General features: G+C 42.4%; 220 protein-coding genes, 1 tRNA gene and 27 pseudogenes (2 of these 248 only partly in view). 32 read left to right on the top strand and 216 right to left on the bottom strand.

The features are described from left to right. The 22 genes and pseudogenes from DXA18_RS01510 to DXA18_RS01405 all read right to left on the bottom strand — a co-directional run. Positions 1–1,240: pseudogene (locus DXA18_RS01510) on the bottom strand (DNA topoisomerase 3) (it extends 841 nt beyond the left edge of the window). 57 nt (positions 1,241–1,297) lie between these two features. Beyond that, on the bottom strand, positions 1,298–1,957 hold the full coding sequence (locus tag DXA18_RS01505) for a CD1107 family mobile element protein (protein WP_118382358.1): 660 nt from the start codon (positions 1,955–1,957) through the stop codon (positions 1,298–1,300). Further along, positions 1,941–2,237, bottom strand: a complete 297-nt coding sequence (locus tag DXA18_RS01500; protein WP_118382357.1) for a DUF4315 family protein — start codon at positions 2,235–2,237, stop codon at positions 1,941–1,943. Before DXA18_RS01500 ends, DXA18_RS01505 begins: the two co-directional genes overlap by 17 nt. A 20-nt stretch (positions 2,238–2,257) precedes the next feature. Then, positions 2,258–4,681 carry a C40 family peptidase gene (locus tag DXA18_RS01495; protein ID WP_118382356.1) on the bottom strand — a complete coding sequence of 808 codons (2,424 nt, stop codon included), beginning with the start codon at positions 4,679–4,681 and terminating at the stop codon, positions 2,258–2,260. 6 nt (positions 4,682–4,687) lie between these two features. After that, positions 4,688–5,083, bottom strand: coding sequence for a conjugal transfer protein TraE (locus tag DXA18_RS01490; RefSeq protein ID WP_118382355.1), 396 nt, complete (start codon positions 5,081–5,083; stop codon positions 4,688–4,690). Between the two features lie 294 nt (positions 5,084–5,377). Beyond that, positions 5,378–8,104, bottom strand: a pseudogene (locus DXA18_RS17250) (VirB4-like conjugal transfer ATPase, CD1110 family); the annotation flags it as partial. Next, positions 8,085–8,462, bottom strand: a complete 378-nt coding sequence (locus tag DXA18_RS01480; protein ID WP_004611665.1) for a PrgI family protein — start codon at positions 8,460–8,462, stop codon at positions 8,085–8,087. The pseudogene DXA18_RS17250 and the gene DXA18_RS01480, both read right to left, overlap by 20 nt. Positions 8,463–8,491: 29 nt before the next feature. After that, entirely contained in the window at positions 8,492–9,100 is a 609-nt protein-coding gene (locus tag DXA18_RS01475) for an MT-A70 family methyltransferase (RefSeq protein WP_118382354.1), read from the bottom strand. A gap of 13 nt (positions 9,101–9,113) precedes the next feature. After that, positions 9,114–9,986 (bottom strand): VirB6/TrbL-like conjugal transfer protein, CD1112 family, encoded by an 873-nt coding sequence (locus DXA18_RS01470; protein WP_101879806.1) that lies wholly within the window; start codon positions 9,984–9,986, stop codon positions 9,114–9,116. A gap of 22 nt (positions 9,987–10,008) precedes the next feature. Further along, a pseudogene (locus DXA18_RS01465) lies at positions 10,009–10,104 on the bottom strand (Maff2 family mobile element protein); the annotation flags it as partial. Positions 10,105–10,253: 149 nt separating this feature from the next. Continuing rightward, positions 10,254–12,140, bottom strand: a complete 1,887-nt coding sequence (ltrA, locus tag DXA18_RS01460) for a group II intron reverse transcriptase/maturase (protein WP_118382353.1) — start codon at positions 12,138–12,140, stop codon at positions 10,254–10,256. A gap of 718 nt (positions 12,141–12,858) precedes the next feature. Further along, positions 12,859–12,990 carry a Maff2 family mobile element protein gene (locus tag DXA18_RS01455; RefSeq protein ID WP_004611659.1) on the bottom strand — a complete coding sequence of 44 codons (132 nt, stop codon included), beginning with the start codon at positions 12,988–12,990 and terminating at the stop codon, positions 12,859–12,861. Between the two features lie 276 nt (positions 12,991–13,266). Then, positions 13,267–13,536 (bottom strand): annotated as a pseudogene (locus DXA18_RS01450) (VirD4-like conjugal transfer protein, CD1115 family); the annotation flags it as partial. Between the two features lie 245 nt (positions 13,537–13,781). Continuing rightward, positions 13,782–15,875 carry a hypothetical protein gene (locus DXA18_RS01445; RefSeq protein ID WP_004612781.1) on the bottom strand — a complete coding sequence of 698 codons (2,094 nt, stop codon included), beginning with the start codon at positions 15,873–15,875 and terminating at the stop codon, positions 13,782–13,784. Positions 15,876–15,939: 64 nt separating this feature from the next. Continuing rightward, positions 15,940–16,320, bottom strand: a complete 381-nt coding sequence (locus DXA18_RS01440) for a hypothetical protein (RefSeq protein WP_004612782.1) — start codon at positions 16,318–16,320, stop codon at positions 15,940–15,942. 225 nt (positions 16,321–16,545) lie between these two features. Continuing rightward, positions 16,546–18,197, bottom strand: a pseudogene (locus tag DXA18_RS17245) (recombinase family protein). A gap of 71 nt (positions 18,198–18,268) precedes the next feature. Continuing rightward, positions 18,269–18,436, bottom strand: coding sequence for a hypothetical protein (locus DXA18_RS15745; protein ID WP_004612784.1), 168 nt, complete (start codon positions 18,434–18,436; stop codon positions 18,269–18,271). A gap of 266 nt (positions 18,437–18,702) precedes the next feature. Next, positions 18,703–20,060, bottom strand: a pseudogene (locus tag DXA18_RS01430) (VapE domain-containing protein). Further along, complete coding sequence (locus DXA18_RS01425) at positions 20,020–20,706, bottom strand: CHC2 zinc finger domain-containing protein (RefSeq protein ID WP_004612786.1); 687 nt, start codon at positions 20,704–20,706, stop codon at positions 20,020–20,022. The pseudogene DXA18_RS01430 and the gene DXA18_RS01425 overlap by 41 nt, the downstream one beginning before the upstream one ends. Before the next feature lie 15 nt (positions 20,707–20,721). Beyond that, positions 20,722–21,965 (bottom strand): annotated as a pseudogene (locus tag DXA18_RS01420) (serine/arginine repetitive matrix protein 2). A gap of 425 nt (positions 21,966–22,390) precedes the next feature. Then, positions 22,391–22,695: pseudogene (locus tag DXA18_RS01410) on the bottom strand (molecular chaperone). Then, on the bottom strand, positions 22,679–22,972 hold the full coding sequence (locus DXA18_RS01405) for a hypothetical protein (RefSeq protein WP_002594258.1): 294 nt from the start codon (positions 22,970–22,972) through the stop codon (positions 22,679–22,681). The pseudogene DXA18_RS01410 and the gene DXA18_RS01405 overlap by 17 nt, the downstream one beginning before the upstream one ends. 341 nt (positions 22,973–23,313) lie before the next feature. Between DXA18_RS01405 and DXA18_RS01400 the strand changes: the two genes are divergently transcribed. Further along, a complete protein-coding gene (locus DXA18_RS01400; protein ID WP_002594259.1) occupies positions 23,314–24,162 on the top strand; it encodes a helix-turn-helix domain-containing protein in 849 nt (282 codons plus the stop codon). 50 nt (positions 24,163–24,212) lie between these two features. Here DXA18_RS01400 and DXA18_RS01395 read toward each other — a convergent pair. From DXA18_RS01395 to DXA18_RS01250, 29 genes and pseudogenes are all read right to left on the bottom strand, one after another. Beyond that, positions 24,213–24,595: pseudogene (locus DXA18_RS01395) on the bottom strand (TnpV protein). Between the two features lie 95 nt (positions 24,596–24,690). Further along, a pseudogene (locus tag DXA18_RS01390) lies at positions 24,691–25,272 on the bottom strand (VirD4-like conjugal transfer protein, CD1115 family); the annotation flags it as partial. Between the two features lie 41 nt (positions 25,273–25,313). Continuing rightward, positions 25,314–25,472, bottom strand: coding sequence for a transposon-encoded TnpW family protein (locus DXA18_RS01385; RefSeq protein ID WP_081018971.1), 159 nt, complete (start codon positions 25,470–25,472; stop codon positions 25,314–25,316). A 142-nt stretch (positions 25,473–25,614) separates the two neighbouring features. Next, entirely contained in the window at positions 25,615–27,486 is a 1,872-nt protein-coding gene (locus DXA18_RS01380) for an AAA family ATPase (RefSeq protein WP_118257623.1), read from the bottom strand. An 11-nt stretch (positions 27,487–27,497) separates the two neighbouring features. After that, complete coding sequence (locus DXA18_RS01375; protein WP_006875985.1) at positions 27,498–27,800, bottom strand: hypothetical protein; 303 nt, start codon at positions 27,798–27,800, stop codon at positions 27,498–27,500. Continuing rightward, positions 27,797–29,293, bottom strand: a complete 1,497-nt coding sequence (mobQ, locus tag DXA18_RS01370) for a MobQ family relaxase (RefSeq protein WP_055060300.1) — start codon at positions 29,291–29,293, stop codon at positions 27,797–27,799. The genes DXA18_RS01375 and mobQ overlap by 4 nt, the downstream gene beginning before the upstream one ends. After that, positions 29,259–29,618 carry a DUF3847 domain-containing protein gene (locus tag DXA18_RS01365; RefSeq protein ID WP_002593329.1) on the bottom strand — a complete coding sequence of 120 codons (360 nt, stop codon included), beginning with the start codon at positions 29,616–29,618 and terminating at the stop codon, positions 29,259–29,261. The genes mobQ and DXA18_RS01365 overlap by 35 nt, the downstream gene beginning before the upstream one ends. Positions 29,619–30,000: 382 nt before the next feature. Then, positions 30,001–30,608 (bottom strand): annotated as a pseudogene (locus DXA18_RS01355) (ATP-binding cassette domain-containing protein). Next, a complete protein-coding gene (locus DXA18_RS01350; protein ID WP_118257624.1) occupies positions 30,605–32,569 on the bottom strand; it encodes a DUF1430 domain-containing protein in 1,965 nt (654 codons plus the stop codon). Before DXA18_RS01350 ends, DXA18_RS01355 begins: the two are co-directional and overlap by 4 nt. A gap of 215 nt (positions 32,570–32,784) precedes the next feature. Next, on the bottom strand, positions 32,785–33,129 hold the full coding sequence (locus DXA18_RS01340; RefSeq protein WP_002593326.1) for a TnpV protein: 345 nt from the start codon (positions 33,127–33,129) through the stop codon (positions 32,785–32,787). Further along, positions 33,126–36,146: a DUF4368 domain-containing protein gene (locus DXA18_RS01335; protein WP_442873201.1), complete on the bottom strand. Its 3,021-nt coding sequence runs from the start codon at positions 36,144–36,146 to the stop codon at positions 33,126–33,128. The genes DXA18_RS01340 and DXA18_RS01335 overlap by 4 nt, the downstream gene beginning before the upstream one ends. A 50-nt stretch (positions 36,147–36,196) precedes the next feature. Further along, positions 36,197–36,715, bottom strand: coding sequence for a PcfB family protein (locus tag DXA18_RS01330; RefSeq protein WP_118382349.1), 519 nt, complete (start codon positions 36,713–36,715; stop codon positions 36,197–36,199). A 245-nt stretch (positions 36,716–36,960) separates the two neighbouring features. Beyond that, the gene (locus DXA18_RS15740) at positions 36,961–37,107 is read right to left on the bottom strand and encodes a hypothetical protein (RefSeq protein WP_199665526.1); all 147 of its coding nucleotides are present in this window, start codon (positions 37,105–37,107) and stop codon (positions 36,961–36,963) included. Between the two features lie 74 nt (positions 37,108–37,181). After that, positions 37,182–43,101: pseudogene (locus DXA18_RS17240) on the bottom strand (SpaA isopeptide-forming pilin-related protein). Positions 43,102–43,719: 618 nt separating this feature from the next. Then, positions 43,720–44,163 (bottom strand): RNA polymerase sigma factor, encoded by a 444-nt coding sequence (locus tag DXA18_RS01310; protein WP_118382346.1) that lies wholly within the window; start codon positions 44,161–44,163, stop codon positions 43,720–43,722. A 16-nt stretch (positions 44,164–44,179) separates the two neighbouring features. Continuing rightward, the gene (locus tag DXA18_RS01305; protein ID WP_009461705.1) at positions 44,180–44,797 is read right to left on the bottom strand and encodes a sigma-70 family RNA polymerase sigma factor; all 618 of its coding nucleotides are present in this window, start codon (positions 44,795–44,797) and stop codon (positions 44,180–44,182) included. Positions 44,798–44,975: 178 nt separating this feature from the next. Then, on the bottom strand, positions 44,976–45,269 hold the full coding sequence (locus DXA18_RS01300; protein WP_243006994.1) for a hypothetical protein: 294 nt from the start codon (positions 45,267–45,269) through the stop codon (positions 44,976–44,978). A 4-nt stretch (positions 45,270–45,273) separates the two neighbouring features. Then, positions 45,274–45,417, bottom strand: a pseudogene (locus tag DXA18_RS17235) (helix-turn-helix domain-containing protein); the annotation flags it as partial. 74 nt (positions 45,418–45,491) lie between these two features. Then, complete coding sequence (locus DXA18_RS01295) at positions 45,492–45,815, bottom strand: DUF6050 family protein (protein WP_009461707.1); 324 nt, start codon at positions 45,813–45,815, stop codon at positions 45,492–45,494. Further along, positions 45,812–47,053: a DUF6017 domain-containing protein gene (locus tag DXA18_RS01290; protein WP_118382344.1), complete on the bottom strand. Its 1,242-nt coding sequence runs from the start codon at positions 47,051–47,053 to the stop codon at positions 45,812–45,814. The genes DXA18_RS01295 and DXA18_RS01290 overlap by 4 nt, the downstream gene beginning before the upstream one ends. Continuing rightward, positions 47,034–47,939, bottom strand: a complete 906-nt coding sequence (locus DXA18_RS01285; protein WP_118382343.1) for a ParB/RepB/Spo0J family partition protein — start codon at positions 47,937–47,939, stop codon at positions 47,034–47,036. The genes DXA18_RS01290 and DXA18_RS01285 overlap by 20 nt, the downstream gene beginning before the upstream one ends. After that, positions 47,929–48,714 carry a ParA family protein gene (locus DXA18_RS01280; RefSeq protein WP_118382342.1) on the bottom strand — a complete coding sequence of 262 codons (786 nt, stop codon included), beginning with the start codon at positions 48,712–48,714 and terminating at the stop codon, positions 47,929–47,931. The genes DXA18_RS01285 and DXA18_RS01280 overlap by 11 nt, the downstream gene beginning before the upstream one ends. Positions 48,715–48,716: 2 nt before the next feature. Then, a complete protein-coding gene (locus DXA18_RS15735; protein WP_004611644.1) occupies positions 48,717–48,890 on the bottom strand; it encodes a hypothetical protein in 174 nt (57 codons plus the stop codon). A 12-nt stretch (positions 48,891–48,902) separates the two neighbouring features. Next, a pseudogene (locus tag DXA18_RS01275) lies at positions 48,903–49,246 on the bottom strand (DUF6075 family protein). Positions 49,247–49,626: 380 nt separating this feature from the next. After that, complete coding sequence (gene tsf, locus DXA18_RS01270; RefSeq protein WP_118382341.1) at positions 49,627–50,553, bottom strand: translation elongation factor Ts; 927 nt, start codon at positions 50,551–50,553, stop codon at positions 49,627–49,629. A gap of 30 nt (positions 50,554–50,583) precedes the next feature. Next, entirely contained in the window at positions 50,584–51,318 is a 735-nt protein-coding gene (gene rpsB, locus DXA18_RS01265; protein WP_147590763.1) for a 30S ribosomal protein S2, read from the bottom strand. A 222-nt stretch (positions 51,319–51,540) separates the two neighbouring features. Beyond that, on the bottom strand, positions 51,541–52,152 hold the full coding sequence (locus DXA18_RS01260; protein WP_158567069.1) for a C40 family peptidase: 612 nt from the start codon (positions 52,150–52,152) through the stop codon (positions 51,541–51,543). Beyond that, entirely contained in the window at positions 52,125–52,715 is a 591-nt protein-coding gene (locus DXA18_RS01255) for a coiled-coil domain-containing protein (RefSeq protein WP_118382338.1), read from the bottom strand. The genes DXA18_RS01260 and DXA18_RS01255 overlap by 28 nt, the downstream gene beginning before the upstream one ends. A 123-nt stretch (positions 52,716–52,838) precedes the next feature. Further along, a complete protein-coding gene (locus DXA18_RS01250) occupies positions 52,839–53,771 on the bottom strand; it encodes a CPBP family intramembrane glutamic endopeptidase (RefSeq protein ID WP_118382337.1) in 933 nt (310 codons plus the stop codon). Between the two features lie 172 nt (positions 53,772–53,943). Here DXA18_RS01250 and DXA18_RS01245 point away from each other — a divergent pair, with 172 nt between their 5' ends. Further along, a complete protein-coding gene (locus tag DXA18_RS01245) occupies positions 53,944–54,435 on the top strand; it encodes a prolyl-tRNA synthetase associated domain-containing protein (protein ID WP_118382336.1) in 492 nt (163 codons plus the stop codon). Here DXA18_RS01245 and DXA18_RS01240 read toward each other — a convergent pair. Both DXA18_RS01240 and argS read right to left on the bottom strand, forming a co-directional pair. Beyond that, entirely contained in the window at positions 54,419–55,570 is a 1,152-nt protein-coding gene (locus DXA18_RS01240; RefSeq protein WP_243006988.1) for an alanyl-tRNA editing protein, read from the bottom strand. The two genes, DXA18_RS01245 and DXA18_RS01240, sit on opposite strands and share 17 nt — an antisense overlap. 17 nt (positions 55,571–55,587) lie before the next feature. Next, a complete protein-coding gene (argS, locus tag DXA18_RS01235) occupies positions 55,588–57,354 on the bottom strand; it encodes an arginine--tRNA ligase (protein WP_118382334.1) in 1,767 nt (588 codons plus the stop codon). A gap of 118 nt (positions 57,355–57,472) precedes the next feature. On the opposite strand from argS, the gene DXA18_RS01230 reads away from it, so the two are divergent. Further along, positions 57,473–57,544: transfer RNA gene (locus tag DXA18_RS01230), tRNA-Arg, on the top strand. Between the two features lie 42 nt (positions 57,545–57,586). On the opposite strand, the gene DXA18_RS01225 is transcribed toward DXA18_RS01230, so the two are convergent. The 16 genes and pseudogenes from DXA18_RS01225 to DXA18_RS01150 all read right to left on the bottom strand — a co-directional run bounded on the left by DXA18_RS01225 (position 57,587) and on the right by DXA18_RS01150 (position 75,708). After that, positions 57,587–58,477 (bottom strand): DUF5688 family protein, encoded by an 891-nt coding sequence (locus tag DXA18_RS01225; RefSeq protein WP_118382333.1) that lies wholly within the window; start codon positions 58,475–58,477, stop codon positions 57,587–57,589. A gap of 175 nt (positions 58,478–58,652) precedes the next feature. Beyond that, positions 58,653–59,219 carry an elongation factor P gene (gene efp / locus DXA18_RS01220; RefSeq protein WP_118382332.1) on the bottom strand — a complete coding sequence of 189 codons (567 nt, stop codon included), beginning with the start codon at positions 59,217–59,219 and terminating at the stop codon, positions 58,653–58,655. 70 nt (positions 59,220–59,289) lie between these two features. Then, positions 59,290–59,808: a YqeG family HAD IIIA-type phosphatase gene (locus DXA18_RS01215; RefSeq protein WP_118382331.1), complete on the bottom strand. Its 519-nt coding sequence runs from the start codon at positions 59,806–59,808 to the stop codon at positions 59,290–59,292. Positions 59,809–59,810: 2 nt separating this feature from the next. Beyond that, positions 59,811–60,593 (bottom strand): shikimate kinase, encoded by a 783-nt coding sequence (locus DXA18_RS01210; RefSeq protein ID WP_118382330.1) that lies wholly within the window; start codon positions 60,591–60,593, stop codon positions 59,811–59,813. A 52-nt stretch (positions 60,594–60,645) separates the two neighbouring features. Next, a pseudogene (locus tag DXA18_RS01205) lies at positions 60,646–63,242 on the bottom strand (cation-translocating P-type ATPase). 297 nt (positions 63,243–63,539) lie between these two features. Further along, complete coding sequence (locus DXA18_RS01200) at positions 63,540–64,238, bottom strand: peptidoglycan recognition protein family protein (RefSeq protein ID WP_118382329.1); 699 nt, start codon at positions 64,236–64,238, stop codon at positions 63,540–63,542. 111 nt (positions 64,239–64,349) lie between these two features. Then, positions 64,350–65,375, bottom strand: a complete 1,026-nt coding sequence (locus tag DXA18_RS01195) for an aldose epimerase family protein (protein ID WP_118382328.1) — start codon at positions 65,373–65,375, stop codon at positions 64,350–64,352. 70 nt (positions 65,376–65,445) lie between these two features. Then, positions 65,446–66,899: pseudogene (gene guaB, locus DXA18_RS01190) on the bottom strand (IMP dehydrogenase). Positions 66,900–67,000: 101 nt separating this feature from the next. Next, positions 67,001–67,492, bottom strand: a complete 492-nt coding sequence (locus DXA18_RS01185; RefSeq protein WP_118382327.1) for a DUF6106 family protein — start codon at positions 67,490–67,492, stop codon at positions 67,001–67,003. Between the two features lie 131 nt (positions 67,493–67,623). Continuing rightward, complete coding sequence (gene groL / locus DXA18_RS01180; RefSeq protein WP_118382326.1) at positions 67,624–69,246, bottom strand: chaperonin GroEL; 1,623 nt, start codon at positions 69,244–69,246, stop codon at positions 67,624–67,626. 13 nt (positions 69,247–69,259) lie between these two features. After that, the gene (locus tag DXA18_RS01175) at positions 69,260–69,544 is read right to left on the bottom strand and encodes a co-chaperone GroES (RefSeq protein ID WP_118382325.1); all 285 of its coding nucleotides are present in this window, start codon (positions 69,542–69,544) and stop codon (positions 69,260–69,262) included. Positions 69,545–69,660: 116 nt separating this feature from the next. Continuing rightward, on the bottom strand, positions 69,661–69,966 hold the full coding sequence (locus DXA18_RS01170; protein WP_118382324.1) for a hypothetical protein: 306 nt from the start codon (positions 69,964–69,966) through the stop codon (positions 69,661–69,663). 61 nt (positions 69,967–70,027) lie between these two features. Next, positions 70,028–70,810, bottom strand: coding sequence for a GTP-sensing pleiotropic transcriptional regulator CodY (gene codY, locus DXA18_RS01165; RefSeq protein WP_118382323.1), 783 nt, complete (start codon positions 70,808–70,810; stop codon positions 70,028–70,030). A 122-nt stretch (positions 70,811–70,932) separates the two neighbouring features. Next, on the bottom strand, positions 70,933–73,008 hold the full coding sequence (topA, locus tag DXA18_RS01160) for a type I DNA topoisomerase (RefSeq protein ID WP_118382322.1): 2,076 nt from the start codon (positions 73,006–73,008) through the stop codon (positions 70,933–70,935). A gap of 40 nt (positions 73,009–73,048) precedes the next feature. Continuing rightward, a complete protein-coding gene (dprA, locus tag DXA18_RS01155) occupies positions 73,049–74,167 on the bottom strand; it encodes a DNA-processing protein DprA (RefSeq protein WP_118382387.1) in 1,119 nt (372 codons plus the stop codon). Further along, positions 74,164–75,708, bottom strand: a complete 1,545-nt coding sequence (locus DXA18_RS01150) for a YifB family Mg chelatase-like AAA ATPase (RefSeq protein ID WP_334294364.1) — start codon at positions 75,706–75,708, stop codon at positions 74,164–74,166. Before DXA18_RS01150 ends, dprA begins: the two co-directional genes overlap by 4 nt. Before the next feature lie 415 nt (positions 75,709–76,123). On the opposite strand from DXA18_RS01150, the gene sigK reads away from it, so the two are divergent. Further along, positions 76,124–76,741 carry an RNA polymerase sporulation sigma factor SigK gene (gene sigK, locus DXA18_RS01145; protein WP_118382320.1) on the top strand — a complete coding sequence of 206 codons (618 nt, stop codon included), beginning with the start codon at positions 76,124–76,126 and terminating at the stop codon, positions 76,739–76,741. Between the two features lie 19 nt (positions 76,742–76,760). On the opposite strand, the pseudogene DXA18_RS17230 reads toward sigK, so the two are convergent. The 8 genes and pseudogenes from DXA18_RS17230 to mtaB all read right to left on the bottom strand — a co-directional run bounded on the left by DXA18_RS17230 (position 76,761) and on the right by mtaB (position 83,172). Next, positions 76,761–77,986 (bottom strand): annotated as a pseudogene (locus tag DXA18_RS17230) (peptidase U32 family protein). Between the two features lie 31 nt (positions 77,987–78,017). Then, positions 78,018–78,674, bottom strand: coding sequence for an O-methyltransferase (locus DXA18_RS01135; RefSeq protein ID WP_118382319.1), 657 nt, complete (start codon positions 78,672–78,674; stop codon positions 78,018–78,020). Positions 78,675–78,676: 2 nt separating this feature from the next. After that, positions 78,677–80,344: a ribonuclease J gene (locus DXA18_RS01130; RefSeq protein WP_118382318.1), complete on the bottom strand. Its 1,668-nt coding sequence runs from the start codon at positions 80,342–80,344 to the stop codon at positions 78,677–78,679. Between the two features lie 21 nt (positions 80,345–80,365). Beyond that, entirely contained in the window at positions 80,366–80,830 is a 465-nt protein-coding gene (locus DXA18_RS01125; protein ID WP_118382317.1) for a Fur family transcriptional regulator, read from the bottom strand. 6 nt (positions 80,831–80,836) lie between these two features. After that, positions 80,837–81,097 (bottom strand): DUF1292 domain-containing protein, encoded by a 261-nt coding sequence (locus DXA18_RS01120; RefSeq protein ID WP_118382316.1) that lies wholly within the window; start codon positions 81,095–81,097, stop codon positions 80,837–80,839. 38 nt (positions 81,098–81,135) lie between these two features. Then, the gene (gene ruvX, locus DXA18_RS01115) at positions 81,136–81,555 is read right to left on the bottom strand and encodes a Holliday junction resolvase RuvX (protein WP_118382315.1); all 420 of its coding nucleotides are present in this window, start codon (positions 81,553–81,555) and stop codon (positions 81,136–81,138) included. Positions 81,556–81,558: 3 nt separating this feature from the next. Beyond that, on the bottom strand, positions 81,559–81,825 hold the full coding sequence (locus DXA18_RS01110) for an IreB family regulatory phosphoprotein (protein WP_118382314.1): 267 nt from the start codon (positions 81,823–81,825) through the stop codon (positions 81,559–81,561). A 57-nt stretch (positions 81,826–81,882) separates the two neighbouring features. Further along, complete coding sequence (gene mtaB / locus DXA18_RS01105) at positions 81,883–83,172, bottom strand: tRNA (N(6)-L-threonylcarbamoyladenosine(37)-C(2))-methylthiotransferase MtaB (RefSeq protein ID WP_118382313.1); 1,290 nt, start codon at positions 83,170–83,172, stop codon at positions 81,883–81,885. A gap of 123 nt (positions 83,173–83,295) precedes the next feature. Here mtaB and DXA18_RS01100 point away from each other — a divergent pair, with 123 nt between their 5' ends. Continuing rightward, positions 83,296–83,532, top strand: coding sequence for an HPr family phosphocarrier protein (locus DXA18_RS01100; RefSeq protein WP_118382312.1), 237 nt, complete (start codon positions 83,296–83,298; stop codon positions 83,530–83,532). 102 nt (positions 83,533–83,634) lie between these two features. Here the strand turns inward: DXA18_RS01100 and thiI are convergent, their stop codons facing one another. The 8 genes from thiI to DXA18_RS01060 form a co-directional block, all read right to left on the bottom strand. Next, positions 83,635–84,822, bottom strand: a complete 1,188-nt coding sequence (thiI, locus tag DXA18_RS01095; protein ID WP_118382311.1) for a tRNA uracil 4-sulfurtransferase ThiI — start codon at positions 84,820–84,822, stop codon at positions 83,635–83,637. Positions 84,823–84,837: 15 nt separating this feature from the next. Continuing rightward, positions 84,838–85,995: a cysteine desulfurase family protein gene (locus DXA18_RS01090; RefSeq protein WP_118382310.1), complete on the bottom strand. Its 1,158-nt coding sequence runs from the start codon at positions 85,993–85,995 to the stop codon at positions 84,838–84,840. 43 nt (positions 85,996–86,038) lie between these two features. After that, complete coding sequence (locus tag DXA18_RS01085) at positions 86,039–86,776, bottom strand: 16S rRNA (uracil(1498)-N(3))-methyltransferase (RefSeq protein ID WP_118382309.1); 738 nt, start codon at positions 86,774–86,776, stop codon at positions 86,039–86,041. A gap of 28 nt (positions 86,777–86,804) precedes the next feature. Continuing rightward, positions 86,805–87,758, bottom strand: a complete 954-nt coding sequence (gene prmA, locus DXA18_RS01080; RefSeq protein ID WP_118382308.1) for a 50S ribosomal protein L11 methyltransferase — start codon at positions 87,756–87,758, stop codon at positions 86,805–86,807. Between the two features lie 110 nt (positions 87,759–87,868). Continuing rightward, on the bottom strand, positions 87,869–88,741 hold the full coding sequence (locus DXA18_RS01075; RefSeq protein WP_118382307.1) for a glycoside hydrolase family 25 protein: 873 nt from the start codon (positions 88,739–88,741) through the stop codon (positions 87,869–87,871). 17 nt (positions 88,742–88,758) lie between these two features. Further along, the gene (tsaA, locus tag DXA18_RS01070) at positions 88,759–89,448 is read right to left on the bottom strand and encodes a tRNA (N6-threonylcarbamoyladenosine(37)-N6)-methyltransferase TrmO (protein WP_118382306.1); all 690 of its coding nucleotides are present in this window, start codon (positions 89,446–89,448) and stop codon (positions 88,759–88,761) included. Positions 89,449–89,462: 14 nt separating this feature from the next. Beyond that, positions 89,463–90,299, bottom strand: a complete 837-nt coding sequence (locus DXA18_RS01065; RefSeq protein WP_118382305.1) for a deoxyribonuclease IV — start codon at positions 90,297–90,299, stop codon at positions 89,463–89,465. Positions 90,300–90,426: 127 nt separating this feature from the next. Then, the gene (locus tag DXA18_RS01060; RefSeq protein WP_158567068.1) at positions 90,427–91,275 is read right to left on the bottom strand and encodes a DegV family protein; all 849 of its coding nucleotides are present in this window, start codon (positions 91,273–91,275) and stop codon (positions 90,427–90,429) included. 331 nt (positions 91,276–91,606) lie between these two features. Between DXA18_RS01060 and DXA18_RS01055 the strand changes: the two genes are divergently transcribed. The 3 genes from DXA18_RS01055 to DXA18_RS01045 all read left to right on the top strand — a co-directional run bounded on the left by DXA18_RS01055 (position 91,607) and on the right by DXA18_RS01045 (position 94,789). Next, positions 91,607–92,083: a MarR family winged helix-turn-helix transcriptional regulator gene (locus DXA18_RS01055; RefSeq protein ID WP_118382303.1), complete on the top strand. Its 477-nt coding sequence runs from the start codon at positions 91,607–91,609 to the stop codon at positions 92,081–92,083. Further along, positions 92,080–93,285, top strand: a complete 1,206-nt coding sequence (locus DXA18_RS01050) for an iron-containing alcohol dehydrogenase (protein WP_118382302.1) — start codon at positions 92,080–92,082, stop codon at positions 93,283–93,285. The genes DXA18_RS01055 and DXA18_RS01050 overlap by 4 nt, the downstream gene beginning before the upstream one ends. Positions 93,286–93,385: 100 nt before the next feature. Further along, a complete protein-coding gene (locus DXA18_RS01045) occupies positions 93,386–94,789 on the top strand; it encodes a sodium-dependent transporter (protein WP_118382301.1) in 1,404 nt (467 codons plus the stop codon). Between the two features lie 68 nt (positions 94,790–94,857). Here the strand turns inward: DXA18_RS01045 and DXA18_RS01040 are convergent, their stop codons facing one another. Continuing rightward, positions 94,858–95,751: a radical SAM protein gene (locus DXA18_RS01040; protein ID WP_118382300.1), complete on the bottom strand. Its 894-nt coding sequence runs from the start codon at positions 95,749–95,751 to the stop codon at positions 94,858–94,860. Position 95,752: 1 nt separating this feature from the next. Then, positions 95,753–96,043, bottom strand: a complete 291-nt coding sequence (locus DXA18_RS01035) for a DUF3784 domain-containing protein (RefSeq protein WP_158567067.1) — start codon at positions 96,041–96,043, stop codon at positions 95,753–95,755. Positions 96,044–96,243: 200 nt separating this feature from the next. On the opposite strand from DXA18_RS01035, the gene DXA18_RS01030 reads away from it, so the two are divergent. Both DXA18_RS01030 and hydF read left to right on the top strand, forming a co-directional pair. Beyond that, entirely contained in the window at positions 96,244–97,095 is an 852-nt protein-coding gene (locus DXA18_RS01030; RefSeq protein WP_118382298.1) for a DegV family protein, read from the top strand. Positions 97,096–97,165: 70 nt separating this feature from the next. Beyond that, entirely contained in the window at positions 97,166–98,383 is a 1,218-nt protein-coding gene (hydF, locus tag DXA18_RS01025) for a [FeFe] hydrogenase H-cluster maturation GTPase HydF (RefSeq protein ID WP_118382297.1), read from the top strand. 270 nt (positions 98,384–98,653) lie between these two features. Here the strand turns inward: hydF and DXA18_RS01020 are convergent. The 13 genes and pseudogenes from DXA18_RS01020 to DXA18_RS00965 form a co-directional block, all read right to left on the bottom strand. Next, positions 98,654–100,062, bottom strand: a pseudogene (locus tag DXA18_RS01020) (DUF512 domain-containing protein). Then, positions 100,040–101,830 carry a bifunctional homocysteine S-methyltransferase/methylenetetrahydrofolate reductase gene (locus DXA18_RS01015; RefSeq protein ID WP_118382296.1) on the bottom strand — a complete coding sequence of 597 codons (1,791 nt, stop codon included), beginning with the start codon at positions 101,828–101,830 and terminating at the stop codon, positions 100,040–100,042. The pseudogene DXA18_RS01020 and the gene DXA18_RS01015 overlap by 23 nt, the downstream one beginning before the upstream one ends. A 162-nt stretch (positions 101,831–101,992) precedes the next feature. Then, a complete protein-coding gene (locus tag DXA18_RS01010; RefSeq protein WP_118382295.1) occupies positions 101,993–103,390 on the bottom strand; it encodes an alanine/glycine:cation symporter family protein in 1,398 nt (465 codons plus the stop codon). Between the two features lie 176 nt (positions 103,391–103,566). Further along, the gene (locus DXA18_RS01005; RefSeq protein WP_118382386.1) at positions 103,567–104,406 is read right to left on the bottom strand and encodes a PRD domain-containing protein; all 840 of its coding nucleotides are present in this window, start codon (positions 104,404–104,406) and stop codon (positions 103,567–103,569) included. 34 nt (positions 104,407–104,440) lie between these two features. After that, positions 104,441–106,597, bottom strand: a complete 2,157-nt coding sequence (locus DXA18_RS01000) for a PTS transporter subunit IIABC (protein WP_118382294.1) — start codon at positions 106,595–106,597, stop codon at positions 104,441–104,443. A gap of 275 nt (positions 106,598–106,872) precedes the next feature. Next, a complete protein-coding gene (locus tag DXA18_RS00995) occupies positions 106,873–107,121 on the bottom strand; it encodes a heavy-metal-associated domain-containing protein (protein ID WP_118382293.1) in 249 nt (82 codons plus the stop codon). 33 nt (positions 107,122–107,154) lie between these two features. Then, complete coding sequence (locus DXA18_RS00990) at positions 107,155–109,719, bottom strand: heavy metal translocating P-type ATPase (RefSeq protein ID WP_118382292.1); 2,565 nt, start codon at positions 109,717–109,719, stop codon at positions 107,155–107,157. 28 nt (positions 109,720–109,747) lie between these two features. Continuing rightward, entirely contained in the window at positions 109,748–110,050 is a 303-nt protein-coding gene (locus DXA18_RS00985; protein WP_118382291.1) for a metal-sensing transcriptional repressor, read from the bottom strand. 159 nt (positions 110,051–110,209) lie between these two features. Next, positions 110,210–110,722: a transaldolase family protein gene (locus DXA18_RS00980; protein ID WP_330424335.1), complete on the bottom strand. Its 513-nt coding sequence runs from the start codon at positions 110,720–110,722 to the stop codon at positions 110,210–110,212. Positions 110,723–110,763: 41 nt separating this feature from the next. Next, positions 110,764–110,892 (bottom strand): transaldolase family protein, encoded by a 129-nt coding sequence (locus DXA18_RS16425; protein ID WP_330424334.1) that lies wholly within the window; start codon positions 110,890–110,892, stop codon positions 110,764–110,766. 60 nt (positions 110,893–110,952) lie between these two features. Further along, positions 110,953–111,810, bottom strand: a complete 858-nt coding sequence (locus DXA18_RS00975) for a YitT family protein (protein ID WP_118382290.1) — start codon at positions 111,808–111,810, stop codon at positions 110,953–110,955. 96 nt (positions 111,811–111,906) lie between these two features. Next, entirely contained in the window at positions 111,907–112,869 is a 963-nt protein-coding gene (locus DXA18_RS00970) for a LysR family transcriptional regulator (RefSeq protein ID WP_118382289.1), read from the bottom strand. Further along, a complete protein-coding gene (locus tag DXA18_RS00965; RefSeq protein ID WP_118382288.1) occupies positions 112,866–114,263 on the bottom strand; it encodes an alanine/glycine:cation symporter family protein in 1,398 nt (465 codons plus the stop codon). Before DXA18_RS00965 ends, DXA18_RS00970 begins: the two co-directional genes overlap by 4 nt. Positions 114,264–114,416: 153 nt before the next feature. Here DXA18_RS00965 and trpS point away from each other — a divergent pair, with 153 nt between their 5' ends. Next, positions 114,417–115,478, top strand: coding sequence for a tryptophan--tRNA ligase (trpS, locus tag DXA18_RS00960; RefSeq protein WP_118382287.1), 1,062 nt, complete (start codon positions 114,417–114,419; stop codon positions 115,476–115,478). A gap of 64 nt (positions 115,479–115,542) precedes the next feature. Here the strand turns inward: trpS and DXA18_RS00955 are convergent, their stop codons facing one another. The 8 genes from DXA18_RS00955 to DXA18_RS00920 form a co-directional block, all read right to left on the bottom strand. Further along, positions 115,543–116,160 carry a flavodoxin family protein gene (locus DXA18_RS00955; RefSeq protein ID WP_118382286.1) on the bottom strand — a complete coding sequence of 206 codons (618 nt, stop codon included), beginning with the start codon at positions 116,158–116,160 and terminating at the stop codon, positions 115,543–115,545. Between the two features lie 32 nt (positions 116,161–116,192). Further along, on the bottom strand, positions 116,193–117,182 hold the full coding sequence (locus DXA18_RS00950; RefSeq protein WP_118382285.1) for a guanosine polyphosphate pyrophosphohydrolase: 990 nt from the start codon (positions 117,180–117,182) through the stop codon (positions 116,193–116,195). Positions 117,183–117,203: 21 nt separating this feature from the next. Then, the gene (locus DXA18_RS00945) at positions 117,204–118,523 is read right to left on the bottom strand and encodes a putative ABC transporter permease (protein ID WP_118382284.1); all 1,320 of its coding nucleotides are present in this window, start codon (positions 118,521–118,523) and stop codon (positions 117,204–117,206) included. After that, entirely contained in the window at positions 118,524–119,141 is a 618-nt protein-coding gene (locus DXA18_RS00940) for a signal peptidase I (protein ID WP_118382283.1), read from the bottom strand. Then, positions 119,138–119,458 (bottom strand): hypothetical protein, encoded by a 321-nt coding sequence (locus tag DXA18_RS00935; RefSeq protein ID WP_118382282.1) that lies wholly within the window; start codon positions 119,456–119,458, stop codon positions 119,138–119,140. Before DXA18_RS00935 ends, DXA18_RS00940 begins: the two co-directional genes overlap by 4 nt. Before the next feature lie 279 nt (positions 119,459–119,737). Continuing rightward, positions 119,738–121,765 carry a diguanylate cyclase gene (locus tag DXA18_RS00930; RefSeq protein WP_118382281.1) on the bottom strand — a complete coding sequence of 676 codons (2,028 nt, stop codon included), beginning with the start codon at positions 121,763–121,765 and terminating at the stop codon, positions 119,738–119,740. Positions 121,766–121,863: 98 nt separating this feature from the next. Beyond that, on the bottom strand, positions 121,864–122,130 hold the full coding sequence (locus DXA18_RS00925; RefSeq protein ID WP_330424333.1) for an Hpt domain-containing protein: 267 nt from the start codon (positions 122,128–122,130) through the stop codon (positions 121,864–121,866). A 150-nt stretch (positions 122,131–122,280) separates the two neighbouring features. Continuing rightward, positions 122,281–123,222 (bottom strand): DMT family transporter, encoded by a 942-nt coding sequence (locus tag DXA18_RS00920; protein ID WP_243006987.1) that lies wholly within the window; start codon positions 123,220–123,222, stop codon positions 122,281–122,283. Between the two features lie 194 nt (positions 123,223–123,416). Here DXA18_RS00920 and DXA18_RS00915 point away from each other — a divergent pair, with 194 nt between their 5' ends. After that, positions 123,417–124,391, top strand: a complete 975-nt coding sequence (locus DXA18_RS00915; protein ID WP_118382280.1) for a calcium/sodium antiporter — start codon at positions 123,417–123,419, stop codon at positions 124,389–124,391. A gap of 21 nt (positions 124,392–124,412) precedes the next feature. Here the strand turns inward: DXA18_RS00915 and DXA18_RS00910 are convergent, their stop codons facing one another. Both DXA18_RS00910 and DXA18_RS00905 read right to left on the bottom strand, forming a co-directional pair. Continuing rightward, entirely contained in the window at positions 124,413–125,459 is a 1,047-nt protein-coding gene (locus tag DXA18_RS00910) for a response regulator transcription factor (RefSeq protein ID WP_118382279.1), read from the bottom strand. A gap of 48 nt (positions 125,460–125,507) precedes the next feature. After that, the gene (locus DXA18_RS00905; RefSeq protein ID WP_118382278.1) at positions 125,508–125,930 is read right to left on the bottom strand and encodes a cupin domain-containing protein; all 423 of its coding nucleotides are present in this window, start codon (positions 125,928–125,930) and stop codon (positions 125,508–125,510) included. Between the two features lie 252 nt (positions 125,931–126,182). Between DXA18_RS00905 and DXA18_RS00900 the strand changes: the two genes are divergently transcribed. Continuing rightward, positions 126,183–126,419, top strand: coding sequence for a hypothetical protein (locus DXA18_RS00900; RefSeq protein WP_118382277.1), 237 nt, complete (start codon positions 126,183–126,185; stop codon positions 126,417–126,419). 111 nt (positions 126,420–126,530) lie between these two features. Here the strand turns inward: DXA18_RS00900 and DXA18_RS00895 are convergent, their stop codons facing one another. After that, on the bottom strand, positions 126,531–127,406 hold the full coding sequence (locus DXA18_RS00895; RefSeq protein WP_243006992.1) for an exonuclease domain-containing protein: 876 nt from the start codon (positions 127,404–127,406) through the stop codon (positions 126,531–126,533). Beyond that, positions 127,396–127,926: a DNA-deoxyinosine glycosylase gene (locus tag DXA18_RS00890; RefSeq protein WP_199665524.1), complete on the bottom strand. Its 531-nt coding sequence runs from the start codon at positions 127,924–127,926 to the stop codon at positions 127,396–127,398. Before DXA18_RS00890 ends, DXA18_RS00895 begins: the two co-directional genes overlap by 11 nt. Before the next feature lie 280 nt (positions 127,927–128,206). Between DXA18_RS00890 and DXA18_RS00885 the strand changes: the two genes are divergently transcribed. Then, complete coding sequence (locus DXA18_RS00885) at positions 128,207–128,764, top strand: biotin transporter BioY (RefSeq protein WP_118382275.1); 558 nt, start codon at positions 128,207–128,209, stop codon at positions 128,762–128,764. Between the two features lie 205 nt (positions 128,765–128,969). Here the strand turns inward: DXA18_RS00885 and DXA18_RS00880 are convergent, their stop codons facing one another. From DXA18_RS00880 to DXA18_RS17575, 7 genes and pseudogenes are all read right to left on the bottom strand, one after another. Further along, complete coding sequence (locus tag DXA18_RS00880; RefSeq protein WP_118382274.1) at positions 128,970–129,320, bottom strand: arsenate reductase family protein; 351 nt, start codon at positions 129,318–129,320, stop codon at positions 128,970–128,972. Between the two features lie 659 nt (positions 129,321–129,979). Then, a pseudogene (locus DXA18_RS00875) lies at positions 129,980–131,016 on the bottom strand (virulence RhuM family protein). 295 nt (positions 131,017–131,311) lie between these two features. Then, positions 131,312–131,659: a 5-methylcytosine restriction system specificity protein McrC gene (locus DXA18_RS15935; RefSeq protein ID WP_243006986.1), complete on the bottom strand. Its 348-nt coding sequence runs from the start codon at positions 131,657–131,659 to the stop codon at positions 131,312–131,314. Between the two features lie 472 nt (positions 131,660–132,131). Beyond that, positions 132,132–132,467 carry a DUF3784 domain-containing protein gene (locus tag DXA18_RS00860; RefSeq protein WP_118382273.1) on the bottom strand — a complete coding sequence of 112 codons (336 nt, stop codon included), beginning with the start codon at positions 132,465–132,467 and terminating at the stop codon, positions 132,132–132,134. Between the two features lie 40 nt (positions 132,468–132,507). Further along, the gene (locus tag DXA18_RS15730; RefSeq protein ID WP_199665523.1) at positions 132,508–133,269 is read right to left on the bottom strand and encodes an LEM-3-like GIY-YIG domain-containing protein; all 762 of its coding nucleotides are present in this window, start codon (positions 133,267–133,269) and stop codon (positions 132,508–132,510) included. Between the two features lie 60 nt (positions 133,270–133,329). Continuing rightward, entirely contained in the window at positions 133,330–133,554 is a 225-nt protein-coding gene (locus DXA18_RS00850) for a helix-turn-helix domain-containing protein (protein WP_048926296.1), read from the bottom strand. Positions 133,555–133,705: 151 nt separating this feature from the next. After that, a pseudogene (locus DXA18_RS17575) lies at positions 133,706–134,412 on the bottom strand (TOTE conflict system archaeo-eukaryotic primase domain-containing protein). A gap of 395 nt (positions 134,413–134,807) precedes the next feature. Between DXA18_RS17575 and DXA18_RS00840 the strand changes: the two are divergent. Beyond that, a complete protein-coding gene (locus tag DXA18_RS00840; RefSeq protein WP_028087235.1) occupies positions 134,808–134,993 on the top strand; it encodes a hypothetical protein in 186 nt (61 codons plus the stop codon). Next, positions 134,986–135,594: a GNAT family acetyltransferase gene (locus DXA18_RS00835; protein WP_118382272.1), complete on the top strand. Its 609-nt coding sequence runs from the start codon at positions 134,986–134,988 to the stop codon at positions 135,592–135,594. Before DXA18_RS00840 ends, DXA18_RS00835 begins: the two co-directional genes overlap by 8 nt. Before the next feature lie 47 nt (positions 135,595–135,641). Here DXA18_RS00835 and DXA18_RS16290 read toward each other — a convergent pair whose 3' ends face one another. Next, a complete protein-coding gene (locus DXA18_RS16290; RefSeq protein WP_278337051.1) occupies positions 135,642–135,776 on the bottom strand; it encodes a hypothetical protein in 135 nt (44 codons plus the stop codon). Between the two features lie 91 nt (positions 135,777–135,867). On the opposite strand from DXA18_RS16290, the pseudogene DXA18_RS15925 reads away from it, so the two are divergent. Beyond that, positions 135,868–137,996: pseudogene (locus DXA18_RS15925) on the top strand (nSTAND1 domain-containing NTPase); the annotation flags it as partial. A 37-nt stretch (positions 137,997–138,033) separates the two neighbouring features. Here the strand turns inward: DXA18_RS15925 and DXA18_RS00825 are convergent. The 3 genes from DXA18_RS00825 to DXA18_RS00815 are packed head-to-tail and all read right to left on the bottom strand — an operon-like array spanning position 138,034 to position 140,633. Further along, positions 138,034–138,906: an ATP-binding cassette domain-containing protein gene (locus DXA18_RS00825; RefSeq protein WP_118382271.1), complete on the bottom strand. Its 873-nt coding sequence runs from the start codon at positions 138,904–138,906 to the stop codon at positions 138,034–138,036. Between the two features lie 3 nt (positions 138,907–138,909). Further along, positions 138,910–139,566 (bottom strand): transporter, encoded by a 657-nt coding sequence (locus DXA18_RS00820; RefSeq protein ID WP_243006982.1) that lies wholly within the window; start codon positions 139,564–139,566, stop codon positions 138,910–138,912. After that, positions 139,563–140,633, bottom strand: coding sequence for an ABC transporter permease (locus DXA18_RS00815; RefSeq protein WP_118382270.1), 1,071 nt, complete (start codon positions 140,631–140,633; stop codon positions 139,563–139,565). The genes DXA18_RS00820 and DXA18_RS00815 overlap by 4 nt, the downstream gene beginning before the upstream one ends. A gap of 150 nt (positions 140,634–140,783) precedes the next feature. On the opposite strand from DXA18_RS00815, the gene DXA18_RS00810 reads away from it, so the two are divergent. Continuing rightward, positions 140,784–142,001 (top strand): IS3 family transposase, encoded by a 1,218-nt coding sequence (locus DXA18_RS00810; protein ID WP_199665522.1) that lies wholly within the window; start codon positions 140,784–140,786, stop codon positions 141,999–142,001. 108 nt (positions 142,002–142,109) lie between these two features. On the opposite strand, the gene DXA18_RS00805 is transcribed toward DXA18_RS00810, so the two are convergent. Together DXA18_RS00805 and DXA18_RS00800 are read right to left on the bottom strand one after the other, a co-directional pair. Continuing rightward, positions 142,110–143,288 carry a sensor histidine kinase gene (locus DXA18_RS00805; protein WP_118382269.1) on the bottom strand — a complete coding sequence of 393 codons (1,179 nt, stop codon included), beginning with the start codon at positions 143,286–143,288 and terminating at the stop codon, positions 142,110–142,112. Next, the gene (locus tag DXA18_RS00800; protein ID WP_014080778.1) at positions 143,276–143,950 is read right to left on the bottom strand and encodes a response regulator transcription factor; all 675 of its coding nucleotides are present in this window, start codon (positions 143,948–143,950) and stop codon (positions 143,276–143,278) included. Before DXA18_RS00800 ends, DXA18_RS00805 begins: the two co-directional genes overlap by 13 nt. A 194-nt stretch (positions 143,951–144,144) precedes the next feature. Here DXA18_RS00800 and DXA18_RS00790 point away from each other — a divergent pair. Continuing rightward, positions 144,145–144,726 (top strand): annotated as a pseudogene (locus tag DXA18_RS00790) (MobQ family relaxase); the annotation flags it as partial. Positions 144,727–144,784: 58 nt separating this feature from the next. Here the strand turns inward: DXA18_RS00790 and DXA18_RS00785 are convergent. The 18 genes and pseudogenes from DXA18_RS00785 to glgB all read right to left on the bottom strand — a co-directional run bounded on the left by DXA18_RS00785 (position 144,785) and on the right by glgB (position 167,370). Further along, positions 144,785–147,334: an ABC transporter permease gene (locus DXA18_RS00785; protein ID WP_118382268.1), complete on the bottom strand. Its 2,550-nt coding sequence runs from the start codon at positions 147,332–147,334 to the stop codon at positions 144,785–144,787. A 14-nt stretch (positions 147,335–147,348) separates the two neighbouring features. Next, the gene (locus tag DXA18_RS00780; protein ID WP_118382267.1) at positions 147,349–148,029 is read right to left on the bottom strand and encodes an ABC transporter ATP-binding protein; all 681 of its coding nucleotides are present in this window, start codon (positions 148,027–148,029) and stop codon (positions 147,349–147,351) included. Between the two features lie 108 nt (positions 148,030–148,137). Continuing rightward, the gene (locus DXA18_RS00775; RefSeq protein ID WP_118382266.1) at positions 148,138–149,046 is read right to left on the bottom strand and encodes a sensor histidine kinase; all 909 of its coding nucleotides are present in this window, start codon (positions 149,044–149,046) and stop codon (positions 148,138–148,140) included. Continuing rightward, positions 149,043–149,726 carry a response regulator transcription factor gene (locus tag DXA18_RS00770; protein WP_118382265.1) on the bottom strand — a complete coding sequence of 228 codons (684 nt, stop codon included), beginning with the start codon at positions 149,724–149,726 and terminating at the stop codon, positions 149,043–149,045. The genes DXA18_RS00775 and DXA18_RS00770 overlap by 4 nt, the downstream gene beginning before the upstream one ends. A gap of 132 nt (positions 149,727–149,858) precedes the next feature. Next, on the bottom strand, positions 149,859–150,230 hold the full coding sequence (locus DXA18_RS00765) for a TnpV protein (protein ID WP_118382264.1): 372 nt from the start codon (positions 150,228–150,230) through the stop codon (positions 149,859–149,861). 31 nt (positions 150,231–150,261) lie between these two features. Next, a pseudogene (locus DXA18_RS17225) lies at positions 150,262–150,573 on the bottom strand (23S rRNA (uracil-5-)-methyltransferase RumA); the annotation flags it as partial. 103 nt (positions 150,574–150,676) lie between these two features. Next, positions 150,677–152,260, bottom strand: coding sequence for an Eco57I restriction-modification methylase domain-containing protein (locus tag DXA18_RS00755; RefSeq protein ID WP_064787134.1), 1,584 nt, complete (start codon positions 152,258–152,260; stop codon positions 150,677–150,679). After that, on the bottom strand, positions 152,260–152,922 hold the full coding sequence (locus DXA18_RS00750) for an HNH endonuclease (protein ID WP_118382263.1): 663 nt from the start codon (positions 152,920–152,922) through the stop codon (positions 152,260–152,262). Before DXA18_RS00750 ends, DXA18_RS00755 begins: the two co-directional genes overlap by 1 nt. 11 nt (positions 152,923–152,933) lie before the next feature. Continuing rightward, positions 152,934–153,527: a hypothetical protein gene (locus tag DXA18_RS00745; RefSeq protein WP_064787136.1), complete on the bottom strand. Its 594-nt coding sequence runs from the start codon at positions 153,525–153,527 to the stop codon at positions 152,934–152,936. Further along, complete coding sequence (locus tag DXA18_RS00740) at positions 153,524–155,677, bottom strand: ATP-binding protein (RefSeq protein ID WP_118382262.1); 2,154 nt, start codon at positions 155,675–155,677, stop codon at positions 153,524–153,526. Before DXA18_RS00740 ends, DXA18_RS00745 begins: the two co-directional genes overlap by 4 nt. A 107-nt stretch (positions 155,678–155,784) precedes the next feature. Continuing rightward, on the bottom strand, positions 155,785–157,464 hold the full coding sequence (gene rlmD / locus DXA18_RS00735; protein WP_118382261.1) for a 23S rRNA (uracil(1939)-C(5))-methyltransferase RlmD: 1,680 nt from the start codon (positions 157,462–157,464) through the stop codon (positions 155,785–155,787). A 216-nt stretch (positions 157,465–157,680) separates the two neighbouring features. After that, a complete protein-coding gene (locus DXA18_RS00730) occupies positions 157,681–157,926 on the bottom strand; it encodes a DUF4366 domain-containing protein (protein WP_118382381.1) in 246 nt (81 codons plus the stop codon). 156 nt (positions 157,927–158,082) lie between these two features. Next, the gene (gene pcrA, locus DXA18_RS00725) at positions 158,083–160,314 is read right to left on the bottom strand and encodes a DNA helicase PcrA (protein ID WP_118382260.1); all 2,232 of its coding nucleotides are present in this window, start codon (positions 160,312–160,314) and stop codon (positions 158,083–158,085) included. Positions 160,315–160,335: 21 nt separating this feature from the next. Continuing rightward, positions 160,336–160,974 (bottom strand): B3/B4 domain-containing protein, encoded by a 639-nt coding sequence (locus DXA18_RS00720; RefSeq protein WP_243006980.1) that lies wholly within the window; start codon positions 160,972–160,974, stop codon positions 160,336–160,338. 196 nt (positions 160,975–161,170) lie between these two features. Beyond that, positions 161,171–163,072 (bottom strand): ABC transporter ATP-binding protein, encoded by a 1,902-nt coding sequence (locus DXA18_RS00715; RefSeq protein ID WP_199665521.1) that lies wholly within the window; start codon positions 163,070–163,072, stop codon positions 161,171–161,173. Position 163,073: 1 nt separating this feature from the next. After that, a complete protein-coding gene (locus DXA18_RS00710; protein WP_118382257.1) occupies positions 163,074–164,822 on the bottom strand; it encodes an ABC transporter ATP-binding protein in 1,749 nt (582 codons plus the stop codon). Continuing rightward, positions 164,785–165,318, bottom strand: coding sequence for a MarR family winged helix-turn-helix transcriptional regulator (locus DXA18_RS00705; protein WP_243006979.1), 534 nt, complete (start codon positions 165,316–165,318; stop codon positions 164,785–164,787). The genes DXA18_RS00710 and DXA18_RS00705 overlap by 38 nt, the downstream gene beginning before the upstream one ends. Before the next feature lie 183 nt (positions 165,319–165,501). After that, on the bottom strand, positions 165,502–167,370 hold the full coding sequence (gene glgB, locus DXA18_RS00700; RefSeq protein WP_118382379.1) for a 1,4-alpha-glucan branching protein GlgB: 1,869 nt from the start codon (positions 167,368–167,370) through the stop codon (positions 165,502–165,504). Positions 167,371–167,571: 201 nt separating this feature from the next. On the opposite strand from glgB, the gene DXA18_RS00695 reads away from it, so the two are divergent. After that, entirely contained in the window at positions 167,572–168,180 is a 609-nt protein-coding gene (locus DXA18_RS00695) for a DUF1836 domain-containing protein (protein ID WP_118382256.1), read from the top strand. Positions 168,181–168,228: 48 nt separating this feature from the next. On the opposite strand, the gene DXA18_RS00690 is transcribed toward DXA18_RS00695, so the two are convergent. After that, the gene (locus DXA18_RS00690; RefSeq protein WP_118382255.1) at positions 168,229–168,546 is read right to left on the bottom strand and encodes a YerC/YecD family TrpR-related protein; all 318 of its coding nucleotides are present in this window, start codon (positions 168,544–168,546) and stop codon (positions 168,229–168,231) included. A gap of 227 nt (positions 168,547–168,773) precedes the next feature. Here DXA18_RS00690 and DXA18_RS00685 point away from each other — a divergent pair, with 227 nt between their 5' ends. Then, positions 168,774–169,031 (top strand): hypothetical protein, encoded by a 258-nt coding sequence (locus DXA18_RS00685; protein WP_243006978.1) that lies wholly within the window; start codon positions 168,774–168,776, stop codon positions 169,029–169,031. Positions 169,032–169,069: 38 nt separating this feature from the next. On the opposite strand, the pseudogene DXA18_RS00680 reads toward DXA18_RS00685, so the two are convergent. The 47 genes and pseudogenes from DXA18_RS00680 to DXA18_RS00465 all read right to left on the bottom strand — a co-directional run. Beyond that, positions 169,070–169,876 (bottom strand): annotated as a pseudogene (locus DXA18_RS00680) (ABC transporter substrate-binding protein); the annotation flags it as partial. Positions 169,877–169,894: 18 nt separating this feature from the next. Next, positions 169,895–170,545 carry an N-acetylmuramoyl-L-alanine amidase gene (locus DXA18_RS00675; protein ID WP_118382254.1) on the bottom strand — a complete coding sequence of 217 codons (651 nt, stop codon included), beginning with the start codon at positions 170,543–170,545 and terminating at the stop codon, positions 169,895–169,897. Positions 170,546–170,584: 39 nt separating this feature from the next. Next, positions 170,585–170,848, bottom strand: coding sequence for a phage holin family protein (locus DXA18_RS00670; RefSeq protein WP_118382253.1), 264 nt, complete (start codon positions 170,846–170,848; stop codon positions 170,585–170,587). A 5-nt stretch (positions 170,849–170,853) separates the two neighbouring features. Next, positions 170,854–171,132, bottom strand: a complete 279-nt coding sequence (locus DXA18_RS00665) for a hypothetical protein (RefSeq protein WP_005342157.1) — start codon at positions 171,130–171,132, stop codon at positions 170,854–170,856. Positions 171,133–171,233: 101 nt separating this feature from the next. Then, complete coding sequence (locus DXA18_RS15720; RefSeq protein ID WP_199665520.1) at positions 171,234–171,383, bottom strand: hypothetical protein; 150 nt, start codon at positions 171,381–171,383, stop codon at positions 171,234–171,236. A gap of 2 nt (positions 171,384–171,385) precedes the next feature. Then, positions 171,386–172,030, bottom strand: coding sequence for a hypothetical protein (locus DXA18_RS00660; RefSeq protein WP_118382252.1), 645 nt, complete (start codon positions 172,028–172,030; stop codon positions 171,386–171,388). 212 nt (positions 172,031–172,242) lie between these two features. Next, complete coding sequence (locus DXA18_RS00655) at positions 172,243–173,856, bottom strand: hypothetical protein (protein ID WP_118382251.1); 1,614 nt, start codon at positions 173,854–173,856, stop codon at positions 172,243–172,245. 11 nt (positions 173,857–173,867) lie between these two features. Next, positions 173,868–174,041: a hypothetical protein gene (locus DXA18_RS00650; RefSeq protein ID WP_243006977.1), complete on the bottom strand. Its 174-nt coding sequence runs from the start codon at positions 174,039–174,041 to the stop codon at positions 173,868–173,870. A gap of 25 nt (positions 174,042–174,066) precedes the next feature. Beyond that, positions 174,067–174,513, bottom strand: a complete 447-nt coding sequence (locus tag DXA18_RS00645; protein WP_118382249.1) for a hypothetical protein — start codon at positions 174,511–174,513, stop codon at positions 174,067–174,069. A gap of 369 nt (positions 174,514–174,882) precedes the next feature. Continuing rightward, positions 174,883–175,782 carry a hypothetical protein gene (locus DXA18_RS00640; RefSeq protein ID WP_118382248.1) on the bottom strand — a complete coding sequence of 300 codons (900 nt, stop codon included), beginning with the start codon at positions 175,780–175,782 and terminating at the stop codon, positions 174,883–174,885. Further along, positions 175,782–176,777 (bottom strand): Gp37-like protein, encoded by a 996-nt coding sequence (locus tag DXA18_RS00635; RefSeq protein ID WP_118382247.1) that lies wholly within the window; start codon positions 176,775–176,777, stop codon positions 175,782–175,784. Before DXA18_RS00635 ends, DXA18_RS00640 begins: the two co-directional genes overlap by 1 nt. Beyond that, a complete protein-coding gene (locus DXA18_RS00630) occupies positions 176,753–177,613 on the bottom strand; it encodes a hypothetical protein (RefSeq protein WP_118382246.1) in 861 nt (286 codons plus the stop codon). The genes DXA18_RS00635 and DXA18_RS00630 overlap by 25 nt, the downstream gene beginning before the upstream one ends. Further along, the gene (locus tag DXA18_RS00625; RefSeq protein ID WP_118382245.1) at positions 177,606–180,002 is read right to left on the bottom strand and encodes a phage tail tape measure protein; all 2,397 of its coding nucleotides are present in this window, start codon (positions 180,000–180,002) and stop codon (positions 177,606–177,608) included. Before DXA18_RS00625 ends, DXA18_RS00630 begins: the two co-directional genes overlap by 8 nt. A 200-nt stretch (positions 180,003–180,202) precedes the next feature. Continuing rightward, on the bottom strand, positions 180,203–180,805 hold the full coding sequence (locus DXA18_RS00620; protein WP_118382244.1) for a Gp15 family bacteriophage protein: 603 nt from the start codon (positions 180,803–180,805) through the stop codon (positions 180,203–180,205). Beyond that, complete coding sequence (locus tag DXA18_RS00615; RefSeq protein WP_117649692.1) at positions 180,805–181,248, bottom strand: hypothetical protein; 444 nt, start codon at positions 181,246–181,248, stop codon at positions 180,805–180,807. The genes DXA18_RS00620 and DXA18_RS00615 overlap by 1 nt, the downstream gene beginning before the upstream one ends. 37 nt (positions 181,249–181,285) lie before the next feature. Further along, positions 181,286–181,777 carry a phage tail tube protein gene (locus tag DXA18_RS00610; protein WP_118382243.1) on the bottom strand — a complete coding sequence of 164 codons (492 nt, stop codon included), beginning with the start codon at positions 181,775–181,777 and terminating at the stop codon, positions 181,286–181,288. Positions 181,778–181,791: 14 nt separating this feature from the next. Further along, positions 181,792–182,175, bottom strand: coding sequence for a hypothetical protein (locus DXA18_RS00605; protein WP_118382242.1), 384 nt, complete (start codon positions 182,173–182,175; stop codon positions 181,792–181,794). Next, positions 182,175–182,579 carry a minor capsid protein gene (locus tag DXA18_RS00600; RefSeq protein ID WP_118382241.1) on the bottom strand — a complete coding sequence of 135 codons (405 nt, stop codon included), beginning with the start codon at positions 182,577–182,579 and terminating at the stop codon, positions 182,175–182,177. Before DXA18_RS00600 ends, DXA18_RS00605 begins: the two co-directional genes overlap by 1 nt. Next, positions 182,566–182,913 (bottom strand): putative minor capsid protein, encoded by a 348-nt coding sequence (locus tag DXA18_RS00595; protein WP_118382240.1) that lies wholly within the window; start codon positions 182,911–182,913, stop codon positions 182,566–182,568. The genes DXA18_RS00600 and DXA18_RS00595 overlap by 14 nt, the downstream gene beginning before the upstream one ends. Beyond that, the gene (locus DXA18_RS00590) at positions 182,913–183,296 is read right to left on the bottom strand and encodes a hypothetical protein (protein ID WP_118382239.1); all 384 of its coding nucleotides are present in this window, start codon (positions 183,294–183,296) and stop codon (positions 182,913–182,915) included. The genes DXA18_RS00595 and DXA18_RS00590 overlap by 1 nt, the downstream gene beginning before the upstream one ends. A 13-nt stretch (positions 183,297–183,309) precedes the next feature. Beyond that, complete coding sequence (locus tag DXA18_RS00585) at positions 183,310–184,197, bottom strand: hypothetical protein (protein ID WP_243006976.1); 888 nt, start codon at positions 184,195–184,197, stop codon at positions 183,310–183,312. 13 nt (positions 184,198–184,210) lie between these two features. Continuing rightward, positions 184,211–184,861, bottom strand: coding sequence for a hypothetical protein (locus DXA18_RS00580; RefSeq protein WP_118382238.1), 651 nt, complete (start codon positions 184,859–184,861; stop codon positions 184,211–184,213). Between the two features lie 21 nt (positions 184,862–184,882). Next, positions 184,883–185,188: a ribosomal-processing cysteine protease Prp gene (locus DXA18_RS00575; protein WP_118382237.1), complete on the bottom strand. Its 306-nt coding sequence runs from the start codon at positions 185,186–185,188 to the stop codon at positions 184,883–184,885. A 99-nt stretch (positions 185,189–185,287) separates the two neighbouring features. Further along, complete coding sequence (locus DXA18_RS00570; protein ID WP_118382236.1) at positions 185,288–185,569, bottom strand: hypothetical protein; 282 nt, start codon at positions 185,567–185,569, stop codon at positions 185,288–185,290. Continuing rightward, positions 185,520–185,984 (bottom strand): hypothetical protein, encoded by a 465-nt coding sequence (locus DXA18_RS00565; RefSeq protein ID WP_147345561.1) that lies wholly within the window; start codon positions 185,982–185,984, stop codon positions 185,520–185,522. The genes DXA18_RS00570 and DXA18_RS00565 overlap by 50 nt, the downstream gene beginning before the upstream one ends. Positions 185,985–185,995: 11 nt before the next feature. After that, positions 185,996–186,784 (bottom strand): phage minor capsid protein, encoded by a 789-nt coding sequence (locus tag DXA18_RS16285; RefSeq protein ID WP_278337053.1) that lies wholly within the window; start codon positions 186,782–186,784, stop codon positions 185,996–185,998. A gap of 20 nt (positions 186,785–186,804) precedes the next feature. After that, positions 186,805–187,257, bottom strand: a complete 453-nt coding sequence (locus DXA18_RS16280) for a phage minor capsid protein (RefSeq protein WP_118382233.1) — start codon at positions 187,255–187,257, stop codon at positions 186,805–186,807. A 10-nt stretch (positions 187,258–187,267) separates the two neighbouring features. Beyond that, positions 187,268–188,593 (bottom strand): phage portal protein, encoded by a 1,326-nt coding sequence (locus DXA18_RS00550; RefSeq protein WP_118382232.1) that lies wholly within the window; start codon positions 188,591–188,593, stop codon positions 187,268–187,270. Next, positions 188,551–188,781 carry a hypothetical protein gene (locus tag DXA18_RS15500; RefSeq protein WP_147345560.1) on the bottom strand — a complete coding sequence of 77 codons (231 nt, stop codon included), beginning with the start codon at positions 188,779–188,781 and terminating at the stop codon, positions 188,551–188,553. Before DXA18_RS15500 ends, DXA18_RS00550 begins: the two co-directional genes overlap by 43 nt. Before the next feature lie 11 nt (positions 188,782–188,792). Beyond that, a complete protein-coding gene (locus tag DXA18_RS00545) occupies positions 188,793–190,130 on the bottom strand; it encodes a PBSX family phage terminase large subunit (RefSeq protein ID WP_158567065.1) in 1,338 nt (445 codons plus the stop codon). After that, positions 190,096–190,629: a hypothetical protein gene (locus DXA18_RS00540; RefSeq protein WP_118382230.1), complete on the bottom strand. Its 534-nt coding sequence runs from the start codon at positions 190,627–190,629 to the stop codon at positions 190,096–190,098. Before DXA18_RS00540 ends, DXA18_RS00545 begins: the two co-directional genes overlap by 35 nt. Positions 190,630–190,655: 26 nt before the next feature. After that, positions 190,656–191,333 carry a hypothetical protein gene (locus DXA18_RS00535; RefSeq protein WP_147345559.1) on the bottom strand — a complete coding sequence of 226 codons (678 nt, stop codon included), beginning with the start codon at positions 191,331–191,333 and terminating at the stop codon, positions 190,656–190,658. A 130-nt stretch (positions 191,334–191,463) separates the two neighbouring features. Further along, positions 191,464–191,904 carry a hypothetical protein gene (locus DXA18_RS00530; RefSeq protein ID WP_118382228.1) on the bottom strand — a complete coding sequence of 147 codons (441 nt, stop codon included), beginning with the start codon at positions 191,902–191,904 and terminating at the stop codon, positions 191,464–191,466. Next, positions 191,855–192,115, bottom strand: a complete 261-nt coding sequence (locus DXA18_RS00525) for a hypothetical protein (RefSeq protein WP_118382227.1) — start codon at positions 192,113–192,115, stop codon at positions 191,855–191,857. Before DXA18_RS00525 ends, DXA18_RS00530 begins: the two co-directional genes overlap by 50 nt. Next, positions 192,078–192,401: a hypothetical protein gene (locus DXA18_RS00520; RefSeq protein ID WP_118382226.1), complete on the bottom strand. Its 324-nt coding sequence runs from the start codon at positions 192,399–192,401 to the stop codon at positions 192,078–192,080. The genes DXA18_RS00525 and DXA18_RS00520 overlap by 38 nt, the downstream gene beginning before the upstream one ends. Continuing rightward, positions 192,385–192,747 (bottom strand): DUF551 domain-containing protein, encoded by a 363-nt coding sequence (locus tag DXA18_RS00515; protein WP_118382225.1) that lies wholly within the window; start codon positions 192,745–192,747, stop codon positions 192,385–192,387. Before DXA18_RS00515 ends, DXA18_RS00520 begins: the two co-directional genes overlap by 17 nt. Continuing rightward, entirely contained in the window at positions 192,748–192,924 is a 177-nt protein-coding gene (locus DXA18_RS15715) for a hypothetical protein (RefSeq protein ID WP_199665519.1), read from the bottom strand. Continuing rightward, on the bottom strand, positions 192,902–193,771 hold the full coding sequence (locus DXA18_RS00510; protein ID WP_118382224.1) for a DUF4373 domain-containing protein: 870 nt from the start codon (positions 193,769–193,771) through the stop codon (positions 192,902–192,904). The genes DXA18_RS15715 and DXA18_RS00510 overlap by 23 nt, the downstream gene beginning before the upstream one ends. Before the next feature lie 14 nt (positions 193,772–193,785). Beyond that, a complete protein-coding gene (locus DXA18_RS00505) occupies positions 193,786–194,220 on the bottom strand; it encodes a RusA family crossover junction endodeoxyribonuclease (RefSeq protein WP_118382223.1) in 435 nt (144 codons plus the stop codon). Positions 194,221–194,338: 118 nt separating this feature from the next. Beyond that, positions 194,339–195,079, bottom strand: coding sequence for a hypothetical protein (locus tag DXA18_RS00500; RefSeq protein WP_118382222.1), 741 nt, complete (start codon positions 195,077–195,079; stop codon positions 194,339–194,341). Between the two features lie 15 nt (positions 195,080–195,094). Beyond that, a complete protein-coding gene (locus tag DXA18_RS00495) occupies positions 195,095–195,541 on the bottom strand; it encodes a hypothetical protein (protein ID WP_118382221.1) in 447 nt (148 codons plus the stop codon). A 16-nt stretch (positions 195,542–195,557) separates the two neighbouring features. Then, the gene (locus DXA18_RS00490; protein ID WP_118382220.1) at positions 195,558–197,117 is read right to left on the bottom strand and encodes an ATP-binding protein; all 1,560 of its coding nucleotides are present in this window, start codon (positions 197,115–197,117) and stop codon (positions 195,558–195,560) included. Beyond that, positions 197,114–197,857, bottom strand: a complete 744-nt coding sequence (locus DXA18_RS00485) for a PD-(D/E)XK nuclease-like domain-containing protein (RefSeq protein WP_118382219.1) — start codon at positions 197,855–197,857, stop codon at positions 197,114–197,116. Before DXA18_RS00485 ends, DXA18_RS00490 begins: the two co-directional genes overlap by 4 nt. Next, entirely contained in the window at positions 197,838–198,713 is an 876-nt protein-coding gene (locus DXA18_RS00480; RefSeq protein ID WP_118382218.1) for a hypothetical protein, read from the bottom strand. The genes DXA18_RS00485 and DXA18_RS00480 overlap by 20 nt, the downstream gene beginning before the upstream one ends. Continuing rightward, a complete protein-coding gene (locus tag DXA18_RS15495; protein ID WP_147345558.1) occupies positions 198,714–198,899 on the bottom strand; it encodes a hypothetical protein in 186 nt (61 codons plus the stop codon). A gap of 232 nt (positions 198,900–199,131) precedes the next feature. Continuing rightward, positions 199,132–199,335: a hypothetical protein gene (locus DXA18_RS00470; RefSeq protein WP_118382216.1), complete on the bottom strand. Its 204-nt coding sequence runs from the start codon at positions 199,333–199,335 to the stop codon at positions 199,132–199,134. Continuing rightward, complete coding sequence (locus tag DXA18_RS00465; protein WP_118382215.1) at positions 199,325–199,519, bottom strand: hypothetical protein; 195 nt, start codon at positions 199,517–199,519, stop codon at positions 199,325–199,327. Before DXA18_RS00465 ends, DXA18_RS00470 begins: the two co-directional genes overlap by 11 nt. 245 nt (positions 199,520–199,764) lie before the next feature. Between DXA18_RS00465 and DXA18_RS00460 the strand changes: the two genes are divergently transcribed. After that, positions 199,765–200,010, top strand: a complete 246-nt coding sequence (locus DXA18_RS00460) for a hypothetical protein (protein ID WP_118382214.1) — start codon at positions 199,765–199,767, stop codon at positions 200,008–200,010. Here the strand turns inward: DXA18_RS00460 and DXA18_RS15710 are convergent. The 4 genes from DXA18_RS15710 to DXA18_RS00445 all read right to left on the bottom strand — a co-directional run bounded on the left by DXA18_RS15710 (position 199,988) and on the right by DXA18_RS00445 (position 201,226). Beyond that, entirely contained in the window at positions 199,988–200,155 is a 168-nt protein-coding gene (locus DXA18_RS15710; protein ID WP_199665530.1) for a hypothetical protein, read from the bottom strand. The genes DXA18_RS00460 and DXA18_RS15710 overlap by 23 nt on opposite strands. Before the next feature lie 12 nt (positions 200,156–200,167). Continuing rightward, positions 200,168–200,377 (bottom strand): hypothetical protein, encoded by a 210-nt coding sequence (locus DXA18_RS00455; RefSeq protein WP_118382213.1) that lies wholly within the window; start codon positions 200,375–200,377, stop codon positions 200,168–200,170. Positions 200,378–200,855: 478 nt separating this feature from the next. Then, the gene (locus DXA18_RS15575; RefSeq protein WP_158567064.1) at positions 200,856–201,008 is read right to left on the bottom strand and encodes a hypothetical protein; all 153 of its coding nucleotides are present in this window, start codon (positions 201,006–201,008) and stop codon (positions 200,856–200,858) included. Positions 201,009–201,013: 5 nt separating this feature from the next. Beyond that, on the bottom strand, positions 201,014–201,226 hold the full coding sequence (locus tag DXA18_RS00445; protein WP_158567063.1) for a helix-turn-helix domain-containing protein: 213 nt from the start codon (positions 201,224–201,226) through the stop codon (positions 201,014–201,016). Between the two features lie 151 nt (positions 201,227–201,377). On the opposite strand from DXA18_RS00445, the gene DXA18_RS00440 reads away from it, so the two are divergent. From DXA18_RS00440 to DXA18_RS00415, 6 genes are all read left to right on the top strand, one after another. Next, positions 201,378–201,689, top strand: coding sequence for a helix-turn-helix domain-containing protein (locus DXA18_RS00440; RefSeq protein ID WP_118382211.1), 312 nt, complete (start codon positions 201,378–201,380; stop codon positions 201,687–201,689). A gap of 44 nt (positions 201,690–201,733) precedes the next feature. Beyond that, positions 201,734–202,198, top strand: coding sequence for an ImmA/IrrE family metallo-endopeptidase (locus DXA18_RS00435; protein ID WP_118382210.1), 465 nt, complete (start codon positions 201,734–201,736; stop codon positions 202,196–202,198). 50 nt (positions 202,199–202,248) lie between these two features. After that, positions 202,249–203,151 (top strand): hypothetical protein, encoded by a 903-nt coding sequence (locus DXA18_RS00430; protein ID WP_118382209.1) that lies wholly within the window; start codon positions 202,249–202,251, stop codon positions 203,149–203,151. Between the two features lie 13 nt (positions 203,152–203,164). Then, a complete protein-coding gene (locus DXA18_RS00425; protein ID WP_118382208.1) occupies positions 203,165–203,509 on the top strand; it encodes an STAS-like domain-containing protein in 345 nt (114 codons plus the stop codon). A gap of 153 nt (positions 203,510–203,662) precedes the next feature. Then, a complete protein-coding gene (locus tag DXA18_RS00420) occupies positions 203,663–204,061 on the top strand; it encodes a hypothetical protein (RefSeq protein WP_147345557.1) in 399 nt (132 codons plus the stop codon). 181 nt (positions 204,062–204,242) lie between these two features. Beyond that, a complete protein-coding gene (locus DXA18_RS00415; RefSeq protein WP_243006975.1) occupies positions 204,243–205,637 on the top strand; it encodes a recombinase family protein in 1,395 nt (464 codons plus the stop codon). Here DXA18_RS00415 and DXA18_RS00410 read toward each other — a convergent pair. The 3 genes from DXA18_RS00410 to DXA18_RS00400 form a co-directional block, all read right to left on the bottom strand. Next, complete coding sequence (locus tag DXA18_RS00410) at positions 205,530–205,916, bottom strand: ABC transporter substrate-binding protein (protein ID WP_118382376.1); 387 nt, start codon at positions 205,914–205,916, stop codon at positions 205,530–205,532. The genes DXA18_RS00415 and DXA18_RS00410 overlap by 108 nt on opposite strands. Positions 205,917–206,046: 130 nt before the next feature. Next, positions 206,047–206,970, bottom strand: a complete 924-nt coding sequence (locus DXA18_RS00405; RefSeq protein ID WP_118382205.1) for a SufB/SufD family protein — start codon at positions 206,968–206,970, stop codon at positions 206,047–206,049. Next, a complete protein-coding gene (locus DXA18_RS00400; protein ID WP_118382204.1) occupies positions 206,970–207,707 on the bottom strand; it encodes an ABC transporter ATP-binding protein in 738 nt (245 codons plus the stop codon). Before DXA18_RS00400 ends, DXA18_RS00405 begins: the two co-directional genes overlap by 1 nt. 148 nt (positions 207,708–207,855) lie before the next feature. On the opposite strand from DXA18_RS00400, the gene DXA18_RS00395 reads away from it, so the two are divergent. Continuing rightward, positions 207,856–208,422, top strand: coding sequence for a 5-formyltetrahydrofolate cyclo-ligase (locus DXA18_RS00395; protein ID WP_158567062.1), 567 nt, complete (start codon positions 207,856–207,858; stop codon positions 208,420–208,422). A gap of 124 nt (positions 208,423–208,546) precedes the next feature. On the opposite strand, the gene DXA18_RS00390 is transcribed toward DXA18_RS00395, so the two are convergent. Beyond that, complete coding sequence (locus tag DXA18_RS00390; protein ID WP_118382202.1) at positions 208,547–209,929, bottom strand: NCS2 family permease; 1,383 nt, start codon at positions 209,927–209,929, stop codon at positions 208,547–208,549. Positions 209,930–210,048: 119 nt separating this feature from the next. After that, positions 210,049–211,674, bottom strand: a complete 1,626-nt coding sequence (gene ptsP, locus DXA18_RS00385; protein WP_118382201.1) for a phosphoenolpyruvate--protein phosphotransferase — start codon at positions 211,672–211,674, stop codon at positions 210,049–210,051. 232 nt (positions 211,675–211,906) lie between these two features. Here ptsP and DXA18_RS00380 point away from each other — a divergent pair, with 232 nt between their 5' ends. Further along, positions 211,907–212,107, top strand: coding sequence for a cold-shock protein (locus DXA18_RS00380; protein ID WP_118382200.1), 201 nt, complete (start codon positions 211,907–211,909; stop codon positions 212,105–212,107). Positions 212,108–212,339: 232 nt separating this feature from the next. On the opposite strand, the gene DXA18_RS00375 is transcribed toward DXA18_RS00380, so the two are convergent. The 5 genes from DXA18_RS00375 to DXA18_RS00355 all read right to left on the bottom strand — a co-directional run bounded on the left by DXA18_RS00375 (position 212,340) and on the right by DXA18_RS00355 (position 217,186). After that, positions 212,340–212,783: an amino acid-binding protein gene (locus tag DXA18_RS00375; RefSeq protein ID WP_118382199.1), complete on the bottom strand. Its 444-nt coding sequence runs from the start codon at positions 212,781–212,783 to the stop codon at positions 212,340–212,342. 17 nt (positions 212,784–212,800) lie between these two features. Next, complete coding sequence (locus DXA18_RS00370) at positions 212,801–214,132, bottom strand: phenylacetate--CoA ligase family protein (protein WP_118382198.1); 1,332 nt, start codon at positions 214,130–214,132, stop codon at positions 212,801–212,803. Between the two features lie 35 nt (positions 214,133–214,167). Further along, complete coding sequence (locus tag DXA18_RS00365; protein ID WP_118382197.1) at positions 214,168–214,737, bottom strand: indolepyruvate oxidoreductase subunit beta; 570 nt, start codon at positions 214,735–214,737, stop codon at positions 214,168–214,170. Then, positions 214,737–216,491: an indolepyruvate ferredoxin oxidoreductase subunit alpha gene (gene iorA / locus DXA18_RS00360; protein WP_118382196.1), complete on the bottom strand. Its 1,755-nt coding sequence runs from the start codon at positions 216,489–216,491 to the stop codon at positions 214,737–214,739. Before iorA ends, DXA18_RS00365 begins: the two co-directional genes overlap by 1 nt. Positions 216,492–216,592: 101 nt before the next feature. After that, complete coding sequence (locus tag DXA18_RS00355) at positions 216,593–217,186, bottom strand: tRNA (mnm(5)s(2)U34)-methyltransferase (protein ID WP_278337052.1); 594 nt, start codon at positions 217,184–217,186, stop codon at positions 216,593–216,595. A 178-nt stretch (positions 217,187–217,364) separates the two neighbouring features. Here DXA18_RS00355 and DXA18_RS00350 point away from each other — a divergent pair, with 178 nt between their 5' ends. Further along, positions 217,365–218,054 carry a J domain-containing protein gene (locus DXA18_RS00350; RefSeq protein ID WP_118382194.1) on the top strand — a complete coding sequence of 230 codons (690 nt, stop codon included), beginning with the start codon at positions 217,365–217,367 and terminating at the stop codon, positions 218,052–218,054. On the opposite strand, the gene DXA18_RS00345 is transcribed toward DXA18_RS00350, so the two are convergent. The 4 genes and pseudogenes from DXA18_RS00345 to DXA18_RS00330 form a co-directional block, all read right to left on the bottom strand. Further along, entirely contained in the window at positions 218,048–218,539 is a 492-nt protein-coding gene (locus DXA18_RS00345) for a prepilin peptidase (protein WP_158567061.1), read from the bottom strand. The two genes, DXA18_RS00350 and DXA18_RS00345, sit on opposite strands and share 7 nt — an antisense overlap. 119 nt (positions 218,540–218,658) lie before the next feature. Continuing rightward, positions 218,659–219,524 (bottom strand): annotated as a pseudogene (locus DXA18_RS00340) (DMT family transporter). Positions 219,525–219,549: 25 nt separating this feature from the next. Beyond that, a pseudogene (locus tag DXA18_RS00335) lies at positions 219,550–224,105 on the bottom strand (PolC-type DNA polymerase III). 76 nt (positions 224,106–224,181) lie between these two features. Beyond that, the gene (locus tag DXA18_RS00330) at positions 224,182–224,640 is read right to left on the bottom strand and encodes a hypothetical protein (RefSeq protein WP_147345556.1); all 459 of its coding nucleotides are present in this window, start codon (positions 224,638–224,640) and stop codon (positions 224,182–224,184) included. Between the two features lie 280 nt (positions 224,641–224,920). Here DXA18_RS00330 and DXA18_RS00325 point away from each other — a divergent pair, with 280 nt between their 5' ends. Then, entirely contained in the window at positions 224,921–225,265 is a 345-nt protein-coding gene (locus DXA18_RS00325) for a helix-turn-helix domain-containing protein (RefSeq protein WP_118382191.1), read from the top strand. A 42-nt stretch (positions 225,266–225,307) separates the two neighbouring features. Here the strand turns inward: DXA18_RS00325 and DXA18_RS00320 are convergent, their stop codons facing one another. The 7 genes and pseudogenes from DXA18_RS00320 to DXA18_RS00290 form a co-directional block, all read right to left on the bottom strand. Further along, positions 225,308–226,036: a type 1 glutamine amidotransferase gene (locus DXA18_RS00320; RefSeq protein WP_118382190.1), complete on the bottom strand. Its 729-nt coding sequence runs from the start codon at positions 226,034–226,036 to the stop codon at positions 225,308–225,310. After that, complete coding sequence (locus tag DXA18_RS00315; RefSeq protein ID WP_118382189.1) at positions 226,036–227,376, bottom strand: Mur ligase family protein; 1,341 nt, start codon at positions 227,374–227,376, stop codon at positions 226,036–226,038. The genes DXA18_RS00320 and DXA18_RS00315 overlap by 1 nt, the downstream gene beginning before the upstream one ends. A gap of 132 nt (positions 227,377–227,508) precedes the next feature. Further along, positions 227,509–227,745: pseudogene (locus DXA18_RS17570) on the bottom strand (CagY family CD-EC repeat-containing protein); the annotation flags it as partial. A gap of 4 nt (positions 227,746–227,749) precedes the next feature. Next, positions 227,750–228,202, bottom strand: coding sequence for a low molecular weight protein-tyrosine-phosphatase (locus tag DXA18_RS00305; RefSeq protein ID WP_118382375.1), 453 nt, complete (start codon positions 228,200–228,202; stop codon positions 227,750–227,752). A gap of 179 nt (positions 228,203–228,381) precedes the next feature. Then, positions 228,382–229,581, bottom strand: a complete 1,200-nt coding sequence (locus DXA18_RS00300) for a site-specific integrase (RefSeq protein WP_118382188.1) — start codon at positions 229,579–229,581, stop codon at positions 228,382–228,384. A 135-nt stretch (positions 229,582–229,716) separates the two neighbouring features. Beyond that, the gene (locus tag DXA18_RS00295) at positions 229,717–229,926 is read right to left on the bottom strand and encodes a MerR family transcriptional regulator (RefSeq protein WP_004844954.1); all 210 of its coding nucleotides are present in this window, start codon (positions 229,924–229,926) and stop codon (positions 229,717–229,719) included. Next, positions 229,923–230,686, bottom strand: the 3' portion of a protein-coding gene (locus DXA18_RS00290) for an ATP-binding protein (protein WP_118382187.1). It continues 52 nt past the right edge of the window; the window shows 764 of its 816 coding nt (coding positions 53–816); the start codon falls outside the window, past its right edge — the gene reads right to left on this strand; its stop codon occupies positions 229,923–229,925. Before DXA18_RS00290 ends, DXA18_RS00295 begins: the two co-directional genes overlap by 4 nt.

The raw sequence follows: 230,686 nt of genomic DNA, 5'->3' as shown, positions 1-230,686 counted from the left end.
ACCCTCTTCCCTTTTGTTGCAAAAAGGTGATCTGCACATTCTGCTGATACTTCTGTTTCTTCAAAAATTGCCGCTTCTGAAACTGCCTGTGCTAATCTCTGTCCAATCAGATAGAAAATATCCTTCTGTTTTTTCGATAAAGCCCCTATATCCTGTTTCCATGCTTCTTTTGTTGGAAGGAGCGCATGATGATCGGAAACCTTCTGGTTATTGATGATTGCCCCTACATTCCTCCCTACCAGCTCCCTGCTACAAAAAGGAAGCATATCTGAAAGAATATCCAAAAGTTCCAGTACAGACTGTTCCATATCTTCTGTAATATATTGGCTGTCTGTTCTGGGATACGTTACCCATTTTTCTTCATACAGTTTCTGCAGCTCTGTCAATGTTTCCTGTGCCGTATATCCAAAAAATCGGTTTGCTTCTCTTTGCAGCGTAGTAAGATCATATAGCTTTGGTGGATTTGTCTTTTTCTGTTTGCGTTCCACCTTTAAAATATGAATGGGGTTTCCTTCGCACATTTTTACCAGTGTATCTGCCTCTTCTTCTTTTTTCATTTTTTCTGATGTAACAAAAAAATCAAGCACCGGAAGTTCCACCTGATAATAGGCTTCTTTCTCAAAATTTTCCACTTTCTTCTGACGTTCCACTAACATAGTAAGAGTGGGCGTCTGTACTCTTCCTACGACCATTCTCTTATAATAAGTAGTTGTAAATGCTCTGGTGGCATTCATACCAACAAGCCAGTCCGCTTTTGCTCTGCAAACAGCAGCTTCGCACAGTCTTTCATACTCTTTTCCATTTTTCAAATTGGAAAATCCATCACAAATTGCCTGTTCTTCCATAGACTGATCCATAATCTTTTCACCGGAAGGCTACTTTTCGATAAATCATACACTCTTTTAAAGATCAGTTCCCCTTCTCGACCTGCATCACAGGCATTTACGACATATTCCAAATCTTTTCGGTTTAATAATTCTTTTAATACATCAAACTGCTCTTTTTTATCTTTGGCAATCCGTAACTCCCATGCCTTTGGAAGAATTGGAAGGTCTGCAAACTCCCATTTCTTATACCTTTCATCATATACTTCCGGAGCTGCATACTCTGCCAAATGTCCCAGACACCAGCTTACGATACAGTCCTCTCCTTCCAGATAACCGTCCGCTCTTTTCTTTGCCCCTAATACTTCTGCCAATGCCTGTGCAACACTGGGCTTTTCTCCTAATACTAAAAACATATTGTTCCTCTCCTTTTCAAAAAGGACAGCCTTTTCATAAGCTGTCCCTGTTTTGTTCTATTCTTCTGTTTCTTCTGCGTCCTCTGTATCTTCATCTTCATTGATATACGGACCGTTATAAAATTCTAAATCTTCATCTTCGGCATCTGTTTCTGCCTTTTTCGGTTTTGCCACCTTAAAATAGTAATAGGCTCCAGCGCCGCCTGCCGCAAGTAAACCTATTGCAAGCAGTACACCCGTCTGATTTTCTGCCTTATCTGCTTTTTTCTCCGGCTTTTCTGCCTCCGGTTTTTTCTCTGTTTCCGGAATGACCACCGACGGGGTTTCTGTTTGCGGCTTCTTTTCTGGAACAAATTCTGCCAGATCATTTTCATCTACCATAGAAAGCATATATACATTTTCGGTAGAACTGGATCGGTCTAAAACAAGAAAAAAAGTATTCCCGTTCTTTGTCTGAACTGTCAAAAACTGCTTTGTGCTGTCATTATTCTTATCGTCCAGAATCTGCCCATTCCCCGGAACAGAAAACGGTGTTCCTTCTTCCGTCTGCCCCTCCTGTGGCGCTGGTGTCTGCTCTGGTATCGGAGTAGGCGTTTCCGTTCCCTGCCCTGGCGGTGTTCCTTCCCCTGTATATGCAAATGCTGTCGCACCGGTACTACAAACAATTCCCATACTTACGATACAAGCTGCCAGCCATTTTTTAAACTTTACTTTCACGATTTATTTCCTCCTTTGTTTCCTCTTTTTCTGAAAAATCACTTTTACGTGGATTTTCGTAATTATTCCCGGTAAACTGAAACTCTCCTTTCTGCAGTTTTTCCAAAACCTGCAAAAGCTCCCGACTCTCAAGGTTCATGGAACGGATACTCTTTAAAATTTCTGTATCTTCCAACTGTTTCTTCTGGATCAGCAGCATTTTCAAATGTTCCTGCCATTGTGTAATCTTTGTTTCTGTTTTTTCAATTTCATCTAACACTTTTTGTAACTTCTTATTCAATATCCTGCCTCCATCTCTTTTTAAGGAAGTCTGCCAAATGCCATAAAATGTTGCTGCCAGTATGGGGTACTGATATTTGCATACTGAATGGGATCACCACAGTGGATCATCACTTGATTGCCTACATAAATCCCCACATGGCTTGCTCCCGGCGTATCATACGTGCCTTGAAAGAAAATTAAATCTCCCGGCTTTGCCTGTTCCGGCGGAACATAAGCACAACAGGAACGTAACCCGTCAGCAGTCTGTCGTCCCACATTCCAGCCATTGCCACAATTATTGATTACCCATGATACAAATCCGGAACAATCAAAACTGGTGCTTGGAGATGCACCGCCCCATACATAGGGATAACCCAAATATTTTTCTGCTTCCCGGATCATATTGGCAAAGCGTTCATCCGTCAAAGCCTCCGGTGGAATTTCATACCCAAAACCGCCATTTCCTCCACCCATTGGAATGGTATTTTTATCAAAGAGATAGTCCCGATTTCCATAAGTGGTATTATAAATGTCATAGCGTTTTTCTTCATTTTCGTCCATGCGGCTGCGAAGGACAGCGTCCATGCCTTTATTTGTCAAGGTAATGTCCATACGGTTTACTTCCTGTGTTGTTGTAACTTCAATCTCATTTTTTCCATTACTGTCCGCAATAAAAGCCTCCCAAGTCTGATGTCCATGTGCAGAAGCCGCCGCATGATTATCATAATAAACATCAAACTGAACTCCATAACGGGCAAATGCTCCCGTATCTTCCACTGTATACTCCACACCATTCATGACAACCTTTGTTCCAATGGGTACAAACGGATTATTGGCATCTACTGCAATGGTATGATTTGCTTTTGGATAGACACCGCTTGCTGTCGGACCGCCTGACCAGCTTCCGCAGCAAATAGAACAGTTACAATATCCACTGGTTACAACCTTTCCAAGAGATTCTCCTACTTTTACTTTCTTTGTTTCTGTTACAACCTCTTTGGTTGCTTCTGTCGTTAAATGGTATTGCTGTTGAAAGATTTCTTCTATTTCTCCTGCCACCTGTTCATAAGTAAAGTCCCCATATAAGGCTGTAAAATAAGAAATCAGGTGATACGGATTGTGTGAAATCTCGTCCACCTGATAGCGGTATTCCTCGTAGCCCTCATGTCGGGCTTCCATACTGTTAATCTGTTGATTCAACTCTGCTTCTAATTTGGAGTAAGCAGCTTCTACGGCATAAATATCTTCATCATCACTGGCATAGGTTGTCCCTACAACTGTCGAAACAGTCCCTTGAAATACCGCACTGCAACTGGACATTCCCACACCTATCATCAGGACAAATAGAAGAATCGCAATCACAATTCCCAGAAATCCCTTATGTGTCTTAAAAAAGGAAGTTACAATGCTCTTCGCTTTTTCTAAAAAAGTCTGCGCTGTCTTTGCTGCCTCCGCAGTTGTCTTTTCTCCCTGCTGTGCTGCCTGCCTTGCTTTTTTATAGCGTTGTTTTTGCCAGAAGCGGTTTAACAGATGTTTTCTCTCCTGTGCCTGTTTCCCTGCTCTCTCTGTTTTTATATTGTCTGCAGTTCCCTGCACAGAATTAAAATGCAAAGAATTTTTTACGGATTCTTCCTCTTTATATCTTCCTTTATGATACTGTGCCTGTCGTCTTGATTTTTTTACAGCATAACGTAAGGCTTTTTCACTTAGTATTCCGGATTGCTTTGCCCCCTCTGTCGCTGCATTTTCATCTGTTTCCTGTGTTTGCAAAGAGTTTTCAATGGTACTGGCTGTTACAGAAATTCCTTTTTTTGCAATTCCCATTCCTGCACCACAAATCATGCCATTTCCCTCATCAGAAAAAGAAAGTTTCTTTTGGGAACGTGCTGTTTCTTCTTGCAATCGCTTCTTCTTTTGTTTCTTCTCCCGAACATGTTCTAAAGAGTTATCCTGAGGTTTCCTTCCCTTTTCCTCTTCTGGATTGACCGAATTTTCTCCCTCTGTTTTTCTCTTACGGGCATGTTCCTGTACCAGCTTTTTCTTACGGCTGTCCCGTTGCGAACTCTCACTCTCTAAAGATTGGTTCTTTGCTTTTCCCCGAAGATTTCCCATGCGGAGAGAATGTTCTGATAATTCTTCCTTTCCATTCTCTCCTTCCACTTTCTTCTCCGGCTCTGAAATGGTAACAGGTTCTCTGGTAAACTTTCCATCTGCGTCTTCTTCTCTGTGACCTGCAAAGTTTCTCAACGTGTTTTGTTTCTTTTTTCTTTGTCCGGCTGAAACTTCCTGCTTTTCTTTCTCTGCAGACACGGTTTCTTTATCCGTTATATGTTTTTCCAATAGTACCTTTTCAATCGGTCTATCCCGTGCCAGCCCCTTTCCTTCCTGTCTGATCTTTGTTTTTTCCTCACGTTCTATCTCCCGGACTGGCTTTTCTCTTGCCTGATATTTATGTTCCTGCATTGTGTATCACTTCCTTTTTCTCTGCTTTATCCTAAGCGCCTTTTCCTGCGTGTTTTTCCAAATCCGAGGTCTGGTTGTCATAAGCGAATATAAGCGCAGATTATGATTAAAACGGTCTTTAAAAGGAATGATGACATTTCCATAAAAAATCAGTCCTTCTCCTTCCCCGCTATTTGTCACATAGGAAAGCTGATGCGGAGAAATGTTCAGTTGCTTTGCTAAAATCTGTCTATCTCCCGCTGCCTGATTCAGCATATAAATGAAATCAGAGTTTTCAAAAATATTCTCAATTTCACGGCTGGCAAGGAGATCTTTAATGTTCTGCGTAATTCCTGTTGGTATCTGTTTGTGATTAACAGACAGTTTTTTATCTGTCCCTCCGGAGTTTTCACTCATTTTCATCGGAATGTCCTTTCATTCCCGGCATAGCATATCTTTTTGTCCTGTGTTTTTACACAAGCCGAAACGACAGCGGAGCCTCGTGGAGCCATTATATTCCCAAACATCACAGATTGGGGTTCAGGCTCTATGCGTTGCGTGTGTTTCAAATATTATTCTGAAACTTCCACTCGGATTAGGGTTGCAACCCCCTTCCCGTTTTCTTCTCCACTTATACTCTTAATTGTTTCCTTCGGCTTCAATTAAGACGGCATACACAATACTCCTTTGCAATATTTTAAGTATTGTGTTTTGTTTACCTCCCCATTTACGGAATCGCTTCCAGATTTCTACGGAATAAGCTGCAGTCTGCTCTTCTTTCAAAAGCAAATGGAACTCATCTATATAGTATCGGGTAGACTTATGGGCTACACGGTTTACGGTCACACGATTCCACACCTGATCCTGCACAATCAGCATTCCTAACTTCTTTAACTGCTTTCCCAAATCTTTAATATCAAAACATACAATGCGATTATTCAGTTCCACGTTCGTATGATGATTGAATACATTCAGGGAGCCATTGACATAAATTTCAAGCGCTGTGGCAATCCTCTGTGCCTGTACTTCTTCCTGTTTTCTCAGGCAGTCATATAAATCTCCAAGTAGCGGCATATTTTCCGGTATTGGATTTTCAAAATACTTCTGATATACCAGTGGCAGACAACGGTCTATCACTGATTTTTCCTCTGCTTCAATTCCATTTCTGGAACCCATAATCAACTCACAAAGAGATAAGATAAAATCACTCTTAAATCCAAGAGGATTGTCATCATCTGAATAATCCAGATTGATGTCCATCGGATTGATATAATCGTGACTTGTCGGGGAAATATGAATTACCTGTCCCCCCAGTGCATGTACCAACGGATAATATTCTCCCTCCGGATCTCCGATAATAATATCGTCCTGTGTTGCAAAAAACACATTGGCAATCTCTCTCTTTGCCGCAAAAGATTTTCCTGAATTATGTACCACTACGCCACAGGATAAAAGAAAATTCTGATAGCCTTCTACGGAAATGTCATAAACAGGAACCGCTTCTTCTAAATTCAGGAAACGGACTGCTTTCACTTCATGTTCCGGTATAAACTTTGCTCCTACTTTCAAGTTACAAGCTTCCACATATCCTGCCGACTGCGTAAGAAACCAGTGATCCGGAGTACAACGTACCGTTTCTCCATTTTCCAGTTCTACCTCTACCAATTCTGTAACCTCTTTCGTGCAGCGCACATCATACCCTCTGGCTTTTACAAGCTCCTGCTTCTGGAAATCAAAACTATTGACAAAAACTTCCTCTTTCTCTGCAAACAATTCTAAGAAGCTGACTTTTCTTCCATCTGGTAACAGCAGTTTTGTTTCCCCGGTAAAGCACCCCGGCGTACCAAGAATCAGACCATTTGGATTTTTCAGTTTCTTTCTGTCTACCATAATCATGTTATTGGATAACGCATTTAAGCCATAATATAGGGATTCTCCTCCCATAAATAACTCCTGCGTGGTAAAAGGCACAAAAATAGCAGTAGATGTGGTGGTCAATGCCCGTTTAATCGGAATCATATTCATTCCCAACGGAACACTGCTCATCAATCCCTGCTCCTGCATATAATCCAAACGCCGTAAAGAACAATTATATTTCTGTGCAATCCCGGCAGTCTGGAATACCGCATTATCCAATTCCTGCTTTGTTTTCGCTGTATTCAGGAAAAGAACTGTCACTAAAAACATTCTTTCATTTCTGGACTGTAAATCTTCCAACAGCCTCTTGGCTTCTCCTCCGTATGTATTTAAGTCAGAAGGTATGATGTCCATGTCATACCCTGCACGTACTGCTTTTTTCTGTTCCTCAATTTTCATACGGTTAATATCTGTCACCTTATTTTTTACCAGTTTAATGGCTTTCATCTGATCTATGGACTGGATATGAAGATTCACGATCAGGTTTCTGTTCATATCCAAAAATTCTGCCAGCATTTTATCTGTCAACTCCGGTGCTAAAATCTGAAGATAAGACGCTGCCCCTATGGTATTTCCCATCTGAAAGGTTTTCCCTTCTTTAAAAACAAAACTGGTAGGCGCTACAAAATCCTTTGTTCCCATGCCGGAACGTAATATCCTGTCATAAGAAAACTGAAATGGCACTTTCTCTTCCGGATTAAAAGTTTCATAGAGGATTTGCAGCCTTTCTTCTCCACTCAATGGATATGCAGACACACCAAGAACCTTAAAATTATTTAAAATATCGGCTTCAATACGCTCCAGTTTTGGTTTTGCCTCCCGGATATTCTCTGCTTCAATTCCAAAAGTAATATACTTTGTCCGTACCAGACCATTGTTCCCTTTTGAAAGCTGATCCCTTAACATTTGTGCATACTCCATACGCACATCATCAAAAGCATCATTCTGCGGCTGAATTTGTATTACGGATTCAAATTCCTTCATATTACTGTGATGATTGATAAAGGAAATCTGAAAATGTATGGTGCTGTCAAAATAATTTAAGAAATCACACCAGTTTTCAAAAATAGCATTCTTATCCTCATTCTGGGCAAGCTGGTAGTTAATATCATAAAAACGGATTGTTTTAGAATAATATTTTTCCTGAACCCTGCAAATTCCGTCTTTTGCCATCTCTCTGTATGGAATGGAGTTCTGTGCTGATATGTTCCGTTCCTGTTTTCTTTTCACATTGGTACATCTCACCTTTCCGGTAGAAGATTTCTTTTCTGAATAGGAATGCTTCTTTTCTGTTCTCTTATTCGGTGTAGGTTTCTTATCCTTTCTCTGCGATCCACTTTTTCTGCTTCCTTTTTTTCTCCTCTTTTCCTCACGGGCAGCTCTTTTTGCTTCCTTTTTCCTGCGGATTTTATCTGCCCTTTCCTGTTCTTTTTCTAATTTTACTGCCAGTTTTTCGGTACGCCTCATGGCTTTTTTCTCACTTCTTGTAAGTTTTACAGGTTTTCTCTTATCCATTCTGTCTACCATCAGGCTTCCCTCCTTTTTTCTTTCTCTCCGTCTGCAAATTTTCCTCCTTCTCATAAAAATTTTCTATTTCATATTTGCGGACTGCCGGACGTTGCAGTTTCACTTGAATAATATGGAACAAAATCTTTTCCAGTGGCATTCCATCTTTCTCATACATTGCAAATAAAAAAGCTGGAACCATAAGAATGACCATACCTGTTGCTGCATTACTCGTCCCAATCCAGTCTTTTGTTAAAAAATAAAACGGTAATCCCATTGCCGCCGCAATCGAAAGGCAAAGAAGCTGCCTTTTTGTCAAATTCAAGACCACTTTATTTTTTACCTTTGTCAAATCCTTTGGTACGGATACAAATGCCATCTTTTTTCCGACCAGAGTGAAAATGGCTGTCACAGGTTCAGCAAATCTCCCATCTTCTTCTCTGATGTTTCCTTTCTTTTATTTTCCTGTAATATTTCTGTTCCCAAAGAACAGGCAACTTCATTTCCCCACACGTCCCATCCCGGTGTTTCTCTACGTGCAAACAGTTCAATACGTGGCACATCTCCCATTAACTGCTCAATCCGTCTTCTTGCCTCCTCTGGTTTCTTACTATGTTCCTCAATATGGCTTACAATAACCTGATGCACACGTTTGGAATAACGTTTTGGACTTCCTTTTGTTGCAAGAATACAAATCTCTGCATTGGCTCTTGTCCAGTACCCCATACCCCAAAACAAAGAATCTGCTTTTTTATTCTGTTTGATCCACACAAATGCTACACTTTTATAGGTAAATCCCCACGCATCAATTACCTTCCATATTTCTTTTAAAAGTGGAAATGTAACCCATAAAAACAATGCACAATTTTCATCTGCCAATTCGTTTACTGGCAAATCTGCTATTTCTTCTATGCTCATGGTTGGGTAGTGGCTTTCCGCTGATCGCCCGTTTCCTTTTTTACTCCAAACCCGATATGCCCACGGAGGATCTGCATAAATCACTTGATATTTTCCCATCTTCATTCCCCCTTTAATGTGCGTTAAAAATTGATTTGCTTAAATTTGCTGTTTTCATCAGACTAAAACATAAAATTACGGTATATGCTGCCACTCCGAACAATGCAGAGTGCATGTTATCTGAAATTTCAATGGTCGCAATCAGCACTGCATAAATACCGACACACACCATCATAAAAAATCCCTGAAATCCAAGGGCAAACAGCCCACGGAAATAATTGTTTCCAATCTGTCCCCATTCCCGATTTGACATCGTGGAAAATGGAATTGGTGCAACCGAGGTGTAAAGATAAATTTCTATCATTCTTCCATATAGAATTACCGTAATTAGTACAGACATGATTTTCATACACAAACTGACCAGCATGGTTTCCAATGCCAATATCACAAGTTCCCCGATTTCCATAGATTCCATTGCTGTTTTCATCTGCTCTAGCATCGTGTCTACATTGATTGCCGTATCCGACTCAATGACACCTCCGGCAGCATTGACGATATGTTGTCCTACATCAAACACCGCCATAGTAATGTCAAATGTATGGCTGACCAGATACACAGCTACCCACATTTTGAAAAAATATTTAAAGAACATCCATGTATCAACCTCGTGCATGTTATTCTTTTCTGTAAACATGGAAATCAGTTCATAACAAAGTACAAATGTAATAATCATGCCTGCAATCGGCACAATGACAGAATCGGACAAATTCTGTATCAGGCTGAAAATACTTCCGTTCCAGCCTTGTGGTGTCTGTCCAACCTGAGCCGCAATCTCTCCGGTTTTCTCATTAACATCTGTAAACATTGTTGTCAGATTGGATTCCACCATTCCCGTCAGAAGTCCCCTCATCCACTCCTCGATTGCTTCAAAAATGCCATCGAACATGGGCGGTTCTCCTTTCGTTTACTTAAAATAATCCGCTCAAAAGAGGAATAAGCTGTGTACCAATCAAAACGACACCTCCGCCAGCCATAAGCTGTTTAATACCCTGTGATTTTGCACCCGATAGCGATAGGTAATCCTTTGAAATTATCTCCGGATTTTCCCCCGCTCCACACCGTGCATGCGACTTTCACCGCACACGGCGCTCCATCGAATTCAGCCGTCCAGGGCTTTTAAACACAACTTACACACTTCGTTACAGCATTAAATTCAAAGAATAATAGGTGGCATTTCTGCCATAGTACGGAGTTTGTTAAGCTTTTCCATTTGTTTATTGTCAAGATTTAAGGATTTCAGGTACTTCTCAATCGTAGGTTCTGAAGAAGCATGGATAAGGATATGAACCGCTTTACTGACAAGAATAAGATTTGCGTATTCATCCGAACCGCCATTGCTTACCGGCACTTTATGGTGACAGTGAATATCATGGGAGTCCATCGGAATTCCCGTCACTGCACATTTACCATACTGTGCCGCATACAAAGAAATACGGTTATCCGCATATTCAATGGTTCTGCCCTTTACAGGATTTCTCATCAGCCATAACATTGTCGCTGTGTCGATTGCAAGATTCTTATGAATCTGTTCCCGACCTTTGACCGTGTATTTATTGATGGATTTCCTTTTATGCTGGGCATTCTTCGGCTGGACATATCCCAGTGGAACCACCGGACGTCCATGAAGGAACCTCATCTGTCTGCTTGCTCCATACTTTTCTTTGATGAACCCATTTCTGAGCTGTCCCTTTTTGGATAAGTCGCCTTTCAGTCTGTTTCTGAGCTGTTTGTTGATACTAAAAGCAAGTCTGCTGAAGTCATGGGATACTTCTGTGGAAATACAATAGTATTCATGAAGTCCAGCAACTACAGAGTTGTATTTCTGAAGCTGCATGAACTGAGCATTATCATCTGACGAATGAGCCAGTTCCTTTACTTCTTCCGAAACTTTATCATGAGCCTTTTTGTATGCTTTATCGCTCATATGAGACCGAACCACATATTTCTTACCCTTTTTACGGACTTTCAGCTTGAACCCGAGAAAATCAGAATACTGTCTTTTGAGATTGACTACTTTGGATTTGTCAGGGCTGATTTCCAGCCCCAGCCTGTCCTTTAGCCATAACTCTGTTGCCTTGTATGCTCTGACAGCATCCTCATGTGATGCGCAGAAAATTTTAAAATCATCTGCGTACCGAACTGCATGCATCTCTTTTAATCTGCTCCGGCGCAGAGCCCTGTAAGCGTGGCTCTTAATCTCTGTTCCCTGCGCATTGTTCCTCGTTTTGAACTTTGTCTTTGTTGGCATCTGTTCCCACTGGGAAGCAATCCACCAATCCAGTTCATTCAATACGATATTTGCAAGCAATGGCGACAAAATACCGCCTTGCGGAGTACCCCGTGTGGGATATGTTTTTTCCCCATTTGGCAGAACAACAGGTGCTTTCAGCATCTCTTTTATAATGCATAGCAGCTTTTTGTCCCGAATTCCCAATGCCCATATCTGGCGCATCAGCTTTGTATGGCTGATATTATCAAAGAAGCCTTTAATATCGAGGTCAACCACATGGTACAGATGCTGTACCTGTATCAGCCTCATGCATTGCGCAATAGCAGTCTCAGTGGAACGGTTCGGGCGGAACCCGTTGGAGTTCTCACTGAATTTTGCTTCACATATCGGCTCCATGACCTGCAAAATACATTGCTGTACGATCCGATCCACGATAGTTGGAATTCCCAGCGGTCTGGTCCTTCCATTGGGCTTTGGTATCTCCACTCGCCTTACGGGTCGTGGATGATAATTACTGAATTGTTTCCGTATGAGACGGACGTATTCTTCCTCGCTTAACTTTGCAAGGTCGGCTATCGTCCTTTTATCCACCCCCGAAGTATCACTTCCTGTATTCTTCTTTATCGTTCTGTATGCAAGCTTGATATTTTCTTCACTCTCAATGATTTCCATCAGATGGTTGAAGGCTTTATCTTTCTTACTTTCTGCATACAGCCTGTCAAAAGTACCTTCCATGTCGTAATACTCTGAGTTGCGGATTTTTCTCTGTTTACTTTTCCTTTCTTGCTGCCCCGAAGTCAACACAGGCATCCTCTCCCTTTGGTTTGGATTTTCTTTGTCATACTCGAAGCTGTGTTTGTTGTGTTTTCATTTTCATTGCTGAATTCGACTTGTGGCTATCCCTCCACCGCTTACTTATTCACGGCTTCATAGGTACTGTGCCACTACTCTCACTGGAATAAAGAATGGTTATTGCCCTCTCGCGAAGGTATTCCCATCCACCACATCACTGGCTTGCAACCGCCTCCGTGTCCCCAGCTTTCCACGTTCCGATATTCCTATCATTGGATATCTTTAGGTTCTTCCTCTAAGCCTGTATCTGGTCATGCATAACCGCACCGCCTGTAACGATGCATGGACTTTCATAACAACCAATTTTACTCGCCCACAGATACCACCATGAAAGGTGTACTGCCTTTCGACAGCATCAACGTTTAGACTCGTACATTCGGAATTTCGTCAGTATTTTCATACATTCTCACCATGATATCCGACCCCCGGCATATAGGCAACACCATCCACCTCTGGACAGCTTTCGTGTCTGGCCTGAAAACCAGTCTTACGATTGCTCTCTGCCGACTTCACCGAGCTCTATAAACTTTTGGAGAGAGCCGTTGCATGCTCCCCGCCATTCGGAGTATTAGGGTGGCGCTTCGGGACGTTACCCCCTCATTTCACCCATCGGAATATCAGTTCTCCAAAGTTTCGGGCTACAATTGCCCTTCGACTTTGTGCGTAAGCTTTTCACTTACGAACGTGTCGCACGATTATCATTTCCATATCCTTCTAAAAGATTGATTACACCCCATACCGCCAGACCTGCTCCGATTGCCACCACAAGCGTCTGTAAAATATCTACCGCTGAGCTAAAAAAATCCATACTTCACTTGAAACAGATAAAAGTTGCTTTTGCACAAATAAAAAACTGCTGAATTTTCATCAACAGTCTGCCCTTTCCCTTTTATCCGTTTTATCCTTTCTCAAAATTTAATTGTGCTGCGGGCATATTCCCTTATGGTTCTGCCCTTATATCGTGGTGGCTGTGCTTTCTTTTTTTGAGCAGCCTCCATCTCTCTAAAAAATTTGCAATAAGCACTCCTTCCTACTTTGCGCCATCATGTCGCAAAGTTTTATTCAATAAAAAAGAGCAATATATTTATACCTGCTCCGAAATTTCTGTATCCACCTGTTTTCCCTCTACTTCAAACAATTCAAACTCCTCTTTTTTCCGGATTTCAAATTGATGCTTTAAATAGGCTTCCACATCAAAAGTATTCTTTTTATCATAATCCGATAATTCCCGGTATCTGCTATGCTTCGTAATATCAAACTTATTACTGTAAAAAGGACGCACTCCACGAAGCTGAAGAATACATTTATCTCCATCCATGACAGCCAACTCGTCCCGACTCATCAGCTCTTTGCCACAAAGTCAAGTGGTGAATTCCCAAAAGGCAAGCGGCATAAAAGAAATCCATCTTTTATATCGCTTGCCTTCTTGTTTTGTTTTGATATTATTTACGGTATTACCTTTAATTTGGGACAAAAAAAGCAGGAAACCTTTTCAGATTTCCCGCTTAGTAAAACTGTGAAGTTCTTTTAATTTAGAACGCTTGTCATACATCCTTAAATAATTCTATCTTTTATGAAATTCAATTATTCTGGACTACCTTATTCTGTTGACGGCATATGAATACCCAGAAAAACCACGCCAAAAGGACTTTCTCTATGACAAATTTCCAGTGGTTCACCATTCATAGCCATCTCATATACTTTTTCAGTAACTACAAGGTCTGTTTCTTCCCCGTTATCCATCACAATAGTCAATTTGTAATCATCATCATCTACATCTGGATCTTCTGCATGGCTATCCACAATAATAGCTGGATAATGTTGGGCTGGTCCAATAAGAGCTGCATTTACACAGTAATGAAGTCCACAAGCAATGGACAGTCCAACCACTCCCATGTACAACCCTGCGGCTACCCGATTCCGCTTCGGTGAACGAAGAACTTGCAGCACAATCAACACTATGGTGATGGAAAGTATCCGAATTAGCCATCCCCAGTTGCCATCTTCCTCCCGAAGCACCAAATCGCCCCAAATGTCACTAACTTGCCAGAAATAAGTATATCCTATTAACAAACAAATAATCAGCGGGACATGGATGTGCATGGCTCTCCACTCTGGGGTGGCGTTCTGAGGCTTGTCTCCAAAGGAGAGTACGGGAGCAAACACCAAACAAAATAAAAGAAATGGAATAGGAGCAAATGCACCAATTTTCATAACAGTAGTAAACTTTGCGTCAGCGAAAAGATATAGTGGAATAGGAATAAGAACGCCAACGGCAAACAATACAATAACAACCCACAATCCAATCCGGATACTTTTGATATGGTCATGCCAGTGGGTGTGGTACTCCTCCCGCCATTGGACGGTGTTCTCTTGCTGTTCCTCTTGTCTGGTTTGTTTTTCCATCGTAGGAGTCAATGTCGCAGCAAGATTGGTACTTTCGAGCCACTCTGCAAACCGTGGAATTCCCAACATATTGGTTTCGATAGAGGCTAATTTTTTTCCCTCACTGTTCAGTAAATGGATGGAGCGGTTGGCCGTCAGCCGTACCGAAGCCACCTGTCCCGGTGCAAATTTTCGTTTCCTGCCCCAACTGCTAATATACAAAATAGAGTTATCCTGGAACACAAACAAAGACCGGTTGCGTCCAGCCAAAAGCATCCATATGCCCAGCAGGAAGAGTAACACACCGGGAATGGCTACAAAGGCGGTGACATCTGGTGCAAAGGGTGGCGTCCCAGCCACGATGACACCCATGATGGTCAGAACAAATCCAAGCACCCAGACAATTACGCCAAGAACCGTGACTACCATCCGCTCTCGCACGATTACCACCGGCTGCTGGGTTTCTTCCCGTTCAGCGTGGCGGCACAGCAGCAGCGCCAAACCGAATCCGAGCAGGTACAGAAGCATCCCCACACCAGTCCACACGCCCACCATGTCCAGAGGCTCATTCCCGTCCGAAACAAAAATCAGCGGCAGCAGAATCAGAGAAAAAGCAATCGTAAAGCTACCACAAATAATGCAAGGCAGCTTACTGCCCTGCACAGGCAGGTCATGGGGCGGTTCCAGAGGCTTTTGAGTAGCATATTCCCTCTGAACGACCTCTAACTCCGGCGGTTGTTCCAGCACATGGGCGCAGTGAGGACATTGGGATACATACTCCATCTCACAACTATGACCTTTCCCGCCCATTGGCAAGGACTGACCGCAGGCAGGGCAGAACCAGCAGCGTTGGAAGATCTTTTTTTGCATTTGTTTTAGTATCAGGAGCGACGCTGCCGGAAGAAGGAAAATCAGCAGGAATAGCCAAGGGCTGTTCGCAGTGATTAGACCAATCATCAAAATAGTAAAGCATATAGCCATTCCCATCAGAAAGCGGCTTCCCATCTTGGCGGCCTGCCTTGTTGCAAAAATGTAGGTTTCGTTTCCCTGCTTCATACCTGCGTGCTGAATATCCAGTAAAAATGCCTCAATCAGTTCATACAGATCGTCCGTATCGTTTACATCTTCACTAGTAAATTGGTCGTACAGTTTTTCATTTACATACAGCTTTACGCCAGATCGGTTTACCTCAATCTTGCAGTAGAGCCGATTCAGAGTCAGACTGTCTCCTGAAAGTTCCAACTGATACTGAGGATATTGCGCTTTTAGACGCTCATACAATTTTTTAAGTTCGTTTTCTTGATACATAGGTAATCTCCTTCAAGTAAGGGGTTAAGATTTTAATCAGCATTTCTGCTGTTAATGTTTCTGGTTATATATAAGTTTTCATTTTGTTCAGGAAGATGTCCAGATTTTCTTCCTGTGTAGTAAATCCATAGACTTTTTTAGATATTCGGAACTTTATCATATCTCCATCTGTTAAATAGATTTTGAGAATATATTGAAGCGGAAACAGACTTTTTCGCACTTTTGTTTTCTGGATATTGCTGAAAGGGATACGGCTGCTTCCCTTTAATTTTTTCGAATCGCCTTGAAGTAGGGATACCAATAGCGCACTTTCGCTCAATCCTAAATATCCAAATGTGTAATTTCGTTTTTTTTGCAATAGTGTGCCGTAAATCGGTGCTTTTAAGGTCTCGCCTATTTCCAGCAATATGGAAAGTGCAGGAACCATCTGTTCATAAAATGTCATTTCAGTACCTCCGTTAATAAGAAAAAGACAGATACCAATAAGAAAAAGTAATTGTCAAATTGCCATATCTATATGCGAACATTATAGCATCTGTAGGGGGAGTCGTCATCATTTTTCTACTGTCTGACTAAGAATTTAATTGTAAAAAAATTGTGAATATATCTATCGCAATTTTACAAAAAGAAAAGCCTCATCCCTCGCTGATTGAGAGATGAGGCGAAATGATTATGCTGTAATCTCCGGGATTTCTCCGACAAAGTTATAGACGATTCTGACTTCCTGCACCTTCTGTCCGTCAATCTTCTTGACTTCGCCCACCAAAATTTTGCTGATGAGCCGGTTCAGCACCGCTTCATCCAGTTCTTCAATGGCTGCATAACGCCGGATTTCTTTGATAAAGGTGCGGACTTCATTTTCCTGTTCGTCAGAGTGGCGCATCATCAACAGCAGGTCTCGCAGGCGCTTCTGGTTGGCTTCCTGCTCCTGCTCCAGTGTTGCTGTCAGCTTCATAAAACGCTGCTCAGTCAAGATTCCTTTTGCCTTATCGGTATATAGGCTCAGAAACATCTCATCAATTTCACAATTCCTGCTTTCCAGTCGTTGACATTCCTTCTGTGTCTGGGAAGCGTCCAGAAGATACCGGCGCTCCATCCGGCTGCTCAGCCGCTGATAAAAAGCATCGGCATCTTTGAGCGCAGTCTTTGCCAGCTCCTGAATATCTTTCAGCACAAGATTGTATAAATCTCTGGCTTCGATCTTGTGGCTGGTACAGGCGTTCTTGCCCAGCCTGTTATAGGTCTGGCAGATATAATACGCCTTATCAATCGGTTCCCGCTGTTCGCCGGTAAAACGGTTCTTTCCGGTTCTGCCAACCTTTTCATACCGCACCTGCATGGACTTTCCGCAAGTCGCACAATAAATGATACCGTGGAACAGGTTATAAAAGGGGCAGGAGTTGCCCTTCATAATGGTTGGTCTGCGGTCAATGATTTCCTGCACCTGCTCCCATTCTTCCGGGGAGATGATTGCTTCATGGCAATCCTCGATAATTTCCCAGTCCTCACGAGGGATAATATCATAGGTGTTGGAGCGAATCCCTTTCTGATGTGTCCGGCAGACCAGATGTGCGCCTTATAAAAGGGATTCCGCAGGATATGGCTGATTCTTGCACTTCCCCATGAATAGTAATTTACATCACATTCTGTGTTACTTTTTACTCTGGTGATTGGGACTTTATCATCCATGAGCTGCTTTGCAATCCGCATACATCCCCAGCCATCCAGCGCCATATCATAGATTTTTCGGATTACCGGTGCTGTCTCAGGGTCACGGATCAAATGCCCCTTATCCTCCGGGTCACGCATCAAACCGAGGGGCGGCTGCCCACCACAAAACTTCCCCTGCCGGGAACGGGTCATACGCCCTGCCAGCACCTTTTTGGAAATATCCCGGCTGTACATATCGTTCAGGATATTCTTAAACGGCGTAATGTCCATTTCCTGACGGGTCAGGCTGTCCACTCCGTCTGTAATGGCGATATAGCGTACATTGTGTTTTGGGAAAAAGATTTCGATATAGCTGCCAGCTTCGATATAATTCCTGCCCAGTCTGGACAGGTCTTTGGTGATAACGCAGCCGATCTTTCCCGCCTCAATATCGGCAATCATGCGCTGAAAAGAAGGGCGGTTGAAATTGCGGCCTGTATAACCGTCATCCACATAATACTCATACTGGAACATTCCGTTTTTTTCGGCAAAGTCCCGGAGCATAAGTTTCTGGTTGCTGATGCTCATGCTCTCATTATCGCCGCCATCCTCCAGAGAGATACGGCAATAAAGGGCTGTGATTTTCTGATTCACTTGTTTTTTCCTGCTCATAGTGTTCTCCTTCTATGAACAGGGACACGATACCATTATAATACCATGCCCCTGTCCATGATTCAACTGCTTTACGCCGCTTTTCGTGCCATTTCCTGATGCTCTAACCATTCCTCGAAGTGTTCGCAGGTCTGACGCTCGATCAGCTGCTCAAAGGCTTCCCGCATGGTTTTGTCCCCAGAAAACTCACGAACCACTACAAACTGGACTTTTTTATTCTGCTTCTTGTTTTTCTCCATAGGCTACCTCCATAGAATAGGGGATCAGACGGTAGCTGTGGCAACGAAGTCCGGCAACGGACATCAAAAAACCTGTAAACTATCGTCTGACCCTGATTTCTTACTTTTCAAATTTTCTTGTAAAATCTCGTTGCTTTCGTTGCCGAAAACATAGATAGATCATAAAAAGCCTTTACTTGCGGGCTTTTTCTATATCAAAACCATAAATTTATCAGCAACGAACCCGGCAACCAACCGGCAACCATCCCGGCAACAGACCGTCCTTGTCAGGCGATCCACTCCTGCGGAAGTTCCAGCTGACGGCATTCTTCTTCACTCAGTTCTACAAATCCACCTTCGTTGCTGGGTAGTTCGTTGCCGGAAGTGTCCCGTTCCCAGCCTTTTGTCTGCCATATCCGGCAAACATCCGGGGATTGGAAAAAGGCTTCCAACCGGTCACGACCGTGTTCATGATCTCATTGATATTGTGGAGCTGCCACCGCTTCGGCTCATCAAAGGTATGTCCCAGCGCCTCCTTGAACAGCTGTTTTGAGCAGACCATGTTTCCGGTGTAGTGTTCCAGAAATCCCTGTATCTGTCCAGCTTCGGTGTCCTCCGGCATGAAGTCTTTCTGCACCTCCACCAGTTGACGCTGGATGGACTTGCTGAATTTCATGGAATACTTGCCGCTGTGGTAAATGCTCATAGCTTCTGCCCATACCTGCAACAGATACGCTCTGGAAGCGTCCTCGTCCTCCAAAATGTGAACCTCTGCCTTCTCCGGGTAAATCATGATTGGGAGAAAGCGCCGGTTCCCGGCTCGATCCAGCGGCAGAAAGTCCAGGGTATTCGAGGAACCACCGAACACGCACTGCCGAAGCCGGTCTTTAGGCTGAGATTCATAAGGTGTCCGGTAGGTTTCCTTCTGTCGGCTAATAAAGGAACGGATTTCTTCAATGCTCTTTGCGCTGCTGGTGGCAAGCATCTCTGACATCTCAATGATCCAGTGACCTTGTAGCTTTTGGAATACCCGGTCGTCATCCAACTTCTTCAGGTCATCAGAGAACCATTCGTCCCGGATCGCCAGCAGTCGGAAGAATGTGGACTTCCCGGCACCCTGACCGCCCACCAAACAAAGCATTTCCTCATATTTGGAACCGGGACGGAATACCCGGCGTATAGCACCCAGCAGGAAATGTTTCAGCATTTCTTCCACATAGTCACTTTCATCAGCACCAAGAAAATGGTGCAGACAGGATCGGATGCGTGGTGTACCGTCCCAGACAAGACTGTTCAGCACATCCTGAATTGGATGGTAACAATTTTCGTTTGCTACGATAGAAAGGGCAGCCGTGATCTTTTTCTCACTGGTCAGCTCATAGTTTCTCTCAAAATAGAGGAGAAGATATTTCACATCAGTATCCGTCAGAGCGCTGGTATTCCTGCGCCACCCCAAGTCCTGTACAATGTCTACCCGGTCAGTCAGGAGATTAAGCCGGATGGCATCCCGCAGGAGTGGATCGCAGCAGAACACAATCCGGCAGTTGTCAATGGTGTTGGCTGTTTTTCCCTTGTCGGTAACAGAAAGGCTCTGCCGCACCTCATCAACGCTCGGTTCCGGCGCTATGGCTTCGGCTGCGCTCATCACAGCCTGCTGGGTGGCTGGCGATAAACTCTGATATTCGCTGTTCAATTTTCCTCACCTCTTTTCCATACTCAGCAACTACAAAAGCTCGTTCTTCTATGCTGTCAGACAGAAGAAGATCCAACAGATATTCGATATATGGCTGCCTGTGCAGAGCCTCCACAAACAAAGGATTCCAGTCATCCTCCGGTTGTTTGGGCGCATATTCTTCTTTCCATCGTTCCAGCAAACGCAGGTAGTCGCACAGCACCCGAAAGCATTTCTGCTCTGCCTGCCGGTATCGCATTTCCTCGCTGATTTTTCTTTTGATTACTCTCTTTTGTGGCGGATCGTGGCCTTTGCGGTCAAAGCTGATTGAGAAGTCCTCTGCCAGCTTTAAGGCAGCTTCTTTACTGCTTAGTCCAAAAAGACGGGAAGTGAAATCAATCACATCTCCATCTGCCTGACAGGCAAAACAATGGAACCGTCTGTCCACCTTCATGCTGGGATGCCTGTCATCGTGAAACGGGCAACAAGCCATCCCGTTGCGTCCTACTGAAATTCCATAAACCAAAGCAGCCTGCCTTGTGGTAACAGACTGTTTTACTGCTTCAAATACATTCGTTTCTTCCACCTCCAAACAATGCAAAAGGCATCCGGTTTCCATAGAAAATCAGATGCCTCACAATTCCATATCCTGTTTTCTTGTTGGAGCAATCCGTCCTTCACGCTCCCAGCGCTCCCGGTTCTCCCGATCAGCGTCCAGTTTGCCTTGTGCCAGCTTCTCCTTAATGGATTTTCTGGCTTTATTTTTGATCTGCTCTTTGCCAGCCTGTTTGACCTCCGGTTTTAACAGCACCGCCTGTACCTTTTTGAGAACTTTTTCAGCAGACTGCTGTAATTTTTCTCGCACCCTACTCAGCAGAGTGTTCGCTATCTTCACAACTTCTGGCGAATTTTTGGCATTGGGCGATACCACGCTCTTTCGATATTTCTCAATTACTTCCATATCTTCAAGCTGGGTTTGTTCCCGAACCTTGTCGGTCACAACCTCCACCGCCTTGTCATAGGCTGCACCGGAAACATCTTCCAGTAAGGTTTCTACATCCTCAATTTTTAGCGTCAGTTCCTCCAGCTTTTGCTCCTGTGTCGCCAGCTGCTCCTTCTGCTTCATCAGGATATAATCCTGCTTTTCCAAATAGTCACGCCCACCATAAGACGGCTCCTGTTCCAGATGCAGCCCATGCCGTTTGGCAATGTCAAATAAGATTGTCCGACAGACTGCATCAAAAGTCTGTTTCCGGTTATTGTGCTTTCCTTTTGGCTGTTCCGGTTTAGGGAGAGGGATACCCAGTTCCTCCAACGCCTTTTCCTGCTGGGGGCACAGCTCTCCATACCGATTTTCACAGTCAAATACATGGCGCTCATGGATGTGCGGAGTCCCTTCATCCAGATGGAGCGCCCAGTCTAAAATGTGGATATGAGAACCGAAACGGTTTTCAAATTCCTCATAAAATTCACTGACAATGAGCGCTAAAGTCTCCGGCGGAACGGATTCTTCCATAGTGCCGATCTGGTAGATGCTTTCTTCTGGACAGGTCTTGTTATTTTTCAAAAGATCATCACAGTGCGATTGCGCTCAATGTGCCGGGTTTTCTCGTTCCGGGCGTTCTGAGCATTGACATGGTCGGCATAATGCTCGTAGTAATACATCCGTTCAATTTCCTCAAAGCTGAAATCCGGCTGCTCTGGGTTTTCCCGAAAGTCGTGGGTGGTAAAGCCCCGGTAACAGTCCCAGTACACATTTTGTCTGGCACGCTCAGCGTCAATGTGTTCGCTATTTTCTACATCGAACCGACGGTCATTGTGCCGGGGATTGTAAGTGCCATGCTTCCCAGATCGTCCATTGTGTCTTGTTAATTTCAAACCTTTTTCCTCCTTCCTGCAAAGATGTTCTGGGCTGGGGAGGGCGGCAAAGCCGCCAGACCTGCGAAGTTTTGCGTCAGGTAATACCCAGTACAAGTTGACGCAGGCATCAACTTTCCCTGGGCAAGGCGTTTCACCCTTGACCCGATGAGGCTGGCTGCCCTCAACCCGCCAATGGGCGTTGCCCCTTGACCCCAGCAGTGCGCTGCCGCCCCTGCACCCCGGCACAAAGGGCTGGCTGCCCTCTGTACTCCCGCACCGGCGAAGCTGGCCTTCACCGCAGAAGCGGTTTTTGCCAGTTTCACCGGCTCCGTATCCGTACATTTACACCCATAGGCGAGAAGTGGATACAGAATACGCCTGCGGAAATTGCCAATCAAAACAGCGGGTGCAGACCCGATATTTTTTCGTAAATCGCCCTCATTTTAAGCGATTTTTTCTTCTGTCTGTATGACCTGAAAGCCATGCTCTTTTGCGTACTCCCTTGCAGCTGCCAGCCGTTCTTCGCTGTACGGCGGCACCAGCCGGATCGAAAGTCGGGACTTGTCCAGTACATAGGTCACGCTACCTTCCGGCGTACTGCGTTCCAAGCGGCACAGCAGAGGGTACTTCCGGCTGAAATCCTCCAGTCTGCGTTTCAGCTGGCATTGAAGGTGTAGATACTGGCAATCGTCTCGCCCTCATTCCAGTTGATGATGGTTTCTTTTTCATATTTAGACAGCTTCCTCATACAGTTCCTCCTCATAATCGGTGTTTGCTTTCAGCGCACGCAGACTGCGTCTAATCCGGCGGTATTCGTCCATCTCCATACGCAGATGATGGTAAAAGGCTTCGTACCACCTTTCCTCTGTCTCTGTCTCAATTTTACGAGCAAGATGAAGCATCTGGCTTTTCGCCTCCGGGTCAACAGTCAATGCTGTCAGCCATTTCAGCCTTGTCACTGTGTTGTGATGGCTGGGGCAGGCGTAAGCGTAAAGTATTTTCTTTTCCTTCATATTCAGTTTCATAATGATCTACCTCCATTCATTTGATGCGGTATGTCCCGCATCGTTTATTTTTCTGTCTGCCGGTCTGTCTGCAAAATATTCCTGCCCGGATTCTCTCCCAGCGTATTGTCCTCTTTGGTGCGCTCTTATCGTGGCGTCACTTCCCCGGAGGTCATCCCCCTTGCAGTCGGTCATTCATTTTTCAAGGTTCTATGTCTCCTGACAAGAACCAGTTTACCGAAAAAAGAGGGCTTCTCCCGTATGTCCAAGACGCAGGAAAATCACACGAAAACCGCATATTTCCACGCTCTCGGAAATGTGCTATAATGGAAAACAAAAACCGTTGGCAAGGAGGTGCTTTGATGTACACAAAACTGTCGATCCCGGAACGGCTCAAAGACCTGCGGGTGGTGGATAAGCACCTGACGCTGGAACAGCTGGCAGAACAGACCGGCCTGTCTAAGTCGGCACTGGGAAAATATGAGAGCGATGACTACAAAGACATCAGCCCATTTGCGATTGCGACACTGGCAAAGTTTTACGGTGTGTCCACTGATTATCTGATGGGTGTGTCAGAAAATAAAAATCACCCAAACACGGAGCTTCAAGCTCTGCATCTGAGTGACGCTATGGTGGAACTTTTGAGCAGCGGAAAGATCAACAACCGCCTGCTTTGTGAACTGGCGACTCATCCAAATTTTTTGCGGCTGATGGTTGATATGGAAATCTTTATTGACCAGATCGCTGATATGCGAGTGAACCAGATGAATCTGATTCTGGAAGCTACCCGGCAGACCATTCTGAAAGAACACGCACCGGGAGAAAATGATCTGTATATGCGGACGCTGGAATTGGGTCAGGTACAGGAGAACGATTTTTACAGCCATATCCTTCATGATGATCTGGACAGCATTGTCCGGGATATACGGGAAGCCCATTTGAAAGACAAGACCACAGCCGACCCACAGCCAACACTGGATGAGGTCAAAGAGAATTTTGAACAGGCCATACAGATGGGAACCGACACAGAAGCTATGATCCATGAGTTCTGTGATAAAATGCAGATTCCTTTTGAAAAAATTTCATCCGAGGACTTTTCGGCTTTTCTGCGGATACTGAGCCTGTCCAAACTGCTTAAAAACCCAAACAATATGCGGGGAAAAGCCAAGTCACAGCCGTATTATATGCCAAAAAAGAAAAAGCGCAGGTAGCAAAAAGGCCATCCACTATAAAAGTGAATGGCCTCAGTTTTTCCACCTTCTCAGACGAAAATCATCTCAGACCGAATGACTTCCTCTGCCCGGTGGCGTATGCTGTTCATGTGACCGACCCATGCAAGCTGGTCTTTTGCTTTCAATTCCTCCGTGACTCCCTCTGTTTCTTTTATCTGGGCAATGATACAATCCAGACGGTTCTGTGCCTGCTCATCCAGATCGGCAAGATATGTCCACAGCTTTCCAGACAGAAGCAATTCATTGTACCGGTCGGGACAATACTCTTGCAGATATTCCCTGTGCATCCGTCCCCACCGTCCGATTGGGCGGCTTTCCTCCGGCAGCTGTAAGTCTGGAATATAGTATCTCCGACCAGAACATAGTCCAGACCGTTACTGTCATCATGGATATGCTTTTTCAATTTCTCCATAGCGACCTCCTGTTTTCGTTTTATCCGAATCCAGTTGATCGTGTCCCTGTTCATCTGTTACTCAAGGCAACTGAACTCGTCACCATGAATTATGGCATATCTTTTCCAGTCTTCTGATAATTCAATCCATAGGATCGGCTTTGTCCACGGGTATCGGAAGTATTATAAAGGTCTATGGTTTCCTTTCCTAATGTTTCTGATATTTCCTTTAAAGTACTTCCTTCTTTTCCCCCTAAAAACAACATGGTATCGCAATTCCCTAAAATGGTTTCTGCGGCATCTTTATAAATGGTCTTTAACTGACTCTGGGACTGTAAAATAATCGAAGCAGAAATTTCCCTGCTTCGTATCGTTGCAATCAGCTTATCAAATTTGGGAATTTGCCCGATATTGGCAAACTCATCTAATAACAATCTCACATGGTAAGGTAAACGTCCTCCATGTACATCATCTGCTCTGTCACACAGCAAATTAAAAAGCTGCGTATACATAATTGCCACAAGGAAATTAAATGTATCGTCCGTATCAGAAATAATAACAAACATTGCAGTTCTCTGATCTCCCAGCATATCCAATTCCAGCTCATCATAAGAAGTCAGTTCCCGCAGTTCTGCAATATCAAATGGTGCCAGCCTTGCCCCACAGGAAATCAGAATAGATTTCGCAGTCTTTCCAGAGACGAAAAGTCAAGGACTTTTTCATCAAATTCAAGAAGAAGTCACATTTTGCGAACTTCTTCACGAAGCATACGCTTGATTTTGTCCTCCATCGTCTCCTTGGCGGTCTGGCTGAAATGCACACGCACGATATAGGTTGTCTTGCCGATCTGCTTTCTCACAGTCGGGCAAGGGGTACTGTTGGTTGCGGTATTGTTCATTCAAAATCCTCCTGTAAATGAAAAATGCCCGGTGACTGTTCATCATCGGGCGGTGTCGGTATGAGGGAAGAAGGCAAGGCGGCAACATTAAGGTATCTATAAAAACCTTGCCGTCTTTGCCACGCTTGCCTTGTTCCTGTTGTTAGTTTCGGAGATAGCAGACCCATGCTGTGCCCTCTTTCTCGGTCACAAGTCTGTCCCCGATACGGCTTTTCGCCGTTCGCATGGTGCGTGAGGAAATCCCACGCTCATTGACTGCCTTTTCCAGCTCTGCGCTCGGCATACGCTTTCCGTCTGCAAGCAGTTCCAGAATGAGCATTTGCGCCTGTGCGGTCTTGCTCTCGGTCTTAGCGGTGTCCGTCCCGGTAAGAAGCTCGTCAGCGGTAATGTCATAAGCTCCTATCCACTCAAAACCTTTCTCGTCTCCCAGAGAAAATGCAAGGGACTGTCCGGGCGGCGCAAGGGAGCTTTTCTCATGGATAAGCACCCTCGTTGTGGGACTGTCCTTCAGCTTGCCAATAAACAGCAGACTGCGGACTGCCGCCGTAATGTCGATAGACCCCAATCCCCGGTAGGTGCTTTGCGTTCCTGCGGCTTTGTTGAGGTGTCCGATCAGCACGATAGCGCACCCGGTAGCCTGTGCAATGTCTCCCAGACTGCGGAAGATGGGACGGACTTCATTTGCCCGGTTCATGTCCACATCTGCGCCCAGAAACGCCTGCACCGGGTCAATGATAACCAGCCTTGCGTTGTTCTCCCTGATTGCCCTTGCTATGCGTTCATCGGCAAGGGTCAGCGGTGTGTCTCTATCGTCAATGACAAGCACTCGTTCAAGGTCTGCGTCAGCTTCCATCAGCCGGGGCTTAACGGTATCGCCCAAACCGTCCTCTGCGGTCTGGTAGATGATATTGAAAGGCTCAAGTGTCTCCATACCGGGTAAGGGCTTTCGGTTGGTGCAAGCCGCCGCAAGACGCATGGCAAAGTAGGTCTTGCCCTCGCCGGGGTTGCCCTGTATGATCGTCAGCTTTCCAAAGGGGATATACGGAAACCATAGCCAATCCACGCTCGTCAGCTCCACATCTGCCATACGGAGCATTGGGACAGGCTGGGCGGTGGGCAGCTCTCGCAGCGTGATTGTTTCGGCTATGAATTTGCGGCTGGGAATGTCCCCTTGCTGACGGAGAACATCGTTCCAGTCTTTCCTTGCCGGGACAAGGCGAATGACGGCGATCTCGCTGGGAATGTCCTGCGCCAGTCGGAAGCAGGCTTCACTTCCTGCGGTGTCGCTGTCAAGGCAGAGGAATACTTTTCGGGTGTCCTTGCGTTCAGAAAGAAAACGGTCAAGGGCTTTGCCCGAAACGCCGCCCAGGGCAAGATAATTTCTTGTCTGCCAATCCTGCGGATAAAGGCAGATGAATGATAACAGGTCTATTGGCGCTTCAAAGACAAAGAGCTGGTTGCTGTTGCCCTCATAGCGGAACGGATAGGACTTGTCAGACCCGGTAATATCCTGTCTGAATGTGTCTGCCGTTCCTCGCACATGGGCATATCTCGGTGTGCCGTTTCGGTCTCTGCCGACAAACACAACATTGTGCCGCTTTGCGTCCTCGTAAATATCCCCGGAAAGAAGAAAAGCCTCAACCAGTTTCGGGTTGAGACCTCGGCTTTCGCAAAGATATTGAATTGCTCTGTCGGCTGTTCTGTTGTGCAAGGGCAAGTGGAACGCTGTGGGCGGTGCTGTGGTGGCTTCGGCCTGTCCCTCGCCGTTTTCGCCTGTCAACATCTGGACAGCTTCGGGAAAGGACTTGCCGTAAAACTCCATGACAAAATCAATGGGATAGCCGCCCTTGCTCTGGCTGTGGCGAAACCACTTGTTTCCCCGGACGGTCAGGCTGTCATGTTCTTTCCAGCGGTATTCCCGTCCGCTTTTGATAAGCGTCTCTCCCTGTGTGCGGAGAAAATCTTCCAGACTGACGGCGTTTGCCCGGTCGATCTGTGCTTGGGTGTACTGCATGGGCGTCCTCCTTACTTCTTGAAAACAGCGCATCGTCTGCAAATGCCATGCTCACGCTCGTCCAGCGTGTAGGGGCAGTTCGCACATTCCTCGCCGTACTGTCTCATGATAACAGGCAGATAGCCCAGCTCCTGCAACATATCAATCTGGCGGTCGGTGAGGGTGGCTTCAAAGGCAAGGCATTTCCGGGTGTGTTCGTCCAGCTCGATCAGGTCGGAAAGCGGTCTGCCATCGGTCAAAGGTTCTCCGCTCAAAAGGCGTTTTGCCGTTCTGCGGATGGGGTTGTACTCGTTCTTCCAGTCGTATTTTTTCATCGTGTCATATCCTCCTTTTTCTGTCGTGTTTGGGGTCGATTTTGGAGCATTTGTTCCTCTGTACGCTCGTTAAATCGGGCGGCAGTATCTACACATGACTTGACCTTCCAAAGACGGTGTAAATCGTCTCTGACGGTCTTAAACTCGCCATAGGTGGTGTTGTGCGCCTGTTCCAGCTCGTCATACTCTTCGGTCAGCTTTTTCATATCCACCTTGCCGTCCGGGAATTCTCCGGTCAGCTTGCGTCTGGCGGCGTAGAACTGTTTCAGTTCCGTTTCATGCTCTGCCTTGTACTTGGCTCTGGGCTTCTCAAACTTGATTTTCTGCAAGCCGTCATAGACAGGCTTCAAGCTCTGGAAAGCAGCAGAGCTGTCATAGAGCCGCTTAATCGCTTTCATTCGAGCGGTCTGTTCGTCCAGCGTTTTCTTCAAGCTCTCTGTGGCAGCACTGTGTTCGCTGACACGGCGTTCCAAATCCTCAAGGGAGTAAATGCCGTTTGCCCGGAGATAATTGAAAGTCTCGTTCATCTCCTTTAGGTTGCTGACCTTGCCTTTCTGCGAATATGCCCCGGCTCTGCGGCTGGTGTAATAGGCGTTCAGCAGAGAAACAAGGTCGGGTGCCTGCGGCTTGGCAAGCTCCGCTTTTGCTTCGGCAATCCAATCAAACAGGAGAGTGATTTTCTTCTTGATGTCACGGATAACGGCATTGGTGGCTTTGATCCAGCGGTTGAACTCGCCTTTCTCGGTGCGTATGCCTTTCTTCTCCATGGCCCGGACGGTTGCGCCCTCGTGGACGGTGGGAAGAAGCTCCACGCCCTGACGCTCATAGCTCCGGTGGTCGATACGAACATCAATACCTTTTTCCGCAAACTTGGCATTGCATAGCTCCGCCCATGTCTGCCGCCAGTATTCCAGCGTTTCGGGACTGCCCCAGTCGGTAGTGGGAACGGCGTTGAACACAAACTTTCCGTCTGCGTCCCGGATACGGTTGCCGTCCTCGTCCAGCTCATACACCCGGCGTTGCTTTAGTCCCCATTTGCCGTTCTGCTCGATGGGGCGGATGGGGCAAAGCACATGAAAATGCGGGTTTGGTATGCCGCCGTCCTCCCGGTCTGGCTGGTGTACGGCGAAGTCAACCACCATGCCCCGGCTCACAAAGTTCTCCAACAAAAATTGCCTTGCAAGAGCGATGTTTTCCTCAAGGGAAAATTCATTCTGCAAGGCAATGTCAAAGCTGTATGCAAGCTGGGCGTTCTTTCCACGCTCGGCTTTTTCCACGGCGTTCCATAGGGTCTGGCGGTCTGCGTATTCGGGCGGTGCATGGGACGGCAGGAAAATGTCAGAGCAGATCACGCCGCCCTTGCGGGTGTAGTCGCTGTATTCGCCGTAATACTCGCTATACAATCGCTCCCCGGCACGGTAGGCGGCAGAAGCAATAGCGGACTGTCCTGCGCTTCGCTTAGTCTGCGTGACGCTCAGATGAAATAGTGCCATCGGCTTTCAGCTCCTTTTCTCTGTTCGCTTGGTTGGTGTGAGTAATCGCCATGTGCCGGACGGCTCGCTGGACTTCGGACAGAGAAAAGATGTGTTCCATCAGCTCTGTCATTTCGGTGCGTGTGAGATCTTTGACCTCCGGGGCAAGGCTCTCAATCGTGCCGCCCAGATTGCAAAGGCGGTGGGTGCGCTTGGTGCGTTCGCCTTTCTCCAGATACTTCTTTCTGTTCTCCAGACGCTCCAGCTTGTGCTTCTCCTGTGCAAGCTGCGTCTCAGCTCGTTCCTTTTCGGCTCGAAGCTGATCGAGGGTTTTCGGTTTTGTCATTGTGATTGACCTCCTTTTTTGATTTTTGGGATAAAAAAAGACCGTCAACTTTTCGCACATTGCGACCAGTCAACGGTCTGATTTTCGGTATTTATTTTTCCAAACTTGCTGGCGGCGAACAGCATTTCATGCTGTTTGCGGACGGCAAGTCCACAAGGGATAGACGCACAAGCGTCGCAAGGGAGTGTAGCTCCCTTGACGGAACGAAGTGACGAAACATTTTCGGTCAAGCAGTTTTTCTCTGCTGACCGGGAATGAAGCTCCGCAGGACGCACATACTCCCGATAGGAGAGTATAGAAGTGCGCCCTTTAGTTCCTAAAGGGATTTTCTTCTGACCCAAATTACATAAAATGTAGATCAAGACATTTCTAAGAGGTACTCTCAGATTTTCACAACATAAGGTTCATCTTCAATAATACCCTGATCGTGGGTAACAATGATAACCGTTTTACCTTCTTCATTGAGTTCGTGCAATAACCTCATAACAATATCTCTATTTTTCTTGTCAAGTGAGCCAGTAGGTTCATCTGCCAAAACAACAGAACATTTTTTCATCATAAGACGAGCTAAAGCAACTCTCTGTTGTTCACCACCGGAAAGCTGATAAACTTTTTTGTTAACTTCCTTTGATAACCCCACACGATTAAGAGCTTCTTTAAGTGATACTTTAGTTCGGCTTGATTTTTTAATCAAACTTAAATTTTCTTTAACTGTCTTATTTTCAAGCAGTGCAAAATTCTGAAAAAGAAACCCCACTGTATCCGCAAAAAACTGTTTTTATTTTTAAGCCGGGTAATATTCAGCCCTTCGATTATGATACTGCCGCTATCCGGCTTTTCGATACCACCAATCATATTGAGCAAAGTGCTTTTTCCACTGCCGCTATCCCCGCTGATTACTACAAAACTTCCATCCGGAATTTCCAAATTAAAGTTGGAGAAAATTATTTTCTCTCCAAATGCTTTATTTAAGCCACGAATTATAATCATAAACATCCACCTTTCAAGGACTTTGAGATATTTGTTTTTTCAACCCACATAACATTTGTGAAAATGATTGCCATTTCAATAATGGTGAGCAATGCTCCAACCAGTAAAGCAATCCCGACACTTGCGTTAGATATAAAAAGCGAAACAATGCAAATCAATATCACAACGGCTATATTTTCTAAGAGATTAACGGAAATAAATCTTTTGTGCCTTTCATAAAAGCGATAGCCCAAAACCTTTTTGAGGGAGATTTCCATCGCATTAAGTCTAAATTCCATTTTCACTTCAGATATGATGATAGCGATATCTAACAGCAATACTAATACGCAAAGAGAGCTTATAAAGCCAATCAGTTTCACGAGAAAACTATGACTATAAGTATAATCCTCCCCGACATTCGTCAGCATAAAATAGTGTGGACCAAGCTGTTCTGCATATTTTTTCGCAGCATTACGAATTGTGCTTTCATCGCATCCGTAGATCACCTCACCATTATATGTTCCTGTTTCGATATAACTTCCATTCAAAGCAACAGCCTCATTTGCCTGATAAATAACAATCGGATTTGTTGCTCTTGACAATCCGTCAATAGCCTCTTCTCTGTTCGAATTGAGATAATAAAATTGCTCTCTGCCAGAATATTCTTTATAAACAACACGCAGTTCTTCTGCATTTTGGGTAAGAGAGCCAATTTCCTCTTTTGCGATATCTTTGTATGATTCCGCATTTCTTCCCTTTGGCACGAAGACCACGATATCCTCTTTTTCATCATCTTCAGTAAGCATATCAGAAAACCCTTGTAGCATATCTCTGGCATTATGATTTACAAAAATATAATTATCCGTATCGCTTATCCGGCTGCCTATGCAGACCACCGGATTTATCGTGTTGTATTCATTTTCGTAAAGGTCATTCCAAAATTTGCTCTCTTTGGATTCCTCCTCATTTTCTTCAAAAGGAGGTTCAATCTGCATAACTCCAAAATAATAATCATTATAATGATTTTCTAAAAGAGTAGTGTTTGTAAGTAAATTACCTTGAATGCTACTGAGATTTGTAGTTATTGTAAAAATTGTCATGGCAGTAGCAAATACTTTAAGACCGTTCAGAAGATAAAACATACCTTTTTTATCTGAAGCATTGGCAAAGGCTTTTTTTACATCAAAGCGGACAAAAGCAGCATAAGGAATTACGGAAAGAACTGCTCCGGCACAATACACTGCCAAAATGAGATGATCTTCATACGCTCCCGATATAAATTGAGAAACAAGCAACTTTGCTAAGACGAATAATGCAGCATATGAAATCATATCAGCCACTACAGCTTTTAGAGCAATCACAGCAGCATTTTCGCCCAGAGAAGCTCGTACAACTACTTCCTTTTGCCTGCGTATCACCTCAATCATATTAAGTACAATCATCAATATGGCAACCAGGCCCCAAACAATGAACATCATATCAGTTTCGGTTGATTGCCAAAACTCTGGCTGCGATATAGAATATTCTTTTGCCAAATCTTGATATGTGGCAATAATGTCATCATCATCACCGATATAGCTGACCATTATTTCCTGTCCATTGCCTGTGTTTTTTGCTTCTCTAAAATCTTCAAATTCTATTACGGTGATTCCACCTATCAAAGCCGTATATGTTTTTTCCTCAATATCCATTGTGCTTTTAAGACTATCCCGAACAACGGTATCATCACCATAAATATAAAGTCTTGTCTGATAATTAGAAACTCTCTGATTAAAAGTCGAAAAAATATGAACACCATGCTTCTCAGCTGTATCTTCTGCATTGGCTAAAAATGAATCCATATCGTCATTAGTAGTTGTGTATCTGGACGATAAATAATAAGCACCATTAAAGTTCCAGAGCATATTTTGATATACTTCAGCTTGCATAACAAAAGCAAAAATAATCGTAATCAACAGCAATATATTTCTTATATGTTTCATTTAAAATTCTTAAACCTCCTTTGAATAGGTAACAGACACACGATTGCCCAAAATACTAATATGGATTTTTTCATACAACCACATTCTCTTGTTAGATTCTAATTTTCCGTTTTCTTTATTCGCATAAATTATACCATAAAACTCGTGAACAATTCTACCGCAACTTTGGACTACATGAGAAAAGTCCGAACAGTTTTCTGCCCGGACTTCCTCGCTCAATCATAAATCAATTCCACTTTCACAATCTCCTCTGCCTGTGCCTTGCAAGCGTTCATCTGCCGCACCCATTCCATTTGGTTTTCGGCTTTCAGTTGCTCGGTCACGCCGTTTTGCTCTGCCAGTGACCGCACGATCAGCTCCATGCGGTTTCGTGCTGTTTCGTCAATCTCGGCGCAATGCTCAAAGAGCTTGTCGGATAGCACCAGCTCATTGAACAGTATCGGACGGTGCATTTCCAGATACGCCTTGCGAAGTCTGCCGTAGTGTCCGAGGGGCTTGGTCTTGCGGATAATGATGTTTGGGATAAGATAATCGCCGTTCTGTGTGTAAGTGATATTCATGCTGTTTGTACTCCTTTCATCGGCTCTCTCTGCGGTAAACTGCTGACAGGGACGAACACGCCCTTTGCAATGTCCTCCGCACGAATGGCGGCTTTCTTGGCTTCGATTTCTGCCTTTTTCCGCTTCTTGATTTTGTCCTCGTATCGCTTCTGCGCTCCGCTGGCTTTCCGCTTCAAGTAGTTCTGATGAAGCCTGTCCTTGCGTTCCTCACGTTTGCGGATTTCCTCTAATTCCTCCGGGGTAAGCTCCACTTCTCCAAACGCCGGTGGAACGAATCGCCCAACAAAATTGAAGTAAATCTCGACCTCCTGTGTGGTCTGTATACTGCCTTTGCGGTCACGCTCATGCACAAGGATTTTCTCGATAAACTCATTGAGCATGGCAATGGTCAGCTTGTCGAAGTTCTCATATTTGTCGATCAGAGCGATAAAACGGTCAGCGTCCTTTTCGTGCTTCTCATAGCTCTTGACAGCCTTTTCCAGAACAGAGATTTCAGCGGTAAGCTCGGACTGTTCCTTTTCGTATTGAGCGTCCAGAGTGGCGTATCTGCTGTCGGACAGCTTGCCTAAAATGTTGTCCTCATAGATTTTGCAGAGCAGGACTTCCAGCTCGGAAACTCTCTGCTTTGCTGTGGCAAGGCGTATCCGCTGTTTCTTAACCTCTGCCGTCTGCTGGCTGGACTGCGCTTCCTGCACCACACGGACAAACTCGGCTCTGTCATGCTTCGCATAATCGGCAATGGCTTTCAGCATTTCCGAGACAAGGGACAGTACCACATCTTCGTTGATACGGTGCTGGGTCTTGCAGAGCGTTCCGCAAGGAACTTTGGTGTACTGTGAACAGGTATATTGAGAAATACGCTTGCCGTTGTTGGTACGGTGGACATACATCTTGCCGCCGCAATCGGCACAATAAAGCAAGCCTGTGAGGGGAGCTGCTTCGCCCCAGCCGTCCGGGTAGCGTCTGACATTCCCACGGATTTTCTGCACAAGGTCAAAGGTCTGCTGGTCAATGATAGCTTCATGGGTATTCTCGAAAATCGTCCATTCGTCCTCCGGGACATAATGGCTTTTCTTGTCCTTGAAGTGCTTTCGAGTCTTGAAGTTGATGGTGTGTCCCAGATATTCACGCTTTTCAAGAATGTTGCAGATGGTGGAAGAACCCCAGCCGTACACATCTTTGAAAGTCTTGTTTTTATTCACACCCTCGCCGTGCTGGGCAAGGTAAGCGGACGGAATGAGGATTTTTTCTTCTTTCAGCTTGCTGGCGATCTGATACGGACCGTAGCCCTCAATCGTCATGGCAAAGATGCGCTTGACCACATCAGCGGCTTCGGGGTCAACCAACCATTGGTCTCTGGCTTCGTTCCAGAGATAGCCGTAAATGACCGTGCCTGTGAGGTGCTTGCCGGACTTGCCTTTGGACTGGAAAGTGGAACGGATTTTACGGCTGGTGTCTCTGGCGTAATACTCGTTCATAATGTTGCGGAAAGGGGTAAAATCATCGTCACCTCTGGCACTATCCACGCCGTCATTGATGGCGATAAGTCGCACGCCACGCTGACGCAGGATTTCCATAATCTGACCGACTTTCAGATAGTCACGACCCATGCGGCTCATGTCCTTGATACACAGGTACTCCACATTCCCGGCTTCCACCTCTTTCATCATTGCCAGAAATCCGGGACGGTCAAAGCAAGTACCACTAATGCCATCGTCCGTGAAATGGACAATGTTCGTAAACCCCTGCCGTGCGGCGAACTCCTCCAACATAGCCTTTTGATTGGAAATGGAATTGCTCTCACGCTGCTGGTCATCATCTTTGCCAAAGTCATCACGGCTCAGTCGTTCGTACAGAGCTGTGATTTTCTCGTTTTTTCTCATAACTTGCGCTCCTTTCTTCGGTTTTAGGTTGTGTGTTCTAAGAGACTTCCCAACCGCTTGATTAAGAAGTCTTTTAGAGCATACAACACCGGCAGCCAGCTTATATTTCTTGTATTGTCTGACTGCAAAATGCTCTGGTTTTTCCTTTTCCAGTTCCTCAAACAGTTCATCAACTGCATTTTTAAATTCTTCATCATCTTCTCTTGCCTCAGAAGCATTGATAAATTCCAAAAGCGTGGAAAAATTCTGTTCTTCTTCCGGCGCTTCGTAATAGATATACCCAATTAAAGCACAATACAGCAATCGCTCCGCTTTTATCCAGAAATCTTCTCCTGATTTTTCCCCATCACCTTTTGTATTGGCAATGATCGTATTGACCAGTTTCAAAATATCTTTTTCACTGCGTATATAGCGAAACGGGTTATAGTGCATACTCTTTTTGAAGTTGATTGTATTTAAAACCTTAATTTTGTACGGTTCGTAGATTACTTTCCCCTTTTTATCCAGTACCGGCTTTCCATCTTTCATTTTTGGTGTCCCTTTTTGCAGCATCTTTCCACATTCCACCAAGATCGTTCCTTTCGGATCAGTCACTACATAACTGACATTTGGTGTCATCTGCATTAAATTGGGTTTCACATAAAATCTCGTCTTACCTGAACCGGAGCCACCGATAATCATGACATTTTTATTTCTGGCATACTTTGGTTTTTTCGGGCGGCTGTTCATGGTAAGTCTTTCTGTCTGTGTCAGAATAATATTGTTTTCAAATACAGAATCCATAAAAGGTGCAATATCCTTTGCTGTCCCCCAGCGGGCAGAACCATATTCCACTCCCTGACGGAACTTCTTTGCATTCTTACCTTTCACATAGACAATCCCTTTTAATAAAACTGCACCTGCAAGTCCCACTCCTATATCAGAAAATACCAGACTTGGTAACATATTTTCAAATGCCAGTGATATATACAGCACCAAAACACTCAATCGTTCCAGTAAGGAATTTCCCTGACAATACCGATAAAGCCATGCCAGTTTATTTACTGCATAAAATACAATCACATAGGGCAGATTGGTAAGAAACAGCTTCTTTTTATCTACCTCTGACAGTGTTCCACTTATATCCTGCCACAGTTTTTTCCATACTTTTGGGAATGGATTTTCTCTTTTCTGTTTTTTCTTTTTTACCGTGCAGTATCCCTCTCCTTCCTCTTTGTTTTCTGTCTTTCTCGCTGTTGTGCCTGTCGTTCTTTCACTTTGGAAAGTTTTTTCCGTATTGATATTTTTTTACTTTTCTTCATGCTCCAGCCTGTATATTCCTTAAATGCTGCGGTCATAGAATCTACATCTCTGGCTTTAAAAAACACATAATAACGGGGCGGTTCGGAAGAACGGTCTTTTTTCAGGCAATAGTCCACATTATATTTTCTGGCATACTTTTCAAAGGATTTAATATTTCCGTCTGTAATCTCAATGTTGGAAAGTTCACAGTTCTGCTTCTTGAGTTTCTCCATGCTTTGTTTTCCTTTATAAACTGCCAAATTTTTTTCTTCCTTAGATACTCCTTTCTTTTGCTTCCTCTGGGATTTCTGCTGTTCCAGCTTTGTCAAAGTTTTTAATAATGCACTTTTTAAAATCTGTGCAGAAATTTTTCCTCCACGAATACACAGGGACACAACTTTCTCATTGACTTCGTCCTGCATAGGCTGTTTCTTCCTTTCCTCATTTTTTCTTTCTCATGTCCTGTAAAATTTTCTGCAAACAGTATCCAATACAAGGAGAATGTTTTCCATAAGGGCAACCCACACATTGTCCTGCTTTTTTCGTATCTTTCTCTGACTGTTTTGGGAGAAGATAATAGCACTGTTTTCTGGTGCAGCCATTTTTTCGTCTGCTCCAAAAATAACAGTCCTCACACACCAAAGGTTTGTCCTCTGCGTATTTTCTCTTATCCGCTTTCTCCATTTTCCTGATCCTTCCTTTTCTTTTGCAACATTTCTTCCATCTGGCGATCCGCCTGACCACCTACACGGACACAACAATATAAGCCAAATGTCAAAATAACAGCAGCTCCAAAAATTATTTTTCCTACCATGTTTTCTGCTCCTTTAAAAAGAGGCAGCCACAGCTTTTCCGTGACCGCCTTTCCAGTTATGGGAAACTCCCATGTTATTTTTTCCTTTTCTTAATCCAGTAATAAGAAGAACCTGCCAGTAACACTGCCATTGCAGATAACAGCACCCACAATTCTACATGGCTGGTATCTCCTGTTTTGGGGGCATTTCCTGTCGGTTTTGATTCCTGTGGCTGTTCCACATTTTCAGAAGGCTTCCTCTCATCTTTCATCACAACCTTCTGGATTTCCCCTGTATCTTTTACTTCAAAAATAATATCTTCTGCTACCAGATACCCGTCCGGTGCAGACACTTCATGAAGCGTATACTTTCCGATTGGAAGCATCTCAATATAGTGAGGTTTCTCACCAGACGTCCAGCTTTCTACTTCATTTCCTTCCTGATCCAAAATCGTTAATTTTGCACCTGGAAGCTCTTTTCCTGAAATGTCCGTTTTAGAAATTTCGACTTTCGTAATATCATCTTTCATTTCCACTTTCTGGACTTCTCCTGTATCTTCAACAGTAAAAGAAATACTTTCCGCTGTTACATAACCATCTGCCGGAAGTGTTTCTTCCAGCACATACGTATGACCTGCCACCAATTCTTTAATAATATGTGGTTCTTTTACAGAAATCCATTCGTCAATGACCTTTCCCTGCTCATCTTTTACCTGAAGTTTTGCACCTTCTACCTCTTTTCCATCTGTCAGAGAAGTTTTCGTAAATTCTACCACTGTCGGTACATTCTCAAAAGTAAATTCATAAGATACACACGCTTCCTCACTGTTTTCTGGATCAAAAGTAAATTCTTTTCTCTCTCCGGTCATAGAAAATCCCGGTGCCGGAGCTGTTTCTTTGATATAATAAGTATATCCCACTGGTAAATCTGCCTCGAAACGCAGCATTCCCTGTGCATTTGTTGCCTGTTCCTCAATGACGGTATCTGCCTTCATGATTACGTTTCCCTGTGCATTTTTTATGTCTTCCTTGACACACAGGGCAAATACTGCACCTTGTAGCATACGGTCTGCATCTTTTTCTTTCTTCCACACAGTCACTTCTGCTTTCTGGCGTTTATTCTGCCAGTCTGCGGAATATGTAATTTCTGCTGTTTCCTGATCACGATACAACAGGTCAATTTCTCTGGCTTCCTGATCCAGTACAAATCCATGTGCTGTTTCCTTTTCCTTTACATAGTATTTTCCAAGTGGCAAACCGGAAATTCTTGCAACACCTGTATGATCTGTGGTAATCTCCGCTACCAATTCATCTTTTTTATAATAATCCTTGCTTTCCCCATCTGCCGCCGGAATATCTTCCCTCGCATACACTGCAAAAGTAACTTCTTTCAATGAGCCTGACAGGTATTCAAATACATGGGAAATCCAGCCTCCAATCTGCTCAAAGACTGATACCTTTTCTAAAAATTCACCTTTTTTGTTAATCAGAATACTTCCCGTCGGCACATCATCTTTCATTTCCACTTTCTGAATTTCCTCCGTGTCTTTCACAGTAAAGGAAACTTCCTCTGCCCTCAGATAACCATACGGGGCAGTTTCCTCTCTTAAAGTATACGTTTCTCCAACTTGTAGTCCACGAATGACATGCTCTTCCCCTTTGACCGATTTCCAACCGTCTACCATTTCCCCGTTTTTATCAAGCACCACAAGGGTTGCCCCGGAAAGCTCAACTCCTGTTGCAGTATCAACTTTAGTAATGGAAACTTTTGTCGGCTGATTTAAAAATTCTGATGTAAGTTCTACCACATCAATTTCCTGTCCCTGATAGGAAAATTCAACATCCAGTACTTGCTCCGAAGATACATAGCCCGCTGGCGCTTCCAGTTCCTTCACATAATAGTTTCCAAATGGCAGATCAAAAGAAAATGTCGCCTTTCCATCTTCCCCTGTTTCGGCTTTCCCAATCAGTGTATCCGCTTTTACCAAAGTCTGATTTCCCACCTGAATATCTTCTTTCGCATACAATCCAAAGACTGCACCTTTTATTTCTTTTTTTGTTTCTGCATCTCGCTTTACTACGGAAATTTTTGCTTTCTGACGTTCATTTTTTAACAGGACTTCCTGCTCAATTACAGGAGTGTTCTGATCTTCATATTTGAATGTCACTTTTTGCGGCTCTGGATTTTTCACAAATCCTTCGGGTGCTGTGATCTCTACCAGTTCATACGTTCCAAGTGGTAAATTTGACACACTTGCCTTTCCTTCCTGATCTGTTGTCAGGGTAGCAATCTTCGTCCCCTCTGCATACTCCAGTATCCGGTTTCCCTGCTCGTCCTTCTGAGCATCTGCAGTATAAATATCCTCTGCCGCATACAAATCAAAAACTGCACCGGAAAGATTGATTTCCTGATAAGAAAAATCTTTGTCAAAGGATTCTAAGGTTTCTCCTTTTTTTACAATCTGCAGTTCTCCTTTTACCGGGTGATTTTCATATACCACTTCAATCAGGACATCTCCCGAAACACTGTCCATCTGATACGCTGTATCAGAAGCTACCGAAACTTCATAATAATTTTCATTCAGAGTATAGCCGTCTGGTGCTGTGACTTCCTCAATACGATAATGTCCTGCGTCCAAATTCTGCGGAAGAATTAAATACCCGGTTTCATCTGTAAAATAAGACTTATGCACTACCGTTGTGGGATAGGTGGTAACCTGTTCCACATATTTTTTCTGTCCAAATCATATACCTTAAACTCTGTCCCCTTTTTCAGTACAGGCTTTTTACTTTCATCGTCCTTTTTTACGATTTTTAACTTTGCCTCAAACTCTTTATCCAGAAGAACTCTCCAGATCTGTGGTGTATCCGGCTTATGCTCCGTAATTCGGACAATAAAATCTTTTACGGGTTTATAATTGGGCGGTGTTGTTGTTTCCCTGACCACATACGTTCCATACGGAAGCGGAATACTGCAAGCATACCCTCTTTCATCTGTAAATAATTCTGTTGCTCCATTTTCGCCAATTACTACGGGAGTTGCAGAAGCAAAATCATAGCTTCCATCTTCTTTTTTCTTTAAAGAAGATTCCAAATATGCCTGAAAACCTGCTCCTTTTAAGAGTTCTGCATCTGTGTTTCCATTGTTTCCGGCTTTAATTAACTGAAATGGCTGTTTCTTTACCTGTTCCTTTACATTGCAACTTCTCTTCACAATAGCAACGGTATCACCTTCAGCATCGCATACCACATCATGCTCCGTTTCATCTAGCAGATAACCCGCCGGAGGAGTAATCTCTTTGATATAATAATTTCCTAAATACAAGTCCTTTACTTCTGCTTTGCCTGTATCATCGGTTTTTAAAGTCTCTACCTGTTCGTCCTTTTGATACAAAACTCCGGTTTTCCCATCTGGATGCACGATATTTTCACGGGCATACAGTCCATATACAGCCCCTTTTAAAGACGCATCTCCCTGTGGTGTTTTTCCAGTTTCAGCATCTTCTTTTTCCAAAACAATTTCTGCCTTTACCCTCTCATTTTGAAACGTATGAGAAAAAGAACATTGTTCTTCTCCCTCTACATACTGAAAATGAAAAGAAAACTTCTCGGTTTCATTTTTTACATACTGAGCGGGTGCCTGCAATTCTTTGATATAGTAAGTATATCCAATGGGAAGGTCTGCCTGATAACTGGCTGTTCCATTTTCTCCCGTTGTAACTTTTTCAATCAAAGTATCTTTTTCTACCAGCAGTTTTCCAGACTTTCCATAGACGTCTTCTGCCGTATATAATCCGTAAATACCACCTGCCAGTGGGTTTTCCGTGTCCTGATCCTCTTTTCTTACGGACACACTTGCTTTCTGCCTGTCATTTACAAATGTTACGGTTTCAAAAACAACTTCTTCATTCTGTCCTGCATAGGACAAGGTAACTGTCTGGCTTCTCCCTTGCATACAAAATTTTCAGGTGCTTTTACTTCTACTACTTTATAAGTACCAAGAGGAAGTTCTGAAAGTGTAACACTTCCATCTTCTCCTGTTTTTAGTCCTTTTTTCACCACAGCACCTTTTTTATAAGCAACTGTTCCATCTGCCCGGATAATCTCTTTTTCTGCATAAACATCATACACAGCACCTTCTTGTTTCTCTTTTGTATAAGAAAAGGTCACCCCTTCTTCCGTAACCTCTGCGCCTGTCAGAACTTCTCCTTCTTTGTAAACAGTTAAAGATGCAAGCTGCTCCCGATCCGTAACTTCTATCTGTACCGTCTTTCCTACTTCCAATTTCACGCCATAGGATTTTGTATCCAGCACATATCCCTGTGGTGCGGAAATTTCTTTTAAGTAAACGGTATCCTGTGTCTTTTCTATGGTAACACTGGAAGCACCTTTTTTATCCGTTGCAGGCATTTCTACAATCAAATCTGTGCAATCTTCATCACGATATACACCATATACCGCTCCTTCCATTTTCTTCTGACTGCCCTGATCTTTTTTAACAAGTTCTATTTTCGCATTTTTCAGCCACTCTACAGAAAATTCAACGTACTGTTCCTGTTCCACTCCTTCTCCAAATACAAATGCCAAATCCTGCACACTGTCATTTGTTGTCAGTTTATATGCAGAGTAATCCTTTGTAATACTTCCCTGCATGGTTGCTGTCCAAGAACCTTCCACATCTTCTGTCTGTGTAAGCGGCGCACTTAAATAAAACTTCGTTCCGCCCGAAAGTGTTACCTTTGCTCCGGCAGCGCTGTTTTTTCCAGTTGTAAGGTTATGAAATACAACTCCTTTTGGAAGCTGCATGGTAATGGACTGCAAAGAATCTGCAGTAAATGTAATATCCTCTGTCCGCTGTTCCTGCCCTTCCTGAAATGCCTTCACATGATTGTTAGAAAAAGACATGGAAACCTCTGGAATTTCCGGCTTTCCTACACAATAATTGTAGATTTCCATTGCCAAAGATTTTGCTGTTTCATTTGCTCCATAAAAGGCATCTGCACTTCCATAGGCATACGCTGCCGCTATATGCGTAAGGATAAACCGCTTTCCTTCTGAAAAATCACTATGATGTTTTGCAAAATAACTTTCTTTTCCTGCCGCTTCTGTCCCATAATAGCAGACCTTTGCCAGTGCCTGATTATCCTCAATTTTTGTAATTGTATAAGTACCTGTTCCCGGTCCCGGCAAAGACGGCTGGATACAATAAGCAGTGGCATGGACATTTCCATAAGAAATAAAATAAGGCTCTGTCACATAAGTACCTAAATCATAATCCTGATAACGATATAACGGACCTTTTGTGATTGTAACTGTCTGTGTTGCCCTTACTGCCTGATCGGAAGCATTTGCTACAAAAGTAACCGTTTCTCCTTCTTTCATCTGAAAAAGATCAATCTCCTGTTCCCCTGCCTGTGCCATCACATCGTAAAGACCTAACCCGGATTCTTCATCATAAGTATCCTGTTTCTTGCTTTCCTCAAGTGCCTGTGAAAATTCATCTTCTGTTAAAATCTGTTCCTCTTTTTGCGACGCTTCTTCTTCCTCTTCTGAATTTTTCTCCTGTTTTCCATGCTCTTTTGACGGTGACGGATTTTCTTTTTCTTTACACTCAGTAACTGTAATATTTCTAATCACATGATAATTCGGCGCCTCCCGAACCGGCTCTACAAAATATACTGCCTGATAAGTGTCCGCATGGTCTGTATGAAACTCCTGTCCCTTCTGATTCTTCGCTTCATAAAATGTCACTTTGACTTTATCAGAATGAAACTTCATGCCGGAAAAATCAGTCTTTATATCAAAGTCACTACCTTTTTCCACTTCATAATCCTGCACAGTTACAATCTCATCTTCCTGAAGCTGCGTTTTTACCTGTTCCAGCGCAGGATATTCCATTTCATAAGATTTTGGATTTGTTTCTCCTGCATACGCTGTCATCGGCTGCACAACAGAGGTTAAGATTGTAAGTGCCGAAAGTACGCCTGAGAAAATTCTTTTTACTGCTTTTTTCATACTTTTCTCTGCCTCTTTTCTATATTTTACTGATACTGTATCTTTTATTTCTTTTTTCCAACTCACTCCCTTCTCTAAATCCTGCCTGTTCTCTTTCCAAATCCGTTCCTACTCCAACTTTCCTTTCGCAGCGTTTTCTCTGATAAGGCAGGCAGAATGCCCACTCAATATCCGGTATCACTTTGGACAGGCAATTCAATTTTCAAGGTACAAAAAAGGGATTTTTTTAAGATTTGTGTTACCCCTTCACTAATCGCATATTAGAAAAGGGATTTTTTAACCATTCAGAAAAACTTTTTTATTTTCTATTCCGAAATGCCTCGTAATTTCAAGATATGTATTCTATAATAAAATAAAAAAGGAGCTATCATGGGTAAATGCCAACGATCTTGTCCCGCTTGTGGACGAAAAATGAAACAACAATTCATTGGGCTGAAACACTGTTCTTGTGGAGTAAGCTGGAAAAAAGATATTGGATACTTTGAACGTACTCCAGATATGATATTTTCTTTGAAACATCAAATAATCAACGGAAAGCGAAAAACTTTTCCTCACATAAGTTATCAATCTACTGAAAAAGAATGACTTTACGACATCTTGTCGCAAAGTCACCCTTTTTTAAAAAGCACCGCCTACAATTCCTAAATTATGTAGAATAGAACGCAGTTCTGACAAAATACGTTTTCTTCGATTATAAATAGTCTTCCGGCTACACTCCATAATTTGAGCTGCATCTTTGATTGTCACTTCTTCAAAAAATAGCAAATAAATCAAACGGGCATCTTCCTTTGCCAACCGGGCTATTCCTTCCCGTACTTTTGCTTCATACAACTTACAAAGTACCGTTTCCTCTGTATCATATTTTTCTTCTTCCAAATCTCCGTATCCATTCAGTGCCTCTAAACTACACACCCTTTGTTTCTTCTGCCTTTCCATCTGGTATCTTTCTTTTCGTCTGGACTGATACCATTCTAAGTATACTTCTCTGGTCACTTCAATCAGTGAACCGTCGGGCATTCTCAATACATAGCTTTTTCTCTCTTTTGGCTTTTTCCCTCGCATTCAGTTTTTCCTCCTCTTATACAGCCTCTTTCCATTCCATACATTTTTTACGAAGCCGTGTGACTGCTCTTGTCAGGATTTTTGATACGGCGGCATGAGAAACACCGAGTTTTTCTGCAATTTCACTTTGAGATTTCTGCTCCCAAAAATACTCGAAAACTACTTCTTTCTGCCGTTCTGTCAGTAATCCAAGTAATTCCTGTATCATTTCTTTCCTTATCGCTGTTTCCAAAACAGTTGCTTCTAAAGAACCCAAAACTCCCCATTCTTCTGAAACTGCACTATAAGAAATGCTTTTTCTCTGTTGCCTTGTTTCCAGATTTCGATTGATACGATCTTCACCCTCTAAAATTAAGCGAAGATACCAAGCCTCTTTTTCAAACCATTGCTCTGAAATTTCATTTTGTTCCATCTCATAGCGATAATTCTGACAATCCCAAATAGGAAATACCGTTGCAAGACCAGATATTTCATAAAGGGCATATCCATTTTGATAAACGGAAATTTTTACATTCGTAGCAATGCTTTTTGACACAAATATTGTGCCATGTGTTTTTAAATACTTTGCAGTTGGGTAATTTTCTTCCAGAACTGGAACCGGCATGAAATGTTTTAATTCCGCTAATGTAAGCATATTCTGACCACCTTTCAACGGGCAGCCAGAAATACCAGATTGAATGTGTGTTAAGGCAATAGAAAACAGCCCCAGACATACCCGTTTTTTTTAACGGGACTGGAACCTTCCATAGCCCTCTGTTTCTCACTTACTGGATTTCTTACGCTTAGTGTAACAGTTTCGCTTACTATTTTCCTCAACGGGTGTGTAGAACCTGACTACTCTTATCCGTAGAAATTTTTAAACGGTTTTTCTCCATACTTTCGATCAAGGCATTCATGGTATGCTTTAAAATCTCCTGCTCATTTTCCTTCAATTCCTGTACTCTGCTGGAAAATGCAGATACCCATATCTTTGTTTCATTTACCTCTGTGCTTACTCCAAGCAGCGTATTTGCATCTACCCCAAGAGCCTTTACAATTTTTGCAAATTCCCACTGACATTGCCATCTGTCCCCCTTCAATACGGCTGATCGTATTGGTACTGACACCGGATTTCTCAGCAAGAATTTCCTGTGAAAATTCCCTTTCCTTCCGACACTCCCGAATACGATTTCCTAAGATGATTAACTCCTGTGATACTGCCCGGTTCCCCAAAATAGTCCCTCCTTTCTTTTCCAAAATCTTACCTTGCGCCATGATGTCGTAAAGTTCCAAAACGCAAAAAGGCAGCCATTTTCAGGCTGCCAAACATGCTCAACTCTTATCATCTTCTACTTTATCAACTTTTTTATTGCTTTATAAAGTTGTAATACCATAAAAACAAACAATAAAAAAAGTTTCCACACTAATACAACTCCCCCTATTATGCCTCCAATCAGCATTTGAAACACCAACATGGCAATCGTGCTTCCCACATCTCTCTTTCGTGGAACAATCCATATCTGCATCTTACGGATTCCAAAAGGAATCCCTACCAGTATCCATAACTTTAAATAATCACAGTTTCCTCCTTCTACACAAAATGGATAAAAAATCACTGTCCACAATAACACCTCTGTCACAAAAATCATACGGCAAAAAATTTCCTGCCTCATTTTCCCCATCCTCCTCCGTATAAATCATGGTTTACTTCTGCCTGATAGTAATGATTGATTGTCAAAACGGAATTATAAAGTGCTGTTAAAAGATAGGACTTAATGTTCCCGACTTTCGTTGTATTTTTATTCAGGCAAAGACAGACATACTCAATATGGGCATGTGTCAATTTCATAAACTGGCTTTTTACCAGTGATACTAATTTATCTTCTCCGGCAATCCGAATTTTTCCCTGATCCGGCATTACCATAACTTCTACCATCAATTCCACCAACTCATCAACTTCTTCTCTTGCATGTGGGGTATCATTCCGGAAACACTCATACGAAATGTTTTCCCGAATTATTTCCCGGTATGTATTCCTCTGCTCAATCTCATCTATCGTTTTTTCTTTTTCCGGACAGATAAGATTTGATAGGATACTACTACTCTCTGTTTCATTATTCTCTGTCTTGTTAATATCAGTATTATTACATTGTGATTTTGGAAATTCTTGAATTGTGGTTTTCACAACTCCTGAATTGTGATTTTCATCATTCTTGAATTGTGATTTTGGACATTCCTGAATTGTGGTTTTCACAACTCTTGAATTGTGATTTTCACAATTCTGGAAGTTTTCTTCTCCAATTTCTTCATTTTCCTGCATTTTTATCTCCATATTTTCTAAAATTTCCTTCTCACCGTTCAAATATGGCTCCTTTTCCAATTCTTCTGCTCCTATGTCTATGGGTTCCCCATCTTCTGAATTGTGATTTTCATCATTCTTGAATTGTGATTTTGGACATTCCTGAATTGTGGTTTTCACAACTCCTGAATTGTGATTTTCACAATTCTGCAAATCAGGCATATCCCCATTTTCTTCGTCATTTTTCTGAACCAAGAAATTTTTCACATAAATTACATTTGGTCTGCCAAGTCCCAAACGCTTTTTTTCAATCAATCCAATCCCTTTTTCACTGTCCAATTCTTTCAACAATTTTACCGCTTTTTGTGTTCCGCAGTTTAATAATTCTGCAATTTCCTCTACAGTAAAAATAATGTATACCCGTTCTTCTTCGTCCAGCCAATGATTTTTCATGCTGAGGCTCATACGGTCTAATAATAGACCGTAGAGTACCCTTGCTTCACAAGAAAGCTCTTTAAAGCATTCTGCAGTGAACAGAATTTTAGGAACACGGTAAAAACTGTACTGCTCTGCCTCCATTCCCCTATAATAATCAAATTGTATCTTCTCCATGCTCCAATTCCTCCTCTCTGCCATTTTTCCATTCTTCCAGCAAGGTATAAATTACATTCTCTATCTCTTGTTTTGTATACGCAGGTGGAAAGTAACTGCTGATTTTCTTCGCTGAAATCGTTACTCCATTCCCGCTATTTTTCTTTTTTAATAGCAGTCCATATATGGCATTTCCGTCCAGTTTTTTCTCTTCACTAAACATCTTGATTGCTTCTGCCTGTGCTGCTGTTGGAATAATTTCACAATTTCTCATTGCCTCCAAAACAAGCTCCTGTTCTTCTCTTGTAAGATAAGACAGTTTTTCTCCTACAATCATAGGGACTTTCTTCACATCAACAAGGTCTAATAGTCCGCTGATCAAATTTGCCAGACGAATATATCTCTGAACGGTTCTTCCGCTGTCACCTGCTGTTTCTCCTACCATTTCAGCAGTATATTTTTTCCCTTTACTTCCCTGATGTTTCAACGCCTCATACTTCATTTTATAAGCGAATGCTTTTTCACTTGGCAGAATATCCTCTCTTTGGATATTGGTATCCACCATAATCACCGTCGCAGTATCATCATCTATATCCCGAATAATGACAGGCATTTCTTCTAACCCGGCAAGTTCACAGGCTCTCCACCTGCGATGTCCTGCTACTACCTCATATCCGCCATCTGGATAAGGGCGGACAATCCCCGGCATCAAAATCCCGTATTGCTTGACGCTCTCTACGGTTTCTTCCATTTTTTCATCATCCAGCACATGGAACGGGTGATTTTTAAATGGGTGCAGTAAATCAATCGGAACAGAAGTAACTACTTCACCACTTACTGGTTCTTCCTTACCAAACAGATCATCAAAAGAAGAAAGTTTTACTTTTTCTGCGCTCTTACTCCTCATGTGCAAGCACCTCCTCTGTCAGACAAACATATCCTTTTGCTACTATCCCTTTCGGATCATGCAGATAAATACTCTTTCCTTCTGCTGTTGTTTCTGCAGCCCGAACAGACAGAGGAATACAATTCTTAAAAATATGTACTCTTGTCCCGTATACCTGCCGGATTTGTTCAGCTATATCTCTTGCAAAATTTGTTCTTCGGTCAACCTTTGTAAATAAAATTCCCATGATAGAAAGCTGAGGATTTAATTTTCTGTGTACTCTCCCAATCGTTTTAATCAACTGCTGAAGTCCTTTTACCGGAAGATACGCTGCTTCTACTGGGATCAGCACATAATCTGACGCTACCAGTGCATTGATTGTGATCATTCCCAGTGACGGCATACAATCAATCAGAATATAGTCATACTCTGCCTTTACCGTATCAAGATATTGTTTTAATATCATTTCCCTGCTCATAACATTCACCAGTGCAGTTTCCAATCCTGCCAGTTCAATATTCGCTGGAATAAAGGCAATGCCTTCATCATGCCAGATAATCCCCTCATTTGGTTCAACATCTTCATCATTGATTACTTTTTCCATGATTGTTACTAAGGTAACTTCCAACTCGTCCGGCTCCTGTATCCCTAAACTTGCAGCCATACTTCCCTGTGCATCGGCTTCTATTAAAAGAACTCTTTTTCCTTCTCTTGCTAAGCCAATCCCTAAATTGACACAAGTTGTTGTCTTTCCGACTCCACCTTTTTGATTTGCGATTGCGATTACTTTACACATACTTATCTTCCGCCTTTCTTTTCTTCTATCTCTGCGTACATACGAAAATATTTTGTAGTTCCTTTATTGGAAAACAGGTCAGATACCTGCAGCACCGCTATCTGAGGGTGCTGCTCCAACTTTTCCCGAAACCATCGAATATCTGATTTTGTTCCCTGAACTCTGACTTTTAACATGCCCCTTCTCCTCTAAAAGCAATATTCCGGATAACGAATTTTTATTGCCTCCCAAAAGTATCTCGCATACCCACAGCAAAATAACTCCTCCGGTGTATATCCTGCATGCTCCTGTAATTTCGCTTCTTCACTTTCATAGTCATATACGCTCGGTGTACCGTTACAGTATAAATTAAAAGCCATACGGACAATCCTTACGCTGCCACTGGTCTGCCACCCTTCTTGAGGCATTCTGTTTTTACATATCCTGTTCTCAAATCGTAAATACAATCTATATTGACTCTTGTATCTTCACTAATCCCAAGACAATAAATCAAGGCTTTGTGATACACATCTTGGCGGCGGCATTTTTTCATATATGTTTGATAAAAGTCTTTGTGTTTCTCGTTTCTGAAGATAATTGTGTTTGTGATTTCTTTCTCTGCTCTTAACGCTGTGTTATTCATATTTTTCCCTCCTGATAGCTTTAACTTTTAGGGTGCTTTTAAATATTCCAGTAATTTGTGTAAACTTCGCTGAAGATTGTGGATATACATTTTACTCGATTTGCATGTTGTGTAATACTCAATTTGATGTGATTTTAGACGGTTTTAGACGGTCTTTAATGATATATTGCCCTTTTTCCCTTTGGCAATAAAAAAAGCCCTGAAAACCTTATAAACACTTGGAAATAGTGTGTTTACAAGGCTCTCAGAGCCTATAAAACTCTAATTAAATTTCAGATTGAAAACTTTGCTTAATTGCCCATCTGAGCTGCAACTTCAGCTGCGAAGTCTTCGTTCTTCTTCTCAAGACCTTCACCTGTCTCGAAACGAACGAACTTCTTAACTGTCAGGTTAGCACCTGTCTCTTTTGCAACTTTCTCTACATACTTAGCAACTGTAAGATCTCCGTCCTGAACGTATACCTGATCCAGCAGACAAATCTCTTTCATCTCTTTATTAAGACGTCCGATCAGCATCTTCTCGATGATGTTATCTGGCTTGTTAGCATTCTTAGGATCGTTCTTAGCCTGAGCAAGAAGAATCTCTTTCTCTTTGTCAAGGAACTCCTGAGATACTTCATCACGAGATACATACTTCGGAGACATAGCTGCAACCTGCATAGCTACGTTCTTCAGGCATGTCTTAATCTCATCGTTGACAACATCTGTATCAGCCTCTACGAGAACACCGATACGTCCGCCACCGTGAATATAAGCAACGATACATCCGTCAGACTCAAGCTTCTCGAATCTTCTGATGTTAAGGTTCTCACCGATTACAGCGATCTTCTCTGTCAGAGCATCTTTAACTGTCTTAGATGCATCCTCATTCCAAGCCTCAGCCATGAATGAATCCATATCTTTAGAATCAGAACCGATTGCCTGATTAACAACAGCCTTAACAAATCCCTGGAACTCAGCGTTCTTTGCTACGAAGTCTGTCTCAGAGTTAACTTCAACGATTGCTGCTGTCTTGTCATCACGAACTTCAGCCATAACAATACCTTCTGCTGCGATACGGCCAGCTTTTTTAACAGCCTTAGCTTCTCCGTTCTTTCTCAGAAACTCGATTGCTTCTTCCATGTTACCGTTTGTCTCATTCAGAGCCTTCTTACAGTCCATCATTCCGGCACCGGTCAGTTCTCTTAACTCTTTTACCATACTAGCTGTGATTGCCATCTTTCATTTCCTCCTGTCGCTTGATACTTATTACTCTTCAACTGCCTCTGCAGCTTCTTCTACGTTCTCTTCGTATCCTGCTTCACCCTGTCTTGCTTCGATAACAGCATCTGCCATCTTAGAAACAATCAGTTTTACAGCGCGGATAGCGTCATCGTTTCCAGGAATTACATAGTCCAGTTCTTCCGGATCACAGTTAGTATCTGCGATTCCGATAAGCGGAATACCAAGTGTGTGTGCTTCCTGAACACAGATTCTTTCTTTCTTAGGATCTACGATAAAGATAGCATCTGGGAGCTTCTTCATATCTTTGATACCGCCAAGGTTCTTCTCAAGTTTCTCCCACTCTTTCTTAAGCTGGATAACTTCTTTCTTAGGCAGTACATCGAATGTTCCGTCTTCAGACATTCTCTCGATATCTTTCAGGCGTGCGATTCTGCTCTTGATTGTCTTGAAGTTTGTAAGCATACCTCCAAGCCATCTCTCATTTACATAAAACATTCCGCAACGTTCAGCTTCTACTTTGATAGCATCCTGAGCCTGTTTCTTAGTTCCTACAAAAAGAATGTTTCCACCCTCTGCTGCGATATCAGCTACTGCTTTGTATGCATCGTCAACCATTCCTACTGATTTCTGCAGGTCGATGATGTAGATACCGTTACGCTCTGTGTAGATATACGGAGCCATTTTAGGATTCCATCTTCTTGTCTGATGTCCGAAATGAACACCTGCTTCTAAAAGTTGCTTCATTGAAATAACGCTCATGTTTCTTTCCTCCATTTGGTTTTTTACTTCCGCGCCTCTCATGTCCTATGAAACCGGTTTTTTTCGAAAACTTAGGCACCTTCACAGGTATCGTTGCGCGTGTTTTTTTGCGACCTTTGAATTTTATCATAAAAAATGCGTAAATGCAAGGTATTTTCTGCATTTACGCAACTTTTATGCAACATTCTGCATTTGTTAATTTTCACTATTCCTATATCTGTCTTACAGCACTCTTCGAACACACCTCAACGTACGATACTGGCAGTTAGAAAATTCTACAATACCTACACCTGGTGAAGAGGCATGGATAATACCGCCTGATCCGTTATATATACCAACATGACCGTAATAACACAGAAGGTCTCCCGCCTTTGCCTGCGATAACGGAATCTCTACACCACACAATGCCTGTTCGGAATCTACTCTTGGAAGTGATACTCCAAATGCTGCATAGATCTGCTGAGTGAATCCGGAACAGTCAATTCCATTCGTCAGGCTGTTACCGCCGTATACATACGGATTACCGATAAACTGCCTTGCATACGCCACTACTGCTGCTCCGTCTCTTCCCTGTGGCGGCACATAACTGCTGTTATTAGACGATGAATTGTTGGAACTATTATTTCCACTGTTGCCGGAATTATTATTGGAATTCGAATTCGAATTACCTGAATTACTATTGCTGTTCGAATTATTATTACTCTGCTGTGTATTATTCTGAGTCGTATTCGTCTGTGTATTCGGAGCAGCCGCTGCTGCCTGCGCAGCTTCTTCCTGCGCTTTCCGCTCAGCTTCCTGTCTTGCAGCTATCGCATCCTGAATACTCTGATCCAACTGTGCGATCTCAGACTGCTTATCTTCCAGTGTAGCTGTAAGAGAGCTTTCTCGCCCTCCAACTCAGTCTGCATCGTCTGCATCTGCTCATATTCATCCTGCAGATCATTCTTCATCGTCTCGACCTGCTTGGTGGTTGCCTCGTATTCACTGAGCTTATCCCTGTCATAGGAATGTACTTCTGCCACATATTCTGCTTTATTCAAAAGATCTGTAAAACTGGTGGATGAAAATAATGTCTCAAGCAGACTGCTATTCCCCTCTTCGTACATATACTTAATACGAAGCTTCATTGACTCATACTGCTCAGTCTGCTTTGCAGCAGCTTCCTCTAAATCATCTCCCGCCTTTTCAACCTCTTCCTGCTTCTTATCCAGATCAGCTTCAAGTGTATCAATTTTATCCAGAGTCTGTGTCAACTGTTCCTGAAGAGAACCAGCTTCCGTCTCTGCCTGATCTTTGTTCTTTTGCATATCTTCCAATGTAGTAGCAAAAACAGGTGACACGATCATGGAACTGATCAACAACGCGGTTAACAACGCCTGTACAATTCTATTCTTCATATCTATCCCTCTTATTCTGTTCTTATACTTAAATTACCCCTACTATACTTTTATAGCATACTACATTTTGCAGGTCATTTCAATGTATATTTCGTGTTTTGTAATACTTTTGTAACATTTTTATTAAGATATTTCTTTGTTCTCACTATATCCCGTCGGTTTTTCATCAATCTGCTTGATCTGCAAATAAATAATTGCCGCAATTGTTGCCGCTCCTACCGTAACGATACCGATCACACGAATATCTGCCATCATGCGGTCAAATATCTGATACTTCGTGGCAAAAAGTGCAAGCAGATTCGCCGTAACATGGGCAACAATCGGCGCAAGCACGGAACCGTATTTTTCACATAGCCATGCAAACATCAGTCCCATCAGGAATCCATATAACATCTGTACAAAATTGCCGTGAAAAATGCCAAACACTACTGATGTATAGATGATTGCTAGCTTCGCACCAGTATCTTCCCGCATTCTTCGGAACATCAGGCCACGAAACACCAACTCTTCAGCAATCGGTGATAAAATTGCAAGGCATACAATCTGTACTGCAAACGGCGCACTGTACATTGATGTAGCTGTAGTCTCATACGTAGCACTCAATGCACTCAGATTACCGATCAAAATCAAATTATTCAGCGCCAGGCTTGCGCCTCCTGCAAATACTACTACCAGCACGTATTTCCAAAGCGGTGCTTTCTTATTCGTTGCAACTCCATAGTATTTTTCACGGTTTCTGTCACGATGATACAGAAACAGCATCACCGGTATTACAACCAATGCTGTTGCACCACTAATGATGGTTGTGTATTTCTGCATCATATTCATTAATTTCGTAGCAAACTGCATCATAGCTGTCTGATTCTCATATGCTGCCACCACTTCCTTCGTATGTGCATTCATATACTGGTACATCACTACCACTGCCGCCGCCATACTAACAGCAATCTGAATGCCCCATTCTATAATGAAAGGGCCCCATATGCGCCAGAACCTCTGGCCATAACTGAGGCGCGGCATATGCCCCGGTCTCTGTTGATTATTCTGATTATCCATAATGTATCTCTCTTTCTAAGCTGTTCTTTTATAAATATCTTTATCAAACTCTTCTTATTCTACTTCGCATAGCACAAATGTGCAATTAAAAATTTATAAACTCTTCATTGCTTTACATTCCCTGACATCTGAAATATAATAAAATAAAACGGCAGTAAAGGAGTATACAGTTATGGAAAATCAAAAGCAACGCGTATATGACGCATTAGACAAACTTGGTATTAAATATGAAGTCGTAGAGCATGAACCTGTTCACACCATGGAGGATATGGACAGACTCGGACTACCTGAAAAAGGAACCCTCTGTAAGAATCTGTTTCTCCGCGATTCCAAAGGCAAGCGCCACTTCTTAGTGACCGCTGATGAAAAGACTAAGATTGATCTCAAAGCACTGGGTCGTACCCTTGGAGCAGGAACTTTAAGTTTTGCTTCTGAAGAACGTCTGGAAAAATATCTCGGACTAAAACAGGGCAGTGTATCTCCTTTTGGACTGATGAACGATACTGATCATGCAGTAGAATTCTTCATTGACAAGAGCCTGAGCCGTTGCAAGAGCCTCGGTATCCATCCTTTGGAGAATACAGCTACCGTATTTCTGTCATTTAAAGATCTGGACAAGTTCCTCTGGAATTTTGATGTAGATGTAATTAAAATAAAGCTTTAATTTCCATTTCGGTGCCTGTGAGGCTTCCCTGAACCATTTCCGGTTTACCACCTCCGCGAGCACCGAATTTTTCTTTCAACTTCTGATTGAGCAGTCTCACATCTTCCGTTTTGCTTCCGATTACATATCGATAGCCATCCTGATCCGTTCCACCAAATGCGCCGCACACAGATGCACCTCTTTCCAGCAACAGATTCACTATCTCTCTCAGGTCATCCCCGACAAGCTTCTCATCAAAAACGCATACCGCACCGTCACCAACCTCTACTTCTGCTGCTTTATACTGAAGCCGCTCTTTTTGCATAGATGCCAGTTCCAGTTTCAGACCACTCTGTTCTGTCTTCAGCCGTTCCACGCCTTCTGCTATCTTTTCTTCTTTCTCACACAGCAGTGCACTGATCTGTTTTACAGACTGATGTTTTCTCTGATAATCTGCAAGTGCTCTTGCTCCACTCAGCATATGAATGCGCTCTCCACCTTTATAATTTGCCATGCCGACCAGCTTGATCAGGCCAATCTGTCCAGTGTATGCCACATGCGGTGCACAGCACGCGCAGAGATCCACACCCGGGATCTCAATAATGCGCACCTGTCCCTCAATCTCAATCTTGCTGCGATAATCCAGTTCATGCAATTCTTCTTTTGCAGGATACAGCACATTTACCGGAAAATTTTGGAATATTGCCTGATTGGCTTCATTCTCAATCTCAAGAAGCTGTTCTTTTGTGATTGGTCCATTAAAGTCCATCGTACAGTAGTCGTCCGCCAGATGGAATCCCACATTGTTATATCCAAATCTGTGATGTACAATTCCTGACACAATGTGCTCACCACTATGCTGCTGCATCCGGTCAAACCGCTTCTCCCAATCCAGTTTACCATGTGCACTTTTTCCAGCTTCTATTGGTGCATCTATTATATGGAATATCACTCCATCTTTCTCTTTTGTATCTGTAACCCGGATCTCATCAAGATATCCGGTATCTCCATATTGTCCGCCGCCCTCAGGAAAAAAGGCAGTTCTGTCAAGAACCGCCTTGTATCCGTCTTTATATGGTTCACAGGACAATACTGTTGCATCAAACTCTGCCATAAAAGCATCTTCGTAAAACAATTTCACAGTATTTTCCATCATCTTCTCCTACCTTTTTCTTACATACGCTCCGGTGCTTCAAATCCCAGCACATCAATACAAGACTCCAGCACTTCCTTTGTAAGTGTTAACAGTGCAATATAACCTGCTTTCTTAGCCTCATCCTCTTCCGCAAGAATCTTGGTCTCATGATAGAAACGGTTAAATACATTGGCCAGATCATAAATGTATGCACAAATCTTGTGCGGAGCAGTCTCCATAGCGGCTGTCTTCATCACTGCATTATATTTGCCAACTTCCAGCATAAGTGCTTTTTCACAGTCTGCTGATGGAATATTGCAATGAATATCTTCCGTCACACCACCATTTTCTTTATATTTGTTCAGAATTGATTTAATACGAACGATGGTATACAGAATATACGGTCCTGTATTTCCTTCAAACGAAGTAAATCTGTCGATATCAAACACATAATCCTTGCCTGCCTGATTAGACAGATCACCATACTTCAGCGCAGCAAGTCCCACTTTCTGTGCTGCTTCTTCAGCTTCCGCTCCCTCGATGGTGCGGTTATCTGTGATCTTCTGATACATTTTCTGATTAATCTCTGCAATCAGATTCTCCAGACGCATAACTCCACCTTCTCTGGTCTTAAACGGCTTACCGTCTTTACCGTTCATCGTACCAAATCCGATAAACTTAAGCTCTGTTGAAGCTGGAACAATACCAGTCTTCTTAGCGGCACGGAATACCTGTGTAAAATGCATCTCCTGACGTTTATCAGCAAGATAGACTACGCGGTTCGGCTTGTAATCTTCTTCTCTCTGGATCAAAGTTGCAAGGTCTGTTGTTCCGTACAGTGATGCTCCGTCCGATTTCTGGATCAGACATGGTGGAATCTCTTTGGTATCAGTCTCTTCTTTGACATCGATAACCAGGGCTCCATCATCTAAGCGTGCGAATCCATCTTTCTTGAACTGCTCCAACATATCCGGAATATACTTCTGCGCATCAGACTCACCCTTCCAGAGATCAAACTCTACATTCAGTCTCTGATAATTCTTCTTAATATCGGCAACAGAAATATTAACAATATGATTCCAGAGTGCACGATATCCTCTATGTCCATTCTGAAGCAGATAGGTCGCATGAAGCGCTTCTTCACGGTAATCTTCATGTTCTTTTGCATATCCGCTGGCTGTCGGATAGATCTCTTCCAGCTCACTGATGGTAAATGGTGCTTCTTCCGGATAATCTCCTGTATAAGACTCATCATAATACGGCAGCTCAGGTTTGCGCTTTTTAAGCTCAGTAATGATCAGACCCATCTGATATCCCCAGTCACCCAGATGAATATCGCCAAGCACCTTATGTCCCATCTTACGGAACATACGCTTTACACTTTCACCAATAACTGCTGAACGCAGATGTCCTACGTGAAGCGGCTTCGCTACATTAGGTCCGCCATAATCGATCACGATCATCTCCGGATTCTCTGCCTGTTCCAGTCCAAGATCATCATCCTCAGCCATCTGATTCACGTAATCGGCCACAAATTCTTCCTTAAGATTCAGATTGATGAATCCCGGCTTAACTGCCTCTGCTTTTGCAAAGCAGTCACTGCCCTGAAGATGTGCTACCACATCTTCTGCAATCATGATTGGTGCTTTATGATAAGTCTTGGCTCCCGCCATAGCGCCGTTGCACTGATATTCACACAGATCCGGACGGTTAGAAATGGTAACTTTTGCAAGTTCTTTTCCATATCCAGCCTGTTCAAATGCTTTCGCAATTTCCAATTCAATGAGCTCTATTATCTGCTTCATTCCTTTTCCTCCATTCGTATCGTCTAACTCTTCATATCATACCCACAATATCCCCGAAAGTCAAGGTGTGCACATTTCTCCGTTGCATTTTCCGAATGAATGTGCTAATATACTAGATGTCTCTGTAGCTCAGTGGATAGAGCGCCGCCCTCCGGAGGCGGGTGCGCCAGTTCGATTCTGGTCAGAGACGGTTTACAGGTATCGCATATGCGGTACCTGTTTTATTCTACAATCACATCACACATTTTCTCACTCTGTCATAATAATACGCATGATCCGACAGATATTCCTCTGCATTTACCTGGCTTCCATTAATTTCCTGAATCACGGCATTCAGTTCTTCTTTCGGAAGTGCTCCGCTCTCTGGCAATATGATCATCTCATGAACGCTGCTCGGCAAAATATAGAAGTTCTCTTTCAGATACAACGCAAGCATCTCCAGACGTCCTGGATACAACACTGCTGCCGCTCCAAAACTTCGCATTTGATTCGTCAACACATACATGCTTTCTTCTGCTGTCAGATGATCTTCTATCTCCTCCACACCAAGCATTTCCGTAAGCAATGCACACATATTGGTCAACTCATACGGCAATAACTTTTCTGTATTAAGCATTGCATTCTGATACAGATCTTCTGTACTTGTATTCCACCACTCAAGCTGTTCTTTTTTAATCAGCATCGCTGCCTGCTGCATCTGATGTTCATCCATTTCCAGCAACAAATAAAATACGATTGCCAGATCCTTCCACGGCATATACGGAACCTCACTGAGAAGCTTTTTGTTCTTCTCACGATTGATCAGACGATATACAATTTTATTTTTCACACCGGGGAATTCATAGATCCAGTCTTCTTTCCACGAATGCTCAATGCGTACCTTCTGATAGATCTTCATGATCTGCTCCGCTAATGTATGCATATCAGTCCCATATTGATACTTTTCATAAAATTCTTCCAGATAAATGGTTGGGGATATATTGATATTCTTCTCAGACAAACGGATACCACATCTTAAATATCCGTTATTCTTCAGAGTCTTCTGGACCGATACCAGCAGATTATCACTCACAAGACTCTTTAGTTCCAGTTCCATTCCGCTCACAAACTCTTCGTATGACATACAAACTCCTTTCACCCTGTTCCAGGCAGATTGCGCCATAATCATGGACTGCATTGTTCTACGCGAAATCGACTGTATAGATTTGAACAGCCGGCGATGCCGGCAAAATATTATGGTAAACTGATTATAAAAAAGCCCTGCACAAAATGCAAGGCTTTTTTTGATTCTTTTTTAATTAGTTAGCACGTGACAGATATTCACCTGTACGAGTATCGATCTTAATTTTTTCTCCCTGATCTACGAACAGCGGTACCATAACCTGAGCTCCTGTCTCTACGATAGCCGGCTTCGTAGCTCCTGTAGCTGTGTTACCCTTAACACCCGGCTCAGATTCTGTGACCACAAGCTCTACGGTGATCGGTGGCTCGATTGCAAATGCATTACCCTGGTAGAAGCTTACTGTAACTTCTTCGTTCTCCTTAACGAACTTCATAGAATCTCCGGCTTCCTCAGCGCTGATCATAATCTGCTCATATGTCTCATTGTCCATGTAGTTATAGAACTCACCGTCGTTGTACAGGTACTGCATTTTCTTTCTCTCGATGTGAGCCTGCTCAAATGTCTCTGTAGGACGGAATGTTGTCTCTACTACACCACCGTTAATGATATCTTTCATCTTAACACGAACAAATGCTGCTCCTTTACCCGGTTTAACATGCATAAAGTCGATAACCTGACATACCTTTCCATTCACTTCAATAGTAATACCATTACGGATATCTCCTGCTGATACTTTAGCCATTACATAATCCTCCTTAAATTGCGCACTGCGCTTACGTTCTCAATCTTTTACCATTTTATAATACATATCATCATTTTTCAACCTTTTTTTCCCTAGCAAGGCTACGCTTGTAGAAAAAGAGCACAATCCTTTCAAGATATCGCTTTAAAACGATCTGTATCTCTTCCTTGGGGTTCATTGGTTTAACTAAAATGCTCGGAATACCGCTACGTTTTGCACCCCACACATCTGTAAATAACTGATCTCCAATAAATACAGTTGAAGAACGATCTGTTCCCATGATCTCCATTGCCTTAATGTAATTCTTCTTAGACGGCTTATGTGCATTATACACATAAGCTACCTGAATCTTTTCATTAAACATCTTTACACGCGGTTCCTTATTATTGGAAATCAGACAACACTGAAAACCAATCTTTTTCAATCGTTCAAACAGTTGGATTGCTCGATCATCTGCCGGTGCTCCATGCGGTACCAGCGTATTATCAATGTCGAAAATCAGACCTCTGTATCCTTTTTTATATAATTCTTCAAAATCGATTACATATGCAGAAACCATATATCGATCTGGATAAAATGCACGAAACATACTTATATCTCCGCTCTTGTCAGCTTCTGAACCAGTTCTTCACAAATTGTAAGCACATCCTTATCATCTGTATTCACTACGATATCAGCTGCTGCCTCATATTTTTCTCTGCGCTGTTCCATCAATTCAGATATACCAGCTACATTCTTACGCCCCTGCAAAACCGGACGATCATTGTTATCCTTTACACGCTCATAAATCGTTTCCGGACTCGCTGTAAGAAGAACTACCTTGCCATTCTTCTTCATTTCCTCAACATTGCGCTCGCGCATTGCTACACCACCGCCACAGGAAATAACAACATTTTTCTTATCCTGCATCTCGATCAGAAGATCTGTCTCGAGATTACGGAAATATTCTTCACCATAAGTAGCAAAAATATCCGGAATACTCATCTCTTCTCTGTCAGCGATTAACTGATCCATCTCAACGATTTCCATATCGAATACAGTGCTGAGGTAATCTGAAATTGTGGTCTTACCTGCTCCCATGAATCCAATCAGCACGATATTATAATCAAAAAGCTTTCTTGCCTGAATACGCTTACTGTTACGGCGAATACGACGGAATACATCTTCAATCTCTTCACTGTATTTGTTGCCATCCAGCTTAATCTCAAGCTGTCTTTCCTGCTTTTCTTCCTGCTTTGGCTGTATGATAGACATGCCATACTCTTCCTTGTACGCCATGATCTTTTCTATGATTGAATTTCTCTCAACCAAAGCGTCAATGATCTTATCATCGCACAATGCAAGCTGCTCTCTGTATAATTCCAAATCATTCATTGCTGCTATGTCTCCTCCTGTTATTTTCTCTTTCGTCTAAAAGCCTGAATTTTCAGTTTTTAATTATATCAATTTTGTCACTGATACGCAACAAAAACTTACTCCTTATCCATTTCAAGAGCTGAATCATCAACAGATTTGCAAACGCAAGCACGCACATCCATGTTAAACACTTTGGATTCAGTGATACTGTCTGAAACATTCCGGATAATCCCGGTACATAGATTACTGCCAGAAGCATTACACTTCCCAACACAAACGCACCTGTAAGAAATGGATTATTCCAAAATCTTTTCGTAAATATTACAGTGTGGTCAGATTTACAATTGTATCCATGTACTAGCCGTCCAAGGCACAGTGTACCGAAAGCCAATGTTTTTGCGAGGATTACATTACCTGTTCCTGTTGTATTTTCACCTAGTCCAATTGTAAATGCAATAGATGTCATCACACCAATACATAAGCCTTCTACACCGATTTTCAACAAATTCTCCCCCTCCAGCAATGAGTTGCTGCGCTTCTCCGGTTTCATTTTCATCGATGCCGGATCCTGCGGTTCCAGTCCAAGCGCGATAGCCGGAAGACTGTCCGTTAGCAGATTGATAAATAACAGGTGCACCGGAGCAAATGGTATCGGAAGTCCGGCAAGCGATGCATAAAGTACCGTCAATATAGCACCTAAATTTCCTGAAAGCAGGAATCCAATGGAATGGCGTATATTTTCAAAAATACTACGTCCACGTTCCACAGCCTTTATGATAGTAGCAAAATTATCATCCGCAAGTACAATAGCCGCCGCTTCTTTCGCCACATCTGTTCCTGTAATTCCCATTGCCACACCAACATCTGCCTGTTTAAGTGCCGGGGCATCATTCACCCCATCACCTGTCATAGCTACGATATTGCCTTTCCGCTGCCATGCTTTTACAATTCGAATCTTGTGTTCAGGTGCCACTCTGGCATAGACTGATACTCGTTCCACATATTCTTCCAGATCTTCATCTGACATTCCATCAATATCTGCGCCTTCACACACCAGATCACCTTCCTGTAAAATGCCAATTCGCTTAGCGATTGCTGCTGCTGTAATTTTATGGTCACCGGTAATCATTACCGGACGGATACCTGCTTCGATACAGGACTGTACCGCCGCTTTCGATTCTTCTCTAGGTGGATCCATCATCGCTGTCATCCCCAGGAACACCAGATTCTCTTCTTCATTCTCATCCAGATCAGAATTCGAGTCTAATATACGATACCCAAACGCCAGTACTCGCAAACCATTTTCAGCATATGTCTGATTCTGCTGTTCAATTTTTCTTCTATCTGACTCTGAAATTTTATATTCCATTCCATCACGTGCAATTTTTTTCATAAGTGGCAGCATTCTGTCAACTGCGCCCTTTACAATCATTACCCGCTCTGCACCAGTATCATGAACTGTGGTCATCATTTTACGCGTACTGTCGAATGGTCTCTCACCAATTCTCGGATTCTGCCTTCTCACAGTCTCCGCATCTATGCCTGCTTTTGCTGCCATATTAATTAAGGAAGTCTCCGTTGGATCCCCAAGTTCTTTTTCCTCTGTACAGACCGCATCATTACATAACACACTATATATCATTAATTTTTGAAATTCCGGCAGCTGTCTGGTCTTCTCATATTCTAATGACATATCTTTTCCATCTGCATAGCAGGCTTCTACCGTCATTTTATTCTGGGTAAGTGTTCCTGTTTTGTCTGAACAGATTACAGATACTCTGCCAAGACCTTCTACTGCATGAAGTTTTCGGACAATGGCATGTTCTTTTGCCATCTCGCCTGTTCCCATGGATAACACAATTGTCACAATAGAACTTAACGCTTCCGGTATCGCAGCCACTGCCAATGCTACTGCAAAAAGAAATGCGTCTGCAATCCCCTCACCACGCCATACACTGACGCCAAACAAGATGCCACAGAACACAAGAATTACTACAGACAGCTTCTTTCCAAATTCATCAAGACTTTTCTGCAACGGACTTTTTTTCTCTGCCGCTTCATCCAAAAGTCCTGCAATCTTTCCCATTTCAGTCTGCATACCGATTTCTGTCACCAGAAATGTTCCTCTTCCAGCTGTAACAAAACTTCCGGCAAATACACGATCGGTCTGATCTCCCAGTGAATTTCCAATCGCAGCTTTATCCAGAGTTTTTTCTGCCGGAAGACTTTCTCCCGTCAACATACTCTCATCAATCTTCAGATCCATGCATCTCAGAAGTCTTCGTCTGCCGGAACTCTGTCACCAGCCTCCAAAATCACCTCGTCCTCCATTGTTACTTCCGACGCTGGGATTTTGTTTACCTCACCGTCCCGAAAAACGGTTGCCTCTGGTGCAGAAAGTTCAGCAAGGCTATTAATTGACTGTTCTGCTTTGATTGTCTGTACAGTTCCCAGAATCGCATTCATTGTAATCACCACGAGAATCACGATACTGCTCTTAATATCACCCAGAAGTCCTGATATAGCTGCAGATACGATCAGAATGATTACCAGAAAATCTTTATACTGTTCCAGAAACACTCGCGGAATACTAAGTTTCTTTTTTTCTCTGATTTCGTTCATACCATACCTTTTCTGATTTTCCTGTGCTTGTTTTGATGTAAGCATAGTCTGTCTCCTTTCTCTGTCTGTCCAAAGCATGTGCATCCTCACAAAGATTTAAACACTTCTCCTGTAAACTCGCCATAATAATCGAGTAGGTACGATTCATGGCGGTTTATTGTACAAAAAAAGAGACTTTTATTGCACAACAACTGTACAATAAAGTCTCACTATTTCATTGCGATACGGATGCTCTGCATCGTACTGACGACATCGCAAACATATCTGTCATAACAACTACTGCAACAAACAGATATGTCAGTTACTCCCTTTTACATATTTTCAGTATATCCTTTGTCAGGCTTATTTGTCAAGAACGGCTTTGATATCTTTCCGAAATGTCTTCCACGCATCTTCATTTTCTACAAAATATTTTGGACAATTCTTTCCTGTCACATCATAATGTCGGATCACATCATTCTCATTCAAGTCAAATTTCAAACATAACCACGCACAGAGCTGAACCATAGAGCGATATGTCGCATCATTGAACTTTCCTGTATCATCCGGATGACAGCACTCAATCGATACCGTATCATGATTCCTGGAGTTAGACGCATACGCTACTTCCCAGGTAGGCACACACTGTACAATCTCACCATCCAGTCCTACCACAAAATTACTACTTGCTTTCGTAATATGACTGTCCTTCAGTCCTTCAAAATAATTACGGTTATCCATTGCAGTAGATCCCGGATTAGCCGTATAGTGCACCACAATTCCCGTAATCTGGTCTGTTGCAGTACCTGGTCTGGAATAAGGGTTCTCTGTAAGAAGTTCCACATCTATATCAGGCTTCACTGCTTCAATATCCTCTCCCGCATTTTCACTATAAGCTCTTTTGAATGGATTTACGCCTGTAACCCGCAGTACAACCAATGCCACGCAGAGGATGCCAAGTACTGCCATCCCCAGTTTCATATACTTTCTGAGACGGTTCTGCCTCTGTCTCGGGGTACACTGACGTTTCTTATAACTTCTCTTTCGTCTCTTAAACTTCATGTTTCTTCTCCTGTATACTCATAGTAACACATGTTTCGAAACATTTTATAAATTACTGCTTATGATTTTCTTATCTTTTACGTTCTCTACATAGCACCACAAGCTGTTATCTTATAAAAAACGATACATCGATGATGTTTTTAAAACCTCACCTTTCAAAAGCACCGGATTTGGAAATTCACTGTGATGAATGGCATCCGGATAATTCTGTGTTTCAAAACAGATGCCACTTCGCTTACCGTAGATTGCTCCCGCTTTTCCCTGCTCATCATTCAGGTAATTACCTGCATATACCTGCACTCCCGGACGATCTGTATAGACTTCCATCGTAATTCCACTCTCATTACCGGTAAGTTCTGCCGCTTTGCGAAAACCGTCACCATTAATCGTCCAATTGTGATCATATCCATTGCCATCAACCAATGCTTTATAATTTTCTTCAATATCTCGCCCAATTACCTTTTTTACACGAAAATCCATCGGAGTTCCTTCCACTGGAATGATTCTTCCAGTCGGAATGGATCCCTCGTCTGTTTCTGTATATCCATCCGCATTTACCAGAAGTTCATGTGCAAGAATCGTGCCTGACTCATGACCGTTCAAATTAAAATATGCATGATTAGTCATATTCCAGATAGTGTCAGCATCACTCTCTGCACAATAAGAGATATAGAGACCATTATCCTCTTTCAGTTCATAAGTCACTCTCACGTTCATAGCTCCCGGATATCCCTGATCTTCATCTGGGCTATGCAATTCAAAAACGACATGTCTGTCATCCGCTTCCAAGGTCTTCCAGAGGCGTTTCTGGTACACATCAGGACCGCTATGAAGATTATCATTTCCCTTGTTTTTGCTGAGATGATATACATTTCCATTCAATTCAAATTCTGCTCCACCGGTACGGTTTGCTACTCGACCTACGGTTGCGCCAATGGCTTCACCGCCAGCCTCATAGCCTGCCGCATTATCATATCCCAGCAGAACATCTCTGACTTTTCCATTGGCATCTGGGACCAATGCTGCTACCCAGGACGCACCATAATCAGACACATGCATCTCCAACCCGTTATCATTCTTCAATACATATAATGACGTACTTTTACCATCTTTTATTACTCCAAAATCCTTTTTCATACTTTTCTCCTAATATTCGTAATATTAAAGAAACGGTGGGAATATCCCACCGTTTCCTGTAATCTGATTCTTATGCATCCACGCTGTAGTTTGGTGCTTCTTTTGTAATATGAATATCATGTGGATGACTTTCTTTCAGGGATGCCGCTGAAATCTTCACGAACTGCCCGTTCTGTTTCAGTGCTTCGATGGTAGGTGCTCCGCAATATCCCATACCAGAACGCAGACCACCGAGCAACTGGAATACAGTATCTTCTACAGATCCCTTATATGCCACACGACCTTCTACACCTTCCGGTACCAGCTTTTTCGCATCTGTCTGGAAGTAACGGTCTTTGCTTCCATTCTCCATAGCTGCTATGGATCCCATACCACGATATACTTTGTACTTTCTTCCCTGATAAAGTTCGAATGTTCCAGGGCTCTCATCGCATCCGGCAAACATGCTTCCCATCATACATGCGTTGGCACCTGCTGCGATTGCCTCGTGATATCCCCTGAGAACTTGATACCTCCATCCGCAATGATCGGGATGCCATATTTATCAGCCACTTCATAGCAATTCATAATTGCTGAAATCTGTGGTACACCGATACCTGCTACGATACGTGTTGTACAGATAGAGCCAGGTCCGATACCAACCTTGACCGCATCTACGCCTGCCTTAATCAGTGCTTCAGCAGCTGCGCCTGTTGCCACATTACCGGCAATAACCTGAAGATCCGGAAACTTAGACTTAACCATATCAACAGTACGGATAACATTTGCAGAATGCCCATGTGCGGAATCCATAACCACTACATCAACCTTTGCATTCACAAGTTCCTGTGCACGCTCCAGACAATTTGCAGTAATACCGATAGCCGCTCCGCAGAGCAGACGTCCCTGATCATCCTTTGCAGAATCCGGATATTTAATCTGCTTCTCAATATCTTTAATCGTAATGAGACCTTTTAACTTAAAGTTGTCATCAACGATCGGAAGCTTCTCCTTTCTTGCCTTTGCAAGAATCTTCTTAGCTTCTTCAAGAGTAATGCCTTCTTTGGCTGTAATCAGTCCTTCAGACGTCATAGACTCTTTGATCTTCTTAGAAAAGTCTTCTTCAAATTTCAAATCACGGTTCGTAATAATACCAACTAACTTGCCATTCTCTGTGATCGGAACTCCGGAAATACGGAACTTGGCCATCAGATCATTGGCATCTGCCAATGTATGCTCTGGTGACAGATAAAATGGGTCTGTAATAACTCCATTCTCTGATCGCTTAACCTTATCTACTTCCTCTGCCTGCTCCTGAATAGACATATTCTTATGAATGATTCCGATACCGCCCTGACGTGCCATAGCAATTGCCATACGGTGTTCTGTAACTGTGTCCATACCAGCACTCATCATCGGAATATTCAGACGAATCTTCTTAGTCAGGTATGTGGACAAATCCACTTGGTTTGGAATCACCTCTGAATATGCGGGCACAAGTAACACATCATCAAATGTAATCCCTTCTCCAATAATTGTTCCCATGATTAAACCTCACTTTCTCTTTATGTGTTAACAGTCATATTACAAAAAACATGACCAATTTGTCAACTACTTTTGCAAAAAAGTACAATCTGACTGAGATTTTATTGTTTCACTACCTTTCCCGGTACCTGTGATGCAATTCCGGCTAACATCTCTTCTCCCGGCTCAAACAATACTTTCTTCATTATGCCTTCCTCGGAAAATATCATGCCATATACTGGTTCATTAGAATATCCACTGGTAAAGTCACAAACTTTTACATTAGAATATCTCTTCAATACTTCTGCTGATTCCGGAGCCAGTATCACCAGATTCACCATATTTGCCTCAAATATATTCTTTCTGTGCTCTTTGTGAAAAATCTTGTCCACGTCAAAATATCCGTTAATATACTGATATTCATATTCCACATCGCAGATCCTCATCACCAGAAGTCCAAGCAACACAAACAGCAATACTAAAGCCAGAAATATCGGACTTTGCAAACTCATCACAGCTGAAAATACAACAAGCAGAACACAGAGTGCAATCCTGGCAAAATCCTTTCCGTCTCGTTTCTTTTTAACCATTTTTTCTACAAATATGTCTGCCATTTATTTCCTCCTGTCAGGTACTCTATCACAAGACACATAGAAAATCTTGAATAATTAGTTATATTCTACCACGTTATATATAAAAAGAAAACTCCCCTAAGGGAGTTTTCCTCACACAGAATCATCCGTGATTACATCATACCCATTCCGCCAGGTGCTGCCGGCATAGCCGGAGTATCTTCTTTGATGTTAGCTACAACAGATTCTGTTGTCAGCAGTGTAGATGCTACACTTGTAGCATTCTGCAAAGCACTTCTTGTAACCTTAGCCGGATCAAGGATTCCTTCCTTAACCATATCTACATACTCTTCTTTGTATGCATCGAATCCAATACCTGGCTCCTGCTCTCTTACTTTATTAATAATAACCGCGCCTTCGAGTCCTGCATTAGCAGAAATATGGAACAAAGGTGCTTCCAGAGCTTTCAGGATAATGTTAGCTCCTGTCTTCTCATCACCAGCCAGAGTCTCAGCAAGCTTAGCAACCTTCTTAGAAGCGTGAATGTAAGCAGATCCACCACCTGCGATAATTCCTTCTTCTACTGCCGCCTTTGTAGCTGCAAGAGCATCTTCCATACGAAGCTTAGCTTCTTTCATCTCTGTTTCTGTAGCAGCTCCAACACGGATAACAGCTACGCCACCTGCAAGTTTTGCAAGTCTTTCCTGTAATTTTTCTCTGTCGAAATCAGATGTAGTCTCTTCAATCTGAGTTCTGATCTGAGCAACTCGAGCCTCAATTGCATCTTTCTCGCCCATACCATCTACAATAACTGTGCTTTCCTTTTCAACCTTAACAGACTTAGCGCGACCAAGCTGATCGATCGTAGCATCTTTCAGATCAAGTCCTAATTCTTCAGAAATCACCTGACCACCTGTCAGTGTAGCGATATCTTTCAGCATCTCTTTTCTTCTGTCACCATAACCCGGAGCCTTAACACCTACAACGCTGAATGTACCACGCAGTTTGTTAACGATCAGAGTTGTAAGAGCCTCTCCTTCGATATCTTCTGCGATGATAAGCAGTTTAGCACCAGACTGTACGATCTGCTCAAGTAATGGTAAAATATCCTGAATGTTTGTAATCTTCTTATCTGTAATCAGAATGTATGGATCATCCAGTGTAGCAATCATTTTCTCCATATCATTAGCCATGTAAGCTGAAATATATCCACGATCGAACTGCATACCTTCTACCAGGTCAAGCTCTGTATGCATTGTCTTAGACTCTTCAATTGTGATAACGCCATCGTTAGATACCTTTTCCATAGCGTCTGCAACCATCTGTCCTACTTCATCATCACAAGAAGAAACAGCTGCAACTCTCGCAATCTGCTGCTTATCTGTAACCTTGCTTGACATCTCTTTGATAGCTTCTACTGCTACATCAGTTGCTTTCTTCATACCTTTACGAAGTACGATCGGATTAGCACCTGCTGCCAGGTTCTTCATACCTTCGTTAACCATTGCCTGTGCAAGTACAGTAGCTGTAGTAGTACCGTCACCTGCTACGTCATTAGTCTTAGATGCGACTTCACGAATGAGCTGCGCACCCATGTTCTCGAATTCATCTTCCAGTTCAATATCTTTTGCGATCGTAACACCATCATTTGTAATGAGCGGCGCGCCAAAAGACTTACCAAGTACTACGTTACGTCCTTTTGGTCCTAATGTTACTCTTACTGTATCAGCCAGCTGATTCACACCAGCTTCCAGTGCCGTTCTGGCGTCATGTCCATATTTGATTTCCTTTGCCATGATTAATTCCTCCTTATTCTACAATTGCAAGAATATCGCTCTGTTTAACGATAATATATGTTTCTTCATCTACTTCTACATCTGTGCCTGCATATTTAGAATAAATAACCTTCTGTCCAGGCTCTACATGCATCTCAACTTCTTTGCCATCTATAACTCCACCAGGTCCTACTGCAATAATCTCTGCCTGCTGCGGTTTCTCTTTTGTCTGTCCCGGTAATACAATACCTGACTTTGTAGTCTCTTCTGCAACCAGCTGCTTCAACACAACTCTGTCTCCTAATGGTACTAACTTCATTTTATATTCCTCCTTCAATAAAGTTCATTTATCTGTTAGCACTCACAAAAAGAGAGTGCTAAAAACTTTCTAGATATAAAATAGCACTCTCTCTTTATTTTGTCAACACACTTTATTTAGTTTAGACTATTTTTATAAAATCCATTTTCAATCTGAAATATCAGAATATTCCCTTCATCCCCCAGATAGCGTTCCAGGACCATGCCATCGCATTCTTCTACATTCTCACCATCGGTCAGCTTGCAGTTATATACTGCATCCAGAGAAATCACATCTACCTCTTCGCCTCGGAGAAGCATCTTTAACGTCTCCTGATCTTCATTACCGAATAATACTTTACAGTAATGTATCCGATCTTCCATCACTCCGTCTTCGAGGATCATCTGCTTCATCTGGAGCTCTGCTGAGCATCCTTCACACATCTCTCTGCCGCCTCCTTTTCCAGAAACAGTAAAAGGTATCAGTTGCCCGATACCCTTATACTTATTTTTCTTTTTCAGCTTTTATACGTTCCAGTTCTGAAAATACATGATCATTCACAACTTTGATGTAAGTACCTTTCATACCTGATGAACGAGACTCGATCACGCCCGCACTTTCAAACTTACGAAGTGCATTAACGATAACTGATCTGGTAATCCCCACTCTGTCAGCAATCTTACTTGCTACCAGAATACCTTCGGTTCCATCCAATTCTTCAAAAATATGAATAATAGCTTCCAGTTCCGAGAAAGACAGTGTACTGATCGCAGACTGTACAATCTGTTCCTTTCTGCTTTCCTCTGCACTCTCCTCATTTACAGAACGGAGCATCTCCAAACCTACAACTGTAGTACCATACTCACTGAGAATAATGTCATCAATCTCATACTCTGATTCCTGTTTGTATATAAACAGGGTTCCAAGTCTCTCACCGGCAATTTCGATTGGTGTGATCAATGCCTGATAACTCTTCGCCACTTCTTCAGAAAATCCAAGAGTCTCCAGATTGACATTCTCTTTGGTAGACAGGATGCCTAGAAGTCTCTCATTCAGCATCTCGTCAATAAACGCTCCCACTTCTCCGCGAAGAAGCTCCGTGATGATACCAACACCCTTGCAACATCCGATACCAAGCACTTTGCCCTTTTTACTGATTACCAGTGCATTGGAATCCAGAATATCTGTCAATACGCGGCAGATATCATTAAAGACCACTTTACTGGAGTTATTATTGTGCAGTAATTTGTTAATCTTTCTAGTTTTATCTAGCAATTGCACGCCCATTCATATCACCTTCCTTATATTGGATATAGTAGCACACAATTGTATCAATTTCAACTATAAAGAGTTGTAATTTGTATATTTTTCTGAATTTTCGGAATTAAACTAAAGTCTACTGAAAATTACTAGTTATCACTACTTTTTTGTTCTACATAGCCGCACTGTTCATCCGCACAGACAAGCTTATTGCCTTTTTCCAGCATGTACCCTCCACACTTCGGACATTTTTTCTCAGATGGTTTCTGCCATGACATAAAATCGCATTCCGGATAACCTTCGCATCCGTAATATCGTCTGCCCTTTTTTGTCTTGCGATATACAATCTCCTTACCACATTTCGGACATGCAACACCCACCTTTTCCAGATAAGGTTTCGTATTGCGGCAGTCCGGGAATCCAGGACACGCCAAAAATTTACCGTGTGGCCCATATTTAACTACCATATTACGACCACATTCTTCACAGATTACATCCGTAACTTCATCCTCTATCTTGACGCTTTCCAGTTCCTTTTCAGCCTTCTTAACGGCTGCTTCCAGATCTGGATAGAAATTCTCGATAACAGATTTCCATTCCACTTTTCCTTCAGCCACGCAGTCCAACAGACCTTCCATATTGGCTGTGAAATTCACATCCACAATTGCCGGGAAGGACTCTTTCATAATATTATTGACCACTTCACCAATCTCTGTCATATACAGATTCTTACCTTCTTTTGCCACATATCTTCTGGCAATAATGGTAGAAATGGTTGGCGCATAGGTACTTGGGCGTCCGATACCAAGTTCTTCCAGCTTGCGCACCAGGGATGCCTCTGTATAATGTGCCGGCGGCTGTGTGAAATGCTGCTTCTTATCAAAATGATCACAAGACAGCTCTGAATCCTTATCTAATGACTTGAGCAGTACATTATTTTCAGGTTTCTCTTCTCCGGACTCTACATATACCGAACGGAATCCTTCAAACACGATCCGAGATGCAGCTACCGTAAACCGATATTTCCCTGCGCCAATCTTAACCGAAGTAGTTTCATATTTTGCTGCCTTCATGCGGCTTGCCACAAATCGTTTCCAGATCAGCTGATAAAGTCGGAACTGGTCTCTTGACAATGACTCTTTTACCATAGCAGGTGTTCTGGTAATATCTGTTGGTCGGATAGCCTCATGTGCATCCTGAATCTTCTTATCATCTTTTGCTGTTGTGCTGCCGCTTCCAACATATTCTTCTCCGTAATTCTCAGCAATATAAGACTTTGCAAGTGCATCTGCCTCTTCTGAAATACGGGTAGAATCCGTACGAAGATATGTGATCAGACCTACGGTTCCACTGCCTTTGATCGTAATACCTTCGTATAGCTGCTGCGCAATGCGCATGGTCTTCTGAGTGGCAAAGTTCAACGCATTCGAAGCTTCCTGCTGCATCGTACTTGTGGTAAACGGAACCGGTGCTTTCTTCAGACGTTCTCCCTTTTTAACATTTTCCACATAATAATCTTCATGTTCAAGCTCCGCAAGGATCTGATTCACTTCTTTTTCCGAATGAATGGTCATCTTCTCATCAGCAGTGCCATAGAACTTGGCTGTCAGCGGCTTACGCTCGCCTTTCACCTTAAGACAGGCATCAAGACTCCAGTACTCTTCCGGGATAAATGCGTTAATCTCTTCCTCACGATCGGCAATGATACGAAGTGCAACTGACTGCACACGTCCCGCACTCAAGCCCCTTTTCACCTTTGCCCACAGAAGCGGACTGATGCGGTAACCTACCACACGGTCAAGAGCACGGCGTGCCTGCTGTGCATCTACCAGATTCATATCAATCTCACGTGCATTCTTAATAGAAGACTTAACCGCATTTTTCGTAATCTCATTAAATGTAATACGATATGTCTTTTTATTCTCTAATTTCAGCGCATGCATTAGATGCCATGAAATAGCTTCTCCCTCGCGGTCCGGGTCAGTTGCGAGATATACTTTATCTGCTTTCTTTACTTCTTTACGAAGCTCTGCCAATATCTCCCCCTTACCACGGATTGTAATATACTTCGGCTCATAGTCATGCTCCACATCAATACCAAGCTGACTCTTTGGCAGGTCTCTTACATGTCCGTTTGATGCCATAACTGTATAATTGCTTCCAAGGAATTTTTTAATTGTTTTAACCTTTGTAGGCGACTCCACAATTACCAAATAATGCGCCATATTATCTATACTCCTTTAATTTCATGCGTTCAGAACGCTTTTATGCTTTTACAAAATGATTTCTGGATATCTCTCTGATATATCCTTTCATTTCCAAAGACACAAGGGCATGAACCATATCTGTTCGTTTCATCCCGCTTTCCGCCTGCAATGTATCCAGGCTCTTTGGAAACAAACCAACGGTAGCATACAACAATTTTTCTGGACTTTCAAGCACTTTTTCATTTTTCACCCGATCAGAAGGTGAATTTGTATGATTTTTTAACAATTTAAGGTCTTCCTGTTCCAGCAGGTATTTCGGGCTCAGAAGCGGAACTGCACCGTCACTGATGATCCTGTTACACCCCTTACTGAGCTCACTGGTGACCGGTCCCGGAAGTGCATAAATCGTCTTTCCCTGATCCAATGCAAATGCTGCCGTGATAAGAGATCCGCTCTTTTCTTTTGCCTCCATTACCAATATCATGTCCGCAAGCCCGCTGATCATGCGATTTCTGGCTGGAAAATATTCCCGCAGCGGTGCTGTCCCCGGTGGAAGCTCTGACAGAATGCCCCCATGCTTCTGCAGATCTATGTAAAGTCCTTTATTCTCTTTCGGATAGCATACGTCCACGCCACATCCAAGCACGCCATAAGACTCTCCCCCTGCCTCAATGGCTGCACGTTGCGAGATGCTGTCTATCCCTCTTGCCATACCGCTGATCACCTGCACTCCGGCAAGCGCCAGATTCTCTGCATGGATGATTGACAATTCTTCCCCATAAGGCGTACATCTCCTAGCACCCACGATGGCTGCTGTCGGTCTGTCTTCCGCCGGTAGTTTTCCCTTTACGTAGATCCCATAAGGCATCTTGATCAGATTTTTGAGTCTCTTCGGATACGCTTCGTCAAACCAGGTAACAAGGCGTACTCCAAGTCTCTGACCCTGTTCATAAAGTTCCTCTACATCCTGCATTCTTGCCCAGTTCTGCAAACGGTCAATCTCCTCTGCTTTCAAAAAATGGAGCTGCTTTTTCTGTCTTTCTTCTATATAATATATCCCATTATACACTTCTCTGGCACTGCCCCAGTGTTCCACCAGCGCACGCTTCTTATCGTCCGTCAATGGTCGCATTCCGGCAAGCCACCATTCATACTTATATTCTTCCGTATCTCTCATACTCTTCCCCAATACTTCTTATCCATACTTCGGTAAACAAGTGCCTCCTGCAAATGCGCTATCCCTATGCGTTCTTCTCCTTCCAAATCTGCAATTGTACGTGCTACCTTTAATACTTTATGATAGGTTCTCGCATTTAATGAAAATCTGTCATAAGCCTGCCTCATCATTCTCTTTTCTGCCCTTCCAAGTTCACAGTCTCTGATCAGACGTTCCCCGGAAAGTTCTGCATTATACACAAACTCTCCATTCTCCGCTCGATCCATCTGACGTTTTCTTGCTTTTTCAATCCTTCGTCGAATAGCTGCCGAGCTTTCTGCCAGTTCTTCCCTCTCCAGATCTTCATAAGCCACACCTTGTACCTCTGCACAGATATCCATCCTACTAAGGAACGGATAGCTGATTTTCCCCTGATACTGTCGAATCTGGGATATCGTACATGTACACTTATTCAGATCAGAAAAATATCCGCAGGGACACGGATTCATGGCTGCCACCAGCATCACATCTGCCGGATAAATGATCACGCCATGATTTCTGACAATCCGCACTTCCCGTTCCTCCAATGGCTGACGCAACACCTCAAGTACAGATCGCTTAAATTCCGCCAGCTCATCCAAAAACAGCACACCTCCACTGGCGAGTGTAAGTTCACCGGGTTTGGGCCAGGCTCCTCCCCCTAACAATGCCGCCTTTGTCACTGTCTGATTCACCTCACGAAACGGGCGTTCCATGACCAATGGCTGCTCTGACTTAATCATCCCTGCTACACTATATACTTTGGTAATCCTAAGGCTCTCTTCTCTGGTAAGAGCCGGAAATATCGTAGGAATCCTTTTGGCTATCATAGACTTGCCACTGCCCGGTGGTCCCACCATCAACAGATTATGTCTGCCGGCCACCGCGATCTCTGCAGCGCGTTTCATGCCAGACTGTCCGGAAATGTCCGCAAAATCTCCCTGTCCTGCAACCACTTCTCTCTCGAATAGTGTATCTGTCTTTTTGATACATCCAATGGTTTCACCTTGAAGCAATTGTCGAAATATCTCGCCCAGAGATTTAATACCACAGACGCACACTCCTTCCACAAGCCTTGCTTCCCGTTCATTGGCAGACGGAACAACCAGACATCTCACCTGCTGTTCCTTCGCCTTTGCAGCAATTGCAAGCACCCCAGGAATCCCCTGCACACTGCCGTCTAAGCCCAGTTCGCCCACTGCCATCACTTGTTCCAGACATTCCTGCTGTAATAAACCTGCCGCAGCTAACACCGCCAGTGCAATCGGCAGATCATACGATGTCCCACGCTTTCTCACATTGCCCGGCGACAGATTAATCACCATTCGTTTGGGTGGCAAAGCAGCACAGGCATTCTGGATTGCCGTACGGACACGTTCCTCCGCCTCCCGCACTTCTGCTCCCAGATAACCGACCATATGAAACAACGGCAGTCCGTTACTCACGTCAGCTTCTACCTGCACCGGTATGACTTCCATGCCACACATTGCCGCCGATAATACTCTACTGAAACTCAATCGCATCTCTCCTTCTATATTTTACCGTTTTTCGAGTTGTCATAATCAGTATTCGTAGTTACATTTATACTATTCTTACGTTAACTCGTCAATACGATTTTTAAGAAATGTGAAATTTCAGTAGATTTGCATAATAAATCGCCCCACGGCAACCTGGTCAGGTCACCACAGAGCGATTTATTTTATCTCGTATTTTTCTAAAATGCTTCAAATGCCGTTAATACATTTTCTAAAGAATTATACTCAAATATTCCAATTTCGCATACATAATCATCTTTCACGCAATAGATACATGTATACACGCTCCTAATAACAGCTTTCCCTTAGCAAAATATTCTACACCACTTATCTTTTTATGGAAAAGCACAAATCCTCCCATTTCCACATAAACTGTAAGTAAAAATGCGGTCAGGTGCTCACTGTGAAATCTTTTCCTCCTCCCCTAACAGCTGCCGAAGAACAGTATTATCTGCAAAAATATACCGAAGGAGACCTTGAAGCCAAGCACATCCTGATCGAGCATAATCTCCGGCTGGTTGCGCATATCGTCAAAAAGTATCAGACGCTTGGCGAAGACACCGAAGATCTTCTATCCATCGGCACAATCGGTCTGTTCAAATCTGTGGTTACCTTCAATTCCGACAAAAATGTCAGGCTTGGAACCTACGCTGCAAGGTGTATCGAAAATGAAATTCTGATGCATCTTAGAAGCAAGAAGAAATACTTTCGTGACATTTCTCTGTATGAGCCAATCGGTATCGACCGGGAAGGTAATGAAATCCGTATCTTTGATATTATCGATTCTCATACCGATGATGCTTACAAAAAAGCCGTCCTCAAGGACGATATCAAACTTCTTTATTCCAAGCTGGAATCTCAGCTTTCTCCCAGAGAACGGACAGTACTGAAAATGCGCTATGGACTCTATAATGAGGCTGAATACACCCAGCGGGAAATTGCTGCAGAGCTTGGCATCTCCCGCTCCTACGTCTCCCGTATTGAAAAAAGCGCAATAGAAAAGCTGCGGCCCTATTTCTAGGACCGCAGCGTTATCTGCGTTAGTCTTCTTTTCTTCTCAAAATGTCATACTGGTCAGCATGACCTCCCAGATCAATATACAGCACCTGCTTTGGATGTGGTGCGCTCTCCTGCTCATTGCCATCCTCGTCTATGATCTTCTTCACCGTCACTTCGATGTTATCTCCGTTTGGCTTCATCAACTCGATCGTCTCTCCTACCGAGAACTTGTTGCGCTGTTCGATGCGGTACATCCCGTCCCGCTCTCCGCCGATAATCCCCAGATACGTATACTCTCTTACATAGGTATTGCTGTCGTAAATTTGTGCTTCATCATCCGGTCTGCCAAAGTAGAATCCGGTCGTGAACTGTCTGTACGTACAATTACTGATCTGATCCAGATACCATGGCATATTCTTGCGGTAAAGTTCCGGATCTTCCAGATAATCATCAATCGCTTTGCGATAAGTTCTCGCAACAGTCGCCACATAAAGAGCTGTCTTCATACGACCTTCAATCTTAAAGCTATCGATTCCTGCATCGATCAATTCCGGAATGTGTTCGATCATGCACAAGTCCTTGGAATTGAAAATGTAGGTGCCTCGTTCATTTTCATAGACAGGCATATACTCGCCTGGTCTGGTCTCTTCCACGACTGCATATTTCCATCGGCACGGATGGGTGCAGGCTCCCTGGTTGGCATCCCTTCCGGTAAAGTAATTGCTCAGCAGGCATCTTCCGGAATAGGAAATGCACATTGCTCCATGAATAAAGCTTTCAATCTCCATCTCTTCTGGGATATTGGCACGGATCTCTTTGATCTCTGCCAGCGACAGTTCTCTGGCAGATACCACACGCTTTGCTCCCTGCTTCCACCAGACTGATAAGTGCCATAGTTCGTATTATTCGCCTGTGTACTGACATGTCGCTCAATCTCAGGGCAGATCTCCTTTGCCATCTCAAAAATTGCCGGATCGGCAATAATCAATGCATCCGGTCCTAACTCTTTCAGTTCTTTCAAATATTCCCGCACGCCTTCAAGATCCCGGTTATGTGCCAGAATATTGACCGTTACATGGACACGCACGCCATGCTCGTGTGCAAATGCGATTCCTTCTTTCATATCGTCATGGCTGAAATTCTTCGCCTTAGCACGTAGTCCAAAGACTTCTCCGCCGATATATACCGCATCAGCACCAAATATAACTGCTGTTTTTAATACTTCCAGACTGCTGGCTGGAATCAATAATTCCGGATGTCTGCTCATTTTTCTTTCCTCACTGTACTATCTGTATCTGTTACTTCTCGGACGTTCTGCGCTTTACGCTAAGTGCAATTCCATCTCCCAACGGAAGGATAGATGTCTCATAGATATCACTGTGTTTCAGCTCAAATAAATACTCCCGCATACGGCTGTGGATCGTCCGGTTTCTGCGTTCGACCGCATATCTGGACTCAATCACATCTCCGTCCTGAAGTACATTGTCAGAGACCAGCACGCCGCCCTCCGAAAGAAGTCTTGTGACCTCTGGGAGATAATGGATATACTGTCCCTTTGCCGCATCCATAAATACAAAGTCATAGGGGCCCGCAAGCCCCTTCATAACTTCCAGCGCATCCCCCTCTAACAGGGTAATGTCCGATTCTTTCCCTGCCCTCTTGAAATTCTCGCGGGCAATCGGGATTCGTTTATCATAATTCTCAATTGTAGTAATCTTACATCCTGCCGGAGCATATTCACTCATAACAAGTGCTGAAAAACCAACCGCCGTACCGACTTCCAATATGTTCATCGGATGGTTCATGGTAATCAATGTCTTCAAAAAGCTCTTGGTCTCTTTCCGGATAATCGGCACATAGGTATCCAGTGCCTCTTTTTCAATCTCCTCCAGCAGAGAATTTTCCGGCGTCTCCAGCGAATGGATATAAGTCACCATTCTTTCATCTACTATCATTTCTATACATCCATAATGATCGGAAGGATCATCGGTCTTCTCTTGGTACGCTTCCAGATAAATTCATTCATCGTATCGCGGACAACAAGCTTGATCTTGCTCCAGTCTGCATTCTTCTGACGTCCCAGATAATTGCCAAGCGCTTCTTCCAATACGTGTCTGGCGTCTTCCATCAGACCTTCTGATTCTCTTACATATACGAAACCTCTGGATACAATATCCGGGCCTGCAAGCAACTGATTGGTACCCTTTTCCAGCGTCATCACAACAATCAGGATACCATCTTCTGCCAGATGCTGACGATCACGCAGTACGATATTACCAACATCACCGACTCCAAGTCCGTCTACCAGAACCTCGCCTGTGTGTACCTTATCTACAACCTTAGCCTCTTCTTCGCTTACCTCCAGTACATCACCGGACTGCAGCATGAAGATGTTCTCCTTCGGAATGCCAAGCGACTCAGCCAGTTTGGCATTCGCCTTTCTGTGACGGTATTCACCATGGATCGGTACTGCATATTTCGGTTTTACCAGAGAGTAGATCAACTTCAGTTCTTCCTGGCAGGCATGTCCGGATACATGTGCATCCTGGAAAATGACATTCGCGCCTTTTTCTGACAGTTCGTTGATGACACGGGAAACGGATTTTTCATTACCCGGTATCGGATTGGAACTGAAGATAACTGTATCATTCGGCATAATGGTAATCTTGCGGTGAATATCCGCTGCCATTCTGGACAGTGCAGCCATAGACTCTCCCTGACTTCCCGTCGTGATCAGTACTGTCTTCTCCGGCGGGTAATTCTTAAGCTGATCGATCTCGATCAAAGTTCTGTCCGGAACCTTGAGATAGCCAAGTTCCTGTGCCGTAGCAATAATATTAACCATGCTTCGTCCTTCAACTACAACCTTACGTCCGTATTTGTAAGCAGAGTTGATGATCTGCTGCACACGGTCTACGTTAGATGCAAATGTTGCAATAATAATACGGGTATCCTTGTACTCCGCAAATAAATGATCAAAGGTATATCCCACGGTACGCTCAGACTGCGTGAAGCCCTTTCGCTCTGCATTGGTACTGTCTGACATGAGTGCCAGTACACCTTTCTTACCAATCTCAGCAAAACGCTGCAGATCAATCGCATCACCAAATACCGGTGTGTAGTCTACCTTAAAGTCTCCTGTGTGAATCACAATACCTGCCGGCGAATAGATTGCAAGTGCTGATGCATCCTGAATACTGTGGTTTGTCTTAATAAATTCAATACGAAACTGTCCCAACATGATAGACTGTCCATGCTTTACTACCTTTCTGCGGGTAGAGCGGAGCAGATTATGCTCAGCCAGCTTCTTTTCGATAATACCCATCGTAAGCTTTGTCGCATAGATTGGCAGGTTAATTTCCTTCAATACATACGACAATGCGCCAATATGGTCTTCGTGTCCATGGGTAATCACAAAGCCCTTAACTTTCTTAATGTTGTCTTTCAGATAAGTAATATCCGGGATTACCAGATCGATCCCCAGCATATCGTCCTCTGGGAATGCCAGTCCGCAATCCACAACAACAATACTGTCTCCGAATTCGAAGGCAGTGATGTTCATTCCGATCTTCTCAAGACCTCCGAGCGGAATGATTCGCAATTTTCCGTTTTTCCCTTTCTTCAAACTTTACACCTCCATGTGTTATTACATCTGATCCTGATCTTTCTTCAGACATTCTTTACACTGGCCGTAAAATTTTAATTCATGATCTAACACATGGAATCCCGTTTCTTCCTCAATCTGACGCTCCAAATCGTCCAAAAGGTCATGTCGAAACGGAAGAACCTTTCCACATATATTACATATCAGATGATGATGGTGATGCTTTAATTCCCCGTTCAGCTGGTCACCAATCTCATACCTGATACACCCATCATCCAAATTAATACGATCCACTAACTGCATATTCAGCAGCAACTGTAATGTCCGGTAGATTGTTGCAAGACCAATCTCCGGATAGTCTTCCTTTACCAGGTCATAAATGTCCTCTGCAGTCATATGAGTGTCACGATGATCCGCAAGTACTTCTAATACAAGCAACCTCTGATTAGTCACTTTTAACCCTTTTTCTTTCAGTAGTTTCTTAAACTCTTCCTGACTTATCGCCATAGCACGCTACCTTTCGATGTCTACGTCCTCCAACAACTCCTCAAATATCTTAAATACAGCGTTCATTTCCACGTCGTCTTCTACGAATTCAAACACGCAGTCCTTATCCTCTGCATCGGATGTATCCTTTAATATCGTACATTCCGCATCCCCATATTCAGAATCTGTCACCAGAATGTATGTCACTCCATTAACCTTTGTCTGTTCCAGTACATAAAATTCCAGTTCTTCTCCATTCTCATCTGATAACATCGTAATCTTTTCCATCCGACACTTCACCTCTGTTCTAATTATCTTATCGAAAATTATCCAATCGAATCCAGGTATCCCTGCAAAATAAAAACCGCGGCAATCCTATCAATATACTGCTTACGGTTCTCACGTCTTACATTATTCTCGATCAAAGTACGCTCTGCTTCCACTGTCGTGAGACGCTCGTCCCACATCACGACTTCCAGCCCTGTACGGCGCTTTACCATCTCTCCGAACGCGAGAGCCTTCTGTGCTCTCTCTCCCAGATCATTATTCATGTGCTTCGGAAGTCCGAGAACAATCCGCTCCACCTCATACTCATTGATCAGTTCTTCAATCCGCGCACAGGTTTTGCGCAGCTTATTCTCGTCCTTCCTCCAGATCGTCTCGACCGCCTGTGCCGTGATTCCAAGCGGATCGCTCATAGCTACACCGACCGTCTTCGATCCGTAATCAAGCCCCATAATTCTCATATACTATTCTTCCCATCCGAAATGCTTGATATACGTCTTCAGCATCTCTTCTACTAACTCGTCCCGCTCCATCTTCATAATCAGGCTTCTGGCTCCATTATAACTTGTGATATAAGTAGGATCTCCTGACATAATATATCCTACGATCTGATTCACAGGATTATAGCCTTTCTCGCTCAGTGCTTCATACACGATCTCAAGAATATCTTTTGCCTGAATCTGCGGACCGCTTTCTACCTGAAAAAACTGTGTGTTGGTTAAATCTTTCATATACTCACGTCCTCTCGAAATACTTCAACTTTATTCTACATGAATCCATTATAAAATTCAATCAATTATTTGCGAACGATTTTCGATTTCTACATTTATTAACTGATTTGCAAGATTTTCTTCCGTTTTTCGTCCAACTTTCACATACTCTCTCGTATGTCCGATCTGCCACGTCTCACTGTCGCGCTGAATCTCCTCTTCCATAAGGACTTCTACTGTCTGTCCGATCAGGCGGTCTTCAAATGCCTTTTTATTTACCTTGCCAAGAGCGATCAGCTGATTGCTGCGCTCAGTTTTCACAGGCTCCGGTACCTGATCCTTCATCTCGGCTGCCTTAGTGCCCTGACGTCTGGAATATTTGAAAATGTGTGTCTCATAGAAGTTCACTTTCTCCAGAAATGCCTTTGACTCCCGGAACTCTTCTTCCGTCTCACCCGGGAATCCTACGATCACATCAGTTGTAAGCGCAGGATGATCAAAAACCTCTCTCAACAGTTCGCATTTCTCATAGTATTCTTCTGCTGTATATCTGCGGTTCATCCGCTTCAAAGTTGTATTACATCCACTCTGCAAAGACAGATGGAAATGCGGACACATCTTCGGAAGTGCCGCTATCCCCTCTGCGAATTCTCTGGTAATAATACGCGGCTCCAACGAACCCAGACGAATACGCAGGATTCCTTCCACCTGATGTACGGCACGGATCAGTTCCAGCAGATTTTCCCCGGTATCAATACCATAAGAACTGAGATGGATTCCGGTCAATACGATCTCCTGATACCCATTGGACGCCAGTGTGTGCACCTCCGCAAGCACGTCCTCCATTTTACGGCTGCGCACCCGTCCTCTGGCATACGGGATAATGCAGTAAGAACAGAACTGGTTGCATCCGTCCTGTACCTTTACATTGGCTCTGGTATGTTCTGCCTGTCTGGACACACGCATTTCCTCATATTCATGGGTATGTGCAATGTCAATCAACTCTACCTGTGGTTCTTTTTCTTCTATTTTAGCAAAATGCTCATCCAGGATTGCGATGAGATCTTTCTTTTTATTATTACCGATGATAATGTCAATGCAGTCATCCGCTTTCGCGCCCTGCGCCTGCACATAACAACCCGCAGCTACGACTACTGCATTCGGATTCATTTTTCTGGCTCTGTGGAGCATCTGTCTGGATTTGCGGTCAGCCATGTTGGTAACCGTACATGTATTGATCACATACACATCTGCGCCCTCTGCAAAAGGCACGATCTCATAACCGTTCTGCTCCAGCATCTCCTGCATTGCCTCGGTTTCATAAGCATTCACCTTGCATCCAAGGTTATGAAGTGCTGCTTTTCTCATAATTAGTTTCTCCTTGACTTTTCTACTGACGCCTTTTAATATGTTTATAGAATGTCAGATGCCACAGATAAGACATATATGACATTTTTTCGACATTTCCACATACAAAAGGAGGTAACAAGAATGAAAACTGTACAGATTTCTTTCGATACAGATACTCTTGCAAAGGTGAAATCATTTGTCAATGAAGTCACCAAGTTTGATAATGAATTCGATCTGGTTTCCGGAAGATATGTCGTTGACGCTAAATCTATCATGGGTATCTTCAGTTTGGACTTAACCAAGCCGATCACACTGAACATCCACACAGATGAGAACGTGGACAAGATCCTCGACTCTCTGAAAGATTATCTCATCTAATCCATTATCATGTTGTTATAATAATATTATAATTAATAATGCCTGCGGATTGCTACATGCTTCACGCTCTCGCAACCATGGCATTTTTAAGAAGTGCGCCGTCTAAGAACGACGCACTTCTATTACTTCTACAGTATCAATTGCCGTCTGAACAAGCTCATCGATTTTCTCAGCAAGCTTCTCCTCTGACTTCTTGATAATATTGATATTCGGTTTGGTTACCGGATGTTTCGCCACAAAGATAGTGCAACAGTCCTCGAACGGCTGGATCGATGTCTCATAAGTTCCAATCTTCTCAGACACTTCTACAATCTCCTGTTTATCAAATCCGATCAGCGGACGGTATACCGGCATCGTACATACTTCATTGGTAGCCGCAAGACTCTGCATGGTCTGGCTTGCCACCTGACCGATACTCTCACCTGTGATCAGTCCCAGACATCCGCTTTCTTCTGCAAAATGCTGCGCGATCTTCATCATATAACGACGCATGATAATGGTCAGCTCATCATGTGGACACTGATCGTAAATATATAACTGAATATCCGTAAAGTTAACCACATTCAGTTTGATTGGTCCGGCATATCTTGCCACGATTGCCGCTAGGTCTACAACTTTCTGCTTTGCGCGTTCACTGGTGTACGGCGGTGCATGGAAATAAGTTGCCTCCAGACCTACGCCTCGTTTTGAGATCATATATCCTGCTACCGGACTGTCGATTCCACCAGATAACAGAAGCATTGCTTTTCCATTGGTTCCAACCGGCATTCCACCAGGTCCCGGAATGATCTGTGAATAAATATAGATCTCATTGCGCACTTCAATGTGAAGCAGTACATCTGGCTTGTGTACATCCACGCGGATCTCTGGAAATGCATCCAGCACCGCTTCTCCTGCTTTGCAGTTAATCTCCATAGAGTTCAGCGGATAACTCTTTCTGCTTCTTCTCGCTTCTACCTTAAATGTGATATTCTTGTCCGGATACATCTCATCCATGAATGCAACCACATCTTTTTTCAACTGTTCAAATCCCTGATCTGGCTTGCGCACGACCGGACAGATACCTACCAGTCCGAATACTGTCTGCAGACGTTCGATCACTTCATCACTATCGTACGCGCCTTCACAATCTACATAAATCCTTGCCTGTGACTTGTGTACTTCAAATTCTCCGTCCAGATCCTTGAGTGCGTAACGCACCTGACGCACCAACGCATCCTCAAAGAGATGACGGTTCTTACCTTTAATTCCAATTTCTCCGTATTTTAATAAAAATGTCTGAAATGTCATAGTATTTCCTTTCTCTTAATGTCTCGTATATCTTCTAAGCATCGGCACCAGTTCCTGCAGTGCCTGAAGTGTATAGTCCATCTCTTCTTCCGTCGTCATCTCTGACATACTGAAGCGGATCGTCGCATCCAGATATTCTTTCTTCGCACCAATTCCTTTCAGCACTCCGCTGATAGCAGGATGGTTTGATGCACACGCAGAGCCCGCGGATACGCAGATACCTTTGTCTTCCAGTGCATGCAGAAGCACTTCACTTCTTACGCCTGCAAATCCTACACTGATAATATGTGGTGCACTGGTCTCATCATAGAGGCCATGAACGACTGTATCAGGAAGCTTCAGTACTTCTTCTACAAAATGCGACTTTATCTGACGCATATACTCCACCTTTTCTTCCAGATGATCGTAGCACATGGATGCCGCCAGCGCCATGCCTGCGATTCCCGGGACATTGTCTGTACCGGAGCGCATATTCTTCTGCTGTCCTCCGCCGTATATAATCGGACGAATCTTCACATGCTCATCAATGTACAAGAAGCCCACACCTTTCGGGCCATGGATCTTATGACCACTGACCGAAAGCATATCGACTTTTAACTTTTTCGGATAAATGCGGTATTTTCCAAATCCCTGTACTGCATCCACATGGAACAGAATATCTTTATTATAAGCCTTTATAATACTTGCTGCTTCCTGGATCGGCTGTACAGATCCAACTTCGTTATTCACATACATAATAGATACCAGGATGGTCTCCGGACACAATGCCTCCTGCAATGCATCCAGCTTCACTCTTCCGTAAGCATCCACCGGAAGATAAGTCACACGATATCCTTCCTCCTCTTCCAGAAAACGCAGTGTATTAAGAATCGCCGGGTGTTCTATAGACGACGCAATCAGATGCTTTCCTGCTCGTTTGTTAGCTCTTGCAGCCCCAATCAGCGCCCAGTTATCACTCTCTGTTCCTCCTGAAGTAAAGAAAATCTCTTTTTGCTGTACTTTCAGAATCTTCGCTAACGTATCTTTTGCTTCTTTTATATATTGTTCCGATTCCACTCCACGGTAATGCATGGAAGATGGATTACCGAAATCTTCACACAACACTTTGCGTACAAGATCGCCAACTTCATCATACGCTTTGGTAGTACCCGAATTATCCAGATATACTTTCATGATCTGTTCCTTTCCATATAATCTTCTACTATATAAAATATGATTACTTTTCTAAATGGTACATCAGGATCGATAATGCAGTAAGCCCGGCGGTCTCTGTCCGAAGGATGCGTTTGCCAAGTGTAATCTCACTTACACCTGCCTCTTTTGCCTGCTCTACTTCCTCTTTTTCAAAACCGCCTTCCGGTCCGATAAAGATGCCTACTGACTGTCCCGGTTTCACGGATTCCATGATCTGTTTCGTCTGTTCCATACCTTCTGCCAGTTCATAAGGAATCATGACTACATCCAGCTCTTTGGATAGCATCAGTGCTTCATCGTATTTCAATAAGCCTCCGACCTTCGGTACAATACCTCTTCCTGACTGCTTCGCTGCACTTCTCGCAATCTCGCCCCAGCGCTCTACCTTTTTCGCTGCTTTCTTATCATCCAGACGTACAACACAGCGCTTCATCGCTACCGGAACGATCTTATATACACCAAGTTCTACTGCTTTCTGCACGATCAGTTCCATCTTGTCCCCCTTTGGCAGACCCTGGAACAGATAGATCTTAGACGGCAATTCCGTATCTACACTCTCCTCCTCCAGAATCGTGAGAACTGCCTGTGCATCCTCGTATTTTTCCACCTGACAGATATAATGGCGATTATTACCATCACTGATGCCAAGCTTCTCACCCGGACGCATCCGAAGCACATTCTTCATATGGTTAACGTCAGTTCCTTCTATGTAAATCTGATTTTCCTGTACCTGATCCGCTGTCACAAAAAACTGCTGCATGACTTCCTCCTGCTCTCCGCCTATATGATTAATTCTTTCTGGCGGTTACTGATACCCATTCACCCTGATGGTTTACTTCCAGTACTTCAAGACCTGCTGCCTTCACTGCTTCTACCACAGTCTCTTCCTTCTCTTCGATAATACCGCTTGTAATATAAATCCCACCAGTCTTCAGATGATTCAGGATAACCGGAGTCAGTGGAACCAATACATCTGCAAGGATATTAGCAACCACGATATCATAACGGTCATATCCAACCTGATCCTGTACCTCTTTGTCATCGATAATATTACCGATCATAACACGGTACTGGTCACGGCTGATTCCATTTACGTCCATATTCTCATGTGTCGCATCGATTGCACACGGATCCAGGTCTGTACCTGTTGAATGCTTCGCCCCAAACTTCAATGCCAGCATACCAAGAATACCACTTCCGCATCCTACATCCAGAATCTCTGTATCTTCTGTTACGTATTTTTTTATCTGACGGATGCAGAGCTGTGTCGTCTCATGCATACCTGTACCAAATGCTGTACCCGGATCGATATGAATGATCATCTTATCCTCATCCTCCGGCTGTACATCTTCCCAAGAAGGGATGATCAGTACATCATCAATGGTAAACTGATGGAAATACTGCTTCCAGTTATTTACCCAGTCTACATCTTCCGTCTGAGACTCTTCGATCTCCATACTTCCGACATTCACATAGGTACCAATCTCTTTCAGTTCCTCACGGACTGCCTGAAGCATCTTCTCCTTGTCCTCATCCTCTTCCAGATAGAAGCTGATATAAGCCACGCCGTCATCCACATCAATCTCCGGCAGGATGTCCACGAACATCTGCTCCTTCTCTCTCTGGGTAAGCGGAATCTTGTCTTCCACTTCCACACCCTGGATTCCCAGATCCATCAGACTGCTGCAGACAATATCCTCTGCTTCTGTCGTTGTTTTAATTCTAAATTTATTCCATTTCATATGCTCTTCCACCTTTTCATACATATACGCAAACTGTTTTAATAGTAACATATTCTTTACAAATGTGTAAATACACCCTGCATATATTTAGCTACATTTCATAAAATCATCTACAAAAACCAGAGGTTCATGTCCACATTTCCATCGATCCCGGGCACCTGTCCGGTCTCTGTGTACTGCCACATGGAGATTTCATACGGACACTGCGGAAGTGGTTCGTAATCTGCATACCATTTCTCGTAGTCAGTAAGCCTCGTAAGATCCAATGTAAATGCCATCCATTTCATATTAGCATAGATCATCGTCTCATAACCTGCCACTTTCACCGCATCGCAGAATGTAATACAATGATCGGTAAATGCTTTGCCGTCCAGATCATCCGTTCTTGCCGTGTCATTCTTAATCTCTTCTGTATCATATACCACCGGACCTTTGATGTCGTAATCCCGAATCCGCTCCAATACAAACTGCGCCTCTTCTTCTGCTTCCTCTTTATCAACAGCCTGTGAGAAGAAATACACACCCACATCCAGTCCCGCTGCCAGTGCACCTTCCACATGGCTCCGGAACATACTGTCCTCCACCAGTTTCCCCGCTTCTCCATATCCACGATATCCCAGGCGCACGATCACAAAATCTACGCCATAATCTTTCACCTGCTGCCAGTCCACTTCCGGTTGATACTCTGATACATCAATTCCTAATCTGGACGCTATCTCTCCATCCTCATTCAGATAGAATTTCTTGCCATCCTGATCTTCGATCCTCGTCAGATTCTGTGTGATCAGCGGAATATCCAGCAGCTCAGCTTCGTATTCATTCCCAAGCACATCCACAAATCTGTAAGTATCCGTATCTTCTTCTATCTCCACGCCCTCGACTTTTTGCTCGTTATTCTGCTCTTCTTTTGTACTACAGCCACATATCAATGCAACTGTCAACAACATTATCAGTAATATCTGCATTTCACGCTTTTTTCTCATTATTCTCCCTACACTCTCTATTGCACACTGCACACGCGCAGACATCCATCCGCTACCCGAAAACGGATCCGCATGCCTGCATAATCCATACCATAGATACGCTCCGGATCTTCCTGATAAGACGGTCTTGGATCCTGCGCAAGAATCTGCCTCAGCACTGCCCTTTGTTCTTCCGGCACGCGCATTTCCAGATCTCCGTCAAATATTACCGTTAATCCATCATTTTTGTGCTGCTCCGCAAATCCACCTGCGGCATCCACCTTACAATCCACATAAGGAAGATATGGCTTCACATCATAAATTGGTGTGCCATCCATCATATCCACCCCCTCTACAAGTAATACGCTTCCTTCTTTTTCCGTATCACAGATTTCCACCAGACGAACGCAGGACAAACCGATTGGATTTGGTCGAAACGGAGATCTTGTGGCAAATACACCCATACGAGTATTTCCTCCCAGTCTCGGTGGACGCACCGTCGCGTGCCAGTTCTTCTGCTTCACTTCCGAAAATCCCCAGAGCAGCCACAGATGACTGTAATCTTCCAGTCCACGCAGTGCCTCCTTTGAACGATATTCCGGTTCAAAAACAATCTTGCCTCTGGTCTCTGCCAGGCCGCTTTGCCTTGGCAAACCGAATTTTTCCGGAAAGTCTGTACGGATCACGGCAATCTTCTTTAAGGTCAAATCTTCTGAATATTTCTGCATAATGCTCTCCTGCTCTATCTTTCTTCTAGTCGTTTCCGTATCATGGCAATTTCTTTCTTATGACCGGCATCGTCAAACGGAGTTTCCAAGTAAAATGGCAGATCACGAAGTCTGGGATGCCTTAAGACATTCAACAATGACTCCATGCCAATCTCACCTTCTCCGATCGGTGCATGGCGATCCTTACGAGAACCAAACGGCATCATGCTATCATTCAGATGAACGGCACGTAAAAGATCCAGTCCGAGCACCTGGTCAAATTTCTCCAGCACACCTTCCAGATCATTTACAATATCATATCCGGCCGCAAATACATGACAGGTATCCAGACAGATTCCAATCTTTTCCGGATACTTTACTCCATCACGGATTGCTTTCAATTCCTCAAATGTCACACCAATCTCTGTACCTTTTCCACTCATAGTTTCCAGAAGCACGTGAATATTCTGGTCTGCCGTCACTGCCTGATCCAGTCCCCGGATAATATTCTGAATTCCGGCATCTGTACCAATCCCCGTATGGCTTCCCGGATGAAACACCAGATTCTCAATCCCCAGTTCATCCATGCGTTGAATATCCTCTCTGATTACCATACTGGCAAATTCATAAGTTTTCTCCGTTGCGCTTGCCAGATTCATAGTATATGGCGCATGGGCAAGAATTGGTCCAAAGTGATGTTCCATTCTTATACTCTGAAACTTTTCTATCTCTTCTGATGTATATGTTTTATAATTTGATCCCCTCGGATTACGACTAAAGATCTGCATGGTATTCGCTTCCATCTTCACCACATTTTCAGCAGTCTTCGCAATCCCTCCGGCAATCGACATATGTGTTCCTATTGTAAGCATTGTCTTTTCCTCCTACCTATTACAATAACATTTTTAGTATCCGGTTGCCACAAAATCATCGGAAATACAAACGAAAAAAGGAACCACAGATTTGTGATTCCTCGCAAGAATTTCTAACATTTTTCTATTATTTATTCGCAACATATACAATTCCGAATGCTCCCGGTCCGATATGGCTGCCAATCGTCGGTCCGATCTCTCTGGTCTTGATCTTACCAAAATCCAACCCATTTTTCTGCAATGTCTGGATAAATGAAATACAGTTCTTCTTGTCCGCTGAATACAGAAAATATACCGAATAATTCTCATCCGGCATATCAGCCTCGACATATTTTATAATCTGGCGGAACACATTTTTATTACCACGCTGTTTTCCGCATACTGCTACCTTTCCTTCTTCATCAATGCTTATGATTGGTTTGATACCCGCCAGTCTTCCGATACTTGCTGCTGTCTTAGAAATCCGACCGCCTTTCTGCAGATATTCCAGCGTATCCAGTCCTGCAAAAAGACGTACTCTCGCTTTTAACTCATCCAACGCTTCTGCAATCTCTTTTGCACTCTTTCCCTGATCACGCATTCTGACTGCACGGTCTACTAACAGCCGGATTCCAAGTGTGGCTGACTTGCTGTCTACAATATATACGCCATCATGCTCTGCTATATCTTTCGCGATTGTGGCACTCTGCACCGTACCACTGAGCGCACCGGAAACCAGAATTGCTACAACGTCATCTCCATTCTCTTTTGCCTCTTCAAAACAATCTGCAAACTTTGCCGGAGACGGCTGTGATGTCTTAGGAAATTCCTTTTCATTTATCAGTTTCACAAAAAATTCTTCTTTCGTAAGATCTACTCCATCGATATACTGCTCATTTCCGAATGTTACAGTCATCGGAATACAGGTAATCTGTCTCTTCTCAATTTCTTTCGCTGAAAAATCAGCCGTAGAATCTACAATAATCTGAACTGCCATAATCATCCTCTTTTCTTAATCTGTTTTTTTCTCAGTCGAGAAGACTCCCACCTTTTCAGGTGGTGAGTAATAGCAAATTTGTCTCAGTGGGAGTCCAATCTCTGACTGAGATAAACGCTCCGCGAGGATGCGCAGTGATTCTGATAGGAATATGTCAGCTTCGCTGATCAGAATCACGCGCCAAGTCTCACGGACGTTCGACTTGAATATGAATATTAATCTCATTCAAAGTTTCTCTCAAAATAGATGTTGAAATATCAACATGACTATGCTACTATAGCAGATAGTTGTTGATAAATCAACTATTTTTAATACGAAATGAGGAATTATTATGACCGATAGTTTTGAACTGCTGACCGGAGGTATAACCAGCGTCTATAAAAGCATACAGAAAATCAAGAAACTCTCCATGAGCGAAATCGGTCTGAAGGGTGTCCATGCCATGTGTATCTACTATTTATATACTACGCCGGATGGTCTGACCGCCGCAGAGCTGTGCATTCGCTGCCGGGAAGACAAGGCTGCGATTTCCCGCATTCTGTCGGAGCTGGAAAGCTTTGAAATGATCACCTACCAACAGACAGGTCCTCAGGAAGGCAGAAAATACCGGGCAAAAGCTGTACTTACTGACAAGGGACGTGCCTACGCGGGTCAGGTCTCTGAACTGATCCGCCAGGCAGTAGATGCCGGACGCAATGGGCTTACTATGGAAGAAACTAAGACATTTTACCGGGTACTCTATCACATTTCCGATAATCTGGAACAATTGATCTCTGTACTCGAAGAGAAAGGACAAGAAAACTCATGAATATATTCAAAAAGATATACTGCCGCGTATTTCAGACAGCATTCCGTCTGGCACTGCCAGTACTTCCTTATCGCAAACCGCAGATTGTAGGCAGTGTCCGGGAACTTCCGGATGTGATCCGCGGCAATCATTGCTCCTGTGTACTGATCGTTACTGACTCCTCCATTCGGAGCCTGGGACTGACCAAACGCCTGGAACATACATTAGAACGTGCCGCTATTCCATTTGTCATTTATGACGGAACCGTTGCAAATCCTACTACAATTAATGTGGCAGAAGCTCTGGAACTGTACCGCGATCATGCATGTGATGCAATCATCGGTTTCGGCGGGGGATCCAGCATGGACTGTGCCAAGGCTGTTGGCGCCTGTATCGCCCGTCCGAAAAAAACACTGGCGCAGATGAAAGGCATCTTGAAAGTACGCAAAAAACTTCCGTTGCTCATTGCCATTCCAACGACTGCCGGAACCGGAAGTGAGACAACCCTTGCCGCTGTCATCACCGATGCCGAGACGCGGCACAAATATGCGATCAACGACTTTCCATTGATTCCAAAGTATGCCGTATTAGATCCGAAAGTGACTTTAAGCCTTCCACCGTCAATTACAGCAACAACCGGAATGGATGCTCTGACTCATGCCGTGGAAGCATATATTGGGCGTTCCACTACTTATCACACCAGGCGGGATGCGTTGCACGCTGTACAACTGATCTTTGAAAATATTGATACAGTCTACGCTGATGGCAGAAACGTCAATGCACGTCGTGATATGCTTCACGCATCATTCTATGCCGGCTGTGCATTTACCAAATCCTACGTAGGCTATGTCCATGCTGTTGCCCATTCTCTGGGCGGTGAATACAATGTTCCTCATGGGCTGGCCAATGCAATAATCCTGCCAATGATACTGGAATCTTATGGTAAATGCATTCACAAAAAATTACATAAACTTGCCATTGCCGCCGGCATCGCCGACAAAAAAATGTCAGACGCTGAAGCTGCTGAACGTTTCATAAGCGCCATCAAAGATATGAAACACCGGTTTGACATTCCTGACACAATCCCGGAGATTAAACGGGAAGACATAGCTCGTCTTGCCAGGTACGCAGACAAGGAGGCCAACCCATTATACCCGGTTCCAGTGCTGATGAACGCCTCAGAACTTGAACTATTTTATGAATCATTGATGCAAATAAACTAAATTGTATTTTTTTATTGCGCAGAACCCTCTCTTCCTTTATAGTAGATAAATACGTGTATTGTATATTTATATCGCATATTAAGGAAGAGAGGGTTTATTTATGAGTAACAATTCACATCATCATAAGCGTGGCAACTTTACCGGCTCGCTGGGCTTTGTTATGGCCGCAGCCGGAAGTGCTGTAGGTCTTGGAAACATTTGGCGTTTTCCTTATCTGGCAGCTAAGAATGGAGGAGGTACCTTTATCTTCGTATACATCATTCTTGCACTGACCTTTGGTTTTACCCTGCTTATCACGGAGATTTCCATGGGACGCAAGACCAAACAGGGACCGCTTACCGCTTACGGCATGCTGAATAAAAAGTTCGCACCGACCGGATTCCTTGCATGGATGGTGCCTGTCATCATTCTGCCTTACTACTGCACCATCGGTGGGTGGGTACTCAAGTATCTGTTCGCATTCCTCACCGGAGACGGTGTAAATGCTGCAGCCGACGGCTATTTTACCGGTCATATTACCAGCCAGTGGTCACCGATCATCTGGATGATCATTTACATGGGATTGACCGCATTTGTTGTAATCAGTGGTGTTAACAAAGGTATTGAGAAATACAGCCGTATTTTGATGCCAATCCTGGTCATACTGATCATCGGTATTTCTTTCTTCTCACTGACACTGCATAACACCGATGCAGATGGTATCACACGTACCGGATTAGAAGGACTTAAGATTTATCTGATACCGAACTTTGAAGGTATGACAATCAAAGGATTTTTCCTGCTTCTGATGGATGCTATCGGACAGTTGTTCTTCTCCATCAGTGTTGCCATGGGTATCATGATCACCTACGGTTCTTATGTAAAAGACGATGTTAACCTGATGTCATCTATTAATCAGATTGAATTCTTTGATACACTGGTTGCCCTCCTTGCAGGACTGATGATTATTCCGGCAATCTACACTTTCTCCGGTATCGAAGGTATGTCGGCCGGACCGGGACTGATGTTTGTATCCCTGCCAAAGGTATTTGCTGCTATGGGTAAAGCAGGAATCGCAATCGGTATCCTGTTCTTTGTAACCGTTACCTTTGCCGCGATCACATCATCTGTATCCGTCATGGAAGCAATCGTATCCGGTCTGATGGATAAATGGAAGATTTCCCGTAATAAAAGTGTAGCCCTGTCACTGATCTACGCAATTGTCGTAGGTATCATCGTATGCCTTGGTTACAACGTATTCTACTTTGAACTTCCGCTACCGAACGGATCTGTAGCCCAGGTTCTGGATGTACTGGATTACCTCAGCAACATGATCATGATGCCGATCGTTGCAATTTCAACCTGCATTATGGTCGGATGGGTACTGGGAACGGATACTATTATCAACGAAGTTACCAAGAGCGGTGCCAAGTTCAGCCGTAAAGGACTGTACATCGTTATGGTAAAATACGTAACCCCGATTTTGCTGTTCTTCTTATTACTGCAGTCTTTGGGCATTCTGTAAAAACGATTATAATCAAAAAAGGAAGACATCACCGTTTTCACTGTGATATCTTCCTTTTTTTCATGACCTTATACACCTTCCAGCGTAAATGGCGGGATGAAGCTCTCTTCTGCCGTATCTCCTTCCTGGATATACGCACATTCCACACCCAGATCTATGGCATAATCTACAAGCGCATCGTATTCCTTTTCCGTTACTTTTCTTCCAAGTTCCGGATACCTCACAGTATCCAGAGTCTCTAACGGCGTATACTGATTCATCAGGCTCATATAGACAGAATCGCCGTACGTCTCATAGAGATACTGCACAATCCTTTTCGCCGCCTTAAGTTCTCCCGGAAGCAACAGATGGCGTACGATCACACCCTTCTGAATCTTTCCGTCCATATCAAATCTGCATGCACCGGTCTGCCGGTACATCTCACGAATTGCTTTTTTCACAGTCTCCGGATAATCCTCTGCCCTGGAATACCGCAATGCCTGCTCACTATCCCAGTATTTAAAATCCGGCAGATAAGCATCGACCCATCCATCCAGCATAGCAAGCGTCTCTTCTGACTCGTATCCTCCGGTATTGTATATAACAGGCAGATGTAATCCCTGAACTTTGGCACATTTCAATGCCTCGATAATCTGCGGTACAAAATGTGTCGGCGTCACCAGATTGATATTATTTGCCCCCTTTTGCTGCAATTCCAAAAATATCTCTGCAAGCCTTGATATAGTAATCTCTTTCCCCGTTACGCTTCTTGACAGATCATAATTCTGACAGTACACACATCTGAGATTACAACCTGTAAAAAATACTGTCCCCGATCCTTCTTCTCCGGAGATGCAGGGTTCTTCCCACATATGTAAGGCAGCTCTCGCCACACGCAGATGATTCGTCTCCCGGCAGAATCCTTTTTCTCCATTATCCCGCATCACCATGCAGTGACGCGGACACAATACACATCCACTCATATTACTTTTTACAGCACTTCTTCATATATACAACACTGGCTGCCAGAGATACGATTACAACAACCAGATAAATCACAAATCCCATCTGTGTCTTCACACGCATGCTGACAGCAGATGCTGCACCGATCACAATAAAAGCAACTCCATATCCTTTCTGTGCCTTCTTCATATCATACAGCTTATTCCGCTGAGCAGCATCCTTATCATTCAAAAGGACATCTCCTCTTCCTGTCAGCATCATAAATCCAACGATCAGACAACCGATTGTAATAATCAGATCAAATGTTTCCATACTTTTCATCCTTTCATCTCATATCTAATTCCATAATATTTTCATGATACCTAATGCGCTTTCATTTGTCAAATGATGCAATAATTACAATTAATTTGTCATTCAATTATTTTGATCATCAAATCTATTGACGTAGTATCAGTTACCACTTATAATGTTTCTAGTTTCTAAATATTACAGCTATGTGAAAGGAGATTCTCATGAATCCTATTATAATCGTCGCTGAGACCGGTTCTGACATAACACCGGAATTAGCCGCTAAATACAATATTACTTTAGTACCGATGCACGTTACCTTTGACAGCCATACTATGGATGACGGTTCTTTCCCGGTTCAGAAAATCTGTGATTATTATAAAGAAACCGGTAAGCTTCCAAGAACAAGCGGATGTTCTCCGGATGACTTCATGCTGGTATTTGATGCCATCCACACCGCGCATCCGAATGCCCAGATTCTTTATCTGGCTTATTCTGCTGTCACCACCTGTTCTTACCAAAGCGCTGTAATCGCATCTGAGGATCGGGATTATGTGACAATGTTAGATACCAAACAGGTATCCATCGGACAGGCAGCCATCGTAATCGCCATTGCCGAATTATTGCAGAAGAATCCGCACATGACTCTTTCTGAAGCTGTGTCTGCTTCAAAAGCACTCTCTGCCCGCACCAGAATGTGCTTTCTTCCAGACAACCTGGAATTTTTGAAAGCAGGCGGCCGTGTTAGTAATGCTGTCTGCCTGGGAAGCCGTATTCTACACATCCATCCATGCATTGAAATCCAGGACGGTAAACTGGTTGCTACTAAAAAGTACCGTGGCAAAATGAAAAAAATTGCCCGACAGCTGATCTTAGACTATATAGAGGATTATAACCTTGACCGCAGCATTCTGTGGTTTGTCCGTACTGTCGGTCTCTCCGATGATATACGGATAATTGCAGAAGAGACTGCAAAAGAATGTGGTTTTCAAAAGATTCAATGGCTTCAGGCGAATGGCGTTATCACAACTCATGGCGGACCAGCCGCCTTTGGATTGGCAGGATTTACAGAATAATAATTGCACATTGTTCCGAATAGGCGTAAACTGAATCTTATACATGATTTTACTCAAGGAGGATTCTTTTATGAGCTTAAATAATACGCCATCCGGCGAACGCATACATATTGGTCTGTTTGGAAGACGGAACGCCGGGAAATCCAGCATTATCAATGCAATCACCGGACAGAATCTGGCAATCGTCTCCGATATCGAAGGCACCACCACCGACCCTGTCATAAAGTCCATGGAATTACTGCCGCTTGGTCCGGTTGTTGTTATCGATACCCCAGGTCTGGATGATGTAGGTGAGCTAGGCGCACTTCGCATCCGTAAAGCATATCAGATGCTGAATAAGACGGATATTGCTCTGCTGATCATCGACAGCGGTTACGGTGTTACGGATGAAGACCTACGTATTTTAAAGCAGATTCAGAAGAAAAATATTCCTTATCTTGTTGTCTTGAACAAATGCGAACTAACAGAAGATCTTAATGCTCTGACAAATGCACTCGCTGTCTGTCAGACTGATTCTGAACATATTATTCCGGTAAGTGCTGAGAAAAGAATTCATATTCAAGAATTAAAAGACCGCATCGCCAGTCTCGCCCCGGATCAGGATTCTGACCGCAGAATCGTTGGCGACCTGATTCATCCGTCTGACTTCATCGTGCTAGTCGTGCCTGTAGATAAAGCTGCGCCGAAAGGTCGTTTGATTCTTCCACAACAACAGACTATCCGGGATATCCTAGATTCCAGAGCAATATCCATTGTTGTTCAGGATACGGAATTAAAAGATACCTTAGATTCTCTTGGACGAAAGCCTTCTCTCGTCATTACTGACAGTCAGGTATTCGGTCGCGTTGCCAAAGACACACCTCATGACATACCGATGACTTCTTTCTCCATTCTTTTCGCCAGATATAAGGGCAATCTGAAAAGTCTGGTAAATGGCGCACAGGCAATCGATACTTTGGAAGACGGTGACAAAGTCCTGATCTCTGAAGGCTGTACCCATCACAGACAATGCGGTGACATCGGTACGGAAAAGCTGCCGAACTGGCTGAAACAGCACACCGGAAAGAACCTCACTTATGAATTCACCAGCGGAACTGAATTTCCACTGGAACTTGACCAGTATAAGCTGATCATCCACTGTGGAGGCTGCATGCTAAATGAACGTGAAATGAAATATCGCATGAAATGTGCTGAGGATGCAGGCATCCCAATGACCAATTACGGAACAGCTATCGCACATATGCATGGAATACTGGAAAGAAGTCTGGAGGTATTCTCCGATCTGTAATATGATGTTGGGGTCAAAAGCCCCCAACTATGATGCCTACGGATTGTTCCGTGCTATGCACTCCCACAATCCTCCCAATTATTCGCATATCGTGGGATTTGCATCCCACTTTTAGACTCATATTGGGACGGGTCCCAAGGTCTTTCATCCACTTATGAGCGAGCTCATGTGGATTTAGACCTTTTGACCCTGGCATCATGATATTCTTTAATAACCACAAAAAGGTTCTGAACATTAACTCTCAGAACCTTTCCTTCATGCTGTACACTTTTACCTGTCATATGCATTTACATATACAAATTCTTCGTTTTCTCTCTCCATCTGATATTCTTCATCAAGAATCGCATCTACAAAGTCCTGTCCACCAGGTTCGATCGCTGTCAGATGTACTTCTAATGCTTTTTCCACCTGCTGCACCGTCATATCATCCAGGAACACTTCTTCGCCTGTACGTAACATGTTGGACGGAATCAGAAGTGTCTCACCAAGATCCACACCCTGTTCTTTATATTCCAACAGTTGTGTTACCAGATCCTGTCCCGTAATCAGACCGGATACGGTAATCGTCTCTCCAAAGAAATCATTGCGGATTGCATATACATGAACCACGAGACCCGGATATAGCTTCATCAGATGCTCTGCAAACTGACAAATCGTCGGATACGTCAGCTTACCGGTAGCAATAGTCAGCGTACGTTCCATTGGCTTTCCTTCCAGATGTTTCACCGCCTCTTCAAACTCTTCGATAAAGAGACGCATCATGCCTACACCATTTTCCAGCTGAATGTACCCGTCATACCGCTCTTCTTCCGGAAAATCACGTTCTGCGGTAATATACCATTCATCACTGGCGTGAATAAAATGAAGTCCGTATTCTTCATAGAACTTCTTCTGATAGCTCTCGATCAGGTCAATAACCGCTCCCGCCTCTTCTTTGGTATATAACTCCAATGGATATAACCCATCCCGGTATTTGGTAATACCTGCCGGAACGGCCGACACACTCCGCATAAATGGCAGATACTTTGACAGATCCTCAATACTTCTTCTCAGTTCATCCCCATCGTTAACGCCCTTACAGCATACAATCTGACCATTCATCTCCACATGTCCTTCATACAGCTGATCCAAATATTTTAATTTATCACCTGCAAACCGATTGTGAAGCATCTTACAGCGAAGTTCCGGATTGGTACTCTGCACCGATATATTGATCGGCGCAAGCTGCATATGAATAATGCGCTCTACATCTTTCTCCGACATATTGGTAAGCGTGATATAGTTTCCTTGCAGAAATGACAGTCTGGAATCGTCATCTTTAAAATACAGGGTCTCACGCATACCCGGGGGCATCTGATCGATAAAGCAGAAAATGCATTTATTACTACAAGATCTGTAATCGCTCATCAGCCCATTGTCAAACTCAATTCCCAGATCATCATCGTAATCCTTATCAATCTCCAGCAGCCATTCTTCTCCATCTGCCTTGCGGATCAGTACTTCGATATAATCATCTTTTATATAGTAACGATAATCAAATACATCTCCGATTTCCTGCTTATTAATCCGAAGCAGCACATCGCCCGGTTCAATTCCCATCTCCTCGGCAATTGAACCGGATAGACTTCTTTGATCAAATGTTCATTCTTCTTCAACTTATTCTCCTTGCTTAATCGCATTGATAATGCGGTTCACCAGTCCCACTCTATGGAATGGTGTCATCAGATAAAATCCATCTGCAGCCCCACGCAGTGCTTCTGCAATATCCAGGCAAAGCGCTACTGCTGTATCCTCCGCCTCTTCACGGCTCATTTCTGGATCATATCGGTTCAGAATCTCATCATTTACATGAATGCCCGGCATCTCATTCTTCATAAATAGTGCATTTCTGTAGCTGACTAACGGCATCAGACCACAGATAATCTTCGCACCCGTCATCTCTTTCAGCTCGATCACTCTCTGTACATCTTCCTCTGAGAATATCGGCTGTGTCAGGAAATATGCACATCCTGCTTCCATCTTTTTACGCATTCTGCCGGAAATTGCCCGGATATTATTACCCGCATAATTAAGCGCACCGCCATAATACACCGGCTGATCCGGGAATATCTCTTCATTCATGTGCTGCAGATATTCCATAAAACGGATAGAGTTTACATCAAATACACCGGTAATCTTGCCACGGTTATCCGGTCCCACCGGATCTCCCGTGATCACGAGAAAATCGCGTATACCATTCGCATGTGCACCCAATATTTCTGAGCGAAGACCAATCAGGTTGCGGTCACGCATTGCCACATGCGGCATCACAGAAATGTCTGTCAGACGCTTTGCATAAACAGCCAAAAGTGCTGCATCTGCCCTGGATCTTGCCAATGGTGAATCCGATACCGTTATCATATCCACTCCATTTTCCTTTAATGCATAAACTCCCTTACTGAATTTATCCATCTGCGCATCAAACGGCGCATCCAGTTCAACTACAAACACCTTCTCGCCACGATCTAACTTGCTGATAAAATCAGTCGGTGCTGCATTACTTACACTCTCTCCATCCGCATTTTCCTCTACAACCTCTTTTGGTTGAGGTGCCTGTCCACCAAGTACTTTTTTCAATGCAGCAATATGTTCCGGTGTAGTACCACAACATCCACCTGCAATATTAATTCCCAGTGGGATCATGCGTTCCATCTGCTTCGCATAATACTCCGGATCATCTCCATAATGCATTCTGCCGCGGAGCTCCTGCTGATATCCGGCATTCGGAAGCACACTTAACATACATTCCTTTGGAAATGTCTGCTTCTCCAAAAGTTTCCGAAGATGTGCGGCACCTACGCCACAGTTAAATCCAAAGACATCGACCGTCTCCATCTGACCCAACTTATCAATAATCTCTTTCATTCCAAATCCATACTGGGTATATCCGGATGGATTCAAAGAAAACTGAACGATCACGACGGACTCTTCACACTGACTCTTACAATATTCTGATAATGGCTGAACCCATTTTAATTCCAACATCGTCTCGAATACAAAAATGTGAATGCCTTCTGCCAGCATCGAATTTATAAGGAACTGATATTCCTTTATCGTATTCTCATCATCTTCTGTCACCGTCTGGCGGATTGGTCCGATCGATGCAGCAATTTCCACTTCACGACTGGATTCTGCTACCGCCTGTCTCGCACAGGCAATCGCTGCATGAATCGCTCTCTTGCATTCCTCCTGCTTCGGAAACATCAGATGGTTCACTGCAAAGGTATTCGTCCTGATCAGCTCTGCTCCTGCCTCAATGTATGCCTTATGTATTGCAGTAATCTCCTCCGGATGCACAAGATTCGCTTCCTCTGCCTCCAGTTCTGTACCATACTGCTGATTATAATAAGTGCCCATTGCACCATCCATCAATAAAATGTGATCTTTTATCTTGTCCAATAATCTCATAATGCTCTCCTCTTCTGTCACATTATATGTTATAATAACATACTTTCTGACTGTTCACCAGATAATTAACAATGGATTTATTCAATCATCCGATACTAAACAAAAAGCTGTGCACCATTTTTGTACACAGCTCTTTCTTAGCAAATTTTTCTAGAACCCTATTTAAGAATCTTTTCCTTCTCCTGCAAAATATTCTTTTGTCATCTTCACTACCGTACCAGACAGCAGGAATACTGCAATCAAGTTCGGGATCGCCATCAGTCCGTTAAATGTCTCTGCGATACTCCACAAAAGCCCCAACTCAACAGTAGCACCAAGAATCGCCACCAACGAATATGCCACCATAAATGGCTTGATTACCTTTGCGTCAAACAAAAACTCAATACATCTTGCCCCATACAATCCCCATCCGAGAATTGTAGAAAATGCGAAACAGCACATTGCCACTGCAGTAAAAATAGATACCCAGTTACCATATGTTGCTGTGAATCCTGCAATCGTAAGCTCCGCTCCTGCTGCTTCACCATACGGAACAGACACACCGCTACACAGGATAACTAATGCTGTCAGTGTACAGATCACGATAGTGTCTGCAAACACTTCAAAGATACCGAAAAGTCCCTGCTTTACAGGCTTCCTGGTATCTGCACAGGCGTGTGCAATGGAACCTGTACCAAGACCTGCCTCATTAGAAAAGATACCTCTGGATACACCTTTCTTCATACTTAAGAAGAAACTTCCGATCACACCACCGGTCACTGCTGATGGATGGAACGCACCTTCAAAGATTGAAGCAAATACAGCCGGGATATTCTGAAAATGAAATACAACAACGCCAAGTGCAAGCACAATATAAAGCACTGCCATAAATGGCACCAGACGCTCTGTAACCTGTCCAATCCTCTTCACCCCGCCAAGCAGGATCAAACCAACCAGAAACGTAATCGCAATACCAATAATCCAGTTCATTACAGGTACTGTATCTGTTGAAATCACATGATAATTCAAAAGTGCAGAATCAATTGCTGTCGTAATCGTATTCACCTGTGTGGCATTACCGGTTCCAAATACCGTCAGCACGCCAAATCCTGCAAACAGATACGCCAACCATCGCCAATTTTTCCCAAGTCCGTTCTTAATATAGTACATCGGGCCACCGACAAGGTCTCCCTCTGCATTGCGCTCTCTGAAATGTACTGCCAGCGTAACCTCAAAAAATTTGGTACACATACCGAGAATCGCTGATATCCACATCCAAAACACCGCTCCTGGTCCGCCGATAGCAATCGCTCCGGCTACACCTGCAATATTACCGGTACCGACCGTTGCTGCAAGTGCTGTACAAACTGCCTGAAACGGCGTCAGTGCTCCATCGGATGCCTCCTTTTTACGAAACATTCTTCCGATCGTTGTCTGAATCGCATATCCAAACTTACGAATCTGAAGAAATCCGGTACGTATACTCAAATACAGTCCCACACCAATGATACAAATCATTGCAGGAACTCCCCAGATAAAATCGTTAATCACACTGTTGACTGATTCAATTGTATGTAGCATCTTTTCAACCTCTTCCACTCTCATATAAACTATACGTTCATTTTTTTGTTATCATAATAGCATACGAAAGTAGAAAAGTAAATTTAGTCTTTTAATTAACCAGTCTGATACTTTCTTAACTTTTCATGGATAAAAGAAAAGGTCATACGCTATTGTTCACGCACAACCTTTTCTTCTCATTCATTTAATTCTTCATCCGTAAGTATTCGCTGCAGATGCATTGCCAGATATCCGATCTCTACTTTTGAGAACTGACAACGCATATCTTTTCCAAGCTTCTCACAAATCTGTGCTGCCATCTGAAACTCTTCCGGAAACTTCTGTCCCATATAATCATTCATATCCAGCTTCAGTACTTCGCCGCTCATCTGTCTCGCTACCATATAACGGACATGGTTCATCAGACGATTATACGACAGAGACATAACATTCAGCTTCTTATCCAATGCATTTTCCACATAAGACACACAGTCTCTGACCGCCTGCGCAATCTGCATTGCCTGGGATAATTCTTCTTTTTCGATTGCTGTATGGACATGAAGCGCAATATATCCCACTTCATGCTCATCCATATCAATACCCATTCTTTTCTTTAAAATCGGCACTACAGTCAGTGCCACTTTATATTCTGAATAAAACAGCAGGCGGATATCCTCTGTCAGCGGATTGCTGATCGCCTCACCGGACTGGATACGTTTCACAGCATATTCAATATGATCTGCCATAGGAAATAATATGCTTTGATCAATCTTCCCAAAGACTCTCTCAGCTTCCTGCAACACCAGGTCTGCCACTTCCAGATATTCCGGCGGAATACTTCTGGCAAGCTTACTGGCACTGCCACGCTTGGTCGTCTCCTTCAGCGAATACATCGATACTTCTTCCGGAAGCTCTATACGTTCCGTAACCTTCTTCCCAAATCCGATTCCTTTCGCCATGATCAGATATTCCTGGTGATCTTCCTCCTGGATTCCGATGATGGTATTGTGATTCAATACCTTGCTGATTCTGTACATCCGCTCTGCCCTCATTCTCTCCGGAGCTTCCTGTCTACTCGTAAATATTTACTGCAAACAGCGGTTCTCCCTTTTCAATCTCTCCTTCTTTCAACAGAGAAATCTTCTGATTGTCCGTCAGCTCCGTACACAATATCGGTGACATCACTGACGGTGCATGTTCCTTCAGATAATCCAGATCCAGGCGCATGATCGGGTCTCCTTTTTTCAGCTTCGCACCCTGCTCTGTTAATATCTCAAATCCTTTTCCTTCTAGTTTTACTGTATCAATACCCACGTGGATCAATACGCTAATACCGTTATCCATAGCATATCCTACTGCGTGCTTTGTGTCAAATATAAAAAGTACTTCTCCATCTTCCGGGGCACACACAACCGGGTCTGTCGGAAGAACTGCTGCGCCGTCTCCCATCATGCGTTCTGCAAATGCTTCGTCCGGCACTTCTGACAGATCTGCTGCCACACCTTTGATCGGGCTTCCTATTGTAATACTCTTTACAAGCTTTTTCTCATTTGTCTTCTCTTCTACAGCCTTTGTCTCTTCCTGAGTTACTTCATGAGTTGCCACATCGTCCTCATCATCATTATTACCACATCTCTCCAGATAATCTTCCAGATCAGACTTGATCAGTGTAACTTTCGGTCCGTAAATAACCTGAACACCTTCGCCCTTACGTACCACGCCAGATGCACCGCTGGCTTTCAGTGTCTCTTCATTTACCAGAGACGGATCATAAACTGTGCAGCGAAGTCTCGTGATACAGCAATCTACATCAGAGATATTCTTCTTACCGCCAAGTCCTTTACAGATCATACGTGAGATAGTATCATCTTTTTCGCCTTTTTCAGAAGCACCTGCTCCACCATTCTTGCGGGCTTCTACATCACTTCTGCGATACAGTTTCACTTCTTCATCATCATTTCTTCCCGGTGTCTTCAGATCCATCTTGCGAATCATGAATCCAAACAGGAAATAATATACTACAAAATAAACCACACCTACGATTACGATCCAGATCCAGTTGGTCTTCGCATTACCCTGTAAAATACCAAACAGGAACATATCGATCAGTCCGCCGGAGAATGTCATACCGACACCAACTTTAAAGATATGCATCAACATATAAGCAGCTCCGGCCAGTACACAGTGTACACCATACAGAGCCGGTGCCACAAAGAGGAATGTAAATTCCAGAGGTTCTGTGATACCTGTCAGCATAGATGTAAGTGCTGCAGATAATAACAGACCACCAACTGCCTTTTTGTTTTCCGGTTTTGCTGCTTTATACATTGCAAGTGCTGCTCCCGGAAGGCCAAAGATCATCAGCGGGAATTTACCGGACATGAACCTTGTCGCTGATACTGCAAATCTTGTTGTAGATGGATCTGCTAACTGAGCAAAGAAAATGTTCTGTGCTCCTTCAATAACCTTACCGCCGACTTCCATAGTTCCGCCAAGTCCTGTCTGCCAGAATGGGAGGTAGAATACGTGATGAAGTCCAAACGGAATCAGCAGACGCTCCATGAATCCATATACCCAGGTTCCCGCATAACCGGAATTAAGTACCAGATTACCAACTGCATAGATACCGCTCTGAATTACCGGCCATACAAAGAACATCACAATACCGACACCTGTATACACCAATGCAGAGATAATCGGCACGAATCTTGTACCACCAAAGAATGACAGTACCTGTGGAAGCTGGATCTTGTAATATTTGTTATGGAGAGCTGCTACTCCAAGTCCTACCAGAATACCACCGAATACGCCCATCTGCAGGGATGTTATACCGCACACATCAGTCGTTGCACCGCTGAGCATCTTATCGGCACCACCATTCAGGTTGATCATTGCACTGATAGACGCATGCATAATGAAGAATGAGATTGCTGCTGCCAATGCCGCTACTTCTTTCTCCTTCTTCGCCATACCAATTGCCACACCCATTGCAAATATGATCGGTAAATTTGCGAATACAATATTACCTGCTTCTGACATTACCTCAAAAATCGCATGGAAGACTGTTCCAGGTCCCATCAATCCAATCAGATGATAGGTCTTCAGCATGGTTTCATTCGTAAAGGAACCGCCGAATCCTAACAGAAGTCCTGCCACCGGAAGGATAGCAATCGGGAGCATAAAACTGCGCCCTACTCGTTGCAACACGCCAAAAATTTTGTCTTTCATTTCTTTCTTCTCCTCACTTTCAGATGACTGAAATCTGTGAAGGCTGCCTGACTTCCTGCATCCTGCGGATAAGTCATCTTGCTTCTTACATGCAAGCATGACGAAGCAATTCGATTTATCCACAAGGGTTCTGCATAATCACTTTTTGGTACAAAAAGAGGCACTAACCCTACACAAATTCCGTTAAAATTTATGTATAGTTAATGCCTCGTTTTCACAAGTTACATACTATCTATTTGTTAAATTACCATACATAGTCTGACTTGTCAACACATTTATCTGTGAAACAGACCTTTTTTTACATACGCTTCACTTGATACGGATACCAGTTCATATCCGGTTGGCTCGATAACTTTGCGGATTTGATCTTCCGGAAGTTCCTCTTCGCTGATGATCACGGTCTCATTCTTTGAGTGAGAAGAATTCACTTTTTTCACTTTAAATGCATTGCGGATTGCTTCATTTACGTGAGATTCGCACATACCGCATGCCATACCGTTGATCTGTAATGTTGTTTTTACCATGATGTATTCCTCCTTACCGATAGCATCCAGATACTACTGGATCGAGGTTACTTTGTAATCCTGATCTTCTACTGTTTTCTTCAATACTTCATCCTGCACATCACTGTTCAGTGTTACCACTGCTGTGCCTGCTTCGTGGCTGACTTCTGCGCTGTCTACTTCTGCCAGTGCTTCCAATACCTTCTTCACTCTTGCCTCACAGTGTCCACACATCATACCTTCGATTTTCATTGTCTTTGTCATAGTAGTTCCTTCCTTTCCTGATTCCATTTCTGATTCTTCTTGAGAATCGGTATTCATTATTGTATCTTTAATTATTGCAGACTTGATCTTTTTATCCCTTGACGCATCATGCAGCCTGCAGAAGTTCAGCCGCAGTGCATTGGATACGACGCAGAAGCTTGACAGACTCATTGCCGCCGCTCCAAACATCGGATTCAACGTCAGTCCAAAGTGTACCCATGCCCCCGCTGCCAACGGTATACCGATAATATTATAAATAAATGCCCAGAACAGATTCTCATGAATATTGCGGAGCGTTGCACGGCTCAGGCGGATTGCTGCCGCTACATCACGCAGCGAGCTCTTCATCAATACGACGTCTGCAGCATCGATTGCTACATCCGCTCCGGCACCGATTGCGATACCCATATCTGCTCTGGTAAGTGCCGGCGCATCATTGATACCGTCTCCAACCATAGCGATCTTCCCCTGCTCCTTCAGCTTACGGATCACGCTTTCCTTACCATCCGGAAGAACCCCTGCGATTACTTCATCCACACCTGCCTCCGCACCAATGGCACGGGCAGTACGCTCATTGTCTCCGGTCAGCATGACTACATGGATTCCCATGTTCTTCAGCTGACGGATTGCTTCACGGCTGTCTTTCTTAATGGTATCCGCTACAGCAATCACACCGATCAGTTTATCATCTAATGTAAATAATAACGGTGTCTTACCTTCCTGCGCCAGACGATTGCAGATCTCCTGCATTGCCTCTGAAAGACCGCTCTTCTCTTTGATAAAAGTCATGCTTCCGCCGACGATCCTCTGACCGTCAAGTACAGCTGACAGACCATTTCCCGGAAGTGCGGTAAAGTCCTGCACCTCCAATTTATCTACTGACCGCTCCTGACCGCGCTTGATCACTGCTTTTGCCAGTGGATGCTCACTCTTCTGCTCCAGTGCATACGCTACTGTCAGTAGTTCGGTCTCGGAGATACCCTCCACCGGTATCAGATCCGTCACTACCGGCTCACCTTCCGTAATCGTCCCGGTCTTATCCAGTGCAACAATCTGCATCTTACCTGTCTCTTCCAACGATACCGCTGTCTTAAAGAGAATACCGTTCTTTGCTCCCAGTCCATTGCCAACCATGATGGCCACCGGTGTAGCCAGTCCAAGCGCACATGGACAACTGATTACCAGTACAGAAATACCTCTGGCCAGCGCATATGCAAATTCTCTTCCAAGTAATAGCCACACGACTGTTGTAATACATGCAACGGTAATAACTACCGGCACAAACACACCCGATACTTTATCCGCGATCTTGGCAATCGGTGCCTTGGTCGCAGCCGCATCACTGACCATACGGATGATCTGTGACAATGTGGTATCCTCACCGACACGGGATGCCTCACAGCGGATATAACCAGACTGGTTCATCGTTGCTGCTGATACCAGATCACCTTCTGCCTTATCCACCGGAATACTTTCTCCGGTCAACGCTGCCTCATTAACTGCACTTGCGCCTTCTAGCACAATACCATCTACGGGTATATTTTCACCCGGACGAACCACGAAAATATCTCCTTTTTTCACCTGTTCGACCGGTACGGTTACTTCCTCACCATTCTGCACCAGTACTGCTGTCTTTGGTGCCAGCTTCATCAGACTCTTCAACGCATCTGTCGTCTTACCCTTAGATCTTGCTTCCAGCATCTTACCCACTGTGATCAGTGTCAGGATCATAGCTGCTGATTCAAAATAGAACTCATCCATATACTTCATCACGCCCGCCATGTCTCCATGCACTTCTGCATCCGTCATCAGGAATAACGCAAACACGCTCCACACATAAGACGCCATTGATCCGAGTGCTACCAGTGTGTCCATGTTCGGCGATCTGTGCCACAGGCTTTTAAATCCATTAACAAAAAACTTCTGGTTAATAACCATAATGATTCCTGCAAGAATCATCTGTACAAGCCCCATCGCAACATGATTCCCTTCAAACCAGGACGGCAGCGGCCAGCCCCACATCATATGTCCCATAGAGAAATACATCAGCACTGCGAGGAATCCGATCGATATGATCAGACGCCGTTTCAGCACCGGTGTCTCTCTGTCTTTTAATGCGTCTTCGTCCGCAGAAGCACTTCTGCTCTCAGCTTCTGCACCTTTCAGAGAAGCCCCGTAACCGGCTTCCGTTACCGCGGCAACAATACTGTCCGCGGATGCCGTGCCTTCTACTCCCATGGAATTAGTCAACAGACTCACGGAGCAGGATGTAACTCCCGGCACCTTCGAAACAGCCTTTTCCACACGCGTACTGCACGCCGCACAGCTCATACCCGTCACTGTATACTGTTCCATTTCTATCCTCCTGTCTTCTTTGTGCTACCTATTTCATCAGTTTTTGAATCGTGGCGATCAGTTCATCCACTACTTCATCCTTGCCATCCCGGATATCCCGTACCACACAACTGTGAATATGTGCAGCCAGAAGTTCCCTGTTGAATCCGTTCATCGCAGCGCTCACCGCCGATGACTGGATCAGGATGTCATTGCAATATGCATCATTCTCTATCATTGTCTGAAGTCCTCGTACCTGTCCTTCGATCCTCTTTAATCTGTTCAGAAGCTTTTTCTTCTGTTCCTCTGATCTGCTGGTGGTCTTGGCACGACAACATTTCTTTTCTTCCATATCAGTATTCTCCCTCGTTTATCAGCTGATTATAAGTTGTCCATCATCATTTCATGAAAGCATTACATTTTCTCCAATCAAATATACCCCTGTGGGTATATACACATGATATACCTACAGGGGGTATCTGTCAATACATTTATTGACGATTTATTCTCTTTACTGATCGCAGTCTTTCATGGTCTTACCCTCGCCGGTCAGACCTTCAAAGTCTTTTACAAATGCATCAACCGCTGCTGTGATTGCTACGTTATTGACAAATCCATCAATCACAGACGGTGCAACGGTTGCCGCTTCTATACCATATTCACACAGTTCCAACACCTGCTGTGAATTCTTAAAGCTTGCCGCCAGTATACCACAGTCCAGTCCATGAATCTCAAAAATATCCTGAATCTCCTTTGCCACGCCAACACCGTTATATCCCATATTATCGATACGATTCACATAAGGTGCTGTGTAAGATGCTCCGCTTTTTGCTGCAAGATATGCCTGCATCGCTGTGTAAATCGCAGTTCCTGTAGTACGGATGCCCTCTTTCTTAAGTGCCTTCATCGCTTTGAAGCCTTCTGGAATACAAGGAATCTTCACATATGTGTTTTGTCCCAATTCCTTTACAATACGATGTGCATCTTCGATCATGCCTTCTGCATCTTTCGCAATCACCTGCACGTGAAGATCAGCTTCCTCGCCGATAAACTCTCGGATCTCTTTTAATACGTCATATGGCTGTCTGCCTGACTTCGCCAGATCGATGGATTCGTTGTCACTCCATCAATCGGGTACAGATCATATAATCTGCGAATCTCATCAATATTTGCATCATCAATCAGTAATTTCATTTCACTCTTCCTCACTCTACCTTGTCAGTATCAACATGCTGCACAGTCAGTATAGCACAATTACGCAGTCAATCGAAACCCTTTTCCAAAAGTTTCACTGCTCTTAGTGATCATGATGAATGCAGAATCATCTGTCTGACGGATAAATCTCTGCAGGATCACTGCCTGACGGCGATCCAGCGCACATAAGATAACCTTTTTATTTTCATGAGAATAGCCGCCCTCTGCATTGTAAAGAGTGGTACTTCTGTTTAATACATTCTGAATAAAATCGCAGATTGGTTCCGGATCGGAACTGATGATCGTAAAATACTTGCACAGACGCATCTGATCCATCGTACGATCTACGAAGATTGATTTTGCCAGCAATCCACATACAGAGAATAAACCTGTACGTACATCAAATGCGATAAATGAAAGTGCTACGATTGCAACATCAGAGATCAGCAGCGCGGTTCCGATATCAATTGTCGTATATTTCTTCAGTATCATCGCAACAATATCCGTACCACCACCGGATGCATCTACGTAAAACAGCATTGCCGCTGCAACTGCCGGAAGAGCAATCGCATAGGCAAGCTCCAGCATCGGCTGATTGGTAAGCGGTGCGCTGATCGGCATCATCTTCTCCATCAGGCTCAGCACTACGGAGGACAATACAGTAGCATAAGCCGTCTTCAGTCCAAAGCTTTTGCCGAGCACCGCAAAACCAATTACCAGCAGTGCCAGATTAATCATCAGGTTAATCTGAGCTGCTGAGATTCCAAGAATCTCATTTAACACTACCGCAAGACCGGAAACTCCTCCAAACGAGAAATGATTTGGGAATTTAAATGCATAAATCCCCAAATCCATAATGATCACTGCCAGTGTTATTACTATATAATCTTTAAAAAGTTTGATTGCTTTATTACTCATAACCGTTCCACCTCTCTGGAATCCATACTTTCTCTTTCCATATACTAGAGTAATACACATTCTTTCTATTGTGAAACAGTTTTATCCTAGTCCACGCTACAACATTTTTATTGTAGATGGATCATATTGCTTTCTGACCTCTTTTTTCATAATTTGAATCAGTTCATGCATTGCCTTCGTCACGTATTTTCCCTTGCGGTATACCACGGATACTTCCATATGTGTCCATGGATATTTCAGCCTAAAAAGCTGCAGTTCTCCGAGACTGTTATCCATAAGCAGCGTATGAAGAAGTGACGTCGGATAAAATGCAACACCGATGCCCGCCGCACACATTTCACCTACCGTCTCAATATTCTCCGTCTCTACCACTGTATGCGGTTTCATATTTTCCTCTTTGAAGATCTCATCTGCAACATCTCTGGAAATGTTGCCTTCTTTATTTAACAAAAAGGACATATCTTTCAGACAGCTGATTTTACCTGTCTGGATCAGGGTATTCCGAATGTAATCTGCTTTCTCCTTTGGCAGCTTCTTGAACAGATCCTCGGAGATAGCAAGCACCACATCCTCTTCCGCCAGTTCCGTGAATACCATATCTTTAGCATCTTCTGTGCATGGTCCTACCGCCATATCAATCGTCTCATCCCGCAGTGCCTCCCACAGTTCCCTGGTATTGCCCTCCAGAATATGCACCTCAATTAACGGATACTGCTCCATGAACTCCGGTAATACTTTCGGCAGGATCAGCCGGCCTCTGGTGTGCGAAATACCGATGGTCAGCTCGCCACGCTTTTCTTCCTTAACTTCGCTGATCTCCTGCAACATTGCCTGATAGCTGTCCTCCATCTGAACCGCATATTTATAGAAGATCTCTCCCGCTGCTGTAAGCTTCATCGGAGTCTTCCGGTCAATCAGAGAGATCCCTACATCCTTCTCCAGCGAAGCAATATGATTACTCAATGCCTGCTGGCTGATAAATAACTTCTCTGCCGCCCTGGTAAAATTCAATTCTCTTGCCGCTGTAATAAAATACACCAGATTCAAATGATTGATCATAAGGATAGTTCTCCTTTTTTCTTCTTCGTCTCATAGTCTTTCAACGATGCGATCGCTTCCTTCGATAATGGGAATAACGCTATCATATTAAATATTGTCATAAGACCGATTCCCACATCGCCAAGATCCCATACAAAGGTATAGGCTGCCTGACATCCGACGAATAGCATCACCAGTGCCAAAATCTTATACAATGTCTGAGACAGCCAATTATCGCCAAACAGATAGGCCACATTGCTGCGCGCATAAAACAGAATTCCAATAAACGTTGAAAAGCTGAACAGCAACAGCATCACGGCAATAAATACAACACCGGCCTGTCCCATATGATATTCCATAGCAGACTGCAGCAGATCCATACCTGCCAGTCCGCTTACGGTCTCTTCCGGTGCCAGAAGCATCAGCATGGCTGAGCAGCTGCAGATCACCAATGTATCAATAAACACGCCCAATGCCTGTAACAATCCTTCCTTTGTCGGATGATCGATATCTGCCGCTGCTGCCGCGCAAGGTGCCGAACCGGATCCTGCTTCATTTGAAAACAGTCCACGTTTAACTCCATTCATGATCACAGCACCAAAGCCGCCCGCTGCTACCTGACGAATGCCAAATGCCTCTGCAAAGATCCGTTCAAAGATTGCCGGAAGCTGTCCCACATTTTTCAAAATGATAAATACCGTTACAAAGAAATAGCATCCAGCCATGATCGGAACTACCACATCCAGTACTTTTACCGTCGCATTCTTCCGAAGTACGATCACCGCTGACACTATAGTCAATGCAACGGCTGTCCAAAGTGTCGGAATATGAAATGCATTTTTCAATGAAGTGGATACCGAATTACCGATCACCTGACTGATCCCACACCAGCAGATCAATCCGGAAATGGCAAACAGTACGGCCAGTACAGATCGTTTCAGCTTCTTTCCCCGTACACGTTCTGCAAGAGAATGCAGAAAATATGCCGGGCCTCCCCTATAACCGCCATAAAGCGGATCTTTTTCTTTATATATCTGTGCCAACGTTGCCTCAATAAATGCGGTAGCCGAACCTACAATTGCGGTTACCCACATCCAGAATACGGCACCGGCACCTCCTGCTGACACAGCCGCTACAACACCTACCAGATTTCCCATGCCGACTCTGGTGGCTGTTGATACGATCAATGCCTGCAGTCCGGAGAGTCCATCCGATTTCTTCTCCGTGGATACGGTAATCTTAATCATATCCGGAAAAAGACGGATTGGCAGAAACCTTGTCCTTATCATAAAGAAAATTCCAGCCGGAACAAGAATCAGTACCAGCAGAGACAGCGCCACTGAATTTCCTCCGGGAAGCGGAATCTTCACCAGGTCTCCCCATAGGAAATTATATATCCAATACACTATTTTCATTATACAAACCTCTCTCTTTCACATATATATCAATACTTTACACTATTAAAGCGATAATATCAACACCAATTATTGACAACCCCAGTACAGCACAGATATAATAAGATTTAGGCATTTTAATTGTACTTTTTTTCTGAAAGGAATTTAATAATTATGAAACAGGTTATCTTAACAGGAGACCGTCCGACCGGGCGTCTCCATGTAGGACACTATGTAGGTTCACTGAAAGAACGTGTCAAGCTTCAGAACTCAGGAAAGTTCGATGAGATTTACATCATGATCGCCGACGCACAGGCTCTGACAGACAACGCTGAGCATCCGGAGAAAGTTCGCCAGAATATTCTTCAGGTTGCACTGGATTATCTGGCATGCGGTATTGATCCTGAGAAGGCTACTATTTTCATCCAGTCCATGGTTCCGGAGCTTACAGAGCTTAGTTTTTATTATATGAACCTGGTGACTGTATCCCGTGTACAGCGTAACCCTACGGTAAAGGCTGAGATCCAGCAGCGTAACTTTGAAGCCAGCATTCCGGTTGGTTTCTTCTGCTATCCAATCAGTCAGGCAGCCGATATTACTGCATTCCGTGCAACTGCTGTTCCGGTTGGTGAAGACCAGATGCCAATGATCGAGCAGTGTAAGGAAATCGTTCACAAATTCAACAGCGTATACGGTGAGACTCTGACAGATCCTAAGATCGTACTTCCGGACAATCAGGCATGTCTCCGTCTGCCAGGTATCGATGGCAAAGCCAAGATGAGCAAATCTCTCGGCAACTGCATCTATCTGTCTGACGAAGCAGATGACATCCGTAAGAAGGTCATGTCCATGTTCACAGATCCGAACCACCTTCGTGTCGAAGATCCGGGACAGGTAGAAGGCAATCCGGTATTTATCTATCTGGATGCATTCAGCCGCCCAGAGCATTTTGCAGAGTTCCTGCCAGAGTATCAGAATCTGGACGAGCTTAAGGCTCACTACTCCAGAGGTGGACTTGGTGATGTTAAAGTCAAGAAGTTCCTGAATAACGTTCTTCAGGCTGAGCTTGCTCCGATCCGTGAGCGCCGTAAGATGTGGGAGTCACGCATCGAAGATGTATATGATCTTCTGAGAGTCGGCAGTGAAAAAGCCCGCGAAACTGCAGCTTCTACACTTCATGATGTACGTCACGCTATGAAGATCGACTACTTTGATGACAGTAACTTACTGAAATAAATTCAAAAGTGCTTATAAAAGCCATCGGCATTCAATAGAATCTGCCGATGGCTTTCGTAATCTCTTACCGTATAAAATTGGTCGGTGTCTTCGGCTCTGTCTCCGGCAGTCCGAACTTCTCTTTTCCAAGTTGGATACTCTTCATCAAGAATGTCATATTCCGTGCAAGTACGCGCATGGTCTGCATTCCTTCCAGATCCCTGCTTGCCTCTCCCGGTGCTGCACCATGTACACTGTTCCAGTACTGGCTGGACGCAACCGGCATACCTGAGATGGTAAAATACTTATTCAGCTCATCGAATGTTGCTGATAATCCACCTCGTCTTGCTACTACTACGCCGGCCCCCACCTTCATGGTTTTGGCAAACCCGGTGCTGTAGAACAAACGGTCAAGAACCGCAACCAGAGATGCATTGGCAGATGCATAATACACCGGACTTCCTACAACCAGTCCGTCTGCCTCCTCAAACTTCGGTGCAATCTCATTTACCAGATCGTCATATACACATTTACCAAGCTTACGACAGGCTCCACAGGCAACGCATCCGCGAATGGCATCATTACCAATATTCACGATCTCCGCCTCGATTCCCTCCTGCTCAAATACCTTCTTCATTTCCTGCAGCGCTGTGGCTGTATTGCCCTCTTTGTGCGGGCTTCCGTTGATCATTAATACTTTCATCTATATTGCCTCCTTTATGTAATATCTATCCTCTATTCTTCTGAATCCGTCTGAAATCTGGACAAATGCTCATACGGCAGAATCAAACGTCCCCGATACAGTCCGCATCCGTCATTTACATGGCTGTTATCCGTGGCTGCAAACATATTCACATCGAGATCTTTCATTTGAAGATTCAGAAGTTTCATGCCACGTTCGTAAGCATCATCAAAATACCTGCATTCACCTTCCGGGATCGCCTCTCTTCTGGATCGGTCTTTCTCCTGAGCCTTTTCATAGAGTCTGTGATTCGCCGAACCAATCTCCGCCACATCGTCCATTTCCTTCGTCCGGAGCTGCACCTCCACATAACTTCTGGAACTGTTATCATAGAATGTAATATGCAGCGACTGGTACTCATTGACCCCATTATGAGAAATATAATCCCGGAAATAAGGACGGACCTCATCTTTTAAAAGCGGTGAAGTACTCTCCATGATTCCCTCTGCAGGCTCCGCAGTAAATCCACGTTCTTCCAGAAACTCCGGCAGAATATTGGCAATCTGATATAGATACTCTAATTCCCGTTTTTTCCTGTCTTCCTCTGAATCCGTATAACATTTCGGTAACGAAATGACAATACGATAAGCAATAAAATCCCGGAAACAACTCAGTCTGTCTTTCAGCTGAGCCACAGATGGATAACTGCCGTATTTATCATAATAATCATAGATATATTCCACAATATACCCATTAAACTTCTCTTCTGCCCGGATCAGAGATTTGATCCGTCCCCGGAAAGTAAATGCAAGAAATGGATATTCCTTCGCCATATATCGATAAAATTCCCGTATTTTCTGAGACTGCGCAGTCAGGAAATCATTATGCTCCAGCATTTCCTGGATATGAATCAGAAAATTACTGTGAACCAGATCAATCTCATTATGATTAACCTTGGCATCTTTTCTCAGATCCCTGATGTAATTATTCAATATCCGGAAAATGGTACTTCCGGAATAGAGATAATCATTCAATGTTACCATCTTATCACCTTCCGTCTTCTGTTACTCCACTTTCAGTGCATTCGGGTAAATGCGCTGAAGTCTGGCATCATCAAATCGCTCATCCATCGTCTGCTGCCAGCTGTATGTGGCTTTCACACCATGTGCTCTCTGATCACTTCGTACTAACGCCATGATCGAAACTATCATATTACAACACATAAATACAATCAATATCCAGGTCAGAATTTTACCGATTTTCATCGGTATTTTCTCAATCCAACCGGAAATAACCGGATATAAAAGTTTCAGCCACACGACTGCCGCAATGCCCCAGAAAAAGCAATACAGCAGATTGATCCTGCCGCCCAGATTGAACGGAATATCGCTGTAATCCCAGAACACCTTACCAAATACGATCTCTGAGAACACGCTACACAGATACTCATATGCTCCTCCCAAAAAAGTGCCTGCCATAAATATGTATCGATCTGATCTGTCACGATACCGGTAAAGCAGCATCGTTGCGCCCGCAATACCAAGTCCCCAGACTACACTGAACGGTCCCCAAACCACACTGCTCCTGCTCATCCAGACACCTCCGGTGATCCTGCAAAATATCGTCTCTACGATGTCTCCTAAAAATGCACCGATCAGAAACAGCCAGACAATCTTATAAAATCCGCAGCCATAAGCAAATACAGTCGAAGACATCTCATCTCGCTCTGCCTTTTCAGCCAGAATCTCCGCACGTTTACCTTCTTTCTCCGGATAAGCTCTGCGGATACGGCGGTCGATCCATCCATAGATCTTCCTCTCCAGATTAGAACTGATACCGGTAAGCCACGAGTCAACTGCTTCCCACTGTTCCATCCTGCGGCTTCGTCCTGACAGAATAATCAGCGTCGCTGCCATATCAAGTACCAGCACACCCACCAGCACCCACAGCACTATCCTACCGACTGTATATGGCAACAGATGGTAGATGTCTTCCAGCAACGGATTCCCCCAGCGCATCATAACCGCACCAAGTGCTCCCCACAATACAGATGCAGACAGACAGATATAACCGTCCAGATTCCATTTACGATTTGAATAATCCCACCATCTCTCATGGTACATTCGCTCAATCATATGACCTGCCACCCATTCAATCACGGTAGCCAGAATCATACACTCAGCAAACAGCCAGAATCCCTGCAGTTCCTGGCAGAAAACTGTTATCACCGTCAATGCCACACCGTAGATGATACAAAACGGTGCATTGACAATACCTCTGTTTGTAAATTTTCTCCGACTCAGTGCTGCCGAAGCAGTCTCCAGTATCCAGCCAAGGAAGCTGGCACTGAAAAAGAGCCAGAGAAGCTCATATCCTGTGTACATTTATTCTTTTCCTTTATTCTCTTTCTTCTCACGAATCTCCCGAATCGCTTCCCGCACTGCCTCTTCTTCCTCTTCCTTGGCAATCTTACCAGCCAGCGATACCGTGCTTACTACATTACAGATCAATATTAATGCCAGAGGCACCAGAATCATCGGGATAAATATCAACGGATTCGCAGCCAGTCTCGACAGCTTGCCGATCAATGTTGAAGAACCGACCACCTTTCCGACCAGATATCTGGAATCCGCCGGATAGGCATCGATGACATTATTGCCATCTCCTTTGGTCTCATAGATATAATGGTCATCCTCCTGCTGAATCGACACTACGCGATGTGTATTAACTGCCCCATCCAGTGCCGGGTCTGATGAATAAAATGAGATCACATCTCCTTCTTTAATCTCAGAGGGATCTGTCTTTTTCACCAGAATCATCGTATCAACACCATACGTTGGCTCCATACTTCCCGTTGTAATGCGAAGCGCCGAATATCCTGCAATATTCGGTGCTTCTCCTGGTTTCGTCAATAATACAATAATTAATACAACAACTGCCAATGCAATGACCAGTACGGAAATAAGATTCACCAGAGCAAAAAATGCTTTCTTTATCTTCATTTCTCATCATCCTCTTTGGTCTGCTTACGATCACGTCGTTCCTGAAGTGTCTGTACAATATAGCGTGACAGACTGTTTGCTTCAGCCTTGGCAATTGCCTTTTCTTTTTCTTTCTCCGCAGCCAGCATACGCTGTACAGCATCTGCCGTCTCCTGCTTCGCACGTTCAATTTCATGCTCTGCGTCTTTACAGATGGCTGCAATCTGCTGCTCTGCGTCTTTATGTATGACCGCAATCTGCTGCTCTGCATCCTTGCGCACAGTTTCAACTTCCTGTGCAGCTTCTGCCTTCACTGCCTGAATCTCAGCATCCGTCACATCCTTTGCTGCCTGTGAGCGAATATCCCTTATTGCCCTGGCTGTCTGGTCTCTTCTGTCTCTTTTCTTGCAGCAAACCTTTTCATGTTTCTCAATTGAGCATACATATTTTATTATAAAAAATTATTCTTTCATACGCAACTATTTGAAACGGTGTTTTTTGTTTTCATAACAAAAAATAGCAAAAAAACAGACAGCCGCACTGCGACTGTCTGCCATAAATAACACTATCGTCCATTGAATTAACTGATAACTTAATATGTTTTTCGAGAGACTAGATTATAAATTCTGCCCCCCCCCGAAATTCACTGACTTTTCATACAATTTTTTAATTCCCTGGCCTTCTTTATCCTTGGAATCGAACATCTCATTGCCTTCTGCGTATACAGTGTCATAGATGTCATCCTGTATATCCTTGAGGCACTCCAGAAGCAACGGATTAAATATGCCACATTCTCCATTAAAGATCATCTTCATCGCTGTCTCATGCGAGAAGCTCTTCTTGTATACACGCTTACTTACAAGTGCATCATATACATCCGCAAGTGATACCACCTGCGCCGAAATCGGAATCTCTTCCCCTTTTAGACCATCCGGATAGCCTCTTCCGTCATAACGCTCATGATGCCATCTGCACACCCGATATGCAGTCTTAACCAAAGGCTCATCCTGATACATGGTCAGTTCTTCCAAGATTGAAGCTCCGATCACAGTATGCTGCTTCATGATCTCAAATTCTTCATCTGTCAGCTTGCCACGCTTGTTCAGAATCTTATCATCAATACCGATCTTACCAATATCGTGAAGGGATGATGCCATCACGATTGTCTCGCGATCCTGCCAGGTCAGATCATACTTATCCGTCTTCTGCACAAGTCTGCTCAGGAGCATCTTAGTCAGTACGTTGATATGCTGTACATGTGCTCCGCTTTCTCCGTTACGAAACTCAACGATGTGGCTCAGAATACCGACCATGATCTGACGGTTCTGCTCCTTGTCTTTCATCTGCTCTGACAAAATGGATGTCAGACGCCTCTGCTTTGCATACAGCTTGATCGTATTATACACACGTCTGCGCACAATCATAGCATCATACGGACGTCTGATATAATCGGATACTCCCATCTCATATGCTGTTCTGATAAAGGTATTCGAATCCTCACTGGATATCATGATAACCGGAATATCATCGATAATCCCTTTACTATTCATCTTCTCCAGCACTTCAAATCCATCCATAACAGGCATCACAACATCCAGAAGAACCAGTGAGATCCGCCGGCCGTACCTGGACAGCATATCCAGTGCCTCTTCGCCATTTTCTGCCTCCAGTGTATCAAAATTGTCCTTCAGCATCTCACACAGAATGGCTCGGTTCATCTCCGAATCATCTACGACCAGGATACACTGATCAGACTTCTTCTTACCTGCAGACAGCACTGCATGCTCTGGCATCTCTATAATTCCCCATTCCGTCGAAATCGAATTCTTATGTGTCTTTGCCTGATACATATATCTATCTGCTCTTGCCGCGACGTCGCAAATCGCCTCATTCTTCGCCATGACGCCGCCGATGCTAACCGTTATCTGCTGATTATGGCTGTTCGATACTTCTGCAGATGAGATCAGTCTTCGGATCTCTCTGAGCTTTCCATCGAAGTTATCCTGAGAAATGCCAGGCATCACCAACAGAAATTCATCGCCGCCGATACGCACCAACGAATCTGTCTTACGGATCAGATTCAGGATCACAGATACCTCTGTCTTTAAAATCCGATCTCCGATATCATGTCCGTATGTATCATTCGCCAGCTTAAAATCATCCAGATCAAATATTGCAACACCGGCAGACAAGACACGTTTTTTCAAGTGCTCCTCATAATAGCGTCTGTTATATGCTCCGGTCAGCGCATCTGTGTACAAGGCTTTATAAAACACTTCTGCGTCCTGACTCTCCTGACTGTCGATTGCATTCTCTATATTGCTGTCTGAATCATCAAGAGTCTGGATCAGTTCCATAACATACGGCTTACCATCAATCTCCAGATATCTGGCAGTCACTTCATAAAGCTCTGAGCCAATATATTTAAGCTTCGTCTTCTGTCTGCGTTCTTTTATTGACATCACAGACACACAGTCTTGGCAGTACTCACCACCGCCAAGGCATGACTCACGCCAACATGCATCATCTGAATTATCCACGCACAGCTCATCTCTGCTCAGTAAACGCACTTTACTATATACTTTTGAAAGGATGTCCATCTCCATCCTTGCCTGTTCCATCGTTCTCTTGATGTCTGTCCTCATTGTCTATCCTCTGTTCTCGTTCTGCCATCTGCGAATTGCATTCTCTGTTCTCTGATATTCTCTGTCAACTGCCGCCTGAGATGCTTCACTTCCTTCGATCACGCGCCCCCGCAGATCCTCTGTAGCTGCGCACTCACTTCATACAGTGAACTAAAACCCAGATTCAGACAGACACCTTTTAATGTATGTGCGCCGCGGAATGCCGTCTCTGCATCTCCGGCTGCAATACCATCTTTTATCATCTGATAACTTTTATCATCCAAAAAGCGCAGTGTAAAACGTTCTACCAGGCTGTCACTGCCCATACGCCGAAGTACATCTTCATAATCTGCGCCCATTTCTTTGTAACATTCTTTAATATCCATTTCTTCCTCCTGTATTCCCGATAACTCAAGAAGTATGATGATAAAAGTCTAACTACCGAGAATGTGTGTAAATCTCAATTTTTATTATAGTCTATCGCAAAAGCTATCACAAGTACAACTTTCGCAATGTTCAACCAATGATCAAGCTGATCATTTTTCCGCCTTTTTAGGCAAAGATAATATCACTACAGCACCAATAATACCGACAAATCCAAGCAAATCCATCACCGAAAATGCCACACCCATAAATAATACAGATGCGATCGTTGCCGTCAACGGCTCTACAGATGCAAACAGACTCGCTCTGGATCCGCCGATCAGGCGCACTCCTTCCATGTAGAATCCGAAAGAAAGTACTGTTCCTACAATAATAACCACACCTGTACAGAGAAACGTCTGCCAGTCCCAAGTAATAAGCGGTGTGGTATTCCACGGTCTCACAAACGGAAGCAGGGCGATGCCGCTGACCAGCATACCCCATCCTACGATTGCAAACGTACTGTACTCATCCATCAGATTACCCGGAAGCAGGTTATAGAATACCGTTGCCACTGCTGACATAAGTCCGAGCACCAGGGTTGTCTTAGAAATGCTGAGTTCTGTTAGGTGTCCATGCGTTGCAAGCAGGATAATTCCGCCAAAAGCAAGAATCAGAGCCACGCGCTCTGACAGCTCCGGAAGCTTTCGATTACGGATGGACAGATATATCATGATCATAACCGGTGCCGTATATTGAAGCACTGTTGCGATGCCCGCATTGGAATCGTCCACTGCCATATAATAAGTCATCTGGCAGGTAGCAATACCGATCACGCCATACAGGATCATACGGATCGTATGGCGGGCATTCTTCCACACCCGAAAAGTATCTTTTTTCTGCTTCATATAGACAGTTGTTAACAGTATCAGTCCGGCAATGATCAGCCGGACATTAACCAGCCACTGCGCCGTCATCCCTTTATGTTCAAATGAATACTTGCCAAAGACGCCTGCAAGTCCCCAGAACACGCCGCCCATCAATGTAAGTGCTGTTCCCCGCATGGTCTCACGCCGCCTCATTTTCTCTGACATTTCTATATTAGTATTTTCCACTTTAACCCTCTCACTCTCTTTTGTAATTACACACTGCATTTATTGTAGCAAAAACGTATCTGGAATCCAACCCTCATTTTCGACGCGTTTTCATACTTTCTGTCATTGACAAGCCTTCATCCTTCTACTATAGTTAAATAAATATGCATTTTTTACATCTGCATGGATTATAGAAAAGAAAACGAGGTCATTGTATGAATCTGTTAAAAGAAATTCTTATATTAGTGATCGGCTTTGTACTGCTGATTAAAGGTGCTGATTATTTTGTGGAAGGGAGCTCTTCCGTTGCCAGACGTCTGAAAGTACCGTCTCTCATCATCGGTATGACGATCGTAGCAATGGGTACCAGTCTCCCGGAATGCGCAGTCAGCGTAACTGCTTCCCTGGCAGGCAATAACACTCTGGCTGTCAGCAATGTAGTCGGTTCTAATATATTCAATCTGATGGTTGTCTGCGGAGTCTGTACACTGTTTGCTCCACTGACTATTAAAAAGGATACATTACAGAAAGAATTCCCACTTTCCATCCTCTGTGCCATCCTGCTGATGTTTCTCGGATACTTCGGCATGACACTGGGACACGTAGAAGGTGTGATTCTCCTGATCATCTTTGTCGGATATCTCCTGTGGATGATCCAGGCTGCCAGAACTGCCCGTAAAAAGCATATAAAAGAACGTCTGATGACCGAAGAAGTGGAATTTACTGAAGATGATATTGATATTCTTCCGGTCTGGAAATGTCTGATCTTCATCGTCGGTGGTATGATCGCCATCAAATACGGCGGTGACTTTGTTGTAGATGGTGCATCTGTGATTGCAGCAGGGCTCGGTCTCAGCCAGACACTGATCGGCCTTACTATCGTAGCTACCGGAACTAGCCTTCCGGAACTTGTCACTTCCATTGTTGCAGCGCGCAAGAATGAAGTAGACATGGCACTTGGTAATGTCATCGGTTCCAACATTTTCAACATCTTATTTGTACTCGGCATCGCAGCATCCATCAGTCCGGTTGCGTTTCTGTTGGAGAATATCATCGACATTATTATCCTGGTAATCATGAGTCTGATCGTCATGGCCTTTGCATGGACTTCCCAGACGATCAAACGTAACGAAGGCATCATCATGCTGGTGCTTTATGCTGTTTATCTCGTGTACATCTGTATACGATAATAATACTTTGCTTATTCACCATTATCTGAGCATATATTCATTCAACTGACTTCTCTTGTCGATATTTAACTTCGTATACACTGTAGACAGATGTTGTTTGACTGTACGCTCGGATAACCGCATATGCTCCGCAATCTCTGCATTGCTCCATCCTCTGCTCGCCAACATGGCAATGGTGAATTCTGTTGTTGTCAGATTATCCACCACTTCTTCATTGGTATCTGAATTATGGATCCTGCGCCATCCATAACTGAACCGGTATGTAATCTCGATAATTCTCTTATAATCTTCCGGCCAGTCATCCCGCATACAGGTCTCGATCAATCCCTGCAATAACCCATGATGTTCTCCGATACCCTCAATCAGATCGTCTGGTCTGGCTGTCTCCCATGCATCCATAAAATACTTTTTAGCAAGCTCGGTTTTTCGAAGATTCATGGCATCCATAGCTCCCATCAGATCCAGATAGATCCGTGCGATCGGATAGGTCTTTGTGCTCATACTCTGACAGGCCTGTACTATTCCTAAGGACTGTCCATATTCCTGCTTCAGGTACGCTTCATGCGCCATTACGTAGCATCCCCAGAACCGCATTCCTTCCGGAAGGAAACGGATGCTCTCTGCCATGTTCGGAAGTCCGTCTGTCGGCAGATGAAGAAGCACCCTCGATGCACCGCCTATAAATGCCAGCAACGCCTTATTCGCCTGATCTGCATGTTCATACTGTGCCAGGCTCTCCTGCAGGCGGTCCAGCCCTCGCCTCGCATCACGGATATGATTAAGCGACAGATTCGCAAAGGAACAGATCAGACAGGCAGACATCCGAACCATCGCATTCTCGTGATTCAGATATGGGCTGGCATATTCTACCGCCTTCTCATGCTGTCCACTGAAATAATAATACTCCGCATATGCCATTTTCTTCACATCCGGATCTGTCAAGGACTCTATAAACTCCATACATGTTCCCGGTTCAAATGCAGTATTCATCAGAAGCATAGGAATGTATTCCTGAACTGTCATCGTCATTGGTACTGCAGTCATTTCCTCTGCTGTAACGTTCTTCATCTCGTTCCGCCCCCTTGTATATTATAATTATAACATATTTTTTCCTGCTCACCTGTGCAAATCGTCCGTTTTCGTCTGATTAACCGTCCCCTTCCGGTAATGCGGCGGTGCATAGATCACGGAAAGTTTCAGCGGTATCTTGCCAATATTAATGATATTGTGCCAGTTTCCCGATGGTACAAACACTGCATCTCCGCGGCACATGCTCTCCTGCAGATCCATACATTTTCTGCATCTGCCAACCTTCACGATCGCATTGCCCTGCTCCACTCTGATATACTGATCCATGTCTTTATGAAACTCAGGTCCTGTCTCTTCGCAGGCAGAAATACTCATTACCGTCATCTGCAGATAACATCCTGTCCATACAGCTCTCCGATAATTCCGGTTCTGTATCGTGCACTGCTCCGCATTAACTACATACGGATTCATGCCATAATCTCTCTGCTCTGCACATTTCTCACAGTTCATGCCATGCCTCACATTTTTCTTCTCAATTTAAGTATATGTATCTCACTGGAAAATGTGTCCGCGAAGGGCAAATGCTTTAAATTCTTCAATAAATTTCTTCATGTTCTCTTCCTTGTACCTTATGATAAGTTTTCCTTAATACACAGTGTATCTCACAACAGATACATTTTCAACTTCTTCATTCTGGTTGACTCATACTGATTTTTTCAGTATAATCCAATAGAACTTTACAACACACGGAGGATAATAAATATGGATTTTCGTCAGATTGCTATGATACAGAAATTAAAGTCCGATATGAATCTCTTTCGGGCTAATCATCCGAAATTTCCGATGTTCCTGAAAGCAGTATCACAGGATGCTATAGAGGAAGGTTCGATCATCGAGATCAGCGTCACTACGCCAGAAGGCAAAAAGTACTGTACCAATGTCAAGCTGAAAGCAGACGACATTGCACTGTTTGAATCACTGAAATCAATACAGCGGTAAGAAAATAGGAGGAATTTCCCGGTTAAGTGAAATTCCTCCGTTTAATCACAGTCATACTTTCTTTTTTCCTTTACTCATCTTCTCTGCCTTCCTCTCGCGCCAGAATCCCCACTACATGTGAGAAACCTGCTCTATATATTCCTCCAATGTTGGAAATGACAGATCTTCTCCCATGCACACTGCCAGCATATCATCACGCAATGCCTTTGCCTCCATTGATTCCATCTGCTCAAGCTCCTGCATAACATCCTGACTCTTTTTCAGCAGACTCACTGGGACGTTATCCCATTTTTCATGGAATCTCCTGCACCGGCAGTATAATTCCTTATCTGCGAGATATGACCGCATAGCCTCTACCATATACTTCGGGCACCCATTCATATCCATATGCCGGATCACATTTTTCAGATCAATCGCATCCGATAGTGCATCATGACATACCTCATTACCCAGTCCGCACAAATATTTCAAGTTCGCAATGCCAATACTGCGCAGTTTCAGTTTTCGGGAATAAATCACTTCGATATCCTTCATCATACGAAGCATACGATTTACGATTTTTCTGGACTTTTTTGAAATCATCTCCCGATACTCCATAAGATCTCTCTGAATCACGATCTTGTCCGGTCCCCATACGAAGATATGCTCCACTTCATGCTCGTCCAGCTTTTTACCAACTTGTTCCATCACTTTTTCATAAGATGGTGCATGACTAAGATCCTTTTCTGTAATTCCTGTAAGCTCCCGGAATTTATCATGCAATCCGCCTTCCATATGAATGTATGAATGAAATCTGTCCACTTCCTCAAAACCACTGCGACAGATTACCATTCCAACAGATACCAGTTTCGCCGGGCGACCATGCTTCTGCTGTGTTGTTAGATACTCTGTATCCAGAAATGCAACTGTTTCATTCTTTAATATATCCCATACAACCAGAGTCTCTTTGGGCTGCTCTTTTCTATATATTCTCTTTTTATGCTTCATCTTTGTCACCGCAAAGTCCTCCCAGTATATAATCTCGTATCACTTTATATGCCTCATACAATTCCTCATAATGGACACGGCAATTTGCCGGACTGGTCGATGGCAGACAGATAATCTCCCGCCCGGTCTCTTTTTGACAATACCTTTTATATAATTGCGCCGCTTTCTGCCCGGTTGCAAATATTGCCTGAATATCAGCTTCTTTTAATATCCGGTTCATATCATTCGGCTCCGGATTGCGGATACTGCTGTCGTCCGCACCATGTATCTCACAACCTGCCAGCACATCCCATACCGCAATATGATTCCGCAGTGCAAATGCAATCTTCTCTTCCTTTGTCTCTGGTAAAGCCTCTCCGCACACATCCGAAACAACTTTCCAAAAACGATTCCTCGGATGGCCATAATAGAATCCCACTTCTCTGGACTTTGGCGATGGCATGGTGCCAAGCATCAATACTTTGGAATCCTTATCATATATCGGTTGAAATTCATGTGTCACATGTTCCATTTCGTTCATTTTCTTCTGCCCTCATAGTCTTTTATCTGCCTGTTTTCTTCTCTATCTTCGACAGACTCCCATACATGGTTCCTGGTACAAGCACAATCTCTCCATCAGTAAGTTCTTTTACCTTTCTATGTATCGTAGTACGATATACAAAGCATATCGCACTGCGATATAATTATCAATAGTCTTTAGTTGTTTTTGATTGTTAACCAATCACACGTATGTGGTTGACAATCTGTTTTTCACGTGCTAAAGTAACATAAGAATAATAAAAACGAAACGGAGAATGAAAATGAATCTTAACAATACTCAGGAATTACAAAAAAATAAAACCTATGCCTTGACAGCAACCGCTCTAATGACTGCTGTCACCTGCATTCTCGCACCATTATCTGTTCCAATCGGTCCGGTGCCAATATCACTTACCAATTTTGTAATTTTCCTGTCTCTCTATTTGTTAAACTGGAAAAAAGGAACTTTAAGCCTTCTGATCTATCTGTTACTCGGACTTGCCGGTCTTCCTGTTTTCTCCGGATTTGCCGGTGGAATCGCTAAACTCGCCGGTCCGACAGGCGGATATATCATCGGCTTTATCCCAATGGCAATTGTTGCTGGTATAATCATTGACAAATTTCATCAGAGATGGATTCAGATACTTGCTATGATTATCGGAACAGCAATCTGCTATGCATTCGGAACCGTGTGGTTCTGCTTCCAGTCCGGATATACCGTAGCTGCTGCTCTTGCAGTCTGCGTCATTCCATTTATCCCGGCTGACCTGATTAAGATCGTTATTGTAACAATAATCGGACCAATGATACGGAAAAGATTAGGAACTGTAATTGAATAGTCCCCCCTTATAGAAAAGGTGGATCTGCCGAATATTCAGCAAATCCACCTTTTCTTGTTATTATCACTTTGTATTTTCATCATTCGTAATAGGCTGCTCTAGATACAACAGCCGCCAAAATAACAGCCATGCCAACTATCTTTTTCATATTTTTGCCCATTCCTTTAAAACTCCTGTGCTTTTGTTTCTATCTTTCCATTATTTCTTACTTTATTTTTTCTTCCCACTCAGCTTCTTTGAACCCCGTAACGACAAGATCATCACCCACTACCAACGGACGTTTTACCAGCATTCCATTGGTGGCTAAAAGCTTCAACTGCTCGTCCTCACTCATAGTCGGGAGCTTATCTTTCAGCTTCATCTCTTTGTAAATCATACCGCTGGTATTGAAAAACTTCTTAAGCGGCATGCCGCTCTTCTGATACCATTCTTTTAATTCTTCATATGTTGGATTCTCCTCAACAATATGACGTTCCGTATATTCAATCTCGTGACTGTCCAACCATTTCTTTGCTTTCTGGCAGGTTGAACACTTAGGATACCAAATAAATAACATATCAATTTCCTCCAATCCGTAAATCACTTTGTATTTTCATCATTCATAATCGTTGCTTTTACAGAATTATAATCAACATTCAATGTGATATCTTCACCCGGTGTAAGTATGTATACAACTATAAAACTTCCTAGATTTTTCAAGACTTTTAGAGCATTTTAAACCGAGCTTTCCGCAAGGCTTCTTTAATAATTTTAACCTTACAAAAAGCCTGGAAATACGCCACTTTTCAGCACTTAATTTTATTTTCCTGACAGCAAACAGACCGTCTCAACGTGGCTCGATAGGTCCAGATTGATGTCGGTCATCTGGAACCTATCCAGACCAATATGGCATGTACTAAAATATCTCCGTTTGTTCGCGGAAACATATCTACAAATTCTGTAGTAAAAATATCTTGATACATTCCGCTCTCCATATCACAGCCTAAACCTCGCCCGTCCACGGAAAAAGTTCAACTTTTTTATTTGTTTCTACTATTATAGTGATTCCAACATAAAAGTCAAATCTTGCGAGGAACCGCCATCGCCTCAACCTTGTCCGTTCTTCCTACAAAAACAGGTCAACAGCTATTTTTCGTCCTAACTGATAGCCAGGTTTCCATGCACTCGACCTTATCATACCTGAAAATCTAGCATTGAAAGAGAGAACCGATCCTATTACTTCTTCGCATTCTCTTCCAATTCCAGCATGTATTTATCAAAATCAGACATGAACAATCTGTCCTGAATAACACGATACTTTTCAAATTCAGTCTCCGCTTTTGCCTTTGCAATCTCTGCTGTAATCTTACCTACATCCTGAGGACCTCTCTGTCATCTGCCATCAGGAATAAATCCAGACGCTTTGCCCAATCCTCCATTGTCATCGGAATGTGACGTTCAGCACGATCCTCTGCCAGATCTAAATACGCTGAAACAATACGCTCTAATGAACGCATTTCCTGATCAGAAAGATAATTTTTTGCAACAGTCACATCACTTTTTACAATCTTGCCTTCCGGTGCTGCTGCCCATGTAGTTAATCCCATATGTGGCTTATCTGCATCGGCTCGCTCATAAATCAACTCCGCTGCTGTATGTCCATGAACCGCATAATGCATCTTGTTCTGCACCTTGGTAAAAAACTGCTTTGTCGTTTTTGCTGTGCGGTCATAATCAAGAGCTGTAGCATAGATGTCCGTTATCTTCTGATAGAATCTACGCTCAGATAAACGGATCTCACGAATCTGCTCAAGCAAACGATCAAAGTATTCTGTTGTAAGAACGGAGCCACCATTTTTCAGGCGTTCATCATCCATAACCCATCCTTTGATGGTATAGTCCTTTGCAATTTGATTAACCCATTTACGGAACTGCACCGCACGCTCAGAATTGACCTTGAATCCAACAGCAATGATCATCTCTAAGGAATAGTGATTTGTGCTATAGCTTTTTCCGTCAGCGGCAGTTATTCGAAATTTTCGAATAACTGAATCCTCCTGTAGTTCGCTATCCTCAAATATTCTCTTAATATGATAATTTATAGTGTTAATGCCGACATCGTACAATATGGCCATCATCTTTTGTGTCAGCCATATATTCTCATCCTCATAGCGCATCTCAATACTGTCCTGTTGATCGCCGACCGAGGCAACATAAGTCAGGTATTCCGCTGCACTGGAACGGATGGTTATTTCATCTTTTTTCTTTTTCAATAGGAGGTCTCCTTTTTGTTGCATCTCATTTCACAATTGAAAATCACACCAAATTTAATAACTTTAATATGCCTTTGTTAATCCAGAAAAATGTGACTCCACAATTCTATCCATTTGACTAGCAATCTCAGCAAACGGTAAATTCAAATCAAGCGTCTTAACACTTATCTGACTACCATGCATCTGATACAAATTATTTGAATGAAGAGTATGTTTATCATACTGTACCTGTGTTGTGTGACTGTAGTATTTTGCCTCAATTATGAGTACCGTATTTCCATGCAGCAAGTGAATATCACTTTGCATATTTTGCTTGCGCTTTTCCGTTTCGCAGAAGAAGCATCACTGTCGTTTTCAGGATTTGGTTTAATGTGTTGTTTTCTGACAGCTCATCAAAATCACAGGTAAGCACTCTTTCATGTGCCAGCTTGTTTTTTATTGTCCCTGGCATGTTTATTTTACCACGCATAACAGGCAGCTCTTCCTGACGACTTATGTATTCTCTGTAGAGTCCCTGCTTCGGCTGCAACCCTATGCCTTTTGCTAGGATTGCAGCCAGCAGATTATACATTTCATCAAAAGACTCCACTGCAACATCATCGTATGTCTCTTGATTCAACGTCTGAAAGGCATAAGAAAGCATGTGATAAATATTATTGATTAGAATACTTTTATCCTTTAACGCTTGTTCACCTTCATCTTTGTTGGTACTCTATATGCTGATAGATAATAATTCACCCGCAGAATAATCCCCCACATAAACAACATATATAGTGTTGCTATCTTCTGATAATACATCGTCGTATATCTTTGCTTCAAATCCGCTCGGAATGCAGAAATCTAAATTTCACTGTCTTGCAGATGCTGGCACTGTTCTGATATAAGCATCTTCCATTACTTCTCTTGGTGCAAGCATACCTTCCCTTTCTGCGTGAAATGGTGTTATACGAATTGTCAAATCACTACTGTTAGGATAAAAACATATACTCCCCATCCTCTTTATCGTATTCGCCTTGCCAGTTATCTGGCATAGAAATTTGCCAATCAAAGAGTAATTTATAAGAATTCATGTTGCTCCTCCGACTCCCGATTTCTCAGTTTCAAAAAACATAAATTTATTTTAACAAATATTTTTCAAACGCTTTGTAAGTATCAAAGTGAACCTCTTTGAAAAATAAGATGAGCCAAATGATAAAAGCTAGAACAGCCATATATGGACTTAAAAAATAAGATAGCACTGCTCCAATTAGCATTATGCCAGCCCATGTAAAACATTGATTTCTTATATCACGAGAAATATAAGCTTTATCATACAATGCCTGCTCTTCTTTCGACAACGAATTGAATCCCGAAACAAATTTTGCTGCTTTTTCCTTTAAAACCGCAAATAACACACCTATAATCACAAATAGTATTGCCAAAATTATACATGACCAAAATCCTGTATTCATAATACATTCCTCCTTATTAAATATCGATTTGTCAATTTCATTAAATATGAATTTTATCTTTCTCCAGTGGATACAGATATGTAATTGGATTCTGCGCCGACTGATTTAATTTCAGTCCAGCTATCGACTTTCCAATGTAGAACGATTCATTCTCATCCAACGAAAATCCTTGCTCATATCTTTCATCCACAAAGAATAATCTATTTTCAGTTTTCGATGTAAGAACGATATCCTGTCTTGGAAGTCTGTTCTTTGCCTCTTTACATGCAAACCATTCTGACGGCTTATATACTGCCACAATCAAAGAATTGTAAACACCGAAAACATACTCAACTGTTTTAACCTTTTCCTTTGATGCTCTCCAAACACCACGAACAGCATCATATAATACCTTCTCATCCATACCTCTCTTGTAGAGTCGGTTTATTTTGATAACAAGGATTCTGTGCCTGATGTCTTTTTCTTCAAGTTCAATGGCACCGTTTATTCTTGCATACTCATCAACCAATAAAGCCTCTGCCGAATGATGCCCAGCAACAATGTTTGTCAGTCCCGCATCACTAACATAGTTGAATGCATTGATCAGTGATGCCTCTGCAGCAAATGCCTCTTCTTCAGTTAAGTTTGAATTTATAATAATCTTTTCAACTTCAAGTCTGGCATCCTTGATATCTGCGATGGTCTTCAGCTTCTCACTATCTGGACTGACCAAGCTTTCTTTTTCATGCTCAAATACTCTGTTTTTCGTGCCTTTTCCAATATAGAAGATTTGCTTTGTGCGCGGATCTATGAGTCCATACACATAATAATCTCCAAGTGAAAGAAGGCTCTTCTCTGAAAATCTATCCGTAGAAATCACCACCTATTCGTTACTCGTTTTTATCTGCTCTCCGTCTGGGAAGATAAACGACTGCTCAAAGGTAACACCCATGACATCAGCTATCAGCTTTAACTCCTCAAGAGTCACAGTATCTCGTTTCAGTTTCTTACCAAAGTTCTGTGGAGTCTGACCTATCCGTCTGGCAAGTTCCGAAACGCTTATATTCTTTTTATTACATAATTCTTTAATCATATCGGATGTTTTCATCTTAATCCTCCATGTCTAAAATGCACCTCAACTTGTTATATTATAAACCAAATGGTTGATATTTTCAATCCTATCACAGTTACACTTTGTATATTTTCTATGAACGACAAAAACACCCTGCATTGCTGCAAGGTGTCCGTATCATATTCAATTATCTCTTAAGTTCAAGTGTCATACCGGATTTGAATTCAAAGATAAGCTTATCATCAAAGACGGTAATCTTCTCAATGAGTCTTCTTACCATCTGCTCATCGTATTCAGTCACTCGGCTTGACTGTGTCTGCAGGAACTGTCGCATCTCTTCGATTCGCTTTTTTAACATTTCCCGCTCGGCATCCTTGGTTACAACTGCTGCCTTCTTTGCAAAGTCCGTAACCTCTGCTCCTTTTTCGTGATTATCAAAATCAAATACAATAAATCTGCATGTACCATTTGGCAATAAAGGATATACACCTATTACATCTGATCCATCTTCTTTTGTGCCTAACAAATGAGCAATTATTTTTTTACATCCAGACTTATCCATTTAGTATTTTCACATTCATCACAAAACACTTTCTCTTTACGTTGTTTAGGGCAAAGCCGGTCATTCCAACAATTCGCACATTGTGGAAAATAGCCCCCATTCTTTCCTCTTCTGGCATATACATCTTCTCTTCCCCAAAACATAGAAAAGAAACGTATTGCCATTTTCTCTGTAATATACGGTGGATTTACAATACGATCCCCTTGATCCAGGTCATATTCTTCTGCACTTTCTATTTTTTCTTCAAAAGGATTCACCTCTTCATAGGAAATGCCTGCTTTCTTCAATTTATCTTTTAATATCTTGTTCTCATATTCAAGCAACCTAACCATCTTTCTCAATGAATCTGCATCATATGCCTCTATGTTCAAACCTTCCACCTACAATTCTTATTATTTTGTAATGTAACCTTCACTTTATGTCCCAACCTTATTTCAGTACTCGTTCCAACTATTTTCAATACTTATTTTTCTTATTGACGCACTTCTCTGTCAATCGTATAATTAAGTTAGATACAGAGTATTTCTGTTATCAAAATATATTGTCTGCCCACCATTGGCGACTTATAAATGATTGGCTCGAAAATATTGTTCGCTTACCGGAAGCGTCTAATAAATGTCCGGCTTGAATATTATTTAAAAATTATTTTTGTTTTCGATATTGTATTTTTATCACACATTACATATACTATAAATACACAAAAGCCAGAAAAAAAGGAGGTGTTAGTATGGCTACTTCAAGTATTACTCATAATTTTGTCGTATCCAATCCAAACAGCGTAAAGCGTTTTGTCGCAGCAATTGACGAAGCCGACCGTGACCGCACACCAAAGCAGACACTTCCCGGACGTCAGTTAACGAACCCACAGGAAATCTTAGCTTTAATGTCAAAAAGGAAGAAACAACATGTCTGATAAATATTTTACCGTTAATATTCGGGCATATTTGGATAAAGACGAACCGACATATATCGGAGAGGAAATTCTTTACGACTTACTCTCCGATTTTTCTTGTCCCAAAAATCCCGATGTAGAATACTTTTTATTACATAATGCAATTGAATTTACGAAAAAAGATCAATCCATCACTTATCTGGTCTTTGATGCCGAAGATGCTTCATTGGTTGGCTATTTTTCCCTTACAGTAAAGCCAATTTCTGTCCGGGCTTCAAATATCAGCAAAACAATGGCAAAGAAATTGTCCCGTGTCAGTATCCTGGATGAAGAAACACAATCCTATACCACAGCAGCTTACTTGATTGCACAATTAGGAAAGAACTATTCTCTTCCAAAGGAGAAACGAATCCCTGGAAATATTCTACTGGGATTTGCACTGGAAACCATATCCAATCTCAAATATTCCGTAGGCGGCGTTATGGAGTTTCTTGAATGCGAAGATAATGAATTTCTTCTGAGCTTTTATACACAGAATCATTTCAAGCCATTTGATACTCGTATTACCGCTTCCCAGAATAATGAGCCACACACTCTGCATCAGCTTTTAAAATTTATTTGATTTAAAAATACACGAAAACAGCGACAGTCTGATTTACATTTTGTATTTCAGGAAACTGCCGCTTCTTTTTCTTGCTTATTCTGTTTTTCTTCCTCCAACTCCCAGAGGACTTCTTCGCCGTACTTATCAATCATCCGTACCAGAAAATCAATGCACCGCTCAAATTCAATATTCTGTTGCATAAGCTCCTCCCGTCATTGTTTTAATCTGAGCTTATTTTACAGAACCTGCCGGAAAACCACATTGAATAGAAATTGATTGTAAATTGACACAATCAATTTAAAAATATCCGCTTACTATTCCAAGCCATCCAATCAGAAAAAATTAGCCCATACCATCCACCAGAATCTTCTTCCACTGATGTCTGACTGTAATATGGCTATACAAGATATTTACACTTTATTCATTCAGGATGACAGCATCTCAGATGCGAAAAAGAAAAATCTGACTCCCTTATATAAACCAGCCAGTTCAAGACTGCTGTTTCTTGCAAAACTGATTTCTTTTGGCATGGAACGCCAATTCATCAAACGTAATACCAAAAATCAGAAGCTGCTCGCCGGAGGCGCTTTATCCCCCATTGTGCTGGATTATATTATGGACAGTGAGGTTCCGAAACCATGCCGTCATTTTATCGGAAGAGATAAAGAACTGGAAGAATTATATACCATGCTTGAGGAAAACCGTCATGTTTTTCTTTGCGGAATCGCCGGAAGCGGAAAAAGTGAACTTGCCAAAGCCTACGCAAAGCGGTACATAAAGCAATACACCAATATCCTTTATGTAGAATATACCGGCAATCTTCATCAGGATATTACTGACATGGATTTTATTGACGATTTGCCGGAAAGCACTGAACAGGAACGGTTTCAAAGACATAACCGTTTCCTGCGTTCCCTGAAATCCGATACTCTGCTTATCATAGATAATTTTAATGTCACTGCGACACAGGACAGCTTTCTGTCAGTAGTATTAAAATATCGCTGCCAGATTTTGTTTACAACCAGAAGCAAACTGGATGAATACTGTACTCTGCCATTAAAAGAAATAGAGGATATGAACGCTCTCTTCCAGCTGGCATCAGTATTTTATTCAGAGGCAGACACGTACCGGGCAACAGTTGAAAAGATCATCGAAACTGTTCACTCTCATACTTTTGCCGTGGAACTGGCAGCAAAACTTCTGGAAAATGGAATCTCGACTCCAGACCAGTTATTAACAAGACTTCAGGCGGAAAAAGCATCTTTCCATAACGAAGATAAAATTAAAATAATCAAAGATGGACAAAGCAGCAAAGCCACCTATTACAATCATATCCATACGCTGTTTTCTCTATACACTTTATCTCTTAAACAGCAGGATATCATGTGTAATCTATGCTTTCTTCCTTCCACCGGTATTTCTGCCCGTATATTTGCCAAATGGCTGGAACTGTCCACACTAAATGAAATCAACGATTTAATTGAGACTGGTTTCGTTCAGACAACAACACGTCGCACTATCTCTCTGCATCCGATGATTCAGGAAATCACTCTTTCAGAGACAAAACCATCTGTAAGTAGTTGCCACACATTGCTGGATTCTTTACAGCACATATGTTTAATGCATGGAATGGAAGTAGATTATTACAAAAAGCTATTTCAAACAATAGGAAATATCTTAGATCTGATTGAAAAAGATGATATGCCAAAGTATCTGCTTTTTCTGGAAAATGCATTTCCATACATGGATAACTATAACTATCACAAAGGTATGAAGGGAATCATTCAGGAACTGAAGGTGCTGTTAAAGACAAAAAGCATTGGCACCGACTCTGACCGGGCGTTATTACTGGATTTTCAGGCAGCCCTTGAAACCAAACCTGAAAAAGCAATAAAACTGGAAAAAGATGCACTTGCCCTGATTACAGAAATTACAGAAGATAATACTCATCTTGTTTCCAATCTCCATTCAAATCTCGGAGGTCTTTACCGCATGAACGGTTATCCAGATCTTGCAATGGAACATATGGAAAACGGGCTTTTTCTGCTTGAACAATACAATTTACTTTATACCCATGACGGTATTCCTCAGACCACCAACTATGCTATGGTTCTAACAGAACAGCAGGCACCGGAAAAAGGAATCTCCGTTCTGCAAAAATTATCAAAAAGCATAAAGGAATATAACTCTGATTGCTGTCTTGATTACGCTACAGTACAAGAACCCCTTGGAACCATCTACCTGATGACCGCCAATCTTTCACACGCCAAAACACATTTTAAAAAAGCTTTCAAAATATATGAAAAGATCTGGCTGATGAGCCTGAAATGATTGAAGCAAAATATCTGGAGATTCAGGAGTTATATCCACAGATTGGATTTTCCATTGGAAAAACTCTATCCGGTCTTTTAACAAAATAAGTACAATTTACGGCGGGCAATTTGCCCGCCGTTATATTCAACTATTCGTCAAATAAATATACGCATCTTCCAAAGTGATATCATTATCCAGGACACAATTCTCATTTGGCTTTCCTTTGCTTAATACTTTCATATGAATTCCATTTTCTACATACTGCTTAGATGAAATAGAATAATTGGCTTCTAACAAACGGGCCTCATCTGCATTTTGTACCGTACAATTCCAAACACAGCCCTTTGCATTTTCCAGCAATCCACTCACGCTTCCGGAATATAAAAAATTTCCTTTTTTCATAATGGCAAGCTGTGTACAGGTTGCTGCTAAATCTTCTACTACATGAGTGGAAAACAGCACAGTTCTATCCTTTGAAAAATCAACCAGAAGATTGCGGATCCTAATCCTTTCTTCCGGATCTAACCCGGTGGTAGGTTCATCAATAATCAAAAAATCCGGATTATTAAGAAGTGCCTGTATGAGTCCGACACGTCTCTTCATACCACCAGATAATTGTCGCATTTTTTTATTCTGATGCTCTGTAAGAGAAGTCTTTTCCAGATAATAGGTAATTCTTGGTTCGAGGTCATTTCTGGATACTCCTGACAGTCCTCCCATATATACAAGACATTCTTTCACCGTAAGATTCGGATATAAGTCGATTTCCTGTGGAAGATAACCAATCTTTTTCTGTATTTTCTCATAATTTCCCTCGTTATACAGAATTCCATCAAGGGAAACCATTCCTTCCGTTTGTTTTAAAACGGTTGTAAGAACCCTCATCAAAGTGGTTTTTCCAGCACCATTCTCACCCAAAAGTCCGTAAATTCCCTTGGGTATTTCAAGAGATGCCTTATTTACTGCAACTACACTATTTTTAAATCTAACTGTTAAATCATTTATTCTAATACTCATAATCTATCCTCTTTTCTTTAAAGCCATTGGTAATACTGCAAATAAAAACAGCCCCGTTATAAAAGACACAAGCGTTCCATAAATCCAACTCTCGGACATTAATTGAGTAGGTTCACAAAAGCTGAAAGAAAACAATCCCAGATTTCCGAAAAATGAACTTCCCGCTTTTGATATAAGTCCAATGACAATTCCAAATAAACATCCAATACCTGCCCACATATTTCGAAGCAATGTACACAAAATCACAGTGCATATACTCCAAAGCCAGATAGTTCCAAACATTGCAATGAAATATAAAAGAAATATCTGAATACCCGAAATGCCTTCGTTTACACTGCCCGGTTTTTGCCAGAAAAACAAAACATATCCAACACAAGAAAGTATTAATAAATATAATATTTGAACGCCCACTCTCTGCGATATTACTTTTAACTGCTTTTTTTGATCATACAAATGAAATACATCGGCACGCTTACTTTTTACTTCCATCAAATATGTGTCACTACAAAAAATAATTGTTAAAAATGCTATTGGAGACTGAATTGCTGAACCGATTTCTTCATAGTATATAATCGGATGAATAACACACAATATCAGTATAAATGCACATGAATAAAAAATCTTATATAACGACAGGCAGTTTTTTAGTTCCGTTTTCAATGAACCCTCCTCCTTTTCCAGATTGTAACAGAAATACATACTAATATAACTGATGAAATTACAAGAATAATCTGATTTATGTTTGACATTTTGGCTACATGTGTTTCAAAAAATCTGCCAGGGAATCGCACCATAATAGAGAACGGTCTCATATAATAAATATCATTCTTCATGGTCAGCATATTTGAATATATAATGTGTAAAAACAAGATTGGTGCTGCCGGAAGCGGATTTTTAAATATTAATGCTGTAATTGTATAGACACAACATATCATCAAAAGATTCGGCACAATATAGATCAGAGAATTCACGCAAAAATCAATTGGTGTTACCGGAAATCCCGATTCTAAAGACGTTTTCAAACACAGCATAAAGAATATAACATTCAAAATCACTAATACTCCCAGCATACTAATGAATCCGCTTATTACTTTCCCGCCTATATATTGAATTGCCGTAACAGGCTTTGTATGTAATAATTCATAGGTACTTTTTCGTGTATCCTGAATAAATAAAAATGATAGCAAGACTGTTGAAAAAAAGGCCATATGCAATCCTGCAAAATCCGTGAACTTTTTGGCAAAGTACCAGGAAAAAGAATGTTCGGATAATTTCTGTTCGATATAATGATTGATTTCTTCTGCTGTCCCCTTATGAATTTCAAGGTCTTCATAAGCATATATTGCGTTATAATAGCCATATTGGGATTCCAGGAACTCAGAAGCAGTCTTTACATCCATATTCTGAATTTCTTTCATTACATGATCTGCTTCCTGCCTGCTAAATCCAAAACCATTTTGGGAGGTGTCCATTAACGTCTCTTTGATCGTATCTTCCCACTCCCTTCTTCTTTCTTTATCATCAGATGTGGGAATGTACCCATCCATGACATCGGCATCTTCCAATTCTACATCATTTTGTGTGACCTGTTCATTCTGTTTGATATAATGAATTTGCAAATACGGTGACAGACATTGATACATACTGGCAACTATAATAATCAAGCCAATCCACAAAACAGGGTTCTTTAAATAATCAAGTATACTTCTTTTTATGATTGTTTTCATTGTATCTCTTCCTTTCTTTATTTCTTTAACAACATCATACAAATCAATTCTCAATAAATTCACAACAAAAAAAGACTAAAACCACTTTATTTGATATGCTACCCTCATATAGGACAATGAAATATAAAAGTCCTATATGGGGGTATTTTCATGTCCAGAAAAAGCAAAATTGATCCAATAGTAAAGGTAAAAATAGTTGAGCAATATCTTGATAGAGAGATTGGATTGGGTCAGGCAAGTAAAAACCTTGGAGTCGCTTACCAGAGTATTAGAAAATGGATTTCTATATACCAATGCAATGGACCAACAGGTTTACTTAATCAACCCAAAAACAAAAGTTACTCAAAAGCACTAAAAATATCTGCGGTAAATGATTATCTTAATGGAGCTGGTTCTCTTGATGATATTTGCTTAAAATACGGAATCCGGTCACACACACAACTTTTAAAGTGGATTCAGGTGTATAATTCTGGTGGAATATTAAAAACATCCACTGGAGGTGCTTGCATGAAAAAAGTAAAATCAACGACTCTTGATGAGCGATTAAAAATAGTTATGAAATGCTTGGCAAATGATAAGAATTATGGAGCAATGGCTTTGAAATATCAATGTTCTTATCAACAAGTTCGTAACTGGGTAAAACGATACGAAGAAATGGGAAGTAAAGGTCTGGAAGACCGCCGTGGTAGACGAGTCGGATCATTACCAAGTCGTACACCTGAGGAAGAATTACGTGATAGAATCGTTGAGCTTGAAAGAAAAAATCTTGATTTACAAATGGAAAATGATCTGTTAAAAAAAGTCAGAGAACTAGAAAGGAGGGATCACATTGCCAAAAACTATTTACATCGAGATTTTCATGCGGATAAACCGAATGAGAAATGGCTCACCGATGTATCCGAGTTTAAATATTACAGCGGAAATGAAGTGCACAAGATATATTTGAGTGCTATTTTAGATTTATACGATCGAAGAATTGTAACTTTTAAAATAAGTGACCATAATGATAATCCATTAGTTATGAATACTTTTGATGAAGCAGTTTGCTTGGAACCTGATGCACATCCGCTCTTCCATTCTGATCGTGGATTTCAATATACAAGTGCACAATTCTGCACCAGGTTAAAGAAACATCATATGAAACAAAGTATGTCCAGAGTTGCCCATTGTATTGATAATGGACCGATGGAAGGGTTTTGGGGGATTCCAAAACGAGAAATGTATTACTGCCAACATTTCAATGATAGAACTACCTTAATTGCAGCTATAACCGATTATATCCATTATTACAATAACCAACGATTGCAAAGAAAGTTAAATGTGATGACACCAATGGAATATCATGATCAATATATAAAAGCAGCCTAAAAATATCGCCAGCCATAAATCGGCTGACGATACAAAAATTTATTATTTTTTATTGTCCTATTGACAGGTAGCACACCATATTTGTGATTTCAGCCTTATAAAGTATTTTTATTCAGCTTTAAAAAGAGCTTCTACATGGGCACCGCCTTGTCTGGCATTATATATTTTCAAATTTCCTCCGTGCTTTTCACAGAAAATACGAGAAATATACATACCAAGGCCAAAATGCTTTAAATCATCTTGTGGATTCTTATGATAAAATGGCTCTGTTACTTTTTCCTCAGTATCCACAAATCCTATTCCATCATCTTCAACAGAAATTACAAGAAAACCATCCTTTTTCTTTATCTGCAAAGCAATACTTTTTTGTGCATATCGAACTGCATTTTCCAGTAAGTTGTCTATCACTTCCATGACAAGTTCCTCATCCACTTTCACAATGTTTTGTTCCTGCGCTCTTTCTACCTTACATAATTTACTTTCCTTCCTGGACAGCATGGCAGCTTCTGCCTCAATCTTTTTTGCCAGTTCCGATAATTCTATCTCTGAGCATTGCAGTTCCCTCTGTTCTAAATGGGACATTTTTCTCATGTTTTCCGTGAAATGCTCTATACGGTCAATCTGATACATGCCTGTTTGCAAGATATCAATAACATCCTCTGTTTTTATACTCTCAGCAGAAACAAACTCTAAGAGCATTTCCTGATACCCACGCAATATGGAAAGTGGAGAACGTATATCATGTGCAATTGCATTCCGCAAAGCCTTCTCGTCATCAATCATTCGCCACACCTTTCTGTTGTTATCTGCTAAAGCACTTCGCATCATTTCAAATTCTTTACACAAAGTTCCCATCTCATCTTTATTTTCATAGGACACATGAAAATCCAGTTCATTATCTGCAATCATTTGTGAGGCATCTTTTAGTTCCTGTAGAGGTGTCTTTAACTTATTTTTATAAAAAAAGAATACCGCAGCAACACTCCCAACAATCGAAAAAATCAGTACCGAATATGTTTCCATAAAGTCACACATTTCTGAAAGATAATAGTCCAAACGGTTCATCTGCGATTGATTAGGTCTTGATATCTCAATCTCGTATTTCTTTCCATATTGCTGAAACACGTCCGTATAATCTGCATAATCAATATATTTTTCCCATATTTTATTCTGCATATTTCTTGCAAAATGAACTGTAAATCCAGATAACAGAAATGCTGCCGTTAAGCTGATCACAAAATAAAGCAGAATTGTTTTTTTCAGTGACAAGTTTCTTATTTTTTCCATCGGTATCCAATCCCCCATACAGTTTCTATGTATTCTTTTTCTGAATAATCCGCTATTTTTTTCCTTATACGCCGTACTAATTCCGTTATCGTTCTACTATCCCCTTCCGCATCATATCCACAGACTTGTGCATATATACGTTCTTTATCAAACACCTGCCCTGGATGCATGGATAAGAATTCAATAATCTGATATTCAATTTTTGTGAACTCCATCCTGTGTCCAGCTATAGCTACTATTTTTTCAGAATAATCAATCAGCATTTCATCCATGAAACGGTATTCCGTTTTTTGTTGATGCCTTTCTTCCCTCTTTATGTTTGTGACAATCCTTGCTTCCAACTCCCGAAGACTAAATGGTTTCGTAATATAATCATCCCCACCCGAAAGCAACCCATTAATTTTATCATCTTCATCAACTCTTGCTGTTAGAAACAAAATCGGACATAACACTTTACTACGTATCAGACGACATACTTCAATCCCATCCATACGTGGCATGTTGATATCCAATAAAATAATATCCGGTTTCATTTTTATTTTATTTAATGCTTCCATTCCATCTGTAGCCGTAATGGTTTCATATTGTTTCATATTAAAATAGCTACAAAGCATTTTCACCAATTCTTTATCATCATCGACAACTAAAATCTTGTATTTCATCCAAGCCACCTCCAGTATCCATATTATACGATAAAAAACAATGAAATCACAACCAGAGTACATGAAGAATGTAAGCACAATATCTCTTTTTTCTCAATTCCAGCTCAATTTCCACTCAATGCCTTTTACCTCCGATTTTCGTATGCTTATCTCACAGCAAACACCGTCACGCCAACCGGAATCAAAGCCTATGAAGAGCTAAAGTTACGGAACGGAAAGAACTGAATGTGCAAAAGGATAAAACCAGTATTTTGAATCCCATCCAGCATATAAAATTGAATCAGCAGCTTACAACTGTTACCGAAGAAATTGAAGAACTGAAATCAAGGAAAGAGCAGCTAATCTTCCAGGCACAATGCTCTACTGATAAAGATATGATGAATCTATCCAAGAAATATGACCAGATGAATAACAATCTTGATATTCTTGATTCTCAGGACATCTCCCTTAAAAAACAGCTTGAAAAAGACGCCGCTGCTTTCCGGGAAGAAAAATTTCGTCCTGATCCAGAACAATACACAGAATTGCTGGACACCAGAATCCAGATACGTCCTGATTTTCGGGATAAGCTGATCGAACAGCTCAAAGGTACTTTCGGTAAATATTATGACTATCACCGTCGTGATATTGCAGCCAATGAGGTGGATTATCTCAATGTAGAAGATCCTGATGTCTTCTCCCATCGTGCATGGGAACTTAAATATCAAAGAGAACAGGAAATACGGCGAAATCAGCCTGCTCGGACTAAGAAAAAGTCATATGATATAGAATTGTAATTTTCTAAAAAAGGCGCATGGATCCATCAAATCCATACGCCTTTTTTACACATTGTTATTATTCTTTCCGAATCCTTTCAACAATGCTTTCCCGACTCATCTTTTCAAACTGATACTTTGGTATCACATACGCAATCCCAACCAAAATTGGAATCATAAGCACACATGGCACTATCGTAAGATGCAGCCGGAAGAAAAATGCTGTACCGAGCGTATTTACTAAAATTTGCTTTGCTCCAAACACAATTAGCAATACTGCAATCACAAATGCGCCTCCCAAATATAGGAATCCCTCAGCCACCAACATTTTCGATATCTGCTTTTTCGTCATTCCCACAACTTCCAAAAGTGCCAGTTCTTTTTTTCTGCTAATTACAGAGGTTGCTGTTGTATTAAAGAAATTCATAATACCAATAAAAGCTAAAATAACGACAAGAAAACTACCGATCATATAATATTTGCTGACATACCGCTGAAAACTCTCTTTCATGTCCAATACAGAAAACACATTGATCATATCATTTTCTTTCAAAATATTTTTATCAATGTATTCTTTTATCTGCTTGTCCTCGCCCTTCTTTGCATCAATGGCAGCATACATGGCTGATTCATTTCCTGTCTGGGTGATATACTCCTCTTCGGGAACCAATACCGTGATATAGATACAGTCCGCATACGGATAATCCAATGCATATGGCATCAGTGCTTCTCCGATGACTTCGTAATCTTTTTGGTTTCCATTTTTGTAATCCATCTGAAAAATATCCCCAGTCTGATAATAAGAAACCGGATGCTCTGCATATTTATCACCATAATCTACAAGCACATAATTTCCGCTTTTAAATGTATCCCAAGAGCATTTTTCCCCTCTCCATTCTAATTTGTCAAACACCGACTCGCTGATTCCGAGAAAATGAACACTTACTGTATTGGAAGCCTTTGCCTCTTCCCAAACCTGTTTTTCATAATCATTCCAGTTTTTTTCACATTTATCTGCGAATGCTTCCCATGTTTTCAGAAGTTCCGGCTCCATCTTGTTGGTTTCCTCAGAATAATACACATATCCTGTCTTAGCACTATCAGGACATTCGTCCAGAATCTCTTTGATTTCAGGTGTAATACCGTTGAAATTCGTATTTAACAAACTTCCCGTCATCTGATCCAGTTGAAAATCGGAAGCTAAAAGCACTTTTCGGTAAGAATCAAAATCATATCCCTGCACCAGCATCACGATACAGTTGACAACCACCATAGAAAGAGCGATAGAAAGCATAACAATCAATCCCTTTTTCCAATTTCGTAACACATTTTGAACTGCCATCCCCCACCAGGTTACAGAAGTATTCTTTTTTATTTTCCTATGTGACTGCTCTCCTTCTGCCAAACGCAGAGCTTCCACAGGCGAAACTCTTTCCACCATTTTACAAGCCTGCAGACTGGAGAGATACACCGTTAAAAGTGTCAAAAGCGCTGCTGCAAGAAAAATCAAAGGATTTGCTGATACTACTGTCTGAGCAGTCTGTCCTGCCTGTGCACTAATTTCAGCATCTGCTGTCAAGGACGGAACCATACAAAGACCTGCAAGATAACCACAAAGCAATCCGATTGGAATACCAATAGCTGATAATCTCCACGCCTGCATACGTACAATTTTTTTCAACTGCTTTCCCGTTGTTCCCACATTCTTTAACAATCCGTAAGCCCGGATATCCGTTTTCACAGAAATGTTAAAGATATTATAAATAATCAGGTATCCAGCTAATATAACAAATAGAATCATTATAATTAAGGATGAAAATGAAAATGAATCTTCTTCAAAGAGATTATATGCCGGATTGACTTCCATTCCTGTCCCAGCTTTCGTAAATCCCGCTGCTTTGGATATCTTTTCCGTTTTCTTTTCCAGATTCCAAAGGTTCTTGTACCAGACAGAATACTCTTTCCCTCCATTGTAGATGCCATTTTCTAATTCTTCCTGCGTAACAGGATAACGATTCTCCTTTGCATAGGCTTCGGATACCCAGACCATCTGACCTAAAACAGCTTTATCTCCTTGCCAGAATCCACATATCTTAAACGTATCTGTCTTATATTGTTTCAGCATGGGATTTACTTCCCAGGTCAGCGTTACTTCTTCCCCAATCTTTGGTGTAACACCCAAAGATTCCAATATCGTGCTGCTAAGTGCTACTTCATTTTCTTTCTCCGGCAGTCTTCCTGTAGTTGGCAGACAGTTAAAACTTTCTGCCATATTTTCATCTGCATATCGGACCTCTACGGAAAATCCAAACCGCTCGTCCATTCCAGCTCCCAGAAAAATACCGGAACCATATCGCTTAACATCTTCACTCTGTTCGATTGTTTGCTGCAATCGCTTTGCATCTTCTTCTGACAGATTCTGTGCAATGGCATGGGCAGAATCCATAAACTGCTTAATTTCTGTTGCTCTTTTAGAAAGAATCATAGATACACTTCCCACAAAGAGACTTGTGAATAAAAGGGAAGTCAGCATGATTGCAATAACAGCAATAACATTCCTGGCGCGATTCATTTTCATAAAACGCCTCGTTAATAATCGTAACGTCTCTTTATTCTCTACTTTTACCATAAAATCGCCCCCTGCTATACCAGACCACTGTCTGAAACAATTTTTCCATCTTCTATCTGTAAAATCCGGTCTGCCATCTGGGCAATCTCTTCATTATGGGTAATCATAACGATGGTTTGGTGAAAACGCTTACTGGTTACTTTCAGAAGCCCTAATACGTCCTGACTTGTTTTTGAATCCAAATTTCCGGTCGGTTCGTCAGCGAGCAAAATAGCAGGTTTTGCAGCTAAAGCCCTTGCAATTGCCACTCTCTGCTGCTGTCCACCGGATAGAGCACTTGGCAGATTTTCCAATTTTGTCCGAATACCAAGTGTATCAATGATTTCGTCTACATATTTCTTTTCAATCTTTTTTCCATCCAGCTTCACAGGAAGAATAATATTTTCCCATACATTCAGCATCGGAACTAAGTTATACTGTTGAAATACGAAACCAATATTCCTGCGTCGGAAAATGGTAAGCTCTTCATCTGTCATATGGCTTAAGTTCTGTCCATCCACAATTACCTGCCCAGATGTTGGATTATCTAATCCTCCAATGATATGAAGCATCGTAGACTTTCCGCTCCCGGAAGTTCCAACAATCGCTACAAACTCCCCCTTTTCCACTTCTAAATTTACACCATCAATGGCTTTGACTTCTGTTTCTCCTTGTCCATATATTTTTTGTAAATCTACCGCTTTTAATATATTCATGTCTTCCTCCCTGTCTTATATTTTAAAAAAGCCTGTATTGCTCTTTACAATACAGACTTTATCATAACAATGTCTCCATCTGGTTTCTGAAATATCACAGTTTTGATACTATTCCTTTTTTGATATCGGGAGAAACATAGAAAAGATAGAGCCCTTTTCTCTCTCTGATGTCACTTTTATATACCCCTTTTGTGCCTGAATAATCTCTCTTGTAAGGAATAAGCCAATTCCTACTCCTGGCTGGTCTGCCACTGACAGACTCCGATAAAACCTTCCAAATATCTTTGGTATTTCTTCTTTTTCTATTCCAATGCCATCATCAATGATATCAATCTTTACAAAAAAAGAATACTGCTCAGCTTTTACCTGAACATTTCCCCCACATGCTGTGTATTTAATCGCATTATCTACAATATTTCCGAGTGCCTCCTCGGTCCATTTTGGATCACATAGAACATGCAAATCCGTGTCACATAGGCTCAGAGTAATATTCTTCTCCCTTGCTTTCACGTTAAACTGCTGCTGTATGGATTCAAGCATCTGTGTAATAGTAGTATCCTCCGAATGTACTGCGATAATTCCACTCTCCATCCGTGATAATTTGACCAATGATTGTATCAGGAAATCTAATTTCTCTGTCTGCTCCAAAATGGTATCTATCTTCTCCTGATTTTCATGACTCGTTTCAGAGAGTATTTCACCATAAATTTTCAAATTTGAAATAGGAGTCAAAGTCTGATGCGCAATGTCGGAAATAAGTTTCTGTATCACTTCTTTTTGTTCCTGTTGGTTCTTTCTTGCCAGAAAGCTACTGTCTAAATGTTGTTTCATACTGTTTTCAAGAGCAGAATACTTTTCTTCTGATATTTCTGTCCGTTCCAGTTCTCCATCTATGGCACAATCCAGCATTTGCTGCAGCCGGTTCAAAAGCTTTTTTTCTTTCTGATAAAAAATGCTATGCCAGAAGATTCCACTCAAAACAAATATTCCTACAATCAATATAATTATTTCTATCATCCATTCACCGCCCAGGTATAACCAATTCCATAGACTGTCTTGATATATTCAGGCTTCTGCGTATCATCTTCTAATTTGTCTCTGAGACGTTTAACTGCAACAGTCAGAGCATGAGCATCCACAAACTCTGTATCTCCTTGCCATACCTCATCAATCAGGTATTCTCGCTTCACTACTTTTCCTCTGTTTTCGCACAGCACTTTCAAAAGTTTTTGTTCTGTCTTGCTCAGTTCAATAAGTTCTCCATTTTTGAAAAATTCCATTTTATCGAAATAGAACTCGAATCCATCAAGCTCCATAGAATTCTTAGCTACTGCATCTTTACTTCTAAGCTGCACAGACACTCTTGCACGCAAAACCATCAAACTAAACGGTTTCGTAATATAATCATTTGCCCCAGCGTCCAATCCTGTTACGATATCTACTTCCATGTTATTTACTGTAAGCAGGATAATCGGCACCTGACTGTTTTTCCTTATTTCTCTTACAAAATCAATCCCATTCCCATCCGGCAAGTTCACATCTAATAAAACCAATGTGATATCTTCCTTTTTCAAGATTTCTCTAGCCTCCTGCAAAGTCTGGCACTGATAAAAGAAATAGGAATCATTCTTCAATGCGAGACGTATTCCATCATTTAATTTTTTGTCATCTTCAACAATCAGTAAGTTTTCACTCATATTTTCTCTGCTTTCTTTCAAATTACGCTAATTGTATCATTGCCAGTTTTATAAATCAAATCATTAAATCAAATTTTCCGACAGAAATTATCTTATAAACAGCAAAAAGCTCCCGAAGGAGCTTTCCACACTTTAAATATAGACCAATTCTTTTAACACAATCTCTTCTGCTGCATTCCGGATGTTATTTACAACTCCAACCCACACCATCTGATCACGAGCTTTCAATTCTTCCGTAACGCCTTGCTTCTCCATCATCTGACGCACCAGAATACCCATCCTCTCCTGTGCTTCATCGTCCACAGCATTCAGATGTTCTGTCAATCTGTCTTCCAACATATACAGAGAATACATTACCGGACGATGCTCTTTCAGATACGTTTTCCGAATCATTCCATATTTTCCATAATGCGGTTCTTCATCTGTACTGACAAGATTCGGATAGTAAATTCCGTCTGCGCCAAGTGTGTAGGTTCCACCCATTTTTTCAAATGTGCTTTTCATGTGTTATTCCTCCTTGAAATCAGCAATGTCCTTAGATCATCGCAAAATATTTCAGGGCAGCCTTAATGGCTTCTTCTTTCTCTTTCGGACACTGTGGCACTTTTGGATTTTCTGTCTTTGGCAGATTATAGTTCTCTCCTACTTCGATTCCACATTTCCTTTTGATTTAAGAAATATATAAATTTGAAACCTTCAAGTCAAATTCTTTCAGCACATAATCCATGATTTCCTGATAGGTTGCTTTCGTCTCTGCACTGGTTGCATCCAGCTCATCTAAGTCTAAGTCGATCTCTATCGTGTCATCCGGCTTCTGTTGGGACAAAAGAACTACCGTCTCCACATGTGTATCAAATTAAAACATATCCCCACAAAACTACAGATATCTAGGCAATATTATTACAGTACAAATACCGTTCGTCTAACCCTTTTCACACAAGTATTGCTTGTTACGGCAATCTCCTTTCCATCAATTTTCTCCGCATTTTATCTAGTTTTAATATTTGTTTATGCTCCCAGTCCTTTTCTATTGTCTTTAAATTAACGAATGCAATAATTTTATCAATATTTTCATTTGCCTTAAACATTTCTGATAATTGCTTAATATCATCTTTATCAATCTTCCGATAAGGAATAGCCAGTCTTTTAAACTCACTTGGCGTTAATTCTGAAACGCCTCCAGCATAATACCGCCCATAAAATTCGCATTGAGTTAATGTCAATGAATTATAAAAGCAAAATGCCATGCTCTCTTTATCATATGCAGAATCCAATCTCATATTATAAGCAATATCTGTTGTATAAAGATCTGTTTCATTTACACATATTCTTGGAATTTTATCATACCTTTTAAAGAAAAAAAGATCACCATTTCGTACAATTGGTACTCCATACCATGGTTTCCTATTTCTGCATTTATATCTGTCTTTTAATTTTACTTCCGCTGCATTTTGTTTTTCTCCAATAGTTGTCAAATATTCCCTCAAAGATTTCGAAAGTAATTTTTCATCAACATGTGATAGATTCAATAAATAGATTCTATTCCCTCTTTCTCCGATTTTTTCAACTACATCTTGAGTTAATATAAACTGACCATTTACTATAATACTTTTAGCAATTGTCGGTAAAACAAACTCATGGCACTCCAATTGTTCTACCTGTTCTTTCGTTAAAATAAACTCATTATTTGCTCCAGTTACAATTCCAGGCGAGGCCTCACACACTTCGGAAACCTTCTTGTATTTTGAGTCAATCATGTTCAACAAATCAATATCTTCATCTGAAAGAATGGCATTCGTCCATTTTTTCAATGGTTTATTTCTTTGAATTTTAGAGCAATAATATGGGTAATCTGAATCTAATTGAGCATAAATCTTAAAATTAATATATGGTTGATTCTTAAATTCATTTGTCAAATAAACCAAACAAGATTCTTGTTCTATTTTTGGAAACATCCTTTCTTTAAAAGACAGAATATGTATTGTATCAAAATGTTCTTCCAAAAACAATCTAATCTTCTCTGCGTATTGAACCTGAAGAAACTCCATCGGGAGCACAAAAAAAATAGTTCCCTCTCTTTCCAAGCAAGATACCGCTGCTAGCACAAAAGCAACCCACATATTTTGCATTAAAGAATTAGGTAATTGAAATTTCTCGCATATTTCTTTTGCTTTTTCTTTTGAATTGTTTTCCATATTTTTAATATTAATGTATGGTGGATTTCCAATAATCAACTGGTACTTTTCACTTGTCTTCTCTGCAAAATCTAGAAAGTCGTCTGCAACTATCTCTACTTGTTCTAGATAACCTCTATTTTTTAACTGTCCTACCTTTTCTTCGATTAATTCTACGGCCACAATCTTTTCAATACTTTCTTCCTTTTCAAAGGCATCTAAAAATCGCCCATCCCCCACTGACGGTTCTAACACTTTGCCATATATTTTATGCTCTCTTGCCAAATATTCTTTCATGAATTGAATCGTCCTATATGGCGTATAATAAGAGCCTGATAACTTATCCTCTATCTTTTTCATTATTGTATTCCGCCTGTCACTGCCATACGATTTCTTTTCTTTAATAAAATTCTGAGCGTTTCACCTAGTTTGCGTTTACATTCTTCATCCTTTTCAACCTGATACTTGCCCTCAATCTGCAATCCCAAATAGTCTAAACGTCTTGTCTCATATCCTAAGTGAAGGGCATCGTAAAATTGTTGTACGAATTCGTCATCCTGATATGTATCGCAAATCTGAATGTAATAGTCTTCATCTCTCTTAAAAACAGTTGCTATATTCCCGTTATCTACATTAAGCAAATCATCATATGGTGGCTTAATTGTAATTCCACGTTTTCCACGATTACATGATATGCACGCCCATGCCAGATTAATCATCCTACCTGCTTCTGTCCTTCCCGCTGTTGTATCTGGAAAAGAAGCCTCATTAAAAAAATGATCAACTTCAAAAGACTCTACTGGCAGAAGTCCCCACATAGCACCACAATATGCACACTTATTATTATATATTTTCGCAAATTTTTTATGGTACTCACTATTCCGCTCCTTCACCTTATTATATATTATCTTTGTCCGTGGAAACGCTAGTTTTATTTCTTTTTCTAAAGCATTTTTTTGTTCCTCTACCTTATCCAATACGGGACAATATGTTGTATTTCTATAATCATTATCTCTTGCCATATTACTTGCTCCTATTCCATACTCTGGAAAGCGATAATTAATTTATCAATATCCTCTTTAGACAAATCCTCATAATCATTTATCCCATTTAAAGAATCCACTGTCTTTTCAATCAAAAACTTTTCAATTCCTTTATTGCTCTCCAATTTTTTAGAAATATTTCGAAATGTAATTACTCTCTTTATACTCTCATCTATTTTGCTTTTTAACACTCGTTCATAGTATTCCTTTGATGTCTCCGAACTTCCACTCCTATACTTTGGGATAATATCAAAGTCATTATTTTCACCATTCTGTGAAATTACCAACACCTCAATAAAAGGAAATACTTTTCTCAATATCATTCTAAATTCTTCCCCCGAAAACTTTCCTTTACATTTTACACTATCGTTTTCAAACAATCTAGAATCAATCAGTATAACGTTTGCAGAAGCTACTTCTGGAGAATCCAACAAACCTTCATAACCTTTGTTAACTTCAAATTCAACTTCCTGATATCTCACCTCATACTTATCATTCCGATAAATATCCTCTAAATAAGAGGATATTGCCTCGTCTCGGTCATCGTCAATATAAACAAGGTTTATTATTTCTTTTATTTTCATATTTTATCTCCTAACATAAATTCAATTTTAAATCCATTTAACCCTTCAATTTTTAATATCTTTCCGCCTGTATTAGCAATCGTATTATTCACAATCCACATCCCTATTCCATGACCTTTTTTTCTTGATGTTTCATGCACCTCCAAAATACGCATGGGATCAAACTTATATTTCTCTGAAAGTCCCTTCCCTTTATCCTTATACACCATATTAATATATCTTCCTCTTTTTTCAACATATATATGAATTTCCAGCATGTTTTCAGCATCATTTTGTTGTATACTATTCAATATCAAATTATCAAATATCACTCTGAAAATATCTTTAGCACTTCTATATTCTAATCCTTCTTCTATATGCAATTGAATATTAATCCACGAATAGTCCTTTTCCCAAACAAATTTTATATTTTTAAAAAGTTCATATACATTAATATCCTCTGGCACAAACTGCTCTTTTTCAGATTCTGACAACATCACATCCATAAAGGTAATAATTTTCCTATTAATTCTTCTGTTTTTTTCTAAAAGTGCCGGAACATCTCTATGCATATACTTCATATTTTCAGGCTCATTCACAGCATCCCAAAGCTCATATCTTTTTAATGCTCTAATAATGTAATCGACATTCTCGTCAATACTATTTCTATCATTATACATTTCATGTGCAATAGAAGTTGCTTTTAATCCAGAGGTGGCAAGCATATTCAGCAGACGAATATCATATTTATACCTTCTTTCTGTTTCATCCATCTGTTTCTTACTTTCTCTATTTTCTTTTTTCATCTGTTCCAATTCGTCAAGAAACAATTTCTTTTCTTCTGATGACAGTTCTGTTAATTTTTCTGGATTTTTTATTACATTGTCAATAACTTTGGGCTTTTTTTCTTCTTTTGACTCGTTATATTTATTTGCAATACAGCGAACTATGCTTTGTCGGTACCTTTCAAAAGAATTTATCCCCGCAATAATAATTGCAATAAACACTTTATAAATATCATTCTCTACTAACCCCTGTCTATTCATCAAATCAAATAATCCTTTATTTTCCTTTTTATCAATAATAACTTTACCTGACATTTGATTTTCACGAACACGCCATGAGCCTGTAGGGTGACTGGCCGCTGCTGGAGACTTTCTAGACCTTTTTCCAAATCCAAGCCAGTCTTTCTTACCTTCGTAAGATGAAATACTAAATGCATTTCTGTACAAAACAACACCCGCTTCATACCGATCAACCAATATTCTATGCTTATAAAAATACTTTTCCGCATCAAATGTAGAAGGATTTTTTAACGAAAAATACAATTCAGCCGAAAAATCACCCACATTTTCCAATACCTCTTTCCATTCTTCAAGAGTTGCTTCTTCAGATAAATCATTTTTCATTTCACCCAGTTCGTCCACGATATTTAGTTCTATTTTCTGTTCTTTTGTATCAATATCTGGACATAACTTTTTTACATTTTCTTTAAATTCATCTGATTCTATATCACATACTAGCTTCTGAAATTTTGCAAGATACTGTAGTCTTATTACACTAACGCAGTTAACACCTAACTGTATTTTCCCAAAATATCGCGTTACAGCTTTTCTGTCTTCTTTATATTCTACCTGTATTTTCATTTTATCATCATTATAAGTTCTAGACAAAAATTCACGCAAATTACGAACTCTCGATTCTGTCCAATTGTCCCGAAGCTGCTCGATAACTATTTTTGTACCTCTTTCTTTTATCTCCTGATAAGTTTCCAAAGTATTTGTATTCCAATCAGTCTTCCACAAAACTGCTTCTTGTTGATCCATTTTCGTATAAACACTGGCTTTTGCACCCAGTCGAGCTATAGCAAATCTACCGACTCCTTTGGAACCTGCCAACACCCTCGCAGTCTCTCCCGCACCTATAATATATTTTTTATCACTTATACCAACATGCATCCACGCCCCAAGTATTTTTTGACGATTCATTCCAATTCCATTATCTTCAATTATAATCTGACTCTTAGAAATGATAATAACAACATCTAGTGACTGGGCATCATATGCATTTTTTACTAGCTCTAATATTGCAGATTCTTCATTTGTAAAATTCTGTACTCCCAGCACTTCTGCAATTGTACTATCTTCAATAATATATTTTAACTTTTCCATGGATCGCCCTCCGAATCAGCACTCAACTCTTTTATAGTAATTATACCCTCTACAAGAAATTGATATAATCCCTCATACATCTCTCAAATAAATCTAAAAATCATTTTTTACGCTTGTCCAAAATACCTCAACGCATCCTTTATCGCTTCCACTTTCTCTGCTGTCGGATGCTTCCTCGGCTGTTTCAATTCCTCTACCGCATTAGGAGCATCGCACATTGGCAAGCCTAAATCTCTCTTTACCTCTGCGATATATGCGGTATGTACCTTGAAGCCGTATTTAGCTTCTATGTACTCCTTTATCATTTTGTAGGTCACTCGTTCTTTGGGCTTATATTCTTCAGCTCTTTTAGCGATATTATCAAGCGGAACTTTTCCCTCACCCTCGCCAAACTCAACTTTTACGTTGATATGTCCGTCTGGCTTTTTGTGGGAAAGCAGAACTACCGTCTCCACATGGACGGTGCTCGGGAATAAATCTACGCATGCGATCCTTTCCACCTTATACCCTCTTCCCTGCAGCATCTCAAGATCTCTTGCAAGACTGGTCGGCTTACATGCGATATACACCAGTCTATCCACGCCAAAATTGCAAATCTTCTCCAGTGCCTTTGGATGTACGCCGTCACGCGGTGGATCGAGCATGATCAGATCTGGTACTTCGCCCAGTTCATCGATTACTTTTAGTACATCACCGGCCCAAAATGAGCAATTATCCAGTCCGTTCAGTGCCGCATTTTCTTTGGCTGCCTCTACTGCTTCTTCTACGATCTCTACGCCAACGACTTTCTTTGCGACTGGAGCAAGGATCTGTGCAATAGTTCCGGTTCCGCTGTACAAATCGAATACGACTTTATCTTTGGTGTCTCCAATATATTCTCTTGCTTTTTCGTACAATACTTCTGCTCCCAGCGAATTAGTCTGAAAGAATGAGAACGGCGTGATTTTGAATTTCAATCCCAGCAGTTCTTCATAGAAATAATTCTGTCCGTAGATGATCTCGGTTCCTTCGTCTTTTACCACATCTGCCAGACTGTCATTAGAGGTATGCAGAATGCCTGCGATACTTCCTTTCAGTTCCAGATTCTGCAGTGCCTCTGCCCATTTCTTCATATCAAATGCATCCGACTCTGTTGTCGTTACCAGATCGACAAGAATCTGTCCGGTCTTTACAGCTTTTCGTACCAGCAGATGACGGAAATATCCATCGTGACGCATTTTATGATAATACGGAAGTCCACTCTCTGACGCACACTCTAATGTACAAGTAAGAATCTTACGGAAATCCTGATCTACAATCTGACATTCCGGCACATTGACAATATCATGAAAACTTCCGCGCTTGTGCATACCGAGTGCCAACGGTCCGTCTTTATATTCGTCACCAAATGAGAATTCCATCTTATTGCGATATTCGCTGATTGCAGGGCTTGGACTGACACCTTCCCATACATAATCACCGTTAACAGCCTCATCCATCATGGCTTTAACCTGTTCTTCCTTCATATGAAGCTGACATTCATATGGTAATGACTGATACGTGCAGCCTCCGCAAGCTCCAAAATGCGGACATGGTGATGTCACTTCGTCCGCTGACGGCTCCAGCACTTCCAAGAGTCTTCCTTCTGCTTTGCCTTTGCGCATCTTATTAATCGATGCCTTCACCTTCTGTCCCGGTATGGCATTTTTTACGATCAGAGTCTTTTCCTCTCCCTCGACTTTCACAATTCCTTTATTCGGGAAATCTACCTTCGTTACAATTCCTTCTACGATCTGTCCTTTTTTCATCTTCTATCCTATCCATTTCTTCTATCTTAATTATCGTTCAGAGCCACTTCCAAAACGCTCCGCGTTTCGTCAGTGTGCGTATCCGCCACATAGAATCTCAGTTCAGGGACGTTGTTCGTGTAAACACGACACATCCCTGAACTGAGATTCTGCGTGGCTCTGAACGATACAAAAAGGCACTTCCATCGAAGTGCCCTTTGCATCTGAACTGTCTAACTATACCTGATCCTCTTCGTTGAAAAAGTCATCATCGAAATCGTCTTCAAAGTCTTCTTCAAAATCTTCCAGATAATCCGGTGTCAGGAAACAGTATACTGCATATGCGATACCTGCTACTGCTGCAACTGCTCCGATAATAGCCAGAATCATAAGAATGATCTTACAATTCTTTTCATCTTCCTCTTTCTTGTGGATCAGTTCATTTAATTTGGAAGTAGCCAGAACTTCCTCAAGCTTGTTCATGTTCATATTCATATTCATGCTCCCGCTCCTTTCCGCTTACCATGTATTGATGATGCCGGGATTCAAAGCCCGGCTATGATGTGTTTATTATAACACCTAAGCCTGCCGATTACTACTTTTTTTAACAAAATATACCCGCATTTCTTAACGGATTTCTTAATCAATTTTCTGCAGTCTCGCAAATGTTGCAAACATCTTTTTCTGACCTGCCTGATCAAACTGTACAGTCACTTCATAATCTCTTCCGCCTTCTGTGATTGCGGTCACAAGTCCATCTCCAAACTTCATGTGACGAACTCTGTCGCCCACGTCATAGCCAGGTCCTTTGCCGTCTGCGACCTTGAACTGCTGAATCGGTTTTGCCTGAAATGCTTTCGTATGGAAGCTTTTCTTTGCCTGCTGATATGCTGTCTGTACCGGCGGTTCCGGTTTCTCATTCTTAAATGCATCTCCATCGGATAATAGCTCAACCGGAATCTCTTTTAAGAATCTGGACATCTTATTATACTGCATTTCACCACGGATCATACGTCTTCTTGCGTAGGTCAGCGTCAGTTCCTGTTCTGCTCTTGTGATTCCCACGTAGCAAAGTCTCCGTTCCTCCTCAATCTCACTCTTATCGTCCGAAGTGATGCACATATAACTTGGAAATACGCCATCTTCCATACCTGCCAGATAAACCTGTGGGAATTCCAGTCCTTTTGCACTGTGAAGTGTCATCAATACCACGTAATCGCTGTCCTCTTCCAGACTGTCGATATCAGCTACCAGCGCCACTTCCTCCAGAAATCCGCTCAATGTTGCCGTTTCTCCCTGGTCTTCACAGACCTCTTCGTATGCAATAATCTTATTCTTCAACTCGTCGATATTTTCAATACGTGCTTCTGCTTCAATCTCGCCTTCACCCTTCAGTTCTTCCAGATAACCTGTTTCTTCCAGAATCTCATCTACTAATTCAGATATTTTAATCCGTTCTGCATCCATTTTGAAATGCTCAATGAGTGCTACAAAGGATTCCATTTTGGATGCGCCCCTGCCAATATTCGGGATAAATTCTACTCCCATCAATGCTTCATAGAATCCCAGTTCTCGGGCAAGCGCATACTCCTGCACACGATTCACACTGGTTAGTCCGATACCGCGTTTCGGCACATTGATAATACGGCGGACTGCGATATCATCTTTAGCATTATCGATTGTCTTCAGATATGCCAGTACATCCTTGATCTCCTTGCGGGCGTAGAAATTGATACCGCCCACGATCTTATATGGAATATTCGCTGTAACAAATTTCTCCTCGAACAGACGGGACTGGGCGTTGGTCCTATAAAGGATTGCAAAATCATTATAATTTGCCCCATTGCCACGAGTCTTTCTGCAGATATCATCTACAATAAACTCTGCCTCATCATAGGCAGAATCAAACTGGCGGAACTGAATCTTATCGCCCTCGTCATTATCCGTCCACAGCGTTTTATCCTTTCTGCCTCGGTTATTGCGGATCACAGCATTGGCCGCATTCAGGATCGTACCTGTAGAGCGGTAATTCTGTTCCAGTTTGATCACTTTTGCATCTGAAAATACCTGCTCAAAATCCAGAATATTACGAATATTAGCACCACGGAATTTATAAATGGACTGGTCATCATCACCAACCACACACAAGTTACGATACTTCGCTGCCAAAATGCTTACAAACTGAAACTGTACCGTATTAGTATCCTGATACTCATCCACCATGATATAACGGAATCTTTCCTGATAATACTCCAGCACATCCTGCTGTGTCTGAAACAGCTGTACCGCTTTCAGAAGCAGATCATCAAAGTCCAATGCATTGTTGGCACGCATCTGTTTCTCGTATTCTTCATATACCGTTGCAATCTTCTGACGGCCAAAGTCACCCTCTGCTTTCAGACGGTACTCCTCCGGCGTGATCATTTCATTCTTTGCCGAAGATATGGCTGATAAAAGATTACGTTCTTTAAATACCTTCGTATCAATCTGCAGATATTTGCAGATATCCTTCATCAGTGTCTTCTGATCATCAGTATCGTATATAGTAAAACTGTTGTCATAGCCAAGCCTGTCTATGTATCTTCTCAGAATCCGCACGCAGGTTGAATGAAATGTACTTACCCAGATACTTTCTGCGCCAAATCCTACAATCTTATCCACACGTTCCCGCATTTCACCCGCAGCTTTGTTAGTAAATGTGATTGCCAGTATATTCCATGGGTTTACACCCTTTTCCTCGATCATATATGCGATCCTGTGGGTAAGCACTCTGGTTTTTCCCGATCCTGCACCTGCCAGAATCAGGAGCGGTCCTTCTGTATGCTGTACCGCCTCGCGCTGAGGCGAATTCAGTGTCTCCAAATCTATCATATTATTCCTCACAATTTCTCTTTATTCTACAATCCAGCAATGAATATCGGATGCATTGGCATATTGTTCCAGATATTTTTTACCATATTCCATTGCTTTTTCCAAATCCTGACTATCAGAAAATGAATAGATCAGTGTCAATACTTCCGTTGCATCTTCTGTAATCATCGCACGCTCTGAATCACTGGTGGAGCTTCCAATTGCTCCCTCCGCATCTGCAAGAACCGGCAGACAGTCAATCTTAATCTCTTCTTTTCCGATTCCTTTATATGTCTCTCCATCTCTTCCAATACGGAATATCAGCTGATCTGCAATCTTGCTGCAATCATAGGAGCCAACAGAGAAGCCAGCTTCTATAGAGATCAGATTATTCACATCCACAACTGTATTCACCTCATACAGACCTTTGCCCTGCCCAATTCGCCGGATCAGCGCCTCAGAGGATACTCTGTAACGGCTCGGATCTTTGCCAAATGCCTTGTATGCAAGACGTGATTCCTTAATATTCGGTATATCATTCACACCATAATCAAAGATAGCGTCTCTGGTCTTTTTAAAAACATCTTTCTTCAGATATGACCACATATCTCCATTTTTCTTTTCCACTTTCACCTGGTACTGTAAACATCCAACCCTGGTCTGCGGCCATTTTTCTTTCATGTCAGGATCTATCCTAAGACTCTTCATTATATCTTCCTCCAACCGAATACTCACTGACTCATTCTCATTGAATGCATCGTTGCTGTGCTTTAACAGTATACCTCAGTTTAACTTTCCATTCAACCGGAAAAGCACCCGGAGCCTGAGCCCCGAGTGCCATTCATAAATGTCCTTATTCTTTTAATTCCGTCTGATTTTATGCGGAAATGCTGTTTCCGGTATACAACTGGTAATATCTTCCTTTTTCCTCAATCAGTTGGTCATGCGTACCACGTTCAATGATCCGTCCCTGCTCCAGTACCATGATACAGTCGGAATTACGTACAGTAGACAGTCTGTGTGCAATGACAAATGTTGTCCGTCCGTGCATCAGGCGATCCATACCTTCCTGTACGATCCGCTCTGTTCTGGTATCAATGGAACTTGTCGCCTCATCCAGAATCAGTACCGGCGGATCTGCGACTGCTGCCCTCGCGATCGCAAGAAGCTGTCTCTGTCCCTGGCTTAAGTTCGCTCCGTCTCCGGTCAGAACTGTGTTATAACCTTCCGGCAGTCTGCGGATAAATCCGTCTGCATTGGCAAGTTTTGCTGCTGCGACAACCTCATCGTCCGTTGCATCCAGGCGGCCAAACCGTATGTTGTCCATAACCGTTCCGGTGAATAAATGGGTATCCTGCAGTACAATACCAAGTGATTTTCTCAGATCAGATTTCTTAATCTTATTGATATTGATGCCATCGTAACGGATCTTACCATCCTGAATATCATAAAAACGGTTAATCAGATTGGTGATCGTCGTCTTACCGGCTCCTGTTGATCCTACAAACGCAATCTTCTGTCCCGGTTCCGCAAACAACTTGATATTATGCAGTACGATCTTATCATCTGTATAACCAAAATCCACATCGTTAAATACCACATTGCCCTGAACCTCTACATAATCGGTTGTTCCATCTGCCTGATGAGTGTGTTTCCATGCCCAATGTCCGGTACGTTCGTCTGTCGGTACCAATTTTCCATTCTCTTCTTTTGCATTTACCAGTGTCACATAGCCGTTATCTACCTCTGGCTCTTCATCCAGCAGCTTGAAGATACGCTCTGCTCCCGCAAGCGCCATAACGATCGCATTTAACTGCATACTGATCTGGTTGATCGGCATACTGAAACTCTTGTTGAATGTCAGGAAACTTGCCAGACCGCCAAGTGTCAGTCCACCGATTCCATTTAACGCCAGCACACCTCCTACGATAGCACACACCACGTAGCTGACATTGCCAAGCTGTGCATTGATCGGCCCCAGAATATTAGAAAATGTATTCGCACGGTCTGCACTGACATACAGTTCATTGTTCAGTTCCCGAAACTTTTCTTTGCTTTCTTCCTCATGGCAGAATACTTTTACCACCTTCTGGCCGTTCATCATTTCCTCGATATAACCATTTACTGCACCAAGATTCTTCTGCTGTCTGGCAAAATATTTACCACTCTGTCCAGTCGCTTTCTTGGTAAAGAACAGCATAATGCTGACCATGATAAGTGTAACTGCTGACAGCGGAATGCTCAGGATCAGCATACTGATAAAGGTACTGATAATGGTAATTCCACTGTTCAGAAACTGTGGAATACTCTGACTGATCATCTGACGCAGTGTATCAATATCGTTCGTATATACAGACATGATATCGCCATGTGCATGCGTGTCAAAATACTTGATCGGCAGTTTTTCCATATGGCTGAACAGATCTTTTCTCATATTATGAAGAGTTCCCTGTGTAATGTATACCATGATCAGATTGTAAATATATACAGACACTACACCCACTGCATAAAACACTGCCACCTGACCAATTGCTTTTGCAAGCGGTGCAAAGTTCGGATGGTCAGTCAGCAGAAATGGCGTAATGTAATCGTCGATCAGCTTCTGCATAAATAAAGTTCCCTGTACATTTGCGAGCACGCTCACAAAAATAAGGATCACAACCAGAAAGAACTGGTACTTATAGTTCTGAAATACATAAGACATGATCCGCTTAAAAATCTTGCCTGGATTCTTAACATTGGACTTCATGCCCCGCATCTGTCTTGCATTCTGTGCCATCTTACTCACCTGCCTTTTCATCAAAATCTCCGCCGCCCTGTGTCTGCGACTCGTAAATTTCGCGATAGATCTCATTCGTCTCCACCAGTTCCTCATGAGAAGCAAATCCATCTATACATCCTTCATTTAACACGATGATACGGTCTGCATCCTGAAGACTGGAAATGCGCTGGGAAATGATGATCTTCGTCGTATTCGGGATCTCTTCACGGAATGCCCGGCGGATGTTTGCATCTGTTGCCGTATCTACTGCACTGGTACTGTCATCCAGAATCAGAATCTTCGGTTTCTTAAGCAGTGCTCTCGCAATACACAGACGCTGTTTCTGACCACCGGATACGTTACTTCCGCCCTGCTCTATGTAGGTGTTATATCCATCTGGAAAGCGCTGGATAAATTCATCGGCGCAGGCTAACTTGCATGCACGGATGCATTCTTCCTCACTGGCGTCCTTATCACCCCACCGCAGATTCTCAAGGATCGTTCCGGAAAACAATACATTATTCTGAAGTACCACGGATACCTGATTACGCAGGACTTCCATATCATACTCCTTTACGTTGTGACCGCCTACGATCAATTCACCGTTCGTCACATCGTAGAGACGGCTGATCAGATTGACCAGACTGGTCTTGGCACTTCCGGTCGCTCCCAGAATACCGATAGTCTCACCGGACTTGATCGACAGATTAATGTCTTTCAATACCGGAGTCTCACTGTCTTTGAAATATGCAAAATCCACATGTTTAAATTCAATTGCACCATTCGGCACTTCCATGACCGGCTGCTCCGGATTCTTTAATGTACTGGTCTCATTTAATACTTCTGCCACTCGGCGTACACTTGCCACACTCATGGAAAGCATGACAAATACCATCGACAGCATCATCAGACTCATCAGAATATTCATGCAGTATGCTAACAGACTCATCAGTTCGCCTGTGGTCAGTGAATTCGACACGATCATCTTAGCACCCAGCCAACTGATCAGCAGAATACAGGTATATACAGTCGTCTGCATCAGCGGTGCGTTAAGAATTACGTTCTTCTCCGCACGTACAAAGATCTTGTAGATATTCTCACTTGCTTTCTGAAACTTTGTGGTCTCTTCACCTTCTCTTACGTATGCTTTAACCACCCGAATTCCGGATACATTTTCCTGAACCGATGCATTTAACTCATCGTATTTCGGAAATGCCATCTGAAAATATTTGGTCGCATGACGGATCAGACAGAATAAAATCACGCCAAGGATAATGACCGCACAAAGGTAAATGCTTGCAAGTCTTCTATTGATTAAAAATGCCATCGTCATGGCGCAGATAATGCTTGCCGGTGCACGCATGGACATACGCAGCGACATCTGGTATGCGTTCTGGATATTGGTAACATCTGTCGTCAGACGAGTCACCAGACCTGCTGTGCTGAAACGGTCAATATTTGCAAATGAAAATGTCTGAATGTTATTAAACATTGCCTCCCGCAAGTTTCTAGCAAGTCCCGCACTGGCCTTCGCACCGTAACGTCCGCCTGCCATACCGGCAAGCAGTCCCAACAGTGCTGCTACAATCATCAGACCGCCTACTTTGTATATATGATGGATATCTCCCGCATTCACTCCCTGATCAATGATTGATGCCATCAGAAACGGAATGAGCATTTCCATCAATACTTCCAGGATCATATAAATTGGCGTTGCAATCGATGCACGTTTAAATTCTTTCACTTCTTTCAAAATTGTCCGAAGCATATTCTTCCTCCTCTCCACCAACCTGTATTCGTATCAGATTCTTCTTGATTTTCGTCATGATTCGATACAGACTGTCCAGTTCTTCTTCTGTAATATCTATCACCTGTTCTTTTTCCAACATTGAAATCAGGTGTTCCATCTGCAAATGATTCTCCTCACCTTTTGCCGTCAGACTGACACACTTTAGTCTGGCATCTCCCGGTACGGATCTGCGCTCTACATACCCCTTCTTCTCCATCAGCTGTATAATATTGGTTACTGTAGATCTTCGGATATCAAATGTATGCTCAATATCCTTCTGACAGATCACCCTGTCTCTGTTCTCATACAGATATCGCATGACCCAGCCATGCATCAGTGTTACTTCATCCAGACCTTCCGCACGCACACGAGAACTCAAGTTACGGAACATCAGACGATCTATCTGATGGATCATCGGTCCCAGCGGAACATCTCTGGTAATTTCTTCAAATTTTCCACATTCACAATTGTGCATAACACCACCCCTTCTCTATATCGTCTTCCTTCATTTCTGTTAGTCTCCTAATTGTTCGTTGTCTAACAATTAGGCATTGAACATTATTTTAAATCCATTATTTTAAATAGTCAAGTATTGTTTTAACTGTTTCAAAACAAAAACAGCGGACCTATTTCTGATCCACTGTCTCTATAAGTTTCTTTATTTCTTCGTCTTCTTTGTAGATAATGTCTGTTTTGCCAATGCTGTCTTCTGCCTTTCAGACACGGATGTCTTTCTAGGTGCGGTCACATGCTTTTTCAGATACACTGCGCTCTCCGCAGGCAAATCAAGATGCAACCCTCCAATCTTCGTCCGGATACTCTTCTTCTTTTTCTCTGTACCACCATAGATATCCCAATTACTGCTTAACAGAATATCATAGGTGCCCTCTTCTGTTTTGAAGAAATAATCCTTCTGCTCGATACCAGAGAAATTAAACACTGCAATAATCTTCTCATCTCCGCTACTACGCTCCATTGCATAGATACATCTGCTCTCCTGATGGCAGTCGAGCCATCGGAATCCCTCTGACCGGTAATCCCATTTCCAGAATGCCGGATGCTTCAGATACAGTAAGTTCAACTCTTTCATGAATCTTTGAAAACTGTCATGGATTGGATATTTCAAAATATCCCAATCCAATTCCCGCTTCTCATCCCATTCCCTGAGCTGTCCCAGCTCATTGCCCATGAAGTTCAATTTCTTACCCGGATGCGCATACATATACATGGCTAGCGCTCTTGCCTGCGGAAACTTCTGCTCATATTCGCCATGCATTTTCTGGGCAATTGTAGCTTTGCCATGCACAACTTCGTCATGTGACAGTGGAAGGAGATAATTCTCCTCCGGATAATACATCATAGAAAATGTCAGCTTGTGATATGCGCCACCACGGAATAACGGATCTGTCCGAAAATAATCCAGCGTGTCATTCATCCACCCCATATCCCATTTATAATCGAATCCCAGTCCACCTTCCCATACTGCCTTGGTTACATTTGCATATGCTGATGAATCTTCCGCTACCAGAAGTATTCCCGGATGTCGTTCTTTGAGTCCCTGGTTCATATGGCGCAGAAATTCTACACCGTCCCGGTTCACGCCACGGTCTTTATTGCCCTGCCAGTAGATCAGATTGCTGATGGCATCCATACGCAGTCCGTCCATATGATACTCCTCCAGCCAGTAATTCGCACAGGATTGAAGGAAACTCCGCACCTCGCCTCTGGAATGATTAAAGTTACAGCTTCCCCATTCACTCTGTCCTACATCCTGATGCGGATATTCATACAGAGGTGTGCCATCGTAATTGGCCAGCGCATATCCATCTACTGCAAAATGCACTGGCACAAAGTCCAGAATGATTCCAATGTCCGCCTGATGCAGCTTATCCACCATCTTCTTCAGATCCTTTGCTGTTCCATATCTGGACGTCGGTGCATAGAATCCTGTCGCCTGATATCCCCAGGATTCATCACACGGATGTTCATTTAACGGCATTACTTCGATATAGTTATACCCATTTTCCTTCAAATATGGAATCAATAGATCAGCAAATTCATCATACCGATACCAACCATTCTCATCCCTTTTATTCCGTTTCCAAGAACCCACATGTACTTCATAAATATTCAACGGTGTCTCCCGGCAGTCTGTCCGTTTCTTCATCCATTTCTGATCATGGAACTTATATCCCTGCATCTTCCGTACAAGTGTCGCATTATTCGGACGTAGCTCCATCTCATAACCATAAGGATCGCAGTGATCGATCACACTGCCATTCTGAGTGTAGATCCGATACTTATACATCTGTCCTTCCTTCACACCTGGAATCCTGCATTCCCAGAAGTTCCGGTCATATCCCTGATACATCTCCCACTCCTGCCAGCCGTTAAATTCTCCGATTACCGCTACGCGCATTGCGGCTGGCGCAAATGTTCGAAATACCGCTGTGTCCCCCTCGAATGAACATCCCAGATAACGATACGTATCAAATATTTTCCCTGTGTAATATCCATACAAATCCATATAATCTCTCCATTCATACAACATCCCTAAGAATCTACTATCATCATATAATAGATAAGATTCATTTTCCACCATCATTTCTTCACCTGTGTCTAATTTATATATTTCCGTGTCTGTGTCTGGTTGCATCGGACGATAAACAAAATTTCGCTTGTCATATGGTTTTCGATACTATATAATATCCATATTGAGGTGATTATAATGACGATTGATAAAAAAGATATGCTGAACAGCATTCTGGACAGCATTTCCAGAATTGATTATATTAAACCGGAAGATATTCCGAATATTGACCTGTATATGGATCAGGTTACTACATTTATGGAAGAGGGTCTGGAACGTACCAAACGTTACCCTAATGACAAGATTCTGACCAAGACGATGATCAATAACTATGCGAAAAATAATCTGCTTCCGCCCCCGGTTAAGAAAAAGTATACTCGCGAGCACATGCTGATGCTCATATTTATTTACTACTTTAAGAATCTGCTATCAATTAAAGATATAGAGACCTTATTTGCACCGATGACGGAGAAATATTTCGGAAATGATGAAGGTCTCTCCATGACCGATATATACAAAGAAGTATGCGAATTTGAGAAAAATAAGATTGATGTCACAGCCAAAGATATCGCAAGAAAATACCGTGATTCACTGGAGACATTTACCAATATGCCGGAAAGCGAACAGAAAGATCTGCAACTCTATTCATTTATCTGCAGCCTGGCTTTCGATGTCTATGTAAAAAAACAGGTAATCGAAAAACTCATCGACCAGATGCCGGAGCCAACACATAAAAACAAAAAATAGGATGCCAGAAGTATTCTCTGACATCCGCACTTATACAAAGGAGACAGCTTATTCGCCGTCTCCTTCTTCTTTTTCATTCTCTTTATTAATTCGCTCAAATACCATGTCATATCCGTCATTGCCATAATTCAGCGATCGATTTACGCGGCTGATCGTTGCGGTCGATGCACCGGTCTTGTCTGCAATCTCCAGATATGTCTTCTGCTCTCTCAGCATCTTCGCCACTTCAAATCTCTGCGACAATGATAATAACTCATTAATCGTACAGATGTCTTCAAAAAATATATAACACTCTTCTTTATCCTGCAGGCTTAAGATTGCCTTAAAGAGATAGTCTACCGCTTCGGTTCTGATCTTCTTACTCATAAATAATTATCTCCTTCATATCAGACTTCATGACTATTACATTTTAGCACACTAAATTTGTAAAGTCCATAGTTATCCTTATAAAAAGCCAGAATATACTTATGTTTATACCTGTTTATACCTTTCTTTCTCTGATATTACATTTTCTTCATTCAGTATAACATAGAAAATGTTTTTCCGACACATACTAAACATACTTTCAATTCAGAAAACCAGGAGGTCTTATTATGAAGCCACATGCCAAATCGGACATCACCAAATCTACTCACTCCATTTCATCTGACCAGAAGTCCGGTCAAATGCACAATCAGAAAATCATTGATTCCTATGATTATCTCGCCAATTCTGCATCTACGCAGGACTGCACCGGATTAATTCCTTCTGCTCCACAGAGCAAAGCAGAACTAGAATCCTACGAAGACGTCTATCACTATCAGCCACCAGTCATGAAATCTACTCACCACAGGAAAAAGGCGGACTCCTGACATCCGCCTTTTGTATGCTATAGTTCTTTTTCAGTCTATTACTGTATTGCTTTCTCGGCAAATTCTGTGGTCACAAGATCTTTGTAAGATGCACGTTCAGTCAGTTCACCTGCATCTTCCAGAATATCCTGTAGCAGATCAAAGCTGTCTTCTTCAAAGACCAGATCTGCTTTCCAGGTATCCTGCTCATAATATCTGGTCACAATCTTTGTAATTGTCTCCAAATCCGTCTCATCAAACTGTGGTGCGATCACCTTTGCAATCTCTTCCGGTGAATGAGCCTGCACATAATCCATGCCCTTTTGAAGTGCATTTACAAACCCCTGAATCACTTCCGGATTCTGATCCAAATAGCTCTTCTTCGCTGAAAATGCAGTGTATGGTACATAGCCGCTATCCGTACCAAGTGATGCTACTACATAGCCCTTGCCCTCCGTCTCCAATGCAGTCGCACTTGGTTCAAATTCCACCGTATAATCATATTTTGACTGATCCCCCGCAAATGCTGCTGCAGTAGATCCAAAATCGATGCTCTGATCAATATTTACTTCCGATGGTTCAATGCCATTCTGACGCAGAATATACTCAAATACCATCTCCGGCATACCACCTTTTCTTCCGCCGATTACATCCTTACCTTTCAGGTCTTCCCATTTAAAATCTGGTTCATTGTCTCGTGCCACAAGGAAATTACCGGCCCGCTGGGTAAGCTGTGCAAAATTCACCACATAATCTTTCGCACCCTCATTGTAGGTATAAATGGACGCCTCCGAACCCATAAAACCGATATCCGCTTCCCCGGAGATTACTGCAGTCATCGTCTTGTCAGCTCCAAACGGGGTTAACCAGTTAGGCATAGACTTTTATATAATAATAGCCTGATAACCTTTAGATTTTAACTCGCTCACCAGCTTCTCCGCGTTCGTTTTCGACTTAAATGCACCAACCTGAACCCGGTAAATCTTACCTGCAGTCTCCGTCTTGGTAGATGTAGACATGCTCACCGCCGATACCCCGAACGCCTGCAGGATGCCCCTGGCGATATCGTCCATCCGGCTGTTGAAGATCTTGACATCCGTGGCACTCGTAATGAATCCACATTCCATCAGCCGGTACGGATAGCCTTTTGCGGCTGCACGTTTCGGATTTGCCAGATCCGTCCTGCCTACAACGATCTGAGATCTACCTGGAAAGATACCGGAGATCATTTTCGCCAGAGCGTTATCATACTGATCAGCTTTATACTTTCCATTGATAATTACGTGTCCGCCCCTTGCAGATGCTGATGCACTGTCCATGTGAAGCTCAATGATCTGGTAATCCTTTGGAATACTAAGTTTGCTGATACCATTATCTGCATACCAGTTCCGGCTCGTATCTGCAATTGTGACATTACTTCCGCCCAGTGCACCGATACGAGATGCCAGGGCTCTCACTCTCTCTGCTTCCGTATATCCATTTCCGGTCGCTCCCGGATCACCGGCACCATGACCGGCTATGATAAATAGATGCATGCTTCGCTCCTTTCAAAAAAGAGGACGATTACTCGCCCTCTACTTACACTGCTGTTTATACAACTGATTTACTCCGGTCGCTGCCAACCCACTCGCCATTCCGACCGCAATTGCATTAATCACATCTCCGGCCGGAAAATCCGGCATTGTGTAGAGTCCGGCAATGCCCAGAGCTCCGCCACATACAGCCATGATGACCGGAATCCATTTGTCCGGAATTTTCTCATAAGCCTTACAGCCAAGTCCAATCACATAGCAGATTGCTACGATTCCAACTACTGTTCCTAATGTTGTAATATCCATATTATCTAATCCTCCTGATCATGCGCTTGCTTATTTATATGCTTCTCAATCTTGTCTATTGCCTCAGTTACTGGGCCATTGCACCCCTGCTCCTTAAGTCCTTTCAAGCAAGCGAGAATTCCATAAGTCAGCAAGCATTGTTCTGACTTTACTCTTTCAATTTCTACGTCCTGCTGATTTTGCTTTAAGTACCACTTGTACACCGCAAAAATAGCAGAAAAAATAACCACTACGGCTGTCAAAAGACTTCCGGCCATAATGATTGTGTTTACGTCTACATACACTCTATGTACCTCGATTCTTGAATTTTATATATAAAAATAAGACCTCTCGGTCTTGCTCGTATCTCCATGTATTCACCTCTGTTAGTTCGCTAAAGCCACATTTAGCGAATTTCTTCATCGCCAATATCCATCAGATCATTATACTGTTCCTCAGTAATCCTGCCCGTGGCGAAGAAAATGTCAATCTTATTCTTTAGATCTTCTGTCAGACCGTTTCTTTCTTTAAGTTTCAATAATGTTCTATATAACATAATCATACCTCCAATTCTGTAAGTGCTACTGCGTACTCGCTGTTCACATAGGCTTCTGCGCTCTGGATGTCAATATCCTGCGCCTTAGCATCCATGTCGTAGATGTAGTCTCTAGTGTCTCCTAGCTGCTGTTTTACATAGTTCCATCCATTAGCCATGCTAATCGGGTAGTTAAATACTGTATATCCGTCTAACTGGTCGGATGTGACGGAGATGTTGGTTACTGGGTAGTTGGTGACAAGGGTTCGCAATTTAGCTTGTATATCCCCCGGAAGAGGCTCAAATATAGCATCTTGCAATCTGATATACATATGTACATCTATGGCTTTAGCAATTAATTCAGATTGTGAATAACCAATAAAACCCAATCTAAAGAACACGATATTATTGGAATTTATATTATTTTGGCAAAGATCGGTCTGTGTAAAATTAGATATATAAGTAAGTATTCTGGCTGTTCCTACAGGTTGCTCATTGTAATATGTAGCATCAGATACGCCTTCTACTTTATTCCATCCAGGATACTCCTCGCTGTTATTCATAGTTTTTGTATTCGTATGGATTTCTCGGATATTTCTTTCGATACCAAATACACCGTCTTTTTCCACAACTCTATCCGCAATATACTGCTGACCATTAATTGTCACATTGCCGCCAGATGCTACTGGGATGGCGTTGAGAGTGTAGGGGAGCTGGACGGATTGCTCGGTGTATGGCTCGTAAGAGGTGGCTTCCGAACCTTTTTCGATTTGAATTGTATCGTATACACCAGACGGGGCTGATACTCTAATATATTCTGCATCTGTTATATTAAATGTATTTATGCTATGTTTGTTTCCGTCTGAAAGAACGACGTTTTTTATCCACTTTTTTCTGCATCATAAAATCCAATTCTATATGCAAAGGCATATTCTAATGCCAAACTGAAATTACGTGCTATAACAGTAATATCTTTTCCATTTGTTTTTATAAAATCTGTTGTGGCGATATCTGATTTTTCACTTGCTGTTATTGAGCCATTAAGGTTACTTATATATCCTCCTGCTATTGGATTCCACAGATTCTTCCCACATACCTTAACCACCGGTTTCACCACTCTTTTTATCTCCTGCGGATAATCTGGGTTCGGGGATGGCTTTCCACCAGTATAAGGCTCGTAAGATTCATCTATACTAGATGCTAATTGAATCATAGGATAGATTGTTTCATCTACTGTTAAACCTTCCTGTATTGCAATATAACAATAGATTTCATTGTGCCCTTCTGTGATCGTGAATGTTCCTTCGTTTTTTGCAGAAATTACACCATTGTTCACAGTTACATTGCACCCGCTTCTCCCTTTTGTAACTAGCTTATACGTTCCGCTTGCAAGTGTTAAACGTTTGCCGTCACGATTCGAATATAAATTGTAATAAGCTGTCCCTGTGGCAGTTCCACTAACATTAATACTTCCGTCCTTGTTATCCGTGAACGTTATGCCTAGAGACGTTTTATCTGCTTCTACATACGGATATTTCAATAAATTCTTACCTTTGGTTTGATTCTGGTTACTATTTCCACAAATCATCATATCCTGTATTTTTCCGTTATCGGAATCAACCAGATGATTTTCGCCTTGATTCGATGCATAAAATTTGGTGATTTTCTTATCTTTTAAGTCAGCTATATCTTCATTTAGCGAACTAATGTCGGCTTTATTCTTCGCAATCTGCTCAACATTTGCCTGTATTTGCTCGGCTGATCCGATTTGCTCTTTCAACGATGCGTCTACTGCATTCGCCTGTTTTACCGTGGCGTCTAACGCTAACTGCTTCTCTCCAGCGGAATTGATGGAACTGTCTAGCTCCATCTTTGTTTCGCCGGCTTCTTCTGTTGATGCTACCAGTTCTTTCTTCTTTTCCTCTGCACCGTCGATCATACCAGAGAGCTCAGACTTCTCCGTATTGGCATTTTCAATGTCTTCCGAGATACCATCTGTTACACGCTTGATCTCTGCCAGTGTTGTCTCTGCTTTCTCAGCGCTTCCCTTGGCGCTCTGCTCTGCCATCTCCGCCCGATCAGCTGATGCATTAACAGCTTCAACAGTTTCGTGAAATATATTCGGCTCCGGAAGAGGTTCTTCGCTCGGCTCTTCCGGTTTGGGTCTTGATTTCACATGCAAAATAATTTGATGCTCTGTATTACCGGATGCATCATCGGTAACATATATCCAAGCGTAGATTAGATAATTTTGCGTACAGTTTTCATTTTTCAAGAAGCTGTCTGGAACTTTAACCTCTGTCACACCATCTACTGTAGTGCCGATTCTTGTAAGTGTATCTCCGCCTTTGTCCCTCAATGAGAACTGAACTTCTACAGCTTTCGGCAGATCTACACCTGTGATCCTGAGTATCTGGCCATAATCATGCTGCCAGATGCCCGTGTATATCTCCTTGCAGATGGAATCCAACCTACAATCAATAATATTGTCCATCGCGACGCTCCTTAATTTTCTACGATGACCTCATCGTAACCATCGGTTTTTAAAATAGTGTCAACATTATCTTTCCATCTCTTGTATAATCGCGTCTTTACAAAATATGCACGGTATTTCTTCTGTCCTGCCTCAATGCTTTTGTCAGCCTCTTCTATAATTCTTCTTGCAATAAATGTAGTCATATCATTCATCCTTTCTTTTCCTTTCTTATTTTGTATCCGTATTTTCTGTATTAGTTTCTTCTGTGCCATCGCCGAGCAGTGCCGGCAGCACGTCTGTGAGGATACTGTCTACGGTGGCGATAAGCTCTGCATTTTCAGCCTCACGGCTTTTATTGGCTTCTGTAAGATTATCCACATGCTCTTCCAGTGCATCAATACGATCCATTGGTGATTCTTTTTCCTTATACAGAACAACGCCAAGAATCCCACCGGTATATTTCACCAGTGCATTTAAGTTTGTGTAGTTCTCATACTCTGCAACGGCGGATTCCCTTTCCGTTATGATTATCTTTTTGGTTCGAAATTCGTCCTGGAATGTATTTCGGAGCTCATCCTCCGTGACAGAGATGGTTTTGATCAACAGCGATCCATCTGTTCGGATGGTTGCTGACTGGATGGTCATTTCTGACGCATCATTGAATGTAATTTTCATGGATATCCCTCCTTTCAAAAAATGACACCCGATAAAGGTGTCATATTGATAAGTTACTGTAAAAAATAAAGATTTGTCCAACAAGCTTACTGAATTAAATGGCAATAGCTTTATAAGAACGGAAGTTATATCTGTAACAGTTAATGTTCCAGCGGCTAAAACAGCTGGCGTGTTCAGTACACCGATACCGCCTGATGGATTCGAGCTGGTTGCTGCCATCCCCACGAATGCTAGCGGTTCTTCATGCACTTGGGCGACATGTAAAGCACAATCTGACGGGACTGTATATGTTGCAATGAGGAACTGGACGACATCAGCTGCTAATATTCATCCGGAGTACACAGCGGTCTATCTTAAAAAATAGACCCATCATTCATACACATATACAATTCTGTAATTGATACGGATATTTCCAGATACTGGCGAACTGAAATATTGGTATATAGATCCTTGCCAGTTTTCCGGTGCGTAGAATTGTACGGCTTGGCTTACATCATCTCCGTTAAATGTGGAGACGCTGAGCCGAGTTGTATCGACTGTTACGCCAAATAAGTTTTTTAACTGCTCGTCAGAAAATAATGCAATGTAGTTTTTACCTACTCCGGTTTTAATCACAGAGCCGGATATAACTTTGACTTTTCCGTCAAGTAATGTATACACCTGATAATCTCTTTGATTTTCTATAAGCTTTCCAGATTTGCCATTTAATTCAGCAACTTTATCGGACAAATCTTTATTTGACTGAGCGATCTCTTTCTGCAGAGTTGCTTGATTCTTAAGTATATTGAACAGCGGTTCTACTTCCACAATATTCAAACCAGTCAGTTTTACGCGATACAACTTCATCTCGTGCAGTATAGCTCCCGATCGTATATCTCCAGTCGTCACGCTCGGATCCACCGCTTCTCCTGATGACGGCGTTCCCTTAATCACTGCATACTCCGTAGATTCCTCTTCCGAAACCTCATCCTTTTTATATCTCCGGACGATAATATCATTCCGATTCATACCCTGAGTTCCATTATCAATAGTCACATCTGTATATCCGCTTGCCGGAATTACATCTCGGCGTCCCTGTATGCAATACACAGCATCGAAAATTCGGATGCTGTTATTCGTCAGTACCTGTGCTTCGGATTCCCGACCACCTTCCAACACATAATCATCAGGTCCGAATGTCGCCTGATGCGCAAGCCCTAACTGTGCTTCCGTAATATGCGGACCGCCCGCATAACCATCCATCAATGTTGTTTGCACAAATTCTGCCATTAGTCCTCTCCTTTCAACTTATACGTAATAGTAGCACGGCCTTTTCCATTCACGTTCACAATCTTTCGCACTACCGGCGCTGTCATGCGAATATTAGTGATTCGCTCTCTTCCGCCTACCACATCTCCGAGTTCCAGATCTATGTCCGACGACACAGATATCTTCAATTGCTTATAATCCCTTAACTCTTCTAGCTTATCCCTGCCTTCTTCTTCCAATTCATCCAACGATTCAACCGTAGTATTCTCATAATATGATTCAATCAAATCTTTTCCATAATAATACTGCGTTTTTCTAGTGCTTCCGTCCGGCCACGCATACAGGTCTACCTGCTGACGTTCTTCGAGCTCCCCTTGTCCCAGGCAAATCAGATGATTGATTCCGTTTTTATAATCCAATATGTCAAGCTTTACACTTCCGTCTTCATTCAATTCTACATTCTGAGAATGATCCGTGATAGGAACTGCGCGCAACTGGACATATCCCTTGCTATTCGCTGAACCTTGCCTATACTTGATTTCCAATCGTGCATCCTGCTGTTCAAGTGCCTGATCGAATGCATCTAACAACATCGCCTGCAGTGGCACCTGAAAATTATCCAGAATAATTCCACTGTTTTCTCCTGACACCTCAAATAATTCTGTCATTCCAAGCTTTGAAATATACGTAGATAAAACCGTATTGGCTTCGCCATTCAGATACACATACGTGTTCTTTTCTGGACTTATTGCTCGTTGATTCAATAGTCCTCTCCAACTCATTCCAGTAAGCTTAACAATCTTATCGCCAGTTACTGGGTGCGGACTTCTGATAAGACCTCCATATTCTGTTTGCGGGCAGAAGAATCTGCAGTTCTTACCATGCTTATCTGAATCGTATAATGATTCCTGGATTTTAATTTCAAAATCGTTATCCGTGCCAAGAACAAATTCAACGCCACTATGCTCCAGCGGTCCCTTTTCCTGCCCGTTTATGTCTGTGAGTGTAAAGTCCATCTCGGAGTCCCCCTTTCATTAAAAAGGATAATATCAAAGCCAAATGCTCCATTCCAGGAAACAATACTGAGCCCGGCTGGAATTTTCTCCCAGATTGAACTCTCGTTATTCTTGCTGTTAAACAGGTTTTCCTCTGTTCCATCCGCTTTTACCTTAATGATTTTTCTATCTTTGGCATATCTTGTGCTGGAATCAATAACCGCATATTCTCCATCGTACAATGTTGTTCGCAGTTCATACACATGTCCGGCAATCCGAATCAATGGGTTAATGCATGGACCATAGATGATCATTTTGAACCCCGAAGCGGTATAGTTATTGTTATTAATGTACTGCAGGTTTCTGACCTTTGAAACCTCGTAAGGCACATCATAAGGAAATTCCAGCCATTCCAATGCTTCAGAGCTTTCACTGCCTTGCTTGTGGAATCGGAATTCTTCCTCCGTAATCCAATATGGATAATCTGTTATAACTTCCAATTCATTGCTGATCCGATCCAGATCTGCAATCCATCTGTCTTTTGCTGTTCCGCGAATCCAGCATTTCATATAGCTGTTTCCAACATATAACTTTCCTGCCGTAGTGGCTATGATATCCTTTTCCGTTACACTTTCAAGATTATCAATTGCCTGTGGCAATGTGATAAGACCAGTCTTCGCTATTTCGATATTTAGTTTCTTAGAAGTGATTTTCTTCTCGAATCCCTGAATATGATCATCGTCCTCGATTTCATCATAGGATCCATCAAATACATCTCCGCCAGTAACCATATATGGCCACTGGCAGAAATCAATTTTCTCGGAGTTCTGCGCTCCGATATAATAAATATCATACATAATCTTTCACATCCTCTATTAATCTTGCAAACACACGCTCATCGCATTTAAATCCAATATTTGATTTTGTTAATGCTCTTGCCGTGGCTTCACCAAGTTTTTCATAATCAATGCCAGAATCCCGTCCTTGCACAGTGACATTGATTCCTGGCGCATTGCGTTCGGCCATTCCAACCATGCTTTCCAATCCTCCATAAGATCTGAGCAGATTCGCCTCTTCTTTGGTAAGCACCCACTCTCCCTCATCCAGAAACGCTGGAAACATATCTCTTGGCACATAATCTAGTCCAACCTTCAATCGTCTCATCTTCGGCAAGCTAAAACTCTTACCTCCTGCAATCGGCACCCAGTCCGGAACAGATATACTTCCGATACTACTTACAAGACTGTTCCATCCATCTACAATGGCATTCATTGGAGCCTTGAAAATTGTAGCCAGTCCGGATATTGCATTTGAAAAGATATTCTTCACATTCTGCCATGCAGCACGCCAGTTTCCTGTAAATACATTCTTGATAAAATCAATCAAATTACGAAAGATATTACTTATATTTCCAATAATACTCGTAACACTAGACAATACTGATGAAAGCACACCAGAGAACACGCTTCCCATAATGCGAAGCTGTGGAATAAGGTTTGATGCAATGATCTGGATCAGTGGAACAATCGCGTTTACCAGCGGTGTGATTCCCTGAGCAATCAGATCAACAATCGGCGTGAGTAAGCTAATAAACAGATCTAAGATTGGTTGTAACACGCTTATTACTGCTTCGAATATAGGCATTAATGCAGACACCAATTCAATAAGCGGCGGTAATAATGCGCTTATGATCTCCACCAACGGTGGAAGTAGCATATTCAGCAGATCTGTTATGACCGGAAGAACTTCTCCAACCAGTTGTGCCGCTAATGGAAGTATTTCATTGACCGCATCCAACAATACTGGAAAAATCTCGTTAGCCAGATCCATCAATGGCTCTCCGATTTCTGCCAGAGAATCCATTAACACTGGAAGGATCTCTTCAATAGCTGGCTGTAATGCCTCTATCACATCCGACACGGCATCCACTATTGGCGGCAACGCCGATTCCAACATAGGAAGCGTATCATCAATAATCTCCGCCAGAAGCGGTATTAACTGCTCTCCTAATGGAACAATCAATACCTCTAAGCTTCTTTTGAGACCTTCAAATACAGAGCCGATATCATCGTATTTGATATCTTTGATCTGCTGCATTGCGCCTGCAGTGTCGTAAGCTCCGTCCTCGATACTCGCTAATGCTGTTACAGCTTCTGGTCCTAAATCTTCCCACATGGTACCAAATAGATCGACACCGGCTGTGTTCTGCTCCAACGGATCCTCCATAGCAGCAAGTGCTGCAATCGTCTCCTGGAATGCTTCTTTCGCAGTATCACCGCCAGCAGAGAATTTTGCCGCCATCTCATCAGCATTCAAGCCAATGCGCTTAAATCCATCAACGGTGGTATCTGATCCATCGATTGCCCGAATAGAGAACTCTTTTACTGCATCACCAACCTTATCCAGATTGAAAGCTCCGGATTCTGCGCCCTTCTGGAGAATCTTAAACATATCATCGGCATCCAGTCCGACTTTCGCGAACTGTACCGAATACTCTGAGATGCTATCAAGAAGTTCTCCAGAATAATCGAGTCCGTTCTGAGCGCCTGCTGCAATGAGGTTCATTGCCTCTTCGCCAGAGATACCGAAGTTATCCACCATAGCCTTAGCGGCTCTTGTGGATTCTGGTATTTCATAGCCGAAAGTATCGCGCAGTGCAAATGCCGATTCAGTTACCGTCTGCAAAGCAGTATCATCAAGATCGCCCAAATTCTGAGTGATTGATGCCATCGCTTCGCCGATATCTTCGAAGGAGTCGCCATAGTTATTGGTGTAGATATCCTCCATAACCTTCTTGTACCGTTCTGTTTCATCGGTACTTTTTCCGGTACTGGCAATGTACTGATTCATTGCCTGGTCGATATCATTTGCGCTTTTTACAGCAGCAGTACCAACTCCTACGATTGCAGCGCCCGCAGCCAGCATACCCGCTCCGATAGCTTTAGCTGTTCCAGAAGCTATTGTCGTCAGCTTTGATCCATGCGATTTGGCGGACTCCTCGCGGTTGGAATACGAATCATCATCATTCTGCTCCTGTTTATCATTTTCCTCTTCATTCTTTTTAGTAACGTCCTCTTTAACAGATTTCTTTACCTCAGCACTTTCCTTCTCTGCCTCTTCTGATTTCTTTGCTGTCTTCTTGGCTGATTTTTCAATTTTCTTTCCGGCTTCATTCAGATCTGACTCCAGATTACTGTCATCAGCAGTTAATTCATAAGTAACCTCTCCGCCGCTGCTCTTACTCACATATGCCACCTGCCTTTATTATCTCGCCGGCACAGTGGCACAATATGGCTGTTATAGTCTTATTTCAAATTCCTTTCTGCAGTCTGGATTTTTACATTTAAAAAAGAGCCCTCTGCAACTGGCTCCTGTCTCATAAAAAATGTTCTGCTTATGTCCGCAATGCGGACACTCTACTTTTTTTATCTTCTTTCCGTCTGCTATCATCTCTTTGCCATTCCCTCCAATGTATGGAACAATAGATCTAATCCAGACTGTCCTCCTCCGCCTTGCACCGGAAGAGCATAATAAGATTTCATCTCATTAATTTCCTGTATCTCTTTTGAATTCTTACCGTTGTATTCCGGAACCGGCATCTGCCTGATCCGCATAATCTGTTTGATTTTTGTATCCGCCGGCAATCCATTGAACAGATACAAGAACTTTTTCCAGGGTAATTTCCCCTGCTCGTCAATCAGATCGATCTGGTACGCCTGCATGAACGAAGCGTAGATATAATCTCCATCCCGTTCGAAATCTAATACCGGAACTGGACTCTTCTTAATCTGTGGACGCTTTTCCACTTCAATATATCTGCTTGTGATATCCTGCATGAGCTTCAACTGTTCTACTGGCTTCAATAACCTGAGATTCCACCTGTTTCGAATCAACATGCTCAACGCCTGTTGAATCTTTTCGTAATCCGTCAGCAATTCCTCTTTGTATAGCCTCTGTACTTCAAGGACAACATCGAAAGCCGGGTTGATGTCAAATCTCCCTTTGTCTGTGCAAATACGATAGGACGGAAGCTCTGTCAAGACTCCCATTACCAGAATCTCCGTCTCTTTTTCGCACGATTATACTGACTCACCAATGCTTTCTTATTCTCCGCCTTGATTTCAGTAAGCCTTGGAATAACAACTCCTGTAATAAATGGGATGACTTCCTTTGCCATCTCGATATAATGGTCTTTGTAGAACTGCTGAATAGTCTCTGTCCCATCTGCTCCAAATACAGCTTCAAACATGTCTATTTCTGCTCTTCCAAGCATCTCGACCGCATCACTTAACTGTTCGTTGCTGGCTTCTTTTCTTTTGATTTCCTGCACATCCGAAAGCGCTCTGACCAGTGCCGTGTATTTCCGATTGATCTTTGCGACCATATCATCTGCATCCAAGGATACTTTTAATGTGTGCTGCACAACGCCGTTTTCATCTACCAGTTCGAAGTCTTCCTCAAATCTTTTGTTTCGTTTTGCCTGATATGCCATAATCTTTACCTCCTAAAAAGGGAGAGCCGTGCCCTCCCTACACTGTTGTACCGATTGACGGACGTCCATTACCATGAATGGTCACAGTCAGTGAATTGATATTATTCGCATCCCCATAAGCCGGCGTAATGTTCGCCAGTGTAATCGGCCAAATAATTATCTTTTTGCCTTTCTGCAGCTTCATATGTGTCTTTCTCTTCTCGCCAAGTCCGTACATCACATCATCACTTAAAATATAATCACACGCATCATCACCTGGCTTCACTGAGCCTGTCAGCGTTAATGTAAGCTGTGCACCTGTTACCTCACTGGATCCCCAGCCTTTATCGGCGTAATAAGTAAGCTGTTGAATGACCTCATTTAAGCTCTGCGCCATATTTGTTGTCAAATTCGCAAGCGACGCCCAAGTAGGCTGCCCTTCTGCCGGAGACGTGTTGATGAATGCCTCTGTCTCATAGTTGATTTCCGGAGTAATCGGATTACTTGGAAGATCTGGTTCAGCAAACAGCTGTAAATCCATATATTTCATAGTACCACCCTTTCTTAACAATATATCTTACAGTTCAAGATGCAGGAGTAATGATATACTCCGTCTTCATCTCTCCCTATTTTACTTGGTTCCTTTGCTACTGTTGTATCTAACCAGGAGAATGTCTTTCCTTGCGGATACTTCTTTAATCCCTGCAGATATCCAGCAATCACACACAGTTGTTCCAGGCAACGTTTCTGATCAGCGTGCCGGCACAGTAACAATACCGGAATCGTCTTGACTTCCTGCTTATTGTAACTGGTCGATTCTGTGAAGCCTTCTCCCAGTTCGGCATAGATGCCGCCTCCTGCCGGAAGCTCTTCCAGTGAAATTTCTGCGTCAAGACTGCAGTTCTTTTCTGCTGTATCTGCAATTAGTTCTAATAATTCTGTCAGCATCACCTAAGCCTCCTCTTCAACGCTGCTTGATATACCTGCTTCCATTCAGCACCGTATACTTCTCTGGCGTACTTCGCCCATTCCTCGTGCGCAAGGGCAGAGGTAAATGAGATTTTTTTCGGCCCATATCGTCTTTCTGTTGGATTGCCATACATCACATCTCCGTTCCAGAGATATTGAGCATACGGTGTGTTCCAACGCATGGTATATTTACCATCCACTGCCTTTGTATCACTACCAGACAAACCGTTGCTCTCTAATGTTCCCTGATCATGAGGTACATGCTTGGATGCATCCTGCAGTGCCTGATTCCCCATATCTGTCAGTGCATCATTACTTGCCGCCTTAATCATTGCCACTGCTCGTGATGTATGTAGCGTAACACGAGTGTTAATTTTTGCCATATCTCACCATTCCTATTTCATAATGATGTAGCTTCGAGTTATCATACAGAGGCTCTACCGTCTTAATCTGATGCTTCTGTCCGTTAAAATCAATAATCTGATCAACCTCAAAAGAAACATCAGAAGGCCTACTGTTGCGACAGTCATAGAAAAGCGTAGCAGCCAACTGTACCTCTGCGTTATTCTTATCACGAATAATCTGCTTGGAAGGCTCTATTCTGATATTGGATAATGTCTGTCCGGTATCCAACTTCTCGCTTCCCCATTTATCTGTACTGATTTTCTTATACAGCGTAACTGTATGGATCAACAATTTCTTTGAAATCGGTTTCATCAATATCTACCTCCCCGATAAGTCAACCCAGTTGGCCAGAGTATTCTCTCCGCTCTTGGCGAAAATATCGACTGTTCCGTTGATCCGGAACCGGAAGATGCTCCAGAGTACGAAAACTTGCCAAGCGTTGCTCCTGACATTCCATTCCCCATATCCATCTCAGCGCCACCGTTAGCGTCCAGATATTCTACCTGCGCGCACACAGCATTCTTCACAAGCTTCTGCGTGTTTTCCGGCATCATAGCAAAGCCTTCCTCCGTAAGCCTGTACAATGTCATCTCTTCGATGATTTCTCCAGCGCGTTGGCACAAAGCCGGGAAGTCGGTATCATCTACCGGCTCCCCCCTGAACATATCATGGTAATATACCTCATCTACATACATTCGGCTCAGCTCCTTACACCTCTGTCCTCTTAACATACACAGTCTGTGGCTTAGAAATCTTCATACCAAAGATTTTACGTCCCTGCACAGCAGAGGCACCGATATATTTACCGGATCCGGCAAGATCCTGAGAATGAACTTCAACTCCCCATTCCTGCACGCGATGACACCAATTTGGATGTCCTGCAATGAACTCAGTTGTGGTTTTCTTAGAAGTTACAATCTCCGTATTTTCAAACATCGTATTTCCTGATTCAAATACCGCAAATCCCGCAACTGATCCAACTGCTCCGGCGTTTTTAAGCTGCTGTGAAAGATCTCCCTGACGGATGAAATGATCATCCATCATCAGCGTTGCCATGAACTCCGGAGAACAAATCAGCCAACGTCCCTCTGTCGGAACTCCAGTTCTTCCAAGATAGGTCTTAGCATCCAAAATATTCTTATATGCTGTTGAGTCGGTGCTTGCCGTTTTAGTTGCGCACACTTTGATTCCGGAAGTAGTTTCCAGCAGATTAATCGATTTCTTGTCCATATCAAGCGCAAGCGAATAACCGGCGGAATCAAGCCGATCAGCAATCAGATTATCTGGAACAGATACAGCGTCATATCCATCAATCAGCTCATTAACCGCCATATCCTGGTTAATATCCAGATCCATGTAAGTTGTGGAACCTGTCTCCAAGTCAACACCTGTAGCCTTGTTATACGCTTTTACAGTTACTTCGGTATCTCTAACTGGAATCTTGACTTTTCCAGCCTTTGGATTTCCTTCGTAGTTTGTGTTGAAAATATAATTATCTCTTGTAACAAGAGTCTGTCTGAGCTTTTTGTCCACGAGAGAGGACCAGCGTTCTTGGTGCGCGTGCGCAAAAAGCTGTAAATACATCAAATACTTCATAACTTATCACTCCTTAATCATTTTTTAATCCTGGGTTTCTTGCATAAAATGCAGCCTCCACGCCTGATGTCTTCTGTCTGCGTCCATTCTGTCTCTGCCCCCAGGACTTACTTTTTGTTTCTTCTTCATCATCTTCCTCTTTGGAAGACTCCTTAAACTGTGGGTATTTCTTTAACACCTCATCAATAGCGTCCTCGATGTCCATATCCTCGTTTTTAGCCATGTGCACTCTGGCCAGCGCAAGAACATCGTCCACACAAGACTTGTCCACATCATGTTCTAAACATGTCCATTTCATCTCCATTTCATCTGCCTTGGCAGCCTTATCACGGAGCTCCTGTGTATCGGCATCGTCATCCTTGTTGCTATCCTCTCCGGTTTTAACCTTGCCGTTCGGTTTCTTTCCATCTTTCTTCTGCTGCTCTTTCTGCCATTTTCTCTTTTCTCTGGCAAGACGCTTCTTGACAGCATCATCTACGTCCTTCTGGGAGAATTTCTTTTCATTCTCTTCCGGCTCATCATCATCGCTGTCGTCGTCATCGTCTCCTGGATCATCGTCATCATCCTCTCCACCTTCGTCTCCCAGATCATCGTCTCCTCCGTCTCCGGCAAAAAGCTGCAGGTTCATTGTCCAGTATCTTTCTTTCATGTTCATGTTCTTCATGATTATCCTCCATTTCTCCGTTTAACGCCCGTCGGCGACCGTAACCTGTACGTAATCAGTACCGTAAGTGCATTGAATGTCACTCGCAGCAATAAAAAAAGAATCTACCAGAAGGCAACCCCTTTCTGATAAATCCTTATATTCTATATCAACGTGCCCGTCATCAATACGATAAGCGATCTCGTCATTCGTAAGTGATTTGAGTGAATGTACAAGTCCCTGTGTTAGCACTGACACAGCTGCACAAATGATATCATTTCCGATTTTTGCATATTCAGCATGGCCATCTACCGTCAGACCAGTTGTAGTAATGTGTACTGCAATCAAATAGCACCACCTCCTAAATGCATATAAAAATACCACCAACCATTTTGATATTTAACCTGTCTACTTGACAGGGGCATATCACATTTCTGATCAGTGGCATTAATCTTCAACTATTCTCGCTTTTCCATTTTTCAAATCTACTTCGACGGCCAATATCCTATCCGGGAAATTATCTTCATTCACCGTAATTCCTTTACTGGTATCGATTACCGGCGCCGAATTGATTTCTTTATGATATTTATCAAAATCAATTATCATTTTCCCATTCTTTTTTTCCCACATGATTCCGATATAATTCTTATATTTCTCAACATAAGAACGCCCATATTTCTCAATCAGTATCTGGCCAGCTATATTTGTTGCTTTTTTCTCGCTTATCATAATCTACTACTCCTAATATCTCATTAATCCAATCCTGAGTACTTGCAGTAAACTCTTTTGTATTACCTTTCAAATCTATTATAGTGCTTTTTTCCTGCCAGGTAAATAACTTTAACGTCTCTCGATCTTCTGGCGATACAGTTATTTTCGTCATAGTTGGATGAGAATGGGCCGTCCATTCATACTGGTTACTTTTTATAACTTCCCACGCATCATGCGGAATATGCCATGATTTCGAAGTTCCATGTATAAGAATCTTGGATGATTTTCCTGTGAAAACTGCAAATTCATGTCCAGTAGAAGCTGTCAGTGCCGCCAAATCCTTCACGCTCACCTGTTTCTTTCTTAGCTTAGTCCAATTGCCAACTTCTGGCACTTGTTCAAGAAGCTTTTTCTGCTCTCTTCTTAACGTCACTTTCCCATCTTTCAAGGATTGCAAATACTCGCGATATTGGCTCTGCTCAGAAGCAATCCTGATACTATGTTTATTTGCTGCCACAGCCTTTGCAGATATCGTTTTATCAAATCCAATAATCTGCTCCCTGTCTCTTCTTCGATGAGCTGACTGTTTTTATCAACATAGTCTTTCAGTTGCGCTTCTTTACTTTTCAGCTTAACCGCTGCTTCCTCGAATCCATCCTGATCTCCGGCAATATCCAGCATCATGCACTCTCGCTTCTGCTTCCGAATGTCCCGTTCCAAAGCTCTCTGTACCTGCGTCTGCTTATACAATTTATCATTTGCGTCCATATCTTCCGTCGGGAAATACCGTTGCACCTTCACGCCTGGAATAAACGGCCACTTGTGATGTCTGCAGTTAATACCAAGAATACCGTCCGGTTCTCCATAGCTGGAAGATTTCCAAGGATAGTAACGAATCTTCTTACCATGCAAATCTTCCGTGTAACCACTCCCGTTATTCAGATCAAATATCTTGCCCTGGTCTTTCGCACATTTGGGACGTGCACCAGAATGACTATCGATCTGTATCAGGTTACATCCAGCATCTCGTATTCTAGCATCCTGCACCTCTTCAGCTGTGCTTCTGGCCGTATTTCTCATAGCCATATTTACATAGGCTTCTGGCGTCCATTCTCGCCCTCGCTTATCCACAAATGCCGGGATGCCCTTGTCATTCAGCTGTCTGATACATCGTCTGACTGCCTGTTGTCGTGCCTCAATACCACTCACCACGCCTCCAGCGCCGCTATTCAGAATGTTCCATGCTTCGCGTGCTATATTCTGTACAGACCTCTGTACTTCTCCGATGCCTTATACAACATATTGGTGTTGCACATATTCAGTGTATCTTTTGCCTGCTTGCGGAAGCCATTAACTGCACGCTTCACATTCTTGCTTTTATCAGCAGATACCGCTTCGCCAGCTAATCCACACCTTGCCATGTAGCGGAGTCCGGGCTCCATATTGTTGATAGCGTCCTGTGCTGCGTCGTTCAGCATTCTTTCGGCTGCGGTCTGGCTTAATCCGGACATCTTGGCAATCAACCGGATATTCTCCTGATTGAGTTTTCCAATCTCCGCAAGCTTCTGCAGAAGCCACCGGTCTGTATCAATGGGCTGCTCCCATCCCTGCAGGTGCCTGGCTATGTTCTGTAATATCTGCGCTTCCAGATCAATATAGATGCCATCCACGGATTCTGCAAGCTGTTGATTCTCCAGTATATTCACAAACTACCACCTACTTCTTATCGCCCGGATCAGACGTTTTGCCACTCTTAGAATCATCGGAGTCTTGATCCTCCTTGTCTTCTTTTTCTTTGGTCGAATCATCCTCCTCGTCCGGTTCATCGTCATCTCCTCCTGTCCAGTCAATATCCTGTCCGGTGATTTGATTATCTTCCCGGATACGTTCAAGTTCTTTTAATGCCTCTTTTTCAGAGCATTTATTTATTTCCATGATTGCCTTAAGTTTTGATCGGAGCCCCGCTCCTACAAGTTTAATATTCTTATCGATAACAGCATTGCTGTCTTCAATGATAGAATCATCAAAATCAACCGTAGCTTTAATAGCTTCGCCAGTGTCAAGGAATGATACTGCACGAACCATATTGACAACAGCAGGATCTATCACAATACAATGTTTCTGTCGATTTTGATAGAGATCCGACTTATCAGAGATTACTTCTGTCGCCGTCTTCACTCCGCCAGAGTCATATTTGTATCTGCCCGCACCCATGCCAACCTTAAGGCTCAACAGATCTAATGCCTTCTGGATACCAAGCTCATGCTCTTGTGCCCGAATCGTCATATCAACCTCTGTCAGCCGATTGTTTCCGTTCTTATCTTCCGGAAGCAGGTAATACACGGTATCGTTCGGGTCGAATATCGGCGCTGATACGCCGTCGTCCTGCATTATACGTTTTGCCTGGCTGATTGGAACCATGATTCGTTTGCGTCCTAAAACGAACTCATTCATGTAGCTGTCGTAAGTAAGATCGCAACCTTTTACCTCGTCAATTCCGTTGCCATACACAGATATTCCAAGCGGACTATCCAAATCTATATTGTTGCAAATATTCGGCGTGACAATCTGGAATAACGGTTCCACACTTTTTGTTGCCACCAGCGCCTCAATGTCCTCTGGAATTTTTATCTCTTTCCCGCTCTCAACATCAACATACACGTTTTCGATGTAATATTGATCGCTGTTTTCTCCATTTTCTTTTTTACCAAAACGATGAATTTGCAGATAGATGGCTTTTTCTCCGGATATCGTCCTCTGCGTACCGAATGCACATTCCGTTATATCCCCGTTATCCCAAGATAATGGATAAATCATATCGGCACGAATATAATCTATAATTACCTGCTTATCCGCATCCAGATACTCCACGAAAGCTCCCGTGCCAAGCGCAAATGCCTTTTCAATAAGCTGATTGCCCTGCTTTTGGAAATTATTGTCTTTCAAAATTTCTGCCAGACGTTCGTTATAGTCTCCGGCATTAATAGTTACCCGCTCATTCAGCAGCAGATTCGCCCAGTCCTCACAGACCGTCTTTGCCATTCCAGCTTGTAACGCTCTTGGTTTGTCGTGACTATTCCGTTATACAGCTTGTAGTGATGGAACTTCGCCACATCGTTCTGATACCACTCCAGCCATTCATCAATATGCTCGTATGTCTCATCTGACACTGCGCGATATCCCTGTTGTACCAGATACTCTTTTACTTTCTTATATGTGCTATCACTCACATTTCCACCTCCTATGCTGCAATATACATGATGTCGTCCTGTATACTCTCTGTGCTGTATTCCGTACTGTCCAGGCTATCGACGTTCATCTCGCCATCATCCAGCCGGACGTCCATGTTCTTTTTCTTCTCGTCATATACCGCCTCTTCAAACGCTGCAATGATATGTGTACAATGCTTCATAATCTTCCATCTGTGCTGTGCTATCAGACTGTTGTAGAATGCTATCCGATCATTGATTGAACCTTTAATTGCATTCTTAATGTCGATTGCAACATGTTCCTGGATGCACGCCATCTCCAATCCAGATATAAGCGTCTGCTCTGCGCTATCGCAATAAGCTTCATATACCTTATACTTTGACTGTGCCCGCCGGACAAAATCAATGAAATCATCCTGTAGCTGCTTCGGATTAATACGCTTCTTGCAGTAATACTCATTCAACACAACCACCTGCTTGAACCCCTTCGTGAATCCTGTCAGGGTAAAAGAATGAGCCGACTTCGTTCCTCCGAAATCGACTCCGATTGTTGCGTATACTATTTCATGCTTTAATCGATCATGGTCATCTTTTTCCAGTAACCATGAACTACTGATAATATAATCCTCCGTGTGATCTGCAAACTGCTGGTAGATAAGTCCATCTGCCGCCACCCACTGGCCAAGAATGAAACGCTTATAAAATACGCTGCCATGTGGCCATGCCCTACGATATCGTTCCAATACCTTTGGCGACAACGTAAGATTGTCTGTCATTGCAAAATGCAGATGGTATACCTTCTTCTCTTTTGCCAGAAGAATGTACTCTTCCCGGATGTAATGATGCGGTCCTGCCGGATTGCAGTTCATCCAGATCTTAGCGCCTTCCACGGAACAACGTCCGATTGCCTGATCTACAAAGCTCTTCGGGAACAGTGCCGCCTCATCAAGATAAGCTCCTGCTGCAGTAAGTCCCTGCAGAGCATCTTGTGCTGCTTCTGTATTGGCTCCATACAAGTAATAGGTATTCGTGCCAATCTCAATCCTTGCATCCGTTCCGGAGCGCACGTAATTGTATGGCCAACCCCATGCTTCAAGAATCTGTAGCATAGGTCGAATTACATTCTTTTTGAGTGCTCCCATCGTTTTCCCAGCCAGAATAAATGACTGGCCAGAATGTATCTCCTGGGACCACGTAAGATATCCTATGATGCAGGCTATAGTTTTACCTGATCGGATAGCCCCATCCGCAATTACAAAATCGCATTGCGAACTCATCAACGGTGGTCTCCACCAATGCATCAGCTTCTGCTGCTGAGTAGAAAATGGGGAAAACTTAAACTTCGCCGGCTTCTTCTGTACCTTCGGCATCTTCCTCGTCCTCCTCTTCATCAGCGAATAGATTATCTAAATCTTCCTGCGTCGGTTTCATAGCTTTCAGGAAATCACGGATATTCTCGTCCTGATTATCCGTATCACCAATTTCCTGATCTCTGGCTCTTTTGGCTCTATCTGTCCGAATCTTCTGTTCTTCCAGATCAGCCTCAGACATCTCTGTCTGTCCAACTGTCTTCATAATGGCTTGATACGCTTTCACGTCTCCTAGTGACGCCTGCTGAATCATCGCCATTGCTATAATTTCCTCATAGGTGCTCTCGCCACCATCTGACCGTAATATATCTGATAAACCCTCAACTTCCACCTGCATCATCAAGAGCCTGTTCATCGTATCTCTGAGAGCCGCTTTCCTGCGTCTGGTCTCACCGGATTTAATCCCGCCTTTTCTCCCGTATTCTCGAGCTTCGCTCGGGCTTAAACGTATTAAGTTCTCTTCATTCGCCACTTCACCACCTTCAATTCCGATATGCAATATAAAAAGCACCCTGTTAAGAGTGCTTAAAATTCCATTTTTTCTTCATGGTCATATTTGATTCCTACTAATTCCTGCAATTCATCTCGTTTTCGTCCAAGTATATTTGTATAACAACTATTCTTATATTTTTTTAGGTAAGTCAACAAGTTATTTATTTCATTCTCTAACTGTTCGCGATGAATTATATTAAATGTATACTCATCCGATAAGCGATTCAGCTTTTCGATTTTTGTATAGAGTTCAATAATCATAAGCATTATTTCTTCGTCTTTATCAACTAATTTTCCGGTTGAAAAGAATGGTTGGAATTCATTAGGTTTCATATGTACATAATCTCTCATGAAATAATATACCGTTTTTATAACCTCGATTTCCTTTTCCAAACTATAATTTCCGCCTTTAAAAATCAACGAATTGAAGGGCATAAGCTCCAGTATCAAGCAATCGACAAAATTAATCCTTTCCGTTATGAACCTCTTTCTTTCAACTCGATAATTTATAACAGCGATAATCAGCGCGAGCATAGCGCCAGAGAATACTCCCAAAAAACAATTGACTATAAAATCAGAATGACTGATTTTTTTGCTTATGCATTCACAATATTCTATTAGGCTTGCCAACAATAAAGACATCAGGGCAATTACCATCGTTATATATATTGCATTTCTATTCTCTCGCATAGATACCTCATTTCCTCCCATACCTAAAACCTACTTCCATAATACTCCATATTTCGGTAATAGACAACGAAAAGACAGCCCTGTTTACACCAGGCTGTCCTCTCAGGTACGGGATTGAGCCGCCGGATTTCTGCCAGTGGCTCTAGTATTATTATAAATGTGAATCGTGTGAATTGTGTGAAACTTTCAAATACGCATCAACTTTTTTGCTTATGCTGCTACGATCCAAATGAATCTTCTTCGCCACATCCCTCTGTGTCACATTCTTCCGTCCATCAATGTAATAGATCCGGAAGATTCTCCTGGTCACACTGTCCGTGATCCCGCTCACAAAATCCTCAATCTCTTTGCATTCTGCTTCCAGCTTATTCTTACGTCTGAGGTCTCTGTCCTGCAGCCGGCTGTATTTCTCATAATCAAATCCCGTCACGCTCTGGGGCATCGGATATCCCTTACTGTAATCAAATATCACATCATTCCCAATCATGGTATCTGATCGCCACCGGTTCTCCAGCACATAATCCAGTTCCAGGATCTCCATCTTATTGCTCCGGTATGACTCCAGACGTTCTTTTGTCATCACTTCTTCCATCCGCATCACTCCCCTTGCCGTATTTCCGTCTGATATACTCTGACACACTCACGCTCTGATATGCCGGTTTCCGGAAGTCTGCCAGAGCTTTCTCATCTGTCTTGGCTTCCAGGCCGTCATAATGCTTCTTCTGAGCTATCTTCTGTTCTTTTTTTGTCTCTCTTCTTCCGCATCTACCACCACCCGCTTTCTTCGGTCTTGTGATCGGCATGAATGAATATCACCGGTCTGGTTCCGTCAGAACCATCGTTGATGATCTCCAGTTCTCCGATGTAGTTAAAATCCTCTGCTGTATCAAGATATACTGTTAAACTGACTTCGCCGCCCAACACCTCATCCACACGTTGTGATACCGCCTGTTTAAACTCCGCCGTATCCGTGATGTCTTTCTTCTCAACAGTGATCGGTGTCGGTTCTTTCACTTCCTGCTTCTCAGCGCATCCGGTTAACGCAATGGATGCTAACAATACAGCAAGTGCTCTATTGATTCTTCTCATCGTCTACCTCCCTGTATGGCTTTGGTAATGGCATCCAAGCATTTACGAACACATCATATTGTGTTAATGGCGTTAAGCTATCACCCTCGTAAAATGCTCCACCTCCATCATCTTCTTCATATCTTCCGAGCACCAAACCGGAATAATTTGAAAAAGAAAGCAAAATATACTCATCTGGCTCCGGCAGTCTCTCACTGCACGGAATCCACTTGCCAGGGACATTTGTGTCCTTAGCATCTTCCCTGTCCTCATACATTGCCAGTCTATCCACCAACTCCTGTTTCTTGTTCGGAGACCAGTATCCCGTCTTTATACCGTTCTCTCTCTTATGTGTTAATCTCTGCATCTACTCTTCCTCCCAGTACTCTATAACATATTCTTTCTTCCCTTTTGCATTGCCAGGAATGACCTGATATCCAATTCTGACCGAATATCCTGCCTTGATTAATAACCTGGCTATCTGCAGCCGATCCTCTTCATTTAGACCAGCTGTTCCACCTCTAACGCTTTTTATCGCTGCCATCTTGCTTTCCTTCCTGGATTCCCAACAGATCAAGCTCCAGAGAATCCATTTCATATTTCCTTCCACCAGAATAATTCGTAAATCCGATCTTTTTCTTTGTCTTCTTCTCCTGTTTTCGGCTGGGATAAAAACTCTTCCAGCCACTGGCCGTTGCCTTCTTCACGATAGCCAGTTGTTCCTCAGGATTATCACTCAGCTTCAACAGATCTTCACGGAGAGCCTGTATCTGCTCCGGAAGGATATCACCGAAATTACTCTTACGGACAACCAGATACAATTGAAATGCCTGTTCCAATTCTGGCAGCTGGAATATATTATTCTTTATATTATTTTCTTTACTTTTATTTAGGGATTTTTCCGAGGAATTACATTCATTTTTCCAGGAAAAACTATCCAAATTCCCAGAATTATCCTCAAAAAGGGTGCACTTAATAAAAGGCTCTGTCTCATTCTTATTTAAAAGCCAGTACCTTCCAACTTCTAACGGTTCTTTGCTTTTGCGCATCCTCTCTTTAATGCCAAGCTGATACCGTTTCTGTATCCCGGCAGAGGTCAAGACCTTGTCCGAATTAAAAAGTGTGTTATCAAACAGTGACCGTTTTAACAGGAAGTTCAAGACCTGCTTCACCTTATTCTGATCTATCCCAAGTTCATCGGAAATAATATATTCGAAATCATCATCAACCTTGATATAATATCCTTTACGATAGATCTCACATAACAAAAATAAATAAATCTGCACTCCATCCGACTTGTATCTCGCCTTCAGGATCCTGATCTTATTATCCTCAAAAAAATCGATATCCAATGGAAAGTAAAGAAGGCCTCTCGTTTTTGGTCTGGCCATCACGCACCTTCTTTCTATCCCGTATATTCTTCCACCGTAATATCCAGCCCTTCCACGGCTGAATAAACCTTCATGGCAACCACCATAGCAATCTGCGTATCATCATGGTAAGCAACACCATTTAAAGCGTCTGCCACTACCTTTACAATATTATCCATATCTGGCTTCTTAAGTGGCATCTCCCTGCCTTCCAGCATATCCAGCTGACGTTTCTTCGATGTACTCTTTGGCGGAAGAAACCTTGCTATAATGCTAAGAGATACCGGCTTTTCTCTTTCCAAATAAAAACCTTTTGCATGGTTCAGAAACTGATTCTTAATATAATTCTCATATAGAAGATCTCCCTCTGGAATATAGGAATGAACATTGCCTGTCGATCTGTTCCTTACTGTCTTCGCTCGTGCTTTTCCCTGAGGCTTCCCAGGAACATGAAATGTAACTGGCTGCATTTCTTCTATCTCCTTTCTCCCCATGCTGCCATCTACGACAACATGGGGGAAATACCTGTTAATAGTTACAATGTGATATATGTATCCTTTTTAAGGATGGTGCCTACACAGTTACTTTTTATGCAATCACCGTAATGTGATGCTTTTCCAATTCATCCGCGAGTTCGAACTCCAGATAATATTTAATCTTCTTCATGGTCGCATTCTTCCACAATCCGCCATCTGCTTCTACCAGCTTGAATGCTGGTCCTCTCTCACTGTCCTTAATGCGGAATACATAAGAACTCTCTGGCTGCTCAATCTCTGCAAATGTACGGTAAGGTCTGAGTTTCGCCGGATTCGGTACGATCACATCTGTGAACTCCACACCCGATTTGATCGTTGTCTTCTGCGATACTCCGTCATCAGAATAATTCGCTGTTGTTCCAGACTTGATATTACCAGCAACCTGCATGATGGTTGCCAGATCCTCTGTCTCTACAAAGTTCGCCTGTAGTTCGATCAAAAAACGCTCCTGGTCATAATAATGATCAAACTCGAACTCATTCACGATCGCATCCGTTGCCATTAAAGTTTCTCTGTCTCTCTCATCGATCAATCCGGAATATAAAAGAACCCTGGTCGGACTCACCACATGAAGAATCGAAGATTCTCTCAGTTCTTCCGGCTTTCCTTTGATGTAATCAACTAATGCTGTTAATGTATTTACAGAAAGGCTACTTGCCATCGGGAATCTGTGATATCTACGGAGATCCTTTGTACAATACGTCTCACCATTGATTTCCAATAACTTTGGCTCCATACTTTCTGCTTTTAACCCCGTAATATACTGTAATGCGTCTCTTAATCCTTCCATCATCTTACTTTTTCCTCCTTATGCTTCTTTTCTTCTAAGATCTACTACTTTGTTACTATTACCCTGCTGATTCTCTACAATCTCACCGGTATCTACATCTACAGTCTTACCTTCAACCTCTACCACAGCACCCGGTGTCACGCCAGGGATATCTGTTACAGACATCTGTCCAGGAATCTGATTGCCGATTTCTGCCACATCAATTTCGCCATTTGTAAGATCCTGCTGAACTCCCAATGCAGTTACAGCTCCAAGTGCAGGCGCAACTGTCGGCTTAGAATTCACGCTGGTTGTAATAAAATTCCTCTGTTCATTCGCCTTAAATCCAATTGTTACAACAATCTTTCTCGCTGCTTTAGCCTCTGTGTTTGGATCAACAATATTTCGCATTACCGTTTCAAGATCCCTGTTGATCTGTCTGCTGAGTTCACCATTTGCAAATGCTTCCAGATTAATGTGTTTCATAGTTTATTACCTCCTTCTAAAAATTTACATATTCCCGAATCCCCTCTGTCAGATTCATATCTGCCTTCCTGTTCCATTTATTCCAGAATTCTATCGTTCTGGACTGTGGACGTTCTTCTGCAAGAGTTACCTGTATCTTAAGCGGAATCGGTACTGCATCACCTATGATCAAGACTTCGCCCGGATTGAATGTTGTAGTAGTGCCCACTACACTTTCACTGCCATCCGGCAGCATTCCCCTGATCATGCTCTTATCATTCTCATTGTTCAATTTGGATACAATGAAATTCGCACATTGTGCCATAATCGTTTTATTAAGCTCCGAAGGTCTCTGGCTCGCGACAAACAGTGAGACCCCGAACTTTCTTCCTTCTTTTGCTATTTCTTCAAATGTCTCCGTCATTCTTCTTTCAGACGCTGATAACTGAATTCCATTAGGGATATATACATGTGCCTCATCACACACCAGTGTAATTGGTGTGATATCTGACATTTGACAGCTTCTCTGGATCCCATAAATCAGGGTCGTGATGACACCGATCAGCGGTATTGCCACGTCATGCGGGATGTCCGACAAATCAATATTCTTAACCGGCTTATCATTATCCATAATGTCATGTACGACCTGAAGCAGATATTTCTGCGGCCGTTCTTCAAACAAGAAAGAATATCTTCTATCCTGCCTCTTGTCAGTCATACTGTTGATCACTCCGGTCAGCTTACCATAGAACTCTCCCTTTACCTTCTTTGGTGTCCCGGCCTTATCTCCTGACTTGTAAATCTCTCTGGTAGTTATCTCTTCCTCGTTCATCCGCGTCAGTTCCTGCAGCATTAAGTTGTAATCAAAATATACCGGTCGGTCCTCTCTGCCATCCGGGCAAAGCTTATAATATACTTTTCGAATAGCTGACATCACTACCGTTGATGTCTCGCCCCGAATCTTCAAAATATTATTTGTCATGCCTGTAAGCCCGAACATCCATACTGGAAACGCAAAATCCTTTCCAATCTTGATATTCCGTGCATAGGACAGCTGCGCATATTCTCCGTGGATATCAAATACCACAACATTTCCCGCTTTCAGTTTACTGATGCTTTCTAATATCTTGGCTACTGTCTCTGACTTTCCAGAACCAGTATTTCCAACAATGCAGGCATGCCTCTGAAAGAACCGGTTGCCATTAACCCACGCCGGACAGTCATATGCAGCATATTTACCGATCTGAAATCCTTTACCGTTTGCGTATTCAATCATCTTCTTAAATTCTTCTGTCGCGATCTCTTTCGCTTTTACATTCGTGACCGGATACTTGTCGATCGCATTACTGAATTTTCCATCATGAACGCTTCCGATAATAGAACCCTCAACGATTTTGATATCTGTTCCGCCAAGAAGAAATTCATCTTCTTCACTGATTCCTGCTTCACTTTCCGACTCTGTAACAGCAGTCACCATTGTGATCAACTCTACACTGTCATCAGAAATAGATACCAGATCATTGATTCTCACATCTTCAAATTCTTTCTGAGTAGTCCGGATCTGTATCCGGTCACTCAATATCTTGATCAATTTCACCTTATTCCCTCCAATAATTCACTGTAGTCTCTGATCTTTGCTCCCTTAATTCTTTTGCAGTAATCACATTTTCCACAGCTAGCCGGCTTTTCCACCCCAGCTTTCACTCTGACATAATGCTGAATATTCATTTCTACTTCCCGAAGCGCAATATCCAGCACAGGCTGTGTGATCTGAAAGATATCAAAGTCCGTTACACGCTCCTTAGTTGCTACCGCAAGATAGAACGGTAGCTGCTCCCCGGTATTCAGCCGTACGCCTTCCTGATACACCGCACCCTGCAGATCATATCTCCATAGTGGCAGCGATCTAAAATTCGCTACCACCTTAAGATCTGTAATGCAGATACCAGGGAGATAACTGTCCATTTTCATCTTCCACGGAACGCCGAATAACTCAAAAGTCATGATCCTCTGCTTTTCTCCGGACATAAACTGTGCAAACAGCTTGTCCTCTGTCACTCTTCGGATGATCTCATTTGCCTTCCGATATTCACTCCGAAGTTCCTTCTTTCTTGTAAATACTTCTGGATGCTCTTTCATAAAACTATCCAATGTACCTTCGAAGTAGGTATCCACAAAAGAACCAGTCAGCATAGCCTTGGTCATTGCCGGCTGATATTCGCCTCTGATCTTGGCAAGTGCCATTGCCTCACATTTCATAAAATCCTTATACTGTGATACAGAAAAGAACTGCCGATTAGATTCCACAGAATAATAATTATTTTGATTCAGCTTCATCCCTCTTTACGCCCTTTCCTGCCGGCTTAGGTTTCTCTTCTTTCCCTTCAAACGGATTCTTTACATCTCCTTCCACTCCTCCTGCCGGTTCTGCGATTGAAAGTTCAAAATAGTCTTCCCTCTTTGCCATTCCATCATGTAAAGAACTATAGATTCTTCTGAGTCTGACCAAGTCCTTCATGGAAAATGCTTCCGATTTACAGCCAATGAATTTTTCGATTGCCTCCAGCGGGACTCCGAATTCTTTCTGAAAGATATTGGACATTTCACGGACCAGATCGATCAACGGCTTTTCTTCGCCATTGATGAGTGTCTCTTCACATTTTTTTACTGCTGCTTCTACCACGTCTCCCGGAATAATCCCCAGGATACACGCTCTCAAACGTCTGGCTCCCTGATTTGCAACCATTTCATAGATGTCTCTTGGATCTGTAAGCGGTACATTTCCTTTCTTCGTACCTCTGATATGCGGAACTGTGAAGATCTTCGTCTGTCTCGCATTTGTTTCCAGATCCCATGCATATGCCATGACCTGCGATTCTCCGTTAGACTGTTCCAACTCCGTGATTCCAAAATCAATATTTCCCCAGTTCTGAGCTATTGCTTCAGCTAAGCGGATAGATGGTCCTGTTACCTTAGTTCCGCCTCTCGGATATTCATATGTAGCTGTTTCTGCTAGTGATTTTCTCTGGCACGATGTCAAAATCCGATTAAAGCTGTCCACTTCATCTCTTGGAAACCTCTTAGCAATGACCATTGCGGCCTGTACTTCCTGTGCCTGTCTGCTTATCATCATTTCTGTCTGTGAAGTTCTTACAGCCACGCCTCTTTCTTCATTTACCATAACTCCATTCATCTATTCTTCCTCCGTCTCTTTTTCTATCCAGTTTCCGGAATAAAACCATTCCACCAACATCTCTCTAAACTCCTGCCGGTCCTGCGGTGTTCCATGAAGGCATCTGTCCAACGCATATTCGTATGCTTCTTCCTCTTCCACCCTCTGTCCGTTTTCCGGACCGATCCCTACATATATCTTGCGCAAAATAGGTATCCCTTTCTTCCTGACATTCACACTTTTCGCCCGGATCAAGATTTGCTCCACAAAGCGGGCATTCGTTGTAATACATTATTCCTGCTCCTTCTCAGCTTCTTTAATACCGGTTTCTACTACTGAATATTTAATCATTTGACTAATCCTTTCTTTTTCCCTATAATAAAGTTGACTAATTTCCTGAGTGCTTCTCGCCTTGCCGGGCTTATGAGAGCACTCTTTTTTATACGATCTGATGTACCACATCGCAGATCATTGCTGTTCCTGAGTCCATTGCGACATTCACGATCTTGTAATTTCCACTGGCAAACTTCGCATACACCAGTTCCCGGTCTGCCCTGTACTCCAGCTCCACCAGATCATGCAGATTACGTGTCTCTTGTAATGCCGGTAACAGCAAGTCCAGGATTCTCTGCTTATTCTCCACCTATCTCACCCCTTCCTCTCAAATGCGCCCCGACGGACATCACCGCACACCAGATTGCTTCTCGCGCAAAATCCAGTGCTATCGCTCCGCCACGGTTATTCATGGTAGCAATCGTGTAATACGCTCCCGCCAGTCCGATCACGATCAGCGCCGTGCCGATCTGCTTCATTGTCTGTGCTTTCATGCTTGTCTCTCCTTCCTACCGCCTCAGGCGGTCTTCTCCAACTCGTAATCTATCTTCACTTTCTCCTGTTCTTCCAGCAAAGATATCAGCTCCTGTATAATCTTTGTCATATCTGGATTCACTCACACCACCTCTCTGTATGTTTATGTGGTACGGTTTGTACTTGTTGCAACTTTCCTCAACCTCTCCTATACTTTAATTACAGGCACCGACATGCCGAGTAATTATGAAAGGGAGGTTACTATATGAAAAAAGTCTATGCTTGCCTTGCTGGTGAGTGGGTATGTCTTAACGATGACCCCGACAGCAAAATCAGCGAATACGGAAAATCACCGTATCTCTGGTGGGAAGAGGGGGCTCCCATCTATTCTCCATGCAATAAGGATAAAGAACTTGAACATAGCTTTTATGGTCTTGATTATGTTCACGTTTATTACAAAGGGAATGATTGGAGAATCAACCCTATGTTTATACAAATTGTGAACGGATAGTTTTTTCCACACGTTCTACATCGGTGAGTTCGAGTTTCCTCTTGGATTCACCGATTAACCGGTTAAATTCTTTGTCCATACCTTCCCGTAACTTAATCCATTCAAAATAGGAAATTCCCTTTAATGCTTCGATGTATTTCTCCACTTTATTCACCTCCTACGGTTTGTACTTGTTTTCCTCTAATCCTATTCCGCTTACTCCAATGTGAATTGCACAATCATTCATTTTAATTACTGTAGTTACTGGCACACCTCCTACATACTGTGAAGACTGTTCTACTGTTCCTCTCACGCATTTTCCGCATATCGAACAGTAATTTGCTTCTTCGGGTAGATCGGTAAAACATGCTGGACATAATCGTTTCATTCTTCCTCACTTCTCCTCCCATCAGTATTTTGTTTCTTGCTCCTAACCATCGTCTTGTGTGTCTGTCTTTTACTACATCTTCTTAACTTTTCATTAACTTCCAGTATTTTCTTGCGTTTGCTTTTTTAAGTGATATACTTGGTAAGTTGTACACACAATATTTTGTAGTAGTCAATTACTATAATTTTTATTTTTATACAATATATTGTGCTTTTTAATATTTTTTTGTTGACATTCTAAGCATTGCATCCTACCATATTATTAGAAGCTTCGTAATTCTAATAGAAAGGCAGGTGACGATATGAGCGTGAAAGTCAAAACAACTTTCAATACCAAAAAGATGATGTCTGATATCAAAACTCAGGCTAAAGCTTCTTTAGAGAAAAAATCTTTTGATATTGAATGTCCTCACTGCAAAAAATCTTTTTCTGCACATAAAGGACACAATGTTTGTCCGTACTGCAATAATGCTGTGACATTAAACCTCAATATTAATTTTTAAGCTTTTTAGCTTTTCAGCCAGCTCATTTGATAATGAGTTGGCTTTTTTTAACAGATCTACTAACTCACACGCTTCATTCATAACTTTCTCCATTTCAAGCGTCACTGTTATTGTTTTTTCTGATTTCATTTCTATCACTCCCCTCTTCGATCAGGTGCAAACAAATACTTATACTCAAGATCCTGGAAGAAGCTGCCTCGAATCTTCATTGCTTCCTCTATCGAAAACGAGCTTGCTCCATTTAACTTATTTGCAACGCTGTTTCGATGAATGCCGAGCATTTGCGCCATAGATTCTATAGTAATATCTTTCCTTGCCATCTCTGCTTTCAAGTTACTGTATGCCATTTTCATCACCTCGCTTTTATGCATTTGCATAACTTGTGATTATATGATATATCCGTTTGGATATATTGTCAATAGTTTTTTATTCTTTTGCATAACTTTTTGTTTACATTGTTATGAAAAAATGCTATATTCATATCAGGAGGTAACAACTATGGGAATAGGAAGCAAACTTTCAAAATTAATAGAGGCAAACAATACCAATCCTAACGAACTTGCAAGAAAAGTTGGCGTTTCACCTCAAACTATTTATTCGATTATAAAAAGAGATAGCAAGAAAGCTGATATCGAAGTGCTTCTTAGAATTGCGGAAATTTTTGGCGTTACTGTAGAGTACTTTGTAGAAGAAGATTCTAAACCAGTAACTTTGGCAGCACATTTCGACGGAAGCGAATATACAGAATCCGAACTGGAAGAAATCAAGAATTTTGCAGAATATGTAAAGACAAAAAGAAAGCAGTCCTAATTATTGGACAGCTTGTCAGATATACTTGAGTGGGAGGTGCTTATATGAATACATACGAGCGTTTACAGGAAGAAGCCTGCGAGGACGGTATAGAAGTTGTGGACTATACATTTGAAAGTGATCGGATTAAAGGATTGTACTGTGATGGTGTTGTAGCCATAAAAAAAGATATGGACTCTACACAGAAAGCGTGTACCCTGGCAGAAGAGATGGGACATCACCATACATCCGTTGGAAAAATTATAGATATGGAGTCTGCCCAGAACCGCAAACAGGAACGTCAGGCAAGACTCTGGGCGTACAATAAACAGATCGGCTTGCAAGGTCTGATCAGAGCCTACGAAGCCGGATGCCAGAATCGATATGAGGTGGCTGAGTATCTGGAAGTCACCAATGAATTTTTGGCAGAATGTATTGAATGCTACAGACAGAAATATGGTGTTGGAACGACTGTAGATAACTACTACATCATGTTTATTCCATATTTGGCTGTAGGAAAGATTAAATGATAGTATAAATATATCTCCTAAAAACTAGTTATGATAAGAGGTACATTAATATGGATGACAACCGTGAAATTTTTACAATTACACAAGATTTGCAAAATGGTTTTCGCTCTCATGATCATTTATGCCAATTAGCAAATAAACTACAATATACTACTTCTTCTAAAATAACCATAGACTTAACTGGTGTTAATTTTATTGCTTCTAACTTATTTTCAGTTTTAGGATGTATTTTATACGAATATGCCCGCCGAGAAGCCGGTAAAGATGCAATCATGTTATCTGGTGTTAATTCTCGAATTTCTGATGTCATGCAGAAAAATGGATTTTGTCAACATTTGGGATTAAAACGAAAAAAAGATGTACATAATACAATTATTCCGTATATGATTTTTCCAGTAAATAAAATAGACGAATATGAACGCTATCTAACAATAAATTTGTTTACTCGAAAAGATTTACCTTCAATGTCACAAGCTGTAACAGACGCTATTCGCGATTCTCTTTTAGAACTATTTAAAAATGTATCTGATCACACTACAAGTGAACATGTATTTACATGTGGACAATATTTTCCCAAAAGTTATATGCTTTACTTTACGCTTGTAGACATTGGAGAGACTATATCATATAATGTCAATAGGTACCACGGAAATCAACATTTACCTCTGCCATCCAACCCTTTAAAATGGGCATTGGAAATGGGAAACAGCACTATATTTAGCAACCAACCTCGTGGTATTGGTTTCACCTTGATCAGAGATTTTGTTTCTTTGAACAATGGAGATTTTTATGTTTTATCTGATTCTACTACTTATGAATTTCATCGCGGTCAAGAACGCTATAAACAATTATCAGCTCCCTTTCCTGGAACAATAGTTACTATAGGTTTTAATTTGCACGATAATTCTACATACCATTTAGAATCGGACATTCATGATACTATTCAATTTTAGGAGGACTTAAGTTATGATTAGAATTGACATTGCGCAAAAAATTAATAATCCATCTGCTTTAACGCAAGAACAAGGAACTAAAATTTATAATGCAATTGTAACTTCCTTTGAACATAAAGAGGATGTTACTCTTGATTTTGCAAATGTAGAAAGTATGATTTCACCATTTCTGAATAATGCCATCGGTCAATTGTACGGAAAATATACAGGTGAATATTTATCCAAACATTTACATTTGGCAAACTTTCCAAGTGTAAAAAACTCTACACTCAATGTCGTAATTAGTAATGCGAAAAAATTTTATGCTGACAAAGATGCATTCACTGAAACAGCAAAGGATGTGTTAAACATTGAATAATATTTATAAGATAGATTCGTATACCCCTAGGGATGATGAAAATTTTCTATTAGACACAAACGTTTTAATTAAAATTTTCTATCCAACTTTAGCATCAAAAAACAGTACTCCGTATATTGAATTTTTTAATAAAATCAAAAGCAAAAAGCGTCTTTGCTTATATCAAGTATACAACTTTCTGAATTTATAAATAGATGTATACGTTTCCAGTTTGACTTGTATAAGAAATCTCATTCAAATATCAAATCATTTAAAGAAGATTATCGGAATACGAATGATTACAAAGAATGTATGTCCGGTATAATAGAAATTGTTAAAACAGATATTCTTCCTGCTTTTTTAAGAATCAACGATAATTTCGAAAACATGAATCCAGATAATTTTCTTGTTTATGGTTTTTCATATGATTTTAATGATGCAATAATTGCTGAAATTGCACGCCTGGAAAAAGCTATTTTAGTAACAGACGACAGAGACTATGCCAATCATTTGGATGGTCTGAATATAGCAACTAATAATCGTGTGCTTTTAATGTTTCAATCTAAACATTAAAAAACCGCCCCTGCGCCAACAGGAACGGTTGATGCATATCCGAAGATATACAAACGAGCTACCAACTCACAAATATTGTATCATCTTCGGACAGCCACTGCAAGCGGAACACTCGTTCCTCGCTGGCTGTATTTTTTATACCCATTTTGTGCGACGTCGCACATATACTAAGGAAGGTGATATGATGACGAACAAAATTATCCGCTGCGCTCTCTATATCCGTGTCAGCACCGCTGAGCAGTGTATGCATGGTAAGTCACTGGATGCGCAGGAGTCCTACCTGCAGCAGTATGCTTCTGATCACAACATGATCGTGGTCGGAGTCTACGCTGACGAGGGCAAAACGGCTCGTAAAGAGCTCAAAAAACGTAAGGCTATACATTCTCTGCTTGAGGATGTAAAAGCCGGGAAAATTGATGTTATCCTGTTCTGGCGGCTTGATAGATGGTTTCGTAATATGTCTGATTTCTACAAAGTGCAGGATATCCTGGATGAATATGGTGTGCGCTGGATGTCTGCCAGTGAACCGGGCATCAACATGGAGACGCGTGACGGCAGACTGCAGCTGAATGTCGTCCTGTCCATCGGCCAGAATGAAGTAGACACCACCAGCGAACGTATCAAGTTCGTGAATGAAGCTTCGATCAGGCAGGGCAAGCTGATCTTCGGTGATGCCAACATGGGATACGGATATAAGTCTGGAATTGTTGACGGTCGGAAGTGCATGGTAAAAGATCCGGAGCGCGAAGAAACAGTAAACGCCTTTTACAAATACTTCTTCAAGCATCAAAACAAATGTGCAACGCTCCGATATATCCAGGATAATTATGATCCTAACTTCAGCTGGGCTATCATGCGTACGCTTCTGTCCAGTGAATTCTACAAAGGTACATATCGTGGCTTTCCGTACTGTCCACCATACCTTACAGAGGATCAATGGAATGAACTTCAGAAGATCGCCCATAAAAATATCAAACGTGCCAAATCCGGCCGGATCTATCTGTTCACCAGCCTGATCCGCTGTCCGGTATGCGGTCAGCTTCTCTGTGGAACCGGATGCAAGTCCATCATCAATAGAAAGACCAGAGAAAAACGCGATTACTGCTATTATCGTTGCAGCCGAGCGCATAATGATCGAATCTGTACATACAGACACAGACTGAGCCAGAATCTGATCGAACAATATCTGCTGGATAATCTGGATACGGAATATAGGAAATACCAGATACGTGTGAAGAAGATAGAGGAAAAGAAAAAGAAAATAGCGCAGACAAAAACGCCGGAAAAGCTGAATGCAGAACTGGAACGTCTGAATCTGCTGTTCCAAAAAGGCAGGGTTGAATGGGATTACTACTCTTCCGAATATGACCGGATCGAACAGGAATTAAAGTGTCTGAGCAAGATCAAACCGGAAGTCAAACGTGACCTGTCATTCCTGGAAGATCTGCTGCAGTCTGATTTTAAGACATTATATGCTTCTCTGTCTCCAGAGAACCGCAGAGCCTTCTGGCGATCCACGATCAAGCAGATCCACCTGAATGAAGACTCTACGATCAAGTTTGTTGATTTTTTGTAGCGCGTTTCTGCCTGAGGGGCGCGCTCCAAAGCCAGTAACCAGCGTCAGGTCAATGCCTTCATCCTCAAAATATCCTTCTTCAATCGCCACATACATCGGAGCATAAAAGATAGAATGTGCCACCTCATTCAACGTTACAGACACTAATTTCTTCTCTTCTGTTTCTTTTGTATCTTTTACTGTCTGACTGAGCTCCGAAGATTTATCAGAACCACAGGCACATACCATGCTAACCACCATCGCTGATGCCAACAACAAAGAAAGCAATTTCTTTTTCATAAGAACCTCCCATAAAATAAACTTCTCGTTTACCATATGCTGATTCTTATCATTTGTGCTTTTCTGCATGGCAAACCCTTATATAACACAAAAGCTCTGTCCTTTTAAGACAAAGCTTTTCTGCATATACCTAACTCAGGAAATTCTCGATAATTACATTTTCCGCTTCCGCTTCTGTCATTCCTAATGTACGGAGCTTCAAGAGCTGTTCATCATTAATTCTGCCAATCGCAGCCTCATGTATAATTGCCGCATCCACATGCTCTGCCTGAATCTCAGGAATAGATCCTACATGCGCCTGGTCCATAATGATGGAATCACACTGAATATGTGCATGGCATTTATTTCTTCCCACAGCTTTTGGATGGAATGTCTGTAGAGAATGCCCCTTACAGACGGAGCGTGATACGATCTGTGCTGATGAACCGCTACCCTCCAGACACACCTCAATATTGGATTCTGCCTTCTGTTCTCCGTCTGTCATTAGCTTCTCCAATACATAGAGTTTTGCACCCTCTGCCAATTCAACATTCGTCTCACGCACAGTAGAGTCCACACCTTTAATCTGTGCAGTGTCCATAGTAAATACCGAATTCCGGCCAACCTCAATATTTGTCACAGGATTCAGCACACGACTTCCAGTGCCATTACCTTCTCCATAATGCTTCTCCTCATATTTTACATTTGCATTTTCTCCAATATGAAAGGTATGAATGCCATCATGACGGCTTTCATTGCAGCCACTGTTATGAATGCCACAGCCCGCCACGATCGTTACATCTGCGCCGTCTGCCACATAGAAATCATTGTAGACCAGGTCTGTCATTCCCGATACACTGACCACAACAGGAATAAATACCCTTTCTCCTTTGGTATCTCCATCGATCAGAATATCAATCCCCGGTTTGTCCTCTTTCTTACGAATCTTGATATGCTCACTGTCTCCATGACACAATGCGACTCCATTCTGTCGGAGATTATAAGCACCCTTCTGTGCGAATTCTTCACTGATCCGATTCAATACTTCCTGTGTCGTTGCATCTAACTGTACCATTAGCAAGCACCTCCTTCCATACCTGTTACGCATTTCTGACATTTTTCCTGCTGAAACAGGCTTGGAAGAACATCTTCGCTCTTACCAAACTGCTTTACTTTTCCATCTTCAATCACCATAATCTTATCTGCCATTCGGATAATTCTCTCCTGGTGCGAAATCAGAATCAGACATTCTTTCTTTTCCTGATGGATCTCTTCAAAACGTTTGATCAACATCGAAAAACTCCACAAATCAATTCCTGCTTCCGGTTCATCAAAAATGCTGACTTTATGTGCCTTAGCAAGCACAGTTGCAATCTCCAGACGTTTCATTTCTCCACCGGACAATGTACCATCCATCTGACGGTTCATGTAGTCTGCCGAGCATAGACCTACAGAAGACAGAAGTCTGCAGCTTTCTTCTTCTGTCAGTTCCTTTCCTGCCGCAAGAGACAGCATACGCTTTACAGTCATACCCTTAAATCTCGGCGGCTGCTGGAATGCATAACCAATTCCTGCATTTGCACGATGATCAATATCATACTCTGTTATATTCTCCTGATCCAGAAAAACCTCTCCGCTATCTGCCTTTTCAATTCCTGCCAGCACTTTAGCTAGCGTTGACTTGCCGCCGCCATTAGGTCCAGTTATAACAAGCATCTCTCCATCTTCTACCTGAAAACTGATATGATCCACCAGACAGCGTTTTTTACCCTCTTCATTTACTTCAAATGTAAGGTTGTCTACTTTTAACATAGTCTGTCACCTCATCTGTATTATTTGTTCCACTTTGAACTGTACTCTATCTGGAAGAATCTGTCAACTTACACCCCACAACTGGCAAATTCTCTTGACATTTTTTATATTTCTCCAGATACTATTAGCAGAAAGGCAGGAAATGAATATGAATAACTATATTAGTGATAAAAAAACGCAGCGCAATGAGATACGCAATCGCCTTCAACAATCGACACTCACTTATTGTTACTCCTCCGATCAGCACATTTTCCAATCCATCATTACTCTTCCAGAATACCAGAATGCATCCATGATCTTCTGCTATGTCAGTGTCAAAAAAGAAGTGGACACACGCAGACTACTTAAACAAGCCTGGGCTGACGGCAAACGCACTGCTGTTCCGCGCTGCATTGACAAAGGTATCATGGAACCTTATGAAATCACATCATTTAACGATCTGATTCCTGGACTCTATAACATTCCAGAACCAGCTAAGCACTGTCCACTGGTAAATCTGGCTGACATTGACTTTGCTATCGTTCCCTGCCTCTCATGCGACCGCAAAAGACGACGGCTTGGACATGGTGGCGGGTATTATGACCGGACACTTGCTAAACTTACTGCTCCATCCGCGGCACTCTGTAGAGAACAGCTACTGCTTGACGAAGTCAACTGTGAAGAACATGATCAATCCGTGTCTATCCTTATTACGGAAAATACCATCTATCGCTAAAACGGTCGTCAAAATTCTGAACCAACGCGGGCTCCCCCTCCGTAATACCAAAATTAAAGAGCATCCTTTATCGCACAAGCACGATTCAGGATGCTCTTATAATTATCTTCGCTTTCTTTATTTCTTACAGGAAGATATATTTCAGAATAAACAGTACAGCCAGTACATACATCAGACCGCTGATCTTTTTATCTTTTACCTTTCCGGTAATCAGATTCAATGCTACATATGAGATAACTCCCATAGAGATACCTTCTGAAATGCTGTAGAAGAACGGCATTGCCAGAATACAGATATAACAAGGAATTGCTTCTGCAATATCATTAAAATCAATATTAACAACATTGGTCAGCATGTAGAATCCTACGATGATCAGAGCCGGTGCTGTTGCAAATGATGGAATTGCAAGGAAAATTGGTGACAGGAACAGTGACAATCCGAAAAGGATTGCTGTTGTAACCGCAGTAAGTCCTGTTCTACCACCTTCTGTTACACCAGAAGCACTCTCCACAAATGTTGTAGTTGTAGATGTACCAAGTACAGCTCCTGCAGTTGTTGCGATTGCATCTGCAAGGAGTGCTCCCTTGATCTGTGGAAGCTTACCTTCTTCATCCAGCATATTAGCTTTAGAAGATACCCCTATAAGCGTTCCAATCGTATCAAACATATCTACAAACAGGAATGCAAAGACAACCACTGCAAAGTCTAATGTAAATATACCGTCAAACTGGAGTTTGCCAAAAATCGGAGCAAGACTTGGGATAGAAAGTCCGTTGCTGAAATCTGGCAGTAAGCTGTAACAGCTGACATCCGGGTTCGGTACATATAGACCTGTAAACTGGCAGATAATGCCAAGCAGCCATGTGATCAAGATACCCCACAGGATATTACCCTTTACATTTTTGATTACCAGAATACCAGTGATCACAACACCGATAATTGCAAGAAGTACCGTAATACCAACATCAGAAGCAGTTGCCTCCAGACCTGTTGATGAGTTATACCCATCCAGTGAAAACAGCTCTACCAAAGTTGCTCCACCGATTACAATGTGTGCATTCTGAAGTCCGATAAATGCAATAAACAAACCAATACCCACACTTACGGCTGACTTCAGATTCATTGGAATCGCATTAAAAATCTGCTCACGTACATTGGTAAGGGATAAGACAATAAACACAATACCCTCTACGAATACGGCTGTCAGAGCTACTTGCCATGTATAGCCCATTCCTAATACAACTGTGTATGCAAAATATGCATTCAGTCCCATACCAGGAGCCAGTGCAAACGGATAATTTGCAAGCAGTGCCATCAACAGTGTACCGATCAGAGATGCCAGTGCAGTTGCAGTAAATACAGCACCGTGATCCATACCTGTAGCCGACAGGACATTTGGATTGACAGCTAGGATATACGCCATTGTCATGAATGTTGTAATACCGGCAACGATCTCAGTTCTGACATCCGTACCGTTCTCACTTAATTTGAAAAATTTTTCTAACATGTGTCTCCTCCTTTTTCTCTCACTCATGTTCAAAAAATAAGATATATTTAGCATAACAAAACAGGTCCATAAAGTAAATGAACCTGTTCATTAGTTATCCTTATTGCTATTTATAAGCACTATTTCAATTCACGGATATGTTTACGAAGTGCAAGAATCTGAGAGGGTGCTACTGACAGTTCATCAATACCCATATTAATAAACTGCTCCGTCATGGACAAATCTGCTGCCAAATCACCACAGATACTAATCCGCTTGCCTTCCAGATGTACATTATTCGCCACAATACGAATCATCTTAATCAGGGCTGGATGCTTTGGATTATAATATCCTGCAATTCTCCGATTAGTACGATCCATTGCCAGTGTATACTGTGTCAGATCATTCGTCCCCAGACTGAAGAAATCCATCTCTCTTGCCAGTTCTCCACTGATCATAACCGCTGCGGGTGTCTCAATCATTACCCCTACCTGGATATTCTCATCATAAGCAATCTTCTCTTCGTAAAGTTCACGCTTTACCTTTTCAAGTACATTCTTTGCAGCAATCGCTTCTTCAATTGAACTGATCATCGGAAACATAATTGCCAAATTGCCATAGACCGATGCTCGAAGGATCGCTCGAAGCTGTGTCTTAAACATCTCTTCCTTATCTAATGACACCCGGATACCACGATACCCCATTACCGGATTATTCTCTCCCAGAATCTCCATACAGTCTACTGCCTTTTCACCGCCGATATCTGCTGTACGGATTACTACACGTTTGGTTCCCATAGATTCTGCGGCAAGCTTATAGATTTGGAACTGCTGATCCTCCGTCGGAAATCTGCTTCCGGATTCCATGTAAATAAATTCACTTCGAAACATTCCAACACCATTGGCATCGTTGCGAATCACATTCTCAATATCTTCTTTGCTGGTAATATTAGCGCTGACATCAATCTTCTGTCCGCTCTGTGTTACATTCTCCTTGCCTTTTAGGCGCTCCAATGTCTCAGCCTTATGCTGATTCATCTTCTGCTTTTCCTGCATTTTGGTCATTGTCGTCTGATCCGGCTCAATATATACCTTGCCTTCAAACCCATCAATAATGACCATCTTACCCTCGTATTCTTTTTTTAATGCCTCACCGATGCCGATAACTGACGGAATCTCTTTCGTCCGCGCAAGCATAGCCGTATGAGAATTAATCGTCCCATACATAGTCACAATACCAAGTACTTTGTTACGATCAAGCTGTGCTGCTTCACTCGGATACAGATCCCTGGACGCCATGATAAAAGTATCATCTGTCAGAAGTTTCTCCCTGCGGACACGTGACAGAATACGCAAAATACGTGTCGCCACATCATGCACATCTGCTTCATGTCCTCTGACATAACTTGCCTCGCGCGGTGCATATTTTTCAATAAAGCGGTTCGTTGCTTCTTTTACTGCATACTCTGCATTAAACTTCTGGTTCATAATAATATTATTGACACTGTCAATATACTCCACATCTTCCAGAACCATCAGCTGCATCTCAAACATTGCCGCATTCGCCTCGCCAATCTCTCTGGTCATTTCCGCATATAATTCTTTAATTTCCTGAACTGCCTTCTCACATGCTTTTTTAAATCGAAGAACTTCCTTCTTTGCATCCTCTACATAGATCCGGCGAATCTCTTTTTTTCCTCTTTTATAAAAGGTAAGCCTTCCGACTGCAATGCCTTCGGCCACCTTTTTTCCAGTCAATGTAATCATATTCTACCGTCCTTTTTTGTGTCTCTCTTTACTTTACACGCTGTCGCAAAATGCGTCAAGCAAAACAATATTTCCTTACTGTATCACCTTGTTAATTTGTCACATTTTCCAACGTGTTTTCGTTGACTTTTTTAGTAATACATGATAATGTTAATTGGAATCTTCTATAGATTGTTTTCAATGTATCTATAGGTGTTTTTCAAATCATATTATGGAGTATGGAGGTATTGCAATGAGCAAGGGTACAGTAAAGTGGTTTAATAATCAGAAAGGCTACGGCTTCATTTCTGATGAATCCGGCAACGATGTGTTTGTACACTATTCAGGCATCGCTATGGATGGATTTAAATCATTAGAAGAAGGTCAGGCTGTTGAATTTGATGTAACAGATGGCGCCAAAGGACCACAGGCTGTTAACGTTGTTAAATGTTAATCAGCACCGCATTCAGATCGGTAATGTACCTTTTATTTATATAAATTTATTGACTTTTTAGGTAAAGATTAAATTAATATGTAAAAGCATACATGCGAATGCGCAAAAGAGGCATCGCTCAATCATTTTTCAGATGATTCTGCGACACCTCTTTTTTTGTTTTCATCTATCTAAGTAGAACCGATAAATTCAGTAGACCATCACAATCCATGATATCAAACTCTTCCTTAGCTTATACGTTCGCGCTATATGCCTCGTCTGCGCTATATACAGTGAATCCGCATCCTGTCAGAATATCTACGACTCTGCCTGGCTCATCACTCTTAAGTACCGCTGCCGCATCAATACCATTAGCAAACGCATACATATACTCAATATTGATCTCACCTTCTACCAACTGATGCATTGCCTTGGACAAGGATCCTGTAGCATGCGCAACACGAAATGCAATCACATCTGTCAACATTGCAGTAATTCCTGCTTCTTTTAGTACCACACGTCCCTTGTGAGGATCGGACACAATCATACGCAGCATGCCATAGTCAGCGGTATCTGCAAGGCTCAGTGCTACAATATTAACTCCACCTTCGGATAATACTTTCAGCACATCGTCCAGACGTCCTGCTCTATTTTCCAAAAATACAGACAACTGCTGTACTGTATAACTTATACTCATAATCTCATTTCCTCCTATTACAGATTTCTGTTATCAATGACACGTTTTGCCTTACCTTCGCTTCTCTCGATTGTCTTAGGCTCAACCAGTTTCACTTTTACTGCTACTCCAAGTGCCTGTTTCAGCACAGCTCCGACTCTTTCTCTCAGAGCTTCCATCTTACGGATCTCATCAGAGAAGTACTCTTCTGTAACCTCTACCATAACAGTCAAAACATCCAGATTATTCTCACGGTCTACGATCAGCATATAGTGAGGTGCAACCTGTCCACCCATAGACAGCAGCGCAGTCTCAACCTGTGTCGGGAATACATTGACTCCACGGATAACCTTCATATCATCGGTACGTCCGGTGAACTTCTGGATTCTTGGAAGAGTTCTTCCACATTCGCATGTGCTGTGATCGATACTTGTCAGATCTTTAGTTCTGTAACGAAGTAATGGCATACCTTCTTTTGACAATGTGGTAAATACCAGTTCTCCTGTCTCCCCATCTGCACATGGTGTATGGTCTGCCGGATTCAGTACTTCCGGATAGAAATGATCTTCGCATACATGCAGTCCCTTGTGATGAATACAATCCATAGCCACTCCGGGACCTGTAATCTCACATAATCCATAGATATCAAAGGTATTAATATTAAAGATGTCTTCGATCTGCTTACGCATCTCATCTGTCCATGGCTCTGCGCCATTAATACTTGTCTTCACCTGTAGACGGTCAATGACTCCCATTTCCTGGGCAGCCTCTGCCAGATACATCGCATAAGACGGTGTACATGCAAATGCAGTTGCGCCAAAGTCTTCCATACACATCAGCTGACGCTTGGTATTACCGGAAGACATCGGGATTGCCATCGCTCCGAGAGCACGTGCTCCAAAGTCCAGACCGAGACCTCCTGTAAAAAGCCCATATCCATAGCAGATATGCAATCTGTCTTCTGCTGTAAGTCCTGCCATGGTAAGTCCTCTTGCCACACATTCTCCCCATACTTCTACGTCCTTATTTGTATAAGAAGCAAGTGTCAGCTTACCGGTTGTACCGGAAGTTCCTTGTACACGGGTGATCTTCTCCTTCGGAACAGCCAGCAGTCCAAATGGATAATTATTTCTTAGATCTTCTTTGGTTGTAAAGGGAAGTTTTGTAATATCTTCAATCCCCTTGATATCTCCAGGCTCCACTCCCAGATCATCCATTTTCTTCTTGTAAAATGATACATGCTCATATACATTCTTCACCTGTTTTACCAGGCGTTCACTCTGGAGTGCGGACATCTCATCCCGGCTCATACGCTCAATTCGTTCATCTCTGTACTGTTCTTTCCAGTCTTCTAATAATACCTTTGCCATCTTTTCTCTCCTTTGCCTATCAATGATGCTGACATCTATAAATTATATCCCACATCAAATGCCTTTTTATTAATGTCAATTGTCTTCGGAGGAACAGTATTCTCAATTACCTGATACCACTGTTCTTTTGTAAAGTCCATATGCTGTGCTGCAATTCCCAGTACAACCAGGTTAAATACGCGTGAATTCTCCAGTTTCTTAGCTTCTTCTGTCGCATTGACTGTGTAGACCTTGTGATCTTTTTTCAGATCCTCAATAATATTCTCCGGATATTCAGCAGCCCCGATTACTACCGGCATCGGATCGATACGCCAGTCATTGATAATCAGCACACCATCTTTTTTAAGAAAATGTGCGTAGCGTTTGGCTTCCAGTCTCTCAAATGCGATAATCACATCTGCCTGTCCTTCCTCTACGATCGGCTCAGCTACCTTTTCTCCATAGCGTACAAATGTAACTACACTTCCACCTCTCTGCGCCATGCCATGTACCTCGGAAAGTTTCACATCATATCCGGATGCAATGGCAAGTCCTCCGAGAATACGGCTGGTAAGCAGAGTTCCCTGACCGCCTACACCTACGATCATAATATTCTTTGTTGCCATTATTCTTCACCTGCCTTTACCAGTTCTATCGCATTAAATTTGCACAATTTCTCACAGAGTCCGCATCCTGTACACATTGTATCATCGATATAAACAGTACCATCTGCATTCTTTGTCATTGCCGGGCATCCCGGTTTCATACACATACCGCATTTCTTACATTTGTCAGAGTGAGCAGTGTATAACGGTTTCTTTTCCTTACTGAGAAGCACACATGGTGACTTTGTGATAATCACAGATACTTCGTCCTTTGCCACTTCTTCTCTGATGGTCTTCTCCAGTGTTTCAATGTCAAATGCATTTACCTCAACGACATTCTTAATGCCCATTGCACGACAGAGTCCCGGAATATCAATCGCGTAAGTCGGATCTCCCATCAGAGTCTTACCTGTAGCTGCATGATCCTGATGCCCGGTCATACCTGTCGTCGAATTATCGAGGATCATAACCGTTCCGGTTGCCTGATTATAGACCATGTTCATCAAAGAATTCACACCGGTATGTAAGAATGTAGAATCGCCGATCACAGCCACCCAATTCTTAATATATTCCTTGCCTTTTGCCTTTTCCATACCATGCAAAGTTGAAATACTGGAACCCATACACATGGTCGTATCTACTACGCTAAGCGGTGCAACCGCGCCCAGTGTGTAGCAGCCAATATCACCTGCTGCATGCATCTTCAGCTTCTTTAATGTGTAATATACACTTCTGTGCGGACATCCAGGACAGAGGATTGGAGGTCTTCCCGGTACTGCTGCCGGCTGATCGATCTCCAACGTTTCTCCAAGAATTCTTTCTCGGATCATATTTGCACTGTATTCGCCCTGTACAGTAAAGATATCTTTACCGACGCACTCAATGCCCCATGACTTCACCTGCTCCTCAATAACCGGATCCAATTCTTCGACAATATAAAGCTTATCAACTTTTGAAGCAAAATCTTCGATCATCTTTCTCGGAAGCGGGTTCACGAGACCCAGCTTACAGACAGATGCATTCGGAAGTGCTTCCTTTACATATTGGTACGGAATACCACTGGTGATAACTCCAATCTTCGTATCATTCATCTCTACACGGTTGATCGGCAGTGTGTTAGCTGCCTCAGCCAGTTCTTTATTGCGCTTCTCAATCTCTATATGGCGAAGTTTTGCATTACCCGGCATCATAACCGTCTTGCGGATATCCTTTACATATGGTTTATCTTCCGGCACCTTACGATCCTCCAGGGTAACCAGTCCCTGAGAATGTGCCAGTCTTGTAGTCGTACGATATACGATTGGTCTGTCAAACTGCTCACTCAGTTCAAATGCCATCTTAATATATTCTTTTGCTTCTGAACTGTCAGAAGGTTCGATTACCGGAAGCTGTGCTGCGCGGGCAACCATCCGGGTATCCTGCTCATTCTGCGAACTGTAAAGTCCCGGATCATCTGCCACGATAATAACCAAGCCTCCATTTACTCCCATATAAGACACGCTGTATGCAGGGTCTGCAGCTACATTAAATCCCACATGTTTCATACAGGACATAGCTCTTGTTCCTGCAATAGATGCTCCTACTGCTACTTCAGTAGCTACTTTCTCATTCGGAGACCACTCACAATATAAGTCTTCTTTATATTGTACCAAATATTCGCTAATCTCAGTACTTGGTGTACCAGGATATGCTGCTGACACTTTGACTCCAGCCTCATAAGCACCTCTGGCGATTGCTTCATTACCAAGCATGATCACTTTTTTAGATTCTGCCATCTCATTCATCCTTTCTATTCCGTAATATTACGGATAATACTTAATTTAGTATATCACAACACTTTTATAAGTTAAAGCATTAATTTGCGAAACGAGTGTTTTTACGATTTCCAGACAAAGACCGGAATCGGAGGCTGATTTACTCTGTTGAAATACTGATTCACAATCACTGTATATGTTTTTGCCGGAAGATTTTTCAGATATTCCATCAACCGATTTTTCTCTTCAAATCCAGTGTCTCCACCACTGTAAATGCACAAACACATCATTCCGCCTGACTTCAGGAGGCTCAGTCCTGCTTCCACCGCCTGCACACTGGTCTCCGCTCTGGTAGCAATCTCATGATTTCCTCCTGGAAGATAACCAAAGTTAAAGCAGATCAGATCAACCGTCTTTGCGCCGGCATATCGCGCCATATGCTCATGCCCATCAAGGATCAGTTCTGCACGACCGATGAGGTTCTCATTTTCCAGTCTTTTCTTTGTATAATCCAATGCAACTTCCTGAATGTCAAATGCAATCACATGTCCCTGTTCTCCTGCAAGTTCACACAAAAATGCCGTATCTGCGCCCTTTCCCATAGTAGCATCAATATATAATCCTTCCCGTTTCGCCTGTGTACGAATAATCTCATGACACCATTCTGTAATCTGTGAATACTTCATATCCTCACCATATTTATCCTTCCGCTGTATTATCTATGATGCTTACGAATTGCTCCGTGCTATGCACTCTCACAATTCGATCCTGACATTGTTATATATTATACCTCTATCTTTTCCCATCAGGCAACGGTTTCCGGTATTGATTTCGGTCGGAATCTGACGTATGATATTAGATGGGTATAAATAACAATCAGAGGGAGTTTCATACATGAAAGAATGTACATATTATGATCTTTTGGGCGTTCCCATGGATGCAACGGATGAAGAAATCACCAACGCAAAGAATTTCCTGGTGAAGAAGTTGCACCCTGACGCCAATATAGACAGCAAGTTCGATACAACAACTTACATTCAGAATATTCTGTATGCTTACAGGATACTGAGTAATCCGGACAAACGCCGTGTATACGATCGCCGTATCCGTAATCCGATCCGCAGACGAACGCCTGGCGAAAGCAACCGTTCACGCCAATCCGGACCATTATCGCCGAACTTTGCGCCATTCTGGGAAGCAGCTAATAAGTTAAACGAACTGACTGTCATGGGTGCAGAAGTGCTCTATCCAAAGTCAGCGCACAAGCTCGATATACGCAAGCTTGCAGGACGCAAGGAGACGGAACCGGAACGGCTTGCAGAATTTGCCGAACTTGCCAAAAAAGCCAAATCTCATATCGAAGTTCTGGAATCCAGTGGAATTCCGAAGCAATACTGGCACTCACACGCCATGAACTGGATGCTCTTTCAGTGGACACAGAACCGGGAATTCGCCTATGGCATGCTCTGTGCCATGTACGATAACTATCTGGAGCAGAATAAATCTGCCATAGAAAAGAAAAAAATACAGGGACAGATCAGCCAGTTTCTCCAGATTTTGGACAAGATGACTGCCTGTCAGTAGATTTCAGTCAAAATATTGACAGCAATACCGAGACACAGGAACGGTCCGAGCGGAAATTCCGCTTTCCGTCCTGTGTTTTTTATTATCAGAAGATACAGTACGTACACTCCTGCTGAAAAAATCCCCGCTGCCGCCGACCACAGGATATGCCTCCATCCAAGCAGTGCCCCGGCTGCACACATAAACTTCACATCTCCCCCTCCAAAACTGCCTGGCGCAAGCACCGTAATTCCAAGCATTGGCACACTAACACACAAAGCTCCCAGCATCCGTTCCGTCAGACTCACTGCAAATATTTCTGAAAAAGCCAGCTTCTGACATATCTCGAAGTCAAATATCTCCGCACTAAAAAAGACGGCATCCGAAATGACTGCCAGTGCTGCGATACACACGCAGCACCAGTTCGGAATCTGCCGTCTTCTAATATCTGTATAACTTATCACCGCAAGGATAACCAGAAAAAGTACACCCATAACGTCACCCATAAACCGTTCTCTTTTCGTATCGTATTTGAAGTGCATTTATCTTATCACAACATATACGACACGTCAACTGAATCCACTTCTCTGATCAACAATTATTTGCGCCTCAACCCTGCTATTATTTATGCCGCTATTCTGCGGTTATTGTAAAAAAACATACCTACTGCCATTGCACAGATGACTGCGTAGCCAATCCAGCTTAACAGATCCGGAATCTGACCGAATACAAAGAATCCGAGTCCTGCTGCGAATATGATCTGCGAATAATCGTAAACTGAGATTTCTTTTGCCGGAGCACAGCTGTATGCTGCCGTAATGGTAAACTGACCACCTGCTGCCGCAAGTCCTGCTGCCAGCAGAGTCCCGATCTGTGTCAGACTCATATAGTGGTAATCAAAGATTAGAAACGGCAAGGTCACCAGACAGGAAAATGCTGAGAAGAAGCACACGATAAACGGTCCTTTCTCGCCATGCAACGTTGCTTTTCTTACGTAAGTATAGGCAATACCGGCCCCCAGACCTCCCAGCAGACCGATCACCGATGGGAACAGATCCATATTGGAAAATGTCGGCTTAATTACCAGCAAGCTCCCTAAAAATGCTCCGATCACGAACAGCGCCTGCGGCACATTTACCTTTTCTTTTAGTACCAGGCAGCTGAAGATCACTGCGAAAAACGGCGACATCTTATTCAGCATGGATGCATCCGAAAGCACCAGATGATCGACTGCATAATAATTACACAAGATTCCCAGTGTACCACAGATCGACCGGATTAAGAGATACTTCAGATTCTCTCTTTTACACCGGAACGGTATATCGTTCTTCTTTAATATGATCATTGCAAATACAAATGCGACCAGATTACGAAAAAAGCTTTTCTGTATAGACGGCAGGTCGCCTGCTGCCCGGACGAACATGTTCATCAGGCAAAGCAAAATGCCGAGCATATAATATACAGAATGCCTTTATAACGTTGTTTCTCCATGTTTAAACACCTCTTATATTTACCATTATAAATCGAACAGGCTCAACTGATTACTCTCCGGCAGATCACCGAAAATTCCCAGATCATTCATCAGATCGATGACCGTTTTGCTGACCTTCGTCCGCTGACGGAAATCATCCCTCGACAGATACGGTCCGTCTACCGCTGCTGCTTCTACCGCTTCTGCCGCAATCTCACCCATACCGTCAATACTTGAAAAAGGCGGAAGCAGTTTACCATCTACAATCTCAAAACGTGATGCCTTCGACTTATACAAGTCAATCGGCAGAAATTCAAATCCACGTGCATACATTTCCTGCACGATCTTCATATCCTTCAGCGTATCCTGTTCCTTTTTCGACAGGGAATCGGACCGTTTCTGGTAATCACTCATATAGAAATTCAGCCGTTCTTTACCCTGACACATCAGTCATAGGAAAATGCATCTGCTCGGATACCAAAGTATGCCGCATAATACGCCAGCGGATAATTGATCTTGCAATATGCAATACGGTACGCCATCATAACATACGCCGCTGCATGCGCTTTCGGAAACATGTACTTGATCTTTTCACAGGACCAGATGTACCATTCCGGAATGCCATGTTCAATCATATCTTCTTTAAACTGTGGCCACTCCTTGCATTTGCCCTTGGCAACAGTACCCTTACGGACGCGCTCCATAATGGTAAATGATTCCTCACTGTCCATTCCTTTATTAATCAGATATGTCATAATATCATCACGGGTACAGATTGCGGTAGAAATCGTCGCCTTTCCGCTTCGGATCAGTTCCTGCGCATTATTCAGCCATACATCCGTACCATGTGACAGACCGGAAATACGGATCAGGTCAGACAGCGTCTTTGGCTTGGTATCCACTACCATCTGAATAACGAAATCTGTACCGAACTCAGGAATACCAAGGCATCCAACCGGGCATCCTCCAATATCTGACGGCTTAATACCAAGTGCCTCCGTACTCAGGAACAAGGACATTACCCCCTGATCATCCAGTGGAATATCTGTTGCATTAAAACGGTTATCTGTTTCATTATATTCATTATCCATTGCCGGAGAACTGATATATTCTTCCAGAGTCTTGATCATGGTCGGATCATCGTGTCCAAGGATATCCAGTTTCAGCAGGTTATGGTCAATGGAATGGTAATCGAAATGAGTGGTTACGATATCCGTTGTCATATCATTAGCTGGATGCTGTACCGGCGTGAAAGAATTAATATCCTCACCCAGCGGAAGGACGATAATACCTCCCGGATGCTGACCGGTACTTCGTCGGATTCCGGTACACCCCTGTACGATACGGTCAATCTCGCATACTCGTTTTCTGGAATTTCGCTCTTCGTAATAATTCTTTACGAATCCATAGGCTGTTTTCTCTGCCAGGGTACCGATCGTTCCGGCACGATAGGTCTGCCCATCACCGAAAATAACCTCTGTATACTTATGTGCATTACTCTGGTAGTCACCGGAAAAGTTCAAGTCGATATCAGGCTCTTTATTACCTTTAAATCCAAGGAATGTCTCAAACGGAATATCAAATCCGGCTTTCACCAGCTTCTTACCGCACACCGGACAATTCCGGTCCGGCATATCCATGCCGCATCCTCCGGCGTACTTCTTCACTTCTTCGGAAGCAAAATCACTAAAGTGGCAGTGATCACAATAATAATGCGGACTCAGCGGATTAACCTCCGTGATACCTGCCATAGTCGCTACGAATGAAGATCCTACCGATCCTCGCGATCCTACCAGATAGCCGTCTTCATTAGACTTCCATACCAGTTTCTGTGCAATGATATACATTACGGCGAATCCGTTGGAAATAATCGAATTCAACTCTCGTTCCAATCGTTCCGTTACCACTTCCGGCAAATCTTCTCCGTACATCTCATGGGCTCGGTTATAGCAGATCTCCCGCAGCATTCTGTCCGAATCCGGGATAACTGGCGGACACTTATCCGGGCGAACCGGCGCAATCTTCTCTACCCAGTCAGCAATCATATTAGGGTTATCAATGACAATCTCATGTGCTTTATCCGAACCAAGATATTCAAATTCTTCCAGCATCTCTTCCGTCGTATGCAGATACAGTGGTGCCTGATCATCTGCATCTGAGAATCCTTTACCTGTCATGATAATCCGACGGTAGACCTCATCCTCCGGATCCAGAAAATGCACATCACAGGTAGCAACAACCGGCTTATTAAATTTTTCACCAAGCTTAATGATTTTACGGTTGATCTCCCGCAGATCTTCCTCACTGTTGACCTTGGTAATACGGTCACTGCCAATCATAAATTTATTATTGCCCAGAGGCTGTACTTCCAGGTAATCATAGTAATCTACAATCCTTGCAATCCGTTCTTCAGACTTGTCATTCAAAATTGCCTGATACAATTCACCCGCCTCGCAGGCACTTCCTAAAATCAGCCCTTCCCGATATTTTGAAAATTCACTCTTCGGAATACGGGGCTGCCTTCCGAAATACTCCAGATGCGACTTGGACACCAATGTATACAGATTCGTCCGTCCGATATCATTTCTTGCCAGAATGATCGCATGATAAGACGGTAACTTACGGATAGAATCTGCATTATGCTCTCCGAAATGATTTAGTCCTTTCAGATCATAGATTTCTCGTTCTTTCAGCATATCAATAAACTTTACAAAAATCTCTGCTGTCGCTCCCGCATCATCCACCGCGCGGTGATGATTCTCCAACGAAATATTCAACGCTTTCGCCACAATATTTAACTTAAACTTCGACAATGTCGGCATCAAGATACGCGCCATCGCTACCGTATCCACAGATGTCAGATCTGGTGTCATGTCCTGATAACGCATATTCTGTTCAATGAATCCTACATCAAAGCTGGCGTTGTGTGCTACCAGCACCGCATCTCCTACAAATTCCAGAAACTGCGGTAATATAGTCTCAATATCCGGTGCATCCATAACCATCTGATCGGTAATGCTGGTTAACTGTGTGATCCGGAATGGAATTGGGATTTTAGGATTGACAAATGTACTGAACTTCTCTGTAATCTTACCATTTTGCACTTTTACCGCACCAATCTCGATAATCTTATCTGCGATTGGACTAAATCCAGTGGTCTCCAGGTCAAACACCACAAACACATCATCTAATGTCTGTCCTTTTTCATTGATCGCCACTTCTTTCAGATCATCTACCAGATATGCTTCCACACCGTAAATTATCTTAAACGGATCGTCTTTATCCAGACGTTCTATGTAATGATTAGCGTCTGTAAATCCCTGTACCACACCATGATCCGTGATTGCAATCGCTTTGTGTCCCCATCGGTGCGCCCGATCTACAATGTCCGTCACATCCGACACACCATCCATATCACTCATCTTCGTATGGCAGTGCAGTTCTACCCGCTTCTCCGGATAGGTATCTTCCCTGCTGGTTGTAAAATCCGGAATCTTACGAATGCCCATTACCGAACCGATAGTCAGCTCGCCGTCGTATTTATCAATAGTCGTCACACCTTTGATTTTCAGGAATGCGCCTTTCTTAATATCTCCCAGAAGATCTGGAAGCTGTTCATTCCGCACAAACATCTTTACCATAATGGTATCTGTAAAATCCGTTACTGCAAAGATCAGTATCGTCTTCTCATTACGGATTTCCCTGGCTTCGAAACTGATCACCTTTCCACGGATGGTAATCTCACCCATTTCTCCAACGACCGTGCTGAGTTCAAGCGCCGCATCATCAAAATCACGTCCAAAAATCATATTCGGATCATCCGACTTACGATAAGAAAAACTACCACTTCTGCCGCCACCACGCCATTTTTGACTATTGCCGCCACTACTGTTATTACCAGTTCCTGCAAATTGCTTCTGCTGTTTTGCTTCTTTCTCTTTTGGCTTGTCGATCGTCGCTTTTTCTTTCTTCTCTGCCTTCTCTTCTTTTTCCTTTTCCTGCTCTGCTCTCTCCTCATGCAGTGCATGATTCCGCTCCATAATGGCATTCACTTCCTGCTGCAGTCTGGATTCATTGAACTTCAGCTTGCTATCCTTCACTTCCTCATATTCTACCTGAATCTCCACCGGAACATGAAAGCGCTCTTCAAAGACATTACGTATCAATGAGACGATACTTTCCTGTTTGCCATGGGCAATTACCGTATCCTTTAGCTTCAGACAGATGGTCTTATCATTTTTCACCGTATACTCTGCCGTCTTCAGCATATTGCTCTCCACCACGCTGCGTTGCGCAGCTTCCAACATCAGGCTGTCATAGTATTCTCGCATCAGATTCTCTGGCGTATACTGTTCTGACAGCTGAAAATGCTCAAAAATCGTCACTCTCACAGGCACTCTGGCAAATAACTGGTCTTTGATCATACCTTCCATCGAATAAATATGTCTTTTCTGGATCAGATGATCTGAAAACAAAAATACATTAATAAAATCTCGCTGTCTGTTGGTTGAAACCTTCTCCACCTGTACGCTCTCAAACAACATTCTGATCTCTTCATTTACTTTTAATGTTGGAAATACATCAAAAAATATCTTACTCATCTGGCCAACCTCTTACATAAAGACCCCTCTACTGGCATTGGTTCTCCACCTGCTCCTGTAGAGGGGTACATTCTCTTTATTTTCTTACAAATGTCAACTGATCACCATATTCCCGCTCTGTCAGTGTCATCTCATCCTGCTCTACACTGTAATCATAGCTGGATGTAATCTGATCTGCTTCATTCTTCACAGTTTCCTCTGTGAGGGTACCGTCTGAATTATCTAAAGCCTTCTGAATCTCCGCATCATCTACTTCAATCGTAATCGTCTTCTCACTGCGATCAATGGTGTACTTCAACTGAAGTTCCATATAATTACCATCCAACGCTCCCGGCACTTCCATAACCATAGTAGTACCACCTTTAATCTTCAATGTCATATCGTTCTCTTCATTCACCCAGGTTCCTTCTAATGGGTTCGAGTGAAACATCCGAAACAGGAAAAATACTGCAATTACAATAATCAATATAGAAGAAATTGCCATCACAACTTTCCATTCTTTGCTTCTTTTTACTTCTTGTTCTTGTGTAAACATATATATATCCATCCTCTCGGTATCTTTTCCTTATATTCTATCCATATTCGGACAGAATCTGTATATAAATTATAATTTTTTTTGTATCTTGTGTCAACGGCGTTTCCGATTACTTTGCTTACAGTACATTTCTACCACCTCAAAATGTGCCGTTCCGCAACTTTGTTGCGCAACACAGTTGCTATTCGACACATTTCAACTTTCTTCTCATAGTAACTGGTAAAATATGTAAAAATTATTTACTTGATGATCAAGACTCACTATTCCAGGAGGTAATCGCATGTCTCTCCCACAGAAACTTAAGACTCTTCGCGCAGAACACAATATGACACAGGCAGAACTTGGCAGACAGATTAATGTTGCAAGAGCCACGATCGCCGGATATGAAACAAGAAACCGTCAGCCTTCTTATGAAAAGCTGACAGCCATTGCCGAAACATTCCAGGTATCCGTTGATTATCTATTAGACAGCACCGATGAACCAATTGTGCTCCATTCCATGCCTGAAGCCGAAAGAATGCTTGACAGGCAGATTTTTCAAGTGTACCGCACGCTTTCTCTTGCTGAGAAAGAAGATGCTTACGAGTATCTGTGTTTCTTAAAGCAACGTGAGCAGAAACATTAAACAACCCTTCACAGTTATATATTCATAAGCTTGTCGGTGCTTCTACTTACCCAAAAAGCGCTCATATACATAAGCATTTGCTTCTTTTTCCTGACTGTCATCTAATGGTGACAGATCAGCACTTCCATATTTCCGTTCCAGAGCTCTTGCGAGCAACCAATCGCAGACTTCTGGATTCTTCGGAAGCAGTGGTCCGTGCAGATAGGTACCAATCACATTCTTATAAACCACTCCTTCATAACCACTCTCACCATCATTACCAGATCCATATAGCACCTTACCAAATGGCTTATTACCATTAATATAAGTACGTCCGCCATGATTCTCAAATCCGACCACCGGCATCGATACCAGATCGCTCTGCAGTACGATATTGTCAATCAGACGTCCTTCGCCCTGCTCTGTGTACAGATCTACCAGATCCAGCCCCTGGATCACTCCCTCTTCTGTCTTATAATACTTGCCAAGGAGCTGATAGCCGCCACATACTGCGATGACCACACCCCCATCTTCCACATATTCTTTAAAATCAGACTGAATCTCCTGCAGCTTCTGACACACGATCATCTGCTCTCTGTCAGATCCGCCTCCAAGAAGCACAATATCCACTTCAGAAAAATCAATTTTATCTCCCAGATTAAATTCCTTCGTCTCTGCTTCAATCCCTCTCCAGATACATCTCTGCATCATGCATGCAATATTGCCGCGGTCTCCATATAGATTCAGAAGATCCGGATATAAATGTCCAATCGTAATCTTTCTCTGTTCCATTATTTCCGTTCCTCCAATTTCTTCAATACTACTCTGGTGCTGAAAAGCGCTGTGTAATTCACCAATACATACAGATTGCCACATCCATTTTCCACACGTTCACAGATTGCGTTCTCTACATCTGCACTCAGCATTGCCGGAATATCTACATATTTCAAACGCAAGCGCATATCCTGACAACGAATTCCACTGACAGTAATAGAATTGATGTTCTCATCCTTAAATCGGTCAAAATCCACATCCCACAACCATGAAATGTCTGTACCATCCTGTGCATTGTCATTGATCACAATAATAATATCCTTCTGAGTCTTGTCCTGCATAACCGCAGAAATATTCTGATTAAATCCCGCCGGATTCTTCGCCAGGTTCAGGATAATCTTCGTTCCTTTCATATGGAACTCTTCCATACGTCCATTTTCCGGGTTAAACTTTGCAAGCATATCATTAAAATGCTCTGCGTCAAGTCCCGAACTGCGCACTGCAGTGTAAGCTGCCAGAATATTATATACATTATAGAAGCCCTTGTAATTCGCTGTAATCTTACGTCCTTCTACAACAAACGACAGCTGATCCCCCACCTGCACATCCGTTGCATTGTACCGTAACGGCGGGCGTTTAAAATCACATCCTGTACATGCGTAGTCCCCTAGCTGACTGTAATGGTAGAAATTATAATGAAGCAGAGAACCGCATTTTTTACAGAAACGTCCCTCTCGGATCTCATGAGAATCCTTATCCTCCACTACTTTTTCACTGATACCATAAGTAATGTATGGATTGCCGGCATCCATAGCAAGAAATGCTGACAATGCATCATCACCATTTACAATCACTTTCATATCAGGAGCCGTCTGCATCACTTCGCGAAGCAGATTCATGGTAATATCAATCTCTCCGTACCGGTCAAGCTGATCTCTGAACAGATTCGTCAGCACCATGTAATCCGGCTTGAAATGTGGAAACACTCTTCTGGTAGATGCCTCGTCAATCTCAATACTTGCACAGTCTGCATCCAGCTTACCATTCCATCCGGCAGCCAACACAAACGCCGCCACTACACCATTCAGCATATTCGAACCGGTGTGGTTACAGACCACCTTCTTACCTTCTGCTTCCAATGCTGCACACAGCATATTATTCGTCGTAGTCTTGCCATTGGTTCCGCATACTACAAAAATATCTTCTCTTACCTGAGCAGCCAGATCCGACAAAATACTCGGGCAGATCTTCAGAGCAATCTTGCCAGCCCATGTCACACCCTGTCGGTGAAAAATCTTTACACTTGCCTTCTCTGCACATTTCGCAGCCCATATTGCTATCATTCTTCTTAATTTCATCTTAGTTTCCTCAATCTTTTATTGATAGAGTTAATTGTACTGTATTGGGTGTTTCAAGTCAACCAATCCCATTTGTTATAACATTCACAAAAAATGCTCAGAAATCGCAAAATGTTTGTATTAATTTGACATTTACAACAAAGAACCCTCATGATAAGATATAACCATAAAAGCGATGGACAAATAATTAACAAGAAAACACGAAAGATATCGCAAGCCAACAACGGCGTCCAAGGACGCATGATTCTGGCAGTCAACCATACTACCTGTTAGAATCATTATCCTTTTATTCATACAATAGAATCCTTTTAAACAAGTGCTCTGGCCTCTCCTCTCGGCCGGAGTATTTGCGTTATATAGACAATTTTTCCTATTATCTTTGTAGTTTTTTAAACAAAGCTTCGCATCCTTCTACCACATCGCGGTAGGTTTCGTCAAAATTACCTGTATACCATGGATCTGCAATGTCTCTATCTGATCCTGCAAATTCCAACAGCTTGTGTACTTTGCCCTCCGGATCACCACCTGCTATACGCTTAATATTACGAATATTAGCAGAATCCATACCGATCAGATAATCATAATTATCATAATCTTTCCTGGTCATCTGCACCGCACGATGCTCCAACACAGGGATGCTCTCCCGCTGCAACTTACGGATCGTACCATAATGCGGACCATTGCCAATCTCCTCTCGGCTGGTCGCTGCCGAATTGATATAAAAATCATTCTGTAAATCGTGTCGGTTGACCATGTCCTGAAACACAAATTGAGACATGGTTGAGCGGCAAATATTGCCGTGGCAGATGAAAAGTACTTTTATCATTGTTGCATAACCTCGCATTTCTTAGTTTTTCTTGGTATTTCGGACTTTTTGAACCCTTGTAATTTTTTGCTTTTTAGCATAACCTGGTTTATTTTTGCATAATATTGTCCGCAAAAGGTGTAAAATAAGGTGTATGTTTTTCCATTTTACACCTTGCTATTTTCAATTAAAAATCGTAATTACACAATCCGAAGTCTGGCGATTTCTTCTCTGGCATCCTCAAGATTTATATGCGTATATGTATTCAACGTTACGCTGATATCTGAGTGGCCCATCAAATATTGCAATGCTTTTGGATTCATTCCGGATTTTGCCATGTTTGAGCAATAGGTGTGCCGACATACATGCGGTGTGATAACATTCATCTGCGCTTTGTAAGTATTATTATATTTCTGAATGATGTGTTGAAAGTAATGCTCCCAGTGCAGAGAATAACAAATACTTCCGTTTTTATCAAAGTATAAGAATCCACTTTTTCCATCTACCATAGGTTCTGCTTTGGGCGGGTTTCGTTTTTCTATTATTTTCTGAAAGCATTCCTCTACATCCGCAGTCATAGGTATCTTTCTCGTTCCACTGGTTGTTTTAGTCTCTTGAATATAATATCCGATTTTTGATTTCTTCTGCAATTGATGATCGATGTTAATCGTATGCTCCTTGAAATCAATATCAGAAATCGTTAAACCACAAAATTCCGAGATGCGAAGACCGGTTTTAAATAAAATGTAGATTCCCTCATAATACCTGCAAAAATGAGGATCTTCCTTCACAAATCGTAGAAACTTACGTTCCTCTGCCCTGCTGATTGCCTCTCTTGTTACACTGTCATTTACAACCACTTCCATTAGCTGAAACTGAAATGGATTTTTCCTGATCAGGTCATCATCCACTGCCAGCTGAAATGCCGGACGAAGAACTCCTCGGATTGAATGGATGGAACTATAGCTTTTCTTTTCTACCTGCTGAAGATGTATCAGCCAACATTTTGCATCCGAAATCCGAACCGTATCAATCCTTCTTTTTCCAAATGGATCTTTCTTCAATAAATTGATAACTGTTCCGTATCCTGCAACTGTAGTAGGTCTGACACCGGTTTTTGTTGATGTATATTTTTCAACCAGTTCCAGCACCGTCATGTTTCCGCCATTTGTTGCAATCTGCTCAAAATGGTCCGCCTGGATTTTCTTCTCCATCTCCCGAAGCGACAAAGTACGGCGCTTTCCTTTCGAAGTTGCATCGTTATGGTCTAAGCGCCAGCTATATACGCAGCGCTCCTTTCCCAGCTCATCGACATACTTAAATCGATATCTGCCATCAGATAACTGTATTTCTCCATTGTGTAATATACGTCCTCTATGATCTCTCCTTTTTTCACTCATAATTTTTTAGTCTCCTTCATCAAATGTTCATTTAACTTGGAAGACCGTCTCGGTTTATTCATTATACCACAAGACCTTCTCTTCGCTAAGATAAAATGAACATTATTTTCATTACTATTTCTTCTATTCTGTCACTTAAACTGTACTGGCTGTATCCAGATAATCTTCAAATAATTTCCTTTTAAATCGGATATGAGAACCCACTTCCAAAATAAAATCTGCTCCTTCATTTTCACCTGCGATCTGTCTTAATCTCTTTTCTCCGATTCCATAATATTCTGCTGCTTCGGAAACATTTAAAGAATATTTCTTCCAAACAGGTATTGTTTTTTCTGTATGATTCATTCGCATTCCTCCTCCCCTCTGTTTGTATTCAACAACGTTTTCGCTTTCTCCATTTTCATACTTGCAATCGCTTCTCGTTTGCTTGCGCCTCCAACATACATTGGTGTACACATTTCCAAAATACGATCATAGATACGTCTTTTATCTAACATGGTCTCGCTTTTTATTTCTTTCAGTGGAAGATTGGTCGTGATGATCAAAGGTCGTCCCGAACGGATCCTGCGGTCTATGACGCTAAAAATAATTCCTAACGCATATTCTGAATTTCGTTCTACTCCAAGATCATCAATAATTAGAAGCTGATAAGAAGCCAATGCATTGATATATTCCGTTTTGTCTGCCAGTGGAAATATATCATCAATAATGGTATTGAAATTTGTCATTTTTACCGTTACTTCCTGCTTTAGAAGTTCATTGGCAATACAACCAGCAATAAAACTTTTCCCAGTTCCAACCGGTCCCCAGAACAAACAGCCTATATGATTTCTTTTCATTTCCTCCCAGTTATCAACATATTTTTTTGCTCTATGCATTACCGTATCTGACATATCTGCATTCTCAAATGTCCACTCTTTCATTCTGCTCTCGTCAAAACAGATGCTCGTATTTCTGCTGACTAATTCCCGGTGCTCTTTGTCTTTAAAATATTTTTGTTCTTCTTCATACGCTTTTCTGTCACAGGCACATTGCCTGGAATGTTTCTTCATCCCCATAAATCCACCCTCAGGAAAAAATGCTTCTTTCGCTTCCCCACAGACTT

This window comes from Dorea sp. AM58-8 (assembly GCF_003464045.1).
Lineage (GTDB): Bacteria > Bacillota > Clostridia > Lachnospirales > Lachnospiraceae > Claveliimonas > Claveliimonas ammoniilytica.
The sequence above is the reverse complement of the archived record's forward strand: the minus strand, read 5'-3'. Positions and strand labels throughout refer to the sequence as shown.

Bases quoted from the DNA above. Each gene is read 5' to 3' on its own strand.
- DXA18_RS01495 (WP_118382356.1), bottom strand. From the start codon at position 4,681: ATGCAGGAACATAAATATCAGGCAAGAGAAAAGCCAGTCCGGGAGATA.
- DXA18_RS01490 (WP_118382355.1), bottom strand. From the start codon at position 5,083: ATGAAAATGAGTGAAAACTCCGGAGGGACAGATAAAAAACTGTCTGTT.
- DXA18_RS01480 (WP_004611665.1), bottom strand. From the start codon at position 8,462: ATGGCATTTGTATCCGTACCAAAGGATTTGACAAAGGTAAAAAATAAA.
- DXA18_RS01475 (WP_118382354.1), bottom strand. From the start codon at position 9,100: ATGGGAAAATATCAAGTGATTTATGCAGATCCTCCGTGGGCATATCGG.
- DXA18_RS01470 (WP_101879806.1), bottom strand. From the start codon at position 9,986: ATGTTCGATGGCATTTTTGAAGCAATCGAGGAGTGGATGAGGGGACTT.
- ltrA (WP_118382353.1), bottom strand. From the start codon at position 12,140: ATGCCTGTGTTGACTTCGGGGCAGCAAGAAAGGAAAAGTAAACAGAGA.
- DXA18_RS01455 (WP_004611659.1), bottom strand. From the start codon at position 12,990: ATGGATTTTTTTAGCTCAGCGGTAGATATTTTACAGACGCTTGTGGTG.
- DXA18_RS01445 (WP_004612781.1), bottom strand. From the start codon at position 15,875: ATGTATCAAGAAAACGAACTTAAAAAATTGTATGAGCGTCTAAAAGCG.
- DXA18_RS01440 (WP_004612782.1), bottom strand. From the start codon at position 16,320: ATGACATTTTATGAACAGATGGTTCCTGCACTTTCCATATTGCTGGAA.
- DXA18_RS15745 (WP_004612784.1), bottom strand. From the start codon at position 18,436: ATGGAGAAAAACAAGAAGCAGAATAAAAAAGTCCAGTTTGTAGTGGTT.
- DXA18_RS01425 (WP_004612786.1), bottom strand. From the start codon at position 20,706: ATGGAAACCGGATGCCTTTTGCATTGTTTGGAGGTGGAAGAAACGAAT.
- DXA18_RS01405 (WP_002594258.1), bottom strand. From the start codon at position 22,972: ATGAAACTGAATATGAAGGAAAAGAAAATACTTTACGCTTACGCCTGC.
- DXA18_RS01400 (WP_002594259.1), top strand. From the start codon at position 23,314: ATGTACACAAAACTGTCGATCCCGGAACGGCTCAAAGACCTGCGGGTG.
- DXA18_RS01385 (WP_081018971.1), bottom strand. From the start codon at position 25,472: ATGAACAATACCGCAACCAACAGTACCCCTTGCCCGACTGTGAGAAAG.
- DXA18_RS01380 (WP_118257623.1), bottom strand. From the start codon at position 27,486: ATGCAGTACACCCAAGCACAGATCGACCGGGCAAACGCCGTCAGTCTG.
- DXA18_RS01375 (WP_006875985.1), bottom strand. From the start codon at position 27,800: ATGAAAAAATACGACTGGAAGAACGAGTACAACCCCATCCGCAGAACG.
- mobQ (WP_055060300.1), bottom strand. From the start codon at position 29,293: ATGGCACTATTTCATCTGAGCGTCACGCAGACTAAGCGAAGCGCAGGA.
- DXA18_RS01365 (WP_002593329.1), bottom strand. From the start codon at position 29,618: ATGACAAAACCGAAAACCCTCGATCAGCTTCGAGCCGAAAAGGAACGA.
- DXA18_RS01350 (WP_118257624.1), bottom strand. From the start codon at position 32,569: ATGAAACATATAAGAAATATATTGCTGTTGATTACGATTATTTTTGCT.
- DXA18_RS01340 (WP_002593326.1), bottom strand. From the start codon at position 33,129: ATGAATATCACTTACACACAGAACGGCGATTATCTTATCCCAAACATC.
- DXA18_RS01330 (WP_118382349.1), bottom strand. From the start codon at position 36,715: ATGCAGGACGAAGTCAATGAGAAAGTTGTGTCCCTGTGTATTCGTGGA.
- DXA18_RS15740 (WP_199665526.1), bottom strand. From the start codon at position 37,107: ATGGTAGGAAAAATAATTTTTGGAGCTGCTGTTATTTTGACATTTGGC.
- DXA18_RS01310 (WP_118382346.1), bottom strand. From the start codon at position 44,163: ATGCGAGGGAAAAAGCCAAAAGAGAGAAAAAGCTATGTATTGAGAATG.
- DXA18_RS01305 (WP_009461705.1), bottom strand. From the start codon at position 44,797: ATGCTTACATTAGCGGAATTAAAACATTTCATGCCGGTTCCAGTTCTG.
- DXA18_RS01295 (WP_009461707.1), bottom strand. From the start codon at position 45,815: ATGAGGCAGGAAATTTTTTGCCGTATGATTTTTGTGACAGAGGTGTTA.
- DXA18_RS01290 (WP_118382344.1), bottom strand. From the start codon at position 47,053: ATGGAGAAGATACAATTTGATTATTATAGGGGAATGGAGGCAGAGCAG.
- DXA18_RS01285 (WP_118382343.1), bottom strand. From the start codon at position 47,939: ATGAGGAGTAAGAGCGCAGAAAAAGTAAAACTTTCTTCTTTTGATGAT.
- DXA18_RS01280 (WP_118382342.1), bottom strand. From the start codon at position 48,714: ATGTGTAAAGTAATCGCAATCGCAAATCAAAAAGGTGGAGTCGGAAAG.
- DXA18_RS15735 (WP_004611644.1), bottom strand. From the start codon at position 48,890: ATGTTAAAAGTCAGAGTTCAGGGAACAAAATCAGATATTCGATGGTTT.
- tsf (WP_118382341.1), bottom strand. From the start codon at position 50,553: ATGGCAATCACAGCTAGTATGGTAAAAGAGTTAAGAGAACTGACCGGT.
- rpsB (WP_147590763.1), bottom strand. From the start codon at position 51,318: ATGAGCGTTATTTCAATGAAGCAACTTTTAGAAGCAGGTGTTCATTTC.
- DXA18_RS01255 (WP_118382338.1), bottom strand. From the start codon at position 52,715: ATGAAGAATAGAATTGTACAGGCGTTGTTAACCGCGTTGTTGATCAGT.
- DXA18_RS01250 (WP_118382337.1), bottom strand. From the start codon at position 53,771: ATGGATAATCAGAATAATCAACAGAGACCGGGGCATATGCCGCGCCTC.
- DXA18_RS01245 (WP_118382336.1), top strand. From the start codon at position 53,944: ATGGAAAATCAAAAGCAACGCGTATATGACGCATTAGACAAACTTGGT.
- DXA18_RS01240 (WP_243006988.1), bottom strand. From the start codon at position 55,570: ATGATGGAAAATACTGTGAAATTGTTTTACGAAGATGCTTTTATGGCA.
- argS (WP_118382334.1), bottom strand. From the start codon at position 57,354: ATGAAGCAGATAATAGAGCTCATTGAATTGGAAATTGCGAAAGCATTT.
- DXA18_RS01225 (WP_118382333.1), bottom strand. From the start codon at position 58,477: ATGTCATACGAAGAGTTTGTGAGCGGAATGGAACTGGAACTAAAGAGT.
- efp (WP_118382332.1), bottom strand. From the start codon at position 59,219: ATGGCTAAAGTATCAGCAGGAGATATCCGTAATGGTATTACTATTGAA.
- DXA18_RS01215 (WP_118382331.1), bottom strand. From the start codon at position 59,808: ATGTTTCGTGCATTTTATCCAGATCGATATATGGTTTCTGCATATGTA.
- DXA18_RS01210 (WP_118382330.1), bottom strand. From the start codon at position 60,593: ATGAATGATTTGGAATTATACAGAGAGCAGCTTGCATTGTGCGATGAT.
- DXA18_RS01200 (WP_118382329.1), bottom strand. From the start codon at position 64,238: ATGAAGTTTAAGAGACGAAAGAGAAGTTATAAGAAACGTCAGTGTACC.
- DXA18_RS01195 (WP_118382328.1), bottom strand. From the start codon at position 65,375: ATGAAAAAGGATTTTGGAGTAATAAAAGATGGTAAAAGTACGTCATTA.
- DXA18_RS01185 (WP_118382327.1), bottom strand. From the start codon at position 67,492: ATGGCAGACATATTTGTAGAAAAAATGGTTAAAAAGAAACGAGACGGA.
- groL (WP_118382326.1), bottom strand. From the start codon at position 69,246: ATGGCAAAGGAAATCAAATATGGACATGACGCCAGAACGGCACTGGAA.
- DXA18_RS01175 (WP_118382325.1), bottom strand. From the start codon at position 69,544: ATGAAGTTAGTACCATTAGGAGACAGAGTTGTGTTGAAGCAGCTGGTT.
- DXA18_RS01170 (WP_118382324.1), bottom strand. From the start codon at position 69,966: ATGTGTGAAGGATGCTCAGCAGAGCTCCAGATGAAGCAGATGATCCTC.
- codY (WP_118382323.1), bottom strand. From the start codon at position 70,810: ATGGGCGTGCAATTGCTAGATAAAACTAGAAAGATTAACAAATTACTG.
- topA (WP_118382322.1), bottom strand. From the start codon at position 73,008: ATGGCGCATTATTTGGTAATTGTGGAGTCGCCTACAAAGGTTAAAACA.
- dprA (WP_118382387.1), bottom strand. From the start codon at position 74,167: ATGAGAGATACGGAAGAATATAAGTATGAATGGTGGCTTGCCGGAATG.
- DXA18_RS01150 (WP_334294364.1), bottom strand. From the start codon at position 75,708: ATGCGATTGAGTTTCAGTAGAGTATTATCGGCGGCAATGTGTGGCATG.
- DXA18_RS01135 (WP_118382319.1), bottom strand. From the start codon at position 78,674: ATGATAGTAGATGAAAGAATGGTGACTTATATCCATTCGCTGGAGACG.
- DXA18_RS01125 (WP_118382317.1), bottom strand. From the start codon at position 80,830: ATGGCGATAAGTCAGGAAGAGTTTAAGAAACTACTGAAAGAAAAAGGG.
- DXA18_RS01120 (WP_118382316.1), bottom strand. From the start codon at position 81,097: ATGGAAAAGATTACGATGTTATCAGATGAGAATGGAGAAGAACTGGAA.
- ruvX (WP_118382315.1), bottom strand. From the start codon at position 81,555: ATGAGAATTATGGGGCTTGATTACGGATCGAAGACGGTCGGTGTAGCT.
- DXA18_RS01110 (WP_118382314.1), bottom strand. From the start codon at position 81,825: ATGAAAGATTTAACCAACACACAGTTTTTTCAGGTAGAAAGCGGTCCG.
- mtaB (WP_118382313.1), bottom strand. From the start codon at position 83,172: ATGAGAAAAGCAGCACTTCATAACCTTGGATGCAAGGTGAATGCTTAT.
- DXA18_RS01100 (WP_118382312.1), top strand. From the start codon at position 83,296: ATGAAAACTGTACAGATTTCTTTCGATACAGATACTCTTGCAAAGGTG.
- thiI (WP_118382311.1), bottom strand. From the start codon at position 84,822: ATGACATTTCAGACATTTTTATTAAAATACGGAGAAATTGGAATTAAA.
- DXA18_RS01090 (WP_118382310.1), bottom strand. From the start codon at position 85,995: ATGAAAGTATATCTGGATAATTCGGGTACTACCAAAGCGTATGATGAA.
- DXA18_RS01085 (WP_118382309.1), bottom strand. From the start codon at position 86,776: ATGCAGCAGTTTTTTGTGACAGCGGATCAGGTACAGGAAAATCAGATT.
- prmA (WP_118382308.1), bottom strand. From the start codon at position 87,758: ATGAAATGGAATAAATTTAGAATTAAAACAACGACAGAAGCAGAGGAT.
- DXA18_RS01075 (WP_118382307.1), bottom strand. From the start codon at position 88,741: ATGAGAAAAAAGCGTGAAATGCAGATATTACTGATAATGTTGTTGACA.
- tsaA (WP_118382306.1), bottom strand. From the start codon at position 89,448: ATGCAGAAATATTCAGAAGATTTGACCTTAAAGAAGATTGCCGTGATC.
- DXA18_RS01065 (WP_118382305.1), bottom strand. From the start codon at position 90,299: ATGCTTACAATAGGAACACATATGTCGATTGCCGGAGGGATTGCGAAG.
- DXA18_RS01060 (WP_158567068.1), bottom strand. From the start codon at position 91,275: ATGGCAGTTCAGATTATTGTAGATTCTACGGCTGATTTTTCAGCGAAA.
- DXA18_RS01055 (WP_118382303.1), top strand. From the start codon at position 91,607: ATGACCGATAGTTTTGAACTGCTGACCGGAGGTATAACCAGCGTCTAT.
- DXA18_RS01050 (WP_118382302.1), top strand. From the start codon at position 92,080: ATGAATATATTCAAAAAGATATACTGCCGCGTATTTCAGACAGCATTC.
- DXA18_RS01045 (WP_118382301.1), top strand. From the start codon at position 93,386: ATGAGTAACAATTCACATCATCATAAGCGTGGCAACTTTACCGGCTCG.
- DXA18_RS01040 (WP_118382300.1), bottom strand. From the start codon at position 95,751: ATGAGTGGATGTGTATTGTGTCCGCGTCACTGCATGGTGATGCGGGAT.
- DXA18_RS01035 (WP_158567067.1), bottom strand. From the start codon at position 96,043: ATGGAAACATTTGATCTGATTATTACAATCGGTTGTCTGATCGTTGGA.
- DXA18_RS01030 (WP_118382298.1), top strand. From the start codon at position 96,244: ATGAATCCTATTATAATCGTCGCTGAGACCGGTTCTGACATAACACCG.
- hydF (WP_118382297.1), top strand. From the start codon at position 97,166: ATGAGCTTAAATAATACGCCATCCGGCGAACGCATACATATTGGTCTG.
- DXA18_RS01015 (WP_118382296.1), bottom strand. From the start codon at position 101,830: ATGAGATTATTGGACAAGATAAAAGATCACATTTTATTGATGGATGGT.
- DXA18_RS01010 (WP_118382295.1), bottom strand. From the start codon at position 103,390: ATGCTACATACAATTGAATCAGTCAACAGTGTGATTAACGATTTTATC.
- DXA18_RS01005 (WP_118382386.1), bottom strand. From the start codon at position 104,406: ATGTACAGAATCAGCAAGGTATTGAATCACAATACCATCATCGGAATC.
- DXA18_RS01000 (WP_118382294.1), bottom strand. From the start codon at position 106,597: ATGAAAGACAAAATTTTTGGCGTGTTGCAACGAGTAGGGCGCAGTTTT.
- DXA18_RS00995 (WP_118382293.1), bottom strand. From the start codon at position 107,121: ATGGTAAAAACAACATTACAGATCAACGGTATGGCATGCGGTATGTGC.
- DXA18_RS00990 (WP_118382292.1), bottom strand. From the start codon at position 109,719: ATGGAACAGTATACAGTGACGGGTATGAGCTGTGCGGCGTGCAGTACG.
- DXA18_RS00985 (WP_118382291.1), bottom strand. From the start codon at position 110,050: ATGGAAGAAAAGAAATGTTGTCGTGCCAAGACCACCAGCAGATCAGAG.
- DXA18_RS16425 (WP_330424334.1), bottom strand. From the start codon at position 110,892: ATGAAATTACTGATTGATGATGCAAATATTGATGAGATTCGCAGATTA.
- DXA18_RS00975 (WP_118382290.1), bottom strand. From the start codon at position 111,810: ATGAGTAATAAAGCAATCAAACTTTTTAAAGATTATATAGTAATAACA.
- DXA18_RS00970 (WP_118382289.1), bottom strand. From the start codon at position 112,869: ATGATCAATCATTTGAATCTGGTGTATTTTATTACAGCGGCAAGAGAA.
- DXA18_RS00965 (WP_118382288.1), bottom strand. From the start codon at position 114,263: ATGAAAATAGTGTATTGGATATATAATTTCCTATGGGGAGACCTGGTG.
- trpS (WP_118382287.1), top strand. From the start codon at position 114,417: ATGAAACAGGTTATCTTAACAGGAGACCGTCCGACCGGGCGTCTCCAT.
- DXA18_RS00955 (WP_118382286.1), bottom strand. From the start codon at position 116,160: ATGAAAGTATTAATGATCAACGGAAGCCCGCACAAAGAGGGCAATACA.
- DXA18_RS00950 (WP_118382285.1), bottom strand. From the start codon at position 117,182: ATGGTAACATTGAATGATTATCTCTATTCCGGAAGTACCATTTTCCGG.
- DXA18_RS00945 (WP_118382284.1), bottom strand. From the start codon at position 118,523: ATGTACACAGGATATGAGCTTCTCTGGCTCTTTTTCAGTGCCAGCTTC.
- DXA18_RS00940 (WP_118382283.1), bottom strand. From the start codon at position 119,141: ATGAAGATAAAGAAAGCATTTTTTGCTCTGGTGAATCTTATTTCCGTA.
- DXA18_RS00930 (WP_118382281.1), bottom strand. From the start codon at position 121,765: ATGAGGACAGACATCAAGAGAACGATGGAACAGGCAAGGATGGAGATG.
- DXA18_RS00925 (WP_330424333.1), bottom strand. From the start codon at position 122,130: ATGGATATTAAAGAATGTTACAAAGAAATGGGCGCAGATTATGAAGAT.
- DXA18_RS00915 (WP_118382280.1), top strand. From the start codon at position 123,417: ATGAATCTGTTAAAAGAAATTCTTATATTAGTGATCGGCTTTGTACTG.
- DXA18_RS00910 (WP_118382279.1), bottom strand. From the start codon at position 125,459: ATGAAGAACGTTACAGCAGAGGAAATGACTGCAGTACCAATGACGATG.
- DXA18_RS00905 (WP_118382278.1), bottom strand. From the start codon at position 125,930: ATGAACTGTGAGAAATGTGCAGAGCAGAGAGATTATGGCATGAATCCG.
- DXA18_RS00900 (WP_118382277.1), top strand. From the start codon at position 126,183: ATGGATTTTCGTCAGATTGCTATGATACAGAAATTAAAGTCCGATATG.
- DXA18_RS00895 (WP_243006992.1), bottom strand. From the start codon at position 127,406: ATGAAGCATAAAAAGAGAATATATAGAAAAGAGCAGCCCAAAGAGACT.
- DXA18_RS00890 (WP_199665524.1), bottom strand. From the start codon at position 127,926: ATGAACGAAATGGAACATGTGACACATGAATTTCAACCGATATATGAT.
- DXA18_RS00885 (WP_118382275.1), top strand. From the start codon at position 128,207: ATGAATCTTAACAATACTCAGGAATTACAAAAAAATAAAACCTATGCC.
- DXA18_RS00880 (WP_118382274.1), bottom strand. From the start codon at position 129,320: ATGTTATTTATTTGGTATCCTAAGTGTTCAACCTGCCAGAAAGCAAAG.
- DXA18_RS15935 (WP_243006986.1), bottom strand. From the start codon at position 131,659: ATGCTTTCTTATGCCTTTCAGACGTTGAATCAAGAGACATACGATGAT.
- DXA18_RS00860 (WP_118382273.1), bottom strand. From the start codon at position 132,467: ATGAATACAGGATTTTGGTCATGTATAATTTTGGCAATACTATTTGTG.
- DXA18_RS00850 (WP_048926296.1), bottom strand. From the start codon at position 133,554: ATGAAAACATCCGATATGATTAAAGAATTATGTAATAAAAAGAATATA.
- DXA18_RS00840 (WP_028087235.1), top strand. From the start codon at position 134,808: ATGGCTACTTCAAGTATTACTCATAATTTTGTCGTATCCAATCCAAAC.
- DXA18_RS00835 (WP_118382272.1), top strand. From the start codon at position 134,986: ATGTCTGATAAATATTTTACCGTTAATATTCGGGCATATTTGGATAAA.
- DXA18_RS16290 (WP_278337051.1), bottom strand. From the start codon at position 135,776: ATGCAACAGAATATTGAATTTGAGCGGTGCATTGATTTTCTGGTACGG.
- DXA18_RS00825 (WP_118382271.1), bottom strand. From the start codon at position 138,906: ATGAGTATTAGAATAAATGATTTAACAGTTAGATTTAAAAATAGTGTA.
- DXA18_RS00815 (WP_118382270.1), bottom strand. From the start codon at position 140,633: ATGAAAACAATCATAAAAAGAAGTATACTTGATTATTTAAAGAACCCT.
- DXA18_RS00810 (WP_199665522.1), top strand. From the start codon at position 140,784: ATGTCCAGAAAAAGCAAAATTGATCCAATAGTAAAGGTAAAAATAGTT.
- DXA18_RS00805 (WP_118382269.1), bottom strand. From the start codon at position 143,288: ATGGAAAAAATAAGAAACTTGTCACTGAAAAAAACAATTCTGCTTTAT.
- DXA18_RS00800 (WP_014080778.1), bottom strand. From the start codon at position 143,950: ATGAAATACAAGATTTTAGTTGTCGATGATGATAAAGAATTGGTGAAA.
- DXA18_RS00785 (WP_118382268.1), bottom strand. From the start codon at position 147,334: ATGGTAAAAGTAGAGAATAAAGAGACGTTACGATTATTAACGAGGCGT.
- DXA18_RS00780 (WP_118382267.1), bottom strand. From the start codon at position 148,029: ATGAATATATTAAAAGCGGTAGATTTACAAAAAATATATGGACAAGGA.
- DXA18_RS00775 (WP_118382266.1), bottom strand. From the start codon at position 149,046: ATGATAGAAATAATTATATTGATTGTAGGAATATTTGTTTTGAGTGGA.
- DXA18_RS00770 (WP_118382265.1), bottom strand. From the start codon at position 149,726: ATGAGTGAAAACTTACTGATTGTTGAAGATGACAAAAAATTAAATGAT.
- DXA18_RS00765 (WP_118382264.1), bottom strand. From the start codon at position 150,230: ATGAAAAGCACATTTGAAAAAATGGGTGGAACCTACACACTTGGCGCA.
- DXA18_RS00755 (WP_064787134.1), bottom strand. From the start codon at position 152,260: ATGAAAAAGATAGAGGATAAGTTATCAGGCTCTTATTATACGCCATAT.
- DXA18_RS00750 (WP_118382263.1), bottom strand. From the start codon at position 152,922: ATGGCAAGAGATAATGATTATAGAAATACAACATATTGTCCCGTATTG.
- DXA18_RS00745 (WP_064787136.1), bottom strand. From the start codon at position 153,527: ATGAAAATAAAAGAAATAATAAACCTTGTTTATATTGACGATGACCGA.
- DXA18_RS00740 (WP_118382262.1), bottom strand. From the start codon at position 155,677: ATGGAAAAGTTAAAATATATTATTGAAGATAGTACAATTGCAGAAGTG.
- rlmD (WP_118382261.1), bottom strand. From the start codon at position 157,464: ATGAAAAAAGGACAGATCGTAGAAGGAATTGTAACGAAGGTAGATTTC.
- DXA18_RS00730 (WP_118382381.1), bottom strand. From the start codon at position 157,926: ATGAACAAGCTTGAGGAAGTTCTGGCTACTTCCAAATTAAATGAACTG.
- pcrA (WP_118382260.1), bottom strand. From the start codon at position 160,314: ATGATAGATTTGGAGACACTGAATTCGCCTCAGCGCGAGGCGGTACAG.
- DXA18_RS00720 (WP_243006980.1), bottom strand. From the start codon at position 160,974: ATGAAAGAAAAATGGCCGCAGACCAGGGTTGGATGTTTACAGTACCAG.
- DXA18_RS00715 (WP_199665521.1), bottom strand. From the start codon at position 163,072: ATGGCACAGAATGCAAGACAGATGCGGGGCATGAAGTCCAATGTTAAG.
- DXA18_RS00710 (WP_118382257.1), bottom strand. From the start codon at position 164,822: ATGCTTCGGACAATTTTGAAAGAAGTGAAAGAATTTAAACGTGCATCG.
- DXA18_RS00705 (WP_243006979.1), bottom strand. From the start codon at position 165,318: ATGCACAATTGTGAATGTGGAAAATTTGAAGAAATTACCAGAGATGTT.
- glgB (WP_118382379.1), bottom strand. From the start codon at position 167,370: ATGGATTTGTATGGATATTACACAGGGAAAATATTTGATACGTATCGT.
- DXA18_RS00695 (WP_118382256.1), top strand. From the start codon at position 167,572: ATGACGATTGATAAAAAAGATATGCTGAACAGCATTCTGGACAGCATT.
- DXA18_RS00690 (WP_118382255.1), bottom strand. From the start codon at position 168,546: ATGAGTAAGAAGATCAGAACCGAAGCGGTAGACTATCTCTTTAAGGCA.
- DXA18_RS00685 (WP_243006978.1), top strand. From the start codon at position 168,774: ATGAAGCCACATGCCAAATCGGACATCACCAAATCTACTCACTCCATT.
- DXA18_RS00675 (WP_118382254.1), bottom strand. From the start codon at position 170,545: ATGCATCTATTTATCATAGCCGGTCATGGTGCCGGTGATCCGGGAGCG.
- DXA18_RS00670 (WP_118382253.1), bottom strand. From the start codon at position 170,848: ATGGATATTACAACATTAGGAACAGTAGTTGGAATCGTAGCAATCTGC.
- DXA18_RS15720 (WP_199665520.1), bottom strand. From the start codon at position 171,383: ATGTTATATAGAACATTATTGAAACTTAAAGAAAGAAACGGTCTGACA.
- DXA18_RS00655 (WP_118382251.1), bottom strand. From the start codon at position 173,856: ATGGACAATATTATTGATTGTAGGTTGGATTCCATCTGCAAGGAGATA.
- DXA18_RS00650 (WP_243006977.1), bottom strand. From the start codon at position 174,041: ATGACTACATTTATTGCAAGAAGAATTATAGAAGAGGCTGACAAAAGC.
- DXA18_RS00645 (WP_118382249.1), bottom strand. From the start codon at position 174,513: ATGAAAATTACATTCAATGATGCGTCAGAAATGACCATCCAGTCAGCA.
- DXA18_RS00640 (WP_118382248.1), bottom strand. From the start codon at position 175,782: ATGGCAGAATTTGTGCAAACAACATTGATGGATGGTTATGCGGGCGGT.
- DXA18_RS00635 (WP_118382247.1), bottom strand. From the start codon at position 176,777: ATGGACTTTACACTCACAGACATAAACGGGCAGGAAAAGGGACCGCTG.
- DXA18_RS00630 (WP_118382246.1), bottom strand. From the start codon at position 177,613: ATGTATGATATTTATTATATCGGAGCGCAGAACTCCGAGAAAATTGAT.
- DXA18_RS00620 (WP_118382244.1), bottom strand. From the start codon at position 180,805: ATGGGAGTCTTGACAGAGCTTCCGTCCTATCGTATTTGCACAGACAAA.
- DXA18_RS00615 (WP_117649692.1), bottom strand. From the start codon at position 181,248: ATGGCATATCAGGCAAAACGAAACAAAAGATTTGAGGAAGACTTCGAA.
- DXA18_RS00610 (WP_118382243.1), bottom strand. From the start codon at position 181,777: ATGAAATATATGGATTTACAGCTGTTTGCTGAACCAGATCTTCCAAGT.
- DXA18_RS00605 (WP_118382242.1), bottom strand. From the start codon at position 182,175: ATGCTGACAGAATTATTAGAACTAATTGCAGATACAGCAGAAAAGAAC.
- DXA18_RS00600 (WP_118382241.1), bottom strand. From the start codon at position 182,579: ATGGCAAAAATTAACACTCGTGTTACGCTACATACATCACGAGCAGTG.
- DXA18_RS00595 (WP_118382240.1), bottom strand. From the start codon at position 182,913: ATGAAACCGATTTCAAAGAAATTGTTGATCCATACAGTTACGCTGTAT.
- DXA18_RS00590 (WP_118382239.1), bottom strand. From the start codon at position 183,296: ATGTATGTAGATGAGGTATATTACCATGATATGTTCAGGGGGGAGCCG.
- DXA18_RS00585 (WP_243006976.1), bottom strand. From the start codon at position 184,197: ATGAAGTATTTGATGTATTTACAGCTTTTTGCGCACGCGCACCAAGAA.
- DXA18_RS00580 (WP_118382238.1), bottom strand. From the start codon at position 184,861: ATGAAGAACATGAACATGAAAGAAAGATACTGGACAATGAACCTGCAG.
- DXA18_RS00570 (WP_118382236.1), bottom strand. From the start codon at position 185,569: ATGATAAGCGAGAAAAAAGCAACAAATATAGCTGGCCAGATACTGATT.
- DXA18_RS00550 (WP_118382232.1), bottom strand. From the start codon at position 188,593: ATGGCAAAGACGGTCTGTGAGGACTGGGCGAATCTGCTGCTGAATGAG.
- DXA18_RS00545 (WP_158567065.1), bottom strand. From the start codon at position 190,130: ATGCCGAAGGTACAGAAGAAGCCGGCGAAGTTTAAGTTTTCCCCATTT.
- DXA18_RS00535 (WP_147345559.1), bottom strand. From the start codon at position 191,333: ATGGGAGGAAATGAGGTATCTATGCGAGAGAATAGAAATGCAATATAT.
- DXA18_RS00530 (WP_118382228.1), bottom strand. From the start codon at position 191,904: ATGGAAGAAGTGATGACAAAAGAACGTCTGGAGTCATACCGGAGCAAT.
- DXA18_RS00525 (WP_118382227.1), bottom strand. From the start codon at position 192,115: ATGCCGATCACAAGACCGAAGAAAGCGGGTGGTGGTAGATGCGGAAGA.
- DXA18_RS00520 (WP_118382226.1), bottom strand. From the start codon at position 192,401: ATGAGAAGAATCAATAGAGCACTTGCTGTATTGTTAGCATCCATTGCG.
- DXA18_RS00515 (WP_118382225.1), bottom strand. From the start codon at position 192,747: ATGCAGAGATTAACACATAAGAGAGAGAACGGTATAAAGACGGGATAC.
- DXA18_RS15715 (WP_199665519.1), bottom strand. From the start codon at position 192,924: ATGGCAGCGATAAAAAGCGTTAGAGGTGGAACAGCTGGTCTAAATGAA.
- DXA18_RS00510 (WP_118382224.1), bottom strand. From the start codon at position 193,771: ATGGCCAGACCAAAAACGAGAGGCCTTCTTTACTTTCCATTGGATATC.
- DXA18_RS00505 (WP_118382223.1), bottom strand. From the start codon at position 194,220: ATGCAGCCAGTTACATTTCATGTTCCTGGGAAGCCTCAGGGAAAAGCA.
- DXA18_RS00500 (WP_118382222.1), bottom strand. From the start codon at position 195,079: ATGATGGAAGGATTAAGAGACGCATTACAGTATATTACGGGGTTAAAA.
- DXA18_RS00495 (WP_118382221.1), bottom strand. From the start codon at position 195,541: ATGAAACACATTAATCTGGAAGCATTTGCAAATGGTGAACTCAGCAGA.
- DXA18_RS00485 (WP_118382219.1), bottom strand. From the start codon at position 197,857: ATGAAGCTGAATCAAAATAATTATTATTCTGTGGAATCTAATCGGCAG.
- DXA18_RS00480 (WP_118382218.1), bottom strand. From the start codon at position 198,713: ATGAATGGAGTTATGGTAAATGAAGAAAGAGGCGTGGCTGTAAGAACT.
- DXA18_RS00465 (WP_118382215.1), bottom strand. From the start codon at position 199,519: ATGAAAGCACAGACAATGAAGCAGATCGGCACGGCGCTGATCGTGATC.
- DXA18_RS00460 (WP_118382214.1), top strand. From the start codon at position 199,765: ATGAAAAAAGTCTATGCTTGCCTTGCTGGTGAGTGGGTATGTCTTAAC.
- DXA18_RS00455 (WP_118382213.1), bottom strand. From the start codon at position 200,377: ATGAAACGATTATGTCCAGCATGTTTTACCGATCTACCCGAAGAAGCA.
- DXA18_RS15575 (WP_158567064.1), bottom strand. From the start codon at position 201,008: ATGAAATCAGAAAAAACAATAACAGTGACGCTTGAAATGGAGAAAGTT.
- DXA18_RS00445 (WP_158567063.1), bottom strand. From the start codon at position 201,226: ATGGCATACAGTAACTTGAAAGCAGAGATGGCAAGGAAAGATATTACT.
- DXA18_RS00440 (WP_118382211.1), top strand. From the start codon at position 201,378: ATGGGAATAGGAAGCAAACTTTCAAAATTAATAGAGGCAAACAATACC.
- DXA18_RS00435 (WP_118382210.1), top strand. From the start codon at position 201,734: ATGAATACATACGAGCGTTTACAGGAAGAAGCCTGCGAGGACGGTATA.
- DXA18_RS00430 (WP_118382209.1), top strand. From the start codon at position 202,249: ATGGATGACAACCGTGAAATTTTTACAATTACACAAGATTTGCAAAAT.
- DXA18_RS00425 (WP_118382208.1), top strand. From the start codon at position 203,165: ATGATTAGAATTGACATTGCGCAAAAAATTAATAATCCATCTGCTTTA.
- DXA18_RS00415 (WP_243006975.1), top strand. From the start codon at position 204,243: ATGATGACGAACAAAATTATCCGCTGCGCTCTCTATATCCGTGTCAGC.
- DXA18_RS00410 (WP_118382376.1), bottom strand. From the start codon at position 205,916: ATGAAAAAGAAATTGCTTTCTTTGTTGTTGGCATCAGCGATGGTGGTT.
- DXA18_RS00405 (WP_118382205.1), bottom strand. From the start codon at position 206,970: ATGGTACAGTTAGATGCAACGACACAGGAAGTATTGAATCGGATCAGT.
- DXA18_RS00400 (WP_118382204.1), bottom strand. From the start codon at position 207,707: ATGTTAAAAGTAGACAACCTTACATTTGAAGTAAATGAAGAGGGTAAA.
- DXA18_RS00395 (WP_158567062.1), top strand. From the start codon at position 207,856: ATGAATAACTATATTAGTGATAAAAAAACGCAGCGCAATGAGATACGC.
- DXA18_RS00390 (WP_118382202.1), bottom strand. From the start codon at position 209,929: ATGTTAGAAAAATTTTTCAAATTAAGTGAGAACGGTACGGATGTCAGA.
- ptsP (WP_118382201.1), bottom strand. From the start codon at position 211,674: ATGATTACATTGACTGGAAAAAAGGTGGCCGAAGGCATTGCAGTCGGA.
- DXA18_RS00380 (WP_118382200.1), top strand. From the start codon at position 211,907: ATGAGCAAGGGTACAGTAAAGTGGTTTAATAATCAGAAAGGCTACGGC.
- DXA18_RS00375 (WP_118382199.1), bottom strand. From the start codon at position 212,783: ATGAGTATAAGTTATACAGTACAGCAGTTGTCTGTATTTTTGGAAAAT.
- DXA18_RS00370 (WP_118382198.1), bottom strand. From the start codon at position 214,132: ATGGCAAAGGTATTATTAGAAGACTGGAAAGAACAGTACAGAGATGAA.
- DXA18_RS00365 (WP_118382197.1), bottom strand. From the start codon at position 214,737: ATGGCAACAAAGAATATTATGATCGTAGGTGTAGGCGGTCAGGGAACT.
- iorA (WP_118382196.1), bottom strand. From the start codon at position 216,491: ATGGCAGAATCTAAAAAAGTGATCATGCTTGGTAATGAAGCAATCGCC.
- DXA18_RS00350 (WP_118382194.1), top strand. From the start codon at position 217,365: ATGAAAGAATGTACATATTATGATCTTTTGGGCGTTCCCATGGATGCA.
- DXA18_RS00345 (WP_158567061.1), bottom strand. From the start codon at position 218,539: ATGGGTGACGTTATGGGTGTACTTTTTCTGGTTATCCTTGCGGTGATA.
- DXA18_RS00330 (WP_147345556.1), bottom strand. From the start codon at position 224,640: ATGTTTACACAAGAACAAGAAGTAAAAAGAAGCAAAGAATGGAAAGTT.
- DXA18_RS00325 (WP_118382191.1), top strand. From the start codon at position 224,921: ATGTCTCTCCCACAGAAACTTAAGACTCTTCGCGCAGAACACAATATG.
- DXA18_RS00320 (WP_118382190.1), bottom strand. From the start codon at position 226,036: ATGGAACAGAGAAAGATTACGATTGGACATTTATATCCGGATCTTCTG.
- DXA18_RS00315 (WP_118382189.1), bottom strand. From the start codon at position 227,376: ATGAAATTAAGAAGAATGATAGCAATATGGGCTGCGAAATGTGCAGAG.
- DXA18_RS00305 (WP_118382375.1), bottom strand. From the start codon at position 228,202: ATGATAAAAGTACTTTTCATCTGCCACGGCAATATTTGCCGCTCAACC.
- DXA18_RS00300 (WP_118382188.1), bottom strand. From the start codon at position 229,581: ATGAGTGAAAAAAGGAGAGATCATAGAGGACGTATATTACACAATGGA.
- DXA18_RS00295 (WP_004844954.1), bottom strand. From the start codon at position 229,926: ATGAATCATACAGAAAAAACAATACCTGTTTGGAAGAAATATTCTTTA.